Origin of the sequence: Desulfobacter hydrogenophilus, assembly GCF_004319545.1 — a bacterium.
Lineage (GTDB): Bacteria > Desulfobacterota > Desulfobacteria > Desulfobacterales > Desulfobacteraceae > Desulfobacter > Desulfobacter hydrogenophilus.
On sequence record NZ_CP036313.1, the window covers coordinates 3857216 to 4087901 of the forward strand.

Genomic DNA, 230686 nt, shown 5'->3' on the forward strand with positions numbered 1-230686 from the left:
CCCGGAAAAGGTTTTAAGTCAAACAACCTATGTAGTGCCCACAAATATAACCTATTATCCCATGCGGGCAAAAGAGAATCTGCTCTCTTCTCTTGCCCAGAAGCTTATGGAAAATCCCTCCCAGAAGGTCATGGATGAGCTGATGACCGAAGGCAGCATGATTTTATCCGGTGTCCAGGTTGATATTCGGTTTGCCAATCCCATAAAAATGGCTGATTATTTTAATAACTCATTTATTGAAAGTGATCTGACATCAAGACGGAAAATTTTTTTCAGCAGACGTATGTGCTCGGCCCCTATTATAAAAGCAGCCAGCCAGGAGATCCTTCACAAATTCATGGCCGATGTTTATGGCATGACGACCCTGAATTATGATCATATCTTTACCTGTCTGGTTAAGTATATGCCGCCCTCATCCCTTGGCATTGATCCCTATGATTTAAGATGCAGGGCATACCTAGCAATTGCCGGGAAAATGATGGAGACGGGCCGCTGTTTTCACAACGATTTTTATGATAACCAGATTCATCTGTTGACCGACGACAGAAATAAACGGTTTGCTACATTTCTTGACACAGCCCTTGAAACCGGTGTCCTCTATGTAAAAAACAACGGTAAATTATTTAAAAGACAGGACAAATTTGAAGCAGATGTCGGTTTTCAGGGGGTGAGAATGAAGAACCCCCTCTATGTGGTTGCCAATGAAGTCGAGCCGCTTCAGGATATCGTGATGTTTATCAAGGGTATTGCCGAAAAAAGTGCCGTTGAGATAGAGCAGCAGATTCGTCATGGTTTGATGGACAAAGCCTTAAGAGACTATGATCTTGATTACGAAAAAGTTGGAACTCCAAGTGAAACATTTGACAAAGAGGCCGGTAGGCCCATTCTTTTTGAGCCGAGCCAAGGCCGGCCCGGTATTCTTTTGATTCACAATTATCTTGCCTGTCCCAAAGAGATGAAACCCCTGGCTGATTTTCTCAGTGCTCTTGGCTACACTGTATTTGTGCCGCGTCTTAAAGGGCATGGCACCGCACCTGAAGACCTTTCACAGACAAGTTATAAGGACTGGATTGACAGTGTGGAAGAAGGTTATGTTATTTTAAAGCATAGAACGCCGTCTGTTTTTGTCGGTGGGTTTTTTACGGGTGCCGGACTTGCCCTTGAGCTTGCTTCCCGGATACCGGAAATTGACGGTATTTTTGCCGTTTCCCCACCGTTAAATCTCAAAGATGCGGGGTGGCAATCTTCTACTGCTGCTGAATTCTGGCATCGTATGCTGCAAAAAGCCCGTTTTGTTGACAAAAAGCTTGATAAGGGCATGAAAAATACCTGCTCGATATGCTACCATCAAAATCCTGCCAAAGGTATGAAAGCGCTTGAAAAATTGATCAAATACATGGAAGAAAGACTGTCGTTCGTTACCGCGCCCCTTTTATTCCTGCAGTCCGGCAAACAGTTTCATAGCAACACAGCAAATGCTGAAAAATTATTTAAGCTTGTTAGCTCTAACCGGAAAGACTTTTTTTTCTTTAACGTAGACTGTCACAATATTCTTTCAGGCAGAGACTCAACACGGGTATTCAGATCAATTGCCGACTTTTTTGCCTTGGTTGAACAGGAACGCTACCAGTCTATGGGAAAATAATCCTTTAAAAATTTTCCACACCAATGTTTTCCAGTTAAGATGCCGTGGAAAAAAGGGTCGCAGATTCGCGCTGCACCGTCCACAATATCCAACGGAGGCTGAAAATCGTGGCGCTCTTGTTTTAATTGGGCAAGACGTGCCGGATCCTCATCCGTGACCCAGCCGGTATCCACGGCGTTCATGTAAATGCCATATTTTGCAAGATCTTCGGCCGCCGTATGCGTGAGCATGTTTAACGCTGCCTTGGCCATATTGGTATGGGGATGGCGGCTGCCTTTTTTAAAACGCAGAAATTTGCCTTCCATGGCCGAGACATTGACAATATGTTTTTGACCGGTAAAATCTGTTTTCATGATCTGGGCCAGACGGTTGCACAAAACAAAAGGGGCCACATTGTTAACCAGCTGAATTTCGAGCATCTCTGCCGTTTCAATTTCTCCCAGTTTCAGTCGCCAGGAGTTGGTTTTCCGAAGATCCACCTGCTGGAGATCGGCATCCAGAATCTTTTCCGGGAATACCTGGGGCGCATCAATACTGTGGTCATAGGAATAGGGAATCTGGGAGAGCTGGGCAGACTGACGCAACCCGATGCCGGGGGTTGTGCCGTTCCAGGAGACCGGCAACACGTCTTCGCCACCTACATCACGGGGCAGATTTGTTGTCACCTGGGCTACGCAGTCCCGGTAATGGCCTAAAAGCATTGCCGCTTCTGGAGGTAAAGATGAAATATTTTTTTGTTCGGTGTCCATCAGATGGGCATAGAATCCGGGTGGGCGTCGAACGGTCTGGGCCGCATTATTGATCAAAATATCAAGGCGCGAATATGTCTGTTTGACATGATCACAGAACAGCTCCACGCTGGGAATATGACGCAGATCCAGCCCGTAGATATGGAGCCTGTGCCCCCATTGGCCAAAATCGGGCTCTTTGGAAAATCTTAAGGCCGAATCCTTGGGAAAGCGTGTGGTGGCAATGACCCGGGCCCCGGCTTTAAGCATCATCACCGTGGCCTGGTATCCGATTTTAAGCCTGGAGCCTGTGATGACGGCAATCTGTCCTTCAAGGGATGCGGTCTGAAACCGCTTTTGATAGTTGAGTTGCGCACATTCAGGACACATGCTGTCATAAAAATGGTGAAGCAATGTGAATTTAGCCTTACACACATAGCAATTGCGGGGAGAATCAAGGTGCTCTGCCGTCTTGTGGATTTCAACTGCGGGACCTTCAAGCCGGGGCGGCGCCTTGAACACGGACGCCTCCCGGGCCTTTCTGATACCTGTCTGTGCTCTCATCTGCCGCTCTTTTGCCACAGCAGCAAGGCGCATCTGTCGCTTTTTATCCTTGTTCCGCTTTTTTATTTCAGCTTTGTCCGGCCGGGATATTTTGCCGGCAGCCTTAATTAAAGCAATGCGGTCCGCTTCGCAGATTTTTGCCAAAAGCTCAGACCGGTCAGCCAGGGTTTCCAGTACCTTAATGCAACGGTCAATGTCTTCAAGTATCGATTTTTCATCTTCCGGGGCGGTCTGCTCCGGACAAAGGGTTTCCACGATATCGGCTTCCTTTTATAAGCATAGAAAAATGGCAATTATTATAGCTGATTATAGAATTTGTCAACCCAAGGATGGATTCGTTAACGATCGGCTTTAATTATTATGAAAAAAAAGGGCCGGCAGTATAACATCTGACTGCCGGCCCTGTATCTGCTCGAACAGAGTCTTACTACATGGCGCTTTCAGGATGGAAGACGTTTACCTCTTTAAGGTCATCTTTCAAGTATTCCCTTTCATTGGGTCCGAGAATACCCAACGACAGACTGAGCAAGGTCCATAAATGAACGACGCCATAATGCCCTTCATAATGTTCGCTGAGCTCATGAATCTGCGCATGACAGTTGTGGCAGGCGGCAATGCAGTAATCCGCACCGGTGGCCTTTATTTGATCGTCTTTCACCTTCCCGTAGGTCAAGCGTTCTTCTTTGAAACCAGACTGGAGAGTTCCCCCCCCACCACCGCAACAGTAGTTGTTGGAACGGTTGGGCTGCATATCAATGAAGTTTTCTTCACCTACAATGGATTTGATAACAAAACGCAGATCGTCGGCAATGGGATCTCCATAACTCTTTCTGACAATCTGGCAGGGATCCTGTACCGTGAATTTAATCTTCAGGTCTTTATTCCAGTCGGAACTGGGTTTAAGCCGACCTTCACGGATCCATTTTGCATAGTATTCGTAAATGTTTTTGATTTCTAAGTTTTCAGTATCAAGATTGAATTTTTTCGCTCCGGCCCGGACCGAGAAAGTTACGTGCCCTCACTCGGTATTGAGATACGTCTTACACCCCAAATGCTTGGCCTGATTAATGCTGGTCTCTGTCAGATGTTTCCAGGATTCGTCATCTGCCAGAAACATACAATAGTTTTCACCACCCCATCCTTTGGATCCATAGGTCCAGTTGATTCCGGCGGTATGAAGAATTTTCCATAAGGGGACCATCTCGTCGGGTTCGGTGACCGGTTCCCTGGAGTTCTGGTTAAGGAAGAATTCAGCACCCTCCTTATCAATGGGGGCTTCCATATCTTCAAATTCCGGTTGGGCTTCCTTATACTCTTCGAGAACATCCTCAACCACAAATTCAAAATCTTCCTCTGAGGTACCCATGGCTGAACCGGTATCGTGCATCAAGGCCGCGTCACAGGAACCCAAGATGCCTTTTGGGCGCTCTTCTCTGGGACGTAATGTCCTGGCATTGTAAACAAGCTGGGGAATATCAATTTTCATGGGACAGACATAGATGCAGCGCATGCACATGGTGCACATCCAGGGCCAGTTTGATGCAACAATTTCTTCATCCATGCCCAGGGCAGCCATACGCAAAAATTTTCTGGGGTCCATGCCTGCCAGCCCGGTGGCCGGGCAACCTGATGCGCAGACGCCACATGTCAGGCAGGCATTAAGATTTCCGCCATCGGGCAGAATCTCTTTAACCTTGTCGATAAAAGTTGAGGCCTTTTTCTTTTGGCCCAGTTTGATGACAGTTTCTGCCATGTCGTTTCCTTTCTTAAATACAGTTAAAGGTGAACAATCAGCATGTTAATGGTAGTTGTGGGTTTCCATGATCACCTGGATATCTGTTTTTTCTTTGTTAATGTCAGACAGTTTCCTCATGGTTTACGCCTTATTTCCTTAGGGATTGTTTCTATAATACATTGATTATATTCATCATAATGTTTGCTAAAGAAAAAACCCCATCTATCGGTAAAAAACTATAGCAAATAATAATAGCGAATTCAATTGAATGATCAAAAATTGGTGGTCTGGTTTTAAATACCTTGGTGCCGCGGGTGATTTCTTTAGGTTTGTTTTCTTGTTTTTATATGAAAATTCCAATAAATTGTTTTTTCACTTTTAAATCTAAATTTATAAAAAAGGAAAAAATGTCAATGTTGATCAATCTTCTGATTTTAAGCGTTGCGGTATTTCTGGTGGCCAATTTTTTACCCGGTATTCAGGTTAAACATTTTGGGACGGCCATTATGGTGGCCATTGTCTACAGCCTAATCAATTTTTTCTTTGGCTGGTTGCTGATTCTTTTATCCCTTCCTTTTATAATCATTACATTCGGGCTGTTCAAACTGGTGATCAATGCCGTGCTGCTCTGGCTCACCGATAAAATGCTTGATGATTTTCAAATTAAAGATTTTTTTACAACGTTTATCGCTGCCCTGTGCATCACCCTTGTTGATTCTATTATAAAATGGGGCATGGCATCCATGTGATGCCTGAATATCAGTAACGTCCCAGCACTCTAAGGGTTTCCACCTTTTTTGAAAGGGCGTCCAGTACTGGATTGGAAACCGTGTCATCCAGGTCCGCTTCCAGGTCGGCATAAAACAGGTATTCCCAGGGCTTTCCCGCCACGGGCCGTGATTCCAGTTTGACCAGGTTGATATGGTGGTCGCTAAAAATCTGCATCACTTCAAGCAGGGCGCCCGGGCGGTTGCCGGTTGAAAAGATGATGGAGGTTTTGTCCGCTTTTTTATGTCCCTTAAATTCCCTGGCAATGACGGCAAATCGTGTATAATTCATGGGGTTGTCTTCAATGGATTCGTGGGCCACGTCCATGTCAAAGATTTCAGCGGCCATGGCAGGACCAATGGCGGCCACTGACGGATCAAGTTCTTTGGTCTGTTTTACCGCAGAGACACCTGTACGCACAGGTAAAATTTCAGTCGCTGTCATCTGAACCAGGTAGTTTTGGCACTGGGCAATGACATGGGACGGGGCAAGGATCGTTTTAACAGCCGAAACATCTACGCCCGGATGGGTGATCAGCGCATGTTTGATACGGATGGTCATTTCACCGATAATTTTCAGATTGTGGGTCTGGAGCAGATCATAGTTTTCGTGGACGGATCCGGACAGGGAATTTTCCACAGGTACCACCCCATATGATGCGCTGTTGTTTTTAACGGCAGTGAAGATCTCTTTGAATGACATCATGGTCATTGGGGTGACATCATTTCCGAAATAGGAGAGGCAGGCCTTGTGAGAATAGGTCCCGGGCTCCCCGATAATGGCGCAGGCCGCAGTATTTTGGGTATGGGTGTCGGGGATAAATTCCTTTTTTTTCAGGTAATTAAAATCCAGTTGTTTGCCCACCACCGGTGCAATCACATAAATATCCCTGGTCAGGTTACCGAACTGTTCGGGATAAAGGCTTTGGGGACCGTCGGAAAGGGCCTTGTCCGGGTCGCTGTGAACCTCAATCATCAGGGCATCGGCACCTGCTGCCACTGCGGCCCGGGCCATGGGTGCCACCTTTTCACGGATGCCGGTGGCATGGCTGGGATCAATGACAATGGGCAGGTGGGTAAGCTTTTTTAAAACCGGGATGGCAGACAGGTCCAGGGTATTTCTGGTATAGGGCTCAAAGGTTCTGATACCCCGTTCACACAGGATGATATTGGTGTTGCCTCCAGCGGCAATATATTCGGCAGACATGAGCCATTCCTGGATGGTGGCTGCAAGACCGCGTTTGAGCACCACAGGCTTGCTCATTTTACCGGCACATTTGAGCAGTTCAAAGTTCTGCATATTCCGGGCCCCGATCTGGACCACATCCACGTATTTTTCCATGAGCTCTGCCTGGGCCGGAGAGGTCATTTCGGTCACCACGCCAAGGCCGGTCTCTTCCCGGACCTGGGCCAGAATTTTTAAGCCCTCTTCTTCAAGTCCCTGGAAAGAGTACGGAGATGACCGGGGTTTATACGCCCCGCCCCGGAACAGGACGGCCCCGTATTTTTTCACTTCACGTGCAATGGTCATGGCCTGGTCGCGGCTCTCAACAGCGCAGGGTCCTGCAATGATGGCAATGCGGTCGCCGCCCACGGTCACCGCCCCGGCCTTGACCAGGGTGTCTTCGGCTTTAAATTCCCGGCTGACAAGTTTGTGGGCCGTGGAAATGGGTACGGCCGTTTCCACACCATCAAGATCTGCATAAGCATCCGCATTTCGTTTCACCCGTGCCGCTGTGATGCCGATGATCCGTCTGCCGGCATCTGTGATCCGGCTTACAATACATCCGTCGGTTGCAAGGGATGCGTCGATGGCAGCCTGCTGTGCGTTTGTTATTGTCGATTCAAGTATCAGTTTCATCCGCTGAAATTCTCCTTTTCCCAGGCTCTTAGGCACTGACGTTTGGTAAAAAAACAAAAACCCCGGAAAAAATCTTCCCGGGGCCTTGGGCCTGAAAACAAAAAGGCCCCGGGTGGTCTTACCGTCCACCCGGGGCCTGTATATGTAGAATTTACATAAAGCTAAACCGGATGAACGCCCCTAAAATAAAAGAAGCGTCCAAAATTAAAAAAGAAATTGTCAGTTTCGATCATTCTCATTTTTCGGTCAGCCTTTAAAGCATTAAAAAATAATGCGACACTAACAGCGACCCAAGGCCATGTCAAGGTGAAATACATTAAGTTTATTTTCTGTTTTTCATTCAAAGCATGCACAAATTATGATACCAAAATATTCATAACAGCGTTGGATAATACCAGGTCAACGACTGGGAAAAAGAAGGTGAAAGCAATGATGGAGTTAGATGATATTCGCAGTGGTGTCGGGTTTTTCAAAGAGGTTGTAAACTGGGTTCAATCTCTGATTGACAAAGAAAAGCGAAAATATTTGGGTGCTATCTTTTCCAACCGCCAAACAGATGAAGATGCAGGTGGAAGATTTCCTGGCCCCCGCCTTTTTCTACATTAAATAGCAGCTTGTATCCGGATTTGTCTATGCCCTCTTTCAGGGCCATCTTTGCGGCCAGGGTGAACAGTCCTCCCACAAGTTGAGTATGCCCAGGTTCAATGTCGTTGACGCTGCGGATATGGATTTTGGGCACTATCAGCAGGTGGACAGGGGCTTGGGGGTGGATATCCCTGAACACTACATAGTCGCTGTCTTCATACAACATGTCGCTGGGCAGTTCATGGTTTGCAATTTTACAGAAAAGACAGTTGTCAGGCATATTTTTTTCTCCTTTTTTTGCGATCAGGCATCAAATAAGCTCATCAATGGCTTCCATGAGATGTTCCATGGCCCTTGTGGCGTTGTCCTGGATGAATATATCCGTTATCCGGTCGGTATATTCCGACGGGTCCGGGTTGATTTCTATAATTGTGGTGCCACCGGCCTTGGCCCTGGAAGGCAGCGTGTTGGCCGGGGCCACCGTGCCTGTGGTGCCGATGAGTATCATGCAATCCGCTTTTTGGGACGCATCAATGGATTTAGACGCCGCATATTGGGGAATGGCTTCCCCGAAAAACACCACATCAGGTTTCATCAAACCACCGCAGGTAAAACAAGTGGGGGGCAGATGATTCATGTCCACCTGGGCCACATTCACTTTTTGCCCGCAGTTCATGCAGATAATTTGTTTTAATGACCCGTGAAATTCGTAAACGTCTGTGTTGCCGGCATCCTTGTGCAGGTTGTCAATATTCTGGGTGATGACTGATTTTAACAGGCCCCGCTGTTCCATCTCAGCCAGAGCATAGTGGGCGGTATTGGGCAGGACATGACCAAACAGATCATAAAAAATATCCCTGATGATCTCCCAGGCCCTGGCCGTGTCCTGGAGAAAATATTCAATTTCAAAAGTTTTGGGATCATATTTATTCCACAGCCCGTTTCTGCCCCGAAACGGCGGGATACCGCTTTCAACGGAGATACCGGCACCGGTAAAGGCCACACAGTAGTGGGAATCAACAATTTGTTTGGCAGCTTCTTGATAAATATTCATAATATATCATTACCTTCCGGGGTTTACACTCGATGATCCAGTTTTTGTTAATTTGACCAACTTCGGCGGTGGAAAAAATTTTTACTCCTCAAAATATATTGTATATTCCTCCGGTTTAAAATTGTTTCCGCCTTGAATTTGAACAAATTCCCTAAAAACTGGATTATCGAGTTTACACTTGCCCAGGGGATTGTTATTTTAATTTCTCTAACGGTTAAAGATAACTAAATTTTGAAATGGCGTAAAGGTAAATCAAAACACAGATGAATGCAGACAAAGGACGATCTTCCGAAATGCAAGATAACCCGGCAGGCACCCTTACCGTGGACCAGGTGGCCGAAAATCTTTCAGCCTTTGCCATTGACAGGGCTGATATTAAATCGCTGTTAGGCGCAATCCCTGAAGGGCATCCCATAGACCTGAACTGTCTGGAATATGAACTGGCCATTCTAAAAATTTTGAGTGTGGGGTGGGGGCTTGCCTTTTTCATGCCGGTAACAGATGTGAACAAGACACCTTTGACCCAGGCATTCTGGGAACAGATTCGGGAGATTTCCAACAATGTGTCAACCTTGACGGAAACCACCACAGGCACCCGCGTTGATTATTTTGGCATACTCAAGGAACGCCTGGATACCTTTGTGAAGCAGATGCAGGAAAACCAGACCGAAGATGCTGATCCCACCAGCATTATGGGCCCTGTATTTGCCGATGCCTGCGGGGCTCCGGATGATCCCATGGTTATCCTTGCCGGAACCAAGATGTTTGCCCTGACCCTGGGGGCGGTCAAAGAGTACCTGGCCGCCGTGAAAATAAAAGATATCACCATTCATTGACTCCCTAAAACAGGTCTCTTTTTTCGTTATGATAAATAACCGGATAAAATTTACGATACAGGCCGTGATCTGGATTAACGTGGTCATGTATGCCGTGTCCCTGCTGTTCTCCCGGGGGGTTCATTTTACCCTGAATCCTTTAAATGCCCTGGCACCGTCCAGCGACGCCCTGATCTTTCTTGGTGCCTCCGGAACCATGGCCTTGGCCTATACCAATGACTGGAGCAGCATTTTCACCGCAAACTGGCTGCACGGCAGTCTGTTGCACATCCTTTTCAACATGCTGGCGCTTCGAACCCTTGTTCCGCTCACGGCAAAGGAGTTTGGGGTATACCGGATGCTGTCCATTTATATCCTTTCCGGTGCAGGTGGTTTTTTTCTTTCCTGTCTGGGCGGTGTGCCTTTGACCATTGGCGCCTCTGCCGGTCTTTGCGGGCTGATTGGTGCCTTGTTTTATTTTGGCTGGTCCCGGGGGGGGAGCTGGGGAAAGATGGTGTTTGATCAGACCAAATCCTGGATTTTCAGCCTGGTGCTTATTGGACTGATCCTGCCGAATATCAACAATTGGGGCCATGGTGGCGGGTTTGCCGCAGGCTTTATCCTGGCATTTCTCTTTGGGTATGAGGAGCGCCGCAGATCAGGGAACATTGATATCCTGATTTGTGCGGGAATGTCCTTGTTCACCTGTCTTCTTCTATTCCGTTCAATTTTTCAAGGCATGGCAGCGATAGTAAAATAAGGGTATTTTACACAAATTTTACAAAGCCTGCTTGCAATCTTTTCCCGGGTCAACTATATGGGGCTCCATGAGTTTGAAACGCGTAGATATTGCTGTGGTCGGCATGTCCGGTATTTTTCCCGGCGCCTGTGATACCCAACAGTTCATTGCCAACGTCATGGCGAAAAAATCCAGTGTAATCCCGGTACCCCAAGACCGGTGGGGAGTGCCGCCTGACATCATGGTGGACAACCGCGCCGGCGCGCCTTTACCGGACCGTGCCTGCAGCCGGTTTGCAGGACTGATTTCCAAATCCGTGTTCAATCCTGCCGATTTAGACTTTTGCGGGGCGGATAAGGCCGGGCATGGTCTTGATAATGATTTTTTCCACGCCCTGGACCCGGTACACCATTTAACCCTTGCCGCCGGCATTGATTTGATTACCCACGCTGGGCTTTCCAAAGAAAGCCGGGGGCGCACAGGGGTTGTGCTGGCTGCCATTGCCCTGCCCACGCCGGGAGCATCACGGCTGACCCATAATCTTTTTTTGACACCCAACCCCGCAATGCCCTCCCGGCAACAGGCCTGGGGCGCCGGTATGCTGTCGGCACCTGCATCTATTCTGGCAAGGGTCTTGGGTTTAAACGGCGGCAGTTTTACCCTGGATGCCGCCTGTGCCTCGTCTTTGTTTTCCATAAAGCTTGCCTGCGAACAATTGCTGTCAGGAAAGGCGGATGCCATGGTGGCCGGCGGGGTTTCCCGGCCTCAGTCCCTTTACACCCAGGTGGGATTTACCCAGCTCCAGGCCCTGTCACCCACGGGTCGGTGCGCCCCCTTTGATCGGGATGCCAATGGTCTGGTGGTGGGGGAGGGTGCAGGAATTGTTCTGCTCAAACGCCTGGATGATGCCCTGGCCTGCCGAGATACCATCCACGCTGTGATCAAAGGATGGGGCGTGAGCAACGATATTGAAGGAAACCTGGTGGCCCCGGCCAGTGAAGGCCAGGTCCGAGCCATGAATAGTGCCTTTGATATGGCCGGTTGGGCCTTTGGTGATATCCAGTACATGGAGTGCCACGGCTCCGGGACCCCCAAGGGGGATCAGGTGGAAGTCCACAGTATCATGCAGATGCTTGAAAAATATCGGTGCATGGACACGGCCTTGTCCATTGGGTCGGTGAAGTCCAACATCGGCCATATGCTGACCGGTGCCGGTGCGGCCGGGTTCATCAAAACGATTATGGCCATGAACCAGGGGCTGCTGCCACCATCCAACAATTTCAATGCCCTGCCCGATGACTCGCCTTTTAAGGATACCGGTGTCAGGGTTCAGGATACGCCCGCTGCCTGGGCACCTGCTGGTGACGGTCAGCCTTTGCGGGCGGCAGTGTCTGCCTTTGGGTTTGGCGGCATCAATGCCCAGATCCTTGTGGAATCTTTTAAGGCCGAATCTCGCCGTTATGCGGTGGGTTTTGCGCCAGCCCCAGCCGAAGAATGCGTTCCCTGCGCCATTGTGGGCATGGGCCTGATATCGGGGGGCGCTGACTGCCTTGGGGATTTTTCCCGGCTTATTTTTGGGGAGAAAACGCCTGTTGGCCGCTCCGGAGAAGCCAGGTGGCGCAGAGCCGATCATCTACCCCCTGAAATTCGCAGGGCTTTAACCCTGTTCATGGATGAGCTGAGTATTGATCTTAAAGATTTCAATATCCCCCCCAATCAGATGAACCAGATTCTGCCCCAGCATCTGATTATGCTTAAATCTGCCATGGCGGCTCTGGCAGATGCCGGTATATCTTCAAAACCTGATGCGTCACAACCGCTCCGGGTAAACATGGGCTGTGCCGTGGGTATTGAATTTGATTTCGGGGCAACGGATTACCACTTAAGATGGCAGATCCAGGGACAGGAAAAAGATGTCTCTAAAGAGTTGCTGGACACCATCGGGCCGTCATTAAATTTTGGTTCAACACTGGGTGCCCTTGGGGGTATCGTGGCGTCCCGCCTAGCCCGGGCATTTAAACTGGGTGGCCCCTGCTTTACCCTGTCTGCGGATGAAGCCTCGGGGCAGACGGCCATTGATATTGCCGTTAAATCCCTGTCCGCAGGGGAGACCGATACCTTTTTATGTGCGGCTGTGGATCTTGCCGCCGACATTAGAAGCTTTACCCGGAATCTGGTCCTGACCGGAGCAGACCCCATGGCCCTGCCTTCGGAAGGCGCTGTGGCCCTGGTGCTCAAACCCCTGGAAGCCGCGCAGAAGGACAATGACCGGATTTATGCCGTGGTCAATGGTGTGGGACGAGCCGGGGGGGCTGCTTTTGCCGGGGAAATCGGTGATCAGGCCCAAGTCTCACGGTCAACGGTTGTTCAAAAGTCCTTACAAATGGCCCTGGATCATGCCGGTATGGACGTCAATGATATTGGGCTTGGTGCCGTGACGCACAGTGCGTCTCATTTTCTGGGGGCAGGGGAGGTGTCTGGACTTGAATTCAACGCCTTTCCGGTTTTCTGCCCGTCTGCTTTGTCAGGCCATACCGGGGCAGCTGCAGGCCTTTTTACCGTTACGGCTGCCGCATTGTGTCTTTATACCCAAAAGTTTCCAGGTCCTTTGTCCAATGCCCCCGGCATTCCCCAAACCGCTGTTGCAGGCTGCCTGACCCGGGATGGTATTGCAGGACACGTTGTATTGTCAGGCCACCAGAATGCAGGGCAGGGTGGGGACACCTTGACCGTTTCGGTGACCCGGGAAAAAAATGGGCATTCACCCACCTGCATAAAAATTCCTGTTACCCGTCCGCCTTTTCCACGGGGTCTGATTGCCACAGAAGCTTTTGATTGCTGCCCTGGACCGCTCGAAGCCCCACTTTCTATCCCCTGTGACACACTTCCAGGACTGCTGGCCCATACCCAGGCGGTGACGGCCAGGGCCCATGAGCGTTTCCTCGAATTATCCGCCCAGAATACCCAGGCTATGGCCGAACAGCTTGCTGTCATTGCCGGCGCAGGGTCAACGGGGTGGCATGCATCAACCGGTCTGGAACCGGTCTGCCCGCTCCAGGAAATTCCTAAGATTCCTGAGGTATTCATGGACCGAAACCAATGCCTTGAATTTGCCGTGGGAAAAGCCGGAAACGTGCTGGGGCCGGATTTCGATATCATTGACACCTACCCGGTCCGGGTGCGGTTGCCGAATGAACCGTTGATGCTGGTGGACCGGATTGTTTCCGTGCATGGAGAAAAACTGTCCTTAACTTCAGGGAAAGTGATTACCCAGCATGATGTGCATGAAAATGCCTGGTACCTGGACGGCGGCAAAGCCCCGGTTTCCATCTCCATTGAAGCGGGCCAGGCGGATCTCTTTCTTTGCTCCTGGTTGGGCATAGACCATGTGGTTAAAGGCAAACGCAAATACCGGCTGCTTGATGCCAAGGTGACGTTCCACCGCAGCCTGCCCGTGCCTGGTGAAACCATTGAATACCACATTGAGATTGACCGTTTTTTAAGGCAGGGGGATATTTATCTTTTCTTTTTTCATTATCAAGGATACATCAATCAGCTGCCCTTTATCTCCATGCGCGATGGGTGCGCAGGCTTTTTCACCGAACAGGAGGTTGAAAATTCCGGCGGCATTATTCTGAAAAATGAAGACAAGGAAATGAATGTACAGGGGGCGCCACCAGCCTGGTTTGCACCGGTGAAGCGGCTAAGCCTGAATGATGAACAGGTGGATGCCCTTCGCACAGGGGATCTTGAAACAGCATTCGGCGCAGATTTTCAAGGAAAGCGCGCCGGAAAAAATCAATGGCTGCCCGGCGGTCCCATGCGCCTGATCCACCGGGTTCTCGACCTGGATCCCACCGGCGGTCGGTTTGGCATGGGCCGGATTATTGCCCAGGCGGATATCCATCCCGATGACTGGTTTTTGACCTGCCATTTTATTGATGACATGGTGATGCCGGGCACCCTGATGTATGAGTGTTGTGCACATACCCTGCGGGTTTTTGTCCAGCGCATGGGCTGGGTTCTGCCGGATGACGGCATCTGCTATGATGTGCTGGAAAAAAACGAAAGTGATTTGAAGTGCCGGGGGCCTGTGACCCGCGCCACAAAAAAAACCCTTTACGACATTGAAATAAAATCAATCGGATATGAACCCCAGCCTTTTGTGACGGCGGATGCCCATATGTTTTCAGATGATCTTGAAATTGTGTTTTACAAGGATATGGGGATAAAACTTACTGGGTTGACCCGCCAGGATCTTGAGGCGTACTGGAGGAAAAAATGAAGTACGACAAGGTGTTTATTGAATCCTTTGGATATGAGCTGGCACCCCACATCGTGACCAGCCGGGAAATTGATGAAAAACTCACTCCTTTTTTTGAGACTGTTGGGTTTGTGCCCGGCCAGCTGGAGGCATTGACCGGTATCCGGGAACGCCGATACTGGGATAAGGAGCATACCCTGGCCGAACATGCGGCCGTGGCAGGTCAACGGGCTCTGGATGAAGCAGATATTAATCCCAAAGAACTGGGGGCCCTTTGTTTTTGCGGGGTGTGCCAGGACGGATTTGAACCGGCTACATCCTGTGCGGTGGCAGACAAAATCGGTGTGGGGCCAAGAACCCATGTCTATGACGTAAAATCTGCCTGCCTTGGCATGATCACGGGCATGGTTCATGTGGCCAATGAGATCCAGCTCGGGCATATTAAGGCGGGACTCGTGGTCTCCTGCGAATCGGCCCGGCAGATTGTTGACGCCACCATTGAAGAGATAAACACCCACAAAAGCATTGACTTTTATAGAAGGGCTGTGGCCACCATGACCGGGGGCTCCGGAGCCGCGGCAATTCTGCTCACCGACGGGACCCTGGGCAAATCTTCGACGCCGCGTCATAAAATCAAAGGCGGGGTGGTGAACAATACCATCCGTCATTGGGATCTTTGTTACTGGGGATTTGAACACAAGGGCATGCCCACAGATTCAAGGGTGATTATGCGCACCGATGCCCAGAAAGTGCTTGATCACGGCACGGAACTGGCCATGGAAACCTATGACTTATTTCGCAACGAGTTGGCGTTGCCTGAAAATAAGCCGGATAAATTTGTTGCCCATCAGGTCGGGGAGGGCCATCATAACAAATTTTATACGGCCATGAAAATTGACCGAAAAAAGGATTTTATCACCTTTCCTTTCCTGGGAAATGTGGGGTCCGTGTCCCTGCCGATTTCAGCGGCCATTGCCGATGAACGCGGATTTCTTGTGCCCGGCGATTTTGTGGCCTTTTTAGGGGTGGGGTCCGGACTTAACTGCTATTTTCTGGGGGTTGAATGGTAACAAGGACAATAAACGGACAGCTGACTTCCACCGCAGGGTTTGAGGAGCTTTACCCCTTTGAACCCCATTATGCCGATATTAACGGGCATAAAATGCATTATGTGGATCAGGGCAAGGGCAGGCCTGTGCTTATGGTCCACGGCAACCCCACCTGGTCCTTTTATTTCCGCCATCTGATCACCGGCCTTTCCGCTGGTTTTAGAACCATTGCCCCGGATCATATCGGGTGTGGTTTTTCAGACAAGCCGTCGGCTAAAACGTATGATTACACCTTGGATCAAAGGGTGGCGGACCTGGATGCCCTTGTCAGACGGCTGAATATTAATGAAAAAATATCGCTGATCGTGCATGATTGGGGCGGAATGATCGGACTTGCCTGGGCCTTGGACAACCTGGACCGGGTGGATAAAATTGTCATCACCAACACATCGGGATTTTTCCTGCCGGCGTCCAAGCGCTTTCCGACAGCGCTATGGGCCATAAAATATCTTGCCCCCTTTGCTGTACCTGCTGTTTTAGGTGCCAACCTTTTTGCCCGGGGCGCCTTGTATCTTGCCCCGGAAACCCGGCTGCCCCAATCTGTTAAAAAAGGTCTTGTTGCCCCGTACAATAGTTGGGCAAATCGCATTGCCACCTTAAAATTTGTCCAGGATATACCGATAACAGCAAACGACAGAAGTTATGCCAGAGTCCAGAAAGTGGATCAGGGGCTTAACGCCCTTAGCCCGGATCAGCTCATGTTTTTATGGGGAACCCGGGATTTTGTTTTTGATATTCATTTCCTTGAGGAATTTAAAAACAGATTTCCCCGATCCCGTGCCCATGTATTTGAGGATGCCGGCCATTACCTGTTCGAAGATAAGCCCGGGCCTACCCTTGAATTGATTCAAAACTTTTTGTCCTGACATTTTCTTTTGTATTTTGACTTTCAGATTCATGCCGGATAAATTGGGGTGTTATGGGACTATTAAAAAAGAAAAAAAAGGATGAACCCACGGAGCCGGCTGCCGAGGAACAGGTCGGTGACGAGTCCACGTCAGCCAAACCCAAGAAAAAATCTTTGTTAAAAAAGCTGATTATTATTCTGCTTAGTCTGGGCATTCTTGGGGGGGGCGGATTCTTTGTGTACACCAAGTTTCTTTCAGGTTCCGGTACCGAAGACGGTCGGGTTTATCAACCTGTAGCCCTTGCCCATGTCACCCTGCCCCACGAGATGCTCGCCTTTTGTTTCCACCGCATGCCCGGACTTTACGATGCCCTGGTGGCCTTCAACATAGAAATGGTTTTATTTGATGCTGAAATTGCCCGTATTGATGCCGTGGGCACCAAGTACCCCGATCAAAAAAAGATTACCGACAGCCAGAAAAAAGTATGGGACAAAGGCATGCAGTCTTTAAAAAAATCCTTTGAAAAATTGGAAAAACCCATTAAAGAAACCTTTGTACTGTTCCAGGTCAACCCGACCCAGGGACAGGAAAAAATTGATCAGACTGCTGAACAGATGATCCAGGTCGCCAACCAAGCCCTGGAAAAAGCCCAGGAACTGACAGCGCCGCTAAAGGACGCCATGCCCAAAGCCCCCGAAGGTATGATCAAAGGAACCCTGTATAAAATAAAAAAGATGTTTTTATGACACGCTATACAAATATTGCCCAAAGCCTGAAACAATCCGCTGACATCCATCCATTCAAACGTGCCGTGGTCTACCCTGCCTCACGGGATCGCTCCGGGCGGGTTCTTTACAGCCAGCTGACTTTTTGTCAGCTTGACCAGCAGTCCGATTGCCTTGCCGCAGGTCTTGACAGCATCGGCATTGGCCGGGGGACCCGCACCATTTTGATGGTGACCCCTGGCATGGATTTTTTTCTTACGGTGTTTGCCATGTTCAAGGTCGGGGCAGTGCCCGTGGTGGTGGATCCGGGCATGGGTATTGACCGGATGCTGCAATGCCTTTCCCAAAGCCGACCCAAGGCCTTTATCGGCATTGAAAAGGCCCATGTGCTTCGAACCCTGCGCCCCGGATATTTTAAAACGGTGAAGCGATGGGTGACCGTGGGCAGAAAATGGTTCTGGGGCGGGCACACCCTGAACCAGCTGATGAACAGGTTCCCGGGCACACCTTTCAAACAGGTGCAGACCACGGAGAATGAAATAGCGGCCATTGTATTTACCACCGGCTCCACAGGTCCTGCCAAGGGCGTCATATACACCCATGGGAATTTTGAGGCCCAGATTCGTCAAATTCAGTCCCATTTTCAGATTGCGCCCGATGAGGTGGACCTGCCCACTTTTCCGCTCTTTGCTTTGTTTGATCCTGCCCTGGGCATGACTGCCGTGATCCCGGATATGGACCCCACCAAACCGGCCCTGGTGAATCCGGTAAAAATTATCGAGGCCATTGAAAATCATGGTGTGACCAATATGTTTGCATCTCCGGCCCTGTTGAACCGGGTGGGAAAATACGGCCGGGAAAATGAGATCAAACTGCCGTCATTGCGCCGGGTGGTTTCCGCAGGCGCCCCTGTCAGTCCGGCCAATATTGAACAGTTTTCATCCATGCTGTCCGATAATATCCAGATTCACACACCCTACGGAGCCACGGAAGCGGTTCCTATCATATCCATCGGTTCCCATGAGATCCTGTCGGAAACCAGAAAACTTTCGGAGCAGGGCTTTGGCATGTGCGTGGGCCGGCCCATCGCAGATACAAAAGTGAAATTGATCGAGATTTCCGACGAGCCCATCACCCAGATCCAATATGTTCAGGAGGTGCCTGAAAATCAGGTGGGGGAAATAACGGTAAAGGCAGATCTTGTAACCGAGCAATATTTTAACGATACCAATGCTGATCTTCTGGCCAAAATACCGGATACGGACGGCAAAGTATGGCACAGGATGGGGGATCTGGGCTGGAAGGATTCAAAGGGTAGAATCTGGTTTTGCGGCAGAAAGGCCCACCGGATTGAAACCGGAAAAGAGACTTTGTTTACTATCCCCGTGGAAGCCATATTCAATAATCATGAAAAGGTTTACCGCAGTGCGCTCACAGGTGTCGGGCCCAAAAACCGTCAGATGCCCGTGGTGTTTGTGGAGCCTTTTGAGAAAATATCCGATGAAAAACAATTTATTCAGGAACTGTCTGATCTGGCCGGCAAAAATCCTTTGACCGCCGGTATTGAATACATTTTCATTGAGTACAAATTTCCTGTGGATATCCGGCACAACTCCAAAATTTTCAGGGAAAAACTGGCGATCAAGGCCCGGGAGTTAATTACAGGATAAGATACCGGTTATTAGAAGATGAGATACAGATACATCAACTCCCAAATCGGTCCTTTGATGCTGGCCGGCCACACAACGCTTGAACTTATCCGTTTTCCGGTCAAAGGTAAAAAAAAGGCGCCTGAAATAGGTTGGGTAGAGGACAACACCAGATTTCCCGATGCCGTATTCCAACTGGCGCAATATTTTGAAGGCCGGTTAAAACAATTTGACCTTGATCTTCAGCCCATAGGAACGGATTTCCAGAAACAGGTCTGGCAGGCGCTTTTAACTATTCCTTACGGGACCACGGTGACCTATGGTGAGATCGCCAAACGAATTCATAACCCCAAAGCCTTCAGAGCCGTGGGCCTTGCCAACAGGTGTAACCCCATCCCCATCATTATTCCCTGCCATCGTGTGATCGGCAAAAATGGTAAATTAACCGGATTTGCCGGCGGCCTTGGCATCAAACAAGCTCTTCTGGATCTGGAAAAATCCTGAAATCAAAAGGCCTATAAAAGGACATTTCCGGACAGATTTTTTTTAATGTCTATTTCAGGACAAAGGACCAAGCGCATCAACGGCTGCCATGCACACGGCCACGGATGATTGGGGATGTTCGGCTGAAAATGCCGTATCTTCTTTTAAAAATGTTGCACGCCAATTGGTTTCGGTCATGCTTTTGGGGCACAGATCTTTTAACTGAAAGGTAAATCCTTTGGTTTCTAGAATCCCGGCAAGTTCCATGGCTGCATTAATATTATAGACAGCCTGGTTTGGAACGGACTCACCGAGAAGCTGTTTTAGTTGTTCTTCTATATTTTCAACTGCAGATTCGGACATTATATTCTCCCATACGACGGTGGTTTACGTTTTTCATAAGGACCGCAGATTAAATAAGTTGGGCAGAAATAACGCCGAATTTTGGTTCATCTACAAGGCGCATTAAAGGTTGAATAGCAGGCCCTATTGGGCCTTTGATGCAACGAAGTCGATGGGCCAAAAGGCAAACTATTTCGTTCAAGTTATTTAATCTGCGGTCCTAAGGATGCAGCATCATCCATTGCTCAACTGGTTTATAGATTGTACGCCTAATCCGGGGGTGGTGAAAAGGAATTTCTGGTTTTAGAATGGGAATTGACATATTCAGAATAAGTCAAAATAGCCAGACACGGTGTATTGCCGATTAGAATAAACTTACCGTGGTTTTTTTGACTTGCCTGGAAAAACTTCAGCATTTATAGTATTTATTTATTGTTTTAATTGCATTTTCTAATAAAAAGTAAGGAGAAAAAATGAAACAGGTATTCAAACTGTTCCCGTGTTTTATAGTATTGTCCATAATTGCGTTTACCGCAGGCATTGTATGTGCGTCCGAGCTTGACGCATTCAAGGGTGAAAAGGGGGTGTTGCGCATCGCCGGGGGCACGGCCCACATCCCTGTCATGAAAGAGGTGGCCAAGCGAATTATGAAAATGAATTCTGATATCCAGATTACCATTGCCGGCGGCGGATCCGGTGCCGGGATTAAACAAGTGGGAGAGGGCCTGGTGGACATCGGCAACTCCGGTCGTAAACCCACGGATGAAGAAATTTCTAAATATAATCTTTCCATGTATAAATGGGCCATTGACGGTGTGGGCACGGTGGTCCACCCGTCCAATCCGGTCAAGGCCCTTTCCGGCGAACAGCTCAAAGGTATTTATGCCGGAAAAATCGTAAACTGGAATGAACTTGGCGGTGAAGACCGGCCCATCAACATTTATACAAGGGACAATGCTTCCGGTACCCGTGATGTATTCTGGAAAAAAGCCCTGGGCAAAGGGGATATTTCCGAGAAAGCCAATTTTGTTGCTTCCAATGGTGCCATGAAGGCGGCCGTCACCAATAATCCCTATGCCATTGGATATGTTTCCGTGGGGTACATGGATGAAACGGTTGCACCGATTGCCCTGGACGGGGTTATTCCTACTCTGAAAACAGTTCAGTCCGGCGAATACATGGTTGCCAGAGGCCTTTTCAGCAATACCAAAGGCGAATATACAGGGCTTGCCAAAAAGCTGATTACCTACCTGCTCAGTCCCGAAGGCCAAAAAATTGTTTCTGACATGGGATTCATTCCTGTTAACTAATGTCGTTGAAGGATAAATGTGCACCGGCTGTTTTTGCGGGTGCATCTTTTTTGTGCGCGGCTGTGACCCTCTGTGTTTTAGGTTTCATGGTTATGCTGAGTCTGCCTGTCCTTGAAAGTGGCATGCTCTGGAAAATTTTGACCGATTCCTGGTCTCCAGACCATGGTCGGTTCGGCATACTGGCCATGATTGCAGGCACCTTTTACATCGCCTCTTTAAGTCTTGTCATCAGTTTTCCTATCAGTCTTGGGTGCTCATTTTTTATGCAGATTACCCATAAGGGGATAGCAGGTCGGTTACTCAAAAAATTTGTCCAGTTCATGACTGCCATTCCCACAGTGATTTACGGGTTTGTGGGGGTGTTTCTACTGGTTCCCCTGGTCCGGGATCTATTTTCCCATGGATCAGGTATGAGCATATTAACTGCGGCCATTATGCTTGGCCTGCTCATTTCCCCCACCATGATTCTGTTTTTTTGTGCAAGCTTTGAACGCGTGCCTAAAATTTATACGGATGCCGTGGATTCCCTTGGGGCAACTTCTTTTCAGAAACTGTTGTACGTGGTTTTACCCCAGGCATGGCCCGGTGTTTTGACCGGGTTGATTCTGGCCTTTGGCCGGGCCATGGGAGATACCCTGGTGGCCCTGATGCTCAGCGGAAACAGTGTCATGCTGCCGACTTCCGTCTTGGATTCGGCCCGGACACTGACCGCCCACATTGCCATGATCATTGCTGCGGATTTTGACAGTATTGAATTTAAGACCATATTTGTCAGCGGTGCGGTCCTGTATCTGATGACAGGTTTGGGGATTTTTTTGGCACGCATCTCCGGCCGAAGGATGGAATAATGTCACAACACTTACCTGACAGGCTTTTATCCGTTTTTTCCTGGCTCTGTGCCTTGGTGCTCACAGCTGGCGTTTCCATCATTATTGGATTTTTGATCCTGAAAGGGGGGCGGTCCCTGAATCTGGATCTCATTTTTGCAGACACCCGTCCCTGGGATGCCATCCTGCTTAAACGTCAGGTGTTCGGCGGCCTGTTTCCAGCCATTGCCGGAACTTTCCTGCTGATCCTGCTGTCCGTGGGGATTGCTCTGCCCCTGGGACTTTGTGCCGGAATTTATCTGGCTGAATATGCATCGTCAAAGGCCAGGAACGTTTTTGGCTTTATAGTGGATCTTCTTGCTGGAATCCCTTCCATTGTCGTGGGGCTATTCGGCTTTTCCATTACTATTTTTCTGCACCATTTTTACAACAGTCGAATTTATCCGTGTTTGTTGATTTCAGCCCTGTCCCTTGCATTTCTCGTGCTGCCCTATATCATCAAAACCACCCAGGGGGCCATTGACAGAATACCACTTTTAACCCGACTCACCGCACCGGGGTTAGGTGCCACAAAATTGCAGAATGTAGTGTTGGTTCTGCTGCCTTTGGCCCTTTCAGACATTGTTTCCGGTGTAGTCCTTGCCATTGGGCGATGTGCCGAGGATACGGCCGTAATTATGCTCACCGGCGTGGTGGCCACCGCAGGTGTTCCCAAATCCCTTTTTTCCAGTTTTGAAGCCCTGCCATTTTATATCTATTATACGGCATCGGAATACACAGGTCCCGCAGAACTGGTGAAAGGATACGGTGCCGCCCTTATTCTGCTTTTGATCTGTTCAATGCTTTTTGTATTTGCCCATCTCATAAAAAGGCTGATTGATCGCAGGGCAGGAATAATGATGTAGGAATCAAAATATGCAAAATCCGATTAAAATAAAAATCAGACATCTTTATTTTTATTACAAGACCCGGACCATCCTGGAAAATATCAATATTGATATTCATGCCAATACTATAACCTCTATTACCGGGCCGTCAGGGCAGGGAAAATCCTCATTTCTAACCATATTAAACCGGCTTTGCCACAACATGGACGGCGCAAGGGTTGACGGACAGGTAACCATTGATTTCGGCAACGGATTTGAGGATATTTTTCAAAAAAATTATGCGCTGCCTGAATTGAGAAAAAGGGTGGGGATGGTATTCCAGGCACCCAACCCCTTGCCCGTGAGCATTTACAAAAACGTGACCTTCCCTTTGAAACTTGCCGGAAAAAAGAATAAGGACAGTATTCGGGAAAAGGTGAAAAATGCCCTTGAACATGCTTTTTTGTGGGATGAGGTCAAGGACAGACTGTCCGATGATGCACGCCTTCTTTCAGGCGGCCAGCAGCAGCGGCTTTGCCTGGCAAGATCTCTTGTTCTGGACCCCCAGGTACTGCTGCTGGACGAGCCTACCTCCAGCCTGGATGAAACGTCGGTCCAGGTCATTGAGGAGCTGTTGGCTCGGTTAAAAAACAGATGTACGATCATAATGGTTTCCCATTATATGGACCAGGTTAAACGTGTTGCCGATCAGCAGTTTATTTTACGTGATCGGCAATTGAAACCTGGATAGGGCATCGGTTTTAATCGGGCAACAAATCATAAAAATACATCATGGCATCGGACCGGGTGATGATGCCGATGATTTTTCCCTCTTTCATGACCGGAATTCTTCCGATATCATGCCGGATCATGAGGCGGGCCGATTCAAAGGCACTTTTATCATATTCAATGGTAACCAATTTTCGGCTCATAATGGCTTTAATCGGGGACTGCATCTGATTTGACTTTTTGACTTTTCTAAAATCACGTCTTGAAACAACGCCCACAAGATTATCGTCGTCGTCCACAACAGGCATGCCCGAACATCCCATTTCGCGAAGCATCATGGCCACATCACCCACAGGAGTGTCTTCTTTTACTGTCACCACAGGGTAGGACATAATATCGGAGAGCATGACCGAGGAATATTGGTTGCCCTTGAGCAATTCCAGGACGGTTTCTAATAATGCATCCGGATTCGCACCCTTGACCAGGGCCGAGCCGGCGCCGGGATGGCCTCCACCGCCAATCGATCGCATAAGCACGCCAATGTTGATTTCATCTACCCCGCTTCTGCCGATTACCATACATTTGTCTTTTTTTATGTCCCTGAATATACCTATGGCCACATCTACATTCATCAATTCCCGGTACATCTGCATCACCATGGCCAGATTTTCCACCCGACTGTAAATTTCTACCCGGGAGACACTCAGTGAAAAGCCGTTAACCTCACTTCGTTCTGCCTGCCGTATCATGTCAAAGAGGATTTCTTTTTGTTTTTTGCCGTATGCCGGTTGCAAAAAGGTGCCCAGGATATTGAGATCAGCTTTGCGGTCCAGCAGAAAACCTGCGGCATAGGCGTCCTCGGGACGAGTAGACGGATAGGACAGGTGACCTGTATCCTCGTAAAGGCCGATTAGAAACAATGTCGCCTGAATCGGGGTGATCAATTTCCGTTCTTTTTCGATTTGTTGAACAAACAGGGTTACTGCAGCTCCTGTCTGAGAGAGATGCGATTCCCGGGCGTCAATATCCCCGTCTTCGTGGTGGTCCCAGACAATGATATCAAGGTCTGACTTTTCGGATAAAGCGCTTAATCGCTGGTCCAGGCGGGACCATGAGTGGGTGTCTACGCAGATAAGGGTATCTACAGTATCCAGGTCCACCTCTTTGGGTGTCCACAAATTAAGAAGATCTTTGTGAATGGCTAAAAAATTTTTAAGGTTTGCATTAATTGTCCCGGGAAGGACTGGCCTGGCATCCGGATATATGATGGTGGCTGCGACAAGGCATGCCAGTGCATCAAAATCAGAACCTTTATGTGTGGTGATGATCTTCATAGGGCCTCTTTGTTGTGGCAAGTGTTTTCATCAGGGGGTTGATCCATTTTACATCCTTTCCGTATACTATATAATCATTATTCGATAGTGCCTCAACTTTTATCGTGTTAAAATCTAAATTTCGCCAGGTTCGGGATGTATTCAAATCATTATTTGCCGTCAAGAAAATTAAGGCGGTTGTGGTCAGGTATCGTACCGTTTCCATAAGGCAAGGTCATTGGCGAAGAAACCTACGAACATATTTTTGACAAGGGATTTCGGTGCAGATCCAGCCTTTTTGCAGGATATCGGGATGGAATCCAAGGGGCTGGAATTTTCCAAATATATTACCAAGGCATGACAAAGCCTGGTTGATTTTTCTGGATATGGTTCACAACTTCATATCCACCTTTGAAAACAAGGCTGAAGCCTCGGACTGGTTCCCTATGCTCAGCACCTGGTTCGGTCTGTGCAAACTGCCTTTAATTCCAGAATGCCATATCGTTAATAAAATTTCTTTGGGAAAATTTAACTTTATAGGAGTTGTTACATGTTTTTTTGAGAGAAATTCATAGGGGAGTTTGCATTTTGCCTGCTATTTGATAATCTGTGCCGGAGAATATTAAAAATGAAGATGGATAAAATTTTTACATTAGTAATTGCTATGATATTAGGGTGTTATCTTTATAATAGGTTTTTTGTCGGTTGGTCAGACGTTTGTCGGTTGCGTCTATGTTGGGAATGGCTGCCATTTTCGGGTTTGCAGAGCCGGGGCTTGCATGCCAATCCGGCCTTGACTTTAGTGTGCACACCCTGGCATCGAAGGTTCTTGGAAAAACAGCACTAATTATGCGATCCAGGGGCGTTTACGGGGATATGAACCGCAAATTTGACCGGGTGAGCAAAACAAATCTCATTTGCAGCAAATGAAATGGATTGGCAATAACATATAAAAAATTTTTAAAGCAGGAAAAATGAATCAGGACACAAAAAAAGAGAACATGATCACCCGTCAGGCCTTTTATATTTCCATTCTGATTTCCCTGACACTGGGATTTTTGATGGGCACTGCATATACATCGCTTAAGCTGGCGGATTCAAAACAGCCGGGCATAGGACAGATGCCGCCGGCCATGATGGGGAATACGCCAAAAGGGATGCCTGGGCCTGAAAAAAGGGCTGGCGGAAATCAGAAACCTGGCCTTGCGGCCATGGCAGATCCACAAATCAAGGAATTGCAGGCGTTTTTAAAAGAAAATCCCGATAATGCGCAAGCCTGGATTAAACTGGGCAATGCTTTTTTTGATCTGGACCGTTTTGGGGATGCCATCAATGCCTATGAAAAATCTTTGTCTATTGAGCCGGACCATCCACATGTCCTCACGGACCTTGGGGTGATGTATCGACGGAACAATGAACCGGAAAAAGCTTTAAAAGCCTTTAGCAAGGCCGTTGTTCTTCAGCCTGATTTTGAAATTGCCTGGTTTAACAAGGGCATTGTCTATATGCACGATCTCAATGATATCCCCAAAGCCATTGAGGCCTGGGAACAGTTAGTAAAAGTAAATCCAACGGCCCAGACATCCGGAGGTACACTCGTGTCTGAACTGATTGAAAAGCTTAAAACCAAAGGCCGGTAATGCAGGGCATCAGAAGGTTTTTTCCCGCTTCACCCAAGGGGTGGGAATATGACCTTGTGTATAAACGCATCCGCCATATTTATTTCAGGATATACCCGGATAAAAAAATCGTTCGGATTTCTGCGCCCTCTCAAATTACCCCCCAAACGCTGGAACGCGCCATTCAGGCCAAATCTGCCTGGCTAATGGAGAAAATGAATGCCCTGGGCAATGTGCCGCTGCCTTCTAACCCATGGCCTGCGATGAAGGATAGCTGTTCATGCATGGTATGGGGCAGGCAACGGCCTGTGGTCCGTGGAGCTCTTAATTCCCGGCCTGGGATCTGTTTGACGACTGAATCCGAAATCATTATCCGGGTGCCTTCCGATTTCGATGCAAAAAAAGAGGAAACTCTGTGGAATAGATGGCTGCGTTCGCTTTTAACCGAACGTATTCAAATTTTGCTTGAAAAATGGCAACCGGTCATGGGGGTGGAACCATCCGAAGTTAGGCTGAAAAAAATGAAAACCCGTTGGGGTTCTTGCAACACGATTGTAAGGCGCATCTGGATAAATGCGGTTCTTGTACACCTGGAACCCTGCCTGCTTGAGTATGTGTTGGTCCATGAACTTGTCCACCTGCTGGAACCTGGTCACACAAAGCGTTTCTATCAGATTATGGAAACATATCTGCCTGACTGGAAAATAAAAGAATCACGCCTGAATCAAATAGCATTAAGACAGTGTCTCTCTAACTGAAAATATAAAAACCTAGGTTTTTTGCATAAGGCGGCGGGTTGTAGTATTCGCCGTAAATGTAATTACCCTGGATATTTCTGACCGCCACCCTGCGTTTAATCAATGCCCGTTTAATATCATCCAGGTTGAATTCAATATCCAGAAAATCATTGACATGGATGCGGTGGGATTTTGATATTCTGAATCCAATAGCGGATAACGACACCTGCTCCACACGGACTTTTCCAAATTCTCCGGTTTTAAGGCGTTTGAACTGGCCTTGGAGGTATACGGATTTTCCGAAATTTTTAATGGTTTCTTTCTTGATTTGTTCCGGGGATGTTCCTTTCACATCTTCGGCATCTTTACGGGCGATTTCTTTTTCTACCAGCCCCTGGATGTTCTCCTGCATATCTGCTACTTCACTTTCCTGGTCCGGCTGCCGCGTTTTGGACAGGGCCTGGGCCACAAGCTTTTTGAGTTGACCTGCATCTTCACCTGCCATGGTGTAGGTTTGGATGGAAATAGATGAAAATTTTTGTTTGTCATCCTTTGTGGCTACGGTCAGTGTCTTTTTTATTCTTGCCTGGGCTTTCTGGGCACCATCGGAATAGGTCAAGGGCAAAAGGGCAATAAAGCTGTTGTTTGCATACCTGAAAATCAAATCTTCACGGCGTTTGGTTTTATTCAAAAGGGTGGCCAATTTTTTGACGGCCTCATCACATTTCTCCTTCCCAAGTGCCTCATACTGCCTTGTCAGGCCGTTCACCACAAGAATAAGGATGGAAAAAATCCGACCAAATCGGGCCTGGAAATCATTGGCGCCTGCAACGATACGTTCAAAGCTGAATCTGTTTTTCAGTCCGGTCAGACTGTCCCGGGTGGCTATGTTTGTCAGTGTCTGGTGGTAGTATGACCGTTCAATGGCAATGCCCGCATATTCGGCAATGGAGGTCAGCAGGTTAAGGTCATGTTCACTGAATGTTTCTTCATTGACCCGGTTGACCAGCTCAATGACCCCGAAAATTTTGTTATCGGTTTTCAATGGTGTGGCAATGATGGAGCGGGTGTTGAACCGGGTGTGTTTATCCACCCTGTTGCTGAATCTTTCATCAGTTGTTACATCATCCACTACAAGGGGTTTACCTGTCTTCATGACATACCCGGCAATGCCCTCTCCCTTGGGTAGTCTTACGCCCTGCAGGCGTTTGCTGTTGGTGCCTATCACCACGGAAAAAACCATGTCGCCGGTTTTGGGGTCCTTGAGCAAGATGGACCAGTGGCAGGGTTGAAAAACACAGCCCACCTGGTACAGAACAATATCCAGCACTTCCTTGACAGTTTTGGCCTTGGAAAGCGATTTGCCCATTTCAAAACCAATGTCCGGGGGCAAAATATCACCATGGCTTAAGTGTGTATCCTGTATCCGGCTTGTGGGGTCTCCCTGGTAATAATATTTTGTATTGGCACGGGACAGTTTGATATTCGCCCACAATAGGTTTTCCTTAAGCTGATCTATTGATGGGAAAACGAATTTGTAAAAGGCTGAGATCTGTTCGATCTCTTTGTTCATTTCAAGAATGCAGGTGATAATATCGATTTTTTTCGGGTTAACACAGGCTTCCACCTCCGGGGCAAGAATGGGGGGGCGGATGAAATCAAAGGATCCCATACCCTGGGTCCAGCATAGGAAATCTGCCATACTGACAATGGCGATCAATTGTTTTTCCTCTTCGGCCAGACCGTGGTTTTCAAAAGATTGGTGGTGGTATTTTACGGCCAGTACCAGATTTTCGGGAAGCTGCCATCGGGTGCAGAAAAAAGCCCCGATATCATCATGCCCTATCCCGATTTCCGATCGTTCCTTTTCAATGACAAGGTCTGTGGATTCCGACAAATTTTTAATAAATTCGCCATAGCTTTGATGTCCCTGCAGATCTAAAAAAATTTTTCCCACATCGTGGAGTAAGCCTGCTGTATAGGCTTCTTCCGGGTTTGGGTATTCGATTCTCTGGGCTATTTTCATGCTCAGCACTGCCACCGCAAGGCTGTGGCGCCAGAATATAAGCCGGTTAAATTCTTTTGTATGACCGTTTTTAAATATCTTTTCGAAAATAGCCATGCCCAAGGCAAGCTTTTTGATTTCATCAAAACCGAGGATGACAACTGCGTCCAGCAGCGTGGTCACCTTTCTGCTTAAACCGTAAAATGCTGAATTGACAAGCTCCAGAACCCGGATGGAAATACCAGGGTCCGTCTCCACAATTTTTGCCACCTCCTCCAGAGACGCTGTATCATTTTTTGATACTTCAAGCAGTTTGGCTGCTACCTGGGGGAAACTTGGCACGGTATCACGGTCAAGGGTCAAGACGGCCTGGATATCGGATTCGGAGGGAAGGTTTAGTTTATCAGTCATTATGCACGGCACCTTTTTAGAAGCGTCCTGATCATAAATTTAATGTTTAAACCCTGATCCAGAGGCCTGAATCAGGGTTGGACATAGTCATCAATTTCCGGGTACCGGGTTCTGAAAACCTTAAATTCGTTCAGTGTCCGGTCGTCAGATGGATCAAGGGCAAATAACCGGTTTAGAATTTCTGCCGCCTCAATAACCTTATTGCGTTTCTCTCCCGGCTCTGTTTCGATAAGACGCAGCTGTCCCAACAGAGCGAATTTGTCTTCAGACACAGACAGCACCTGATCATAATAATGTCTTGCCTGGGCGAATTGTTTCATCTGCAGGCAGGCATCTGCAATGCGGGTTTTCGCGATGGCTGGATTCATTCCGTTTATCATGGCTTTTTCCCACAGCTGTTTTGCTTTTTCGTATTCCTTATTGCCCCGGGCACAATCTGCCAGTCCGTCCATTGCATAGACATTCCGGGGGTCAATCTCCAGAATCTGTTCGAACAAATCCTTTGCATTTAAAAAATCTTCTTGTCTGCGAAAAAAATTGGCCAGTGCGCCGATGGCTCTGGGATTTTTGGGCTGTTTTACTACAAGCTTTTCAAGGAGCGGTCCGGCCAGGTCAAAGGCCTTGAGACGGATATAGAGATTGCCAAGACCTGACAGGGCAAAGGGATCATCAGGGTTTAGAGTGATGGATTTTTCGTATATTTTTCTGGCAGCAGTAAAGTTACCTTTTTTGGTCAACGCATCAGCCAGCCGGGTCATCACCAGGTAGTTTTCAGGATAAGCATCCAGGGCCTGGGTCCAGATATCTATGGCACTCTCCAGGTTGTTGGTACCCCTGTATGCATCGCCAAGACCAGACATGGCAAACGGATTCAAAGGGTCTGCCTCAAGGCACCTTTGATAATATTTCGCAGCCGTTGTAAATTGTCTTTGCATACGTTTGGCATCGCCTAACGCTACCAGTACATAAGGATTTTTAGGCGATAGTTCCAAGGCGGATATCAACATCGGTTCCGCCTCTTTGGGCTTTCGAATGCGAATGAGAGCACGGGCCTTTTTGCAAAGATTCAATGCGTTGACTGCATAATTTTCATTATCTTGCTGTTTTTCTTTAACAATTTTCTGCATTAGTTGTAAGCCTAATCACGTATAAATATACGTTCAATTGTGTGTAGTACTCGGTTTGTGAATTCGATTAACTTAATATCTAATCGTGCGGTTGAGTTTTTGTCAATGGGAAAAATTCTAAATTGTCGTGTCATTCTGATTCCGGATATATCGGAGAAATAGAATAAAATTGGAATCGTCGGGATTTAGGACGTATTTGTGGTACAGCACAGTAAAAAGAGATTGGCCCTTTTCCAAAAATTTGGTAAAAGTTTCATATGTATGATGTCATTATTATCGGTGCCGGACCTGCCGGGACAACAGCCGGATATCTTTTGGGGCGAGCCGGGTTTTCCGTCCTTTTGTTGGACAGAAAAAATTTTCCCAGGAAAAAAGCATGTGCCGGCGGGATTACGCCCAAGGCTATGGCTCTGTTTCCCTTTGATATTTCCGGCCTTGTTCGCGGTACCTGCCGGGAGGTGAAAATTATCCGTCCTGGAGATGCCTCTTTTATTGTCAAAGCCAAGACCCCTTTGTGTTACATTACCAAAAGGATGGATTTGGACGCCTATGCATTGGGAAAAGCGGTGCAGGCCGGGTGTCGGTTTAAAAAAATAGACAGGATCATCCGTCTTAATCAGGACGCTCATGGTGTCAGTTTGACCCTGTCCTGTGATGATAAAACCGATGTTGTCAGGGCCGGTTATCTGATCGGGGCCGATGGTGCCAACTCAATGATTCGCAGGCTTATTAGTGCTCAACGGTCGTGTATCATTAAACTGCCTGCCCTGGAAGCTGATGTGCCTGTAAAAAACGCAGGACTTCATCCCATGACCTTTGATTTTTCCAGGGAAATTAAAGGGTATTACTGGATATTTCCCCGCAAAACCCATGTAAATATCGGCATTTTCAGTGCCCGTCCCAATGGAACCATGAACCGGGCTCTATTGAAAAATTATGCCATGGATCGGCTTAAAACAGATACCTTGACGGATGTTAAGGGATATCCCATTGCCACAAGCTGTGGCAGAACACATCTGGGAACAGGCCGTGTACTTCTGACAGGGGACGCGGCCGGCCTGGCAGAACCTTTGTTGGGAGAGGGGATTTATTCTGCGTTACAATCCGGTGTCCTTTCTGCCCGGGCCATTGAGCATGCTGTTGGCCAAAAAGCGTCTACACCTTCAGATGCGCTTGGCTGGTACAGGCAAGCCCTTGGGGATTTGAAATTGGATTTGCGGCTTTACCGGTGTTGTGCATCTATTCTATATAAATTTCCAAAATGGTCACTTGCTGTCGGCTCATGCAATATTTTACATAATTGTTTTTCCAGGGGGTATTCCAAAGGAAAGACCCTGCACGAAATGTTAATGCCCTTTTGATTCTGTATAGCAGCCACGGGTTGACCTGATTTGGTCTGCCGATACTCTGACTCAACCACAACAAAGTGTGAAAGTCGCTTAACAATTCATTGGGGCTTCATATAGAGATACAAATCCCTGCTTTTTAATTATTGTTTTTATGTATGTAAATACAAAAACGTATTAACTTTCACGCCCTCTTGGTGTTATTATGCATGAAACCACATTAATGTAATCAATTATATCCCAAAAATGTTATTTCCTTCCAATGTGTTTCAGAAAAAATAAAACAAGAAGTTCATAATAAATTTTAATAATTTCAATTATATACATTAAAATATTAAAAAAAATAATTTTTGGCATCCCTCTTGCTGTTTAGGAAACTTAAAGCGCAAGTTGTTATAAAGCACATTTAACAAAGGGAGTTAAAATGAAAGAAGTTGTGGCAGTAATAAAACCGTTTAAGGTGGATGAGGTTAAAGATGCTTTAGCCAAAATCAGTATTAACGGGATGACCATTTCGGAAGTCAAGGGCTTTGGCCGTCAGAAAGGACACAAAGAGGTTTACCGCGGTGCAGAATATCAGACAGACTTTGTACCCAAAGTTGAATTGAAAATCTGTGTTGCCGATGATCAGGCCCAGGCTGTGGTGGATACAATAGTAGAAACAGCGAGAACAGGAAAAATCGGTGACGGTAAAATTTTTGTTTTTCCTGTGGAAGATGTTGTTCGTATTCGTACAGGCGAAACCGGAACAGAAGCTTTATAAAATTTAAATAACGGCCATGGGTTGACTTGGTCTATTAATACCAAAACTTATTGGAACTTTTATATAAAAAGTAATATTAATAAGGAGATTAAAACAAAATGAAGTATATACTGATGATTCTAACTTCGCTGGCTTGTACCATCACCGCAGCATGGGCCGGGACGGACGACGCCCCGACAGTGCTTTCCAACGCCGATGCCATTAAAATGGTCCAGACCCATGCCAACTACGTCTGGACTCTTGTTGCAGCAGTACTTGTTTTCTTTATGCAGGCAGGATTCGCCATGGTGGAAGCAGGGTTCACCCGTGCCAAAAACGCTATAAATATCATGATGAAAAACTTGATGGACTTTTCCATGGGCTCACTTTTCTACTGGGCTATTGGGTTTGGTCTGATGTTCGGTGTCTCTAAAACCGGTTTTTTTGGTACCACCGGTTTTTTTCTAAGTGATTTTGAGGTGGGTGGAGATCCCTGGGTACTGGCCTTCTGGATGTTTCAGGTTGTGTTTGCCGCAACTGCTGCCACCATTGTTTCCGGTGCCATGGCTGAACGTACTAAATTTACAGGTTACCTTGTGTACAGTGCCGTTCTATCCGCATTGATTTATCCCATCTTTGGTTCCTGGGCCTGGGGATCGCTGTTCAACGGTTCCGGCTGGCTTGAAGGTCTTGGCTTCATTGATTTTGCAGGCTCCACAGTTGTTCATTCCGTGGGTGGATGGGCTGCATTGGCAGGTGCAATTGTTCTTGGTCCCCGTCTTGGAAAGTTTACCAAAGACGGCGGTATTAAACCTATTCTGGGTCACAATATCCCCCTGGCAGCCCTTGGCGTGTTCATCCTGTGGGTCGGCTGGTTTGGTTTCAACCCGGGTTCTACCACTACAGCAGATACATCTATTGCAATGATTTTTGTAAATACCAACATGGCAGCGGCCACAGGCTGTGTTATGGCCATGATCGTTTCCTGGATTAAATTTGGAAAACCTGAAGTGGGCATGAGTTTGAACGGTGCCCTGGCAGGCCTGGTGGGTATTACCGCCGGCTGCGCTAATGTAACACCCGGTTCCGCTATTATTATCGGCGCGGTTGCCGGTATTCTAGTTGTCTTCTCCGTAATGTTTTTCGATAAAATCAGAGTTGACGATCCCGTTGGCGCAGTTTCCGTACATGGTGTATGCGGTGCCTGGGGTACCCTTGCTGCGGGTATCTTTAATATCGGCGGTACAAGCATTAAAATTATCTCCGTACAGTGCATCGGTATGGCTTCCTGCTTTGCATGGACATTCTGCACAGCGTTTATCCTGTTCAAGGTGATTGACTCTACCATGGGCTTAAGGGTATCCCCTGAAGAAGAAATTGAAGGCCTGGACTCCACAGAACATGGCGGTAATGCATATCCTGACTTTTCCGCCAACCATTAATTGATTATGCCTCAGGCTGCTGTTGCAAACCTTTTGACAGCAGCCTGGCATTTTCCTTCTATACAGGCAGAACAATGCACGAATAAAGGTAACGCAACCACCTGCATATTTGCTCTGCGTCTTCTTTACGCGTGAGACGCCTAAAATACCTGCCGCCTCCCTCCCTCTAAGGCGGCAGGTATTTTTTCAAATCGATTTCCGCAACCAATCATTTATTCTTGTGGCAACAAATTCAGCAGATAAATTAATAATTGCTCTGCTAAACGAACGTTAAATGCAACCAACGTTCGTTGACATTGCAGGCCTCTATGGGGATTTTTTTCAAAATTTAAAATTCATAGGTAACCCGGATAAAGCCTCCCCGTTGGATCTGGGTTGAAACCATACTGATGAGTTCAGACTGGCCTTGTTGTTTAGCATCATGTAAGAGGTTATGTCCCACAATTTCAAATTTCCAGTCAGGAGACGGTTGCCAGGATAGGGAAAGTGTCAAATCAAAAATGCCTGATTGGTCCTGCACATCAATGTCGTGGGTATAAGTTAGCCAGGTGTTAAACCTTACAGTATCAGACCATTTAAATCTGGACTGAAAAGAAAATTTGTGAGTGGAATAAAAACTGTTTAAAAACTCTTCCAACTCTCCACCAAACTCAAAATCCATATTCATGTAACTATAGCCTGCGATCAATTTCCAGTCCTTTGCTGCCTGAAATTCAAGAAGGGCTTCCATCCCATAGGTATCGCCTTCCAGGTCGTTATTGGCCAGGCTGATTTGATCAATACCGGCAGGTAACCCATTGCTGAATATAATGGATGGGTCCAGGTTACTTCCTGTACGAAGATTGCGGTATTGGTTGTAAAAAAATGACAGTGATAAATTTGCCCGGTCTGAAATAAGGGTTTTAGCACCCCATTCAATGGCTGTTAATTCTTCGGATTTAAATTCCTCATCGCCTCTGAACGTGACCATTACCGGTATGGGAAATGGCATAAGGGCGTTCGGCGTTGGGTTAAGTGAATGGCCCGGAGGATATAAGGCAACAACGACTTCACCATTAGCATCCATGCGGGAAGGCGTCCGGACGGCCCGGGATACAGCTCCCCACAACGATAGTGATGGAGAGGCTTTCCACAATAATCTTGTGCTGGGCTGAATTTCCCACCCGGTAAAGTCATTGTGTTCAAATTTTCCACCAAGGGTAAGAGTTAGATCAGGTCTTAAAGAATATTCATCCTGGATAAATAAACTGTAAAGTTTATATTGATCTTTGATCGGTTCCATATTCGTATGGGAATGGGCCGTCATGTCATCCCAATAAAATCGCATATTACCGCCCAATGTCAGTGTATGGTCTTGGCCGATCGGCTGGATTAATTGAAATTCGTTATCCAAGACCTTAACACTTGCATCATAAAACGCTTCTTTTCTTACTGTATAGCTATAGTACGTTTGGAAAGAGAGGGTGGCATCAGATCCCAGCGGACCTGACCACCGAGTCATTAGAGAGCCTTCTGTAGAATCCGTATCATCATTGAATAAATCGTGATAATCATCCTCGATACCAACTCGATCAAAATTTGTTCCTTCTCTGCCATGATAAAAACTGCCAGTGGTATTACCTGTTATCCGATCACCGTTAAAATCCCATCTAAACCCCAAGCGCCCCATAGACATATCATCGTCAGCCCCGCTACCGTTGAGAAGGCTGTCATCCCTCGAAGACGCCTTAGCTGTAATCCGAAGGCTGTTGTTGTCTGATATTTCACGGCTAAACATGGCACTTACCCCGGCTCTTTCTTCAGTGCCTCCCCATGCAGTCAACTTGGCCCCTAACGTTTTTTCTACAGGCATGGTGATAATGTTAATAATTCCGTTGACCGCATTTGCACCCCACAGCGCTGCACCTGGTCCTAAAATCACCTCAATTCGATCAATTTCGGCCAACACTAAATCCTGCATATCCCAGAATGTTCCAGAAAATATCGGGGTATAAATGCTCCTGCCATCAATCATAACCAACAATTTATTGGCAAATTGTCCGTTAAATCCCCTGGCACTGACAGCCCAGCGGTTAGCATCGAATTGAATCACATCAAGTCCTGGCACCATTTTTAAAAGGCCGGGAATGCTGTTGGCTCCTGAATGGCGAATATCTTCCTGGGTAATCACAAATACGGCGGCCGGGGTATCCAATAGGCGGGTCGGCGCTTTTGCCACAGAAGTAACCTCAATATCCATTAACTCTTCAAGTGTGAGTTCAAGTATATCCGCATCCTTAGCATATGAAACTGTTGATACCAGGCATGCCAATAAAAAGAGAAATAAACGAATAAAATTCATTTGGTTAAATAACCTTTCATTCCTTTAGTAAAAACTCAGAATCACTTTAAGTGTGTCGTATTACTTCTCTATGGAGGTCTCGATCAATCTTTGAGATTTCGCATCTTACACAAGATTATTCATTGATCTTACGAATTTTATACGCGATGATCAAGTTTTTAAAGAGAGAAATCCAGTGAATTTGCATTTGAGTACAAGCTCCAGAACTATTTTATATAAAAGTTCCAATAAGTTACTGAATTAATTTCATGCTTTGTTGTGGGTTGAACCTCGGTGTTGATAGACCAAGTCAGTCCATGGCTGTTATATAGAGCTATTTGCTGCATTTATGGATGAAGCCTCAAAAATCACAGGGAGGCGCACAAGTCATGGCATTATGTTATAGACAAGGGGGGGCTGTATGAAGCACCCTGCGCTGTTAAAATAGAACAGTTGCTATTGCTTGCGTGAACGTATTTTGGTTACACTCAAATTTTTTGGATGGTGAACACATGGAAGACGGAGCGAACGGATATTTTTCGACCATTGACGTCATACGCAGTATTTACACAAAAATAACCTGGCAGTTTTAATCTATCTGTATAATTTTTCCAAATTTATCCGCTGGCCGGCCAAGGCATTTAATAACGAAGACGAACTGTTTGTCATTGGCGTTGTGGGCAAAGATGCGTTCCTGGAAATCTCAGCAGTGCTTGAATCAGGCAAAATCGGCACCCATGACATTTCAGTTCGATACTACAGCAAAATTGATGAAATTAAGGGTTGCCACCTGCTTTATATCCATCAAAAAACCCCTGACTTTTGGCAGCCCTTAATCCGTAAATTGAAAAATTCAGGCACTGTCATGGTGGGGGAGGCCAGCACTTTTGCAAGACAAGGCGGCATGATTCAATTTATGACCATTAAAAATAAATTACGATTTATAATCAATTTCAAGGCTGTAAAGGCGGCTGGTTTTGATCTGGATTCCCGTTTGCTTTCCCTGGCCCTTGAATTAATCAAATAATATGGTGCAGTTCCCACAATAATACTATTTATGTGGCGTGTAACTCTTGCCAGTAAAGGTTTTGACTTTTTTTGTTAAAAAAATTTTTTATGACGGTTTCAGTCAGTCGGCCCGTTGCCGGTATTTTTTGGGGTGCAATAATCATCAGTTTTTCAAGCGTGATGGTGACGTTATCCCATGTGAATCCTATAATTTCAGCATTTTACCGTGTTTTTTGGGGATGCTTGTTTCTTCTGATCCCCTGTGGTTTAAACAATGAATTTAAACAGATTGATCTTAAGCCCTGTTTAGGGGCTGTCGGGTGCGGGTTTTTTTTTGCCGTGGATCTTATCTCCTGGCATTTTTGCATTGAATATGTGGGGCCGGGTCTTGCCACCATTCTTGGAAATCTGCAAGTTTTTATCATGGCCCTGGTGGGCGCATTTCTGTTCAAGGAGAGGTTGGGGACAGCCTATATGATTGCCTTGACCCTGGCCATTTTGGGACTGTATATGATTATCGGCATGGACATGGCACAGTTGACGCCTGAATATTTGACCGGTGTGGGTTTGGGCGTTATAACCGCTCTAAGTTACAGTGTTTTTCTTTTACTTATGCGTATGGTTCACTCCGGGGATGACGTTCCCATGTTTATCTACCAGGTAATCGTGACAGGGGTTTGTGCCCTTATCATTGGATCTATAGCTGTTTTTATGGGCCGTTCCTTTATTATTCCGGATTTTTCATCTTTGGCTGCCCTGGTCTGTCTCGGTCTTTTGTCCCAGGGATTGGCCTGGGTAATTATATCCCATTATCTTCCCAGGGTGGATACCTCCAGGGCCGGACTGATTTTGTTACTGCAACCCGCGTTGTCATTTGTATGGGATGTGGTGTTTTTTGATCGGCTAACCGGCATGATGGGGTGGCTTGGCGTATCCATAGTGCTGTCTGCCATTTATATGGGCATGATGCGAAGGGCTTAATTTCTTAAAATACACCCGATTTTGTGAGACGGAAATCAGGCCAAAGGCATTTTTGTTATCGGCGTGCATCCAGGCATCATGAAAGCCGGTTTAATGATATTATGCCTAGCCAGACAATCCAGTATATCCATGGCATTCCCGGTGACAAAGGCGAACATGCGAATTCTGTTTTCAACAAGACGAGCCGCATAGGTTTCGGAAATTGCACCGCAAACCAGGGCCGTGACTTTTTCACGGTTTAAAAGCGCTGCCAGGGCAATTATGTCGTCCGGCTGGAAAGATTCATATTTTTTATTATGAATGTTTTGATTTTCAATATCGGCAATTAAAAGCGTTTGTGCTGCGTCAAACACAGGAGAGACCCGGTTTCCCCAAGTGGTAATCGCAATTTTCATGATCTCCTCCTCTTAGAAATCTTTGTTGCCAGAATTAAGGACCGCAGATTAAACAAATTAGGCAAAAATAACGCTGAATTTTGGTTCATCTACAAGGCGCATTAAAGGTTGAATAGCAGGCCTATTGGGCCTTTGATCCAACGAAGTAGATGGACCAAAAGGCAAGCTATTTCGTTTAAATTATATAATCTGCGGTCCTAAATATGCAAAGGCTGTGCCTCAACAGCCCTCGGGGAACAACAGCGGCAAACCCCTGCCAGGCTTGTATTTTTTTTCCGGCAGATCCCGGGTATGTTGTTATTGTTGCAAAAAAGAGACTTGTAAACGTTTTTCGGTTGCAAGGATAATCTCTTTTACAATTGAATACCTAATTTTTTGATACGCCTGAACAGGGTGCTTTTGTGTATCCCTAAGTCCCGGGCTGCGGCATTGCGGTTATTGTTATTTCGTTTCAACGCGTCCGTAATCATTTTAATTTGCGCTGCAACCACCGGATTTTTATTGTCACCGGCTTCCGGTCCTGATTTGGCTACAAGCGACGGCGGCAAATGCGCCATGGTAATGAACTCCTTGGCACATAGGACAAAGGCATGTTCAATGATATTCTCAAGTTCCCTGATATTTCCGGGGAAATCATGGGCCATGAATGCGGCAAGCACCTCAGGAGAAAGCCCCTGGATCATTTTATTTCGGCGCAGGTTCAACCGGGAGATGAACTGATCTACTAGATAGGGAATATCCTCCATTCTATGGCGCAAAGGCGGCAGGGATATTTTAATAACATTGATGCGGTAATAAAGATCCTGCCGGAATTCCTTGTTTTCCACCATAGTTGTCAGATTTTTATTGGTGGCGGCAATAATTCTGACATTGGATTGCTCTTTGGCTATACCGCCAAGCGGTGTGTATTCGCGTTCCTGAAGAACCCTAAGCAGCCTGACCTGAAAGGCCGGGCTTGTGTCTGCGATTTCATCAAGAAATATCGTACCCGTGTCTGCCAGGGCAAAATGTCCGGGCTTATCTTTTACTGCATGGGTAAATGCCCCTTTTTTGTATCCAAATAGTTCCGATTCCAGCAATGTGTCCGGTAGGGCCCCGCAGTTGATGGCCACAAAAGGGGCATCTTTTCTATGGCTGGTGTTGTGAATGGCCTTTGCCATTAACTCTTTTCCAGTACCTGTTTCTCCTTCGATCAAAACGGAGGAATCGCTTTCAGCAATCTGGGGAAGGATATTGAAAATATTTTTCATGGCACTGGAGTTGCTTACCATATCGCCAACCCGGACTCCTCCGGTCAACTCCTTTCTTAAGGCTTCCACCACAGAGTGATCCCTGAAGGTTTCCACCCCGCCCAGAACCTCACCATCTTTATCAATAAGCAGAGAGGTTGATGCAGTGATCGGAATTTTTTTTTGCTGAATGTTAATAATATATGCGGAACTTGATACAAACGGTTTGCCCTGATCCATTGTCTTTTTCAGGGCACAGCCCTGTTCACACATATTGGAACGGAAAACATCCCAGCAATGACAACCTATGGCATCCTGCCGGCAGATGCCGGTAATCTCTTCGGCAGCCCTGTTAAAAGAGGTGATTTTCCAGTTGTAGTCAATGGTAAAGACCCCGTCTGAAATTGAATCCAGGATGATTTTTGTGGTATCAATGCTTAATGGGGTATTTCTATCATTTTGGGACATGTCGGAGAATCCTTTTATATTTGACCCTAATTTAAATCATATGAAGCGCTTTTTTGCAACCGTTTAATATAGATTTATTCAGCCCAAATCGCATAATTGCCACTGGCTGATGATCCTTTAATGAAAGCTTAAATAGATATAAGTTAATGAATATTTGCAATTATGCAACTGTATTTTCCATGTGTTAAGCTGGAATATATTTCGAATCTGCAACTAAACTTAATTGAGCAATGGCTATAATCATATTTTTAGAGAAATAATATCGAAAATTTGTTTTTTAAATTAAAGTATATTCAAAATATGTCCGAACAGTATTCTAAGGGTTTAATAGACAAAAAGAAATATACAGCCTTTCTAACCGGCAACCTATAAAAACAGGAGACACAAGAAAATGAATATGACCGCAAAATCGCTTACGGCACAAGAAACCATCCAGGAAAGAGCGCCTTTGATTTCTGTAGATAAGCTTCAAAGTGTACAGAAAAACGTTGAAAATACCCAGACAAAGGGAAACAAGGAATCCTCGAGCCAGACCAGCGGACAGCAGATGAGCACCGAAGAGGTCAAAGAGATGGTCGAGTCTTTTCAGGAGATGTCCGAGACCATTCAAACCAAATTAAGCTTTTCGGTTGATGAAGAGAACAATGAAATCGTTGTTAAGATTTTCGATAAGGAGTCCGAAGAGTTGCTCCGCCAGTTTCCATCCGATGAGATGCTCTCTTTACAGAATAAAATGAGTGATCTTGCCGGATTTCTGTTTGATCAGAAGGTTTGATAAAATAATTCTATAGCTAATAAATTATCGCAGTTCTTGTGTTTTAAGCTTTGTCTTTCCTGTCGTTTAAAACCCGGTATTCATGTTAACGCTTTATACCGGGTTTTTTTATCTTTTTATCGGGTCAACTGGCGGTATTTGATCCTTGTGGGCTGGCTTTCCTTGATGCCCAGTCGTTTTCTGCGATCCTTTTCATAGTCTGAATAGGATCCTTCAAAGAACAGGGTCCGGCTGTCGCCTTCAAATGCAAGGATATGGGTGGCAAGGCGGTCCAGGAACCAGCGATCATGGCTGATGATCACAGCGCACCCTGCAAAGTTTTCAATGGCTTCTTCCAATGCCCGCATGGTATTGACATCCAGGTCGTTGGTGGGTTCGTCCAAAAGCAGCAGATTGCCCTGTTTTTGCAGCAGGGTGGCCATGTGTACCCGGTTGCGCTCACCCCCTGAAATATCTTTTACCTTTTTCTGCTGGTCAGAGCCGGAGAAGTTAAATTTGCCCACATAGGCCCGGGCATTGATTTCCCTATCCCCCAGCAAAAGGGTATCGCTTCCGCCGGAGATCACTTCATAAATAGTTTTTTCAGGATCCAGGGTGTCCCGTTCCTGGTCCACATAAGCAACGCGTACGCTGTCGCCGATTTCAATGGTGCCGGAATCGGGTTTTTCCTTACCGGTAATCATTTTAAATAGCGTGGTTTTACCGGCACCGTTGGGACCAACCACACCCACAATGGCACCCGGTGGAAGAACAAAATTCATATCTTCCACCAGAAGTTTGTCCTCAAAGGCCTTGGAAACATTTTGCGCCACAACAACCTTTGAACCAAGCCGTGGTCCCGGCGGAATAAAGATTTCCATTTTTTGTTCCTGCTGTTTGCTGTCCTTGTTGAGCAACTCCTCATAAGCCGTGATTCTGGCTTTTGATTTAGAGCGTCGGCCTTTGGGCGACATCTTGATCCACTCAAGCTCCCTGGCCAATGTTTGGCGGCGCTTGCTCTCGCTTTTTTCTTCTTTTGCCAGACGCTGCTGTTTCTGTTCCAGCCAAGAAGAGTAATTGCCTTTCCAGGGAATGCCTTCGCCTCTGTCCAGTTCCAGAATCCAGCCTGCCACATTGTCCAGGAAATAGCGGTCATGGGTTACGGCAATGACCGTACCTTCAAATCGGTTTAAATGCTGTTCCAACCAGCCCACGGATTCTGCATCAAGATGGTTGGTCGGCTCATCCAAAAGCAGAATGTCGGGTTTTTGCAGCAGCAGACGGCATAGGGCCACCCGGCGCTTTTCACCACCGGAGATCACGCTGACAGGGGTATTTTCGGGCGGACAACGAAGGGCGTCCATGGCCATTTTAAGCTGGGCATCCAGATCCCAGGCATCCATGTGGTCAAGTTTTTCCTGCAGCTTTCCCTGTTTGTCCAAAAGGGCGTCCATCTCATCGTCGGACATGGGTTCTGCAAAGGCTTCAGATATCTTTTCGTATTCGTTTAACAGGTCTACGGTTTCCTGAACTCCTTCTTCCACAACTTCCCGCACGGTTTTATCCGAGTCCACCAGGGGTTCCTGTTCAAGAAAGCCCACGGTAAATCCCTTGGATAAGATGGTTTCACCGACAAACTCGGTGTCTATCCCTGCCATAATATTTAAAAGTGTAGATTTACCTGAACCGTTAAGACCAAGCACACCAATTTTTGCCCCGTAAAAATAGGACAGTGAAATATCCTTGAGCACCTGGCGGGTGCCATGGAATTTGCTCACATTGAGCATCGAGTAAATAACTTTTTTAGTATCTTCGGACATATATAATCTCCTGCATTCTATTTTTTGTCACACACGGCAATACACTCAATTTCCACCAGGGCATCTTTGGGAAGACGTCCCACCTGAAAGGCGGATCTGGCCGGTTTATGGCCGTCAAGGGTCGCTTCGTAAATCTGGTTCATACCTGCAAAATCATCCATGGACGCCAGAAACACCGTAGTTTTTACAATATTTTTCAAGCTTGTATGGCAATCCTTAAGTACGGCTTCAAGATTGGACATGACCTGCCGGGTCTGATCTTCAATGGTGATACCCACAATTTCACCTGTGGCGGGATCCAGGGGGATCTGTCCGGCACAGTATACCGTATCGTTGTGGATTACGGCATGGGAATAGGGTCCCACGGCTGCGGGTGCATTTTTTGATATAACAGGTGTCATGTATGGTCTCTCCTTATCTTAAAAGACTGTAACCACTGGCGCTTTGAGTATCATATCAATAGCTTGGGCCGCTGTTTTGGCAAACACAGGAAAATCTTGATTCAGATGTGTCATCTGACGCAGATTTTCCGCAGTTCTCAAAACCAGCCTAGCAAAATCACCTTCGGCAAAATCCGACTTGTGCATCAGCTCATCCCAAGGCGTGTCATGGGCCCAGGCATAAATTAGCGATGCCGGTTGTATAAAAAGGTTGGGCGCAGGAAATCCTGACTGCAGCATTTTTACGGCAAAGGGTTTCAGTCCCAGGCGCAACGCCAGGAACGCATCCTTAAGTCGTTTGGAAAGAGACGTATTGAACAACATATCATCCTTGAACTCCTTTTCATTGACAAATGAGGCCATCATAGCTGCTAAAAGCGCCGGATCACGCTCGGGTAAAAGTTTGTCCCGAAGAGACTGGGCCACAAGCAGCGGCGAATCAATACGCAGTTTAGATGCCCATATGCCATCTTCGGTCAGGGTGCTGGGTTTTGTCCCTTCAGGCGAAACAAAGCCTTCTTGGATCAAAAAGTCCATGTGTTCCGTAAAATCCAGCCATAAATATTCCATATCGTTGCCGAATTTTTTTCTGGCCTTTCTGCCGCTTTTCCCGGCTTTTGCGCCAATGGCAATGAGATGGGAGGCAAAGGATTTTTCTAACAAGGTGCGCACCTGTTCCGGGGTGTTGGATAACAGAAGATTGAGCACCATGGAAAAATCAATTTTGATCTGGGAGTCTACATTTAAAGGCGGCGCATTCACCAGTTTGGCCACAAGGGACACATCCATGTATTTGCCCGGCAGTAGTGTGGCAAATCCGATGTTGTCCATGCCGCGTCTTCCGGCCCGTCCTGCCATCTGCTGGAATTCACTGGGAGTTAATGACATAAAATCCCGGCCATTGAACCGGTCGGAATTGAGAATAACAACGGACCGGGCCGGAAAATTCACACCGGCCGCCACCGTGGATGTGGCAAACATGGCATCTAAAAGTCCTTCGGCCATTAACGTCTCCACCACCACTTTCCAGGCGGGCAGATGCCCTGAATGGTGGGCGGCCGTTGCGGTTTCCTCCAGGTAGGGCCGCTGGGGATGTGCGGATAAATGGGGGTTGTTTGCCGTAAGCTGTTCAAGTCGGTCCATCAGTGCCTGCTTTTTTTCAGGCGCATTTTTGCGCAGACTGCCATCGCATAATTTGATTGCCTGGTCGCATTCTGCCCGGGATTTCAAAAAAAAGATGGCCGGCAGCAGATCAAAGTGAGAAAGCACCTTGAGAATATCTGAAAATTTGGGCAGTCGACCAGGTGGGGCAAGCATAAGGCGTTTACCTGACTGGTTAAAATCATATACTTTTTTATAGAGACGGGTCCGCTTGCCGTCTGTCCCTGTTTTTTCAAGCAAAGGATAAAGGGTGCCCGAGGGATGAAAAAATAAAGGGAACAGGGGTACCGGCCGCTGGGTATTTTCCACCACTTTACACGCCTTGTCACGGATAGTGGACAGCCAGCCTGCAATCTGGTCCGGGTTGCCGATGGTTGCGGACAGCAAAAGCAGCGGGATGCGCACGGGCAGGTAGATCATGATCTCCTCCCATACCACGCCGCGCTCGGCATCGCCGAGAAAGTGGGCTTCATCCAGGATAATCAGATCGCATTTTAGGTTCTGGCCCGTGTACATGGCATCATAGAGTTGGTTCCTTAAAATTTCCGTGGTACCGATGATGATGTCCGCGGTTGTATTTTCCTTGATGTCGCCGGTGAGAATGCCCACCTTTTCCTTGCCGAAAATTTTTGAAAATCCGGCATGGATAGAATTGGTCAGCGCCTTTAGAGGCGTGGCATACCACACCTTACCGTTGTTTTCCAATATCCTTTTGGCGGCCTGTTCTGCAATCCAGGTTTTCCCGGCACCTGTGGGGGCTGTGACAAGACAGTCCGATGTGTGGATAGCTTCAATGGCTTCAAGCTGGAAGGGATCCGGTATGAAAGGCTGTTTTTCGGGAACACCTATCCGATCAAAGGTTTTTTTCAATGATTTATCTGCCCCGGCAGTGAGCTCGGGGTAATGAATGGGACGTGATGGTCTGGATTCGGATTTTTTCTTTCCGGAACGATAATATCTTTTTTTCATGTATCGTTTAAACCACAAATTAACTGAATACGCAATACGGTTCCCTTGGTGTACGCTGCAAAGGCCATAGATTTGACTTTTATTTAATTGATTGAATATAAACTTTTATATTTTTATAGCACGTTTCGTGCCGAATCCATACCGAACATGTTGGTGTCCAGATCATGGACCGGAATAAACCTGAAGCCGGCTACATCATCCATGGGTGTAATCAAAGAAAAATTTTTGGCCTTGCAAGTGAATGCCATGTCGGTGATGGGATACACCACACAATTGTAAGGATAGGTATTGGCAAAAGAGCAGAAAAAGTCAAGGTCAAAAACGTCCAGATTCAGTTCTTCTTTTACCTCTCTGACCAGTGCATGGTCAATGCTTTCGCCCGGTTCGGAAAATCAACCGGGCAGATCCAAAGTGCCTTTGCCGGGTTCTTTTGCACGCACGGTGACCAGAATCCTGTTTTGATCGTCAAGGATGATGGCCATGGCTGCTGCGCACAATTAAGAAAGAATCCGAATCCGCATTCCCGGCATTTAAATGATTTGACGCTGTCAGGATCAAGGCGGTTGCTGCCGCAGGAAGGGCAGAACTTAAATCGGTCGTGATTGGGATTGTTATGGGGCATGGCAAAAATCCTATCAGCAGGTTAAATGAAAGCAGGCGCTCACCGCTTTGTCCGGTGTTTGGGCGATTGTAGTGTTGAACATGGCTACGGCCGCATCCGTTGCCAGGGCTTTTAGTTCGATGCCCATGGCGAACAGCGCCTTTGGAAGACCCGGTGCCATTTTCATCCGGTCATTAACGCCGGTGCCGACAATGATTAGATTTGGCCTCAAAGGCAAAACCGACTCTAAATCCGGCATGTCAAGCACATGACCTTCTTTTCTGCGCCAGTCCGGAAGGATTCGCCTGTCCGGGAGAATGATCAAATCGGCAGTGTATGTGTCAGTACCAATAACCATTTGACCAAAAGCGAATGATGTTATCATAGTTGACTTCCTTTATTGACCATTCAAGTGAATTTTCTGAGTTTAAATTATTTGTTTTTATAAGCACAAGATGAGGTGTAAGTGAAGAATATTTTACAGGCGTTGTGCTTTTACCTGGGAAATTCGGTTAAGAACCAGGCCTGACCCCAGAATAAGTCCTCCGCCCAACCAGAAATGCCAGGACACCGGATCATGAAGAAAGCCGATGCCGATCACGGCAGTGAAAATGGTTTCGCTGGATAAATATACCCCACCTTATTAATTGGGCAACAAGGGAAGTCAGGGCAATGTCTGCAAGCATGGTCCACTCAAGGGATGTCTTGGGAATAACCGGATCAAGGAGACAGGGTACAAGGGTTCGCATTGCACCGATCAGGTAAAAATACAGATAGATCATGGCCGCGCTGTTTTTAGCCTTCAGAGCGCGGACAGTAATTTGGGATCATCTTGCCTGGCGCTCAAAACCCGGGATTTCCATACGTCGTTCCACATAGTTGAGAAGGATGCCGGCAAGGGAGACCAGAATCAAGTAATAAATTCCAACCACCAGGAAAGTCTCAACGTTTCTAAAGGTGGCCTTGGCAATGCCCCGGCCAATGCCGGTCATTTCATTGATGGTGATGATAGAGGCCAGGGATGAGTATTTGATCAGGTAAATGATCTCATTGCAGCACCCGGTAAAAGAGTGCCTGAACGCCTGGGGCAGGACAATGCTTTTCACCGAGGTAAACGGCGTCATGCCTAAAGCCTGGGCTGCTTTAAGTTGTCCTGTCTTGATGGAAAGAAGCCCACCCCGGATATATTCGGCGTGATAGGCCCCGGAGCAAAGGGAAAATCCAACAATGGCGCAGGTCACAGCGGACATGACAATGCGTATCCCCCAAAAATTTGTGTAGGGCAGGGCAAAGTACCAAAAATAGAGCTGGACCACCAGTGGCGTGCCCCGGAACAAGGCCACATAAAAATCACACAGTTTTTTTACAGGCCCAGGACCGTAAACCCCTAATGTGCCGGTAACGACACCGATCAAAAGGCCGAGCAGGGCCGACGGCACAATAAGCTTAATACTTACAAAAAGTCCTGTGTTCAGGCTGGGTATGACCTGGTGTATGATAAAGGGGAAAAAGTCGTTCACGCCTCAGCTCCGGTCAACTCTGAAATTTTGGCACAAAAATCCCGGGTCCGTGATCCGCTGTTTTCAGCCAGAAGGACTGATGGCACCCCCTGTTCGGTAATGCGTCCGTTTTCCATGAACACGAATTCATGGGCAAGGCCTGCGGAAAAGCTGATCTGGTGGGTGGCCATGAGCATGGTCATCCCCGCCTTTGCCAAATCCCGGATCACCACCAGCACCTCGCTGATCAGTTCCGGGTCCAGGGCTGATGTGGGTTCATCCAAAAGCAGCACCTCCGGGTCCATGGCCAGGGCCCTTGCAATGGAAACCCGCTGCTTCTGCCCCCCGGACAACTGGGCCGGATACAGCTCCATTTTATTTGACAGTCCAACCCGTGCAAGTTCCTCACATGCCCTGTCGTGGGCTTGTTTTTTTGCTTGTTTTTTTACTTTTTTCAGTGCAATGGCTACATTTTGGCGGGCAGATAAATGGTCAAACAGGTTAAAGTCCTGGAAGATCATCCCCACCTTTTGCCGCAACTGGTACAGATCCGTTTTTTTTTTAAAATTCACCGGTGTGCCGTCTAAAAGCAGTTGGCCATCTTCGGGGATGTGCAAAAGATTTAAGCATTGCAGCAATGTTGATTTACCGGAACCCGATGGACCGATAAGCACTTTTAAATCCCCTTTGGCAAGGGTTAAATCCACATGGTTCAAAACGGTGTTGCCGCCAAGTTCCTTTACAATCCCCCGGGCTTCCAGAACAACTGGACCGGTACCATTGGGTGGTGTCATATCTCTTTGCCCCTTTCAAACATCATTGGGTATATCCCTGTATTTGCATCTTCTTCTCCAATCGTTTAAGTCCCTTGACCCCAGCCCAGGTGAGTATAAAAAATATCAGTCCAGCAAACAGGGTAAAGGGCAGAGGTTTGTGGGTGATGGCAGCAACGGACCGGGTCCGTGACATCAGTTCCGCCACCCCGATCACATAGGCGAGCGCCGAATCCTTTAAAACAATGGAGAATTCATTAGACCAGGCCGGAATGGAAAACCGCAGTGCCTGGGGCAGAATAATGGCGGTTATGGCTGAAATGTCACCCATGCCAAGGGAGCGCGCAGCCTTAAGCTGCCCCTGGGGCAAAGAGAGGATCGCACCTTTAAAAATTTGGGTCTGATACGCCCCGGTGGTCATGCCTAAAACCAGGATGGCCGCAAAAAAGGCATCGCCAAGGGGCAAAAAATCCAAAGCCGGCACCTGGTCAAGCCAGGATAGAAGCCCAAAGTAAAATAAATAGAACAGCACAAGAACAGGTACGCCTCTGAAAAACCAGACATACAGTGCCACACAGCGCCGGGCAAAGGGATGTCCATACACTCGGATCACGGAAAAAGGGATGCCGATCAAAAGCCCTAAACCCATGGCCCCGATAATGAGAACCACCGTGATCCATAGTCCTGAAAATATATAGGGCAGGGAGTCGGTTATGGAAGAAAAAAAAGTGAGCATGTTATGCATGTTTAATCCGGGGTGGGAAACGGAACCGGGCAGAAACGCCCGGTTCACAGTATTGGATGCTAGTGGATATCGTATTTGTCTTTAAGCACCTGCCACTGGGGATCAGCCATCAGTTTTTTCAACCCTTGGTTGAGTAGGTTCAAAAGTTTGTCATCACCCTTACGTACGGCATAACCATATTTTTCAGTGGGCACGTCAAAGGCACCGGCAGTCTTATAGGCCCCGTCTTTATTGAGTTCGTAGGCAATGGATGAATCCATGGCAGAACCGTCAATACGGCCGATCTTGAGATCTTCAATACTCAGGTCCGTTGAGTCATATTCCACAATTTCAAATTTATATTTTTCTGTGGCAAGCAGATCCTTAAGACGTTTGGTGCTGGTGGTACCACGCTGGGAACCAATTTTTTTGCCCGTGGTCAACAGGGTATTGAGATCCTCCGTCCGGTCCTTTAACACCACAAGCACCTGGCTGACTTCATAGTAGGCCATAGTGAAGTTGACAATTTTTTCCCTGGATTCTGTAGCGCTCATGCCGGATGCGATAAAGTCAATTTTTTTAGCATTGAGGGCGGGGATAATGCCGTCCCAGTCCATGGGCTGGTGTTTGACTTCAAAACCCATCTCCTTGGCGATCCAATTCACGCACTCCACGTCAAAGCCTGCGGGATTGCCGGACTTATCCACATATCCAAAGGGCGGAAAACCAAAGTCAATACCGTTAATATAAACTTCTTTTGCGCCGGCAGGTGTCAGGCACAGACATGCAAATGCCGTTAAAACACTTATCAGCAATGCAATTTTTTTTATCATCTCTCTATCCTTTCAATAAAAGGGGTATCAGGTTCTTCCTGATACCGGTTAATTTGAAGCATGTTAAATTATCAGAACTGCACCCCAGGTACAAGAAGAATAAATACAAGCTGTTATCCAATCATAATTCCCATGGCAAAAAGCGCACTGAACATCAGCGCAAGCTTTGCGGTTTCTGCAAGCGCCAGGTTAAGAATTTTTCCATCCTGTTCAAAAATGATTTTAAATAGGGGATAGGATTTCCAGAAAACAGCCAGGGGCAACAGAATGACCCAGGACCAGCGGCCCGAGGCAAACATTAGACAGGGGATCAAAAAGGAAAAAAGGACCAGAAACACAAATTCCACCTTGGTACGCCAAGGACCGAGGATTACAGCCAGGGTCCGCTTGCCCGCGCCGGCATCTGTTACGATATCTCTTAGATTGTTGACCACGATAATGGCTGTGACCAAAAGGCCGACAGGAACAGATGCTATGAAAACCGCTGTTGTCACTCCTCCTGCCATGAGATAATAGGTACCGAGTACTGCCACCGGTCCAAAAAAAATAAATACAAACACCTCGCCAAGGCCGTTAGACGCAATGGGAAAGGGACCGGCACTGTAAAAGAGAATCCCGAGAAGAGAGGCGATCACAATATACAGGATCACTACCCCTCCCTTGATAATTAAAAAGGAACCTAAGCCCAAGGCCAGCAGCATGGTCAGTATGAATGCGTTTCGAACGGTCTCAGGGGGAATCAGACCGCTTTGAGTCATGCGCTTGGGGCCTTTCCGATCCGGGGTGTCAATCTGGTGCAGAAAATCAAAATAATCATTGGCCAAGTTCACGGATATCTGGATCAATAATGCGCCGGTTAAGGCTGCTGCAAACATCAGTGTTGAAAATTTGTGATCAGAAGTAGCGCAGGCCGCGCCAACGACAACCGGGCAAGCCGCTGCCGGAAGGGTTCTAGGCCGGATGGCCAGCCACCAGTGGTATAGATTCATAATATGTTCCACCTGTTTTCTTGTAATCTTTTAATAAATAATAGCAAAGCAAATACGCTGGTTGCAGTCGGTTTGTCAAGCCGGGGACTGAAATGTCTAATTTAGTATTGAAATCACAGCCCCTAATGGATAAATTCGGTATAAGCTGGGATGGATTTTGCTGAGTACGCACGAGGCAAGAAAGATATTCTTTGATAAAGTTGATTTTAAAATTTAAATATTGGGGCTTTTAATGGCTAACCTGTTTGAAAATATCCCTGATAACTTGGCGGCTGAACACTTTACTGATTTGATCAAAGGGGAAAATATTCGGATAGAACGTATTGTTTCTTTGGGTCATACTTCGCCTGAATTCGGTTGGTATAGCCAAGATGAAAATGAGTGGGTGATTGTATTAGAAGGTTCTGGTACAATTCTATTCGAAAACGGAATTGAACGAGTTTTAAATAAAGGGGATTATCTCAACATTCCGGCTCATACAAAACATAAGGTCATTCGAACCGATCCTAATAACATAACCATTTGGTTAGCTGTTTTTTATTGTAACTCTCTTATTGTTGACACTCTCTTTTGACCGGATACCTTTTATAAAGTCAAGAACCAGGAAATAAGAGTAGGGTAGAATCGATATCAATCTTCTTATTATGTTTGCTTTTACTCGATGATCCAGTTTTTAAAAATTGACATGAGACCTCGCTGGCAGTTATTATCCCCATGCTAACAGAATGCTTTGTATTTTAATGATGGGGCGGATTGATAATTCCCCCAAGAATTTAGATTCATGTGCTTTTGAGAATCGTTTGCCTTTACAAAATGCTCTTTTAAAAATACCGAGATCTGCTTGAAATGGGATTCTGGGTCATCACTATGAATGATTTGTTCGACAAAGGATAAGATGCAGTCAACTTTGACGGTGTCACATAGGCTGCCAACAGTTCTTGCGTGCAGTTTGTTATTTATCGAGGCCACCTGGTCAGGATGAAGCAGGAGACAATGATCAACCAACAGACTCAGGGTCAAACTTCTGTAAGACCCGTCTTCATCAGGTTGTTTGGTCAAATTTCCCCAGCCTTCATTCGTCTTATGGTCTTGAATAAAAACCTCTACTAACCATCTGAGTGTAAATGCGTCTATGATATCAGGATATCGCCAGGTCAGATCCGAAGCGGCAAGATACCGATAGTCCTTTTCTCCAATGTATTTTATTGCAATGACAAATCTTTTTTTCTTATGAGCACACACATGTATTCTGGCACTTTTAATGAGTACAACAACCTCTTTACCTCCACGTACATGTATGGTCTTTTGAATTGGTTGAATATTTTTAAAATATGTTTCAACTGATTTTTTATCGCTCTTGAGTAAAATATTTTGATTGTACCTTATTTGGCTGATAACTTGGGCGTTTCCTGCAATTTTAGACGCTTCATCCATGAACTCAGCATTCCCATATAAGGCATCTGCAACAATCGCTTCTATTTTTATTTCCGGGTGTTTCTCTACAAATATTTTTAAAAGAGCCTTGGCAATCATTGGAATGGTAGGATATTCTTCTGAGCGCACCGGTTTTTTTGGGCGTTCTGATTTTGGTACGCCAGCCTTTTTTAATCTTTTATCCTCCTTGGTCCATTCGCTGATTTTTGGATCAGGAATATGAAAGGCGTAGCCAATTGGAAAGCTGAGTTTTGGTGTTATCAACACCAAAAATACTAAGCCTTGCCCCATGCAAAAACCACCCGTTGATTTGTCTTTTATTTTGTGGACTCCAAAAATTTTTGTTGTGCATTTACTACGCTTTTTATCGGAATCATCAATACTGACAACACCTTTGGTAATGCCATATACTTTGAAAATAATTTTAAGGCTGAGATGAAACAGATGCTCCCAAGCAATTTTAGAATGGCGAAACATCCAGGAAAGAGCTGTAGTTTTATACAATCCCACACTGATACGTGAAAAAGCAGCCCAATTGATGCTGCTGGTCAAGATGATTCCAGTGATGCAGAAACCCAGCCAGAATTTTTGTGATTTGCTTAAGGTCATTCCTGGGGATGACTGTGTTAATTCAGTATTCAGTGAATCAGTATACTTTTCAACAAACGGCAACAGCTTATTTATTAACACATCCGCCTCATTCCTTATTTTCATAAATGAGGTGTTATACTGCAATTGAACTATTGTATTCAAATAACATTTATTTTACTCTGCTCATTGAAGGCTGGCCAACCGATGAGTGAGATATCAGTTTGGAAAATTGGTATTATAGCATCGACTTGACCAGCCTTTGCATTTTTCAATACTGATTACCTGTTCTTCCCTCAAAAAAACTGGATCATCGAGTTTTAGCATATATCGTATATGATAAAAGAAGATTAGTACCAATCCAAAAACATCAAAATAGGATTGCCTAAATGATAGAAATGATAGATATTGGCATGGCCGATGCCATCGCTTATCGAATAGAAGGCAAGATCACAGAAGAAGAAATGAAAACAGTTCTTGCTGTTTTTAAAGAAAAAATCGAGAAGAATGAAAAACTGATAGTTTATCAGGAAGTTGTGAGTATCGGCGGAGCAGACTTCGACGCGCTGATAGACAAATTTAAGTTCTTTCTTGAAGTTGGGCTGTCCCATTTCAGTAGAATTGCCGTCGTCACGCATAAAAAATGGATTCATAAGCTTGTGGATTTGGAGGGTAAACTTTTTAAGGGTATTGAAATGAGAGGGTTTCCAAAGGAAGAGAAAGACCAAGCGCTTAAATTTTTGAAAAATGGTTAATACATGTTAAAGCATCAGACAATTCATTGAAAAAGCGTTGAACTGTTTCAGCAGCATCCTGTTGGGTCAGATTTCCCCGTTTACTAAACTTTAGTACTACCAGTGCTTCCAGAGTGAGCGCTGGTCATGGCCGGCAATAACGATGGATGGGGGCGTTGACTACTTCTGATATTGATGTGACAGATTCAAATCTTATTAACGTATAATCAGAACCCAAAAACGGAATTATTCCAAGCTCTGGGTACTGGTTTTTTTTATTCCGAGCCGCTACATTTAATGATTGGCATAATTGTCAATATTATATTACTTTTTTTACTTAATAATTCGATAATTAATTATCGAATACCACCCCCTCCCTTACCCACATAAAATCATAACATTCTGTATATAAAGAAGTTTTAATAATGGTACTTATATTGCGTTAGAACTATTATTAAGAATAAAAAATTTTGAGATTTAAGCCAGGAAGTTAAAGTTGAAAACATCATTGATATGGAGGTGTCATGGAAATAAAAAAAGAGCAAGTTGACCATATCTTTAAACAGTGCAAAGATACTGAAGAAGCCTTGATTGACCTTTATAAACTGATTTTGCCAGACTGGGAACAAATCAAAACATCAAAAGGTTCTCCGCTGATCGGTAAAGACGGTTGGCTGTATATCTGCGAATGTTTTATCAGATTAAGCAAACCTACAAATAACGGTTTCCCCGGATTATGGCTTAAAAAAGGTTTTGACAGTAGCGATCATCTGCCAATGTGGACGGTTGATTTAAACCATTTTTATCCGATTTATTAAAATTAACCAGAGGAGCATAAAGGGGACTGGTTCAGTTTAATAAGAAATGTATCTATTTGGAAATATTAAATAAGGTAGCTTTACAAGCTCATGAAAAGAGTGTAGGTTACGGCCATTCTAAATTGATATGGTAAGGAGTAGATTATGACCCTGTTTGCATGTAAACGCCCTGATTGCTCGTCTGAAAATATCCGGTTTGACTATAGTTATAATACACTTGTGGTGGCGGTCGACAAATGCGTCTTTGCATTTCCTGTGGATCGCCATTTTCAGAAACAAAAAATACTTTCTTGGAAGGCCTAAGAACACCTGTCAGTGCTAAAAACAGTCTCATTTCTTGGGGAAAAATTTTTTGGCTTAAAGCATACGTTGCTTATCTATTAAATGTCACACTCATTCATCCAGTCAGTTATTGAAGGCGATGAATTTTATACAAAAGTTAATAAAAATACTCCCGCATGATCAACGACAATTATTTTTTCCCCTCGCATTGAATCGCACAAAATGTAACCGCACTGTATCTATTGCCTCACGAATAATGTTACCCAAAACAGATTATAAAAATATGTGGAGGGTAGATTGTGAGGTCACTAATGAGTTTTCAAGCAAAAAGAGAATTGTTGGCAAATGTTGCTCCCCGATATAGGGAAGAAAATAAGAAGCACAAATCAGTTATTTTGAACGAATTCATTTTAGCAACTGGATACTCGCGTAAATATGCAATCCGGTTACTGTCTTTAAAAGAGTTACCGGTTGTGAGAAGAATTAAAAAGCCACGGCCAAGAATTTATAACAGTGACGTTCAAGAAGCATTGAAAATTGCCTGGGCGGCTTCAAACTATATCGCCTCAAAAAGGCTTGCCCCGTTTTTGAAGGATCTGGTGCCGACTTTGGAACGTTACGGACACCTTGAACTTAACGACGAAACCCGTTCTCAACTTATTTCAATAAGCCCCGCAACGATTGACCGAATTTTAAAACCAATAAGAAACAATGGCCTGAATATGAGTACAACCAAACCCGGAAAACTTCTTAAACATCAGATTCCGATAAGAACATTTACTGATTGGGAGGAAGATGAGCCTGGTTTTTTTGAGGCTGACCTGGTAGCACATTGTGGCTGGAGCATGGAAGGAGAATTTCTTTATACATTGGTTTTGACAGATATCGCCACAGGTTGGGTCGAGTGTATTGCTCTACCATACCGCAGTGGTTCTGCTGTTATTCATGCTTTGGATAAAGCCCAGGAATTGATACCTTTTCCAATATTAGGGATTGATACTGATAACGGAACTGAGTTCATCAATACTGAATTGATCCGTTATTGCGAAAAAGAAAAGATAACTTTTACCAGGGGAAGAGCATATAAGAAAAACGATCAGTGTTATGTTGAGCAGAAAAACGGAATAGTTGTAAGGCAGATAGTCGGGTACGATCGTTTTGAAGGTCACCATGCTTATATGCAACTCTCTGAGTTATATCGGGCAGTACGCCTTTATGTGAATTTCTTCCAACCTTCAATGAAGCTGAAAAAAAAATGGCGAGATAACAGCAAAATAAAGAAAACATATGATGCTGCACAAACCCCATTTCAAAGGTTGAAACAAGCCGTCCAGATCCAAAAGGAAACAAATGAAAAGCTGGAATTGGTAAACTATTCTTTGGATCCGGTTCTTCTGTTAAAGCAAATTCAGTTTTTACAGGATGCGCTGTGGAAACATGTAACTTTGGCGAAACAACCTTCCTCCGGTAAAAATGAAGATAGGCAGCCTCTATACGGTTTTAAATTACCATTAACTACGGAAGAGCCTACTGAAAAAAACAATGACAATTTGATTTTAGAACCTGGCATTATAAAAAGGAGGCAGTATAGGAAAACGGAAAAACCGCGTGCCAAGCACTGGTGGCGAACCAGGAAGGATCCTTTTGAAGATGCTTGGGATGAGGTCTGTTCATGGTTGGAGAATGATCCTGAAAAGACCGCCAAATCAATGCTTTCAAAACTTCAGGAAAAATATCCAGGACAATACACAAAGGGGCAGCTGAGGACTTTACAGCGGCGGGTCAAAGCCTGGAGGGAAAAAGCCATTATTACATATGATGATAATCTTTTAAAACGTAATCCTTTGGCTGAAGATACCAGAATCGGGGACCTCAAAGCTATAACAGTGGATACCCAAAAAATGGAAAAGGGAAAGCTTACTGTATAATAACGGTACGTTTGGAACTATATAAACAATGTCAGTGCTATGGTGCTAAAATAATGAAAAAAAAAGATGATGATATTCATCCTGTACCATCAGAAAGCATCATCGTAACACATGACAGGGCCGGCTTAGTGGAAAATCCCCTTTAATATCAAAGGGATGATAAACTGTCATTTTTTATGCAAAAATCACCTATTTTTTTTGTAAAGCGTATTACAGTTATCTAAAGCGCTGAATTGGCGACACTCTTGAAGCATTTATATTAAAAAGGAGAGGATATGCGTGGCGGATATAGAGGAAAACTAAAACCGAAGTTGCCGGCACATCTAAAGCGAGTTCGCGTGAACGCTCGAATTCAGCAGTAGATGCTTGATGAGCTCAAAAGAAGAGGTGAGGTTGGGATAGTTTTGGAATCTATATTGATTGAAGCCGGTTTTAAGTATCAACCAGAAAAATGAAGAAAGACTGATACCCTTGGCAGCCCTACGGAATATTTGTTTCGCACTATGGTGCGACCCCTTCAGGGGGACCCTACCGGGGGTTTCAGATTTAGAATCTGAAAGCAACTGGACTCCGCTGCGCTCCGGATTAGGCCCAGGTCAAAACAGAAAGGCTTGGTTTAATATGCTTTTTACCTTCAAATACCAGCCCCTTTTTTAAGGGAGCACTACACGAGTCAATGTTTTTTTCGGTTTCCAAAAATCTTTTTCCCTTGGCCGCTTACAAATGCCATGGTTTAACCAAAATCATACTTCACCGAAAAAAGCCCTGGAAGGAAAAAAAGATTTTCGGACCCTCCGAAAAAAACATTGACTCGCTCCGCTTATCCCTTTTTAGGGGCGTGGGATTTGAAGGAAAAAAGCTGCTGAAACACGAGATAGCGGGATAGAAATCAAAATAGCAAGGGTAATCTGGCAAGAAAGAAGGTCGTTATCATCAAATTTGACAAAGGATTATAGAAAAATGTAACTTAAAAAAAGTCAAAATCGGTCTTGACATTGGGTCCACTTCATATCAACCTGAAAATACAAAAAGGCAACGTAATAAAAAAGTTTGATTTTAATACAGAAGTCAGTATGTTAAAAATTGAATAATAACCCAGAAATAATACCCTCTTGTCGGTAACATTATTCGTGAGGCAACAAATCAGGTATGGTATGATTTATTCATGAGGCAATACGGGCGGGAATTATAATTGACGTTCATCACCCGCAATAGAATTGAACGGCTGGTTGAGCTCATCGAAAAAACTGAAGACCTTACCCTGGTAACAGATGATGAACGCCGATATGGTAAAATCCTCTTTGAAATTTGTCATGAATTTTTAAGGACCGGTAAAGTTGGACGACCCCGAAAAACTTTAAAAAAAGGCGTCATTGTCAGAGTCAAAAACAAAGGTTCTCAGGCTCATAAAAAAGGTCGGAAAAAACCCAAAGATCAAACAACATGCCCTGTTCACCCTGAAACTTCAAATAACATTTTAGACAATTATTGTCTCCGAACTAAACTCAAATTACAACCACGGAAAATATTGGAGAGCCAAAAACAAAGGCTATCTCATGACAAAAAAAGCGCAATTCAAAATAGACGGGCTGCTCAAATTGGAAAAAGTTGGTGACTACCTCAATCTGGTGGGCAAAAAGGTTAAACTGGTATTCAAGGAAAAAGATTCTGCACTGAATACCAAGGCGTTTTTAAAAGCGGATGTTGCTGGTTTGTCGGAAACAGGGACGCATCTATTATTGAAAAATGTAAAGGCAAGGAAATACATTTTCTTTTCAACCCAGATCAAAAAACGTATTGTACCGATAAACAATATTGCGATAATCCAAATTCTGGGTGAATAAGTAACGTTAGAATAGGATTGAATCCGTTTCAATCCCGTTCATGAAAAAGGGGATTCTCAACGTCATTTTTTGTTTTCTTGCTTTCTGCGAACTTGATATGTATCCCCAATTGGAACAACCAAAATTCCCAAAAAACCGGAAGAGGACCGGAGACACAAAAAAAGCCCTTGTGAGAATTTCCCAAGAGCCTTGCTGTTGGTGGTGCGCCCGACAGGATTCGAACCTGTGGCCTACGGATTAGAAGAACATGACACTAACATTCTTTTCGATAACGAATTTTCCATTTCTGAACTTCATTTTTAAGCATTTTTTCATTTCACAAAACAGTTCGAAACGATGTGTGAAAAAATCAATTTTGCGTCACTCGAAACGGAAACAATATAATCCAAAATAAGATTCAATTCTTTTTCAGCTTCCAAAAAAATCATTTCTAAAGGACCGGAGGCGGACCGGAAAAGAATACGAACTATATTCCTCTTGGATTCAACAACGACCTGAATAAGAGAATGAGTAAGTGTAGCGGTTCGGAATAATTTAATCCGGGCTCTGTTTATACGTTAATAACTCAACTTTCGGTGATTAAAAATGATAGTGAATAAAAACACAACAAACTGATTTTATTATTTAAATTGACGAATTTCACTTTATATGATACGCTTTGTTTACCACTAAACAAACATTTCATACAAAGGAAATTCGCCAAAATGAATACTACCCTTACCAACGTAGAAAATCAAATGACAAATTCAGAACAAATCGGCGTACTCAATGATTATTTTACAAAATTCAAAATTGGTAAGTTATTGAATCAATCAGGAATCGTTAAAACCAAAGGAGCCTCACCGCTTGCCATTTTCACAGCCCTATTTAACTTGGCATTTCACAACAAGAATTTATACCAGGGCATTGTGAAAAATAAAAAAGTTGATGTCGATAAGGACGCCGCTTACAATTTTTTGAACTCTCCAACATATAACTGGCGGCGGTTTACCCTTCAGCTCTGCCGCCGAATTTATTTTATCATCAGAAAGCTCCTTGATGATTCTTCTGAAGAAGTTCTTATCTTCGACGATTCTACCTATAGCAGAAACCGTTCTAAAAAAGTCGAGCTTTTATCCCGGGTGTTTGATCATACAGATATGAAGTACATCAAAGGATTCCGGATGCTGACTCTTGGCTGGTCTGACGGTAACAGTTTTCTTGGACTTGATTTTGCCCTTTTATCATCTGTAGACAAAAAGAATCGATACAATGAAATAAATCCTGATATTGATAAAAGGACCTGCGGATATCATCGCCGCCAGGAAGCGGTTACAAAAACCACAGCCCATCTCGTACCGATGGTAAAAAGAGCCCTTGATATGGGTGTCCGGGCTAAGTATATTTTAATGGACAGTTGGTTTTCGATGCCGTCAGCAATCGCAAATTTGCGGGAATACATACACGTCATATGCATGCTGAAAGATCATCCAAAATGGCTTTATGAATATCAAGGCAAAAAGCTTAGGCTGTCCGAACTCTATGGAAAATTGAAGAAAAAACGAGGAAGAGCAAAAGTCAAAGCCCAAGCTATTGTTACTCTTTCCAACGGCAAGCAGGCAAAAATCATTTTTGTTCCCTGTGATAAAAAACGTGGCTGGCTTGCACTCCTGTCGACAGATTTGGCCCTTCCTAATGAAGAAATCATTCGTCTGTACGGCAAACGTTGGGATATAGAGGTCTTTTTCAAAATGTGCAAACAGCACTTAAAATTGGTGAAGGAAATACAAATTCGAAATTACGATGGCCTTGTGGGCCATACATCTCTGGTTATTGCCAGGTATAATATTCTCAGCCTTTATCAGCGGCAATGTATGGATCAGAGATCATTCGGGGAGCTCTTCAGGGCCTGTAACGATGAGATGACCAATTTGTCTTTTATGGTTTCTTTGGAGCGGATCATGCGTTTAGCTTTGGTAAATATTCGGCAATTATTTAATTTTACCGAGCGTATGGTTCAAGTGATGCTTGATCAGGTAATGGGCCAAGCTCTCAAGTATTTCGGTTTTTCAAGTAGGCCTGAGGAATTATTGGGGGTGTAAATTTACTCCTCCGAAAGTTGAGTTAATAATATTTGAACTGACATTATCAATATCAAAAGTAGTCAACGCCTTTATTCACAATGTTATCGGTGACACATAATAGACAAAGTCAACTCCCGCTGCCTATCCGATAAACCCCTAAAAATCAGGAAAACCGGCCTGTTCAATATGTTGAGTATGGTTCACCTATTTGAAATCATTTTTGCTTATTATTGATTAACTTTTTCAAACTGGAAATTGGAAAGCAATACCCCAAATATCGAATCTTAACTTTGGACAAAAAGTTGAGATTGGATGTGATTATCTCCCATTCGACAGTCATAGGTACACAAAAGTCCATCATTAACGGCATGAATTCGTTACATAAAAAAATCATCAGACTTTTTGGGGAAACAACATGCCGCATATATCAAATTTCTCCAACATTAGGTCTGCTCAATGTCGGTTATATAAAAAAACAATAACAAACTAAGGGTTTCCCTGATATACATCCATTCAGATCAATGATACAAAAGAATCGAAATCCATCTTCCAATTAGATGTATGGTATTCTAAGCACCACAACTATTTATATAGTGGGACTGATTCGTAAAAAAGCATGACTCGTGCAGAAATTGCCTTGAGAAAAATAGCCCTCATGTGCCGAGTTCTAAATTCACAAATTAAGGAGAAAAAAATGGAAATGTTTGATCTAAAAAAACTCGCTACAGCACCTCTGTCGTTTACATACCCAATAACTGCAAGTGTATCTATCTTGACCACCGTTACCGGTGATAGCCGTCAATACGCGAGCGTTGCGGTTATATATGGTAGCATGAGCTTGTGGTCGGGCACGATGACGCAGATGGCCCCAAAGATCACGATTCCTTATGACATCGTGGCTGGGGAAATAACGATCAAAGAGGGTGGCTCTTTTACGTTGACAATTCCTACCACGATGCAGAATGGCTCTGTAGCTGCAAATTTGACGATCATGTCGACAACCCAAACGGTGCCCTTCACGGCTGTCGTCGCCAGCTGGCCGGTTTCTTCCTGATTGCCATACAGCGATGGTATCCACGATGGAAGAAAGTAGCCTGAAACCGCCGCCTCTGAATGAGGCGGCAGGCAAACTCTCTCCGCGTCAATTGACCAACACGGAGTTGACGGACACTTTTGCGACAATTCCAAGGGTGCCGGCCAAAATCGGCCCTTTGACTTTAATCGTCCAAGTCGATCCATCGCGTGGACAGACAGTCGTGACAGCCGTAATTTCTAAAACAACCATCGACAAGCAACTCCTGACGTACTCAAATTCGATAATGAGGCTGGACGTAGCCATCAGGCAAGCCCGGGCGACTGGAGAAATCTTCCTGAATCTCCAGCCATCACCCCGGTTTTCCGCGTTGCGTGCGGATATCGTGGCGAGCGACGCAAGCGGGAAGTATCCGTACAAGGGGCAGTTGGCGAGCTGGGCTGCCAAAGGCGAGCCGGTGGTTGGTGATTACCTTCTTCCGCTTACCTCTGAACTTTCAACTCTGACAACTGTTCGGAGCGTGACGGCGGATATTGCCGACTTCAGTTTTCTTTTGGGAGGCCGGTTGCTTGCTTCCATGACAGCTACGCAACTTGCGCCGGTGCAAAAATGGCCAAACAAGATTAAGGCAGGCGACGTCGTGATCGAGGCCGGCACCCAAATCAGCCTGAATATTCCTACAGCACTGGAGAAAGGTTTCTTGTTTCTAACAGCGGAATTCAGTACCCAGACGACGCCACGAACGCCGATAGGCTCATCGGTAGCAAATTGGTCGTTGCCTCATGCAACAGTGCAACGCTGATAGCTGAACAGACGCTACCAAATGCAGTGCTGCGCTCTGACAATTATCAAGAAGGATTTTACTAATGGCAGACCAACCGGTATTCAATCAAATTTTCAAAAGCGCACTTTACAGCGTCTCGGTTGGGCTCGGCGCCCAGCCCGGACCCGGCTGGGTTGGCTTTATTTACACCGCCGGCAAAGACTACCCGGCGAGGCTCGATTTCAAGTCGTCCTTCAACAACGGGTATTATGTGTTTGCGCCGACAGCTCCGTCTGTCACAGACACCGATTCGGCGAAGATATTTGTGGCGGCCATTCAGGAGTGGCTCAATCAGAATTTCGGCAACGGAGCGCCCAAGCTGTTCAGCGGCAGCGCCTGTGTCTGGTTGCTTAATGCCAAAGACCCGGTTTGCGGACCGGCCATCACGTTTTTCCCGGGCATTAGCAGCACATTGACGGCGAATAACTTTAACCTGCAGATGGGCCAATTGACCCTCTCAATAACGCAGCAAGTGATCGTGAACGTGAACGATCAAGGGTTGAGGTTCAGGGAAACCAACGAAGCTCATATCTCATTTAAGGTGCCTACAGGTAACAATGCGCCAACAATAGATACCGAAGATACCGACGTAATCCTGCCATTTATCGGCAATTACGCGGGCGCCTTGACGATGCAGGGCGCTATTTCACGCGCCGGGAATCCGGGTGTAATTGCCTATTTTGAAACGGGGTTCCATTATTTATATGCGGTTCCCGATGAAGAGGACCAGTGCCAGATTTATCCTGTTATTTGCAGCGGTGGATCACTGTCCGCATTGCCCTATTCCGGTTCAGTCGACCCGATTGATCCGCTCAACTCTGTAGAGCCGCTTTCTAACCCAGCGGTAGGCCGCTACCGGACACTGTTCGCGTTCACCAGTAAAAAGCCGATCGAGAGCTGGTATCGTGACGACAGCGGCAACCCGGTTGCACTTGTGCCCCTCAATGGTATCAACTCCGATGGCGAGCCGATGCCGTACTGTGGGGCGCTCGTGCTGCAAAGCCGACAAGCGGCGGGCGCAAGGCTTGACTCAGTTTACATGACGCTGGCCGGCGATTTTGCGCTTGCGCCTGAAGTTGTGTCAGGAGCAAACCTGATGCTGTTGCCCGGACTTTTTGGAACCGAACGTTTCCGGCTTTCCAGTTATGATAGTGGAAGCTCTTTCGATCGTTTGCGATTCCAGCCTGATGGATCAGCCTATGCGCCAGTGTTTCCCTTCCCGGACAGCAAGTTGGACAATCCCGATTCGAGTAGGCCCAGGCCGCGGCTGACCTCTAGGTACCTGACTTCTTGGGGGGCGATACTCAACGGGCCGCAGGGACAATCCGCATATCTTGCCCAGCCGGAAGGCAATCCGCTCTATGCGCCGTCTTCTGGAGCCGCAAAAGGTGACGTGACGCTCCTGTTGCAACCACTCGACACGCCCTCCGCGATCCCACAACCGGCACCTCCCGATCCGCCTTTTTTGTTTCCTTTTGTGCCTTATGCGGGGCTTTCGATGGCGAAGCGGTCGTTTCCGGCCCCGGAGGTCGGTTCGTTCGAGAGCCAGGTACTATCGTTCGAACGTAAGCGTCTGCTGGATGTGGTCAGCACGCAGCATATTGCGGCGATGAAACTGGCGCAACGCTCGGGAGCCATCACCGTCGCGCCCACTGTTCGGCAGGCGACCACGCCCCAGGGCCTGTATGCCGAAGTGACCGTTCCGGACCCAAGTTCGGGGGATTTCGAATCAAGTTATGAAAAGGTGGTGCTGGCCAAGTCAATCCCCGAACAGCCGGCGACAGGTGCGGTCGACTTCGGCTTCACCCATCTCCACGCAAAGTTACAAAGCCTTTTCCAAACCAATCAACTGATGTCGGTAATCGTCAATCCGGAGTTCCTCGGCATGCCGAATCCCTTTGACGAATATGGAACCGTGCCGGAACTGGGCGCACCGGCTTTCAATCGTGACGTAGTGATTGCCGATTGGCGCATGACCGCCGCAGTCGGCGACTCACTTAACAGCACCGCTTATAATAACATTCTGATTCTCAAATACTGCGACGGTGCGCTGGCCGAACGCGTCAAAAATCCGAACAAATGGGTCGGGGTCGATGATTTTTCCATTGCCAGCCACGGCGACAAGTCGATTGCCTTGGCGGGTCTGTCATCATTTCTGCAGAACTATTTGAAAACCGGAATTGACAACGCTGCCAAAGGAAACAAGCTCTACACTCATTTTGCCCGAATAGCGCAGGATCCGTACTGGAACGGCGTTCTGGTTCTTCGGGCCTCCGTCGATCCTTCCGGATTTCCAGACGAAATCAAGGGGCTGGTGGCAGGGATTGATTTAACAATGTTCGAGGCGCACCACTTCGGGGTGACCGCCAGCCGGGTAACCCTCGAGAACGGCGTGCTGTCGATGAAGGGACCGAGCAGTCTTTTTGGACTTATCGACTACGAGCTTCCGGCCTACCGACAGAGTGTTGCGTCAAATGCGCCAGCCGATATGCCGTTGCCGCTGCCGACGGAGCCCGGCTCCGACGTCGGTTTTACGGTGTTGCAGTTGCAGACCCTGTTCGAGAACGGTTTTATGACCGATTTTAGAAGCCGGGTCCAACTTTCCGTCAATACGCTTTTCGGATCGAGAGTAACCGTGGCCTCCCAAGGAACAACCCAATTACCGGCCCAGGCCGTGGTGTTGCAGGGACGTTATATCAAGCAGGGAGGCATCCCGACGTATATATTCGAGCAGGACGACCTCACGCTTTTTTCCCTGAGCAGCAACGCCCTGCCGACGGTCGCGTTTCGGAGAATTCAGTTCAATACCATGTCGAATTCCGACGATAATACGCTTTTCAGCCGCTTTCTTGTCTGGGGAGATTTCGTTTTCCCTGTAATGAACGACAGCAATGAACAGGAAGTTGATCTCCTCTCTTTCGGCCCTGCAAAGGACGTGTCCGTGGGCGGTAATAATGTCAATCCGCCGGGGCTTGCCTTTTCTGATTTCGAGATTAGCATGCGCTCGTCGCTTTCCTGTCCCAATGCGGTAACGTTCGGCTTCGACATCGGTCGTCTGGCCCTGGATCAGGGCTCAAGCCAACCTCGGGAACACAGTCTCTTTACCGATCTCGCGTTGCAGGTGGACGGGTTCATCTCGGGCTCGGAGGAGAAACGGCCCATCGACTACGGCTACCTGCCCATATCGGTCAGTCCGAAAATAAAGGCGATTTCCGGCGAGTGGTACGGCATTGAGTACAAGGTCAACATGGGAACCCCGGGGGCACTGGCATCCAGCGCCGGATTCACATCGCGGATACTGGTTGCCTGGTCGCCCGAGACCGTCGCTAATGACGCTGCAAGCGCCGTCTTTGTCGGTCTCCAGTTACCCGGCGCCAAACCCGGCGCCAAGCTGCTCTCGATTCAAGGTGTTTTGAAGCTCTCCATCGCGTCCCTCACCCTTACCCGAGAGACCGTAGGCATAGACAAGGCTTTTGTGCTGCGGCTCAACAATCTGGGGCTCAGCTTCCTCGGACTTCTGAAGCTGCCGCCGGGAGCGAATATCAATTTCTTCCTTTTCGGAGATCCGTCCGGCACCGGGAGCCTTGGCTGGTACGCTGCCTATCAGGCAACCGATAAAGAGCAGGTCACGTTGTCCGACGTAGGTCCCCTCCCTGCGTTGCCCAGAGAGAGTGGTAAGGAGCTGGTGCCATGACGCGGATTTTATACTGGAATATAGAGAACTTTTCGGTCAATAAATTCTGGCAACCGAATCTTAAAAGAAGACGAGACGGCACACGCGCGGGCGGACCATTCACACAATGCTCACTAAATCGCCTGAACTACTTCTTTCAAGTATTGGACGATGCGTTGGTTTTAAATAATAATCGCGTTCCGGAAATCGTGGTGATCATCGAGCTGGAAAGCGGTGTTACTGGTCGTGGGTCACTCGTAACCGGCAACGGCCCCACCGCCACCCAATCTTTGGTTGACGAAGTCAGAACATGGACCGGCAACAACAATTGGATGGTTGTCCCCCCTCTCTATACCGGTCCGACCGAGGGAGTAATCGTCCTTTATGACAGCACAAATCTAATCTTCACCGGTCCCAACAGGTGGCCTGGCGGCGGACCGTCTGCTGTTCCGCTTCCGCGGCTCGCAGCTCCGCTGGTGGCTCCTGCATCCCAGTTCCCTGCGAGCTGGAATGGGTATATCCGAACGGGGGTTCTCAATCGCGTGATTCCCGGCGCTTCTCTTTACAACTCGAACTATTATGAAAACGAAATGGCCGCCAGGGTCGCGGGTTTTACCAGTAGTGCAGGTGCCGGCTTGGTTCCGCTCCCTGGTGGAATGCCCGCCTTGGGAGCACCCATGGATGGTAATCTTGGTCCGCGTACACCCTATATGGTTACCTTTTTTCGGCCGGCTGCCGGGATGGCCGCGGCTGAAAATATCACCCTTTTCTCCATCCACGCGCCGGCCAATAATAACGCGGCGCGTAATTACATGACTGCCCTTGCATGCACCCAGGAAATCTCCAATGCGCCAGTGGAAAACGAGCGAAAAGTGGTTGTCGGCGACTTCAATTTCAACCTGTTCACCAATGCAGGCGTGGTGCCCCAACGATATCAATATTTTCAACAATTAGGGTATGGCACCGGAGTTGCTCCGGTACCGCTGGTAGGATTCGTCGCGCCTGCCCCTCCCCTCGGATATTTTGAATATTTTGCAACCCATCTTGCGAAACAGAAAAACGCAGTGAGCTGGTCCGACGCTCATACGCAACGATATTACCCAGGGTACGGTTATGTCAGTGACAGATATAAATGCATTGACAATATTTTCGTTAGGGGCGGTGCTCTGGCAAACACGACAGTTCTCAATCCCGTGGTCGGTTCGCCCTACAACGTCGTGCCGGCGCCAGTTCCAGTCTGGCTTACCCCGGTGATGCAAGGTCATTTTACAATTGACTGTTTATGTCCCTGCTACAATGCGCCAAACCCAGTACCCGCATGGCAGGCACCCCGATATGGAACGAACCAAGCAGAAATTCGTCAAGTTTTTCGCGGTTGGAACAACTTCGGGCGAATCCGTTCTACCAGTGACCACTTACCGATTATGGCGGAATTCTAATCGAGGGACCAAATCATGGATCAGCAATTAAAAAAAATACGTGACGGATTCGCCAATGCGCCTTCAGGGCCAGTGACCATCAACGCCGCCTTCTGGACGGCCGCCGGCGTCACGCCGCCGGAAGGATTTGACGATACCATCAAGGCCGCTTATCGTCTACCCGAGTCCGCCGCCGGATTGGTGGTTAATTATGACCGACAGAATGTATCGGAGGTCATCGACAATCGTTTCAGCGTCACTGGCGTCACCCTGATTTTCCTCAACTCCGGCGACAACGCCGCGAGTGCCGTCATCGAAGGGATCGGCACCGGGGGAACCCCGACCCTCGGGATCGATGTCACGCCTCCGGACGGATGGAATCTCGGCACATTGTTTACCTACATGGCCGCCGCCGGCTGGCCGCTTTCATGGTTGCTTGAAAACAAGCAGTTGTTCTATTTCACCACGGCTGACGCTGACAAGATTGAACGACTTAAAACCAACCTGCCGGTTATCAAAGGCCAAAACATTTACGGAGAGATGGGCGTTCCCGACTCGGCCAAGCTGTTGTTTTCTCTTGTAAGTGGTTTCAGCTATCCATCGGGGAATCTGCCGGCATCCGGTCCCATCGTTTTGAACAAAGCTCTCGGCGTCGATTCCCCAACGCCGCCTGAAGAGGAGAGCGTCATCCTCTACCCTGATTTCGACTACACCGCCTTCATTCCGGAATCGAGCCCGCTTGCGCTGCTATTCCTAAAGGTGAGCAAGCCTCGGCTCTCCATTGTGGTAACGACATCGGAAGAAAAAGACGACGATGGAAAAACATTCTACGATCAAAGACCGGCCTTTGGATTTGCCCTTGAGATGACGCTCGTCGGAATGGATGGTATCGAGGTTCCAATGCTGCTCGCCGCCCAGGTCGGCCTGCCGGTCGATCCGAAAAAGAGCAAGGCGAACTCTTACTACCAGTTCTCTGTCGCGCGGGTTGACGACGACCATCGGATTACACCGACGGCCATCGTTTCTCTCATGGCGGGGCAGTCGTACTTCAGTCAGACGCCGCCTGTCCTGCAGCAATATCTATCTGCAGTGGAGATGCTCGGCTTTACCATGGCCGGACGAATCGGCGTGGCCTATCCCGATTCCATCGGTCTGGTTATCGGCAGCGACGGTGGACCGCCCCCACTGTTCACCGACCCGGGCAACAGTCAACCATTCGAGATAAAATCGTTCGCCCTCAACTGGCGGATGCTCAATCCACTCGATGCAAAGACCCGCCAAAGCATGGTCTCGTTTGAAACAATTTTCACTCTGTTTCCCACAATTTTTAAACAAAAGAACGGGGATGACGGCGGTGAGTTTTCCGTGCTGATCGACCAGGATCTGAACATGGAGGGTCGGTTTGACGGAACCGCGTCTCTTGACGATATTTTGAGCGGCATCACCGGCGGTGCGGTCGGCATGCCGGAAGGGGTGTCCGCTTCCTTTTCAGATATATACACCACCATCTCGCCTTCTCAAAAAAGCTACAGCTTCGGCTTCACCGTCGACGCGGAAATCGATATTCCGTTCATCTCGTATGACGGCAAGCCGCTGGTGCAACTGGTCGGAATGACATTCCAGCTGGCCGCCGTGACGCCGGCTAAAAAGGATCCGTCCGACAACGCAGCAACGGTCTACACAGGCGCCATTGATGGTGTGGCCATTGTCGGACCGGTCTCTTTGAATATCGGTGTAAACTACGACGAAGCCGGCGATCCTCCTACCTGGAAGATGAAAACCTCGTTGGCGAACAACATTGACCTGATCGAGTTGACCAATCAGTTTTTCGAGGCGTACGGTCTTCCCGAGTTCCTGCCTGGAAAACTGACGGTGGAAGCATTTAATCTTGAAGCAACAGTTCCTGTTGTGAAAAAGAGTCAAACAGCTAATCAACTTGGGTCCGGCCGCGCACGATCGGCGGTTGCCAGCTGGCGCACGCCGCTACGCCAGCCTCTTCGCAGCGCACATCGACATCTCAGCGCTGCTTTGGCCTCAACCGAAAACGCCCAACCCAAATCTTCGTACCTGATCTCGGGAAAGCTGCGGTGGGAATTTCCTTTGACGCCGGAGATACCGGTGAAAATAACCGCCGACATGGGGTTGAACTACGACGGCAATCGCGCCATAACTCCTGTCGATCAGCGGTTCGCCGGATGGGTCATCGGCACCCTCGAAATCGATCTCATCGGATCAGTGGAGATCGGCTATCGGTTCGGACCGTCCGATGCCGACAGCGGCAGCTCAACTCTGCGGTTGCCGCTGACCACTGAGCTGGCCGAGGCAGCTGCAACGGGAGACAGCAAGACACTCTGGATGGCATGGAACGGTTTTCGGGCAGCCTACGATTTTGTAGAACAGCAAGTCACTTTCTCGCTGACCGGGTGGACTTTAGGACAGCTCATCGAGTCTATGGTTCAGATGGTGGCAGACCCCTACTTCACGCTCGCCTCTCCCTGGGATCTGCTCAACAAAATATCGTTGAGTGGACTCTCCCTCTCTTTCGATCTGAAAAAGGACGAGATCAAGCCCTTTGTCAGCCGCGTCTCGTGCAATTATGCGCTTCCCTCTTCCCTCAACCTGGGATTTATGACCATCAAGGGATTCAAGCTCCGGCAGATCGACGGTTCGACCACGCTCCTCATCGACGGCGTCACCGATATCCCCGGCGTCAAGAATTCTCCGCTTTTCAATTCGAGTCAAAACGACGGCAAGGGGCAGGATGTCCAAAATATGCCGTCCGTGCCGGGACAGGGGAACAAGCTGTTCGACCTGCGCCTGTTGGCTCTGGGACAGCGAGTGGCCATCTACGATCCCGGGTCCGACATGCGGACGACCAAGGCAGTGATTGCCGCGCTTGAAAAAGTCCCTGCCAGCAGCGGAAAAGATCTTCCCTTCGACCCGTCCAAACAAGTCACAGGGCAACCCTACTATCACCAATCGAGTAACTGGTTGGCCGCCATGCATTTTGGAATCCTCGAGATTCCCGGTTTCAAGCCGAGACAATTTACGCTTGATATGATGATCGTTTTCAACGATCCGGACATGTATGGTCTACGGATTGAAATGGCAGGGGAGAAGGCCAAGGCGCTGGCCGGTCTCGCCATTGACATTTTATACAAAAAAGTCACCGACGACATCGGGTTGTACCAGATCGATTTTACGTTTCCGTCGATTCTGCGCAACCTCGATTTTGGTGCCGTTTCGGTCGTACTCCCCTCCATCGGCATCCAGATTTATACCAACGGTGACTTTCTGATCGATCTCGGCTTCCCTCACAATAACAATTTCAGTCGGTCGTTTACCTTTCAGGCTATTATCTACGGCGTGCCGGTGCTCGGTTCCGGCGGGCTCTATTTCGGCAAGCTATCGAACGCCACGGCAAAAGGGATTCCTCAAACCACGAAGGGGGCGTTCAGTTCCGTGATTCTCTTCGGACTCGGCGCTCAAATCGGCCTCGGGCGTTACATCGACAAAGGTGTTTTCAAAGCCGGCTTTTCCATTACGATTTTCGGTATTATCGAAGGAACCATTGCCGCCTGGCACCCCTACGAAAAGTCAGGCGAACCGCAGGAGAAGGGGCTCGTCCAGGGAGACTACTATTTCAAACTGGCGGGAACTTTTGGGATCATTGGCAAACTCTACGGAACGGTCGACTTCGGTATTATCTTTGCCAATGTCAACCTGACCGTGGAAGTGTACATGAAGATTGTTTACGAGTCATACTGCGCCATTCCTCTGTCGCTGACGGCCCGGGTCAGTGTTAGCGCCTCGGTTAACATCAACCTTGGTGTGTTCAAAATCACCATATCGTTTTCGTTCAAGCTAACCATCACCGAAACACTGACCATCGGAAGCGACCAGCGAAATCTCTCTCCATGGTACGACGGCGCCTCCGTGCAGCGCCTTCGGCTTGGTGATTTGGCATTGGCGGGACCGCCGCTTCGGCTCAATTTTTCCGGGGCAACGAAACGCAGTTTGGCCACGGCGCCAAGAGTTTCCGTGGCAGCCACCGCCTTTACCAAGTTCTCAGTTATCGCTCCGGAAAACTCGGGATATGATGCTCAGGAGGGAGCAGGCGTTCTTCTATTCGCCATTGACGCTCCGGTTGCCACAAGCTCCGGCTCCGGTGCCAACACATCCTTCGGCAAACTCAATAAGGCGTTCTTTGGTTGGCTCGTCAACCACATAGAGGAGACGGAATACGCAGGGCCGCTTCCAACGGCAGGTGAAGCTACAACTACAAGGGTTCACCTCGAAGCGATGCTTGCTCTCCTCTCCGATCCGTTAAATCAGCCTTTTTCGGCCTATGATCTCAACACCTTCTTCGCCGACAACTGCGATGTTACCATCAGCGGTCCGACAGTAGAAAGTCAGAAGGCGTTGGCTGACGGGTCGGTAATTTTTCCGGCGTTTTCTTTCTTTAAGATGACTGTTCCCAATCCGAACGGCGTCGAGCCCCCTACCGTCAATCTTTGGTTCGGTCAATACACTACAGCGGACGATGCTTATCAAGAGGCGGTGCGACTCCTGTTTGCATCGGTGGCCGCGAATGTCGAGGCCGAGGGTAAAAAAGACAAATTGTCGGTCAAGGCCGCTCCCGGCGGAAACGCTGAACCCATGGCCGATCTGGTATACGTCAACTACTTTGTTTTACTGGCCCGGCAATTGGTCCAATCGGCCATTGACGCTTTTGACGACTACGCCTACCCGTTGAAAGGCATGGAGTCGATCAATGATATTCTTTCATGGGGCCGGGATCTCGGAAACGTGGACCTGACTCCCGAGGATGTAGTCGGCGGCAACATGAGCTATCCCCTCGCCGCCAACAAGAAAATCGTTATCGGAGACGTTCACCATACGATTCAAGCGTCCGACACGTTGAGCGCCGTCGCTTCTCGCTACAGCGATGACGCGGCTTCGGATAAACGGTGGACAACAACGGTGGCAAGCCTGATCACCTGGAACGCGAACCAAAACAACCTAATTCTTGCCGGGAAAAAGATTGAGCTGAAAGTAGGCGGCGTATCCATGATCTACACCACAAAACCGGGGGACTCGTTCAACTCGTTGGCGGAAGCTTTCGGCATTACCATCGACGCTTTGTCGGAAGAGACAACGCTCTATGGTATTGAGGGGGTGTTGGCGCCTGGAATCGTTCTGCCGATTTCGCCCATTTCTTACACAACTGCGAGCGGTGACTCAGATACGCTCCAATCAGTCCTGGAACGGTTCGCCTCGCCATTGGATGCCTTCCTGAGCGTGGAAGAAAACCTTTCAGCGGCCGGACTCTTTTCCATGGATGGGAATCTCCGTTTTGCTATTGTCAATCTTACCACGTTGGACGTTGATGATATCTGGGATGTCATCCTTAGAACCGATACCCTCGGACAGATTGCCGGCATTGCCTCGCGCTTTATGATGCATGGCATGCGCCTGCCGAATGATAGAGGCTTGGCGCTTTCAACCGGATTTCTTTACGGTTCACCCTACTGGCCCGATACTCAGAGCGCCTATGGCTTATACCAGCTCACTGGGCAGCAATTTCCACTTTCCGCCAATGGAACGACCGTGTCGCTCACATTTTCCGATGCCACCGGTCCCTCATGGCTCACCTTCAACGATGGCGCAGGTGTGAACTTTGACATCTCTGACCAGATCAATTTGGCAAATGCCGTTACAACGTGGGCCAAGAACAACGGTTACAAGCCGAAAACTACCATCAACCGTGAACCGGGGATGGTGTTGTCGCCCCGAAAATTTACCATGGCTTCTCGCTCCCCGTGGACCGGCTCCAACGTCGCCGAGTTGGCGCGGGTTACCGCCATCCCGTCCGGATCGGATGCTGCCGCCGCCGCCACGGAAAACGCGCCCCAAGGGCAACCCTATCTTTGGGCACTGTCAAGCGGCCTGATGACATCTCTTGCCGACCGTCAGAAAAGGTTGACCGCACTTTGTGCGAATGTCGCCGATATGACCCCCTACCTGCCGCTCATGTTTCCGGTGGTCAGCGTTACCGATCCGGCCTCTTCCACAACCGGATATCTGCCGATAAAAGGGTACACCCTTGCCACCCGAATTGATTTCCGGGTCAAACGTCTCGCTCAACTCGATGATCTCGCGCCGCCGTTGCCGGATGCCAATGACATCGTACCCCCGGGACCCGGCAATGACGGAAGCAACGCACGAGCGCTGGCGCCCTTTGCCTATGAACTGGTGGGCCCGAGTCCGGCCGATGCAATTTTGTTGCAACGAATGCTGACCGCCATCGACAGCTTGGGAGAAAAGACGCTGAGCGACATTTTTCTACTCTACAATGATGAAAGTGACGGTAGTAACGGCCTGATGAACCGCGGAAAAAGTGAGTTTCTTTCATTTATTGTACAATCGAACCTCTCGACAGAGACAAACCCGCCGCCGATTCTGTTTGCCGCAAAGGACGCGGCTAAAGATGAAAAAGTATCCGGCATTGCAAATAGTCCGACCGACTTCGTCAAATTGATGTGGGAGCTTTCTACCGTCAATCAGGGCGGCTACTATCTCTACTATCAATCCTTTAAAGAAGGCGATGGTCTGCCGCCTGGCATATTTGATGACAGCGGGATAGCGGTGCTGACGATAGTGATTACCCTCGCCCGGAACGAGGCGTCGCCGGTAGGGCAGCGTGTTTTTGATTTCTGTAACGCCTTAGTCACCGTAGATACAATAGACCCGGAACGATCAATCGTCGCGCTTGAGGGGGTGTCGGATCCGGCCGTGGGAAAACCACTTTTGGGAACCGAGACCTTGGATGAATTGTCTGCGTGCTATGGGGTCAACCTCGGCGCCCTCGCTCGATCCAACAGGACAGTTATGTTTGCCTCGGGTGCTGTTATTCCGATAGCCGGACTTTATCGGGAATTGACGCCCGACGATTGCGCAGGTGGCAAAGATCCGATTCAGATGCTTGCCGATTATTATTCGGAGGGTGCTATCGAACCGATAACGAAACAGGATATACTCGACTACAATCCAGGAACCAAGGTAGAATCACTTTCGGTTTTTCGAATCCCCGCTTTTAATTACCGCGTCGAACCTGCCGCTGCACCCGGGGCTTCCTTCGCTGCTCTCGGCGATTACTACGGCATTTCCAACGATGCGTTGGGATACCAGGCTCGCAATGTGGCCAGGCTGTTCCCTGCCGGCGCTGTACTTACCATTGATACTGTTGTTTTCGACGCTCAACAGAATCTGGGGTGTGGGAACACCGGTATGTCAGTACTTCGCGAGCGGGGTTTTGAACCGGATCCCTCTCATTCCGACACCTACCCGATCAACGAGTTGTTGCAACTCTACCAGTTGCTGTCGACCAATATCAGAGAGAATGCCTTCTACAACCGAAGCCCCAATACGGCATCTTTTGGCCCCCAGGATATGGACGATACGCATCATGAGCCAAACGGGACAGAGGCACGGATGCTCAAGAGCAGCTTGAACAGAGAATATCCGAAGCCTCGACGCTTGAGCCGCAGTTTTAGAGCGTCACAGGACAGCCATTTTCTTTATCAGCAAGCAGTAGCTGCCAATAATGCCTTCGCTACACTCAATGCGGCGGTCGTTCCTGAAAGCGCCATTTTACCTCAACCGGACGACAATCCCTACAGAGGAGTTGGAGGCATCCTTCAGTTCAATCTGTCATGGCAAGACCTTTTCGGCAATCAGATCCCGAATCCGTTATCCTTTCCGCAGCCAGGCGATCCCCCTCCGTACAGCGGGTTTCCGATGCCGATTCTGTACACAGATACCCTTATCCCGATCGAGCAGTGGAGCAATACAGAGACGGGCTACCGTTACCAAGGAACCAAGGGGTTGCCCGAACTCGTGGTTAACTTTACCCTCAACGTTAAACCATACTTGCCGAACGACACGAACACATTTGCCCTCAGACGATTGAACGCGACTCGCCACGGCGCTGATGAGCCCATATGGCTGCAGAACGCCAAAGCGGACCTGGCCGTGTACACGCGTGTCTTCTATCAATTAACCCAAAATTATGATGCTGCTGGAGTTCCCGGATTGAGCGGCAACGCGGTGTCGATTCGATTGGTCAACACTCTGCTTTCAGATAGGACCGGTTCTCAACCGGAAGGGTTGCACTCGTCACTCGTCAACTATGTCGAACAGTGCGTTCTCTACCTACAGGCGATTGTCGCCGCTGGCACTCCTGTCGAAGCGCCGTCTGCCGTCCTCACCGCTTCGGTTCAGCTCAAGGACGTGTCGGACGACGATATCATTCAAGTGTCGGTAGCATTGGTTTTGGAACGACAGGGCCTCTTGTGCGACCCGGCATTGCGAGGTCTTGGGAATCTCGGCCTCCGGGTCGAATCTATTATTCCTGCCGTTACCGAAGCGCCCGCTTCAACGGTGCAAAGCGATGTGATTGATCAAGACACTGACACGACCCCCTCCCTCGTTCCTTTCGCGAGAGGGATGGAGTCCGTGTTTGCCACCGATGACTGGTGCCTACGTATTGGTGTCGGTTCCGTCGATCCGGCCAGCACCGTTCAATCAAGAACACCCAGTCTCTGGGCTGTTCGGATGAGCCTTTCGGGCGCCACCAGCGCCAGTGGTCTTGACTTTACCATCGGCGCCAATCCGCTCCACTATGCGCCGAGGCTGGTGGCCACCGCTTTAAAGACTTTCAATGCCGATATTGCACCTTACGAAACCGGTCAACCGTTCCCCGCCGGGAACCCGCAGAGGATTTCATTCAGCGGAGTCGACCCGAATCAGTGGTATGCGGACTTTCTAACAGCGGTGGATACTTTTTTAACGCCACCCTACACAACCTCTGTCTTTGTTTTTGATAAATTGTTGAATCTGGACGACGGCGCGAATGCTTCGGGAAATAAAGGTTACTTGGCCAAAATGCTTGACTATAAAGCAGACCTGGCCGAGTCGATGGCGACAACGTTGTTGTCAATATATGCTAATTCCAGTGACAATTCTCACCTTAAGAGGGCAGCGGCAGAGAAATTCAAGCAGGCACTCCTTGGCAAACTGTCCACCGCAAACACCCTCACGTCGATTTCGGTTTTTCCGGTGACCGGCGCCAAGTACGACAAATCATTGAATAAAGATGTGGTGAGTCCGCCGAGATTCTATGGGCAACCTCAAGCCACAACGGTAAAGGATCCGGAACAGAAAAAAAACAACTACTCATTCTCCACTGCCAAAGTCCCGTTGACCAAATCTACCGAGGAAGGTAACAGCGCCTTGGCATTTCTTTTTGATTCCCGACACGCAACCCGGGGTGCATTCGTCACAATGGATCTCGCATATTCATTGACCCATTTGGAGTTTGATATACGCAATGTGTCGGGGATAAAAAAATACGAGCAATCGAATTGGATATCGTTTCTGACTGGGCCGTATAAACGTCACATCGGCGATGCAGGAAAGGATTTCACCTTTCCCATTCTCTTGCGGGCCCTGCCTACGCCTCCAACTATGGTGGCGCAGAGCGGGTCACCGATTAAGACAAGTAAAGACGGGTATGCCGCAGTTTCCGATGGCGCCGAGGCGAGTGATCTGCGACGTTGGTCGTATGAGTTCAGCTACTTGGGCAGCCGAGCCGCCCAGGACCGGATGTTGGTCACCGTTGAATTCAACCGACCGCCAGATACAAAAGATATATTGAACGCCTCGAGTAAATCAACCGCCGAGGAGCTTTACAGAGCATTGGCTCAATTCCAGGCGATCTACCCCGCTGTGGCGCAGGATCTGGATACCTACCTGCGTCCGTTAAACGGTGACAGCGATCCGACCGCGCAAGAGATGCTCGACGCCCAATACGCGTTAGCCGCTCTGGATAACGTTGTTAAAAACGTTACTGATAAATACAAAGCGTGGGTGAATTCCTCTATAAAAATGGCAGAAGACGAGTCAGCACCGCGGGTAGTCTATCAGTTTGAAGTCGGATTGAATGAAAGCACCGATGCTGACAATCGGGCAATCGTCGAAGTTGTGCCGCTTTCGTTTACCCTGGACAATAAAAGCGCCACCAACTTTTTACCAGTGGCCCACGTGGAGGTTGACCCGAAAAACTACGACGCCGAACTGGTGTCGTCTACTGAAGCGGGTTTTGCGACCTACCAGTATCGTCTCAAAGACGACAACGGAGAAGAACCAACGTACCTGAGCTATGACAAGGCATTGACTATAGCGAAGCGCACCATCCAGTTTCCCAGGCTGGACCTCTTTGCACTGCAAAGCGGATGGTCCGCAGTGCAAGTAACCCGCAACCAACGCCTGTCTCCCGAAGGGGGGCCGGAAACCTCGAAGGAATTTACCTTCCTTTCCGACGAGGTTCGATTCGCCGATCCTATGAGACCGCTTCTTGTCTATCCATCGTTTCCTCTCGGCACAGGGAATAAGCCGGAATCAATGAAAACATGGCTTTCCAACTTTTTTACCTTGTTGCTGACACCCGATACAACCATACCGTTTACCCAATCGATACTCATCAAGCTCGAGGCGCGATACAGCTATCGAACAGCGGAATTGGTCGCAGATCTACCGTGCACGATCCTGCCGCTTAGTTTGCTGCCTCCCACCAACACAGAGGGCAAGATCTCACCACCCTTCGTCACCGCCGTAGCGACTGCGGTGCAGCATTGGTTTGATACAGCATATCCGGTCGTAGGAACGAGTTCGGCGTTCTCCTTTCAGTTATCCGTTTTTTCCGACTCGGGAAAAAATGATATGCCAATTTTGCAAGTCCGAAACTTGACGATTCCGGCCGCCCTTGTGAGCCATCAGGGAAATAAAAATACTCAGGTATCAGGTCATTAATAATGTCATTAACACAACTCGTCGAACAGGTGTCACGGCCCTTCTTGATTTGCTTCACTATTGATCATTGAGGCGCTTTACCACCAGCGGCACTGGATGTATGAAAATTACTGTCAACGTATTAGTGGATAAGTTTCGTTTTGAAAGGCGACTAATATAACATTCATTGCCCAGTGCCTTATTCCTATAAATCTGAATTTTTCCTAAGAGTTGAATAATGGTATGAAAGGTGACCGGCTATAATTTCCAAAAAGGCAGGACTGGAAGAAGTAATGTTGGACCAATTGTCAGAGTTACAAATAATGGCTACCGGTTTAAGCCGGGAAACCCCTGTAGGAAAAAGTTCTTCTGGAAGGCCCTCTTCTTTTAGATTAACGTGCTGGAAGATTCTCTTCAAATGGTTCAAACTGTCCCGCCTTAAACCGGTAGCCCAAATAATTATCCAATCCCTAACGATGGCAGACTCTAAAATTATTACGAATATCAAATATAATCTTATCTGTTCAAGGCTGGAATAATTCAAGCATAAAGGCGACTATATTGTCTATAAGCGCCCATATTTTGGGTTTTTAGACCCACCACAATATATTAGAGTAGGGCCTCTGTTTACAGCATTGCAAACGTAATATGGTTAAATTCAAATGTTTGTATAATAGAATACGATGGTTCAACAGGTTTCTTTGGGATCGACAAAAATAGAAAATCAGCAGATACTAACTAAAGCTTTTCGTGGAGGACTTGTTCCCCAAGATCCAACAGATGAACCAGCATTAGTCCTTCTTGACCGCATTAAAGCAGAACGTGAAGCCATGAAACCAAAGAAGAAAACGAAAAACAAAGGGTTTAATGACAAACAAAGCGCAATTCAAAATAGGCGGTCTGCTCAAACTGGAAAAAGTTGGTGACTACCTTAATCTGGTGGGTAAAAAGGTCAAACTGGTATTCAAGGAAAAAGATTCTGTACTGAATACCAAGTCGTTTTTTAAAGCGGATGTTACTGGCTTGTCGGAAACAGGGACGCATCTGGTATTGGAAAATGTAAAAGCAAGGAAATACATTTTCTTTTCAATTCATATCAAAAAACGTATTGTACCGATAAACAATATCTCGATAATCCAAATTCTGGGTGAATAAGGAACGTTAGAGTAAGATTGAATCCGTTTCAATCTCGTTCATGAAAAAGGGGAGTCTCAACGTCATTTTTGGGGTTCCTGCTTTCTGCGAACTTGACATGTATCCCCAATTGAAACAACAAAAATCCCCAAAAGACCGGAAGAGGACCGGAGGCACAAAAAAAGCCCTCAAGAAAATCCCCTGAGAGCCTAAGTGGTAAATGGTGCGCCCGACAGGATTCGAACCTGTGGCCTACGGATTAGAAGAACATGATCCTAACATTCTTTTCGATAACGAATTTTTCATTTCAGAACTTCATTTTCAAGCATTTTTTCATTTTACAAAACAGTTCGAAACGATGTGTGAAAAAATCAATTTTGCGTCACTCGAAACAGAAACAACATAATCCAAAATAAGATTCGATTCTTTCTCAGCTTTCCAAAAATCATTTCTAAAGGACCGGAGCCGGACCGGAAAATAATACGAACTATTCCTCTTGGATTCAACAACGACTTGAATAGGAGAATGAGTAAGTGTAGCGGCTCGGAATAATTTAATCTGGGCTCTGTTTATACGTTAATAATATTTGAACTGACATTATCAATATCAGAAGTAGTCAACGCCTTTATTCAGAAGGTTATCGGTGACACATAATAGACATATGTGTCGCCTAACATTCCTAAATTTGCGGCTTATTTTCAGCTTTTTAGTGGTTTGGGGATTGTTTTTTGTTTCCACTTTTTTCTATATCACTCTTTTGGGTCTCGAAAAGCCTGATATAGACCCGAAATTCGTATGTTTTAGACGTAATGTTATTTTATTTCAATTGGTTGGCGTGGCCCGACCCTATGTCCATCAATCTTTGAATTTGGCAAGGCCGATTTGGCATATTGAAGCCATATCAGCATTTGCAGTTTCCACATCAATAGCTACAAATTCCATGACTGCTCCTTTTACGCATAACGGTTGAGCTAAGGGGCCGGGCTGATGAGATTCAAATAATGTAACGGTATTATGGATTTAAGATTCTAACAAAAATGTCAAATTTGTTTTTGATTTAAACTTGTTGTAGCGAAACACCAATAAAAGCAGAGTTACAAAATAATGTAACGGCGTAAGAAAAATTCAATAATGATCTGTGGTTTGGCGTTTTTCAAAAATGAATCAAACAGAAATCGGCGTCAAAACATATGAGGATAAAATACAGGCAGGCCAACCTCGGATTATACCAAGGATGGCCTGTTAATGCAGATAAGTTGTGGTAAGGATTATTGAGGAGGGAGATCTGATATAAATTCCAGGGCAAGATTAATATCAACAAATTGGTGGTTTAACTCCTTTGCCCTGTCCCGGCAGTCTGTACAGATTTCTTTAAATTTGCGCATATCGCCCTTAACGGACATATAAATCTGTTCAACGGCTTCCTGCTGGATATCTTTGTATTTTTCAATGAAGTCCTCGACCTCTATGGGATACAAAATCAGGGTTTTCAACCGGCTGAGTATATCAGGATGGTTCCGGCTCAAATAAGTTCTCACATTCGGAAGTCCTGCAAATACGATGGGAACCCCGGCATCAATAATCCGTTTAAGATATGGCCAAACCCGGGTGTCCAAGTCATTGGCCTCATCTATAATGATAAAACAATTGGAGAGATTACAGATCATTTTCAGGTACTGGGGAGTTCGGCGGTAGGTGGCGGTGGCCTCATAATTTAATTCCTTAAGTATCGCGGCCAGGGTTTCATGTATGTTGAACAGAGACTCAACCCATACAGCATGGAGCTTTTTGGGATGCAGCAATTTTAAAAACCGAGTTTTTCCTGCACCAAAATCACCCTCCATGAGCACGCTTTGGCCTCTGTAGATCCGGTTATAAGTGGCAGCCAAGTATGAGACCCTTCGTTTATCACTGATAAAATCCTCTTTCATGTTATGTCTCCATGGGATGCATAAATGGCTACATGGTTCGTATTTAACGATTTTTGGCAATCAAGCATAAATGCATTGAACAGGGCCTGATTTTTACGGTCATCCGGCTGGTTTATCTTTTTTGTGTAATCCGCGTACCTTGATTGATTATGATCAAGCACTTGTTCCGCCCGGGCCAGGGTGAGGCCCTTATGAAAAACGTCGACTAAAACAGGCCGGTCAACGGCCATATTGTGCTTTTCTAAAAGAGCGATAATGGTGTCAAGTTCATCAGGCGGCACAGGCGAAGGTTCTGGTGCCGGCGGTCTGTCAAACGGCTTTTTTGCAATGGCTTCGCCCAACAGTATACCGTCTTCACCCTGCTCAAAAATAAAAAGCTTGTCCTTGTATTTGGATATTTTCACCGGTGTGCTTTTATGTTTGCTGAACTTATCTGCACCACGGGTCACATAATAATCGCGCTTGTCATGGCGGATGGTCCTGGTTTTGGATACGGTGGCTTTGATTTTCCTGTAGCCGTATTTCATATATTCCTGAACCTGGTCCGGGGTAAAATTCAGGGTATCTGCCTGGTTTGATAAAAAATCATCAAATTTCTGTGCCGGCACCCAGGCACTGACCACCCCGTCTTCGGTAAAATAATGTTGTGTATGATTATGTTCGTTACGATATTCGCTGAGCATAGTGCTGCTCCTTAGTTCCTGAAGGCTTATATCAAGAAGGGTTACAGTAATTTTTTCCTTTCTTCCCCGCTTGAAGTCATATTCGGTAACGGTTTTCACAATCCTGTCCTCAAAGGCTTTGATAATACGTATTTCAAAATTGTGCAGGCTCCGGTGTGAAGATTCTAGATGTGCCTTATCTTTGGGTGAATACGCCTTTGAAAAATCCGGTGCCAAATAGAAGCCTTGCGGTGTAGAATGCTTCAGGTTAATGGCATTGATGGGGCGTTTTAGATTTAAAAATCCTTTTGCCTGGTCAGGTCTGATACCAATTTTTTGCAAAGGCAAAGGGGTACTCAACAAAAAACGGGTAAAAAGATCCACAGAGTTCAGGCTGCTTTCGGTAAAATAAAAGTCCAGAATAAACATTTTCCTGGAAGCGGTATCAAATATTTCAATTACCTGTGGTTTTTGCCAGTTACCGTGTTCATCTCTGATCCTTAAATATTGAAATTTACAGCCGTCAACCTGGATCAAAGCAAATACCGGCACCGACTTGAAGGCATGCATTACCGGGACCTGATCCTGCTTATCCTCTTTTTCCAGGTAAAATTTGAGATTTTCCCTTTTGACACATCGCCGAAGTGCCGGAAGACTGATGGTTCTGCCCAGCTCTTGTTCAAGCCAGTGATGATAATTTTTAATGGTTCTGGCTTTCCGGGTGATAAAAATGAATCCCTGGGATGAGGGGTCGCATGACGCCTTGACCATCTCAATAAACCGTCTTTTGGTTTGCTCATCTATTGCTCTGGGCCGTCCGCTGCACTTACGGCCTTCCATAATTCCTTTTTCAACCAGTAAAAGGGGCGCCGGGATAATTCCGGTTTTCTTGTACTGGTCCTTGTAATATTTTTTGGACCGTCTCTTGGTAGATCCGGTTTTATTCATGATTTTTTTGTGCAGCAGTAAATGAAAGCGGTCATCAATAGTCAGGTCATCCATTATCTGCCCCCTTTGATACAATCTTTTCGTATATGACCCGATGCCACAACAATGCTGCCTGGCGGGAGGTCTTCTGCCAATGATCATGCTGAGCCACACGGACCTGTTCAAGCATTGCCTTTACAACAGCCATGTATTCATGGGTAATTCGATCTGTCAGATCCGGTTTACTTACCGGAGCCGTTTTCTGGTCCTCAATAAATTTTTTGATATTTCGTGCGGTCAGTTCCATGCCACTGTTTATAATCGCCCTCCAGATACGGCGTTGTTCTATGGAATCCATTTGAGTAAGGGGGCGGATCTGGGATTCGTTGGCCGGCAGTTTGTCTCCAATTGGAGACAGGTTGTAAATTACTTCATAGGCTCGAATCAGCCGGTAAGCATGGGCTTTGCCCATATCCCACCGTGCCCTGGTATATGCCTCAAATGACTCAAACAGAGCCTGCTTGTACAAACGATTCTCACGAATTTCTTTCAAGGCTTGGCCGATTTTGTAAAAACATTCTTGATTTCGACCAATCAGGGTTTCAAGCTCAAGCAGCCGTTCCATACTCACTGCCCTCCCGGCATAGGCCTGCCGACCATAGCGGCAAGGGCCGTCAATTTTGCGGCCTGAACCTGGGGTACAGTATTTATTTGTTTCAAAAACAAGACACTATCCCTAAATCCATAGCCCTTGATTTTCATGACAAGGTCAATGGTATTAAAATTTTTTTCGCATCTGAAGCACCTGGCCAGGTTCGTGGCTGGATTTACAGCGGTTTGAAATTCATTGCACAAAGGGCATAGAAAACGAAAATAACCATCTCTAATCTTGGATAGAATCTGTAAATGGTCCCTGATCAACACATCTACAGGGATATTGTTTCTCAGTTCAAATAATTGCCGGGATGAAAATCTGTTTTTCACAAGACACCTCCTTATTTTTAAAATTTCAGGTGCTTTTTTATATCACCGGTTAGAGTCGCCTGTCAGTTGCCTCTTAAACTGAGATAGAGATTATTCTGTTGATATCTACTTGTATTATCAGTTGGTTATCCTCATGATGTCTCTTAGAATCAAAACTCGATTAGTCTGTTAATATCCCTTTATATTACAATGAGTTATTCCAATCATGTATCTTAAAATCTATACTCGATTAGTCGTTTATGCCAGAGGGTCTTTTATGGGAATCCCTGTATTTTTTCATTGTTATGGCTGATAACCTGGGTAACCAGATATTGAATGATAATTGCCGGCTTGATCCCGTATTCTGCTATAATGACTTCCATTGGCAAAACAGGTTTTGTCTGTTTTTGATATGAAAGCGAAGGAAGGTTCCCAGATGTTTGTTGCTCCTCAGCTTCTTCAAGTTTTTTTGCCAGATAATTGTTTTTGCAAACAGCTTTGTTTTTCCTGTTCCACTTTTCACATTGCCTTCGATGAAGCTCTTTTTGGCAAGCCGAACGACATGTTTTCTGCCGCCCTTTTTGTCTTACATCAGGGGTGAACCATTTCCGGCAAATAGAGCAAGGTCGTCTTCCACGTGAATTCTTTGCCATTATTTCTTCTCCAAAATTTGAATCAGGGAGATTATATGTACCAAATTTTGAAAGAAGCAGCGGCGAGGTCTATCGGCGGGATAGGCGGGGTATGATTTTTTATTTGATTGGCGGGATATAGCGGCGGGATATCTGCCCGTTACATTATTTCGTCATGAAACTGCGGGGTACGCGTTACACTTTTTGAATCTTACCACCGGGCTGATAAGCAATCCCTGCCACGAAGCTATATATTTTTAGTTTAGATAATTTTTTTGAAAAAGCAGCTCTACTCTAGCCCGATCCGTCTTTAGCGATGGGTTATGTCGTTTAATAGATTGTTAACTCAATTAGGCATCCATACGTCGGTAAATCTTCAGTACCTCCCAAAATTTTTGAGGCTTCAGCATATACCCTAACGTTGCATTAAATAAGCACCATTAAATAGGAAGAAGGCTGCTATCATTATGGGAAACCATTTTTTCAGAATAATTCAGGACCTCACCAAAAGTGAAGTCCTGGAAATTGCTCAAAAAACCTGGAAAAGCTTGATTGGGAAGGGTCATAGGCTTATTTACTAACTTTTTTATGCAACGTTAGGGTAAAATTAATTGAAAGCACATCATTCAAAAGTTTTTTGAACCTTTAAAAAGAAGGAGACCCTTGCTGTCCGGTTCACTCGCTTGTTATCTGATTTTTTATTTAATTGGTCGCATGCTAAATCCGAATCCCGAATTATCATAAATGGCTAATCGCCCATTACTCTCAATTAAGTAATATTCTCCAAAATCATTGCCTACTTTTTCCTCAAAGCGTAATTTCCCTGACTGTTTCTTTTGAATCATTTCTTTTTCAGAACCGCTTCCATCTTTAAATTTACTAACCATTATTATTTTGCCATTTTTTTTGAGGAGTGTATATTTTGCAGCAACATAAGGAGACTCATCAAGCCATTCACCAATTATTTCAGCAGATGAATTTTTGGGTTTGCTCATTAATGCTTTTTCTTCTTCTATTGTCGTTCCCAAAATTTCAACTTTCAAATTAGGATTAAAATGACTTGTAGCCCATGCACCTGCACCCGGTGTCATGCCTGGTAATAAATAACAGATGAATATACGGTCATACTTTATAGGTTCGTCTTGCCGTAACTTTAATGCAAATTTTTGTAAAAAATCCTTCGATACTTTTTGCTCAAGCTTTATATCTATGCTTAATTTAATACTTCCCATACTCGATTTTTCTATAATTATGTAACTGACACCATGAAATGATTTGGCAAATGCTGATACAGTAGGAAATAATAAAAAAGTCGCGATTACCAATATTACCAATTTGTTCTTCATTTGATCCTCCTTTGTCATTAACAGATAATATTTAAATCACTGGCTTGTCCAGTGTATTGGTTTGTTCAATGGCCACGGGGTAGTGGGGTGGAAAATTCGCCTTTGACTACGGCTGAAGCTTTGCTTCGCTTTGTCCGACATAACGAAGTTTTGCGGCAGCGAAGCAAAGCTTCAGCCGTACCATATTATCGGGTAATTTGCCAGCCCGCCCCCGTGTGTCCAATGTGAACTAAAAGCGTTTTATCATATAGTCCCGCCCACAGAAAAGGCACGACAATTAGATCCACCAAAATCTTTTGGTAATGCTGAACCGGTTGTTTCAACGAGCGGGATTATTGATAAAACGTTGTTGAACAGAGCCGGTGGTCAGGGCCGGTAACGAGTGTTTTCACTATGGGGTTTATATCGATTGCTGGCAGACTGTGCAAGGATAATTTGGTGTGATTTTGATGGTAAATGCTCAACGATTCGGTTTTGAACTGCTGCATATATTCTGCTCTACGGATATAGGCGGTACTTGTTTGTATTGTGCCGGGTTTTCGACGCACCTCATGGGTATGGCCTGAAGCCATTGCCTTTGCCACAAGTTGTTTTAGATCAAAGATTAGGGTCAAGAAGTATCCCAGGCAGCCACCTTTTTATTTGGGACAATATAGCCAATATATACCGGCAGCAACTCGTAAAGTCTTGTCAGGCGGCCTTTGCCACATTTGGGGCATGCTTTAATGTCAATGCCGGTCAGTCTGTGCATCATTTCTTCTACTGACTCATTTTCAGGATGTGCTGGCTCTTTGAACTTATCACCCGTCAATTTTCGGATCAGTTTTATGTTCACTGCTTTGTACCGGGGGGATAGAAAACCAAAGTGCCTGATTTTTTTAAACCCTCTGGGTAGCACATGAAGCAGGAACCGTCTGATGAACTCCACAGCATCAAGAGTCATCTCTTTTATGGCATCATTTTGAGCCCGGTCCTTCCAGGTGAACACAACTTTGCCGTCTTCAAAGGATTTGATACGGTAATTTGAAATGGCGACTCTATGGGTATACCTTCCTAAATATTCCAGGACTTTTTCAGGGCCGGAACAAGGGGCCTTGGCGTAACCGGACCATTTCTTTTTCCGGATAATTTTGATCAGGCGGTTGAAACCAGAACGGGTGCCGTACTTGGCCGTATTACCCGGGAACTTGAGATCCCCGTCCTGGTATAGTTGCTTGAGTCCTTTGATGTAGATGCCCTTGAACGCCTTTACTATGGAGGCTGTCTTGAATAGAAAATTCGTTTTGGATGGGGTCCATTGGGTTTTGTCTTCTGACAGCACACCGCCGGGAACAAGGCAGTGCAGATGAAAATGGTCCAGGATGGTCTGGTTCCATGTATGCAATACGGCAATAAAGCCAGCCTGCCCCTGGAGTCTCCATTGGGGATCGGTAGCAAATTGTTTAATGGTCTGATTTACCGAGGAGAACAGCAGGTCCAGCAACGGCTTCATATTACAGAGGATGATAGGATTCAGGTTGTGGGGCAGTGTGAACACCAAATGATAATAGGTGGCAGGCAATAGTTCTGACACCCGTTTATCTAACCATTTTTCCTTGGTCATGGTCTGGCATTTGGGGCAGTGCCGGTTCCTGCAGGAGTTGTAGGAGTTCTTTTGGAAATCGCAGTCAGGGCAAGCGTCTATATGGCCTCCTAAAGCAGCTGTTCGGCAGGTAATGATTTTATTCATGACCTTTATCTGTTCGTGTGAAGCTCCGAAAGTTTCCAAAAAGCGTTGCCCAGCGTGTCTGAAGATATCGGCAATGTCATGTTCGGGTCTGCTGCTTTTATTGCAGCATTCTCCGATCATTAAAGCACCACGTCAGCCGGGCTGACAACTTGGGATATGGCCTCATTGCTGATGTGAAGATACTTTGCCGTGGTTCTGATGGATTTATGACCGAGCATCTGCTGAAGTACATGTGTCCGGGTTCCCTGTTCGAGAAGGTGAGTCGCAAAGCAGTGACGAAGGGTATGTATGCCTTTGCCACGTTTTACACCGGCTTCTAACTTGGCCGTGTAATAAATTTTCTGAGCTGTCTCAACTGGCATCGGTTTTGATCTGGTTTTGCCGAAAAAGATCCATTCGTTCGGTTTAAAAAGCCGCCAGTAGTCTTCCAGAGTCTTTAGTAAGGTATCTGACAAGACTGTATACCGGTCTTTTCTGCCTTTACCTTGCTCTATCCGTATCATTTTGCGGGATCTTTCAATGTGTATCGGTTGGAGCTTTACAACTTCACTGACCCGCAATCCTGCGCTGTATGTGGCCAGAAGAAGGGCATAATGCTTGGGGTTGGTGCAGGCATTCAGTATTTGCGCCACTTCTTCCCGGCTCAGTGCCATGAAGATTTTCCTTTCCTGAGGCCGGGGCGGTATGGAAATCTTGGGCTCCCGTTTTAATACATGCCTGTAAAATCTCTTTATCCCTGAGAACTGTACATTGCAGCTACTCCAGGCCAGTTGTCGGTCTGCAATAATATAGTCGAGATAATCTTGGATCTGGGAATCGGTCAGTTGATCCGGTGCTTGCTTGTAGTGCGCGGCAAGCAATTTTACCGCATTCATATACGCCGCATTTGTTTTTGGCGAAAGCCGGTGAAGAGTCATGTGTCGATCAAATTGTTGGCGAAGTTGTGTCATCTTTTCCTCCTGAATTATGGGTGGATACTCAGGAGAATGATGGAATAAGACAGGGTAAATATAAAGGGATATTGTATAGTCGCGGCTGACTGGCCCATCAATGGGTAAGATGCCAGGTTGGCGTTTCTTTCCGCGGAGCGGTTTTGTTCAACATTCCATTTTATTTTTTCCTAAATTTTAACAATCAATTATCTATTCAAAGCCTTGAACCCCAATTCAGCCATATCGATTTGGGGATAGGATTTTTTTATCTGCCCAGCGGTCAACCACATGAGCATCAATAAGTTTTATAAATCTGACCATGTGCGCAGTAACGTTGATAAAGTGAAGCATTGAGCAATACATGATTTTCGGAATGAAAATTATCAAATTATCAAATTATCAACCAACGTACAAATCCATAGAGATGACTCTATTCCCGATCACATCAGGACCAATTGTCATCAATGTCCATGTCAACAACCACTGGCACATCGGGCAGATAGTAACTACCCGCATTTTCCATTACTTCGATCAGTTGTTCTCCGACCGAATCAGCCTTGTCCTCATCGACCTCAAGGATAATCTCATCGTGTATGCAAGCAACGAGAAGGGCTTTCCACCTTGGAAGTCTACCAGAAACCTCCACCAGGGCACGCTTGATGATGTCCGCAGCGGTTCCCTGTATAGGTGTATTGAGCAGTTCGGTGAGAGGAGGGTGACTTTTATGCCAGCGCCTGATACGCCCACCCAATGTTTTGGTCTGACTATTGGCTGTGGCAATAAGATCGTCCCCCCAGTCAAGAAGATCGGGGTACTCATCAAAAAAATTATTCTGGAAAGCAGTGGCCTCATTAATGGACATTTCAACTCCATAATTCTTCATGGCATAGGTAACCAATCCTTTTGGTTGCATACCAAAGAGAATGCCGAAATTCACCGCTTTTGCCGATTTCCTCTCAAGGTCAGTAACATCGGAAATCGCCTTTTCGGAAATGATGGAAGCAGTAAGGCTATGGAAATCGACACCATCCCGGAATGCTTTGATCATGTTTTTATCTCCACTGATCTGAGCAGCAATCCTTAATTCTATTTGAGAATAATCCGCAATAACAAATTTTTTCCCTTGCCCCGCCACAAAACATGCTCTCACCTCTTTAAATTTGGGGATAGCCTGTAATGGTGGGCGCTTACAGGAGAACCGTCCAGTAACAGCACCCATCTGGTTATAGATGGGATGGATCCGCCCTGTTTCCTTGTTGACACACTCCAATACCTTGGACATGGAATCCAAGATCGATTTAATCTGTCGATACGCCATAATGGACTTGATAATCGGGAACTGGGTATAATTTTTCAAAGTAGATCTTTTGGTATCTTTGAAACGGATACCTTCATCCCTAAAGTCTCGGTGATAATTCAAAGCCTTTTTAAGACTTACGGAATCGTGAAAATTAACGTCTTCAGAAAAAAAATCTAAAATTTCCCCTTCTTTATCATTACATTTCTTTTGACCTCTTCGCCAAAGAGCTTTCATTTTTCTTGCATCAATACTGATTCCCGCTAAACTCAAGTTGACCACAGCACCAGTGCAATCAAACTCAAGCTTAGCAGTATCCACTATGTCATAGAATTTTATTTTTTTTACAAGGTTTCTTCTTATGGAAAAAAGCGATTTAACGCTTAAAGCAATCCGATTGTAATATTCACTGTTTATGGATCTTTTCTTTACATCAATGGGGAAAAAAGAACTGTAATTATTTTCCAAGTAATTTTCCATAAGATCCCCAGCAGATCTCTTATTGCTGGATAGGCCTGCATTTAAAAGATTCAGGGCAATAACCACGTCAAACGTTTTACCACCAACACCAATTCCGTATTTTTTTAAAAAGGTGACATCACTAACACTGTCGTAAAATATCTTTATAATTTTATTAGAACACAAAAAGGTCCCCAGCTTTTCTCTGAATGATAGGTGAATATCTAGCATATTGATCATGGCGACAGGTTTATCCTCACCGGTTCCCAACCAGATATTCACAATATCATCGCATAACGGATCTTTGCCGGAAGTCTCAACCTGTATAGCCAAAAATCCTGTTTTTTCAGCCATCTTAACCAAGTTCAGAATATCAGTTTTAGTTTTAACCTCATAAAAATTATTCTTTCTTTGTTTTTTTTTCATGTTTGTACTCCGCACAAAATAATTCATACCCAATCTCTGTAAATTTTTTCTCCCGTTAAAATTTTTTGTGCAATTTGATAATTTGATAATTTGATAATAACAATCGAATTTAAAAACTATGATTGTGTCGGCGATCCTGAACGGTAAAGACCACATCCATACCGAATCAGGACCACCCATTTGCACATATAAAGCGTCAGGCCATCCCCGTTACTGTAATGTACACATACTGTAAAAGGAAAAAACTCAAATCAACGCCCAGACTTCTTTATACGATATCCCTTCAATCTCTGTTTCACCGATATTCTTGACCCAACCGTGTTCTTCAAGGATAGCCATAACGTCACGAGCTCTTTTGGCATTTCTGATCTTCATCGGGCCGCTCTGATAAATTGTGATAATAGGATGCTGCTCACCACGAGCTTGCATCCATGTGAGAAGATTTTTAGCGTCCATAAGGTCATCATTGGAATCATCAGCATCGATCTGTCTTTTTGCTTCAGAGAGGAAATAATCCATCAATGCAATGCCATTTTTCATGTATTTTTCATCAATAACCTGAGCGTCAATATCTTCGAATAGAGTAAGAACAGCGGCTATACGAGTGGCATGCTCCGGAGCTTTGCTGGCAAATCCTCTGATATTGAAGAATTCTTCATTTTCCTGCTGTGAGTGTTCAATTCGGTTGTAAAAATCAATAAAGACTCGTTTGGCATCCTCTGAAAGGGAGATAGGGCGTGGATCAAGCTCATTTTCTAAATCCTTTTTAAAGGGCAATCTTTTCCGTAACAGGGCTTGAACATGATTATGATATTCTTTGATCGTTGCGTGGGCTTTTTTGTCAGCTACTTTGTATTTACGAGTACCGATTTTAGACTCAGGTTGACAAATCAAAATTCTGGAAAGAAAACCCTGGGATTTCATCAATTGATCAGACAACACTTTTTCGGCAATGACACCCTGCATCATCAAATGAATAGAGACTCTTTTTCCCACCACAAATGTGTTTCCCGTTGAAACTCTGATTGACTTCAACGGTTTCCCGTCCCACAATTGCGATAGGCCTGCGATTGTTTTCAACTGATTATCCACACTCATACTGTATCCGCCAATGAATTTGCCTCCTTCATCTGAAAAAATGCCGATTGAAGGCTGTTCTTCTATAAGAAACTTCCCAAGTCCTTCAATTGTGGGATCGTCAACAAGCATTCCTGCCTGAAGTGGCTTCTCAGGGGGCAATCCAAGCTCATGCGCAGCCTCTTTCACCATTTCATCAGATAATGAATCATCTTCCAGTATTTGCTTAAAAGCTGCATCGTACATTTTCTTTCGAACCTTATAATCGTTCATTTTTTGCTTCAATTGGGAACGCAGAAAAGATTCATGTTCACGATGGGGTTTAAGACAAATATCATCAACGGCAGATTTTCGTTCCCCGGATTCACCAATGGTGAAAAAAAAGTTGGAAATCGGTTTTATCCGACCATCAATATCAACATTCGCATGTCCCTGAACGCTCAAAGTGGCAGCAGCAAGCAACCCTTGAGCACAAAGGGCTTCTGGGGCTTGGGTTAATTCAGAAAGAGCCTTAACAGTCTCCCCCAAAAATTTTCCTAAAGAATGAATCGGAAAAGGGAGCGCATCATCTTTTTTTCTCAGCAAAGGCAGTCTGTCTGTCGATTCGTCTTCAGTTTGGTATTCAAGCTTAGTCTCTTTGGTCTGAAGAAAAGCATCAGGGCCTTGTTCAGGGTCATTAAGTACATCTAACCAATCCTCCCCCTTCTTTGGTGGCATCATGAAAAAGACCTTTTTACCTTCATCTAAAAGACGACCAGCTAATTCATCAGCTGCCTTTTCACCGGCACCACTCCTGTCATTATCGGCCCATATCTCTATTGTTTCCGTTGCTTCAGGGATATACATATTTTTCTGAAGGTTAGCAGGCATGATGAGCATTGACCCCCCCATGGTTTCTTGAACAGCAAGAGCTGTTTCGATCCCTTCCGCCACGCCCATGGTTTCAGATATCTCACCCAAAATAATAGCAGCACCGTTGAGTATGCCCTTCATAGGGCTTTTGGCAAACTTTTTTGGGGACTCCACATCAGCTTTACCAGGATGGTCATATGACAAATAAGTGTAATGCAAAGAAATAACCTGATCTTCAGAATTCACAACCTGTGCGATCATTGCACCAAGATACTTTTCACTTTTGTCGCTTTTTTCATAGTATTTCACTGATTCATGATAGAGCAAATCTTTCGTATTACCGGAAAGGCCCCTTGACTTGAGGTACTTTCGGACCCGGTCACAACAAAAGTCTGCCTTGGCCAGTGTGATATTGATTCTTTCTTGGGCATGTGAGTTTACGGTTTTTCGTTTTTCAGATTTTTCCTTGTGATCCCATTCTATACTTCTCTCTGGGACATCCAGCGTATCAAGGCATTTTGACACTTCTGACAACACTTTTTTGAATTTCCAGGATCTAAGCCACATCAAAAGAGCAAAACCGTCCGAGAAACTGCCGCAGGTGTTGCAGATACCCCCTCCAGTTTCTTCAGCATCATCAAATAGACGAAATCCATCCACACTATTTTTGTGTTCCTTGGACGGACACGGAACGTGTGAACCAACGTCACTGCAAGCTTCATTAAGCTCCGGGGCTAGCTTTTCAAAGACCTTGAGCCAAAAGCCAGTGACTCTTTTTTTAACGTATTCTTTTTTCATGGTATTTTCTTTCTTTCCACACTTCCAAAAGTGCGATGTTAAGGTTTTGACTGTTAAAAATATCTTTTAGAACGGTCGTAAATAAAAAGCAGGTTGCTACTCATTTCGCGCCATCTCCGGCGCATTTGAATTATGGCTGTCTTGCAACAGCAAAAAAATATCCCCCCTCCTTTTTTTCCTGATATATGGGGCAGAGGGGGGACCTTTTATGATGTGGCTTCAACTATTTGAGCGGCCACACCGTCACTTACATCCCTCACAGCCTGATCCGACAAATGACTATAACGCTGGGTCATTTGCGAGGAGTGATGGCCCAGCAGTTTTTGAATTTCATAAAGCGAAGCCCCCTTATTAATGCCGATACTGGCGAAGGTATGCCGGATATCATGGGCTCTGAAATCATTAATACCGGCTTTGGCTTTGACGGCTTCAAAGGTTCTCTTGATACCTTTCAGATGGGTATTAGGATTCTTTCCGGGAAAGACATATTTGTTGACCTTGAACGATTTCATATCCACCATGACCTGTCTTGCGAGCTCATTGAGAATGACATTTCTTGCTTTTCCGGCTTTTGTATTCGGCAGGAGGGCTGTTCCATTCTCGATATTAATATTTTTCCACAACAGCCCTAAGGCTTCGGAGAGCCGGATGCCGGTGAACATCAATATTTTGATGACATATGTGGCTACTGTCGGTTCCATGCTTTTCAATGCTTCCATGAATCGCTTGAGTTCATCATTATTAAGGTATCTCTCCCTTCCACCTGCTTCCTTGAATTTCTTCACCCTTTTACAGGGATTCTGTTCAATGAAGGCCCATTCAATGCCCAGGTTAAACAGACGATTCAGCAATGCGTAGTGCCTGTTTGAAGTTCCTGCAGATGCCCTGGTCTTAATTCTGGTCTGGTACTGCTGAATGTCCCTTGTGGTAATTGCAGCCAGCGGAAGCTTACCAAACGACTTGATCATATCTTTCTCAAGCTTGTTTACGTCATCCTTCCAGCTCTTTTTATTAATTTGAGCAAACGGGATGTATTCTTTCCGGACAAACTCTTCAAATGATAAGCTGTCACTGATCTTGTTCCGTTCCATTAGTGGATCAAGGCCTTGAGATACTAAATTTTTGAATTCATTTGCTCTCTTTCTGGCATCTGCAATACTAACAGCTGGATACTCACCGATGGCAATCACCCGTTTTCTTTTGTTGAACCGGTATCTGAGATGGAAAAACTTTCTACCGTTCTTACTAGCCAGCAAGCGAAGACCAATTACTTCTGAATCTGAGTATTCCTTTTCCCTGGATTTAGAATTTCGATCCTGGGGCGGTATCCGATCCAAGGCTTTTTTTGAAAACCTGAACCGGTTTGTGTAATGGGTTCTCTCCTGTGGTAAGCGCATAGGCACCTCCTAAGTTTTTTGGGTTTTGTATTCTGGAATTTTTAGGTGGACAGCGGATCAGTAGACCCTTGTTCAGAACGAAAAAAACCTTGCCCTATAATAGTATGTTCGTTTAATTTGAACGATTCTGGTCAAATTCCGGTACAACTGACGGAAAAAGGAGTTAGAATAAGGTTTCAGGTGGACAGAAACCTATTGGTTCTGGGGAAGCAGAATGTCGGTTTTGCCATCATGGGCAGGATCTATTTGTCTGCAAGTGGTATCGCCATCGTTCCAGATAATTTTGGTTCTTGACCGAATGAACAAATCCAGCAGGTCCTGGTCAAACAGGGACAGCACCGTATTTACATAGAAAGCCCTTTTTCCCAGGGTTTCTTCACCCTGGACAAGGTCAGCCTCAGAATACACCGCTTGCACCACAGAGGGGCCATCTGTATCGTTTTCTTGCCCATAGATGCAAACCTCAAGGTCCATGCTATCGGTGTGAACGTCCCGGGTCACAGAAATTCTGACAATAGAAAGGTCCTGATCCAGGTCTTCTCCCACATCCTCAAATTCCTGACGAACGTATTCATAGCTCAGTTGCTGTTCAATCTTCATTGCCATCATTTGACCTCCGTCACTGAAATCTTGTAGATGCCCATATCGTAGTAGCAGCAAAAATTTTCTTGCCATATGTTGAACAATGTCTGATTTTGACAGATAGAATATTCCTGCCCATAACATTGGGTAACGCCCATAGAAAAATCAAAATCAATGTCTTTGGCCAGTTCAGCCGGATAGCCCACATAGGCAAAATCGGTAATGTACAAAATTTCACCGGTAGCTGATACCATGACCTCTACAGGATGAAATCCACCTGTTTCCGGTGAATACTTTGGATCTCTGAAATTCACGATAGTAGGATGATTGCCCGATACGTCTGATTTCTGGATTTCTTGTTCCAGAATGTTCAATAGAGATTCACTGACAGGCAGTGGATATGTGTGTTGCTGTATGTTCATCTTGCCTCCTAATACAAAAAGACCTCATACCTTTTCCGGGTATGGGGCTTGTTTTCTTTTTTGGGAATATCTGGAAATTTTGCTGCTACATTCTGACTGGCAACTATCGAATCATCGGTAGCAGTACCTCATTGCCAGGGTCACTCAAATCAATACGAACTTCGGTTTTGTCACCCTGATTGAAAAAGACAGGGATACCTTTTGCCCTGATTGTTTCTAATAGGGCCTCATCGAATAGAGCCGAAATTTTGTGAATACTGAGTCCTTCAACCCGTTTGTCTTCATGAAGCAAAACTTCGGCATCAACGGGAGTTTCAAAAATAGGGCAGCCCCGTTCAGGATCACCGCCCCAAATGGACAGATTCAAATCCAAGCAGTCCCAATAGGTGTCTTTCTCCAGGGTAAAACTGACCAAAGAAAGATCATCAATGGTTTCTCTGGCGCTTTCAAGCTCGGTCAGAATTTCTTCAAGTTCAAGCACATCATTTTCAATACTCATAATGCTTTCTCCACAAATGGAAATAGGCCAGACAATCCTCCACCATGGGATAGTCTGCATATTTTTTGATTTTTTGGTTTCTATCGTCTGATTGGCGATTGCCAATGGTGAGGGTCTTCTAAGGTGGGATACTACTTTGCCCAGTCAGGCATCAATTCATCAATCTGTTTTTCAATATCCGGGGTTACATACACCTGACACTGTCCCACCATCCCCGCCATTATAGCCAGATCATCAATGTAGCCCGCAGGCAAAAAGTCTGGGATTAGGTCCAGGGGGAAGATGAAATACCCCAGTACCCCGATGATCATGACCTTTGCCGCCACAGGGACAGCCGGATCTTTCAGCAATACATACAGTGTCAATGCCATCCTTAACACTTTAGAACCGGCAGATTTGGGCAAGGACTGTACCTTTTTTTGAAAGCCTGTTTCGCTGTAGTGGGAACCGTAATCTTTCTTTCTCAATGACGTTTCCTTTGTTGCATAGGTTTTTTTCCACAGCCCCCAGCATGCCTTCAGGAAAAACCAGTAAAACTATGCAAGGGGAAAAAATATTTTCTATGGAAATAATATATGCTTGAAAGGCCTATAGATACGTCATCAAACCAATGGATTCACCTGTAAATATAAGTATTTGAAATAGATATAATAATATTGAGGCCCTGATATGCTGGTAATGGTGGCATCCGGGGTTCTGTTTGTATTCATCATATAATGACAAAGGAGAACACCATGGTCAGACCTAAGAAAACTACCCAGACAAGTGAAAAAGAAGAATCCAAATCTATGATCCAGGAAGAAGAAACGGAATCAGCGAAAACTGCATCTGCTGAAAAAACCGGGGAGACTGAACCTGTCATCAGAATTTTGTACCATGGGGAATGTCCGAAGCTGACGCCCAGAGGTATGGGAAATATTAAATATGAGTTAGGTATCAACGATGAAAACGATGAGGCTTACATTCGTATTGCCGGTAATGCCAGCAGTGGCGCTTTCAATACTAAATGGGTGGGAGTGAATGAAATCCGTGAAAGACTCGAAAAACTTGCAGAGGAGACGTTTAGGGCGATTATTTTGCAGGAACTATACAAGAGTCAGTCTTCCAACAATCACGGCTTTCTGGGGGCAATCCTGAAGGCTGAGGGCGTATTGGTGGGTGTGGAGAAGCCACCAAGTATGTTGCAGATGGGTGAATGGACTGGATTGCTCAAAAAGATTGAATCATTGAAGAGGGAAGGGGTTAGCCTGACGGATCATATTGCTGTTGCTGCCAAGGAACGGGCTGAAAAACGTGCTGAGGATTTGCTAAAGCGGAAATCTGTAAAAACAGACAAGTAAAAATAGATTGAAGGATTCCAATACCGGTTGTTGGTATTGGAATTTTTTTCTTCTGGTAGATTTACAAAATATCAGCTATTTTCAAAACATATTTCATATTTCGAAAAGGAAACTCTCTTGTATCAAGACAACAAAATTGCCCTGCTTATTGACTGTGACAATGTAAGCTACAAATCAATAGAAGGCGTCATCGACGAACTTTCAAAGTATGGTAAAGTCAATATTCGCCATGCATATGGAAACTGGAAAAGTGAAAGTATGAAAGGCTGGGAAGAAAAGCTTCACCCTCATGCCATCAAGCCGATTCAGCAATTTGCATATACAAAAGGAAAAAATGCAACAGACGCAGCAATGATCATCGATGCAATGGATATGCTCTATACTCAGGATCTTGAAGCTTTTGCCCTCATGACCAGTGACAGTGATTTTACTCCACTTGTAATGAGAATTCTTTCCAATGGTATAACTGTATACGGATTTGGAGAAAAAAAGACTCCAATGCCTTTTGTCAAAGCATGCTCCCAATTCATCTATACAGAAAATTTGGAAGAAACCGATGAAACGGAAGAAATACAAGGTGAGGCAAATGCAAAAAAGAACAGAAACCAGTTGAGGCAGGATACTGGATTGGTGAAGCTATTGAGAACTGCTGTAGAGCATTCCGCAGATGAAAATGGATGGTCCCATTTAGGTCGTGTTGGTGAATACATCAGTAACAAGACTTCATTTTCTCCTGTCAACTATGGCTACAAAAAGTTGGGGGAACTGATTCGGGCCTGTGAACTGTTCCAAATCGAAATGAAACACGACAATTCTGTCATGTATATCAAAGATATAAGAAAAAGCTGACGATTCATCGCTAAAACCGCAATTTATTTGTTTTCTGCGTATATCAAGAGTGGTTGAACCGCAAGACGATCTGCCCAAGTGGTCTGGATACAAAAATTATTTCGAGGTGCTGTATGTAAACTGTTTCATTGACGAAACGGCAAAAAAATCATTTTACGGGAGGGACTGGTTGGATAAGTGCTCACCACCGCATTCAACATTCCGAAATTAGGCCATTCCTTACTCTATGCCGGTTTATCCCGGCGTTTTCATACTGTCCCCGGAATTCCTGAGAAGAGTGACCACTCGTTCATGACCTCTTGTATAGACAATATGTCATCGTATGATATCATGGCCGAATCTTTATCGAACTCGAAAGGAGACCTGAACCATGGGAACCATCAAAATTTTTGATCTGAGGCGCTTAGTTTCTTGGTTTAAAGAGATTTGTTGCTGGCTATGGGAAGCACGATTAGGTTTTACATGCTTCGGAGTTCTTATCATTTTTTTTACCGTTAGTTTTTGTGTATGTACTGAGTCTTCAATAAGGTTATCAGGTCTTGCCCTTCAAATAATGGGAATGTGCTTAGCTATAAGGGGACTTTTGAAGGTCAGAACATATTTTCAGCATCCTTCCATCCGTAATTTGTTTCAGGGATGGTTTAATCAATTCCCTAAATGGAGAAACAACAGGAGAATACATCTTAAAGGTGCCATAACGGGTGTATCTGACATAAATGCAAATGTAAGTATCTGGACAAACGATAATCCAGGTGATCTTATTGAGAGGCGTATTGAGGCGATTCTACAAAACGTTGAGAGATTAAAAGATTTTCAAAAAAAAGTAGTGATGAACTCGGTATATTGAAAAATAATTTTGAAACGTTCCAAAAAAAAACCGACCAGAGGTTAACGGATACTGAAGAGGACATTAAATCAGATTTAGAATCACTACACACAGATGATATTTTACCTTCGTTGGTTGGCCTTTTATGGGTAACGTTTGGAATTGCTTTTAGCACGATGCCTCAAGAAATTATCAAAACTATAGAACTCTGTAAGACCGTCAATATCAATTATTTTATCTCTTAATGGGACACCACTCGTCCTGAGATGGCCCCTCCCTGTCGTCAACATAATGCCAACTCGATCCCGGGAAGACTTGAGGTGGTAGGGTAATTACATAGGCGTGTAAGGGACATCAATAGGCTTCCAATCCCAATGGCTCCTACGAAAGAACAAAACGTAATACAAAAAAAGTGTCTAAACTTTTTTAAAAATATGAAATAGTAAATAAAAATTTGGGCACTTTAGAAATGTGAATGGTTGACATTGAGTAATCCATCCTTCAAGATCCAACAGATGAACCAGCATCAGTCCTTCTTGACCGCACCAAAGCAGAACGTGAAGCCATGAAACCCCAAAAAAAATAACAAATCAAACTGGTATTCAAGGAAAAAGATTCTGTACTGAATACCAAGTCGTTTTTTAAAGCGGATGTTACTGGCTTGTCGGAAACAGGGACGCATCTGGTATTGGAAAATGTAAAAGCAAGGAAATACATTTTCTTTTCAACTCATATCAAAAAACGTATTGTACCGATAAACAATATCTCGATAATCCAAATTCTGGGTGAATAAGGAACGTTAGAGTAAGATTGAATCCGTTTCAATCTCGTTCATGAAAAAGGGGAGTCTCAACGTCATTTTTGGGGTTCCTGCTTTCTGCGAACTTGACATGTATCCCCAATTGAAACAACAAAAATCCCCAAAAGACCGGAAGAGGACCGGAGGCACAAAAAAAGCCCTCAAGAAAATCCCCTGAGAGCCTAAGTGGTAAATGGTGCGCCCGACAGGATTCGAACCTGTGGCCTACGGATTAGAAGTCCGTTGCTCTATCCAGCTGAGCTACGGGCGCAAACAGGAGAGACTTTTAACAAATCCAAGTGGTTTTGGCAAGATAAAAAAATACTAAAAACAATTTTTTTTGCAACTCCGGGTCAATCCTGGGCCAGTGGTTCACAAAAGAGATCAAAAAAAGCATGGGGCAGTTTTGATTGTTGTCCAGGGGGGGGGTATGGAATTCGGTTCTAATTGATTGGCCAATTCATAGAGGCCGATTTTCATAGCTTGGGACATTGCTATAAGCTCACAATTTTTATGATAGGCAGGCGGAGCATGGGCATTTGATTTTCATCCCGCTAATTTTGCGAGAATTTCGAATGTATCCCGGGTAGATGGTTCATATTTTAAGCTTTCCTAAATATTATTATGTTACAAGACGTTTAAAGGCTTGATTCTATGCTGAAATACTGTTAAATTTCCACCCTTAATTTTACTATTTCAAGGCCTTGTGCATGAATCGAGCAGGCTAAAGAGACATCAATGACAAACCCCACAAACAGAACATTAGATAAAACATTATTAGCGGAAATAAAAAAGCGCAGAACATTCGGCATTATCAGCCATCCGGATGCTGGTAAAACAACATTGACGGAAAAATTATTGTTGTTCGGTGGTGCCATTCAACAGGCCGGTGCCGTAAAATCCAAAAAAGCTGCCCGGGCCGCCACCTCGGATTTTTTATCCATTGAGCAAGAAAGAGGGATTTCTGTATCGTCTTCCGTGATGAAGTTCAACTATAAGGATTATGAAATCAATCTTCTGGACACCCCGGGACATAAGGATTTCAGTGAGGATACCTACCGGGTGCTCACCGCGGTTGACTGTGCTGTGATGATCATTGACTCTGCCAAGGGGGTGGAACCCCAGACCCAGAAGCTGATGGAAGTATGCCGGATGCGCAATACGCCGATCATCACTTTTATTAACAAGCTTGATCGGGAGGGGCTTGAGCCCCTTGATATTTTCCAGGACATTGAGGATAAGCTGCAAATTGAGTGCGTGCCTTTGACCTGGCCCATCGGTATGGGAAAGCGGTTTAAAGGGGTGTATAATCTGGAAGAACAGCAGTTGGGGATTTTTACGTCGGGATACACCCCTAAAAATGATGACGGGGTATTGATCAAGGACCTTGATGATCCCGTGCTGGATGAAATGATCGGCCAGAGTCCGGCGGATCAGCTGCGCGAGGATGTTGAGCTGCTGTCCGTGGCTGCCGAACCTTTTAATCTTGACCTTTATCTTAACGGCACCCAAACCCCGGTATTTTTTGGTTCCGCCGTCAATAACTTTGGGGTCCGGGAGATGCTGAACGCATTTGTCCGGATTGCACCATGTCCCGGGGTCCGGCCCACAGCGTCCCGGGATGTGGATCCTTGTGAAGCGGCTTTTTCAGGGTTCACCTTTAAAATCCAGGCCAATATGGATCCCGAGCACAGGGACAGAATTGCTTTTTTCAGGATCTGTTCGGGAAAATTCACCAAAGGCATGAAAGTGCGGCACCACCGCATTGGAAAAGATATCAAACTTGCCAATGCCACCATTTTCATGGCCCAGGAGCGGTCCAATGTGGAAGAGGCGTATCCGGGGGACATCATCGGCATCCACAACCACGGCACCATCAAGATCGGGGATACTTTTACGACAAAAGAACCCTTGAAATTTTTGGGTATACCCAATTTTGCCCCAGAACATTTCAGACGGGTGCTGCTAAAAGATCCTTTGAAAGCCAAGGCCTTGACAAAGGGGCTGACCCAGTTGGCGGAAGAGGGCACCATCCAGGTATTCCGCCCTTTGCAGGGGAACATGCATATCATCGGTGCTGTGGGCGTACTTCAGTTTGATGTGACCATGGCACGGCTTAAGGCTGAGTACAATGTGAATGCCGGATATGAGACCATTGACCTGTCCGTGGCCCGATGGGTAGGATGCGAAAGCGAATCTTATCTTAAGGATTTTATCCGGGAAAATGAATCCAGCCTGACCCGGGACGCAGAAGGGCGTTTGACTTTTTTGACCACCAGTGAATATCAGCTTGGGTTTACCCGGGAGGACTGGCCGGAAATTGAGTTTCATAAAACAAGGGAACACAACGAGTAGGATTCATAGCCAAGCCGTTTGCAAAAGATTTAAATTTTGACTTGGTGGTAAAGATGACCATCTTTGAATAATTATGCGAGATCCTTTTAGAAAAATACCGTTTAACTATACCTCGGCTGGGGATGACCAGATCATTGCACATTTGTTCGGCAATGAGATCTTAAATACCATTCATGTCCTGGAAACACTTAAGGACACAGGCCGTTCTTCCCGCCTTCTCCACCGTTTCATGGGGGACCTTTTCATCATCCGCAGGAATGCCTTTCTGTTTCAAGAACTGGTGGAACACCCCATGTTAAGGCGGCGCCTGTTTACCGAATTTGAAAATGACCTTTTCAATATTGCCGGGCATGCCGAGCATAACGAGGTTCGTATTGTGCTTGATACCTGCAGATCCTCACTTCGGCAGCTTAAAGCTCAAATCAGTGCCGTTGTAAAGGACCAAGCCCGGGTAACAAGGCGGCTTTCCCCGGTGGTGGGCAAAGCCAACATATGCTTTGACCCCTTTAACATTACCTCCCATACCACGGACGCCACGGACTGGCGAAGATACGCGCCGGCAGCCGTGCTACGCCCGGACCGGGAAGACCAGATCCCCAAACTGGTTAGAAAACTAAAAAACTTAAAATTTCATATCATTCCCCGGGGCGGGGGAACCGGGCTGACCGGCGGGGCCACGCCCCTGGCACCGGACTGCGTCATGATTAATACGGAAAAGTTGAACACAATTTTTCCCATTGAACACCGCAAAACAAAAGACGGTAGAGATTATGCGGTGATGCCCATGGAAGCCGGAGTCATCACCCAGGATGCCAAGGATGCGGCGGCGGCCCAGGGGTATATTTTTGCCACAGATCCCACCTCTGCCTGGGCCTGTACCATTGGCGGCAATCTGGCGGAAAACGCCGGTGGTAAAACAGCCGTGCTCTATGGCACCGCCATTGACAATGTTTTGTCTTTCAGGATCACTATGCCCGACGGCCATCTGCTGACAGTGACACGCCAGGACCATCCCCTGCGCAAAATTTTGTACGAGGATACGCTTCGCTTTGTGGTCAAAGATGAAAACGGACAGGTTCTGGACACCATTGAACTGACCGGGGCGGATGTCCGTAAAAAGGGCCTGGGCAAGGATGTCACCAATAAAGTGTTAGGCGGTCTGCCGGGGCTGCAGAAAGAGGGGTGTGACGGCATCATCACCTGGGCCGAATTTATTCTCTACCCTGAATTTGCACACAAGGCCACCTGCTGCATTGAATTTTTCGGCAATGACATGACCGAGGCCGGCAAGGTGATTACTCAAATCTGCACCCGGTTTGACAACAGTGATCCTGCGCTCATGGCCCTGGAACATTTTGACGAAGAATACATCAAGGCCATCAAATACAAGACCAAGCGGTCCGTGGGAGACAGGCTTAAAGCCGTATTGCTCATTGATATGGTCTCCAATGATCCAGACATCCTTGACCAGGGCATGCGTGGTATAGAAACGATCCTGGACGCCTATGACAAGACCGGGCTCTCCATTGCCCGGGACAGGAATGAAGCTGCCCGCTACTGGGAAGACCGCAAACGGCTGGGGGCCATTGCCGCCCATACCAATGCCTTTAAGCTCAACGAAGATATTGTTCTTCCCATTGACAGTCTGGCCGATTTTGTCAGATTTGTTGACGAAACAAATCTTGAAGAGAAAAAATACACCCAGGGCCGGATTATTCAAAATATCCTGACATATCTGGAGACGGCCATTCCCCTTTCCGATCCCCAGTGGCTTGGAAAAAAGGTCGGTCGGATCAAGGACCTTGCTTACGGCATCCGCAAAAAGCTCGACATTGCGTCCCGGGACGCCCTGGAAGCCTTTATTCACACCAAAAATTTTCACAGCCAAATTCAGGATCATCTGCGCGGATACAGCCTGGTTCTCTCCAATGTGGAAAACATTTACAATGACACCCTGAGCCGTCTCATTGTCATTGCCACCCACATGCATGCAGGAGATGGTAACGTACATGTGAATATCCCGGTGTTTTCCAATGATAAGCAGATGCTTGCCCGGGCCCACATGACCGCTGATAAAGTCATGGCAAAAGCTGTGGCACTTGACGGTGTGGTCTCCGGCGAGCACGGTATCGGCGTCACCAAATTTAAATATCTGGATAAAGATCAGGTGAGCCAATTTGATGCGTACCGCAAACAAGTGGATCCAAACGGCTTAATGAATCCGGGGAAGCTGTCCGAGCCTGATATTTTGAACAAGGTATTTACCCCATCGTTCAATCTTCTGAAACTTGAGGCTCAAATCCTCAAGCACGGATCTTTGTCCGATCTCGCCGCGAACATTTCCAATTGTGTTCGCTGCGGTAAATGCAAGCCCCAGTGCCCGGTGTTTTATCCGGCAAGAAACATGTTTTTCCATCCCAGGAATAAAAATCTGGCCCTGGGCGCTTTGATCGAGGCGTTGCTTTACATTACCCAGCGAATCCAGTCCACAAAATTTAAGGTACTTAAAAATCTTGAACAGATTGGCGATCATTGTACCATCTGCCACAAGTGTTTTGACAAGTGTCCGGTAAATATTGATTCCGGAATTATTTCCATTCAGGAGCGTGAAATTCTTAAAAAAATGAATTTCAAGCATACCCCCGTGTCCACAAAATTAACCCTGGGTTATCTGGGGAACCGCAACCAGACACTGAACCCGATCATTCGTACAGGACTTCTGACAGCCGGTAGTGCCGTCCAGCGTACGGCAGTGAAACTTGCAAAATCTGTCTCTTTTGTACCGGCGTTAAAGGAAACAAGACCGCTGCATTTACTGCACGCCCCGGTATCCCAACCAGAGCTGACCACGCTTCGGGCCCATCTACCTTCTGCGGACAGAAACCAGGCTATTTTAATAAATCCTCCCGGAAAAATTATTTCAACGGTGTTTTATTTTCCAGGATGCGGCAGTGAGCGCATGTTTTCCAATATCTCAAAGGCAACCATTTTTCTGCTGCTTTCCCAAGGGCACCAGGTGGTGCTTCCGCCGCCATACATGTGCTGCGGATATCCGTTAAAGGTCAATGCCCGGATAAAGGAGGCCCAAAAGGTCTCTCTTGAGAACACCATTATCATGACTCAGATCCGGGACATGTTCAATGACCTTGATTTTTCCGGCTGCATTGTTTCCTGTGGCACCTGCATGGAATCTTTGTCCGATCTAGGCATAACAGACCTGTTTGATGCAAATTTATTTGATATTTCAGGGTATCTGTTTGAAAATGGTCTGACAACAGCGGAACCCCAAGCCTGCCTTTACCATGCCCCTTGCCATGATAGTTTGAAGGGCACGGCAACGGCACAGCTTGCCAAAGCAGGTATTGACGCCAAGGCTGTACCTTACTGCTGTTCCGAAGCCGGAACCATGGCCCTGTCCCGGCCGGATATCAGCTACAATATGTTTTTAAGGAAACAGGATGCCGTTAAACAGGCTTGTCAGGCCCTGGATACGGCAAAGCCAAGGATATTGACCAACTGCCCGTCCTGTGTCCAGGGGTTAGGCCGCCAGAACCAGGTAACTGCCGTGCATATGGCCGTGGAACTGGCACGCCTTACAGGCGGTGCCGACTGGATGAAACAGTTCCGGGCGTTGATTAAAAATATGGAAATCGTAACCTTCTGACATGAACCTTATCTTGCTGGAAGACCGGGATTTCATAAGCCCGGACCGGGTGCGGCTCCAGAATGACCGATGCAGACATATTATCCGGGTGCTCGGGGCAAAGCCGGGGGATACGCTTGTCTGCGGAAAAAAAAATGCAAAAATGGGCACAGGTCTAATCCTGGCAATAGATCGGCACTCCATTGACATGCAGGTCCGCCTTGACCAGGCCCCCCCCCCTCCATTGCCCCTGACCCTGGTACTGGCGTTGCCCCGCCCCAAAATGCTTAAACGAATACTTCAAAATCTTGCAAGCCTAGGCGTAAAAGAAATTTATCTAATCAATTCCAGGCGGGTTGAGAAAAGTTTCTGGGGTTCAGGCGTATTGTCCGAATCTGATATCCAGCGACATCTTGATTTAGGCCTTTGCCAAGCCAGGGATACCCTTATGCCCCGGGTACACCTGAAACGTTTTTTTTCTCCCTTTGTTAAAGAGGAACTGCCTGAACTGAGTAAAAACAAAAAAAAAATTCTTGCCCATCCCAAAGCGCAAACATCTTGTTCTGTGGGGGTAACTTCCGATACAGTGCTTGTGATCGGTCCGGAAGGCGGATTTATTGACCTTGAAGTCCAGACCCTTGTGGACAAAGGCTTTGAACCCATGACCATAGGTGTCAGGATTTTGCGGGTGGAAACTGCGGTCACTGCTTTGATTTCCAGGCTTTTTACTTAAAATTCTAAACTGTTGTATTTTGGAGATAACATAATGGATAAAAAAAAAGAAAAAATGAGACAAGAGGCGTATGAAAGTCTGCCCCCTAATATCAAAGACAGTCTGACGCCTGAAGAAAAAGAAATGTTTTTAACCGCCGAACAATGGCCTGACAGCCTTTTTCTCAAACTGGATGAATTTATTACTGAAGAATAGGAATTCGCCGATTCATTGACATCTGTTGATCTAAAAGCGTTTTATCATATAGTCCCGCCCACAGAAAAGGCACGACAATTAGATCCACCAAAATCTTTTGGTAATGCTGAACCGGTTGTTTCAACGAGCGGGATTATTGATAAAACGTTGTTGAACAGAGCCGGTGGTCAGGGCCGGTAACGAGTGTTTTCACTATGGGGTTTATATCGATTGCTGGCAGACTGTGCAAGGATAATTTGGTGTGATTTTGATGGTAAATGCTCAACGATTCGGTTTTGAACTGCTGCATATATTCTGCTCTACGGATATAGGCGGTACTTGTTTGTATTGTGCCGGGTTTTCGACGCACCTCATGGGTATGGCCTGAAGCCATTGCCTTTGCCACAAGTTGTTTTAGATCAAAGATTAGGGTCAAGAAGTATCCCAGGCAGCCACCTTTTTATTTGGGACAATATAGCCAATATATACCGGCAGCAACTCGTAAAGTCTTGTCAGGCGGCCTTTGCCACATTTGGGGCATGCTTTAATGTCAATGCCGGTCAGTCTGTGCATCATTTCTTCTACTGACTCATTTTCAGGATGTGCTGGCTCTTTGAACTTATCACCCGTCAATTTTCGGATCAGTTTTATGTTCACTGCTTTGTACCGGGGGGATAGAAAACCAAAGTGCCTGATTTTTTTAAACCCTCTGGGTAGCACATGAAGCAGGAACCGTCTGATGAACTCCACAGCATCAAGAGTCATCTCTTTTATGGCATCATTTTGAGCCCGGTCCTTCCAGGTGAACACAACTTTGCCGTCTTCAAAGGATTTGATACGGTAATTTGAAATGGCGACTCTATGGGTATACCTTCCTAAATATTCCAGGACTTTTTCAGGGCCGGAACAAGGGGCCTTGGCGTAACCGGACCATTTCTTTTTCCGGATAATTTTGATCAGGCGGTTGAAACCAGAACGGGTGCCGTACTTGGCCGTATTACCCGGGAACTTGAGATCCCCGTCCTGGTATAGTTGCTTGAGTCCTTTGATGTAGATGCCCTTGAACGCCTTTACTATGGAGGCTGTCTTGAATAGAAAATTCGTTTTGGATGGGGTCCATTGGGTTTTGTCTTCTGACAGCACACCGCCGGGAACAAGGCAGTGCAGATGAAAATGGTCCAGGATGGTCTGGTTCCATGTATGCAATACGGCAATAAAGCCAGCCTGCCCCTGGAGTCTCCATTGGGGATCGGTAGCAAATTGTTTAATGGTCTGATTTACCGAGGAGAACAGCAGGTCCAGCAACGGCTTCATATTACAGAGGATGATAGGATTCAGGTTGTGGGGCAGTGTGAACACCAAATGATAATAGGTGGCAGGCAATAGTTCTGACACCCGTTTATCTAACCATTTTTCCTTGGTCATGGTCTGGCATTTGGGGCAGTGCCGGTTCCTGCAGGAGTTGTAGGAGTTCTTTTGGAAATCGCAGTCAGGGCAAGCGTCTATATGGCCTCCTAAAGCAGCTGTTCGGCAGGTAATGATTTTATTCATGACCTTTATCTGTTCGTGTGAAGCTCCGAAAGTTTCCAAAAAGCGTTGCCCAGCGTGTCTGAAGATATCGGCAATGTCATGTTCGGGTCTGCTGCTTTTATTGCAGCATTCTCCGATCATTAAAGCACCACGTCAGCCGGGCTGACAACTTGGGATATGGCCTCATTGCTGATGTGAAGATACTTTGCCGTGGTTCTGATGGATTTATGACCGAGCATCTGCTGAAGTACATGTGTCCGGGTTCCCTGTTCGAGAAGGTGAGTCGCAAAGCAGTGACGAAGGGTATGTATGCCTTTGCCACGTTTTACACCGGCTTCTAACTTGGCCGTGTAATAAATTTTCTGAGCTGTCTCAACTGGCATCGGTTTTGATCTGGTTTTGCCGAAAAAGATCCATTCGTTCGGTTTAAAAAGCCGCCAGTAGTCTTCCAGAGTCTTTAGTAAGGTATCTGACAAGACTGTATACCGGTCTTTTCTGCCTTTACCTTGCTCTATCCGTATCATTTTGCGGGATCTTTCAATGTGTATCGGTTGGAGCTTTACAACTTCACTGACCCGCAATCCTGCGCTGTATGTGGCCAGAAGAAGGGCATAATGCTTGGGGTTGGTGCAGGCATTCAGTATTTGCGCCACTTCTTCCCGGCTCAGTGCCATGAAGATTTTCCTTTCCTGAGGCCGGGGCGGTATGGAAATCTTGGGCTCCCGTTTTAATACATGCCTGTAAAATCTCTTTATCCCTGAGAACTGTACATTGCAGCTACTCCAGGCCAGTTGTCGGTCTGCAATAATATAGTCGAGATAATCTTGGATCTGGGAATCGGTCAGTTGATCCGGTGCTTGCTTGTAGTGCGCGGCAAGCAATTTTACCGCATTCATATACGCCGCATTTGTTTTTGGCGAAAGCCGGTGAAGAGTCATGTGTCGATCAAATTGTTGGCGAAGTTGTGTCATCTTTTCCTCCTGAATTATGGGTGGATACTCAGGAGAATGATGGAATAAGACAGGGTAAATATAAAGGGATATTGTATAGTCGCGGCTGACTGGCCCATCAATGGGTAAGATGCCAGGTTGGCGTTTCTTTCCGCGGAGCGGTTTTGTTCAACAAGAATTTATATTGAATTAATTCAATTTTCAGATGATTGGAAAAAGCATGAACCCTAATGATAGGCAGAATGCAGAAAGCTCCCTCCTGAAAAAATATGCCAAATATGCCCATGTACTCCAGAAGACAAAATGGGCCAGGGAGTTCTCCTGGGAGCATATCCAAAAAATATGTTTCTATATTGAACCGGTAATTGCTAAACCGGGAGCCATAGTGTTCAAAGAAGGGGATACGGACAAAAGCCTGGGAATTATCGTCAAGGGTGCAATTGATATTCTTAAGGAGAATACCCGGGTCAGCACCCTGACCAGTTCCCAGACGTTTGGCGAAATGGCACTGATCGACGGCGAGCCACGCTCCGCATCCGGGATCGCCGTGAAAGAAACCGTCATTTTTTTCATGACCCAGGAAAATTTGATTCTCCTGACCCAGGCCGATCCGGAATTAGGAGTCCAACTGCTGTGGAAAATAGCCAAACTCATAAGTCAGCGGTTGCGTCAAACGACTGGGATGCTCGTGGATTATATGGGAGAATATTGAACTTGTCGTCTGATTTCCCCGTTTCAGTAAACAACAAGAGGGCAATTTTTTAAATATAATTATAAATTATTTATATCGACAACTGGATTTCTTGTAATGTATGCCATCACCATTTAACCCTCGAAGAGGTGTATATGGAGAAATATGAATATCCTGATACAGAATTTCATAAGAAGGTCCATAAAAAGTTTATAAGAATGTTCAAAAAAATTATCCCATTATACCATTGTTTGTATATGTTACATTCACCCCCCCCCTTGCCAAAAGGATAGGAAAATATGATCAAACAAGACGAATTCAAAGAGATCTCATTTGAAGAATTTGAGCAATTACGTGCGGCCAACAAAGAAAGCGATTTTTTGGTAATTGACGTCCGGGAGGAACGTGAATATACAGCCGGGCATGTTCCCGGGGCCATATTAATCCCCTTAAATACCCTGGGTAATCATCTATCCGAACTTGCTTTAGACAAGGACCTGTTTTTTTACTGCCATAGCGGTGTCCGTTCTAACGTGGCCAGTCTCATGGCTGCAGAAGATGGCAGGGACGCCCAGAAAACCTACAATATCACCGATGGATTTCGCTCTTATCAGGGCCACTCCCTGGAAGGTTTTCCTCGCTTGCAGATATTTGACTCCCAAAAAAGTTATGACAGGCTGCTTTATCAGGCAATGGAGCTGGAAAAAGCCGCAGAACAGTTTTATGAAACCATTATCTCCTTTGCTCCGGATGAAAAATTTATAATACCCATTGAACAACTGGCAAAGGCGGAAATAGCCCATGCTCGAACGATTTATTCATACTGGAAGCAAGCCGTTGAGAACCCGGCACCCTTTGAGACGCTTTATGGATCTCTTAAAGGGGATATCCTTGAAAATGGTCAACCCCTTTCCGAAGTAACAGCCGCTTTGCACGCAAATAAAGAGATTGCATGGACTGATGTCATTGAGATGGCTTTGGGCATTGAAATCCAAGCTTATGATCTCTACCGCACCATGGCAGCCCGCCGGGGGCAGGGTGAAGCGCAAGACGCCTTTCTTTCCATTGCCCAGATGGAAAAAGCACATATGAAGCTGGTGGCTAAAATGCTCGGGCCTGAATAGCTGAACAAATGAAAAAATTATAGGCAGATAGTATGGGGTATACCCCCAAATGCGTATGTAGTCAGTATGTCTTATGCGTTGATTTACAGGGTATTTCGTGCTAATTTCTATTCATATTATTGAATTGGAAGGCGCCTTAGTGAACCAGAAAAAAAATAGATATGACACCATTCTTTGCAAACTAAAAGAGAATGGTTACAAAATAACACCCCAGCGGATCGCCATCGTAAAAATCCTGGCAAAAAGTGTGGACCATCCCAGTGCTGAAACCATACACGAACAACTTAAAACAGATTTTCCGACCATGAGTCTTGCAACCGTGTATCGGAACATCTGCGTTATCAAATCCCTTGGCGAAGTCCTTGAACTAGGTTTTCCCGACGGGTCCAACCGGTATGACGGGAAAAAACCCTATCCGCATCCCCATATTATCTGTATCAAGTGTGGTAAAGTTGTTGATCCTGACTTAGACAGCTTGGATGATATGAAAAATGAGGTTGCCAGGGAAACCCATTTTAAAATTTTAAATCATCGACTGGACTTTTTCGGCATTTGCAATGACTGCCAAGCCAAAGAAAAATAAGTTTAAGTCCCCTTCTGTTTTGTTGCTGTAACCCGCATAAAGATAAGCATCTGACAGCAATAGTTTTCTATTTTGAATCGCTTCTAAAAGTCTGTTTAAAATTGTTATTGAAATTTTTCAATTTTTAAGCTAAAGCATTAAATGATAATAGTTATCATTTGATATATATTATTAAATAGTGTTCCAGAATAGAAGCACTGTTTTTCAACAGTCGTGTCCTTACGTAACGTAATTTATTTAAAGGAGATATGTTATGAATGAAGGAATAAAATGCCCAGTTACCGGTAAAACCGCGGGAGACTTGAAAAATAAAGGAATGTCCAATCGCGACTGGTGGCCCAATCAGTTAAATTTGAAAATACTTCACCAGCATGATCGGAAAAGCAATCCCATGGGCGATTCGTTTAATTACAAGGAAGCGTTTAAAAAACTTGATCTTTCAGCCGTGAAAAAGGACCTGTTTGATTTAATGCGTGATTCCCAGTCGTGGTGGCCTGCAGATTACGGTCATTACGGCCCGTTATTCATCCGGATGGCCTGGCACAGTGCCGGCACCTATCGTACTATGGACGGCCGGGGTGGGGCCGGCACCGGCAACCAGCGACTTGCCCCGTTGAACTCCTGGCCGGATAACGTAAATCTTGATAAGGCCCGAAGGCTTTTGTGGCCCGTTAAAAAGAAATATGGCAATAACATTTCCTGGGCCGATCTCATGGTGCTGGCCGGGACCTGCGCCATTGAATCCATGGGGCTTAAACCCTTTGGATTTGCTGGCGGCCGAGAAGACGTGTGGGAGCCCGAGGAGGATATCTACTGGGGATCAGAAGAGGAGTGGCTGGCTACCAGCGATAAGCCCCAAAGCCGATATTCTGGCGAACGTGATCTTGAAAATCCTTTGGCTGCCGTGCAGATGGGCTTAATCTATGTAAATCCCGAAGGACCGGACGGCAATCCGGATCCGGTGGCATCCGGTATTGATGTGCGGGAAACCTTTGCCCGGATGGCCATGAACGACGAAGAGACCGTGGCCCTGGTGGCCGGGTGCCACACATTCGGCAAATGCCATGGCGCCGGTGATGCGGCTTTGGTGGGACCGGAACCCGAGGCGGCCCCGCTTGAAGATATGGGGCTGGGATGGAAAAGCAGCCACGGCAGCGGCAAGGGCGGCGACACCATCGGCAGCGGTATTGAAGGTGCCTGGAAGTCCAATCCCATCCAATGGGACATGGGATATTTCAAAGTGCTGTTTAAATACGAGTGGGAACTGGTCAAAAGTCCAGCCGGTGCCAATCAGTGGCTGGCAAAGAATGTCGAAGATGAAGATATGGTGGTCGATGCCCATGATCCATTAAAAAAGCATCGCCCCATGATGACCACCGCTGATTTTTCTCTGCGGTTCGATCCGATTTACGAATCCATTTCACGACATTTTTTGGCGAACCCGGATGCATTTGCCGATGCATTTGCCCGGGCGTGGTTCAAGCTCATCCATCGCGACATGGGACCCAAGGTCCGGTATCTTGGTCCTGATGTACCCCAAGCGGATTTGATCTGGCAGGATCCCGTGCCCCTGGCGATGCATGCACTTGTTGAAGAAAGTGATATTGCCGAACTCAAACGAAATATTTTGGCCACGGGGCTGACTGTTTCCCAGCTGGTATATACGGCCTGGGCGTCTGCGTCAACATTTCGCGGTTCGGACAAGCGGGGCGGGGCCAACGGGGCACGCATCCGTTTAGCTCCCCAGAATGGGTGGGCGGTCAATGAGCCCGATCAGCTTACGGCTGTACTAAATGCTCTTGAAGGGGTTCAGTAGGCGTTTAACACCAGCCAAACCGATGGAAAAAAAATATCCCTGGCCGATCTGATTGTGCTGGGAGGGTGTGCCGGTGTTGAAAAGGCAGCGGCTGATGCCGGATTTGACGTGATCGTGCCGTTTTCTCCAGGGCGCACGGATGCATCAGCAGAGCAGACCGATATTGATTCCTTTGACGTACTCGAACCCATAGCCGATGGTTTTCGCAACTATCTTAAAAAAAGATATACGGTTCCGGCAGAGGAGCTGCTGGTGGATAAAGCTCAATTGTTGACATTGACCGCTCCGGAGATGACTGTGCTCATCGGAGGCTTACGCGCCCTGGATGCCAATTTCAAACAAGTGCAGCACGGCGTTTTGACCCAGCGCCCAGGTGTTTTGACCAATGACTTTTTTGTCAATCTATTGGATATGGGAACGGTCTGGAAACCCAGCCCTGATGAAGATACGGTATTTGAAGGCCGTGACCGGACAACCGCTGGGCTCAAATGGACCGGCACCCGTGTGGATCTTGCATTTGGTTCAAACTCCCAGCTGCGGGCGCTTTGTGAAGTGTATGCCGGCGAGGATGCCAAGGAAAAATTTGTAACTGATTTTATTGCGGCCTGGGATAAGGTTATAAATCTTGACCGGTTTGATCTTGCTTGACGCCGGCAGGCAATTTTAGAACGGTGAAGACTTTCTCCTTTTTTTTCCTTTCTAATATTAATCCGTCAAAAAAGGCGGTGTTTCAAGCTGAATGGGAACATCGCCTTAATTATTTTGCTATCTACATTCTCTATTTTTCTTTACAAGTTCTATATACAGAAACAAAAAGGTTGACAAAAATCTAATAATCATCGTAGGACGTTTGTCAATCAGGTTTTGTTGTCTATTTGTACTATACTCTTAAAAGGGAGAAAAGGATGAAAAAGATTATTGTAGTTTTGGCAGCACTTGTTTTAATGGCGGGTTCGGCCTATGCCGCAGAGTGGAATTTTTATGGACAAGCTCGTCTAAGTACCTTTTGGTCAGAAACTGACGAAATCTCCGGCCCTGACGGCGATGTACAATACAGTGAAGGACTTCATAGCATTTCCCGTATTGGTGCAACGGTTAAAGTATCTGACGAATTGATCGGACGTTTTGAATATGGAACCGGTGTTAATCTTCGTTTGCTTTATGGTGAATGGGACTTTGGTGCCGGTAAATTAAAAGTGGGCCAGGACTACACGCCTCTGAACTGGATCATTTCAACCCAGGCTTATTATGATGTTAATCTTTTACAAGTGGGTGGTGTCTATTCCCACCGCCACCCTCAGATTGGTCTGACTTTTGGTGATTTTAAGGTTGCTTTTCGTTCACTTGAAAACAGTGGACGGACAAAAACTACTTTTGTCAACAACAATGACGACGCCTTTGACGGGGATATTCAGCTTGTTATTCCCGTCATTGAAGCTACTTATGAGCTTGATTTTGACATGGTTACCCTGATCTTCGGCGCCGGCTACAGCACCTTTGAGGTTACTGATAACGCTAATGGTATCTACGAAGAGGATGTTGATTCCTATGTTCTTGCTTTGGGCGGCCAGTTTGACATGGCTGGTTTCTATATGAAAGGTGATGTTTATTATGGCCAGAATGCCGGTAACTTAATCTGGATTTCTGTTGTTGACAATGGTACGTCCCCGGATGACGGTTTCGCACAAATTGAGGGAGGGGAACTGCTTGATAACGAATGTCTTGGCTTTTCGCTGATTGCTGGTTATAGAATTAATGACACCTTTACTGTTGAAGCAGGTTATGGTTATACACAGACCGAACTTGATCACAGCGATGATAATGAATCCGCTACATACTATATTAATACCACCATCACTCTGGCGCCCGGCGTATTCATTACTCCTGAAATTGGTCTCTTTGACGGCAAAGATAGCGGAGACATGGAAAAACTTTACTATGGCCTCAAATGGCAGATCAACTTCTAATGATGTGGTGATTTAGTCAGATACAACGAAATCTGAGGGGTTTCAGGCTTTGGCAGTTTCGGTAAGCAAGCGGGAAACCATCTTTTTTTATGGAAAGAGAAGAAGCGTCATCTTTAAAGTATCAAGGTTGCGACGGCTGTTGGCTGCAACAAAACCTTGTTAACCATAGAAGATGGCGCTTTCTTATTGACGACCTGTTCCGGGTTGTCATCAAACAGCGCTGTTGCCGATAAAGTTTTAGGCCGGTTGCACGTTCTTTTGTCTTGACACAGGCAGCTACAGATTTATATGCTTTAAATTAGGGAAGTAAATTTCAGTCAACTGATGTTTAATCAAGGAGTATTTATATGGAGATTCAAAAATTTCTTGAACTCAAAGATGCCTTTGAACTGGAGAAATATGTTAAAAACATGGATTTTGATAAAAAAAACTGCTGCTCATTTTATGGATCACCTAAAAAACATCCATATGGAAAAGAACGTGTTATTCTGGTGGCAGATCCATTTGGTGAGCACACCTTTTACTATGATTTTAAACTAAAAGACATTCTGTCAATAGAAGAGCAGCCTCACATTACAAATCCGGCCGGAGGTTCGATCTCCATGGTCCGACTCTGGGTGAAAAACGGCAGCATCGGACTGCAGTGTACCCCGTTTGCCGTGGGACAAAAAATTTGAGCTGGTTCAAGACCTTTGACCTTATCTAATATACCAAAATACTGCCATTGACATTTGTTATAAAGAACTGCAGGATATAAGAAAACCTTTACAAAAAGGATTTTCTTATCATGAATTTATCCATTCCCAATACCATGAAAGCCCTGGCCAAAAGAAGGACTCTGGTTGCAAGAGATACCGGTTCCCGGTATCAGTCACAACGAAGTGCTTATTAAAATTTTAAAGACAGCCATTTGCGGCACGGGTGTGCATATTTACAACTGGGATCAATGGTCCCAAAAAAACATTCCCGTGCCCGTTGGCCACGAATTTGTGGGGAAAGTTGTTGCTGTGGGTTCCCATGTAAACGATTGCAGGCCCGGCGATCTGGTTTCCGGGGAAGGCCATATTATTTGCGGTCATTGCAAAACATGCAGGTGCCAGAAATATTGTGGTCACGGATATTAACCCTTTTCGTCTGGGCTTTGCCCAGACAGTTGGGGCACCCGTGCCGTTAATCCGGAAAACGAAAGCCTGGCCACGGTACAAAAGGAACTTGACATGAAAGAGGGCTTTGATGTGGCTATGGAAATGTCTGGAAGCTCTGCAGCCCTTGACGCCATAATAAATAACATGTTTCATGGCGGAAAAATCGCGCTTATAGGCATTTTGCCTGAACAAATCCCCATGGACTGGAACAAAGTTGTCTTTAACATGCTTACCATCAAGGGGATATATGGACGGCAGATGTTTGAAACCTGGTATAAAATGACTGCCATGGTTCAAAGCGGTCTTGATATTTCCCCTCTGATTACCCACAGGTTCCATTACACTGAATTCCAAAAAAGGATTTGATGTTATGCGGTTGGGATATTCAGGAAAAGCTATGGCAGCAAATGACGGTTGGAATCTTGAAAAGCCCCATCAATAATGACGTCCTACCTCGAACTTGAAACTGATAAAGTATGTGTTTTCCTTAAAGTTCACTCCAATATGTTCATTTTTAGCCTATCGACCTAAAATTTCAGGGAAAAATAGTTTGAAACCCCTTCCATATCCATGATAAAGTATGCGTAATTCGTTCACAATTACACATACTTTATCACGGAGGGGGAATGGATGAATATGACGTTCGGAAAAAGTTTAGGCAAGACAAAATTATGGCAATTGAAAAGCTGGCGCAATTACTCCAATGCTCTGCGATAACAGTGAGAAGAAGATTAAAAAAGTGGAAAACATTCACAAGCATAAATCAAAACGGTCGCTACTACACATTGCCCGAAATTCCTGAATTTGACGATAATGGATTATGGAAATATCAATTTGCTCTATTTTCCAAGCACGGCAATTTAAAACAAACAATTATTGAATTGGTAAAAAGATCTGAAGCTGGGCTCAGTGCCGCTGATATTTCGAGCATTATTGAGATCCCTTCAAGTAGTTCCTATTTTTCACAAATCAAGCAATCCGACGAAATCAAACGAGAAAAACATCAGGGCCGGTTTGTTTATTTTTCAGCGGCACCCAACAAATATCAACTACAAAAAAGGGGTGCAGAACGACACAAGACCGATGGTTGGCCCACTGATACCCAGGCAGTTAAAATTTTAGTACACATAATAAAAAACCCAGGTATTGAAGTTGACCGGCTTGCCATTGAATCTGCTCTTCCGGGTGAGCGCTTTGACCCAGTTGTTGTTAAACAATTTTTGCAATTCCATGACCTTTTAAAAAAAACTTCGGATACAGAGCCATAAAATGTCTCACAGGGTATATCGACAAAATCACTGAAGGGATTTGTCCGCAGAATCTATTTCCGGAGGAGCCAACTATTTCCTTTTATCCGCAGGAGGTAGGCCAACGGGATTTGAAAGTGCTCAAAACCAGGAAGAAAAACGTTGTGACTTTGGATATCGGGGCATTTTGTGCAAAGGAAACAGTTTTGGTCAATCCAATTGATAACACGGTCCATCAAAGTCAACAGCTTCGTTCTTTGACCCCATATCGGTGCACGTATGGGTATGATGTGTTGGTTTTTGTCGGATATGGACTTTTTGTTCACTGTCTATCAGAACAGCAAATCATTGCACTGCTGTCAGATAGAAATATAACCATTTCTCAACGAGAGATTGGTTTCCTTGGTAAGAAATTTATTGCTTATCTGGCCATAGCCCATCAGCAGGCACAGCAACGATTAAATCAACTGATGTCACACAAAGGCGGCTATATTCTGCATATAGATGGCACTTGCGAAGGCGGCAGTCCTCATCTTTTTACCGGTATGGACGGCATTGCTCAAATAGTATTGGATAATATCAAATTGCCCTCGGAAAAAGCAGAATCCATCATCCCCTTTTTAGAAAGAATAAAAAAGCAATACGGCAACCCGGTTGCTCTGGTCCATGATATGGGTAAAGGCATTTTATCGGCAGTAGAGGTTGTGTTCAAAGGTATTCCGGATTTCATCTGCCATTTCCATTTTTTAAGAGATATTGGAAAAGATTTATATGAAGCAGAATACGCTAAGATTAGAATCCGTTTAACAAAGCATAAAATCAGAACAGTGCTTCGGGCAAAAGCAAAGGCGCTGGACTCTCTCATGGGAAACGATACTCAACTTGGGACAGGGCTATTAGAGTGTATTGCTGAAAATCAGCCGAACACAATACCCGCAGAAAAACTGGCGATTGTGTCGTCATATGTCATGATCCATTGGGCTCTTGACACAACTGGCCAACTTGAGGGTTATGGTTTCCCATTTGATTGCCCGCACTTTATTTTTTACCAGCGGCTAAAAGTCCTGTATAAAATGGTGGACACCTCTGGCTACAATCAATTCGATAAACATTTCTTCAATCTTTGGAAGCCTCTCAATAAAATCATCAATGACCAACAGTTGAGAAGCGCCGCTAAGCAAATTGAAAAAAAGATGGAAACCTTCAAACAACTCCGAACCGCCTTATCCATAACCGTTTCTGAAAATAAGAAAGGACTTAATGATGACGGCGATAATAATACCAATATAAAACGTATTGCTCAGAAAGTGAAAAGATTCAGGGCGCAAATAATGGCAGACCCGAAATTATCTCAAACAGACTCATATAAAAAAATGATCAAACAGATCGACACTTACTGGGAGAAACTTTTTGCCGATCCAATTACAATCGAAACATCCAATGGTCAGCAGGTTCACATCCAACCTCAACGCACAAACAATATTTTGGAACGATTTTTCCGGGAACTTAAACGTAGAAACCGGAAAAGAAGTGGAACAATATCATTAAATAAAAGGCTCAAAACCATGCTCACAGACACGCCGTTAATCAAGAATCTTGATAAAGCAGAATATATGGAAGCCATCCTTGATGGGAATGCTACTTTGGAGGAACGATTCGAAAAAATTGACTACAACATGGTTCTTGAAAAATTAAACGACGAACAAAAAACGTATGGAAAAATTAGCCCTGAAATGAAAAAAATAATTCAGCGGCCTGATTTGCCGAAAAAATTGGCATCCTTATTCGCTACTTAAGAGCAAGATCAATACCAACCGTCATTTGCTATCATAGAGGAAAAGTGATACTGGATTGGGATTAAGGACCGCAGATTAAATAACTTGAATGAAATAGCTTGCCTTTTGGCCCATCTACGTCGTTGCATCAAAGGTCCAATAGACCTGGTGTCAAAATTCATGTCAGGTAAACCGGTAGTTAGACGAAAAGTTATCCAAATGCAAAACCGCAGATGGGTAACTTTTCGCCCAAAAACTAATTTATCAAAGTGCTTGGGGGCTGGGGTTGATCAGAACCGGACGCTTTGGAAAGACACCCGATGGCGTCTTTGCTTGATTCCTTTATTCTGAACATCAGTTGGTCGGCCAGCTTGAGCAGCGCTCTTGCTTCTGTTGCATCGTCAGGGTAGGCTGCGATGCCGAAGCTTGCGCTCAGTTTTACGTTACACCCTTCACCGCTCAGGTACAGTGTCTGTTTCATCCGGGAACGAATGCTTTCAGTTGTTTTTATTGCCTGGTCCTTATTGAATTCCGGCAATACGATAACAAATTCATCTCCACCATATGCCACGCCGTAGCATGGTTTTGAAATTGATTCCATGATGGTTTCGGCAATTTCTCGAAGAGCCCGGTTGCCGTTTAGATGCCCGTAAGTATCCACAACATGTTTAAAATTATCAATATCCATAAAGAGCAGAGCAAAGGATTTGTTTTCAACTTTACTGCGTTCAATCAGCTGGTACAGCTCATCGTACAGATAACGCGTGTTATAAAGGCCTGTTAAATCGTCATGAATCGTTAGATGTTCCAATCTTGCATTGATTTTTTTCATTTCCTTTCGCGAATGGCTCAGCTCAAGCTGTGTCTTCACGCGCACCAGCAATTCGGTCACATTAAACGGTTTGCCGATGTAATCCACCACACCAGCCTGAAATCCTTCCACAATACTCTTCCCATCGGTCTTGGCCGTCAAGAAGATGATGGGAATATCCTGGGTTTCGGTCTGACTTTTAAGCTGACGGCAGACTTCAAAACCATCCATTCCCGGCATCACGATGTCCAGAAGGATCAGATCAGGAGGCTCCTTAACAATGTGCGCCAAAGCGGATTTACCGTCCATGGCTGTGCTTACGTTGTACTGAATTCCTATAACTGTAACGAGAATATCGATATTTTCCTGGACATCATCTACCACCATTACCGTAAAATTTTTATCGTTATTCACAGGAAATTACCTTTCGGTTTAGAATAGAAATAAATTGGAGGTCATTAGTAGAATCAAATAGAACCCCCCTGCTTTGTCAAGTAAATAGATGAAATAGCACCAATTCTCAATGAATTATTCAGCCGGCAACAAATTTTACGTTAGGTGCCGCAAAAGGTTCGGGTTACCCGTTCTTCATCGGCAGGACCTTGGGCGTAATTGATGAAATCCGGTTGTGCCGTAAAAGGATTTTCATAAAGCGTTGTCAGCAGGTGTACCTGACTGAAATCATCTCTGGCTTCCGCATTCTCAATCGCCTTGTGAATCCGGTGATTTCTGGGAATGAAAAGGGGATTGACCCGGTTCATTTTTTCCTGAATAACTTCAGGATTATTTTCTTTAACCAGCCGCAGCTGCCATGATTTAAGCCAGGCTGCAACCGCATCCGGCGCGTTGAAAAGTTCTCGAAATTGCGGCGTCATATTTGAACCTTGCCTGATATGATCTGCCAGATAACGAAACGTCAGGGTAAAATCGGTTTTCTGGTTCTGCATGATGGCAAGCAGTTCCCCAAGAAGGGAAGAATCCTGGTCATCATGATTTTCTATCCCGATTTTTTTAAGCATGCCAACGTGTTGGGCGTGAAGGAATTCCTGTTCAAACTCAGCCAGGGTGGCATCAATCACATCCATTGCCTCTTCATCTGTTTTTCCTATCAGCGCTTGTAAACAAACACCCAGACAGTTCAGGTTCCACCTCATGATGGCGCTTTGATTGGCATAACGGTATCGTCCCATGGTATCAATGGAACTGAATACCATGTTGGGGTCATAATAATCCATAAAGGCACAGGGACCATAATCAATGGTCTCACCTGAAATTGAGGTGTTATCCGTATTCATGACGCCGTGAATAAATCCAAGCTGCATCCATTTGGCAACAAGTCGAGCCTGCCGTGTGGCAACCGAAGAAAAAAATTGTCTGTATCGGTCTTCTTTTCCCAAAATTTCAGGATAATGGCGGGCAAGCACGTAGTCGGCAAGCATCCGTATAGCCGCTTCATCGCCCCGTGCGGCAAAATACTCAAAACTGCCTACCCGGACTAAACCCGATGCAACTCGTGTCATGATACCCCCCGGATGGATTCCATCCTGACGTGGAATTTTTTCTCCTGTGGATACGATGGCCAAGGCCCTGGTGGTGGGCACCCCTAACGCATGCATGGCCTCACTGACAATGTACTCACGAATCACCGGCCCCAGGGGGGATTTGCCGTCTCCACCCCGTGAGAATCGGGTCCGTCCGGAACCTTTGAGTTGAATATTCAAGCGTCTGCCGTCCGGGGTAACTTTTTCTCCGAGCAGAATGGCCCGGCCATCCCCAAGCTGGGGAACAAAGTTGCCGAATTGATGCCCGGCATAGGCCATGGCAATGGGAGTGGAATCTGCAAAAAGCAGATTGCCTGCCAGGCAATCTGCCAGTTCCGGCGTCTCTTGGGTAAAATTAAACCCCAACTCCTGGCCCAGTTTTCGGTTATATTTTTGCAAAACAGGGGCATGGACGGGTTCAGGCAGACTTGGGTCATAGAATTTTTCTTCAAGAGCTGCAAAACTGTTTTTAAATCCGGCTTTAAGGGTTGACACAGCGGTTGTCTTTTCCATATATTCCCTCCTGTGTTGCCTTTCATGAAGATTGTTCATTCAATATCCAACTATAAATAATGATATGCATGAATACAAAGAAGTCATCATTTGTGTCCGTTTCTTTTACACTTTGACAATTTTTCTTTTCGGCTTTGATATTAAAAAAAAATGTTTGCAGCCGCCATGAATTTTCTTCAATAATTTCCGGTGTTATACCTTTCGTCTTTTCTTCTGGCATTTTATTTGCTGTTCTAAAATCTAAAAACTGATAAATTGAAAAAAACTGGCAGGACTGATAAGGCAGGCCCTGTTTCCTGCCGATATTTGAATTTAAATAATGAGAATAAAGGGTTCTTTCATGGCGAATAGTCTTTACATTACGACGACTGAAACCCGAAGCGGAAAATCCCTCATCGTTCTTGGCATCATGCAGCTTTTGCTCAAAGACATCCGAATCGTAGGGTTTTTCAGACCCATTATTAACCCGAGTAAAAAAGACACCAGGGATCATGATATTGATTTGGTGCTTTCCAATTTTAACATGGGGCTGGAGTATGAGGAAACCTATGCCTATACCTTGGAAGAGGCCAAACAGATGGTTAATTCCGGCCGTCAGGCAGAGATGATGAAAACTATTTTGAACAAGTATAAAGCCCTTGAGGAAAAAAGCCGTTTTGTTCTGTGCGAGGGCACTGATTTCACAGCCGGTTCCGAGGCTTTTGAATTTGATATCAATGCCGGAATTATAGCAGATATAGGATGTCCGGCTCTGGTGGTCTCCTATGGATATGAAAAGAATGTCGAACAGGTGATAACCTCGTGTCAACTGGCTTTGGAAAGCTTATACCACAAAGGGGTGGATGTGCTGGCCATAATGGTTAACCGGGTGCCACCCGATTCTTTGCATAGTCTTAAAATTGCTTTGAATACGGCAATTGACCGCCCTGAAGTTCTGATTTATACCATCCCTGAAACCCAGGCTTTAAGGCGTCCTTCGTTTAGAGATTTGATTCCGGCCATGGATGCCCAAGTGTTGTACGGCAGACAGGGGCTTGAAAATCAGATTTCAGGATGTGTGATTGCGTCCATGCTGGTCCCCAATTTTCTAACCCATATTAAAAAAGACGACCTGGTGGTTACTTCCGGGGACCGGTCCAGCATTGTGATCACCTGCATTGCTTCCCGGCTTTCCATGGCCTACCCCGATATTGCAGGCATCCTGGTTACCGGCGGCATTCCCATTCCAGATTCCATCATTCGGCTTATTCGAGGATGGAAGGAACTGCCTGTGCCCATTCTGCTGACTCGGATGGATACCCATACGGCAGTCATGGCTATTGACCAAATTCACGGCAGGATTTCCCCGGACGATCCCCAACGCATTGCCCTGGCTCTAGGAATTTTTGAGGCAAATGTGGATGCCGCTTCTTTCAGGCAACGACTGGCAGCCAGAAAGTCGGTGCGCATCACACCCCAGATGTTTGAATACAGCCTTATTGAAAAAGCAAAAAAGAACCGCCGGCATATTGTACTGCCCGAAGGCGGCAGCGATAGGATTCTTAAAGCCGCTGATATTCTTTTGCGGCGCTCATTTTGTGATATCACCATTTTAGGCAAATGTGAAGCGGTTGAGCGCAGGATCAAGGAGCTAGGGCTGAATTTGTCCCAGGCCCGGTTTATCCAGCCCGATGCCGCCCCCTGGCTGGACGATTATGCCCAGACCTATTTTGAATTGCGTCAACACAAGGGTGTGACTCTGGACATGGCCAGGGATACCATGACGGATCCTTCTTATTTCGGCACCATGATGGTGCATAAAGGACATGCCGACGGCATGGTATCAGGTTCTGTGAACACCACGGCCCACACCATTCTTCCGGCTTTTCAGATCATCAAAACGCTGCCCGGCTCTTCCATTGTGTCATCTGTTTTTCTCATGTGCCTGAAAGACAGGGTCCTGGTGTTTGGAGACTGTGCCGTTAACCCCAACCCCACAGCTTCCCAGCTGGCCGAGATAGCGGTGACTTCAGCCGGCACCGCTTCCATTTTTGGCATTGAACCCCGGGTGGCCATGCTCTCCTATTCCACTGGATCTTCAGGAACCGGCGCAGATGTGGACAAGGTGATCCAGGCCACTGCCATGGTACGGGAAAAGGCTCCGGATCTTCTCATAGAAGGCCCTATTCAATATGATGCCGCCATTGACCCGGGCGTGGCCATGACCAAGCTGCCAAACTCCCAGGTGGCCGGACGGGCTACCGTATTTATTTTCCCGGATCTGAACACCGGGAACAATACTTACAAGGCTGTCCAGCGGGCCTCGGAAAAAACTGTGGTCATCGGTCCCGTACTCCAGGGAATGAAACGGCCCGTTAATGATTTAAGCCGGGGGTGTACAGTAGCGGATATTGTGAATACCGTGGCTATCACAGCCATTCAGGCCCAGGCAGGAAAATCTCAAATTTAAGGTCCCTTTAAGAAAAATGTATTATGAATATTGCCGGACTGCTGCGCATGTGATATTCCCCTGGGATTCAAACTAACTGATTTCCATGGAGGAAATGTAAATATGGAAGAATGTCCCTGCGGAAGCAACCTTGCCTATGCCGAATGCTGCGAACCCATCATTACCGGAACACAGCCTGCCCGAACCGCACAAGAACTTATGCGGGCCCGTTATACCGCCTATACAATAGCTGACACGGACTTTATTTTTAACACCACCCATCCGGATCATCGGGATGGGTACGACCATGTCGGCACAAAGACATGGGCGCAAAATTCCGAATGGCTGGGTCTTGAAATTGTTGCAACAGAAGCCGGCTGTTCCGAAGACCAGGAAGGTACGGTTGAATTCATCGCCACCTACAAGACAGACGGTATTGTTCAAAAACACCATGAGCTTGGCCGTTTTTCAAAGGAGGACGATGCCTGGCTGTTTACCACCGGTGATATGGTGAAGCCCAAACCCGCTGTTTCCACCAAGGTGGGCCGCAATGAACCTTGTCCCTGCGGCAGTGGGCGAAAGTATAAAAAATGCTGCGGTAAATAAAACTAAATGACCGCAGGAACCGCCTTGTTTAAAGGAAGGTTCCTGCGGTCATTTGATGATTTAAAACTTAAAAGGTAATTATGTTGTATCCTTTTTCGATGAACGCGCCCATGGAAGGATGGTTAGCCATATCCCCAACCAGGGGGATACCTTCCTTTTCAATGGGACCAAGGGCATCAAGTTTGGTTGCACAGGCTTTGCAGGCGCCGTAAATAAGGCCGGCGTCTTTGGCTTTTTGGTAAAGTGCGTTTAAAAAATGCCCGGATTCGGACATGGGTCCCACAAGTTTGACAGCTTCTCCTTCAAGAACAATAAGTCCTTCCTGGTCTCGCTGTTTTAGGTCAAGGGCATTGAGAAGTACGTGGATAAAGCATAAAGGGTCTCCCCGGAATGCGAATAATACGGTTTTTTCCATAATAATACTCCTGATTTAGGATTTTAATATAGTACCCATCCGGAAACAGTCTTTTTGCCCAACTTTCATCTGCTTTGAACTTCAACAAAAATTCTTATTTCTCTGGACAGACACCAATCTAAATTTATTTACGCTTTGATTATGTTGTGCACCGCAAAGGGTTTCGTCAAGCCATTATATTTTTTTGTCCACAGCCGGACAAAATCCGGTCTAAACCGGAACAACCATCTTTGAATAATTAAAGAGAATCCGTGATTTTTTCCACCATTACTCTTTTTTGTTTTCCCAGAAATTACGGCTTTCCTGGAGAAGGTCATTGATATCGTCATCATCCATATCCTCGCCGGTTTCCCTATCCCCATTTTCCAAACCAATATCTGTCGGTTCATCAACGCTTAAATCTTCCACATCATCCTCTTTGGGTAACTCATCAATCAATTCATTGCTATCCTCTGCTTCAATGATATCTGGGTCGTCCAGATCAAATGCAGATTCATCTTTAAGGTCTTCAACTTCCAGTCCGGACTCGGTATTCGGGATATCATCTGACAAATTTTCCGGTTCCAGATCCACCGGCTGGGTTTCTCCGGGCGCCTTATCCGCTATATCATCATAATCGGGAAGGTTAATGGACAGATTCTCATCCAGGTTTGATTTTGACGCGTCATCATTTTCAGCCTGCAGATTTTGTTTGGGTGCCGTACTTTCACTATCTTCAAGCAGATTTCCGTCCCGATCAAAAAGCAGGCTGCCATTCAGATTGATTTCATAATCAAGCCTGAATGCCACGTTATTGTCATGCACAACAATCCGGCCGCCTTTGGGCAACAGCGCGCTCGCGGTAAGGCGTTCCTTGAGCAGATCCTTAACTGCATCAAGGTCCAGATCTCTTTGAACAGATGCAATGAGGTCTTGTTCTCCGTTCAGTATAACTTGGGGATCTGTAATTCTCATGCATAACTCCTTAGTTTATCGATTGAATGCAATGTTTGCAAAATTGGGTTCAATGAAACGTTCAAGGTCAATGATTTTGCCGATTTCCATGACATCATGCATATATTTTTGAATTTTATCAAGATCTGCCGCTTCCGGATAGAGTCCGTCCCAACGGATGGCCATGGGTTGGGAAAATACATTTTGAAGCACCTGGGGATTCAGGCCCATTTTACCTTCAGGGTCCAGGAAATTTACCGCAATGTTCGCGGCCCGGGCCTTGTCGTTTTCAATATACTCGCCGGTATCCACCAGCAGGGATACAAACTCCTGAACAGCTTCAGGATGTTTTTGGATAAAGTCCTTTTGCATGGCCACAATACAGCAGGGATGATTTTCCCAACGCGTGGCTGAATAAAATTCCAGATTGCCGATTTCCCCCTTGATGGCTTTGGTGGCAACCGGTTCTGCAACCATGAATCCACCCACATCCTCATTTTCTTTCATAATGCCGGGCATTTTGATGGGGGGAACCACCTCAAAGCGCACATTTATCGCTTTTTTCCCGGGCACACCGGGTTTGAGCCCCAATTCTTTTAAAAATTGATGTGCAAGCATGTGGTGGACCGACATTTTATGGGGAATATCCACAACCTTATATTTGTAAAAGCTTTGCAAAGAGTCAAACCTGTGATCATAATGCCGGGAGCGTACAAATGTGGACCCGTTTTTGTGGGCATACAGAACCAGCTGAATGGGGGAGTCATAGGCAAACAGATCCATGGCAATGGGTGCCAGAACGAAGGCACAGTCGATTTCTCCGCTTTCAAGGCCTTCCTGTATGGGATTCCATCCACCCATCAGGCTGGTAGAAAGGTCAAAGTGCTGGGGTTCCACATCCCCTTGGTTAATCCGGTGTTTCAGGGCGCCTAAAGCAAGATGGTCGGTGATCTGAATATGGGCGACGTTGAGTTCAACGCGACCTCCGATGATGGCTCTCTCTTTGGTTACCCGCTGTTTTTTTATGCCTCCGGAGAAAGCCGCTTCAATGGCCTTTTTTATTTCGTCCTCGTTAAACGGCTTCGGGCAATGGGCATTACCTCCAGCATCCTGGATGATTTTCTGCTGGCCCATGTCAGCCTGGGCCGTGGCCATGATGAAAGGAAGGTCCTTAAATTCCTCGGAGGCCCTTAATTCTTTGAGAAACCCAAGGCCATCCAGCGTGGGCATGTTCCAGTCGGATATGACAAGATCAGGTTTTTCAGCTTTGACCTTTTCAAGGCCGTCGGCACCGTTCACCGCCATAATAAGGTTTGAAAATCCGGCTTTCCCCAGGATTTGTTTGAACATTATCCGCATGGTGCCTGAATCATCTGCCACAACAATTTTAATATTCGGGTCTACCGCCATAAAATGCTCCTTATGTCCTGTAAAGATGTTGTCTATAAAAATTTAAAATAAAATCTATTAAGCATCGTCAGCCCATGCCCAGCTGAACCTATGCTGCAATTTTTGACAAACTCTGTCGAGTATAAATCCCAGTATGCCGATGGCAATGATTACAGCCATAAGTTTATCGTATTCCATGGTATCCCTGGCATCGTTAATCAGATACCCCAACCCTGATGATACCCCTAAAAATTCAGCCGGGACCAAAACTATCCATGCAATCCCCAGTGCCAGCCTGATGCTGGTCATCATATGGGGGATGGAATATGGAATAACAATCGTTTGAATGAGTTGGACGTTATCGGCACCTTGGTTCAAAGCCATTTTTATCCACTGGGGGTTAATGTCCATGACACCAATGGCTGTGTTCAGTATTATAGGACAAATTGTCGCCATTACAATCAAAAAATGAACAGCGGATTCAAAGCTTGTAAATAAAAGCAGTGCAAGGGGCATCCAGGACAGGGGACTGATCATTCGTACGAATTGAATCGGCGAATATGTGAGCTTGCGAAGACGTGTAAAGAAACCGATCAGTACACCCAATGGCAGCCCGATAACTGCTGATATGGCGATGCCTAGAACGATTCTACGCAGACTTGCAAAAACTGACACCCAGAATTTGGGATGCTGAAAGGCGTCTGCCAGAGCCGCAAGGGTTGGGCCGGGTAGAAATCCCTTAAAATGGTAGAATTCGGGGCGGGTAAAGACGAACTGCGTAACCGCGGCCCAGGCAAAAGCAAACAAAACAAGCCCGGCCAGTTCGTATTTCCAACCCGACCATACCCGGGTAAAAAAAGAGGATAACTCAACTTCTACGGCTCTGTCCTGGGAATTTTTTTTAATTGATTTCAACGATTTCTTCCCTGGTAAATACATTTTCCATATCACACTGGCAAAATTTTTTTATCCCACCCATGTCGTCCAAAGCCTTTCTGACAAAACGGTCATCCACAAGCTGTGAAACAGCTGTGTTGGTATCAAGGGTCGTCAGAAAATCTGTGTTGCCCTCAACCTTAGTTTTTTTCATCTGTTCCAGAATAAACCGGGTGGCGGATGGAAAAGGAAAAGGCTGAAAACCGATTCTTTCTACATTCCACTGGGGGTGTATCAGTTCTTTTTCGGGAATGGCACCAAAAACCTTGTAAAGAACTGATTCATTTACCGGCAAAAATCCTTCGCCGTCTCTGCTGAGCAGGTGGGCGGTTTCCTTAGGATTCTGAAGACACCACACCTGGGCTCTTACAATGGCGTTTATCGCCTTTTGAACGACTATTGGGCTGTCTTGGATCAGATGATCATTGGTTACGATAACACAACAAGGATGATTTTTCCAAATATCTCCTGAATATCGCATGATTTTTGCCGAAAATTTTTCCTGGGCCAGGGCGTTGAAGGGGTCTGCCACGATAAATGTGTCTATTTTTTTTCCCAAAAGCGCCTGGGGCATATCCGGGGGCGGCAAGATAAACAAGTTCACCTCGTGGGGGGCAAGCTTTGAGCCCGGCGGGCGAATTACCGGTTTAAGCCCCTGGACCTGAAGGCCCAACTGCATGACCAGGTTATGCATGGAGTACCATGAGGGCACGGCCACCTGTTTACCTGAGAGATCTGCGAATCGGTCGATGCCGGAATCCGCTCTGACAGTGACCGCGCTGCCGTTGGTATGATCCCAGGCCAACACTTTAATAGGTATATTCTGCTTGAATCGCATCCACACGGGGATGGGGAAAAGCATGTGAACCAAGTCAAATTTGCCCGTTAAAAAAGATTCGGAAAGTATATTCCAGGAACGCACCATGACCGGGCGTTCCACATGAAGTCCTTCATGGGAAAAATAGCCCAGACTGTATGCAACAAGCAAGGGTGTCGCATCCGTAATGGGCAGATAACCTATTCTTAACGGTCTTTTTTTTGCTGCTGCCAGACACGGAAATACCATGGGGGTACAGGCGGCTGCACTTGCTGTCCGTATTGCTGTTTTTATAAAATTTCGCCGTGAAATGCCGTCGGGGCTTGCCGATTTTACGTGGTTAAATTTCATCTGCCAGTCTCCGTTTGACTGAATATGCGATTTTAAATCGATTGAGAATATCGGTTCTCAGCGCTTTAATTCCAGGGTCATGCTGGTTTCTGGGGTAGGGCAGATCAATATCAAAAATATCGGAGATGCCGGCAGGGGAACCTGCCAGGACCACAATTTTATTTCCAAGACGTATGGCTTCGTCAATATCATGGGTGACAAACACCGCGGTAAAGCTTTCCGACATCCACAGGTTGACCAGTTCCTCCTGGATATGAGCCTGGGTAAAGGTGTCCAAGGAGGCAAAGGGTTCGTCAAGCAGTAGGACCTGGGGATGTCCCACCAAAGCCCTGGCCAGGCAGACCCGCTGGGCCATCCCTAGTGATAATTGGCTGGGTTTCGCGTCCGCCGCACCTGTCAGCCCCATAATTTCTATAAATTGGTTTACCCGGTATTCCAGGTCCTGGGTGTCTTTTCTGATTTTACAGCCATAGGCCACATTCTCCTTAACGCTGAGCCAGGGGATCAGTGCCGGCTGCTGGAACAGTATGGAACGTGACGGGTGGATGCCGGCAATGGGGCTGCCGTCCACCAGGATCCGGCCGCAGGTCGGATTCTCAAGCCCAGCCAGCATGTTCAGCAAAGTGGTCTTCCCACAACCCGATTCACCTAAGATAATTACAAAATCTCCTGGATTGATGGAAAAGGAGATATCCTTAATAACCTGTCGCTGTGTTTTTCCCGGCCCGTCGTAGGATTTACAGATTTTTTCAATATCTATTTTCAAGTTCTATGATTCCGATAAAATAGTATGAATAAATTCCGGCCTGATAAATCCATGGAGATCCGTTCCGGTCGGCATGCCTTCCATGGTTGTACACATATAATCGAGCACGATGTTTAAAATTTTCATATCCGGCACCAGAAGTTTTGGGTTATAGGTAATCCCCGATGTTTTAAGTGCCTTTTGCGTCTGGGAGGCAGAAAGGCCTAAAAAAGAAGCTGACAGCTGTTCAATACCCTTTTCGGCGGTGTCCGGGGATGCCATGTACCGGTCAAGCTGCCGGGCACTATCCAGGAGGCAGTTAACCATCAGACCTAAATTTTTCCCTTTGGTCTTAAGCAGGTCCTGGTGTACCACAAAAACGCTACCCGGATGATCCTTCCACAGATCCCTGGAAATGAGCAGAGGTCTGAATCCCTTTTTTTTAAGTTCAACGTCACCAAAAGGGGCAGGGCAGATAAAAGCTGCAATATCGCAGTCAAGATCCGCATTTGCCATTTCCGGCATCAGGGCATACGGTACCGATTCAATGTCGACGCTTTCTCCCAATTTTCCCAAATTTGCGATTTTAAGATTTCCTGCACTCAGCAGCCTGTGCACAAGCATATGCTGAATACTAAGTTTGTGCGGGATCAAAACACTTTTTCCTTTAAAATCCGCCAATCGTCGAATCTGTTCGGGTACAATGATTCTGCTGCCTGCCCTGTGGGTAAACATAAGCATGGATATGGCCAAACCCTTGTCAGACAGGTACATGGCCTGGGCAATATCCATGAACGCAGCATTGATATCCCCGGATAAAAACCCTTTTTCCACCTGTCCCCATGAACGCATGCTAAAAGGTATAACATCGGTATCGGCACCTGACCCTTTACGCTGGATGTAACGGGGTAAAGCAATTCCCAGTATCAGATGGTCAATACTGATAAAATGTCCGATTCGGATAGTCAGAGCAGCCTCAAATATTTTACATTTATTAATTTGGGATTTTTAAGAGAACTCTAACACAGCCCGGAATGCGTTGGCAAGTTTGTAAATGCAATTTAGAGCCATGGAAATTTTAAAATCCATTCAGTTGCCAGGGCTTGGTTGACGGCTGACAGTGCGTCGGGTACAAGTCCGGTCAGAACTGTGGCCACCAGTTTGCCTTTCAGACGATTTTTCTGGTGGCTGTAATGTTGAAAAAAAAGTAAATTCAATACTCAATCAACTTATAAGGAGAAAGGAGACAGTATCATGATTCTTGGGATTTCCGGCAGTCCCCGTAAAGACAGGATAACGGCCCATGCTGTTCAGCATGTATTGGAACATTGTGAAGGGCAAACCCGTTATATTTCTTTGTTTCGCAAACATATTAACGGCTGTATTGCCTGCCTGGGCTGTACAAAGGACAACATATGTGTGGTTAAAGATGATTTTCAGGAAATAGCGGATGCCATGGTAGAAGCGGATGCCATTGTACTTGGTGTACCAAACTATTACGATGTGCCCAACGGGCTTTCCCATTGCCTGTTGGAGCGTTGTTTCTGTTTTCGCCATCAGGGGGCTTTTTTATTAAAAGACAAACCCTTTGTGGTGTTTTCCACCGGGTATTCTGCTGATGAAGAGAACAGCCAGGTCCTAAACATAGTGGACCATTTTATTTTGATGAATAAAGCAAAAAGGGTATCCCGGTTTTTGGTGGGGGGTTTTTCGCAGTGTTACACTTGTAAATTTGGCTTGACCTGTAAAGACGGCAATATCGTAAAAAACAGCGGATTTGTGGATAAGATCACCCCGGATATGCTGCCACCGGAATTTGACAACCAACCCAATGCTAAAGTTAAATGCGAGAATGCAGCCCACCTGCTTAATGATATACTCAGAAAAGATAATTCCTGACGGAAGAGTCTGAAAACAGAGCCAATAAAGGAGGAATAAAAATGATAAAGGCTGTTTTTTTTGACATGAATGAGACGCTGCTCAATTTGAGTGTGCTCAAAGAGAACTTTGACAAACATTTTGAAGACAGTTATGCACTAAAGTACTGGTTCGTCAAGCTCCTTCATACGTCCACTGTAACAGGTGTGATGGATGAATATAAGAACTTTGGAGAACTGGCCGGCGTTGTTTTGGAGAGTCTATTTTATGAAAATGGCAAAACGCTGACAAGTGAAACAAAAACTGAAATTCTGGGTTCATTCAAGAACATGCCTCCCTACTCAGATGTTGCCGGTGCACTTAAACTGCTGAATCAGAATAAAATCAGAACTATTGCGGTATCTAACTCCTCGCTGGAAATGATAAAAGAGCAGCTTACCAATGCAGGCATCATTGACTTGTTCTACTCCTATTATTCGGTGGATGCCGTTCAAAAATATAAACCTTTTAAGGAAATTTATCAGTATGTAGCCCGTGAAGAAAATATTCCCACTGAAAATGTGGTTATGGTTGCCACCCATGACTGGGATCTGTTCGGTGCGAAAAAAGCCGGGCTTAAGACCGCCTATATTGAACGAAAAAAAGAAATCTTCAACCCCTATTATTTCCCGGCGGATATACACAAAACCGATTTAGTAGAATTGGTTCGGGAAATTATCAATATCAGAATCAAATAATTTTGGGGGTTTGATTTTATGATCAAACCCTTTATTCCCTTGAGTTGCAACACAGGGTGGCGAAAGAAGCATCCCAAAAACTCCTTATCACAACATCTTGTTATTATAATAGATATTTGGAGATACTGGAATTGGTGACTGCATCTAAATAGTTTTAAATTAACAATTCGATTGAAAACCACGGAAAATATCGGTGAACCAAAAAGGTGAGCAGAAAATAAAATTTCCCCAGGAAAAGGAGTGATTCTAATTGGGTTTTATTACGGGCCGATTCCGATTAACAATCCAAGCAGCCCGTGGTGGTTTTACAAGGCGAGTAGCTGGTCCTCTATACAGCGTTTTTGAGGCGATGACAATATTTCCAAGAACATCGTTGTTTTGTGCGCATTTATGGGCCGCAACATCGGCCACGCCCCCGACACCGATAATCATCACATTTTTTTTGCAGGTGCTAAAAAAATGGCGTAACGCTGGGGATGCCCGCAGCTATTGAAGGAGGGCTTATTTGAGTTGATATGACCATCGAAAACTGGAGAGGACCATCTCCCACTCCTGGATCGTGGTGGTTTCACTTCATAACGTGTGTACAGATATACCATATGGGTGATGAGAAACACATACGAGGTATCAACAAAATCATACTCGCCGGAATAGGGCAGGCATAAATACGTTTGACCATACTCAATCGAGGCATTCCAGTCAAATCATTGGTGGTGGATCAGGTTTTACTGTTTCTGTTGACAATCCCCAAAGATCTGTCCTAAATCTGGGTTGATTCTGTTAAAAATAAAATTGACATGATGCAGCATAAAAAAATCCTTTGAGGAAAAAATGAAAATATCGATACGGTGGGCAATGGTTCTTGGTTGCCTTGGTCTCATCTGGGGAATGCAGATTCTGATCACTTCGTCCTCTTATATTTCATCCCAGCGGATGCTGGCCGGACATGCCTGCGACGTGATGCAGAACATTGCGGACCTGACCATGACCCAATCCAGAAACCATCTCCAGCTGGCCCAGAGGGCGGCCCTTTTGACCAAACGCCTGCTGGCCTCCGAGGTGGTGGGAAGGCGAAATCAGCACTATGACGTTCTTGAGCATTATTTTTTGGATCAATTATCCTTGTATTCCCATTTTGCCGGTATTTATATCGGTATGCCCAATGGTGATTTTTTTTATGTCAACCGCAGTAATGCGCAAACCCCCGGCGGGTTTCGGACCAAGGTAATTGATCATTTCAATGGTGTGAAAAAAATCCGGCTGATCTGGCGCAATTCGGACGGCAGCATGGTTAAAACCTTGGAAAACCCCAGTGATACCTATGATCCCCGGCAGCGACCCTGGTATCAAAAAGCCCTTGCCGAACGGGAGATTATCTGGACGGACCCTTACATTTTTTTCTCATCACAAAAGCCCGGAATCACGGTGGCAGGCCCAATTTTCAAAGCAAACGGCCAGTTACAGAGTATTGTCGGTGTGGATATTGAAATTGATGATTTATCCACCTTTATCAGTCGTTTACGGATTGGTAAGCATGGCCGAGCCTTTATGCTCAATAATAACGGCGATGTGGTGGCATTTCCCGACATCTCAAAAATTAAACAGGTCGAAGACACCGAAGCCCATCGTTTCAGAATGGTTAAAATTGATGAATTGGACGATGAATTGAGTCGTTCTGCCTTTAGTGCCATCCAGTGGCAGCGGACAGAAACCGGGCTGTTGAAACTTGATCACTCCCAGTTTGCCAAATTCACTCATAACGGAGATGTCTACAATACAATGTTCACCCAGTTTACCGACTCACACTGGCCCTGGATGTTCGGTGTGTATATACCCGAAAATGACTACTTGGGTGCACTTAAGGAAAATCGTTCGTTTAATATCGGGATTACCCTGGTTCTTTCGGTGATTGCCACCCTGGTGGGTTTACAGTTGTTTCGCAGCATCACACGGCCCTTGATGGGGCTGGAAAAAGAGGCGCTTGCCATAAAGCAGCATGATTTGACTGCCAGTTTCAACACCCGCTCCATATTTAAAGAGATAGACGAAACCGCTGCCGCATTTTCACAGATGAAGTACTCGCTGCAAACCAGTGAAAAAAAGTATCGCCAAATTTTTGAAAATATTCAGGACATCTATTTTGAATGTACCATTGAAGGCGAGATTTTAGAAATAAGCCCCTCTGTAGAGGGGTTAATCCAGCAGGATCGCAAAAATATTATCGGCATCAATCTCACGCAGTTTTATAAAAATGCAGATGATCACCAGCGCTTTTTATCCAAAATTTTTGTTGACGGATCTGTGAGTGATTGGGAAGTCGCGTTGGAAAATGAACACGGCGAAATCGCCTATGGTTCGGTCTCGGCCACGCTGAAACGCGATGAAGCCGGTGATGCGGAAAAAATTATCGGTTCGCTGCGTATTATTACCGATAGAAAAAAAGCCGAGTTCAAACTGCGCCGGTACCAGGATCAGCTCGAGGATCTTGTAGAAGAACGCACACAGGACCTGCAGAAGAGCAATGGACAATTGCGCAATGAAATTGAAACACGTAAAGAGAAAGAAGAGGCGCTTAGACGCAGTGAAGAAAAATATCGGTCCATCATAGAAAACACCAACAACGGCTATTACGAAGTGGATCTCGATGGTCGTCTGACTTTTTTCAACGATTCTTTGGCCGTGATTCTGGGATATTCGGTTGAAGAGCTTCAAGGGATGGACTATTCTATATTGCTGGAATCAGAGGGTTCGCGGCAACTACCAGAAAAATCACCTGATACCTATCGATCCGGAGTGAACGGTAACCTGTCTCGTCTGACAATTACCCGTAAGGACGGTGACCGGCGGACCGTGGACGTCTCGACTGCTCCAATTTTTGATAACAACGGTGGAAAGATAGGTTATCGCGGCGTTGTTTTGGATATCAGCGAACGGCTTAATGCCGAAGCGGAAAAGCAAAAACTCCAAGAAAGACTGCGTCTAATTCAGCGGCTGGAGGGCATCGGAACCCTGGCCGGCGGCGTGGCCCATGACTTTAATAATTTATTGATGGGTATTCAGGGGAATATATCGTTGATGATGCTTAAAACGAACCCTTCAGAGTATCATTATAAAAAATTGAAAAGTATTGAGTCCTGCGTCAGCTCCGGAACCAAACTCACCCAGCAACTGCTCGGATTCGCACGGGGCGGCAAGTATATGGCCAAGTCTTTAAATTTTAATCAGATTGTCATGGACACCGCCCGCATGTTCGGTCGTACGCGCAAAGAGATTCAGATTGAGGAAAATATAGAGCATGGTTTGTGGGCGGTTGTAGCGGATAAAAACCAGATTGAGCAGGTCCTACTCAACATTTACATTAATGCATGGCAGGCCATGCCCGACGGGGGCTCGGTCGTCATTGATGCCAAAAACATGGTGCTGGATGCCTTATTTTCCAAGACTTTTGACATCCAGCCGGGACGATATGTATGCGTTTCAATCTCTGATACCGGCATCGGTATTGATCCTGCAATCCAGACACGGATATTTGAACCGTTTTTCACCACCAAGGGAATGGGCCGCGGCACCGGACTGGGCCTTGCGTCCGCCTATGGCATTATCAAAAATCATGACGGTGCCATTGATTTTGTCAGCCAACCGGGCAAAGGCACCACTTTTTATATTTATCTGCCTGCCTCGGATGGTGATATAGAAACTGAACCCGCCTTGTGTGAAATGAGTTCAAAGGGGTCTGAAACCCTGCTGCTCATTGATGATGAAGAGGTCATCCTGCAAGTGGGCCAACCCATGCTTGAATCACTGGGATACAAAGTGATGTCTGCAACGGACGGTAAAACAGCGGTGGATATTTTTCGTCGGTTTTCCGGGGAAATTGATTTGGTAATCCTGGATGTGATCATGCCGGGTATGAGTGGCAGTGCTATTTTCGACGCGTTGAAAAACATTAATCCGCAGGTCCAGGTGCTGCTTGCCAGTGGATACAGCCTCAGCGGACAGGCTGAAGATATTTTGTCACGGGGATGCGTCGGTTTTATCCAGAAACCGTTTTCCCTGGAACAAATCAGTGTCAGGTTGCGCGGCATTTTTGACAATCAGGATCTTTAATTTGATCTTCTAATCACCGAAATATTTAATATATGCCTGCGGTTAAAATATGCGGTCCTTAAGTTAATCACACGAAACCAGGCTTTTTTCGTCTTTGTGCTCAACTTTGCTCGGATTTAATCGTATGAAATTAGCTTGAATTTTATAGCTATAATCTCAGTTTGTTATAAAAATTCAGCCGGGCATCCATCTGGAAATACATGAAAAAGTGGGGCATTCCCATGCAGTCCGAATAACGACAAATACTTAGGAACGGGTCTTAAATAACTTACCCATTTTGTTATATCCGGGAGCGCGGGCGTCCCGCCTGCAGTAAAAATGCGGGCGGGACGCCCGCGCTCCCAGGTTAAATTATTTCAGATTCATTTCTTAACGCCAGAAAATATCCCGGGTTTTGAAAATAAGGCTTCTCTTTTTTCCAGGTTGCAGGTTCAATGCACCGGCCTGTTCTTCTGACAATAAAAGGGTAAGCCTGAAAGTGTCCGCATCAAAGTCCACCTCAATACGGCCGGTTTTTGGCTCCAATGCCATGCGGGTGACCAGGACCGGGATCCGGTTTTTTTCGTCGGATTGATTTTCACTTGTCTGGGCGATGTTAATTTTGTCCGCCGGTATCAGAGCCGTCTCTCCGGTTTTATCAGGCAGGCTGATATGCCGGCCGCGGGACACGGGCAGAACCCAGTTGACGGTGCTGTCGGTCTGCATTGTTTGATAGGGTGGGGAAAGTATAATCTCTTCATGGGTGGAAAAGATCCGGCCTTTTTCCATGGAGACCCGGGTGTCGCTAACGGCATTGAGCCAGGTCAGATCGTGGCTGACAATGATCAGGGTACAGCCCCATTTGTCCCGGGCCGCCAAAGAGGCTTGGCGAATGAGGCGGGCGCTTTCCGCGTCCACACTGGCCACTGGTTCGTCGAGCAGCAGGGCCTGGGGCTCAAGGATCAGCCTGGCCGCCAGGCACACCCGCTGGGCTTCGCCGCCGGACAACTGGTGCCAGGCCCTGTTGTGAAACGCATCAAAGTCCAGACCGACCGCGGCCAACGCCCTGGCCGCTCGCTGTTTTAATCTTTTGGTGTCTTTCCGGATTTTAAGACCGTATACAACATTATCCAGGACCGAGCGTTTGAGCAGATAGGGGGTCTGGGTCATCAGGGTGACTTTGGATCGCACCCTGGCGGACATGGGGTATTCCCTGCGGCCGTTGAAATGGATTTCGCCCCGGCTGGGGGCCATGGCAAATGCCAGCAGTTTTAAAAGCGTGGTCTTGCCGCTACCGTTGGGCCCGGACAGGCCTAAGATAGTGCCGGGCGGGATGCTGAATTCGTCAATGTCCAGCACCTTTTTACTGCCGTAGAAATGGCAGATGCGGCAAAGGGTATATAAAGGTGCCGGTTGGGTCATATCATTCTACCTTTTCCGCAGGAAAGAAAGGCTTAGGTTTACCGTAAATGCAATCGCCATCAAAACAATGCCCAACGCAATGCCGTCGGCAAACATGCCTTTGTTGGTTTCCAGGGCAATGGCCGTGGTCATGGTCCGGGTGTGATATTTTATATTTCCGCCCACAATCATGGAGATGCCCACCTCGGTAAGGATACGCCCGTATGCCGTAACAGCGGCGGTAAGAATACCAAACCGGACCTCCCACAGGCAGGTCAAAATGATATTTTTTTTTCCTGCACCCAGAGAAACCAGGGTCAGCTTCAGGGCCGGATCGATATTTTCAATGATGGAGGCCGTGATGGCCGCCACCACCGGAAAGGCCAGGATGGTCTGGCCCACGGCAATGCCAGTCAGGGTAAATAAAAGGTTCATATCGCCCAAAGGACCTTTGGAAGAGATAAACGCATAGACAATCAGTCCCACGCAAACCGTAGGCAGGGCCAGAAGTGTGTCCAAAAGCGTTCTTATGGAGCGTTTGAACCGAAAATCAAAGTATCCCAGAATAAACCCGCAAGGCAGTCCCGTTAAAAGGCTGACCAGCATAGACCCGGTCGATGCTTTGACCGTGGCTGAAACTGCCGACCAGGTGGAGGTATCCCCATTGATCAGCAGTTCCATCGCCTTAAGAAACCCTTCAACCAGAAATGCCATAATGACCTTTATAAAAGCAGAGTGACCGGCGCCGGCTATTTAGCATTGGGGATAAACAGTCTTTTCCCCAGAAGCCGGAATTCGCCGATCTTATTTTGGGCTGATTCCGAGGCCATCCAATCGGAAAATTTTAAAGCCAGGTCATACTTGGCATCAGGGCAGTTTTTGGGATTCAGGGTCAACACCGAGTACTGGTTCAAAAGGATGTCGTCCCCTTCCACCAGCACCGTCAAAGGGGCATCCCCGCCCTGCTGGTCCTGGTATTTAATATAGGTGCCCCGGTCGGTCATGGTGTAGCCATTTCTTTCCTGGCTAACATTGATGGTGGCCAGCATGCCCTGACCGGTTTGGACGTACCATTCCTCTTTGTCCGGCAATGCAATGCCTGCATTTTTCCAGAGCAATTTCTCTTTCTTGTTGGTACCGGAATCATCCCCCCGGCTCATGAAAAAGGCTTTATTTGTTTTGATGGCTGACAGGGCCTGGGAAATATTTTTGCCTTTTAATCCGGCCGGGTCTGATTTCGGACCAATGATCACAAAATCATTATACATTATTTCACGTCGGTCTTTGCCAAAACCATTGGCTATATATGTCTTTTCTGCCGGGGGGGCATGGACCAGCAGTACATCCACATCACAGTTCTGGCCAAGTTTCAGGGCGTTGCCTGTTCCCGTGGAAGTCCATTTCAGGGCGATTCCGGTTTCCTGTTCAAAAAAAGGAATCAGATAATCAAGCAAGCCTGTGTTGTCTGTGGAAGTCGTGGTGGCCATCATCAGTTCCCCTTTTTCAGCCGACTGCACCGTAAGGGCACAAGATAAAACCATGAGGCCGGAAACCAATACGGATAAACATTTTCTGGATTTCATTTTTTCTCCTTTAATAATTAAGGTGAATAAGTGTTGCGGTTTTGTTTTTGCTGAAAATATGCGAAATCAATTTTGTTTCATAAGACAGGATGCTGCAGTTTGTCAACACATAGATATTTGAAATTCGGTATTTTTGAATGCAGCCCTGCTAAAAATTGTTAAGGATTTAATGTCGTCGGTTTTCCTGCGATTTTTTTAAATTTAAATGGGGTTTTGAATATATTTGAGTGTTGAAACCTTTTTTATTTTCATATAGGATATATTGAAATTCGAAAATAGCGAAGGTCGTTATAATATAAATACTTATTTTAAATAAAAATCAGTTTTAACCCTATCGTTGCATAAAAAAGTTAGTAGATGAGCCTGTGAACCATCCGACTCAAGCGTTTCTAAGTTTTTTAAGCAATTTTCAGGAATGCACTTTTGGTGAAGTCCTGAATTATCCTAAAAAAATGGTTTTCCATAATGATAGCAACCGTCTTCCTATTCAATGGTGCTTATTTTATGCAACGTTAGGGTTAAGACTGATATGTCTTTTCGTGTTGATACTTACATGTTCATTGCGAACTGAACACTGGAATTGCCTGCATATCGCTCTATCAATCCGTTTCTTTGCTGGCATGTCCAATGCCTTAAAGCAGAAATGCTGGCCCCCATCATCCCATGGGAGCGTCTGCATTGGTCTAATATTCATAAAACGTAAAGGAGTTTAAAGATGAAGCTGAATACTAAGATATCTTTTATAAGCCTGGTCGGATTAAGTATCATGTTGATTATCAGTCTGCTGGCCACAATCATCTATTTTAACAGGATTAAAGGAGCACAAATTGAAAAAAGCGCAAAGGCCGCCCAGCGACAATTTGAAATGGCCATGGCAGCCAAAAAAAAGGTGTGGCTAACCAATGCGCTTCAGGTGGCAGCCAATGGAAATATAAAAAAAGCAATTCTGGAGAATGACCGAAAACTTGCTGACAGTGTTTTGAAACGCCTGGGTAAAACTTTTAAGGAAAATACTGGATTCAAAAACGTTCAGGTTCACCTGATTGATAAAAATCTTCATTCTTTTTACAAATCCTGGGCGCCGGATTCACACGGGGAATCCCTTGGATATTCAAAGGGATATGCCCAGGTTAAAAATACACTTAAGCCTGATGTTGCCATGGAAGTTTCCGGCAAAGGCATTCGCCTTAAGGGGCTGTTTCCTATTATAGATGGAAATCAATTCCTTGGTATCGCCAATTTTGAGGGGGGATTAAACTCCATTAAGCACACATTAAAAAACCATGACGTCGATTTTATCTATTTTATGGATACCGAAGACTTAAATATAGCCAAAGGCATGAAAAGCAAGCCACGGGTGGCGGATTTCATTTTAAATCAAAATGATGTGGATGAAGATTATTGGGCCTATCTTCAAAAACCGGGAATCGTAAATAAAATTTTGGATGCGCCTTTTTTTCTGGACAAAGAGTATCTTAACATCAAAGGTCAGTTTGAAGGATTTGGCGGATCAAAGTCTGGGGTGTATATGCTTGGGGTGAAGGACAAAATCGCCCTGGCCAACGTCTATACGTTGGAGAAATTAATGTTTACCATGTTCAGCCTGTTGTTCGGTATTTTTTTACTTTTTATTTTTGGCCTGGTCTTTTTTATGAGTAGAAGTGTTGTGTCGCCCATTAAAACAATTGCTGACGGCATGAAGGACATTGCCCAGGGCGAAGGGGACCTGACCAAGCGTCTCAAGGTTGTTTCCAGGGATGAAATCGGACAGCTTTGCCGTGCATTTAACACCTTTATCGAGAAATTGGACAAGCTGATCTGGAATGTTAATGACCGGAATCAGAATTTGGGAATGATTTCCAATGAAGTGTCCGGAGTCGCAGCGTTGATGTCGTCTGCTGCCAGCAGTGTGTCTAAGCAGGCCAATACGGTTTATGTCGCCGCAGAGGAAATGAATTCAAATATGAACACTGTGGCAGCTGCGGTGGAACAGGCCACAGTGAACGCCAATCATATAGCAGCGGCCACCGAGGAGATGACGGCATCTATCCGTGAAATTTCAGAGAATACTGGTAAAACCAGACAGATCACCGATCAGGCAGTTATAGATGCCGGCAGCGCCTCGGATAAGATCGCAGATCTTGGTATTTCTGCCCAGGATATTGGAAATGTTTTGAACACCATCCAGAAAATTAGTGAACAGACCAATCTTTTGGCGCTAAATGCAACCATTGAAGCAGCCAGGGCCGGAGAAGCAGGCAAAGGATTTGCCGTGGTTGCCGACGAGATAAAGCAATTGGCCGGCCAGACATCCAAGGCCACAGTGGATATTCGGGAGAAGGTTGAAAAGATTCAGGGTATCAGCAGCCAGGCCGTGAAGGAGATCGACAGGGTGGTTGCTACCATTGATGAAGTGGATGGGCAGGTCAACATGGTTGCCGCATCCATCGAGGAGCAGGCCACAACCACGGAAGATATCTCTTCCAACATCCAGCAGATTTCTACAGGGATTTCCGATATCCAGGAAACCATTCTACATGTGTCTGAGATCTCAAACCGAATTTCCCAGGAAATTTATGCAGTAAAGGAAGCTTCAGCCGAGATGAACGAATACAGCCAAGAAGTTGAAAACGATGCGGAGATTCAAAACGGGATGGCAGGCGATGTCATTGAGATGATGAGCCAGTTTCAGATGAGTGATAAAGGTTTTCATGCTGCCCCTGTCAAGCGAACGCATAGCCTGTGGAAAAAAGAACTATCAAACCTGTTATCCGGCAACCAGGAAGAGATCCGTATGGATCAGCTGATCGATCATCGTAATTGTGACTTTGGTCAGTGGTATTTTGGGCCGGGGATGAAAAAATATGAGAAAAGCCAAGGATATAAAAAGCTTGGGGATATACATGAAAGCGTCCATGAAATAGGCGGCCGGGTGGCAGCACTTTTCAAGGAAGGGAAAGTTGATGATGCCCATGACCTTTTCAAACAATATGGAAAGGTTACCCTGGAATTGTTTGAATTGCTGGATGGACTGGAAACCCAGAATTCATAAGTATTTGACTTCCATAGCATGTTATGTCGTTTAAAATTTTTTATCATTTTTTTACTATGGAATGGCATAACATAGCATACGTTTAACGTATTTTATAAAAATAAGGCCCATGATCGGAATAAAACATTCCAAAATATGGTTTAGAATTTTCGTTCGTATTCAAGGCGTGGCAATGGGAGCATAATAAATATATGTACCCATTGACACAACGAAGAAGACAGATGAAAAGGCAAACCATATGGAATGTTTTATTTTGAACTTGGGGCTAACGTTCCCGCAGCATAAGCTGTATCTGCTTTTTTTATCACAACATCGGATCACTGAAGCATTTACAGACTGCAAACAATAAAAACTGCGGTAAAAATTTTTCGGAAATGATATTTACGGTAATCAATCGCATTAAACCACCAGCTCTGCTGGTGTGATCCTGATTTTGTGATAGAAAGTTTATTGATCAGCTTATCTCTTTAGGGTTCCGGTCAAACAACCCTAAAAAATATTGCTCAGGCATGGGGTGTCCAAAAAGGAATCCCTGGACAATGTCACACCCCATTTTTTCTAGAAGCTTAGCCTGCTTTTCTTCTTCAACCCCTTCGGCAATAACCTGCAAGCCTAAATTATGCGCCATGTCAATGATCGTTTTGACCATTACGGCAGCATTGAGGCTAACCAGGATCTGCCTGATAAAAGAGATATCTATTTTTACATAGTCAATGGGCAGTTTTTGAAGATAGGCCAACGAAGAGTACCCGGTTCCAAAATCATCAAGGGCTATGGTAAATCCCATCTGTTTTAATTGCTTTAGGTTTTCAATGGCTTTTTCAGGGTTTGACATAACAAGGGTTTCAGTTATTTCAAACTCAATGCTTTCCGGGGAAATTTTATTTTGCTCAAGAATGCTTGCTACGTTATCGGATAGATTGTTTTGATCCAGTTGCAATGCAGACACATTCACCGCAATATGCACATTTGTATGGCCTGCCCGGTGCAATGCCCGGCAGGTTTTACACGCGGTGTCAAGAACCCATTCTCCAATGGAAACAATCATGCCGTTCTTTTCGGCAACCGGGATAAAATCGGAAGGCGAAATAAATTTCCCCTTTTCTATTTCCCATCGAAGTAAGGCTTCGGCCCCCATAATTTTTTTCTCCAGAAGCCTGACCTTGGGCTGAAAATAGAGCTGAAACTGTTGGTCGGTTATCGCTTTTCTTAGATTATTTCCCATCTCAAACAGTTCAATGGAGGCCTGGTTCATGGACTCTGAATAAAAAGAAAAAACGCTCGGCCCTTTTTTTTTGGCATCATACAGAGCTGTTTCCGTATTTTTTAATAAATTCCCGGGATCTGTACCATCTTCCGGGAACACGGCGGCACCGATACTTGCGGAAATGAAAATCTCTTTTTGGTCCACATAAACCGGATGGTTAAATTCGTTTAGCAGCCTTTGGCACGCCTGGCCAATTTCAAAAATATCGTTTGTGTTTTGCAGGAGAATAATAAATTCGTCTCCGCCCATGCGGGCCATAGGGACCTTTTTTGAGGTCAAGCGGGCCAGCATGTCACTGGATCTCAAACAGTTTTTTAATCTGTCTGAGATATCCTGCAGGCATTGATCTCCAGCGTTGTGGCCCAGACTTTCGTTAACCCGGTTGAAGTCATCAAGGTCTATGAGTGCCACGGCAAATTTTTTCCCGTATCGTCCTGCGTATTCGACCTCTGATTTCAGTGCCTTAAAAAAAAACTGCCGGTTGGGCAGCCCTGTCAAGGTATCGTGGTAAGCTAAAAAACAGGCTTTCTCTTCAGCTTTTTTTCTGTCAATTCCCAATGCAATCTTATCTGCAATTGAGGCAATGGCATCCAGTTCAGTTGTTTCAAGCCGTCGTCTTGAAAACATTGCCACAACCCCCATTGTTCGTCCCCCCACAATCAGGGGGTGGCCGGCAAATGCCGTTATTCTCTCTTTTTTTAGCCACGTTTTATCATCGATATCGAGGTCTTCCATAATTGAATTGGAAAGTACAGCTCTCTTTTCTTTGACAATCGTTTCAATTTTTAAATAGCCGGGGCAAACCATACAATCTTTACCGTCAAGAGGCGTAAATAACCCGTCATTTTCGATCAGTTCAAGTTGATTGTTTTCATCATTCATAATCCAGATTCGGGCAAATGCAGTGTCAAGATAATGGACGATGGCACCGCAGCATTTAGCGGCCATTTCATTGATATCCGTTCCTTGGACAAGAATCGAGCCGATCTCTGCAGCCATCATGGCATGCCGGGTTCTTTCCTGTATTTTTTTTTCAAGAAAAAGATTCTGCTCAAGAATTTGGTCATGGTACTCTTTCATTTTCAGCCCGTTGCTGATTCTTGTGACCAGTTCTGCCTTTTCAATGGGTTTATTGAGCAGGTCTGCAGCGCCCATGCTTAGTGCTTTGAGTTTTAATTTTGAGTCAAGCATCCCTGTGAGCATTACCACTGGAATAGATTCTGTCTTTTTGTCGCCCTTGAGCGTTTTAAGCATTTCAAACCCGTCTTTTTCAGGCATCAGAATATCACAGATCACCAGATCTATTTTTTTGTTCTGAATGAGGTGAATACCTTCATCCACGCTTTGGGCGATATGGAATTTCCAGTTTGCGGCATATTTGTGTAATATTCGTTTCAAACTTGCCAGGCATTTGAGATCATCATCGACGAAAAGGATATCCTTCATAGAAATGGTTCCGTATCAAAAAGTTAACTTCAAGGCGTGTCTTAAACCGACCGATGTGTACTTTACAAACATTGAGATTAATGCCATATTTTCCAGATCATTTGTTTAAAATTCGTTTGAACAATCACAGTAACAAGCTTTTTAGAGGCGCCCCAATTGAATAAAACAAAAGCAGGATTTCTAAAACGATTTGGAAAGATTCGGGATTTGCCTTCTTTGCCGTCAATTGTAACAAAAGTAAATGAAATGCTCAATGATCCAAACACAACAAATAATTCTTTATCCAGAGTGATTGAAAAGGATCAGGCCATTGTGTTTAAAATGCTTCAGCTGGTAAATTCCCCTTTTTTCGGGTTAAGAGAGAAAATTTTAACCACCAATGAGGCAGCCATTATTTTGGGGTTCGACGCCATACGAAATATTGTCCTATCGCTTTCAACCTTTAATATTTTGGATCATCTGTTTAAGAAAAAATTAAATGCGCATTTCAATGTTGACCGTTTCTGGCGGCATTCCATTGGCGTTGCGGTTCTTAGCCGATATCTGGCGGAGAAGACAACGGTTGGAGACCCTGAAAAATGCTTTGTCTGCGGATTACTTCATGACATGGGTAAACTGATGCTGGCCCATTATTTTCCCGATAATTTCATTCAGGTGATCGAACATGCCCGTCAAAATGACCTGGTTTACTTGGACGCAGAAAAAAAAATACTGCCGGCCTGTCATCCCGAAGTCGGATATTTTTTTGTAAAAAAGTGGAAACTTCCGCCGCATCTGGCCAATACAATTTATTCTCATCATGCCATTCAACCCGGCGCGGCTTTCTCCGATGAAAGCATTATCGTAAATACGGCGGATGGTATTATTAACAGCTATTATGCGGATTTTTTGAACAACAACACATCTCCGGGAAATATTAAATATGAATATTTTGATCCCCATGCCGGCAAACAGTTGAATGTTTGGATTGAAACCGCGCCTAATTGGTTTCCACAGGTTGAGCTTTTGATCAATGATGCATGTGCTTTTTTTTTATAACAGCCATGGGTTGACTTGGCCTATTTGGATAAACTGTATACCTAAACAGGCGGGCAGGGAAAACCGACGTTTTTGTATTGACGGAAGGCATCAGATCTCGGAATGCGATGACAAGAGAAGGTGACATCACCTTAGTTTTAGACCAGGGCATGTACTCAAAGGGGTAACTTTTTTGTTGAGTCATAATCAATAATCCGTCTTTCTGAGATAGAGCCCCCGCAGATATAACAGCCCACATATTTACTGCATTGGGACAGCTTTTATCTTTGCAGAAGTTGTGTACGAGGACTTCATAGCCCCCGTTGGGACAAGCATTGATATGGTATCCTTGTTCCGTTGTCCGATAGTGTCGCATTAAAGGCTCAATAGCACCTAAAAAGTGCATTCCTATTGGACCTTTGATGCAACAAAGCAGGTGGACCCAAAGGCAAGCAATTTCGTCCAGGTTATAAAATTTAAGTCCCATCCAACACATCTCGAACCATTTGAGCCATATCTGATTTTACAATAGGTTTCATTAAAAAACCTTTCACGCCTATACTCTCATTCTCAGCCCAACTTTGATTGATGATCCGTTCACTGAACCCTGTACATATGATAATCGGCATACCCGGTTTTATTGACAATATTTCTTTTGCAAGTTGGTCTCCGGTCATATGCGGCATGGTCATGTCAGAGATCACCAAGTCAAAAAAATCAGGATTTGATTTAAAGGCATTTAAGGCATCAACACTGTTGGTTTTTGTTGTCAGCTGATAACCAAGGCGTGAAAGCATCCGGCTTTCAAATTTTGCAACGGATACTTCATCATCGACTAATAGAATGCTCTCAGTACCGGACACAGTTCTTGTCATTTGCTCAGTATCTGCTATTTCATAATATTTTTCCATTAAAGGCAAATAAATGTTAAAAGTCGTCCCCTTTCCTAATTCGCTGTATACTTTTATCTCGCCACCATGCTCTTTTATGATTCCGTAGACTACTGCAAGTCCAAGACCTGTTCCCTTACCCTGTTCTTTGGTTGTAAAATATGGTTCAAAAATTTTATGGATAGTGTTTTGAGACATCCCAATACCATTATCTGATACTGACAACATAATATATTTCCCCGGTGGCAAGACACTGGCAGGTAATTCATTTTCATTTAAGGTTATTGCCTTTAAAGTTATATCAATTAAACCGTTTTTTTCTTCTACAGCATGAAACGCGTTCGTGATAAGATTCATGGCAACTTGGTGAATTTGAGTAGGATCTGCCATGACTGCCCCACAGTCTTTGTGAATATTTTCAGAGATCTCAATATTTGTCGGAATCGTTGCGCGGCAGAGTTTTAGAACCTCTTTTAAGATCCTCTGAATTTGAACAGGTAGCATCCTATGTTCAGATTGCCTGCTGAAAACAAGGATCTGCCTGACAAGATCTCCAGCTCTTATGCCTGCATTAAAAATTTCTTGAACGTTCTGATATTCAAGACTGTCTTGTGGCAAATCGTCTAATAGCATTTCAGAAAAGCCGAGAATTGGAGATAAAAGATTATTGAAATCATGGGCAATCCCACCTGCCAAGCTACCAATAGCCTCCATTTTTTGTGCTTGTCGTAATTTTTCTTCAAGAGCATTGCGCTCTGTTACATCACGGAGGATAACCAGGGCCTTTTTATTATCAATTTTTCCGTACTGAGAGATATTAACATCCATGTCGAATATCGTTCCATCTCTTTTAACGCCTTTTGTGTGATAATTGGAGGAGGCCTCTTGTCCTTCAGGCTTGGCAGAGACAAACTGTGATATTTTTTTTCTTTCATTGGGAGCAATAAGGCCGAGAATAGGTTCCCCTATCAAGTCTCCGACATTATGATACCCAAAAGTCTTTAAATAAGCCTTATTCACAAACTCATGAACACCTTGTTTAAAGACTCCAATTGCATCAATCGAATTATCAACAATGGCCCTAAGCTCTTCTTCATTTTGCTGCAATTTTTCTTGTTCCGTACGTAGTCTTGATATCCATTTCCGTTCCTGGCTGGACCATATTATAAGCACAAAAAAAGTAACTAACATAAAACCAAGCAAAAATATCAGATCCTTACGAGATGCAATAAGATCTATCATGCCGCTATATACCGGAACAAAAATAGAAAATCGCCATCCACTGTTCACATGCTGGGATGTGCTGCGAACGAAAGTCTTTTCACATAGTTCCACCTTTTGTATTTGATCATAAGGACTTTTAATGAAAGGACTATAATCATCCATTTGTAGATGACTGAAGATATGGATAATTTCCCCTTTGTCATCGTGGACTACCATTACAATTTCTGAATCCGTAATAATATCGTTCCAGCGTTTGGTTAATGATTGATACTTTATAGAGACACCAAGCAATCCGTTAATCTGCTCTTCTTCATTTTCTAATGGAACGACAACCCCTGAGACTATTTCTTTGCTGATAGGACCCATGTGAGGAGACATGATGACCTGTTCATCTCCTGTGATAATCCTTTGAAAAAATTCAAAATATTTTATATTTGGGATCTTATCTTCCCCCATTGGCTTCCCAGAAGCGAAAAAAAAGCCATCCTTTTTGACGGCTGCAAAGTTAACAATCTCCGAATATTTTGTGTTCAGACGTTGTAAAAGAGTATTGGACTGTATGGAATCTTGTTGTCTTATGGCGTCAACGCTTTTCAGAGCATCAAAAATAGACAAATATCGGTGGAAGAAATCTTCAGTGTTTGATCGCGTAATGGCAGCCATTCTTACAGCCATAGTTGATGCTTCTTGAAATCGTTGCTCACGTTCTTCGATGATTACAGATATGAAAAACAAGAACTGAATTACTATTAATGTGATAAAAGCAATGGCTACACGGTATACCCGCATTGAAAATCTCCAAACTGAGAGCAGATTTGATAGTATTTTGTTTTGATACAAACAATTTTTAAACTAACGAATAAAACAGCAGAAAACAATAATTAAAGCATGCTTTTTCAGGATTCCATTTGCAATTACGCATCCCGAGCCGACACTTCCCATCGCCAGGCAGGGCAGCATTTAAATTTAAGCTTAAAGTCTTGCATTGTCCACCATCTAATTATAGTCTATCTCTATGGCATCTATTTTTCATGTCAGGCAAACAGGATTTTAATGAACACTATACTTATACCGGATAATTCAATCGCAATCAGTGGCCTCATCATCTCTTCCATGGAAGAGGGCTTCCCATCACCTGCTGAGGATTACATGAAAGGCAGCTTATATGTGAACCGCCACCATTCCTGAAATGAAAAAATAAAGCGTTATGTATTTTTTGAGTCAACCAAATTTTAATTTCCTTTTTTGTTCAATTAGTCATCTCATTGATATTCAGGTGTGATTATGCCCAGTAAACCCTCCTATGAAGAATTAAAGCAATCTATCAAACATTTAAAACAGCAAAATGATTTTCTGAACAGACGTTATCGGGCCATTATTGATAACAGTATGGATGCAATTTTGCTGACTGCACTGGACGGTCAGGTATTTTTCGCCAATCAAGCAGCCTGTGAGTTATTTCAAATGACAGAAGCGGAATTAATCAAAGGCGGACGTTTGGCTGTTGTCGATGTTGAAGATCCTAGATTGACCGTTGCCCTGGAAGAAAGAATGCATACTGGAAAATTCAGGGGTGAATTGAACTATAAAAAAAAGGATGGAACAATTTTTCCTGTTGAAATTTCTTCGGTTATTTTTAAGGATGCTGATGGGACAAAAATGACAAGCATGATTGTCCGGGACGCAACCGAACGTAGGATTTTGATTCAGGAGATAAAACGCGTAAATACTTTGCTGGAAAGAGTCTATTCAAGTTTAGATGAAGCGGTTTTCGTGATCGAGCCAGAAACCCGCATGATCATCTCGTGTAATGATGCTGCAGAAAAAATTTTTGGATACTCAAAGGAGGAAATGCTGGGTAAAGACACAGACTTTCTTCATACCAACAAAAAAACATACCACAAGTTCGGGAAAAAAGTATCCCAGGTCATGGAAATAAAAGATGTGTTTCAAATGGAGTTTAACCTGAAAAAAAAAGACGGATCGATTTTTCCCACGGTGCATACGATAAAAACAATCAGGGATAATGCAGGTGTGCCTGTTATGCATGTAAGTGTTGTGAAAGATATTTCTTTTTTAAAAAAGACAACTGAAAGATTACAGAAAAATCAAAAGGAGTTGCAGATAAAAGCGGAACACTTAAAAGAATTGAACACAACACTCAAGGTGCTGCTTGATCAACGGGATCAGGAGAGAAAAAATATTGAAACGCAATTGTCAGAAAGTGTCTATGGCCAGATCCTTCCCTATATAGACAGGATCAAAAAACAGGGGATAAATGATCTGCAAAAGGAATACATCAAGATCCTGGAATTCAGTCTTAAAGAAATGATCAAACCTTATAATCGCATGCAACCGGGTGAATTGATATCCCTGACCCCGGCGGAAATAAGGGTTTCCAACCTGACAAAACAGGGATATCGGATCAAAGAGATTGCTTTAAAACTCAACATTTCGCCAAGAACTGTTGAGTTTCACAGAGACAATATCAGGAAAAAACTGGAGATCAAAGGCAAAAAAATCAACCTAAAGACCTATCTTTCACACATCTCATAATACGGGTATACTTCCCCGTATTATCCCCGTAATAATCAGGTATTGCCTTTGTCCTGTTATTCTTTGAATATAGTACAAATGAATTTTAATGGGTTCTTCGCTATCCAAGATCGCTAAAAATCTGATGGATTTTCAGTGCTGGCAGCAGGGAATAACAAAAATGATACATACCACGATAAAAATCAAAGCAATCTTTTCAGGCTGCTGCTGGCTGCACTGTCAGCTGCCATGGCTATATTTTTCTGCGTAGTGTCTATTACTGTTGCCTACCAAAACTCCATTCGTTCTGATCGTGTTTAACCTATTCGTTCCTATTATCAAAACTGAATTTGCAGGAAGGATCCGAACTGTTCTGGATTCAGTCGGAAAGTTAAAAAATTGAGGAAAACGACTATGGATGTAAAAAAAGCAAAAAGACATAGAATGCTGGGGACTATTTCAGTGGTTGTCTCTATTTTTTTCCTGACGTTCATGTCTGCAACGGTTGTATCTGGAAAAACATTGGTAAGATTCAAAAAGTGTAACGCGTACCCCGCAGTTTCATGACGAAATAATGTAACGGGCAGATATCCCGCCGCTATATCCCGCCAATCAAATAAAAAATCATACCCCGCCTATCCCGCCGATAGACCTCGCCGCTGCTTCTTTCAAAATTTGGTACATATAATCTCCCTGATTCAAATTTTGGAGAAGAAATAATGGCAAAGAATTCACGTGGAAGACGACCTTGCTCTATTTGCCGGAAATGGTTCACCCCTGATGTAAGACAAAAAGGGCGGCAGAAAACATGTCGTTCGGCTTGCCAAAAAGAGCTTCATCGAAGGCAATGTGAAAAGTGGAACAGGAAAAACAAAGCTGTTTGCAAAAACAATTATCTGGCAAAAAAACTTGAAGAAGCTGAGGAGCAACAAACATCTGGGAACCTTCCTTCGCTTTCATATCAAAAACAGACAAAACCTGTTTTGCCAATGGAAGTCATTATAGCAGAATACGGGATCAAGCCGGCAATTATCATTCAATATCTGGTTACCCAGGTTATCAGCCATAACAATGAAAAAATACAGGGATTCCCATAAAAGACCCTCTGGCATAAACGACTAATCGAGTATAGATTTTAAGATACATGATTGGAATAACTCATTGTAATATAAAGGGATATTAACAGACTAATCGAGTTTTGATTCTAAGAGACATCATGAGGATAACCAACTGATAATACAAGTAGATATCAACAGAATAATCTCTATCTCAGTTTAAGAGGCAACTGACAGGCGACTCTAACCGGTGATATAAAAAAGCACCTGAAATTTTAAAAATAAGGAGGTGTCTTGTGAAAAACAGATTTTCATCCCGGCAATTATTTGAACTGAGAAACAATATCCCTGTAGATGTGTTGATCAGGGACCATTTACAGATTCTATCCAAGATTAGAGATGGTTATTTTCGTTTTCTATGCCCTTTGTGCAATGAATTTCAAACCGCTGTAAATCCAGCCACGAACCTGGCCAGGTGCTTCAGATGCGAAAAAAATTTTAATACCATTGACCTTGTCATGAAAATCAAGGGCTATGGATTTAGGGATAGTGTCTTGTTTTTGAAACAAATAAATACTGTACCCCAGGTTCAGGCCGCAAAATTGACGGCCCTTGCCGCTATGGTCGGCAGGCCTATGCCGGGAGGGCAGTGAGTATGGAACGGCTGCTTGAGCTTGAAACCCTGATTGGTCGAAATCAAGAATGTTTTTACAAAATCGGCCAAGCCTTGAAAGAAATTCGTGAGAATCGTTTGTACAAGCAGGCTCTGTTTGAGTCATTTGAGGCATATACCAGGGCACGGTGGGATATGGGCAAAGCCCATGCTTACCGGCTGATTCGAGCCTATGAAGTAATTTACAACCTGTCTCCAATTGGAGACAAACTGCCGGCCAACGAATCCCAGATCCGCCCCCTTACTCAAATGGATTCCATAGAACAACGCCGTATCTGGAGGGCGATTATAAACAGTGGCATGGAACTGACCGCACGAAATATCAAAAAATTTATTGAGGACCAGAAAACGGCTCCGGTAAGTAAACCGGATCTGACAGATCGAATTACCCATGAATACATGGCTGTTGTAAAGGCAATGCTTGAACAGGTCCGTGTGGCTCAGCATGATCATTGGCAGAAGACCTCCCGCCAGGCAGCATTGTTGTGGCATCGGGTCATATACGAAAAGATTGTATCAAAGGGGGCAGATAATGGATGACCTGACTATTGATGACCGCTTTCATTTACTGCTGCACAAAAAAATCATGAATAAAACCGGATCTACCAAGAGACGGTCCAAAAAATATTACAAGGACCAGTACAAGAAAACCGGAATTATCCCGGCGCCCCTTTTACTGGTTGAAAAAGGAATTATGGAAGGCCGTAAGTGCAGCGGACGGCCCAGAGCAATAGATGAGCAAACCAAAAGACGGTTTATTGAGATGGTCAAGGCGTCATGCGACCCCTCATCCCAGGGATTCATTTTTATCACCCGGAAAGCCAGAACCATTAAAAATTATCATCACTGGCTTGAACAAGAGCTGGGCAGAACCATCAGTCTTCCGGCACTTCGGCGATGTGTCAAAAGGGAAAATCTCAAATTTTACCTGGAAAAAGAGGATAAGCAGGATCAGGTCCCGGTAATGCATGCCTTCAAGTCGGTGCCGGTATTTGCTTTGATCCAGGTTGACGGCTGTAAATTTCAATATTTAAGGATCAGAGATGAACACGGTAACTGGCAAAAACCACAGGTAATTGAAATATTTGATACCGCTTCCAGGAAAATGTTTATTCTGGACTTTTATTTTACCGAAAGCAGCCTGAACTCTGTGGATCTTTTTACCCGTTTTTTGTTGAGTACCCCTTTGCCTTTGCAAAAAATTGGTATCAGACCTGACCAGGCAAAAGGATTTTTAAATCTAAAACGCCCCATCAATGCCATTAACCTGAAGCATTCTACACCGCAAGGCTTCTATTTGGCACCGGATTTTTCAAAGGCGTATTCACCCAAAGATAAGGCACATCTAGAATCTTCACACCGGAGCCTGCACAATTTTGAAATACGTATTATCAAAGCCTTTGAGGACAGGATTGTGAAAACCGTTACCGAATATGACTTCAAGCGGGGAAGAAAGGAAAAAATTACTGTAACCCTTCTTGATATAAGCCTTCAGGAACTAAGGAGCAGCACTATGCTCAGCGAATATCGTAACGAACATAATCATACACAACATTATTTTACCGAAGACGGGGTGGTCAGTGCCTGGGTGCCGGCACAGAAATTTGATGATTTTTTATCAAACCAGGCAGATACCCTGAATTTTACCCCGGACCAGGTTCAGGAATATATGAAATACGGCTACAGGAAAATCAAAGCCACCGTATCCAAAACCAGGACCATCCGCCATGACAAGCGCGATTATTATGTGACCCGTGGTGCAGATAAGTTCAGCAAACATAAAAGCACACCGGTGAAAATATCCAAATACAAGGACAAGCTTTTTATTTTTGAGCAGGGTGAAGACGGTATACTGTTGGGCGAAGCCATTGCAAAAAAGCCGTTTGACAGACCGCCGGCACCAGAACCTTCGCCTGTGCCGCCTGATGAACTTGACACCATTATCGCTCTTTTAGAAAAGCACAATATGGCCGTTGACCGGCCTGTTTTAGTCGACGTTTTTCATAAGGGCCTCACCCTGGCCCGGGCGGAACAAGTGCTTGATCATAATCAATCAAGGTACGCGGATTACACAAAAAAGATAAACCAGCCGGATGACCGTAAAAATCAGGCCCTGTTCAATGCATTTATGCTTGATTGCCAAAAATCGTTAAATACGAACCATGTAGCCATTTATGCATCCCATGGAGACATAACATGAAAGAGGATTTTATCAGTGATAAACGAAGGGTCTCATACTTGGCTGCCACTTATAACCGGATCTACAGAGGCCAAAGCGTGCTCATGGAGGGTGATTTTGGTGCAGGAAAAACTCGGTTTTTAAAATTGCTGCATCCCAAAAAGCTCCATGCTGTATGGGTTGAGTCTCTGTTCAACATACATGAAACCCTGGCCGCGATACTTAAGGAATTAAATTATGAGGCCACCGCCACCTACCGCCGAACTCCCCAGTACCTGAAAATGATCTGTAATCTCTCCAATTGTTTTATCATTATAGATGAGGCCAATGACTTGGACACCCGGGTTTGGCCATATCTTAAACGGATTATTGATGCCGGGGTTCCCATCGTATTTGCAGGACTTCCGAATGTGAGAACTTATTTGAGCCGGAACCATCCTGATATACTCAGCCGGTTGAAAACCCTGATTTTGTATCCCATAGAGGTCGAGGACTTCATTGAAAAATACAAAGATATCCAGCAGGAAGCCGTTGAACAGATTTATATGTCCGTTAAGGGCGATATGCGCAAATTTAAAGAAATCTGTACAGACTGCCGGGACAGGGCAAAGGAGTTAAACCACCAATTTGTTGATATTAATCTTGCCCTGGAATTTATATCAGATCTCCCTCCTCAATAATCCTTACCACAACTTATCTGCATTAACAGGCCATCCTTGGTATAATCCGAGGTTGGCCTGCCTGTATTTTATCCTCATATGTTTTGACGCCGATTTCTGTTTGATTCATTTTTGAAAAACGCCAAACCACAGATCATTATTGAATTTTTCTTACGCCGTTACATTATTTTGTAACTCTGCTTTTATTGGTGTTTCGCTACAACAAGTTTAAATCAAAAACAAATTTGACATTTTTGTTAGAATCTTAAATCCATAATACCGTTACATTATTTGAATCTCATCAAACGATAACCATAGGCATTCTTGTGGACAGTGATATCCGACAGAATGAAGTAAACGGGCTGAAACATGCCCTGGGTGACCATGCTGTAAAAGGGAATCACTCTTTTATCTACAAGGTGAAAGACGCTGGCGGGGACCGTACAAAACTGCCGGGCCTGGCCGCAGAAATAATTGCTGAGAAACCCGATATTGCTGTTGCCGGCGGGGGCATAGAAGCGGACGCCCTTCACGCGGCCTCGGCCAGCACCCGGACCCCGGTAATTTTCATGTCGTGCGCGTCTTCGGTTGACCGGGGCATTGTGGCTGGCATGGCCAGTTCAGAAAACAATCTGACCGGCATTGATACCAATGATACCCAGCTGACGGCCAAGCGGCTCTGGTTCATCCGGAAGATGCTGCCCGACGCCAGAAAGGTTTTCTGTTTCCATGTACCGTCAATTGCACCCTCTGTCAACTCCCTGGCCGTTGCGAAAAAGGCAGCGTCTAAACTGGGGTTGGAGGTGGCAACAGCAGAGGTGGAAACAGAAGCAGATATCCGGAGGGCGACTGCAGCGCTGTCAAAGAGTAATGTGGATGTGATTCTCCTGTTGCCGGCTGCCCCCGTTCACGGAGCAATGGGAACAATTATTTTTCCAAAGGCCCTGGCTGAAAGAATACCGATCTTCGGTTATGGCGAAGACAGTATGAAAAAGGGGGCATTTGCCACCTATTCAGGCTCTCGGTATGCCATCGGTCAGCAGACCGCCCGCCTGGTCCATAAGATTGTCAATGGGATTGCCCCCAGGGATATCCCGGTGGAAACGCCTGAAAAATTAGAACTGGTAATCAACCGGGACCTGGTTGACAAACTGGGGCTGAAACTGTCCAAACGGGTATGGCGGATGGCCGATAAGATTGTAGACATTCAATTTTAATCATGGGAGAAAGCACGATGAACTGGTGGCATCGTCTGAGTTACAGACTGACGATCTTTATCCTTGTCCTGGCATTGGTTCCCCTTGCCGGCTTTGGTCTATTCACGATCAAGGACATCCAGAATGCCCGGCTGCTGTCGATTGAACTGATCCATGGAAACATGGCCATCAATGTCGCTGAAAGAATTGAATCATCCCTTGCCAATGCAGTGGAAAAAATCGGGCTGGTTATGGAAAGCAATGAGCTGGAAACCCTGGATGTTTCAGACCAGGAATGGATTCTGCAAATGTTGATCAAAAGCCTTCCCCCTCTTCATGCTTTGGAAATTATCGATATGGATGGCCGGGTAAAGGTAAAGGTCGGGTATGACAACGTGTACAATACAAAAAACCTGAAGCAGCATGTTGATCTGCCGGATTTTTTGAATATGCAAGACAAAAAGCCGATCATCGGATCACAGTATATCACGGACCAGACCGTGTTGGTTTTTGACCTTTTCATTCCCATATTAAACCCGATTGACAGACAAGTTATTGCCGTGGTTGCTGCTGAAATCAACATCGAAAAGCTTTTGGGCTTTGTTGCCGATCTGCGTTTAGGCAGAACAGGATATGTGTATATCGTCAATGACCAGGGAAAAATCCTTGCCCATCCGGATCGCAGCCTAGTGCTGGCAAAGGAAAGGGAGCTGAACAATCCCCTGGTGAATGATTTTGTTTCGGGCCGGAAAGTGGTTGAAACAAACAAGACCTATGTCAACAGAACGCAGATAGAGGTATTGACCAATGCCCATGCGGTAAAAGAGATGAATCTGCTGGTGGTGGTTGCCCAATCGGTTGAAGAAGCCATGTCCGTTGTAACACAGATCACACGCCGGCAAGTCAAAAACCTTGCACTTGTTTTTATGACCGCCATCCTCATGGCGGTATACTTTATCCTTAAACTCAACCGACCGATGAGTCGGCTGGCATCCGGTGCCCAACTGCTTGGCAGTGGCAATCTTTCCCACAGGATTGAGGTCATCTCTTCAGATGAAATTGGTTCTGTCACCCGGTCTTTTAATGCCATGGCTGAAGATCTGGAAGCCTCAAAACGAACTGCTGACCAGCTCAACTGGGTCAGACAGGGGGTGCTGGAACTTGATGAACAGCTCAGGGGAGACCTGTCCCTTGAAAAAGCCTGCTCAAATATCATTCATTTTATGGCCGGGTATCTGAAGGGGCAGGTGGGGCTTGTCTATGTCCATGACGGTAATGGCAGTTACCATTATATTGCGGGTTACGCGTTCATGCCCGGAAAAGGATTTTCCAATTGTTTCGGGCTGGGACAAGGCCTGCCCGGTCAGGCTGCCCTGGAAAAAAGGATGTTGACGGTTTCCGAACTGCCACCCGATTATATCTCCATAACCTCCGGGATGGGAAACAGGGTTCCAAAACATTTGATCATTGTCCCGTTTGTGTTCAACAACCAGGTTGAAGCGGTGATGGAACTGGGTTCTCTTACACCGTTGACCGAGCAACAAAATTTATTTATCGCAGACACAGCAGACAATATCGCTGTTGTTATTGCAGCTGCCCGGTCAAGGCAGAACCTCAATACAGCCCTGGTTCAAACCAGGCAGCAGGCCGAAGAACTTCAGAAACAGCAGGAGGAACTCCAGGCCGCCAATGAAGAGATGGAAGAGCAGACCCAGTTGCTGATGGCATCTGAGAACAAGCTAAAGGAGCAGCAGGAGGAACTTCAGGCGGCCAACGAAGAACTTGAGGAAAAGACCCAGTATCTGGAGCGCAATAAAAAACATATTGAAGAAAAAAACAAGGCTCTGGAATTTTTGAGAGCAAACCTGGAAAAGAAAGCAGAAGATCTGACCATTGCCAGCAAATACAAGTCCGAATTTCTGGCCAATATGTCCCATGAACTCAGAACCCCCTTGAACAGCCTGTTGCTTCTGGCAAGACTTCTGGCTGACAATAAAGAGAAAAACCTTCTGGCTGACCAGGTAGAATCGGCCAGAATCATCTATAACAGCGGAAATGATCTTTTGGCCCTGATCAATGAAATTCTGGACCTTTCCAAAATCGAGGCCGGAAAGATGAAGCTATCGCTGGACGAAATACCATTGAAGGATTTAAGTGAGGCGCTTGACAAAAACTTCAAGAGACTGACCCAGGAGAAAGGTCTTTCCCTGGATATTTCCATCAAAGCGGATGTGCCGAAAATTATTATCAGTGACCAGCAGCGCATCATGCAGATCCTGAAAAATTTCATTGCCAATGCCTGTAAATTTACATCAACCGGCGGGGTTACAGTTGAATTTTACCGGCCAGACAAGTCGATCGCCTTCCTGCGAAACGATCTAATATACCCAGACACCATTGCCATTGCTGTTAAGGATACAGGAATAGGTATTCCCGAAGACAAACAAAAAATTATTTTCGAGGCGTTTCAACAGGTAGAAGGTGGAAGTGCCAGAAAATATGGGGGTACAGGCCTGGGGCTCTCCATATCGAGGGAGCTTGCAACCCTTCTTGGGGGAGAGATCCAGCTGAAAAGTATTTTAAATGAAGGCGCTACCTTCACCCTCTTTCTACCGATAAAGGCAACCACCCAGGCGTCTGTTTCGATACCAACGTCCCCAAGCTATAAAAAATCTGAGGCTCCTGCCAGAATGATGGTGAAAAAAAATGACAACCAGGAACAATTGACTTCTGTCATAGAGGATGACCGGGAACAACTCGGTCCGGAAGACAAAATCGTTCTGATTATTGAAGATGATGTGGAATTTGCAGCAACGTTAATAAAATCCTGCAGGCAAAAGGGATTCAAGGCGCTTGTGTCCCTTAATGGTGAAGATGGATTACAGCTTGCCCAATCCTTCAATATTAATGCCATAATCCTGGATATCCATCTGCCGGGAATGGATGGCTGGGCCGTTCTTGAGTCTCTCAAGGAAAATCCATCCACCCGGCATATACCGGTTCATTTTATGTCGGCGGATGATCCGGTTCCTGAAGCCTTCACAAAGGGAGCTGTGGGATATCTGACAAAACCGGTAACCCTTGAAGGTCTTGAAGAAACCATCATCAATCTGAAAGCCATGGTCAATAAGCAGCCGAAGGACCTGCTTCTGGTTGAGGATAATGCCAATCAGAGACATGCCATTAATAATCTCATCGGTAACAATGACGTGGTGACACAGGAAGTTTCCACCGGGAAAGAAGCCCTTGCCGTGCTCCAGAGCAAGCAATTTGACTGCATGATACTGGACCTGGGGCTGCCGGATATGTCCGGTTTTGATCTATTAAAAAAAATAGAAAAAGACCCTTTGATTAAACTGCCGCCGGTGATCGTCTATACGGGCAGGGAATTGACATCCGATGAGGAGAACGAATTGAGAAAATATTCAGACTCGATTATTATCAAGGGGGTACGGTCTGAAGAGAGACTTCTTGATGAAACAGCCCTGTTTCTCCATCGTGTGATCGATAAAATGCCTGAAGACAAGAGAAAAATAATTTCAATTCTCCATGATTCAGACCAGGCCCTTAGGAATAGCACCATTCTGATTGTCGATGACGATATGCGCAATGTTTTTGCATTGTCGAAAGTGTTGAACGACAAAGGGGCTAATACCATAAAAGCGGAAAACGGGGTCAAGGCACTGGACATACTAAGCCATAGAAACGATGTGGATATGGTCCTTATGGATATCATGATGCCGGTTATGGACGGTTATGAAACCATGAAGAAAATTCGAATGGAGAGCAGATTCAACAGCCTGCCCATTATTGCCCTTACCGCCAAGGCCATGCAACGGGACAAGGACGCCTGTATTGCTGCCGGAGCCAATGATTATCTTGCAAAACCGTTGGAGATCGACCGTCTCTTGTCCATGATGCGAGTCTGGTTGTACCGGTAACCCATAGGGATGTACGGCTTATGAAATCAAATGAAGTTGAAAACGTTGAAATAAGACTTTTACTGAATGCGGTTTTTCTTCGGTATGGATATGATTTCAGAGGATATGCCAAATCCTCCATGCGTAGGAGAATCATTCAATTTATGCAGACGTCCGGGGCGTCATCAATCTCTGAAATGATCCCCCGCGTGATTCATGACGAAGCATATTTTGAAAAAATGGCCATGGCGTTTTCCATAACTGTTACAGAGATGTTCAGGGATCCGTCAACATTTCTGTCCCTCAGGCAAAATGTTCTGCCTGTTTTAAAAAGCTATCCATTTATAAAAATTTGGCATGCAGGGTGTGCAACCGGTGAGGAGGCTTATTCCCTGGCCATCCTGCTAAAAGAGGAGGCCTTGGACAAACGAACCACCTTGTTTGCAACGGATTTCAATAATCAGGCGTTGAAAAAGGCCCAGGAGGGCATCCTATAAATTGATCAGAGCAGACAGTATACCCGGAACTATCAATTATCCGGTGGGAAAGGCTCTTTTTCCGATTACTATCATGCCCATTACGGGGCATTGGCTATCAACAAATCATTAAGAGAAAACATCACCTTTGCCAACCATAATCTGGTGACGGACCAGGTATTCAGTGAAACACACCTGATTCTGTGCCGAAATGTGATGATCTATTTTAATCGAGAATTGCAGGAAAGGGTTCTTCAGCTTTTTTATGACAGTCTCGTATATGGGGGATTTTTATGCCTGGGAATGAAAGAAAGCCTTTTATTTTCAAAATACCAGAACAGCTTTAAGGTGATTGATCAAAAAAATAAAATTTTTCAAAAAATAACCCTATGAAAACGAACAGATACAAAGCCATTGTCATGGGAGGGTCCGTAGGGTCCATGGAAGCACTGTTAGAAATTTTTTCCGGCCTGCCTCGGAATTTCAGACTGCCGATCATTATTGTCTGCCATGTTCACCTCCATGATAATGGCGGCGTAGTTAATTTTTTTCGTTTACAAAATCCGCTCAATATAAAAACGGCAGATGACAAGGAACCGATACGGCCGGGCTATATCTATTTTGCACCGGCCAACTATCATTTGCTGGTGGAACAGGATGAAACTTTTTCCCTTACCGTTGATTCAAAGGTCAATTATTCAAGGCCAGCTATTGATGTTTTGTTCGAAAGTGCTGCGTTCGTCTATGGAGAACAATTGATCGGTATCGTTTTAACAGGCGCAAACCATGATGGTGCAAAGGGCATTTCATGTATAAAAAAAATGGGGGGACAGACCATAGCGCAAAATCCGGATACGGCAGAATGCCCTGTCATGCCGTTAGCTGCAATCAATACCGGTGATGTGGATGCCATTCTATCAATCCAACAGATCAGGGGTTTTATAAAATTAGAGGTCGTTTCATGAAAGAAGTTTCAAAAATTTTAATTGTCGATGACAAGCCTGAAAATATATTCAGCCTCAAGCAGATACTCGCAGAAACAAATGCAGAGGTTATCAGTGCATCCAACGGAAATGAAGCGCTGATCGCCATTCTGAACCATAATTTTGCCCTTGCCCTGCTTGATGTTCAAATGCCTGACATGGATGGATATGAACTTGCCGAATTTATCCGGTCTGAAAAGAAAACAAGACAGCTGCCTATCATTTTTGTCTCTGCGGTTTATTCAAGCGAATATCATGTGTTTAAAGGCTATGATTCCGGTGCGGTTGATTTTTTAGTAAAACCGTTTAATGCTAGAATCCTTTTGGGCAAAGTTAATGTATTTATTCAGCTATATCGGCAGAACCAACAATTGCAAGAATCAGAACATCTCATCCGGGAGCAGTATGATAATTTAAAGGCCTCTGAATTGCGATTTGAATCCCTTGTCAATATAATTCCCGACATTGTTTACAGAGTTGATACAGAAGGTAATTTTACCTTTGTCAATGAGGCAATCAAAAAGCTGGGCTATAAACCCAAGGAACTCATCGGTATCCATTTCAGCAGTATTATTTTACCGATGGATGTGTCCCCTGTCTCGAGGAAAGAGGTCATAAGATCAAGGCAGGAATCACAGGAAAAATCCAAAAAACTAATTGGCCTGTTTGATGAAAGAAGAACAGGCAAAAGAAAAACAACCGGCCTTGAAATACGGCTGATACCCAAAATCGGCAACAGTGATTTGATTGGGGTTTTAGAACACATCGGACAAAATTCGGTTGTGGTTGAAGTTAACAGCTCCGGTTTTTATTCAGATCGAATTGAGAATAAAAATAAAATATTCCTGGGAACCGTTGGTGTCATAAGGGATATTACAAATCGGAAGCGACTTGAACAAGGGTTAAACAAAGCCAAAGATGAACTTGAAGAAAAGGTAAAAAAAAGAACGGCCGAGTTGACCCAAAAGAATATGGCCCTGACATTGGAAATAAAGAAAAGAGAAGAAGCAGAGCAGTCCGCACAGAAAGCCAAGCAGGAATGGAAAGAGATATTTGACGCCATCGGCCAGATGGCCATAGTTTTAGATAAAGAGCATACGATACTGGCGGTGAATCAATCAACAGTCAAACTGACGGGACAATTGCCGGAGGAATTAATCGGTAAAAAATGTTATGAAATTTTTCATCTATCCGGTGCACCCCATGTCGACTGCCCTGCAAGAAAACTATCAAATTCCAACGACGAAAATACTATCGAATTGTATATCGAGTCATTGGATAAATCCTTTATCGAATCCTGCACACCGATTTTTGATGATCATGGAGAACTCAAACAAATCATTAGTATCTTAACTGATATTTCAGCAAGAAAACGTCTTGAAAAAGATTTGATTCAAGCCTACAAAATGGAAGCCATTGGGACATTGGCCGGTGGTATTGCTCATGATTTTAATAATATTCTCTCCAGTATTATAGGATATACCCAGCTTATTCTATCCGATGTTGAAAAGGGAACCGCCATTGAAGCAGATCTCAATGAAGTTTATAACGCTGGCATCCGGGCAAAAGAACTGGTTCGGCAGATTTTAACATTTGCCAGAAAATCAGAAGATGAAAAAATATCGATAAGACTGGATATCATCGTAAAAGAAGTTCTTAAATTTTTAAGATCCAGCATACCTGCCAATATTCGTATCAAAGATAATATTATCAGCAGGTCAAAGGTCATGGCCAATGCAACCCAGATTCATCAAATTGTCATGAATCTGTGTACAAATGCCGGTCATGCCATGAATGCCGAAGGTGGTGTTTTATCGGTAACCCTAAAAGAGACAACGATCGACAGCTCCCTGATTAAGATCCGGGATGATATAGATCCGGGAAAATATGTAGAACTACAAGTATCAGATACAGGGTCAGGTATCCCCACAGCAATCATTGATCGCATATTTGAGCCGTATTTTACGACAAAAGATCCTGAAGAAGGAACCGGCATGGGTCTGGCGCTGGTTCAAAGTATTGTTAAAGAAGCCAAAGGCATGGTCAAGGTTGAAAGCAAAATAAATCAGGGAACAACATTCAAGATATTCTTTCCCATAACAGATGAAGAAAAGCGTGTTTCAGCCGTTGTTCCAGAGACAATAGTTCAAGGCCAGGGGCATGTATTACTTATCGATGATGAAATTGCAATCACAAAACTGACTAAAAGATATTTAGAACGTTACGGCTATAAAGTCACAACGGCAAATCATCCCAAACAAGCATTAACAATTTTTTCCCAAGACCCGAATGGATTTGATGTCGTTGTAACCGATATGACAATGCCAGATATGAAAGGAGACCGGTTGATAAAGGAGATACAGAATATCCGTTCAGGCATACCCTGTGTTCTATGTACAGGCTACAGCAAGGAGATTAATCAAGATACTGGGTCACTTGAAGAGTTGAAGGCCGTTTTGATCAAGCCGATAAGTCAAAATAAATTTGTGTCTACAATACAACGTCTGCTCGACGAAAAAACTATATAACCACAAACAACAGTTGAATCCAATCCAATATCAGTCGGTTATATTTACATTGATGCAATACTTTATAACAGCCATGGGCTGACTTGGTCTATCAATACCGAGGCTCAACCCACAACAAAGCATGAAAGTAATTCAGTAACTTATTGGAACTTTCATATAAATAATAACACGTTATCGAAAAAGCCCTGAGAGGTGAATAGTAATTTATTTTCATCCACCTACAAAACCCCCCTTCGAGGGCATCCTCATACTACCGAAATATGCGGGTATAGTAGGTGATTTAAGAACTTATCGGCGCTTTCATATCAATTTTTAAATGGAATGGAACACCAGGCCATGGATAGTACACCAAAACACACGATACTTTGTGTTGATGATGAAAAACATATTCTTTCCTCTTTAAAGCGTTTGCTGCGAAAAGAAAATTTTGATCTGTTGACTGCAACAAATGGGGTTGACGGATTAAAGATTATGGCATCCCGGGACATTCATTTGGTCATTTCAGATCATCGGATGCCGGATATGTCAGGAATTTCATTTCTGGCCAAGGTTCGGGAGACTTACCCGGATACCATAAGAATTCTTTTGACCGGGTATACTGAAATCGACTCCATTAAGGCATCAATAAATGAGGGCCATGTTTACAAGTTCCTTTTAAAACCATGGAACGATGACGATCTTAAGCAAGAGATCAGAAAAGCCCTTGAACGATATGATCTTATTCAGTCAAATCAGTCCCTGCATCTTATGGTCGCTGCAAAGAATAAAGAACTGGAACAAATTAATAAGGACCTTGAAAGTATTATCAAGCAGCGGACAAGAGAACTGGAACTCCAGAACCAGGCCCTTGAGCTGACACGGGTAATTTTCAGGGGACTGCCTATGGCAGCCATGGGCGTAAGTTATGATCGGACAATTATACTGATCAACCGGCAGGCTGAAAAATTAAAAATAAACGACCGTATGGTCATTGTGGGTAATTATTTGGCGGATTATTTTTCCAAAGATGTGATGAAAAAATTTTTACCTGTGTTTGAATCGCAAATCAGCCAGGTTAAGTTTGATTTAAGCATGGATAATCAGGTATATATTCTGACGCTATCTGCTTTAACCGGCCGTTTTTTCGGTAAAGGGTTTATTCTGTGTCTTCGGAAACGGGCAGACTGACGGTGAACGTGGTTCCTTTGCCTTTTTCGCTTTTAACGGCAATGTTGCCACCATGTTGCTGAATGATATTATAAGCGATATTCATACCTAAGCCCGTACCCTTGCCTACCTCCTTTGTGGTAAAAAAGGGATCGAAAATTTTGGATATATTTTCCGGGTCTATGCCACAGCCGGTATCTGAAATTGTAAGAAATACGTCGTTGTTTTTCTGCCATGTCTTGATTCTGATTTCACCTTTTTTTTCAATGGCCTGGGCTGCGTTTACCAGTATATTTAGAAAAACTTGGTTCAGTTGTTGGGGGATGCCCTGTATCAGGGACAAAGCACTTAAGTTTTTATGCACCGTTGTTTTATATTTTAACTCATTGACCGCCACATTCAGGGTGGTTTCAATACAGGCATTGATATCCACGGGTTCAACATTCTTTTTACCGGGGTGGGCAAAATCCTTTAAATCTATAACGATTTTTTTGATTCGGTCCAGTCCGTCAATGCAGTCTTTTATGAGTTCATCCATATCTTCTTGAAGAAAATTAAGGTCAATTTCACGGGTGTACTCATGAATCTTTTCGGTCATTTTTGCCAACGCTTCGGGCAGAGTAATTTCATCCAGACGTTTGATCAGGATTTGATATAATTCGATGAGCTTTCGAATATCGGACAGGTAGTCTTCCAGGGAGTTCATATTACTGGTGACATATCCCACCGGATTATTAATTTCGTGGGCGATGCCGGCTGCAAGCTGCCCGATGGAGGCCAGTTTATCAGTCTGGGTTAACTGGATTAACAGGTCGGATTTTTCCGCCTCCATTTTTTTCCTTTCGGAAATATCCAGAAGCGAGGTAATAAAATAACGCCCTCTGGGGCTGTTTTCCTGGATTACTGAAGACAAGGAGCACCAGATTGTGCTGCCATCAGACTTCTTAAATCGCACCTCCAGATCCCTGACTCTCCCTGTTTCCATTTTTTTTAAAAAAGTGTCCCGGTTTTTTTTTTCATAATAAAATGACTGAATCTGGACATGGGCAAGGTCCTCAATTGAATTGTAACCCATCATATGGAGACCTTCGGGGTTTAAATTTATTATTTCTCCTTCCACTGAGGTCAAAATGATACCGATGGGCAGCGTATCCGTTAACGTTTTGAAGTTTTTTTCCAGGCTGACGTGTTCCTTTTTGGGGTCATCCGGATGGTTCTCTTGGGTAAAGCTTAGAAACCGGTCTGAAGTCTTTTTCTCCATCGTTTCTCCAATACTATATTTTTTTAGGAAAGCGAACTGCATGAATTTGCTTCAGTCTAAAAAAAAAAGTATTCAGATTCAATTTATTTTTTAATAATAGCGACGCGCTGATTTCTTTTTTTTAGAATGGATCAGTCCACAACGAAAATTGAGAGGTCTGTTTAGGTTGCACTGACTTTCTTATAAGGGTTGTTTTTTTTGCGAAAGAATCAAAAAATTTTTTCTTGACTCTACTTGCTGGCGCATTATATAACCCTCTTCTAAGTATACTGGATTATTGAAACCCTGTTTCGGTATGGCCCTTTAACTGGCGCGGTTCCCCGGTTTTTGATGAGTGGTTAATGTGTTCAGGCCACTTCAGTGGGGAATCTCTTCGATACCCGTAAGTAAAATTCAATGAAGGAGAGAAAGAGCGTATGTCTATATTAGAGGAACGCGTACGTTGTAAAGAGCTGCTCAGCAAGGTGAAAACCCCTGAAGAGTGTATTCAGTTCTTTAAAGATGGCATGAATGTCGGCATGTCCGGATTTACACCGGTCGGCTATCCGAAAGTTGTCCCTATTGCTCTGTGTGATCACGTTGAGAAAAACAATCTGCAAGGCAAGTTCAGACTCAATCTGTTTATCGGCGCTTCTGTCGGTGCCGAGGTTGAGGACCGCATGGCCACATTAAACATGATTGATCGTCGCTGGCCTTACCAGACAGGTAAAAACATAGGCAAAGGTATTAACAGCGGCCGGATTCGCATGGGTGACAAGCACCTTTCCATGTTTCCTCAGGATCTGAAATACGGTTTTTACACCATGGATAAGGGCGGCAAGCTCGACATGGCAGTTATCGAAGCATCCGCCATTACCGAGAATGGTGACATCATTCTTTCTGGTGCCGTGGGCGCCGCGCCTGAAATTATTGATGTCGCTGAAAATATCATTGTCGAAATCAATACTGGTCTGCCCTCTTTCGAAGGCATGCACGATATTACCATGACCGACCTGCCTCCGAATCGACAAGTCATTCCGATTACTGATGCACGTCAGCGTATTGGTACCCCTTGGGTCCCCACCGACAAAAGCAAGATCATTGCAATTGTCGAATCCAAGAATCCTGACAATGGGCGTGCATTGCGCGGCACCGACGATGTTGCCCAGGCAATTGCCGACAATATCGTTGATTTTTTTAAGGTTGAAGTGAAGGCCGGTCGTCTGCCCAAGAACCTGCTTCCCTTGCAATCCGGTGTGGGCTCCATTGCCAATGCCGTTGTCGGGGGTCTGACCGCCAGTCCTTTTGAAAATTTGACTGTTTTCACCGAGGTTCTGCAGGACACCTTTCTGCCCTTCCTTGATTCGGGCAAATGCGACTACATCAATTGTACTTCATTATCGCTGTCCAACGAGGCATTTGTCGAGTGGTGGGAAAAATTCGATAAATATAAAGAAATGGTTCTGATGCGTCCGCAGCAGATTTCCAACAATCCGGAACTTATCCGTCGTCTTGGCGTTATCGCCATGAACACGCCGCTTGAATTTGATATGTATGCACATGCCAACTCCACCCACGCCGGCGGTACCCGCATGTTGAACGGTATCGGCGGGTCCGGTGACTTTATACGTAACGCTTACATCTCCATGATGCACTGCCCCTCTTGCCGCGCCACCAAGAACGATGAGTTCGGTCTCACCGGTGTTGTGACCAAGGTTCCCCACGTTGACCACACCGAGCACGATATTGATGTCCTGGTTACCGAGCAGGGCTTGGCTGACCTGCGTGGTCTGGCGCCAATTGATCGCGCCCGCGTAGTCATCGATAAATGTGCACATCCTGCTTATAAAGACTATCTTACCGATTACCTTGAGCGCAGCATCAAGAAAACCGGTGGGCACCATGAACCCCACCTGCTGGACGAGTGCTACAAAATGCACCAGAACTTCATAGAGAACGGTACCATGCGTTTCTGGGAAAAATAAACAAAGTCCAACACCGTCTTATTGACAACCCAAGCCCCGCTGAAATTCGGCGGGGCTTTTTGCAATTGGTACTTATCTCCACCGTAGTGTAGGCAACGGCGTCCAGACGGATCATTTTAGGCCGGTTCCTGAACAAGCGAATTAAAAAAACGACGCATCACCTCCCGGGTTTTCGGTGAATTGTAGTCCAGGTCAATTTGTTCATAATCAAGGGTGCATCATATCTTTTCAAGCGTGCCGTCGGGGGCGTTCTATAACCTGGTAGGGGGGCTGGGTTTTCGTGTATAAACCGTGGCAAGATCTTTCTTTTTGATCCACCGTCGGGAGACAGTTTTTCGAAGGATATAAACATTTCTGCGTATTCGCTGTCAGCCCTTTTTTCAACATAATCCTGGAAAAAGACACTTTGACGTGAAATACAGTTTACCATAAAATCAATGATCAGATCAAAATCCTAACCGATTTTTTCAATATCTTCCCATGTTCCAAATGCCGGGTCCACCTCATCGTCATGTCGTTCCTCCTGCCTTTTGAATAAATTTGTAGTGATTAATCCCTTCGATGATACCGCCACTTGCGTTCTTTTTGGCAAAATATATGTTTCTCATATTTCTTAAGGGCTCGAGCTCTGAACTGTAATTTCCTACGACAATACCGGCGGGTTCCCCCTTGAGCATCTCCTCATCATTTCCTGAATCTCCACAGATTAAAAGATTTTTTAAAGGAATTTCCCATTTATAGCTCAGATATCGTATGGCTTTCCCTTTTGAGGCTCTGTAGGGTAGGATATCCAGATATTTTTTATGGGAATAGATTAAGGTATATCGTAGTCGTTTCTGTGTCAGAAGGTGGTGCAGCTTGGGTAGGTGGTCCTTGCCGGGTACCATGTTATAACTAATTTTGAAAGGTGTCTGGGCATTTTCAGGTTGTTTTGTCAGAAATTCAACTTTGTCAAGCTGCGACATGATCAAGTCGCGATTCCAGTTTTTGGAAATATGGTTTTCCCACCCCTTGTCAGGATACAAAGAGTCACCATAGGTGATTTCACTTCCCACACCGGAGATTATGATGTCCGGTGTCATGATATTATTTGCTTTTAAAAGATCCAGGGCCGACTTAAGTACACGACCCGTGGCCACGCCGAAACCAATATTTTTTTTGTTATCCTCAAGCAGTTTCATCAACGGGTCAAGGTTTTCATCACTGCCGTTCAACAAGGTGTTGTCAATATCGGTGATGAGAAAAAAATGCAGGTTTGAAAATCGTTTTCCAATGTTTAACCGTTGTTCGTTGACATCCATTTCCAGGGTTTCGTATTTCCGGTGCAGGGATTTGATCTTTTTAACATATGTTTTTACATGGCTTGCCCAGGTATAATATTTACGGGTATTCATGATTCCGTTTTTTGAAAAATTATTCCATTTGTCAGGGTGCACCAGAATATCTTTAATGGCTTTGGCAATGGCCTTTGTATCTTTGGGGTCCACCAAAATACCGCCTTGACAATTATAAATGATATCTTTGGGACCGCCGTCATTTGTGGCGACCACAGGCAGTCCGCATGCCAGCGCCTCAAGAAGGGTCAATCCAAACGGCTCCACCAGTGCCGAATTTACAAAGACACCATTTCTTTTCGCGGCAATACGATAAAGTTCGGGCACTTCATGCTCAAAATCATGTTTTTTGGGAATGGCCATTTTCCCGTAAAGGTTATACTTATCTATTAGCAGCAGCATCTGGGTCAACACATCCCGTTCGCTGTCCTCTTTCTGGGATATATCCTTTCTGATGCCGGCAAAAACGGCAAGGTTGGCAATGGCCTGCAGATCATAATCCTCCCCATACGCCTTGACAAGGCCTTCAATGTTTTTACGTTTATCGGGGCGGCATAATGCAAGAATGATCGGTTTGTCAGGGTGCCTGAAAAAACGGTGCAGCTCCTTGATAAGTGACTGTCTTATGAACAAAGACTCTTCTTTTTGTTCATCATTGGAGCATGTTTCGTGGTAATATGGGCAAAATTTTTCAATGTCGATTCCCGGTGGAATAACATGGTATGTGGGCAACCTCTTGTTTCGGTATAAACCATACTGCTCGTCTACTTCCTGGCGGGTACTGGTCACAATCATATCTGCTGATTTTAAAACCTGCTCTTCCATGGAAATGCGGTGGTCAAGTTTGAGTTTTTTGTTTAATTCATCTTCTTTTTGTCCTTCATTTAACAGTCTTTGTTTTTTTGATCTACCCAGTGAATGGCCGGTATAGATAAAAGGAAGTCCAAAAAAACGGGCCAATTCTTTGGTTACATATCCTGCATCCGCATAGTGGCCGTGGATTATATCCGGAATTTTTCTTTCGTTTTTAATGAACTTAATTGTTTTATCCACATACTCGTCCATAAATGGCCACAACAACTCTTTGCGTATATATTTTTTCCCGCCGCATTGAAGCCTGACAATGCGAAATTTTGCATTTATTGTTTCAATGGGTCGGCTGTAGTCATCAGAACAGGACTTATCTGAAATCAATCGTGTCAGCAGGTCAACTCTTTGGACATCTTTATGTTCGGATAACGCTTTGCCTAACTCTATGACATATTTAATCTGTCCGCCAGTGTCGGCATCATGTCCAAGTTCCATGTTTTCAGACCGAATAAGGCCGTGAATGCTGAACATTTGAATATATAGGCCTTTATGATTCATTTATTTCTCCAATTTGTTTCTAAATTTTCAATAGACCTCGGCATCCTGAATCATGCCCCCTGAATGCTGCAGACATGGGATGCAAATTCACCGGCAAGAGGGATGATCTCTTCAATCTGCATATTTTTCAGGATACCGGCCACTGACATTGCCACATATGCATCTCCTGCACCAACGGTATCAGCAATATCTAAAGATGTTTCCGGCGATCCTATATATTGGTCCGGATTTGCAGTAAACCATTGGCTGCCCTTTTCTCCCATGGTGAGGATGATGGTTTGAATACAATGGATTTCCATTAATTGCCTGGCCGATATTTCATGGGAGGTCTTGACATCTGAGCCGGATGTCAATTCTTCAAGCTCATGTCGTCATTTCCGACTCTCGAAATAAATCTTACCGGAAATCCAAGTATTTTTATGTGGTAGGCAAAATTAAAGGGCGCTCAACCCATACGCTTATAAACCGGAAAAATATCGAACAAAATTTTACCAATGACAAGGATCATAGTTAAAAACACCTCGGAATTATTCACAAAAAGTCCGCTGAACAGACCTGGTGGGCTGGAATCAGAGGAGTTTTGTTTTGTGTGACGGCAGGTTTGTTTGCCATGTGTATTATATTTAACTCTATGTAATATAGAATGAATTAAAGGATTGAGTCAACCCGATGACGGATCATCGTTTCCAGTATTTTAATTTTTGTAATAAGTAGTAATTCGATGAAAAAACACAAAGGAAGGGCAGGGCTTTTAACTTATTATATCACTGGTATGCCGCATGCGTTGGTTGGTCGGGATAGGTCCACGATTATAAGCCCGGCAACTGACAAACGAAAAGTCATTTTATAAAAAGTTAATTCATTTAGTTTTATTATTCCAATCGGTTTCGTTCAACTTAATTTAATCTGCGGTCCTACCCGGGTGTCGTCTTCATGCGCTGCACTAGGGGGCATAGGATTTACCCCCTCCCCCCGGCAGATAGGCGGCCCATAGTCAAAATAAAATCGTCACTCTGCTTATTTTTAAGCCACCCTCAGCGTAGGAAGACAGATATTAAGGACCGCAGATTGGATTTTGACCATGGGCCTATCGGGTTATCCTCCCAGGGGAATGAAATCCGGATCCGTGACCCTGACGATGGCATATCCTCCCTGAAGATTTTTAACACGGGTGAACCCTCTCTGGTTCAGGATGGTCTGGCATTCAAAAGATCTGGCACCTGTGCCGCAGAAAAGGCAGAGTTCTTTATCTTTGGGCAGTTCATTATAGCGTTCACGCAATTCAGGCTGGGGCAGGTGGATCCAGCGATCCGCTCCGTATTTATCGATAAACGGCTGGGCCTCTACGATCTCTCTTAAATCCACCACTGTGAGTTCGCCTTTTTCGAACTGGTCAATAAATTCAGGCCAGTCAATGGGGGTATTTCTGCCGTCCAGAATATTATCCAGTGCATTGCCGGCATTGTTGATCACATCCATGGCCGATGCAAATGGCGGTGCATAGCCCACCTCCAGGGTACAGACCTCATCCACATTCATGCCTTTTTGCAGCAACGGCACCACCGCGTCCACCCTGGACTTGACTGAATCAATCTGCTCGCCCACGGCTTCCACGCCCAACACCCTGCGGGTATTCCGGTCGGCGATGAGCTGAATGAACAGGAATTTTGAGTCGGGATAGAAATGGGCCCGGTCAAATTGGGCTACCACAGAGTGAACCGGATCAAACCCGGCTGCTCTGGCCTGGTGAATGGTTAGGCCTGCAGTGGCGACGCCCATCCCAAACACCTTGATGCAGAAGGTGCCCACAGTGCCGTCAAATTGGGCATTCTTGCCGAATATGTTGGTGGCAATGATCCGGCCCTGGCGGTTGGCAAGGGAACCCAAAGGCATGGGGAGCTGGTCCCCGGAGACCAGATTGCGCATTTCAATACAGTCGCCGCCTGCATAAATATCCGGGTCAGTGGTTCTTAAATTTTTATCCACGATTAGGGACCCGCCCCGGCCTACAGCCAGGCCTGCTTCTGCCGCAAAGCCCGTGTTGGGGCGAACACCCACGGCCATGATCACAAGCTCGCATTCAATCACTTCGCCGCTGACCTCAACCCCGGTAACGCCGTTTTCGGCATCCCCAAGGATTTTGGTGACCTGGGCGCCGATTTTTACAGCCACATCATTGTTCGCGAGCTCTTTTTCAGCAATAAGGGCGACATTGGGGCCGATGGCAACAGGCAGAATATGGGGTGCCATTTCCACAAGGGTGGTTTCCACGCCCCACAGATCGGTTAGGGCTTCGGCCATTTCAACCCCTATGGCACCGGCTCCGATGACTACGGCATTTCCCACTGCACCTTTGCTGATTAACTCTTTGATGGCGTGGGCATGGTGAAGGTTGGAGACGGGATATACGCCCGGCAGGTCGGCGCCGGGGATGGGCGGGGTAAAAGGCGTTCCGCCCGTACCGATTACCAGCTTGTCATAAGGCATTTCAGATTCGGTTCCGTCTTCAAGATGACGGACTTTCAACTGTTTGTTTCTGCGGTCAATGCCGATGGCTTCCACCCGGGTAAGTACCTCAACGCCTTTGACGGTACGAAAAAATTCCGGATTCCTGGCGTGGTGAGCCGTGGTGGAGTATAACTCTTCGAGTTCTCCAATGTCCCCGCCGATATAATAAGGAATACCACATCCGCCGTATGAAATTAAACTATCTCTGTCTATCATAGTTATTTCACAATCGGCATCAAGCCGCCTGAGGCGGCTGGCCACTTTGGGGCCCAGGGCCACCGCACCGATAATAATGATTTTTTTTGCCATGAGAACCTCGTTTGTTTGTCCGGCATTTAAAATGTGTATAAAGACCGGATCGTGTCAATATCCCCGATTCAAATCCTTTTGGCCCGTGAAAATTTAAGGCTGAACCCGCCTTTCCGGTATGTTTCAATCATTCGTCTATGTAAATAAAGACGCCGTTATTACCTAATTTACACATCTTTGGGGCTGTCTTTAACCCGCCCCGACTCCGGCCGGATGAGCACGGAAAATATAATATACAAGTATGCACCCAAAAGCCTGTATTGGGCCTTTTGGTGCCTCAATCTTGAACCAGTAAAACAAAATACGCTAATTGAAGATAATGCTCAAGGATTTTACTGGCAGGCCTTCCTTTTTATTCTATAACAGCCATGGGCAGGCCTGGCCTATTAACACCCAGGGCCAATCCACAACAAGAGCAGACGGGGAAAAATAAAAATGATCCCCTCCCTTGATAAATCCCCCCTTTTTCAGGTATGAGTCAGGTATGATGAAAATATTATTTAATCCTTTTGAAAATCGGACAGACCGGGATGTCAGAAATTATTTGGGAAGTGCTTTTATTGATGCCTTGCATACAGGCGATCCGACACCTGTGGCACAGGCGGTTTCGAACCTGAGGCTGCAAAAGTTGCCTGACCCGGCCCAACGTTACATGAACGTGCGGGATGACCGGTATACCGCTGTTCTGGAACAAATATCGTCAAACTCGCTTTTGGGTGCCGATATCTATGCCATAGCCGGCCTGCTTTGGGATGAATCCCTTTTTTTTGAATGTCATGAATGGCTTGAGCAAAACTACAAAGCTGTTCAGGGGCAGGAAAAAAAGGTCCTGCAGGCAATGATCCGCACAGCAGGTACATTTGAACTGCTGACTTACAACAGGAAAAAGGCGGCTGTCTCAGTTGCGGCTAAAGCCTTGTCTGTTCTGGAGTCCCATATTTTGCGGGTGCCTAAATCGTTCAATATTCAGCCCAAAATTGCCCGCTTAAAAGCCGTTATCAAAGACACCTAAAAAGGGGCTTCTTCTGGTTGGGAAATTATTTAATCTTCGGTCCTTAGACTCATGATCAGAATCAGTGGAGAATTTTATATGCCCGTTGTCATCGCCATTGCCGCCAATACAGAGCACAATAAAAATGGCCAAACCATAACCAGCGTTCCTGTGGTTTACAGTCACTGTGTTCAGCAAGCCGGGGCCGTGCCTGTTATCCTGCCGCCCACCGGGGATGAACAGACCGTGGCCTTGATGCTGTCCCGTGTCAGTGGCCTGATTCTTCCCGGTGGCCTGGACATGGACGCCCATTTTTTTAATCAGGAAATGCATCCGGCATGTAAAGCCAGCGATCCGGAGCTTGATACCTTTCAGATCGCTTTGGTGAATCTGGCAGTGAAACTGCAAATGCCGATTCTGGGCATTTGCCGGGGGGCCCAGGTGGCAAACGTGGCTTTAGGCGGTTCCCTGATCCAGGATATCCCAAGCCAAATGCCTGAATCCGATATTGTGCACATGCAGAAGGTGTTCTCCTATGGCACAAACCATAATGTCCGGTTTGAACCAGGTTCTCGGCTGTGCCGCATGTTTGGTGAGTCCATCCGCATCAACTCTCGCCACCACCAATCTATTGATGTCCCGGGCAAAGGCATTCGAATTACGGCATGGGCTCCTGACGGCGTGGTGGAAGGTGCAGAACATGAATCCCTGCCCATTGATCTTGTGCAGTGGCACCCTGAACTGCTTATACAAAAAAGTGATGACATGTGGCCTTTATTCAGCCGATTTATCAGCAATTGCCAAGATAGGTTTAACGCATAAGAAATAAAACGAATATGTTAGTATTCCGGTATGTTGCTCTTTTTATCCAAGGACCGGAGGATGCTTTTCCAAATACCTGAAATGGATTTTTAGCCCTTATGGCCAAATTTCAGGTTGATTTTATAAACATTAATTAATATACAAAAGACAACTTTATGTACTAGCGCATTGAATCAGCAATAGTGTTTATGTGATATTAAGGGCCGGATAATTGAAATACTCCGGTTACTTCAAGTATAATCTGACTGACATAACAGCTTTATTGGAGAGGGATCATGAAACGATTATTTCTCATTGCAGTACCCTGGTTTGCTTTTGCTTTTGTTTTAACGGGCGTTGCCCTTGCTGAGGACACTGAAGCTACATTCGAGCTTCCCACCGGCACCATGACCTTGCAGGCCCCTCAGGATGCCGAACATAAGGCCACACTGTCCCCGGTTATTCTCCCCCATTCCCTTCATTTTTCCTATTCGTGTCAAGAGTGCCATCACGATTGGGACGGAAAAAGTTCCATAAAAAGTTGCGGGACGAGCGGCTGTCATGAAAATTTTTGGGCGCCAAAACCTGGTCAGGCGGATGTATCTGAAAATGGGGTGAAATCCATGGTCGGGGCCTATCACCAGGTCTGCCGTGACTGCCACAGGAATGAGGCCGATCAGCAAAAGGCTTCCGGTTCCAAAAGCATTGTTACAGGTCCTGTTGCCTGCGCCGGATGCCATCCTGATCCCCATTCAGAGATTGAGAACAGTGATGAAGCCCTTTCAATACCCCTTGGTATCATTACCATAAAAGCACCCGAAGAGGTTGAAGCTACAAGGGGTGATGTTGGTTTTCCCCACGGACTTCATTTTCAGTTTGCCTGTAAAGAATGTCACCATGACTGGGATGGGGAAAGCGAAGTTGAGGCATGTTCCTCATGCCACAGTGAAACCGAGCCCTCGGGCACCAGAAGTATCAAGGATGAAGAGAACGTGATGTACTATCTGGCGGCCTACCACAATGTTTGCATAACCTGCCACCGGGATACCGACAAGAAACGCAGGGCAGCAATGGCGGAAGGAATAAACAAAGCGGATCTCCCCAAATCGGCGCCTGTGAATTGTAACGGGTGCCACAGCAGTTCATCTTAAACCTGATTCGTTCGGAATTTTAAATACTCAGCCCTGCCGGGTTTATTTTGTTTATATGAAAGAAATTAACCGGTTAGTTTCTTTCATGATTTGTTGTGGCCGAACCTCGGTGAAAGACCAAGTCGGCCATGGCCGTTATATGAAGGAAGGTAGTTTGGAAAAAGCGAATAAAGGTGGGTTTGTGGTATTTGAAGGTATTGACGGGGCAGGTAAAACCACCCAGGTGGAACTGCTTTGCAAGCGCCTGGCGTTAGTCGGTATCCCGGTTTTTTCCACATGCGAACCCACCGACGGGCCTGTGGGTCGACTGATCCGAAGGATGTTGTCCGGCAGTCTTCCTGTGGACCAGCGAACCATTGCAAGCCTATTTGCCGCAGATCGTACCGAGCATTTGATGAACCCTGAAACCGGTATCCGACAGATGGTAGATACCGGTACAACAGTGGTGTGTGACAGGTATTATTTTTCTTCCTATGCCTATCACAGCCAGTATATGGATATGGAGTGGGTGATTCAGGTCAATCGACTCAATGCCGATATTTTAAAACCGGATATTACCCTGTTTATTGATGTGGACCCCCAAATCTGCCTGAAACGGCTTCAAGCCACCAGAAAACACCTTGAAATCTATGAAAAAATAGATATCATGAAGCAGGTACGGGCAAATTATTTGGCAGCGTTTCACCGCTTGGAGCACCAGGAGCGCGTGGCTGTGATCGACGGAAATGATTCTGTGGAAAATATAGCAAAAGCGGTCTGGGCGCAAGTCTGCCTTGTAATTTAAAGCTTGATCATCAAGTTTTTAGGGAATTTGTTCAAATTCAAGGCGCAAACAATTTTTAATTGTACGAATATACAACATATTTTGAGAGTTAAAAAATTTTTTCAACGCCTAATTTGCGCAAATCAACAAAAATTTGATCATTGAGTAACAGGAAACAACATGAAAAAAGTATGTGTTATCGATGGTCAGGGTGGCGGTATCGGATCAACCGTAATCAAGCGGATCAAAGAACGGTTTGAAGAATCCGTTGAGGTGATTGCCCTTGGCACCAACGCCATTGCCACTGCCCAAATGCTTAAAGCCCGGGCCAATAAGGGCGCTTCCGGCACCAACGCCATTGTGCAGACAGTTAAGGGCGCTGATATGATAATCGGCACGGTGGGGATTATTATGCCCCATTCCATGATGGGAGAGGTGACCCCCCAGATAGCTGAAGCCGTATCATGCTCCCAGGCAAAAAAGGTGCTTTTACCCCTGACCCAGGAGAATATTGCCATTGTCGGGATGGTGGGTGCACCTTTGCCCCAGTTAGTGGACGAATTGTTGGATGTTTATTTTCCCCTGTCATAGCAACAAGGGTTTGGGGTGTAATTAAAACCTGAGAACCTGTATATTATAATTTATTGGGGATGTTTTCCGAAAATAAAAAACGGAAGATGACCTTTGGCTATAAAAGATCTAAAGATCAGGAGTGCATATTATGTGTGAAGCCAATGCATATCTCGTGGACAAGAGTGGACATGAGTCTCTATTTCTGGAGGCTGTGGACAAGGTGGAACCCGAAGAAGAAGGCATCCGCCTGGTGTCTATTTTTGGTGAACAGAAATTTATAAAAGGAACGATTGATTCCCTATCCCTGGTAGACCATAAGGTGTTTATTAAACCTGAATAGTAGCTATAGCTATGTGCCTATGCCTTTGGCTTTATTAGATAGTGCCTAAACGAAAAAACCGTATTTGGACGGAAAGTTGCCCAGATGCAAGGCGCCGCACATGGGTGACTTTGCGTTCAAATACGATATTTTTAAGAATTACCAGCCAATGGTCAGATAATCATGCATGGAGTTGGCCGCAGCACGGCCTGCACCCATGGCAAGGATGACCGTGGCAGCACCGGTAACGATGTCGCCGCCGGCCCAGACTCCTTTTTTGGACGTTTTGCCGGTGACGGGGTCTGCAATAATATTCCCCCATTTGTTTAACGCCAGGTCCGGGGTCGTATTGGTGAGCAGGGGGTTGGCGTTGGATCCCACAGACACGACAACCAGATCACAGTCTATTTTGAACTCGCTTCCTTCAATGGGCATGGGCCGGCGCCGGCCGGAAGCATCCGCTTCGCCCAGTTCCATTTTAAGACACTCCATACCGGTTAACCTTCCGTTATCATCACCGAAGAACTGGGTGGGATTTGTCAGCAGGACAAATTCGATCCCTTCCTGTTCTGCATGGTGCAGTTCTTCGTTTCTTGCGGGCATCTCCTCCCTGGAGCGTCTGTAAACCACCTTGACGGAGTCTGCGCCTAAACGCATGGCCGTTCTGGCAGAGTCCATGGCCACGTTGCCTGCACCAAGAACCACAACATTTTTGCCCCGGGCAATGGGAGTATCGTATTCAGGGAACAGGTACCCTTTCATAAGGTTGGTCCGGGTCAGGTACTCATTGGCAGAATAAATACCAATAAGATTCTCACCGCGCAGGTTCATGAATCTGGGAAGCCCCGCGCCCACGCCGATGTATGCTGCGTCATAGCCTTCGGTAAACAGTTCTTCAATAGTAACAGTGGCACCAATGACAGTATTACATTCAATGTTAGCCCCCATTTTTTCAAGGGTAGCCACTTCCGATGCAACAATCTCTTTGGGTAGACGGAATTCGGGAATACCGTATACCAGAACCCCCCCGGGTTTGTGAAATGCTTCAAAAATGGTAACATCATGCCCTTTGATTAAAAGGTCGCCTGCAACGGTCAGCCCGGAGGGGCCGGAACCGATAACCGCCACTTTTTTGCCGGTTTTGTCAGCCACTGCAGGAATTTCCCCTGTACCATTGTTACGCTCCCAGTCTGCAGCAAAACGTTCCAGATATCCAATGGCAACGGGTTTGCCTTTTTTGCCGACAACGCATCTGCCTTCACACTGTTCTTCCTGGGGACAGACCCTGCCGCAGACCGCGGGAAGTGCATTGCGTTCCCAGAGTTTTTTGGCCGCAGCGGAAAAATCACCATCAGCTATGCATTTGATAAACTCAGGTATGGATACGGAAACCGGGCATCCTCCCACGCAGGCAGGTTTTTTGCATTGCAGGCAGCGTTTGGCTTCGGTGATTGCCATCTCTTCGGAAAGACCTAGGGGAACTTCCATAAAGTTTCTACGCCTGATATCCGGATCCTGTTCAGGCATCAATACCCGGTCAACTTTCATTTTTTTATTAGCCATTTATTCCTCCATATATCCCAGAAAAGGGCGCGTTAATTAACATTGCATTTGCATTTGTTGTAAGCATCCATGGACTGTTTCTCAACATCTATATAGGAAGCAAGTCGTTTGGCAAGTCCATCAAAATCAACCTGGTGGCCGTCAAATTCAGGTCCATCTACACAGGCAAACTTTGTTTTTCCGCCTACAGATACCCGGCAGCAGCCGCACATACCCGTGCCGTCCACCATGATGGGGTTCAGACTGACCATGGTTTTGACGCCTTTTTCCTTGGTGATCAGGCTGCAGAATTTCATCATGGGAATGGGGCCAATGGCTACAACCAGGGCAATGTCTTCTTTTTCGATGGTCTCTTTGAGTATATCTGTAACAAATCCGTGATGGCCCATGGAGCCGTCATCTGTGCAGATATGCAGGGTATCTGATGCTTCTCGCATCTTTTCTTCTAGAATGAGCAGGTCGTAAGTCCTGGAACCCAGAATAGCTGTGACCTCATTGCCGGCATTCTTCAAAGCCCGTGCAATGGGATGCAGTACGGCAATACCGGTTCCGCCGCCAACGCAGACAACCTTTCCTAATTTTTCAACATGGGTAGGTGCACCCAACGGACCGATGAGCGCATAGTATTCTTCGCCGACCTTAAGATCCTTGAATCGAGCCGTGGATTTGCCGACAACCATGTAAATGATTGTAATGGTACCTTTTTCAGGATCCGTATCCGCCATGGTCAAAGGTATGCGTTCGCCAGTTTCGTCTGCCTGAAGAATGACAAACTGGCCAGGTTTGGCCTTTCTGGAGATGCGGGGCGCGTCTATTTCGTTGAGGATAATTGTCCCTTGGGCCAATTCCTCACGATGCACTATTTTTGCCATTATTATTCTCCTTCTTTGAATGTGAAAAATAATTTATAAAGTTGTTAAAAAAAATTTATGATAATAATCCTCTTTAATAAATTTAATAGATCTATATATATTGATCGTTTTGCCTAAAATCAAGTAGGAATTTGGTATGAACTTGTACATAATTATTTTAAATAAAGAAAAAAGGTAAAGACATCCTGCTCTCTTTTTTACATAAAATCAGTTAAAACTAAAATTTAAGGACAATATTAAAGATACACCCGGCATAAGTCCTTTTTCAAGGCTCATGATTAAAATCCTGGAAATAATTAACCGGTTAATCTTAAATTAAATTGAATTGAATTTCTGCACTTTCTGTATGGTGAAATAAAAAAAGTGGGCAGAGCCCACAATTTTGATAAACCGGGAAGGTTAAATAATTTTCAATTTCTTCGGAGATTATTGCTTAAAAGCACAGAGAACACAGAGAACACAAAGGGTTGGCTTGCGTAAAGCTAACTACACTGAGATGGTAAAAATTATCCAGGTAAAGTTTATAATCTGTTCGGACAAATCAGGAAAAAAAGTCTCAAATTAGGTTTTCAAAATAATCGGGCATGATGACATCCCCGATTTTTTCCTTCAGGTTCAAAAGAGCTGTTTTTTGTACTGCCAGGATTTCAAATAGTTTTTCCGGAAAATTTTCTTCTTTTGCGTATGCCTTTTCCTGAAGTTCAATGCGCTGGATAATTTTTACCGTATACAGAGCAAACTGCATGTCATAAAGGGATCTGGGGTAGTCCTTATCAATAATTTGCTCGAACAATTCAGCCAGGTCCTTGTGGCAAGGCAGGTTACCGATGGGAGTGGACAGGTATCCAACTTCGTTATGGGCATATCTTTCCAGCCATGCCAGCCATACTTTGACGTCCCGTTTTTCCCCGAGAAGCTTGCTTGAATCGCCGCCTCTGGCTTGGTGTGTCAAAAAATAGTTCAGGCCTGCCATCACCGGCTTGAAATGTTTTTTGATGTCCGGATTATTGAAAAATTTGAACTGGGCATCCATGTAGTCACCTAACGCACCGGGGATAAAAGGGGCGTTGGCCCAAGGTGCACGTTTAATGCCTGTGACGCCGACCTCTGTGGCCGTTGTCGCAGAGACGATACAGGCGCCGATGACCACCCCGGCATCCGGATTTTTTGCCACCCATACCGGCGGCATGGTGTCCGCGTCCCTGCCTGAATATGTAAATATCCGTGTTACCACCCCGTCCGGATTGGTGGCTTCAGGGGAAAAGTTATCCAGGTTATCCGAGGCCAAAGTGCACCTGGAATTGGGGTGAGAGATGGGGATGAGCTCTTTTTTTTCATTGGTTTTTCCCTGGTGCCATTCACCCTGGAAGTTGATTCCTTTTTCCGGGGCAGGCTCCATATTACCGACCCAGTGGGGTTTAAGCTTTTCGTCCATAAGGACATTTGACCAGATGACTTCGCAGCCGGGCTGCCGCAACACTTTCATCAACAGCGGATCTCCTTCATCGTTTACCCCCTCTACAATCCCGAATATTCCGTTTTCCGGGTTGATGGTGCGAATGCTGCCGTCTTGGGCAATCCACATCTGGGCAAGGTCATCGCCTATAAAAACATTTCCGGCCATGGCCGTGGTGGTTTTTCCACATCCGGAAGGGGCTGCGCCGGCACACCAGGTGGTCCGCCCCCCTGGTCCACCGATGCCCGTAATAAACATATGTTCGGACAACTCCCGACCCCGATCCTGGTAGACTGCTTTGTCCACGGCAAATCTGTGATTACCTTTTTTAAGCAGCAGGGTATTGCCGGCATAGGTGCATTTCCAGGCATAGGTGGTCTGGTATTTTCGGTCCATGAACACCCGGGCATGGGGAAGATCCTCGGTGCGGTTCAAGCCCTCGGAATGTACATTGGTGAAAAAATATCCCTTTTGCTCAACTTCTCGGTCAAAATTATCAAAGGCGTTTCGGTAAAGCAGTTCCGCGCTGTGGGATATATAGGCTGAGGATGTCAGTTCCAAGGCCGGATTGGCTACAGGCGATCCCACAGGACCTCTCATGTAAAATCCCACAATCATGGTTAGGTTTTCCATGATGCCGGACATGTGTTTTTCAATCTCTTTTGCGGCTTTTTCAGGGGGCATGCGGTTGGCAAGGCTGGATACCAGGTCCTGGGGTTCGGCTATATAATAGGTGCGGTCCACAATCCTTCCCTGCTCACCGGCAAGGTCAAAATGAATGGTGTGCCCTGACATGGCAAGGGCAAGCTCCTCACCCTTTTCAAGGGCAATTTTACGGATGGTCTCCTTGTCTTGTTCTGATCCGGTATTGATAAATATTTTTGACGGCCTGCAAAGGGCAATGGCATTGGCGATACGGATCAGTACCTCAGGGTGCTTGATCTTGGCCATTTTTGCTGATTGTGTGCTGTCAAGTTTTACTTTAAATAATTTTTCGGCCTGGTCGGGAGAACTGATGTTCCCAAGGGTGTTTAAAGGATCCATAGGTACAAATTTAAGTCCAAATGATGTTTATGCGTTGTCAACGTTCAAAGGCGCGCCTCTATTATTTTTTCCGACAGGCTTTAGACAGGGCTGGGTGCCTCAACATTAGTGACAATATTGTTTAATATTCAAGCTGGCCCAATACCTTTAAATCCGAATGGAAATTTTTTATTTCCGAGGATTTTCGTTGCTTGAAACCGACAGTAACTTTAAGTTACAATAGCTTTTCCTTCTATCATTTAATCTATAAAAATTAAATAAAATATTACAAATTGGTTAAAAAAAGAAAAGATGCCCGGGTACGTATAAATTATGATAAAACGATTAATATTGTATAAAGTAGGTAACATTACAGGAGTAGGAGGCAGTTTATGACGGATATATTTGCAGACTTGCACAATCACACCACCGCATCTGACGGAGATTTTTCCCCAGGTGATTTGGTGGTCCGGGCCGCCGGCCTGGGTATAAAGGTTCTGGGGGTCACCGACCATGATACCCTGGACGGACTTAAACCTGCACTGGATGCGGGGAAAAAAGAGGGTATAGAGGTCTTTCCAGGTGTTGAGATATCCGTGCGCTTCAAACGAGAATTTTTCACGGGAACCCTGCATGTGCTGACTTATTTTTCAAGCGCACTGTTAAAAAAATCGGAGTTTGTCACACGGTTTAAAAGGCTTTTATCCCAAGGACGGGGGCAGGGGCTGGTCCGTGCAAGGATTGAGAAGATCAACGAAATATTCGGGCCTGACGGAAAATCGCCTTTGTTGTCAAGGGATCTTGCCTTTGAAGATATTGCTGCATATTCGGACAATGCGTCACGCCGCCATTTTGCCATGGCTTTAGAAGAGAAACTGGGTATTTCGGACAAAAAGACCATTACCCGGATCATCGGCAATGACAGTCCTGCCTATCTGCCTTCGGGGGTGGAGCTTGACCAGGTGAAAGGGTTCCTAAAAACGGAACCTGTGGTTGCCGTGCTGGCCCACCCGGCTGCCGGTTCTTTTCCCGGGGAAGGGCATTACAAGGAGGTGCTGCCGCCCCTGGAGACCGTATCGCGTCTGCTGCCCGAAATGCTGGACGCCGGTGTTAAGGGTCTTGAGGTCTATTATCCGGGCCACGCACCGGAACATATGACTTTGCTTTTGGATTGGGCGCATAAATATGACCTACTTATCACCGGCGGCTCTGACTGCCATGACAATACCAACCGTCCTTTGGGCGCCGCTGGGGCAGGTGAGCAAGAATTTATGCGATTAAAGCAGGAGGTACTGTGCGCAGAAAAGAAAAGCAGATAACCGATCAGGATCAGATCGACGGTATCATAAAACAGGCCAAAGTCTGCCGCCTGGGCTTGTCCGACAACGGGCTGCCCTATGTGGTGCCTTTGCATTTCGGGTATTATCCGCCTTTTTTATATTTTCACGGGGCCGATAAGGGTCGAAAGCTCGATATCCTTGGCGCCAACGCCCGGGTCTGCTTTGAGTTTGATGAACTTGAAAAGATCAATAAACACGCATCTGGCTGTAATTGGGGCGCATCTTATACCAGTATCATTGGTGAAGGAACGGCACGAATCCTTGTGGATCCGGAAGAAAAGATCAACGGCCTGCACTGTATTATGGCCCAGTACAGCTCCCGCGCCTTTGAGTTTGGAAAGCAGGATCTTGCCGAAACCGCCGTGATTGAGGTTAAAATCCTGGGGATGACTGCCAAGCGGTCCGGGTAAAACCTCAATTTAAAACCATAAAGCGTATAAACATTTATTTTCTTCATGCGCTTTATGATCTTCATGGTAAACTTGCTTTAAGTTTATGGCATTGGGTAAAAACAGGCGCTAAAACGTTAATCCGGGTACTCTCCAGTGCGGCTGCCATGGGGGCGGTACACAGATGGGAAGCATTCTCGGCGTAACGTCTGTGGAGACGACCTTGACGCTTGATTTTGTCAAAAGACGATATAACTGGGGAAACGGTTTCTGAAACCAGCCCGCCAAAACAGATACTTCCCCTTCTATAATCTTTTTTTACACTCCTTGATTCTATCTATGGCGTCAAAAAGTTCGCTGGTGACTGATTCAATGTGCATGATGTAGCCTATAACTGAGTCAAAACACGCCTCACAGCCGTTACACTCCGTGACCACAGAATTGATAAGCTTTTTGAGTTCTTTGTTGTATTCAATGGTTTTGGCCCATGCCTTGGTGTCTGTGAAGTTCCTGTTCCCGCTTTTGTGTATCCACTTGGTCACCGGGACTGTTTTTCTATTTTTTCTGAGACGCCGAGTGCTGAAATTGATTCCGTAAAGGTGCAGACGAAGTTAATCATCTCGAGTTTAAGCGCAGCAATTTCAAAAACAAATTCCATGTCACATATTTGATCCATGAGGCGTTTGAGAGTGTTTGCTTTTGCGGCGGTTGCCACAAGGCTTTCAATGTGCATATGGATGTCCTCGGCGAACTCGTTGACCTTTTCTCCAACTCTGGAGTTGGTCTGGGTGATTGCCGCAACTTTTTTAAAGCCATTTGCAAGTGCTGCAATCTTCTCCTGCTGCCCCGTTGAGGCGGTGGCCACCTCGTTGACGGTCATTACGACGGTGTTGATCGTGTTGTTAATTTCCGACAAAGCTTCCTTGGTCTGGTTGGCGAGGTTTTTTACTTCCTGGGAGACGACGGCAAATCCTTTGCCGTGTTCACCGGCACGGGCGGTTTCGATCGTCGCCTTGAGTGCCAGAATATCGGTCTGTTCAGCCAGATCCGCTATGGTGCTGATGATATTTTTCATCTGCTTTGTCTCTGCAATAAGAGAGTCAACATTTTCGTTATTTTCAACCACGTAATTTGACAATTCGACAATAGACTGCGTGGGCTCATCAATGAGATTAGACTGTAGTTGGGATGCTTCCCGAAGCTCAACCGAGGCGGTGTTTAGGTTGTCGGCCCGGTCCTCAAGGGTTGAACTGACATTGTGAATAAAAGACATCAGCTCGGAGATGGAGATGCCGAGCGTGTTAATGGATAAAATGAGACCGCCCAATTTTCCTGCTCCTTGTTGACGAATTTGAAAAAATCGTTCAGCCCGTTGTTGAAGATGTTCAGCGGCTTGAGAACCAGGTATCGCAAAGCAAAGAGTATGAGTATTCCGACCACCACCATGATGCCTGCAATCAGCATGAGGTAGCACATGGAGACCTTCTTGGTCACAGCGATCATGGAATTGAGCACTTCGATCTTTTCACCGGCAACGTGGATGCCGATCTGGTTACTGTCGTAGTCTATGACCGGCAGGTAGATTACATGCAGGTGCAGTTTAATATTTTTGAAATTGGAGTTTTTCCTGTAAAGAACCCCGATTTCATCGATTACCTGAAAGGCATATGGCCTGTCGTTTTCCCTGAGCGCCTTTTGCAGGTTCCGGTTTACGGCAAAGCCTTTATGGCGTTCGTCAACCCGATATCCTTTTTTTTTCGATTGCCGTTGCTAACCGGTGTTGTAAATATTCTTTTCTTTCTTTAACTTTTTGTACTTCAAATTTTTTGATGATATAGCCTGAATAGAGAAGACCTGTTCCAATCCCGATAATTCCAACGAGAACGATGACAGATACAACTTTTGTGGAAATGCTTCCTTTCATTGTGGTGACTCCTTGCACAAAGCCTGTAAATGATGTATAGATGCCCGGATTAAAATGGACGGGATTATGAATAAAGACAGGGTATTTGCAGAAAAATTAACCACGATTACACCTTTCAGGTTCAACGAAAAAGTAGCCCGGGTATTTGACGATATGCTGGTCAGATCAGTACCGCTGTACGGAGAAGTCCTTAAACAGCAGGCGCGGATTACCCGGCAATACTATCAACACGGTACACAGATTTTTGATCTGGGCTGCTCCCACGGCAATTTGGGCATGTTGCTGCTTGACTGCTTTGGTGATGTTGGATTTAAAATGATTGCTGTTGACAGTGCGGAGCCTATGATCCAGCGCTTTAAAAAACGGATGGCCGTTCATGACAACCACGGCTGCATTGACCTTGCCTGTGCTTGCATTGAAAATATCGTCATTTCAAACGCATCTGTGGTGGTGATTAACTTGACCTTGCAATTTCTGAATAGGCAAAAGCGGGACTGTCTGATTCAATCGGCGTTTAATGGGCTTTGCAAAGGCGGGATATTGCTGCTTACGGAAAAAACCGTCCACCCTGATTCACAAATGAATGCCCTGGAGCAGGAATATTACTACCAGTTTAAACGGGAAAACGGATATACGGATCTTGAAATCAGCCAGAAGCGGGATGCCCTGGAGCGGGTACTGGTTCCTGAGACTGTGATAGAACATGAGAACCGTATCCAAAAGGCCGGTTTTGACTCATTTAATGTTTGGTTGAAGTGGTTTAATTTTACATCCATGATTGCAGTTAAAAAATAGAATGGAACAGTTTTTAGAAAATTACGGACACCTGGGATGGGGTCAATGGTATGATACCCTGGAAAAGCTGGTCAAAGATAAAAGGGCTTTTCTTGATTCTACCGGGGGAAATTTTGAAAAATTTAAATATGTGGTTGAAAGCTTACCTGAAATTTGTCCCGGCACCGTCGATCTGTCATCAAAGGCTGTCAGCATTGGGAAGGCAGACCAGCTTTTACCGGATGAAAAGGAGAGGTTTTACAACGGCCTTATCAATCTGAGCCCCTGGCGCAAGGGTCCCTTTGATTTTTTTGGTATTCACGTTGATTCCGAGTGGCAGTCCTGGATGAAATGGGAGCGTCTGGTGCCCCATCTGCCTAACCTTAAAAACAGAAAAATTCTGGATATCGGTTCAAGCAACGGCTATTACCTGTTTAAAATGGCGGCGTCAGACCCCATGTTTGCTTTAGGCCTTGAACCCCAAAGTGCCTTTTACTACCAGTATTGTGTGGCACAAAAATATTTGAATCTGGAAAATGTATTCTGTCTGCCGGCCGCTTATAATGAATTGCCGTCCATGAACCGCTTTTTTGATCTGGTGCTGTGCATGGGCATTTTGTACCACCGCAAAGCCCCGGTGAAGATGCTCAGACAGATCCATGACAGCCTTGTGCCGGGTGGCCAGGTGGTTGTGGAGAATCTGGTGATCAAGGGAGAAAACAATCATTGTCTGTTTCCCTTTGACCGGTACGCTAAAATGCGTAATGTGTTTTTTATTCCTGATCTGTCTGCCATGGAAGCCTGGCTTACCCGGGCCGGATTTTCAAATATCAGGTGTGTGGATATAACCGACACCACCCATGAAGAGCAGCGCAAAACCCCATGGATTCAAACGGAATCCCTTAAAGATTTTTTGGATCCCAGCGATCCGTCAAAAACCGTTGAGGGTTATCCGGCACCGGTCAGAGCCATTTACATAGCCACCGCATAGGAAATAATGTAGGTGAATTTGCGCTCATAGGTTAAGTAATTTCAACCGGATCAAACTGCCTGCTAGCGGCAAAAATCCGGCTATCCTTTTCGAAAAATGCCACGGCATCAAGGTATCCTGCATCAAGGGCATCTTCATGGGAAAGTTTAAGCTTGAACTGCTTGATGGGAAAAATATTCCAGTCATGGGTCACACAGATAGCGACCTGTCCCGGAGATAACTCTTTGAGCCTTGATATCATGAAATCGGCAATCCGGTTTGCGGTCACTTCAGGATCAAGCATAATTGATTCATCAATGGTTTTCTCAAACCAGTTCCGAACAAACTGGTTTGAACCTGTTTTGATCAACATCTTCATGGCAGTTGCAATATCTTTCACATAAAAAGGCGTTAACGTATTATTCAGGGTATTATGGGGTAAAAGTTTGCCTGAGACAGAGGTGAATCCTTTGTCAATAAGGTAGGCTGTTTCAACACACCTGCCAAAATGACTGGAAAACAGAACCGGTGTTAGATCTAAAGGAAAGGATTTGCCAAGGTCAAAGGCATAGGCCTTGCCGGAGTTATTGAGCCCCATAAAAGGTTCAAGCCGTGGATTGTCTGAGTATTGTCTGTCTGAATGGCGTAAAACTAAAGAGATCCGGTCAACACCCTGCCCAAGCAGGTCTCTGACCAACCCAAGGGTATGCTGGGACCGAAGTTTATATTTATTCTTCATGTAATCTCCCTGGTTTATAAAACCGGTTCGTTAAAACCCGCAACCGCGTTATGTTTTTGAAATTTATTGAATAGATTTCTTACTCTATGATATATGAACTGTCAACACAGGCCTGCCCCGGGCAGCCACATTTAAAGGATATCAATATGGCAAAACCCCTCAGCATTATCGGTGTTCCCATGGATTTCGGACAGATGCTTCGTGGCGTAGACATGGGGCCTGCAGCGTTAAGGTATACCGGATTGATCCCAAGGCTTCGCCGGCTTGGATATGATGTTAAAGACGAAGGGGATATCCCCATCCCTGTGCGGGATGATGTCCCTGCCATGGAAGGGGTGACAGACCGTTATGTCAAAGAAATCACCCAGATCAGCCATGATATCTATAAAACCGGATGCCGGGTCATGGATCAGGGCCGTATGCCGATTTTTTTGGGCGGTGACCATGCCATTGCCATTGGTACCGTGGCGTCAGTGGCGGTTAAAGGGTCTGTGGGCCTTATCTGGGTGGATGCCCATGCCGATTTCAATACCCCACAGACATCACCGTCGGGAAACATCCACGGTATGCCTCTGGCCGTTCTAACGGGAGACGGCCACCCATGCCTTGTGGATGCAGGGCATGCCGGTACAAAAATATCCCTGGATGATGTGGTCATGATCGGACAACGGGATCTGGATCCCGGAGAAAAAAAGCGCATCAAATCCAGCGGCATCACCATTTTCACCATGCGCGATATTGACGAACAGGGGATCAGCGCCATTGCCGCCAAAATCATGGTTCAGTTTGCCCACTTGAAACGTTTTCATTTAAGTTTGGATATGGATGCCCTGGACCCGGTTGAAGCCCCGGGGGTCGGCACCCCTGTGCCCGGCGGCATCTCCTACCGGGAGGCCCATCTGCTCATGGAACTGCTTGCAGATTCTGGCAAATTGGGCTCCATGGACCTTGTGGAGATCAACCCTATCCTTGATGTGGCCAATAAAACAAGCAAGCTTGCGGTTGAACTTATCCTGTCCGCCCTGGGCAAAAGTATTCTTTAGATCTCGTGGGCCTTGATGAATATATAACCGGATTAAAATCCTTTAAGGGTTTTGCAGGCGATATTGTCAGCCACAAAATATTTGATGCGCAACCCGCAGCCTGGGCGTCCGGGAACTCTTTCCCTTGCTTTGCAAATGATTTGTCTCGCCTCTTTGCAGGGCTTAATATTAAAAATCTGTATACCCACCAGGCCCAGGCCATTTCGCTTATTCTTGACAAATGTCATACGGTTATTGCCACGCCCACGGCCTCGGGGAAAAGTCTGGTGTATAATCTGCCGGTGATGGATGCGCTGATATCTGATCCCAATGCCCATGCCCTGTACTTGTTTCCCCTCAAAGCCCTTGCCCGGGACCAACTCGATACCGTTAATAAGATGCTGACCGAAACTGATTCGCTTTTCTCACAGCCCTTGACCGCATGCGTTTATGACGGGGATATCACAGCGTATCAAAAGACAAAGGTGCGCAAAAATCCGCCCAATATCCTTTTATCCAACCCCGAGATGCTGCACCTGGCCATGTTGGCCCATCACCATTTATGGGCCTCTTTTTTCGGAAACCTTAAATACATCGTGGTGGATGAGGTGCATACCTACCGCGGGGTCATGGGTTCAAATATGGCCTGGGTGTTTCGCAGGCTTTTGCGGATATGCAGGTTTTACGGATCAAATCCCTGTTTTATTTTCTGTTCAGCCACCATTGCCAACCCCGGACAGCTTGCCTCGGAATTGACCGGGCTGCCGGTGACGGTGGTAGATGAACAAGGCGCGCCCTGCGGGAAAAAAAATGTTTTAATGATGAAAGGGCTGGAAGGTGCGGCCCAGACCGCCATCACACTGATCCATGCCGCAGTATACCGAAATCTTGCTACCATTGTTTACACCCAGTCCAGAAAAATTACGGAGCTTATTGCCCTATGGGCGGGACAGCGGGCCAAATCCATGGCGGATAAGATCTGTGCATACCGGGCCGGGTTTCTTCCCGAGGAGAGACGGGAGATTGAACAGAAACTTGCCAAAGGCGAACTGCTTTGCGTGGTGTCAACGTCTGCCCTTGAGCTTGGTATTGACATCGGCAATCTGGATCTATGCATCCTTGTGGGGTATCCGGGAACCATGATGTCCACCTGGCAGCGGGCGGGCAGGGTAGGGCGGGACGGCAATGACTCCGCCATGGTGCTCATTGCCCATGAAGATGCTCTGGATCAATATTTTATCAACCATCCGGATATCTTTTTTACCATGCCTCCTGAAACCGCCCGGATCAATCCTGAAAATCCCCGGATTCTTGACCGCCATCTGGATTGTGCGGCGGCTGAACTCAGCCTTGACGCTGATGATCCCATGTTAAAGCCGCCGGTTGTGCAGGAACGGGTGCAGGCGCTGGGGCGGGAAGGCAAACTGCTGTTAAGCCGGGACGGAAATACCTGGTTTTCCCCCCGCAAACGCCCCCACCGGGAGGTCAGTTTACGGGGAACCGGGCACACCATTCCCATATTCAAAGAAGATACCCGGCAAAGCCTGGGGGAAATCGACCGGCACAGATCCTATTTTGAAACCCATGAAGGGGCGGTTTACCTGCACCGTGGACAAACCTTTGTGGTGACGGTTTTTGATCACCTTAAAGGCGTGGTCCGGGCGAAAAAGGAAAAGGTCAGCTATTACACCCGGGCAAGATCTTCAAAAAATACTGAAATTCTACATGTGAAAAAAACCTGTCAGGTCAAAGGCACCCGGGTGGGTTTTGGCACACTGAAAATCCGGGAACAGGTTACCGGCTATGAAATGAAATCTGTGTCCGGCCAAAAATCCCTTGGCATCGTGCCGTTGGATCTGCCGGAACTGACCTACGAAACCCAGGGATTGTGGATTGAGATTCCAGACTGGATCCGGCAGCGCATTGAAACAGATCGTTTGCACTTCATGGGCGGGATTCACGCCTTAGAGCACGCAGCCATCGGTATGATGCCGCTGCTGGTGATGACCGACAGAAATGATCTGGGCGGTATATCCATGCCGTTTCATCCCCAGGTTAAAACGGCGGTTGTTTTTATTTACGACGGCGTGCCGGGCGGTTTAGGGCTTACGTTACAGGCCTTTGACAACGCAGTGACCCTTATGCAAAGAACCTATGAGGCGATCCGGGACTGCCCCTGCGACACCGGGTGTCCGGCCTGTGTACATTCGCCCAAATGCGGGTCCGGAAACCGTCCCATAGACAAGGAAGCGGCAAAGCAAATTCTTGATATGCTCCTTGAACAAAAAGCGGGGCAGGGCGGATTTGCGGCTGCACCAGCCGGACGTCCGACTGTTTTCCCGGATATTGCTATCTTAAAAAAAGCGACCCATGAAAAAAAACCAGTCGCCATCTCTCCCAAAAGATACGCCGTGCTTGACATTGAAACCCGGCGGTCCGCCAAGCAGGTGGGCGGATGGCACAAAGCCGAACGTATGGGGGTGTCTTGCGCCGTGCTCTACGATTCCCTTGAAAAGGATTTTCTGGTTTATTACCAGGAGGATCTGGAAAAACTTGTGGAACGGCTTAGGCAGATGGACCTTATTATTGGGTTTAACATTATCCGTTTTGATTACAAAGTGTTGTCCGGTCTGAGCCGGTTCGATTTTCACAGCCTTCCCACCCTGGATATCCTGACAAAAGTCCATGAGCGTCTGGGCTATCGGCTTTCACTGGATCATTTGGCCAGCCAAACCCTGGGCCTTGAAAAAAGTGCCGACGGCCTTCTGGCCTTGAAATGGTGGCAGGAAGGTCGTCTGGATCTGATTGTTGACTATTGTACCCAGGATGTGCGCGTCACCCATGAGCTATACATGTATGGCCGGGATAATGGGTTTTTGCTTTTTAAAAACAAGGCCGGCAACCATGTCCGCATTCCTCTGGACTGGCAATAGTAATAGATTTTTCATGTTTTATGATATAGATTTTACCTTTTTAAGGCATAATACTTCTTTAAATATAGTTTAATGGTCTTGTTGCTATTGATTCAAACATCATTTTACGGCGGACATGAAAGTCCGCCGCAATTTAATGAAAACCAGCAGTGCTATCTTTCAAAATAAGTAATATCCGGTTCATTTCTTTTAGGGGCCCTAACATATTTTATTTTCGGAATTCCAACCATGAGTGCACCATGACAGGTATGGTGCTCTGGCAGCCCAAGTTTTTCTGAAAGACCCGGCCACTGAGTTGCAGCATAATTGACATAGCCCGCCCAGCAACTTCCCAGACCAAATGCCGGTAAGGCAAGCTCAAGGTAAGCAAGTGCGGTATGGCAGTCAGCCGAAGCACTTCCGAACTCATCGGATGCATGGGCAAAGACAAGCTGGGGCGCATCCCTGCATATCCTGTCAATACCCAGATCCCATTGTTTGATCAGTTTGTCAAAATGCATAATTAACGCTTTCTCAGGATGCTTTTCCAGGCCGAATTTCATCCAGTCTATGACATGGGAGGCAATGTCTTTCACATCCTCTTTTTTGTCAAACACCAACCACTTCACCGGTTGCTTGTTACTGCCGGTCGGTGCACAGCATGCAATTGAAAGGGCCTTTTCAAACCGATCCTTTGGCACCGGTTGCTTTTTATACATCCTGATAGATCGCCTGGATCTTAAAAAATGTTCAGTTTGTTCCGGGTTTAAAATTAAATCCTCTTGAATGAGCAGACAAACCTCCGGTGGGATCGTTTCAAGATGAAAAGCGCCCTTGGGGCATATGGCCACGCAATGTCCGCACTGGATACAGAATTTTTCAGCCCCCTTTATTAGAGAAGGACCTTTTTTTTTCATTTCAATAATTTTTGCAGGGCAGTCAAGTGCGCAGAGCCCATCCTTGTCACATTTGTCATAATTGATTTTAAATAGGGTCATTGTCTTATTGTCCTTTTGATCAAAAATTTTCAATGTATAGAACCTTCGTTGCATATGGATAAATTGATAGCAAAATCCGAATACCAGCGACAGTTTTTTGTATCTTCCCGATATTGATTTTGCCTTCACTGCTCCCAAAACACAGTGGATCAATATCACAGTGCCTGAATATAAACTTATCTGGATTGTTAGTGAACAGGGTAAAAGATTTTCTTTGGGCATACCCGGTAATATGGAATGTATTCACATCAAATGTTGACGGACAGTTTCAAATCTAATACGCATTAATCCAAGGGATTACGATGTACCGAAGGGGGCAATTGGCATATCGCTTGGTGCCCAGGAAGGCATAAATAGGATTTTATATTGATATTTTTTCTTTAGGACCGCTACAAGGCGCATTAAAGGTAAAGGTTGAATAGCAGTCCTATTGTGCCTTTGATGGAACGAACTATATGGGCCAAAAGGCAAGCTATTTCGTTCAAGTTATTTAATCTGCGGTCCTTAAAACCTGTTTGTCCAAAGAAATGCGTTGGTAATGCGTGATAGAAGCCAAAATATTCCAACCGGCAGCAAGACGACCTGAATGACGAATAGGGCCACATATAGAGATGATAGCTTAAGGAGATTAGAGACCATACTCCCCATATTTTGAATCATCTCTTTTAGGGACGTTTTTAAATCGGCGGTTTTTTCACCCACAAAGTTGAAACCGTTTTTTACAGTTCCCAACACCCCATTGATTTCCGGCATGCGCACATCCTTTAGGCGCTCTATAACAGGGTAACTCATGGCAAGCTCATCTTTGACCTTGATGATTTCCGGCGAGAAATAATTTCCATTTAAATAGGAGCTAATAATTGAGGCGGTCGGCAGGCATAAGCGAGCAACCGCAATCAGAACGATAGACTTTAAAATTATATCTCTTATCGTTTTCGCTCGTACGCTCTTCAAGATAGTGGCTATGACGAAGGCGATCAGGAAAATGGCAATCAGGACAGGGGCAAATTCTACGCTTAGTTCATACGCGATCTTCTGTATTCCAAGTGATACTATTGCTGTAACGATTATATCTGATGCTCGCTCCGTCATATCATCTAATGGATCAAGCGCTTGACCTGCCGCCAGCGACACCCCAAGACCGGCCGGTTCTATCTGAATCTGAGATTCTTTTATGACGGAGACTGATGCGTTAACAATCCGGCAAACGCTATAGGCCAGTCCGGCTTTGGTTATTGCTTCCGAGAAGTAGGTCTCTGCCTTTTGATCGAGATACGGAAGTTTTAAGCCGGGAAGCATGAATAGCGTCAGGGCTATGACTACGAGAATAATCGGCTTTGCTATAGCTGGATTGGTTTCCACTTTATACCTTTTTCATTAACAGACATCCATTTATTATAGTCTTTTTTGTATTTATGTACGGGTACAAAAAGTAATCTTACTCTTTATGGGTATAGAGAATTGCCCTTAATCTATATATTTAGCATGGGTTGGCGCCGTTGGCATAGAATTTTTATGTAACCATATGCTGCTGGGGGCCTTTTGTTTTAATCACCTGCCAAACACATCAAAATATCTGCAATATTGGGTGTATTTCATTTTCCTGATGGACAAAAATAGACCTTGCTGATATGAAAACCCATTTGGTCAATAACAGCCATGGGCTGACCGGGCCTATTAACACCCAGACTCAGTTCACAATGAATATTTTGAGATTTGAGTATGTTACACAGACTTTTATATAAAACCTCAGTGAGAAATGCGGTATAATGAACAGGACCAGTATCGAGGATCGCGACAAGCGCCTCATGAAAAAATTTCGAAATATTATTGAGAAGAAGGAGCCGCTCAAGCAGCAAACGCCTCCTAAACGCTCATGGCCCGTCTTCACGCTGGCAGGATTCATCATAGTGGCAAGTATCATATTCATAATTTGCCATATGATTCCCGAACGTGTGCTGACGGATCCCTCATCCACCCCGGAAAAATTTGAGACCGACATCCCGGAAAATTCTGTGTCCTTGGATCAATACACAGTCACTGATGTTGAAAAACTGGATCCCTCCAATGAAAAGTTGGCCCAAGCACTCCCGTCTGAACCGATCCCTGTTGTGTCGTCAGAAGAGGTACCACCGCATTCCGAAGTTGTACAGACCCCGAAAAAGGAAGCACCCATGGAGACACTTCCAGAAATCGTCAGTTCCACCGATGTGACCATCCACGAACTGGTTATCTGCCGTGGTATCAAACACAGACAATATGTGTCTCCCGGGAACCGTTTTTCAATGGGAAACGGTGCAAAACCCGTGGTCTGGACATGGATGAACGTCCTGACCGACAAACCACCCCAAGATCTAAGCCACATTTATTACCTCAATGGAAAAAGGTACTGCCGGGTCATTCTTCCGGTCCGCTACCCTAGAACCCGAACCTGGAGCAAAGTGAAATTGAATAGATCCGCGCATGCCGGGTCATGGCGTGTGGACGTTGTTAATAGCAGTGGGCAGATAATCGCAAGAACTGAGTTCACCGTTGAGATCTGACAGAGTCTTTCCTTTAATTCACTCTTCGCTTTTGCTATAACAGCCACGGGCTGACTTGGTCTATCGACACCCAGGCTCCGCCCACAATGAAAGTTGGAAGATCTGTGACGCCTACACAGACTTTTTTATAAAAGCCCAGAGCATGCAAACAAAGAGAGATTATATATTACTGAAACTGATGCCTTGCCAGGGAAGCAGAAGATTCAACAGATAAAGCCTGCGGGTTTTCGGGAAAATTTATGCCGTCATCTTATTTATTCTTGTAATTTCCACCTATAAATGATGTTCTACAGGAAAATAGATTCTGTAAAACGGTGTACATTTTCATATGAAAGTTCCAAGAAGTTACTGAATTACTTTCATGCTTTGTTGTGGGTTGAACCTGGGTATTGGTAGACCAAGTCAGCCCATGGCTGTTATATCAATTTACGTGTTCGTTTCAGGAAAAACAGATGACGCCATTAAACATTATATTTACCCTCATAATTTTTCTTATCTCAATCTTTTTATGCGTTCAGCTCCTTAAACTTTACAGACGGTTTAAACGGGCTTCGGACAATGCCACCGCAAAAAATATTTATGTCATCAAGTACAATAACAGTGTAGATGAAGATATTTTTCCAGAAAGCCGGACAGCCGTCGAACCAACCGTCCCTCGGCCTAAAGTTTCGGACGGGTCGGAACGCCGCAGGTACCATAGAACTGAATTTCAGGGGTTTGTAGACTTTATAAACGAAGGCACCCTGTATAAAGAACAGGCCAGGGATCTGAGTTACTCCGGAATTTTTATCCAGTCCAAGACACCGGAAAAATACAAAGAAAACGATTTTATTGTCATGACCTTTCAAACCGAGGAGACAGGCCCCCAGCGGCAGAGCGGCCGGATCACCCGAATCAACAACACCGGTATCGGCGTCAATTTTGTCCGCTGACGTTTATCCCCGGCCATTTGGACCTCTTGAAAAATGGAGGTTGTCAAACGAGTAGTGCTCTCCTCGCCCCCCTTTCTTCGACAAAGATTTTATGTCTTGAGTGTTTGGGAATAAAATAGAAAATAGTGAGGAACGCGAACGTCTGGTTGAAATTTATGATTATGATATTGAAGATTTTCTGATTCAAAAGTCTTTTTCGGAAAATCAAACAGAGATGCTTTTAAAAGGAAAAAGGGAATGTATCAGAAGGTCTGCATGGAAAATGTTGCTATTGTGCTTCATGATACCCGGATTCCGGAAAATATTGGCGCAGCAGCCCGAGCGGCTGCAAATATGGGGGTGGGACAGGTTATTTTATCCGCCCCCAGGAACTTTGATATGGAACGTGTTCTGAAAGTTGCGACCCACTCAGCTTCCGGACTGGTGGAGGCCATGACGGTCTGCAACACGCTTCCTGAGGCCCTTGGGACATTCAACTGGATCGTTGGAACCACCGCAAGGCTTGGCGGTACGCGCCGGGTGAATTTTTCTCCGGCTGATCTTGCCACAAAGCTGATTCCTATTTCTTCAGAAAACCGGGTGGCCGTTCTTTTCGGCCCCGAGGACCGGGGGCTGACCAATGAAGATTTGCAGCTATGCCACGACCTTGTGAATATCCCCGCAGCCGGATTTTCTTCCCTGAACCTGGCCCAGGCTGTCATGGTCATTAGTTATGAATTGTTCAAGGCCCGCACCCGGGAACCGAAATTTTATATTCCCCGGCTGGCGTGTCGGTATGAGCTGGAGAATATGTATGAAGAGCTGCAAGATACCTTTAACCGAATCCATTACATCAATCATGAAAATCCGGAACAAAGGTTGGACAAGACCCGCAGTTTTTTAAGCCGCTATCAGCTCAGATCTCGGGAGGTCAGTCTAATCCGGGGATTCTGTCGTCAGGTGGCGCGGTATGGAGAAAAGTGCTACCAGGATGGCGTAACTGCAGGCGCTGCCGGAGGCAAGAAGACCCAAGAGACCCGATAAAAAAGGCTAATGTGCGCTTGTTTCATAGTTTGATCAGTTCCAGGGCGCCCCACAGCCCAATCTGTTTTCCTGAAATGATAATAATGCCCTGGACCCCTGCCATATTCTTGCCAATGGCAATGGCCCTTTCAATGTCTTTGGGGGTCTGGATTTCATTGCCAAGGGATGTGGCCGCAGCATCGGCCAGGGCACAGCAATCTGCCAGCACAGATACGGCATCGGCCTTGCCGAAACTTTTGGAATGCCCCACGGTGCCCGAAGAGGTGCACATGGCAAACGAAGCGGCACGCCGGGCCACTTTAATACCGGCCTTCATGCTCAAGGGCGATGATCCGGCATAAATGGTAAATATAGTCTGGGTATCTGATTTTATGAAAATATCGCCGCCGTTTTCCACCAGGACATTTGCAGACCATTGAAGCAGATCTCTGCCCACACTTTGGGCCACAGCGCCGGCCACGGCTGCCATGGGGCCGACACCGGCAGTTTTTGCAGCCTGGGTCATTTCAGAAATGATTTTAGGCGCGATCCCTGGACTGGACAACGGTGTCATGCTATCGGCAAATCCTGGGAAACAAGCAATGTGATTTTCAATGTACTGGCGGTGATCCAGAATGGACCGTACAGCTTGTTTACTGAGATCCGAATCGGCCTGGATATTGAGGTTGGTCTCCTTTACGGTTACATTAAAGGTCACCAATCCTTGTTTTTTGTGGCAAACACGATAAATTTTGCGGTTATCAAACATTGGCATTTCAGGTGTTCTGCCGTTACACCCAGTCAATGGGGGTAGGGCGTAAATGGTCAGGTGCCTGGCGGATAAAAAAGGAGTCGGTCATTCCGGCAATAAAATCCCGGGTAATCTCGGCATGGCTGTGATTTGAACGGTAGGTATCATCCATGCCGTTGAGGAACTGAGAATAAATGACCGAAGCCCTGTTTTCTTTGGCCAGGTCGTTCATGTATCTGTCAAACAAACATTTAAAAATATCTTCAACGCTTGTCAGATGTCTTTTTATTAAGGGATTTTTGTAAATAAATTGGTAATTGAACTGCTTTAATTCTTTCAGGGCATCCGCCACCCCAAGGGAAAATCCGATGAAGTCCTGATCAATGCTTGAGTTGATCAGATCCGTGACCAGGGTAAAGACAATGGTGCCCTGGGTGGCCCCGAAAAGTTCACGACAGGTGCCGGGAAGCTGGTCCCGGTCAACAATCTTCAGTCGGACAGCGTCTTCAAAATCCCTTCCGATATATGCTACGGTGTCGGCGATGCGGACCACACACCCTTCCATGGTCATGGGAAGTACATCATCCATGGTACCGGCCCTGATTTGGCTTACTATTGTATCCAAGTCCGCAAAATCTCTTGGCGATGCCGGGGTAAGTGTCCTTGCATGAGCCTCTCCGTTGTGGCAGACAATAGCGTCCAGGGTTTGAAGCGTCAGGTTCCAGCCTTTGCCTTTTCTTTCAATAACATCTAAAAACTGCATGCTTTGAAGGTTGTGGTGGAAGTGTCCTGCCCCTGCGGACTGGGTAAGGCGGGAGAGAAAACGTTCGCCGTCATGGCCAAAGGGCGTATGCCCGATATCATGGCCCATGGCTATCGCTTCAATAAGATCAGTGTTCAGTCCAAGATACCGGCCAATGGTTCTTGCTACCCGGGAAAGCATCTGCACATGAAGAACCCGGTGGGTGAGATGGTCATTATTGATCAGGGAAAAAACTTGGGTTTTATCACTGTAACGGGTGTAGGCCAGAGAGTTGAGAATACGGTCAGCATCTGCAGAGAAAGCAAGGCGGTATTCGGTGTCAGATCTTGGTTCCAAATACCGCCGGACAGCATTTTTGGAAAAACAGGCCCGGGTTCCAAGAATTTGGATTTCCCTTTGTTCAAGGCGGGATTTCAGTGCCCGGGGTGTTTTTTCCGAATTCAATTAATTAGCCTTCAAATTGTTTGAGGATATTTCCCACTATCTTTTCAAATGCCAGTTTAAAGGGGCCGTCCGCCTCATACATCATTATGGGCACACCGTCATCTCCGGATTCCACGACGCGGGAGTCAAAGGGGAGGGAACCCAGGAATTTTAAGCCCTGTGCCTTGGCTGTTCTTTCTCCGCCGCCGCTTTTAAACAGATCAATAGGTTTATTGCAGTGCGGACAGGTAAATCCGGCCATGTTTTCCAGCACACCAAGGATTTCCATTTTTACGGTTTTGCAAAAGGAAATGGATTTGCGAACGTCTGCAAGGGCGACTTCCTGGGGAGTAGTTACGATGATGCCCTTAGCATCCGGAATGGTTTGTACAACCGTGAGAGGTTCATCGCCTGTACCCGGAGGGGCGTCGATGACCAGATAATCCAACTTTCCCCAGGCAACAGAACCTACAAACTGCTTGATAATCCCAGTTTTAGCAGGGCCTCTCCATATAACGGCCTGATCCTTGTCCTGCATCAACGCCTGGACACTGACTACCGTGAGGTTTTCGTAGACCTGTTTGGGCAACAGCTGTTTTGTATCGGGTGCAATATCCAAAAGATCCTTCATGTCGAACATCTGGGCAATGGAAGGGCCATGGACATCCACATCCATAAGCCCTGTTTTATATCCTTTTTTTGCAAGGCTTGCTGCAAGGTTTGCCGATACGGAGCTTTTGCCCACACCGCCTTTGCCGGACAGAACAAATATTTTGTTTTTAATTTGGGCCAGATTGCTTTTGATCATTGCGTCCATTTCAGCCTGCTGCTTTGCAGCGTCATTCTGGGGCTTTTGGGAACAGCTGCTTGCTTTTTTGGCCTGGTCAACGTTTTTGTGAATCATGATTTATATTTATCTCCTTATGAGGTTTGGTAATAATAACACCGTCTAAATTATGTTCATTTTCATGATCCTGTCAACCTGAATACGGATTCTTTTACAGGAATATTGGGTATAAGATTGTTCAAGGAGATTACCATGACCCTCTGGTCCCCGTCTTTTATGGTTATCATTCCGGGGAGAATGAAATTGTCGCGTTTGAAAAACTGGGAATACCATATTCCGAAAATGACATTCATGTTTTTATCCAGCACCCGATATCTGGTGGTTATTCCGTTTTTATTTGTCACCCATTCCTGAATTTTTGAAGAAAATGATTGTGAGGCAAAAATAGTATCCGGCTTTTCAGGAAGAACCCATGCTTTGTCAAAGGGGCGTTCCGGCACCTTTCCAAGAAGAAGGCTGACCAGTTCAGATAGGCGCAACGGAATATTGATGTAAGGATCAAGGTTCGGATTTTCAGATACGGCTGAATGGGGTTTGTGAGCCCCGGTATGGGAGATAAAGGTTACCCACTGGCCAGTGGATGCAATGGTTTCAACAGGATGACCTAACATGAGCAGGGTCATGCGTAGGCGGTTGGGTGACTGGGCAGCCCAGGCGATTTTATACGTTTCCGTACGGAACCCCTGGGTCAGGGTCAACTCGCCCGTGCCTTTGGATGTGGTAATCTGTGCATTGAATGCCCGGACGCGGTTTATGATATCTTCGGCATAGGGGGCTGTCTGTTTCCCGAATTGAGGCCCAAACAGCGCGCAGCCTGGTCCTGTCAGTATGACAGCAAAAAGGAGTATGGTGATAATACCCACGCCTGAACGCCAAATACAGGGGGGCGCTGCATGTCGGACGTTTGGATATACCTTTGTCATTGCACGGTATTTTTTAAACTTTTAAGTTTTTCTTCAATTTTTTGAATCTCTTCTTTCTGATCCTGTCTGGCATTATCAAGGGCTTTTTTATACATGGCAACCGCTTTTTTCTGCTGTCCTGTTTTAAGATAGGCCTCTGCCAGATGGGCGGCAATAACAGTTTCATAATCAGATAGTTCAACGGCTTTTTCAAGGTAAAAAACAGCCTTGTCATACGCCTGTTTTTTAAAATAAACCCATCCCAGGCTGTCCGTGATATATCCGTCCTCAGGCCGAATTTCCAGGGCCCGTTGTACCAGTTCCAGGGCTTGATCAAGGTGAATGCCCATTTCCGCATAGGTATATCCCAGGTAATTGAGGGCCGATGCATGTGTGGGATCCAGTCTGATAATGGTTTTCATGGTTTCAATGCTTTGCTGACGCTGTCCTGCCGTATCCAGGACAGCACCAAGTTTAAACAGTAACGCCGTATTTTTGGGGACCACTTTTAATGCACGCTGCAGCATGGTGACGGCAATGTCGTCACGATTGTTATCCTGGTAAAATGAAGCCAGGTAAGAGGTGATATCAATGTCTGCCGGGCTTTGCCTGTGGTGCTGCTCAAGAAATCGAATTGCCTCTTCCATACGATTCATGTCCCTGTAGAGAAAAGCAATACTTAGAATTGTTTTTTTATACTGGGGATGATCGGGCGTAACTTTAAGATAATACTCAATGGCCTGATCCGGTTTTTTTAAGCTTTCATAAGCCATCCCCAAAAAGAAATTGATGTTGGCATTCCCGGGCAGGACTTTTCTGACCTGGGACAATACCGTTGCAGCGTCCTGGTACCTATGCTCCGGTATCAGGAGCTGGACAATATTTACCACCAGATCCGGATTTTTCCGGATCTCCCGGCCAAGTGAAGCAAATATCTCATCAGCGTTATAAAAATCCTTGGTGTTATAATAGAACAGACCAAGCTCTATCAAGGCCCTTTCATCTCCGGGGTCGAAGTCAAGAATTTCTTTGAGAACCGTTATTATTTCTGCCTTGTTTTTCTTTTCACCCATGGCTTTATATACGTCTACCAGTTGGAACCTAGGTTCTAAAAGATCGGGTTCAAGTTCAAGGGTCTTAAGGTAAGAGTCCTTGGCCGCTGCAGGCTGGTCAGCCATCCGCTGGGTCTCTCCCAGGTAGAAATGGGCAACATAATAGTCAGGAAAGATGCTTGCCATACGGGAAAACAGATTCATGGCTTTCAGGTTCATACCCTCATCCATATACACTTTGCCCAGCCGTAAAAAGGTTTCTTTATCCTCGGGGGCAAGTTGCAGTATCCGTTCCAGCAGGATGGTTATGTCCTTTTCATTCCCTTTTTTCAGCCGGGCAAGCAGGATCAGATTTTCCACATCATCCGGATATTTTTCTGCCAGATCTTGGGCAAGTGCCAGGGCCTGATCTGATTTTTTTTGTTTCTGCAGAGATCTGATGTATTCGCGCTGGAGAAAATTGGATCCTGGATCCTTTGCAATGGCCTTTTCCATCGCTTTTTGTGCCTGGTCGGCTTCATCTTTACTATCGTGGCGCCGCGCCATAAGATAGTAGTACGAAGCCTGGAAATCACTGTCCTGGTTTAAAATTTTGCTGCCGGATTGTTCCAGGCCGGGAGCCCTCGATCCCTTGATACAGCCTGAAACGAGAAAAAAGCTTAAGATCGAAGCTATGGCCAGGGTACACACTGTAAGGTGTTTCATGAACGGAATGCCTTTTTAAACTCTTGGAAGACGACCATTACTGGTCATGGTCATACATGTCAAAATCCGGCATATCTTTTTTAAAATATGCTTTCATTTTTTTTATGATGTTATTTTCAATCTGCCGGACCCGTTCCCTTGAGATGTTGTAGACTTCACCTATTTGTTGCAGGGTTTCAGGGGAATCGGAAAAAATTCTGCGATCAAAAATATCCAGTTCACGCGCGTTCAAATTTTTTTTAAACTTACGCACCTTAGTGTACAGGATATCTTCAATCTCTTTTTTTGCAAGTTTGTCTTCGGAGGAATCCGCTTCAACATTAATAAATTCAATGCGCTCGGTATTGGAATCCTCTTTAAGCGGCTCATCCAGGGAAAGATCCCAGTTTGCCAGACGCTGGTCCATATCCACAACCTCTTTTTCAGATACGCCCAGACGTTCGGATAACAATTTGGGTTTGGGATCAAAGCCCTGTTCAATGAGCAGCTGTTTCTCTTTTTTTAATCTAAAAAAAAGCTTGCGCTGTCCCTGGGTGGTCCCAATTTTAACCATTCGCCAGTTGTCCATTATGAACTTGAGGATATATGCCTTGATCCAGAACGATGCATAATAGGAAAATTTAACATTTTTATATGGGTCAAATTTTTTTACGGCCCGGACAAGACCGATATTGCCCTCCTGGATAAGATCAAGAAGGTTCTGCATCCAGATGCGTTGAAATTCCAAAGCAATTTTCACCACCAGGCGCAGGTTGGAAGTGGTCATTATATAAGCGGCTTCCTGGTCGTTATCCTCCTGAATCCGCTGGCCCAACTCTATTTCCTGCTCCCGGGTTAAAAGTTTATATCGATTGATTTCATTAAGGTAACTTTGAATGGGATCTGATTTGACCAGAGCTTTTGAGGAACTGGCCCTGGTTTTTCCGGCAGGTACCCAAAAGTCCTTCTTGGTCAGTTTCTTGGTAACTGCGGGATTTTTTGGATCAACAATATTTTCCATTTAGGAACCTTTAAATTGAATTAAATTAAACCTTATTATTATCACACTTCATATGAAAACGATATAGTTGTATATTACCACTTGGTTATCTTAATAAGTTAGTTTACATGTGATTTGCCTGTCTGTGCAGCCCTTGAAAAAATAGTTTTCAATGTTATTTTTATCGGTCTGATAGTAAAATGAATCATTGTGTGATAAATTTATCGACAAAATTTTAAATTAAATTGTAAGGACAGGAGGAAAGCTTGAGCTTTATACCCGGAACAGAATATGAAGGCCTGCCACTGATCAGACAAGGAAAGGTCAGGGACATTTTTGATACGGGCGATGCCCTGCTCATGGTAACAACCGACCGGCTTTCTGCGTTTGACGTGGTGCTGCCTGACGCCATTCCGGACAAGGGCAAGGTATTAAACCAGATTTCAGTGTTCTGGTTCAAACAGATGGAAAGCATCGTTAAAAATCATATTATCAGTACGGATGTAAATGATTATCCGGTGCAGTTTCACAAATATAAAGACAAGCTTGAAGGCCGCAGCATGCTGGTGAAAAAAGCCGCGCCCATGGCTGTGGAGTGCATTGTCAGAGGCTATATTTCGGGTTCAGGCTGGAAATCCTATCAATCCGAAGGCCATGTGTGCAATATCAGGCTGCCCCAGGGGCTCAAGGAGTCCGACAAGCTTGAAACACCTTTATTTACCCCGTCCACCAAGGCTGAAATCGGTGATCATGACATTAATATCGGCTTTGATGAAGCGACGAAGATTCTGGGGAAAGAGACCGCAGAAAAACTGCGTGACCTAAGTCTTGAAATCTATAATAAGGGGGCAACTTTTGCCTTGGAAAAAGGCATTATCATTGCGGACACAAAATTTGAGTTCGGTCTGCTTGATGGTGAGATAATACTTATTGATGAAATTCTGACTCCGGATTCATCCAGGTTCTGGCCCTTGGATGATTATGCACCCGGCAGAGGGCAGAAAAGTTTTGACAAACAGACCATCAGGGACTGGCTGACTAATTCAGGCTGGGGCAAAACCCCACCGGGCCCCAAACTGCCCCAGGAAATCATTGATAATACCAGTAAAACCTACAAGGAAATTTTTACCAGGCTGACCGGAAGACCCATCTGAGCCATGATAACTACGACAATTACTGATATCCCGGTGTCTGAGATTGATCTTTCAGACACCGGGTTTCGCGTTACAGAGCCCCACCATGAGATTGAACATCTATCGGCATCCATTTCCCAATATGGTATCATGGTTGCACCCCTGGTGTTGTGGGGACAGAATAAATACAGTGTGGTGTCCGGATTTCGGCGGATTGAAGCCGCCCGACATGTCGGCCTGTCCCAGATAACCTGCCGTGTCATGCCTGCAGAAAACAACCTTGATGCGGCCATGGCCGCTGTAACCGAAAATGCATTTTCAAGGGAACTGACGCCTGCAGAACTCATTCGGGCCACAGCGCTTTTATTGCGTTTTATGGATGCCAAAAGTATCGCAAAAAATGCCACATCTATCTTCAACAGGCTGCTGAATACCGGATATATTAATACGTTGGCGCGTATCCATGCCATGCCTGATTCTGTTCTCTATCTTTTGGATCAAGGCAAAATATCCATTAAGGCGTGTAAAAATCTTGTGTCCATGGATGCAGATACCTTAACTGAATTTTTGCATCTTTTTTCCCTGATCAAAGTATCCTCAGGGCTTCAGATGGAAATCATTACATGGGCAAAGGAGATATGCGCCCTTGAAAAAATAAGCCTGTCACGGCTCATTCAGGAAAGCCCCCTGGGGGGCGATGAGAGCGATGGCCCCCAAGGGGGCAGTGATTTAGGCCACAGGGATATGAGTGCCCTTGGAAAGCAGTTCAAGGCGTTTCTTGCCCAAAGACGTTTCCCTGCGTTGACGGCCGCTAAGGATCAGGCCCGGGAACACATCAAGGCCCTTGAACTGGATTCCGGACTTCAACTGGCAGTTCCTGAAAATTTTGAGGGAATAGTCTATGCCATACAAATGGAGTTTAAAAATATGGATGAGTTTAAAACACGCTTCAAGCGCCTGGCTGAACTTGCAGACCACCACAGCTTTAAGGCTCTTGTGGACAGAAAAATATGATTCGTCCAATCCGGGTATTCATAGACAAGGATTTGGATCTGACGCCGGAAATTGAGTATCTGATTTCAAAAGTCAAACCGACACCGGAGACGGTTGCGGACTCAAGGCCCGTATATGATCTGATCAACCAAGCTGACGATCCTGTTGGATTTGCCAAAAAAGTGCTTTACATTACCAGCAATAAGGGCGCCCTGATTCGCCAGTGCCCGGGGACCAGTTATTACACCTGTTGTGATTACACCATTTTGCACTGCGGTACCTTTTGCACCATGGACTGCTCTTACTGCATCCTGCAGGCCTATTTCCATCCCCCCGTGCTCCAGTATTTTGCAGGCTTTGACCAATACAGTGCCGCACTGGACCCGATTTTTGAAGGGGACACTATTTTGCGCATCGGCACCGGCGAGTACACCGACTCCCTGATCTGGGAACCTGTCAGTCTGATGCCCAAATTCCTGGTTGAAAAGTTTGCAGCCCAGGACCGGGCCGTTCTTGAACTGAAAACAAAAACCGTCAATATAGACACACTTCTGGACCTGGACCACAACCAGAAAACCATTCTGTCCTGGTCCGTGAATACCCCCGAGATAATTGCATCCCAAGAACGGGACACAGCAAGCCTTGCCGCACGGCTTAAGGCCGCAGCCAAAGCCGTGTCAAAGGGATTTCGGGTGGCATTTCATTTTGATCCCATTTTCCTGTATCCTGGATGCGAAACTGCTTATGAAAAGGTGATTGAAGCCATCTTCGATCATGTCAGTCCAAAAGATGTTGTGTGGATTTCCATTGGCACATTTAGGTTCATGCCCCATTTAAAATTCATTATTGAAGCACGGTTTCCCGATTCAACCATCCCTTACGGTGAATTCATCACCGGCCTTGACAACAAAATGCGCTATTTCAAACCATTACGCATAGCCATCTACCAACGTCTTGCTGCCGTTTTCCGGCAGCTTGCTCCCAATGTTGCCGTCTATTTTTGTATGGAAGATGAAGAGGTGTGGATGAAAACCTTTGGGTTTTTCCCAGGAAAGCCCAAAGCGCTTGCCCATATACTGGACCGGGCTGCCGCAGACCGCTGCGGACTTGACAACCGCCTGCTTTAGTCTTCGCATTTTTAAAAACTGATATTCTTTAGATTTTCATTATGGACATCTTGTCTGCTACTTTTCGGTTTTTTTATAACCGTTATAATTTTAAGGACCTTGCGCGAATTTTCAAGATAATTCTCTTCTCCAGCTATGATTCATTGATGTAATTATTTTCTTTATTTCATCTGCGTTCCTATCGAAAAAATAAAATTTATTATGTCTGGCTCAAAATGTGAAGGTAAGGTTATAATGAATAGGCTTCCGGAAAAGCAAAAACGAAAAGAGGTTTTGCAAAGATTTCTCTATCAATGGTCAAAACTATCCGGTTTGGAAATGGATGCGCAATATATGGCGCTTATTTAATTATGCCGTAGCCGTCGTTGGATAATGTCGAAAAAAACGTCGGATCACAGGAGATATTGCATGGACAACAAAAATAGTCCGTCGAACATCGGGGAAGTGGTCTCGGTACAAGGCAGTGTTATAGATATACGGTTCGATAACCATTTGCCGCCCATCTACTCGTTACTGCACGCCCGGGAGGGAAATATTGCCATCGAGGTTTTAGCCCAACTCGACGCCCATCGCGTGCGTGGCATCGCGCTGACCCCCACCCAGGGCCTCGCCCGTGGTATGGCGGTGGTGGACACGGGCGGGGCGTTAAAGGCACCGGTCGGCAAGGGCATTCTGTCGCGCATGTTCGATGTGTTCGGCAATGCCATCGATCGGGAAGGGGACGTTTCGAATGTGGCGTGGCGTACCGTCCACCGGGCTCCGCCGCCACTGGCAAGACGTTCCACCAAGTCTGAAATCTTCGAGACGGGGATCAAGGTCATTGATATACTCATGCCGCTGGAACGTGGCGGCAAGGCAGGACTTTTTGGCGGCGCCGGTGTGGGCAAGACGGTCCTGCTCACCGAAATGATCCATAACATGATTGGCCAGCAGGAGGGCGTCAGCATTTTCTGCGGCATCGGTGAACGGTGTCGGGAAGGCGAGGAGCTTTACCGTGAAATGAATGCAGCCGGCGTGCTGCCGAATATGGTGATGATCTTCGGTCAGATGAACGAGCCGCCGGGCAGCCGGTTCCGCGTGGGCCACGCCGCGCTGACAATGGCCGAGTATTTCCGGGACGACGAGCACCGTGATGTCCTGCTTCTGATCGACAATATTTTTCGGTTCATCCAGGCCGGCTCGGAAGTGTCAGGCCTGATGGGGCAAATGCCGTCGCGTCTGGGCTATCAGCCCACAATGGGCACTGAGTTGTCCGGTTTGGAGGAGCGTATTGCCAACACCGATACCGGGGCCATCACCTCGATTCAGGCAGTGTATGTGCCGGCGGACGACTTCACAGATCCTGCAGCGGTACACACCTTCTCGCATCTCTCCGCGTCGATCGTGCTCTCGCGCAAGCGGGCCAGTGAAGGCCTTTATCCAGCCATAGACCCGTTGCAGTCCAGCTCCAAAATGGCTACGCCGGGTATTGTCGGTGATCGGCATTACCGCCTCGCGCAAAAGATCCGGCAGACCCTCGCCCAATACGCGGAACTCAAGGATGTCATTGCCATGCTCGGCCTGGAACAGCTTTCGCCCGAAGACCGCAACGTGGTTGCCCGTGCCCGTCGGCTGGAGCGATTTCTCACCCAGCCCTTTTTCACGACCGAACAGTTCACCGGTCTTGAAGGAAAGCTCGTCAGCCTCGAGGACGGGCTGGACGGGTGTGAGCGAATCCTGGGTGATGAATTCAAAAACTACCCGGAAAAAGCGCTCTACATGATCGGGGCAGTGGACGAAGCGAAAAAAAAAGTGAAACCCGGCTCCAAACCAAAACCTAAACCTAAACCGGAGGTTGAACATGCAGCCGACAGTCATGAATCTTAAGATTCTCCTGCCGTTCAAAATTTTTGCCGAGGAAGCCTTTGTGATGCGAATCGTTGCGGAGACCCGCGAGGGCTCGTTTGGGCTCTTGCCACACCGACGCGACTGCGTTGCAGCGCTTGTGCCCGGGATCCTGATTTATGAAACAAAAGCCCAGGGCGAGGTATACGTGGCCGTGGATGAAGGGGTGCTGGTCAAGACTGGCTTGGACGTACTCATTTCCGTGCGTAACGCCATTGACGGGACAAACCTCGGTCAATTGCGCGATGCAGTGGAACAAGAGTTTTTGAACCTGAACGAACGGGAGCAGAACGTACGTTCGGTGATGGCAAAAATGGAGAGCGGTTTCATCCGCCGCTTAGCGGAGTTTCATCATGAATAAAAAATCAAAAAATACAAACCAGAAAGACCGGACCTTGCTCGGTCAAGAGATCGGCATCAAGGCAGCACGCAAACTCCGTGCGCAACGTCACGTCACCCGAACCGTCTGGTTTGGCCTGGGCATGATGGGACTGATTGGCTGGTCAGTGGTGCTTCCGACGCTGCTCGGCGCCGCGCTGGGTATCTGGCTGGACGAACACTATCCGGGGGGGCACACCTGGACGCTGGCTTTACTGGTTGTGGGTCTTGCGATCGGGTGTTTGAATGCGTGGTATTGGGTGGACAAAGAAGACAAGGCGATACGAGAGGAACAGGAGGATAATGATGAATGACGTTTTAAGTATGGCATCGGCTATGGCAACGGGCATTTTGCTCGGTATGATATTCTTTGGCGGCCTTTGGTGGACCGTTCGCAAGGCTTTTTCGTCTAAACAGCCGGTGCTTTGGTTCTTAGGTAGTCTGCTGCTGCGAATAAGCATTACCCTGGTTGGATTTTATTTTGTTTCCGGTGGTCATTGGGAGCGTCTGCTGGTCTGTCTCCTTGGTTTTTTCCTGGCACGACTTATCATGACGCGGCTCACCAGGCCGTCGGTCGAACATCACAGCGCTTCAGCCAAGGAGGCCGGTCATGCATCTTAGTCCGGATGCAATCATATTCTGGCAATACGGGTTTTTCAAACTCAACGCCACCATCGTCTTCACTTGGGGACTGATGCTTTTGCTGGTCGTGGGTTCAAAAGTTATTACGCGCAGACTCTCTACGGATCTGAAACGTTCCCGCTGGCAGAATCTTCTGGAAATCGTTGTCACCGGCATCGAGAAACAAATTGAAGAGGTTGGCTTAAATCAGCCGCAGAAATATATAGGTTTTCTGGGCACGCTTTTTCTGTTTGTTGCCGCAGCCGCCCTGGGTACTGTCATTCCCGGCTACGAACCGCCGACCGGCTCGCTTTCGACCACGGCGGCCCTGGCGCTGTGTGTGTTTGTAGCCGTGCCGTTTTTCGGCATTGAAGAGCAAGGGGTGGGCAACTACCTCAAGTCCTATGTGAAACCGACGTTCATCATGCTGCCGTTTAACATTATCAGCGAGCTTTCACGCACGCTGGCCCTTGCCGTTCGTTTGTTCGGCAACATGATGAGCGGCGCCATGATTATTGGTATTCTGCTCACGATTATGCCCTTCATCTTTCCGATTATCATGACAGCGCTCGGCCTGCTCACCGGCATGGTGCAGGCCTACATCTTCAGTATCCTGGCCGCGGTCTACATTGCGGCCGCCACGCGTGCCCGTAACCCCGCGTCTGAACCCGAAGCAAAAGAGTGAAACTTGAACATCAACAACAAAAGGAGAACTTATGGATAACATGACAATTATCGCGGTGGCATCAATTGTTATCGCCGGCATTACCACCGGATTCGGCACTATGGGGCCTGCGCTGGCAGAAGGGAAAGCTGTCGCGACGGCGCTGAGTTCCCTGGCCCAGCAGCCTGATGCATCCGCAACGATCACCCGGACCTTGTTTGTGGGATTAGCAATGGTAGAGTCCACAGCCATTTACTGCTTCGTGATCTCGATGATTCTGATTTTCGCCAACCCGTTCTGGAACCATGTCATCGCCCAAGCCATAGGAAAGTGACGCTATGTTAATCGATTGGTTTACGGTCGGAGCACAGACGCTTAACTTTCTCATCCTGGTATGGTTGATGAAGCGCTTTCTTTACAAACCGATTTGCCACGCCATTGATGAGAGAGAGAAGCGGATCGCTGCAGAGCTATCAAGCGCCGACAAAATAAAGGTCGAAGCCCAACAGGAGAAAGACGAGTTCAAACATAAAAATGAAGCGCTCGATCAGCAAAGGGGCGCGCTCTTGAGCAAAGCAACGGACGTGGCCAAAATTGAAGGTCAGCGGCTTCTCGACCAGGCGCGCAAGGCTGCTGACGCATTGAGCGTTAAGCGGATGGAAACCTTAAGAAAAGACGCGGACTCCTTAAGTCAGGACATCAGCCGGCGCACCCAGCAGGAAGTATTTGCCATTGCGCGAAAGGCGCTGACGGATCTTGCCACGGTGAGTTTGGAAGAACGCATGGGCAAGGTGTTCACCCGCCGTTTGCGTAAGATGGACGGCCCGGCCAAAGCAGGCCTTGCCCAAGCCCTTAAGACTGCGACCGACCCCGCACTCGTGCGCAGTGCGTTTGACCTGCCTGAGGAGCAGCGCGTGGCCATACAAAATGCGCTCAACGAAACCTTTTCTGCGCAAATTCATGTCCGGTTCGAGACCGCGCCGGACCTGATCAGTGGCATTGAACTCAGCACCAATGGACAAAAAGTGGCGTGGAGCATCGCTGATTATATAACGTCGTTGGAAATGGGTATCGACGAACTTTTGAAAGAAAAAAACATAAAGGAGTCTTAAAATGAAAGAAAATGAAAAGGATTTTTTCCGTATAATATTATCGGTGATCATTCCACCGATAGGTGTCTTTTTACAGGTAGGTTTGGGCCTGCAGTTCTGGATAAATATTATATTAACATTATTTGGCTATATTCCGGGTTTAATTCACGCAATCTGGGTTATTACAAAAGAATAAAACCATGGAACCTCAAAGTCTAAAGACCATTTTGGACAGCACGTTTGCCGAAATAAGCCAGGTGCGGGAAGCATTCACGCCGCAACTGGCCCCACATGAGGTGGGCACAATCACCAGTGTCGCCACCGGCATTGCCAAGGTGTCGGGTCTTCCCGGTGTGGGGTTTGATGAATTGGTTAAATTTCCGGGGGATGTACTCGGCATTGCGTTCAACCTGGACCCAGATCAGATTGGCGTCGTTCTGCTGGGTGAATATTGGCATCTGCACGCGGGAGATGAAGTCCAGCGCACGGGCCGGGTCATGGACGTGGCTGTGGGCGATGGATTGCTGGGGCGCGTTATCGACCCGCTTGGTCGGCCACTTGATGGTAATGGGTCGGTGGCCTCAAGCAAGCGCCTGCCCGTCGAACGCCCTGCTGTGCCCATCATGGACCGCGCACCCGTCACGGTGCCGCTCCAGACCGGCATCAAAGTTATCGATGCGCTCATTCCCGTTGGGCGTGGCCAGCGCGAATTGATTCTCGGAGACCGCCAGACGGGCAAGACCGCCATTGCCATCGATACCATCCTGAATCAGCGCGGCAAGGATGTCCTGTGCGTATATTGCGCCATCGGTCAGCGCGCGTCAGCCGTTGCCAAAGCCGTGGCAACCTTGCGGGAAAAGGGAGCCATGGATTACACCGTCCTCGTGGTGACCGAGGGCAACGACCCGCCGGGTCTGGCTTACATTGCGCCCTACGTTGCGACCAGCATTGCGGAGGCCTTCATGGAAGCGGGCCGGGATGTGCTGATCGTTTATGATGACCTCACCCATCACGCCCGGGCCTACCGGGAACTGTCTCTCTTGCTCCGCCGTCCGCCCGGTCGAGAAGCGTTTCCCGGTGACATCTTTTATATCCACTCACGCCTGCTCGAACGTGCGACGCATTTGTGCCAGGAACGCGGGGGAGGATCACTCACCGCCCTGCCTATCATCGAGACCGAAGCACAGAACATTTCCGCCTATATTCCGACCAACCTGATTTCCATCACGGACGGACAGATCTACCTCTCGCCGTCGCTGTTTGAATTAGGCGTGCTGCCGGCGGTTGATGTCGGCAAATCCGTTTCGCGTGTCGGCGGCAAGGCGCAGCGCACGGCTTACCGAGCTGTGGCCGGTGACCTCAAGCTCGGCTACGCTCAGTTTGAGGAACTCGAAACCTTTTCCCGATTCGGCGCCCGACTTGATGAAGACACCCGAAAGATCATCGAACACGGACGACGGATTCGTGCCTGCCTCAAACAACCGGAGTTTTCCCCGGTGGCCGTGCCCGCGCAGATTGCCGTGTTGCTGGCATTGACTGCCGAACTTTTTGACCAGGTACCGCTTGACCGAATGACGGACGCCGAGGAGGCCCTGCGCAAAGCAGCGGCGGATATACCGCCAGAGGTGTGCGAGCGACTGGACACCGCTAAAAAATTAAGCGACGAGGATCATGAAATAATTATCCAAATCGCCCGCCAATCGCTTGCGGACTTCCAGTCCAAGGCTAAATCCGAGTCCGGACCTGAAAAGCAAACAGACAGCAACTCGAAACTTGAATCCGAGGAGGAGTCATGAGCGAGACTACGGCGAGTCTGCGGTGCAAGATCAGCGGAGCCAGGGATCTCCAATCCGTTGTCCGCACGATGAAGGCCGTGGCGGCCTCGAGCATCGGACAATACGAAAATTCGGTGCGTGCGCTGGCCGATTACTATCGCACGGTGGAGCTGGGGTTAGGCGTATGCCTGCGGAACAGCAGACCAGCGCCTTTAATTGCGGGCCGGAAAAGACAGACTGCTGCCAGTTCGATTGGCGCGGTCGTGTTCGGTTCAGACCAGGGACTGGTGGGTCAATTTAACGATGTGGTGGCCGATTTTGCGATCAAGGCTCTGACGGTTAAACCCGTGATCTGGGCCGTTGGTGAACGCGTTCATGCGCGCCTGGAGGACGCAGGCCTTCCTCTTTTAGGGCTTTTCACCGTACCGAATTCCGTTAAGGGCATCACTCCGCTCGTCGGGCAAATTCTCATGGAGAGCGAAGATAGACGCAACCAGGGTGAAATCTCCGAACTTTACCTGTTCTACAACCGCCCCACGTCCGGGCCGGTTTATGCGCCCGTCAGCCAGCGACTGCTGCCGCTGGACGCAACCTGGCGACGCAACCTGGCCGACGGTCCCTGGCCGACGAAAAACTTGCCCGAGGTCATAAATAGCGACACCGAGGCCTTGCGAGCGCTTATACACGAATATCTTTTTGTTTCGCTTTTCCGGGCGTGCGCCGAATCCCTTGCGAGCGAGAACGCCAGCCGCCTGGCGGCAATGCAACGCGCCGACAAAAACATTGATGAATTGCTGGAGGAACTTAACCGAACATTCCATCGTTTGCGCCAAAGTGGCATTGACGAGGAACTGTTTGACGTCATCTCCGGTTTCGAAGCACTGACCGCGGTGGAGAAATAATAAGGAACGAGCGGTCCTAAGATCAATTAATAAGGTTGATGCAGGTGACAACAAATTAGCTGTCACTATCATCTGCCGGAAAAAAGGAGGTGAGATTAATATGCCAAATAAAGACGGAACTGGACCCAAAGGCCAGGGACCGAAAGACGGACATGGGAAAGGAAAAGGCCAGGGTAAAAGAACTGGTCAAGGCGCAATGACTGGAGGCAAGGAGGGAATAAAAAAAACAAATAAAAAGTAAGCTATATTTACGAAAAATTTGTTTTTTATAAAAAAGGATAGCTAAGTTACTCAGATCTTTCAACCTTTGTTGTGGGCTGTGCCTGGGTATTGATAAACCAGGTCGGCCCATGGCCGTTATAAAAAAAGACAGAAGGAGCAAACCATGACAAACCTAAAAGCCGACCAGATTTTTGAAAGACAAGAATATCACCAGTCTCTGATGGAGAAAATGAGCATTGAATCCTCTTCTGTAGACACTTGCAGGCCTGAAGGTGAAAAGACGCTTTATATCGAAAAGCTGGAGCAGCAGATCAAATCCCTCAAATCCATTATGGATGACATGACAGAAAAAAGTAAAAATCTGGAAAAAGGATTCAGGGCAAAGTTTGAAGAGGATCGCAAGGTGATAGAGGAACGCTACTGTACGTTAAATAAGAAGATGAATAATATCCGCCAGGCAAGCGGAGAGGCCTGGAAAGAATTGGGTAAGGGAACTTCAAGTGCTTTGAAGGATTTTACAGAGGGTATAAAAAATGCTGTTTCAAAATTTAAATAACGGCCATGTAGACCTGGGCTATCGACACATAGGCTAAGCCCACAACGAAAGTTGAAAGATCTGTGGAGGTTACACAGACGTTCTTATAAAAAATAGTTTGGATGAGATGTTGGAATATCGCTTGCAATCCTGGGTGTAAAGGAGAGAGGAGGACGCGATGTCTTATCCGATGATGGGCTTGGGGATGGATTTCATAGATGACTTTTTTGAGGCAATTTTCGGTGTCACGACCACGGGTCTGAGCACGAAAGCGACGCTTGTTATTCAACCGGGTCTGGTGGCCAAAGGGCTGGCTGCAACAGCAGCCGAAACCGATGATTTGGTCGGTGGCACACGGGCATACGCTCAGCGAGCTCTGAAAGTCTAAGTGGTTTGACCGTCCTGGGTATCATCGGCTCCCTGGCGCTGGAAATCGGGTTTTTGGATGCGGTGCTGTATACATTTGCGGCGATCTCTACCGGGGGCTTTGCCCCGAATGACGGCAGCCTATCGACGCTCGGCAGGCCCTCACAGTTATGGATTACGCTGCCCTGCCTCGCCGGTGCGATCCCACTGGCGTTCTATTGTCGATTGTTTAAGAAGAAGCGGCGCGTTGCAGTGGCCTTTCTGCAACTCCAGGCCGTCATAATCGCTTCCCTGGTCGTTTCGCTGGCAGTGGGTGCCACGATGCGGCTGAGCGCTGGCATGGCTTGACCTCAAGTGCTCCACGAGACCGACAAGGCCAAAATGGATAAATTGTCTGAAGAGATGGACTGCAGCTTTCTGCAAGGTGATGGCAGCTGGCCTGACATCCTGGGTGAAGTGAATCCCGAACAGACCGATTTTCTGTTCTGTTTGACCGATAGCAACCAGGCCAACGTCATTGCCAGCCTCGTGGGCCGATCACTCGGATTCAAGCGAGTCGTGACGAGCATTCATGATGAGCAGTTCGAGGTCATCTGCCACGAGTTGGGGTTGAAGGACATGATTAGCCTATTCCGCACGATCAGCCGTTATCTGGCGGACATGATCGGCGGCAGGGAAAACGTAGAGTTGTCCACGGTTCTCAAAAACGAGGTCCGGATTTTAACGTTTACCGCCAAGGAAAAAGATGCTGTCTTGGTCAAAGATCTAAAACTGCCCGTCGAAACCCGTGTCGTTTGCTATTATCGGGAAGGCAAGTTCGCCCATGCCGATGAGGAGACACGCTGCACACAGACGACGAGATTGTGATTCTGACACACAGCAAAAATTTGGCTGAATTGGCAAAGCGTTGGCAGCCAAAGCAACGGAAGGAGAAGCCGTCGGATTCGGCTTTCTGCAAGAAAAACAAATAGAAGTAATCAGTCAGCATGGAAGGCTAAATCATTTTATAAAAGTTGCGGTCCTAAAGCACATCTGGAATAAAAAAAGGTTATATATGACCTTTTTCTGCGGTTTACTTAATCTGTAAAATCAAGTCTTATAAATCTCATTCGCTATATATCAATAGGATGATTATAAAATACCAGGCTGTGGATGCCTGGCACATAAGTTGCGATCTAAATTAAAAATAAAACAATAGAACGATAATTAGGAGGTCAGTTATGAATGAACAGAATCACCTCCCGGGGGGATCTAAACCGGCGTTGAATGACGTGCTGAAGGAAATTTTACAGCAGTTTAATAGATTCAAAGGCGGTCCGATCCTCATCCTTGTCCTCGGCGTGATGGTGGTGGTCTTATGGACGTCATGGTTCACCGTTCAACCGGAGGAAACAGGGATTGTACAGCGCTTTGGCAAGGTCATGCGTACGGCCGGTCCTGGATTGCATTTCAAATTGCCTTACGGAATCGAAAAGGTCCGTCTGCTACCCACGGCTCGTGTGCTAAAAGAAGAGTTCGGGTTTCGGACGGTCTCGGTTTCCACCGTTCCCGGTCAAAAAACCCGCTATGATTCAGGCGGCAACTACAAGGACGAGTCGCTGATGCTCACCGGGGATTTGAACGTCATAGATGTTCAGTGGATCGTCCAGTACCGCATCGAAGACCCTATCCGCTACCTGTTCCAGGTTCGTGACATTTCAAAAACAATCCGTGACACGACCGAGGCGGTCATGCGCCGCGCGGTCGGCAACCGTCTGGGCAGCGATGTACTGACCACCGGACGGGTGGCAGTGGCCAGTGAGGCCAGAATCGAACTCCAGAAAATCCTGACAACCTATGAGTCAGGAGTCCGTCTGGTTACCGTGGAACTTCAGGATGTGACCCCGCCGGATACCGTAAAACCGGCCTTTAATGAAGTCAACGAGTCGCGTCAGGACAAAGAACAAACGATCAATAAAGCCCAGGAACAGGCCAACCGGGAAATCCCCAAAGCCCGGGGGGTGGCGACCCAAAGTATCAGTGAGGCCGAAGGTTATGCACTGGAACGCGTAAACCGGGCCAAGGGTGAGGCCCATCGTTTCGAGGCCATTTTAGGACAATACGAACAGGCGCCACAGGTTACCCGCAGGCGGCTGTATCTGGAGACTATGACCGATTTTCTGTCAGACATGAAAGGAGTCTATATCGTGGATAAGGACCAGAAGGCCATGGTGCCCTGGCTCCCATTGGAATCCAGTGGGCAAGCATCCGCACAAGGGAGAAAACCATGAAGTCTATCTTGAAAGCAGTAACCATCGCAATAGCGATGGCGATCGTTATCGTACTCTATGGCGGCCTATATACATTGGAAGAGGGTCTACAGGCCATTGTCGTGCAGTTTGGCCGGCCTGTTGGGGAACCGATAACCGAGGCGGGGCTGCACATGAAACTGCCCTTTGTGCAGGAGGTCCGGCGATTCGAAAAGCGTCTGCTGATCTGGGACGGTGATCCGAACCAGGTTCCCACCAAGGGGCGCGAGTTCATCTGGGTGGATACCACGGCTCGATGGCGGATTGCCGACGCGAAAAAATTTCTGGAGAATGTGGCCAGCGAAGAGGGGGCCCAGTCGCGTTTGAATGATATTCTTGATTCAGTGGTACGCGACCAGGTGTCAAGCAGCGAACTCGTTGAACTCGTGCGCAGCGCATCGTGGGAAGTGCCCGAGGGCGAGGCCCTGAAGGAGATACCAAAGGAGCGCGAAGCGGAACTTAAAAGGGAAATTGCCCGGGGCAGGGAGGAGATCACCCGAACAATACTGACGGAAGCACAGAAGATCATCCCGCAATACGGTATTAAACTTGTGGATGTGCGCATCAAGCGCCTCGACTACGTTGAAAGCGTCCGTGAAAAGGTCTATGAGCGCATGATTTCAGAGCGCAAGCGCATTGCCGCGCAGTTCCGTTCCGAAGGCGAGGGTCGCAGCGCCGAGATCCTCGGCACAATGGAAAAAGAGCTGCGCCGGATTCGTTCAACGGCCTACCGCCAGGTGCAGGAGGTCCAAGGCAAAGCCGACGCCGAAGCAACGCAAATTTACGGTCAAGCGTACAATAAAAATCCGGAATTCTACGCCTTTTTGCAAACCCTTGAAAGCTACAAAAAGAAAACGAATAAAAATTCTGTATTGATCCTCACCACGGACAGCGACTTTTATCAATATATCAAACAGGCGAGCCCAAGTGGCATTCACCCTGCCCGAGACCTTGAGTCTGGGGGATTTTAACAATCAATGACAAGGAGCTATTATGAACAAGGAAGAAATTTGCTCGTGAGTCGTAAGTTCTCTGACATTTTAACTGTTTGTTTTCATATACAATATCATTTTAATTGGTATCTTTTTTGTTTTTTTGTGCCATAATTTTGGCACAAAGTTGGCACAGGTATGCCAAACAACTATTTTTCAGAAAGCCATAAATAGACTACCCATTGAAATTAAAGAGTATTTTCTTATAAAAGACTTACGACTCACGAGAAATTTGTGAAAAAATCAGGAAGATTTTTCCAGGTATCGGTAAGTGCGGTATTGATCTTAATGTGAATTACGATGACGAAATCAATCAATGGTACGTCAGCCTCATAAGGGACGGCAAGGAGCTGAAAACCTATCTGGAGAGCGGAGATGCCGAGTTGTGTATCGACGATAGTCTGGGCATAGAGATCGCACAATTAAAAGACAGCATTGACCGGCGACCGGCAAATTGAAAAGTATGAAAGTAATTCAGTAATGTTCTGGAAAATCTACTTTGGCCAAGCTGATCATGGGGATTCATGCACCCAGCCGGGGTATGATTCGGTTCATGGATGAAGATATCACCGACATGGCCATTGATAAGCGCTCCAGGGCCGGTATCGCCTATGGCTTTCAGCATTCAGCCCGGTTTAAGGGCATCACCTTCCGGGATCTGCTGGCCATTGCATCGGGACAGGACGATGAAGATACACTGGTCAGAATTCTCTCCCGGGTAGGGATATGTTCCATGGATTTTCTTGACAAATCCGTGGATGCAAAACTTTCGGGTGGAGAGATCAAAAAGATTGAGATGGCCACCATTATTGCAAGAAGTCCAAAACTGGCAATCTATGATGAGCCGGATACGGGTATTGATCTGTGGACTATCCGGCCCATGGTGGATCTCATCCGCAGGGAGAACCGGGAAAACAACAACACCACCATTGTGGTCAGCCATAACAGGGCCTTTCTTGAGGCAGCCGATACTCTTCTGCTGATTAAAGGCGGAAAAATCGCCTATACCGGCGATATAGACGGTGCCAAAGTGATGCTGGATGATCAGGGTATCTGTACCTTAAATGATTTATGCCGTGAGGAAAACAATGCTGAATGCTATCGATAAACAAATTTTAAAGGAAGTGGCTGGATTTGAAAAGATTCCGAAAGGGGCTTATAACATACGCAAGAACGGAAAACTGCTCTGCAGGAAAGTCTCTGTGAATATCGACATCCGCACCCATGAAGAAAAAAGCGGGATTATTGTGGAGATAGCACCAGGTACAAAAAACGAGTCGCTTCACATTCCGGTAATCCTTTCCCGGGCCGGCAAACCGCTGTCATTCGGGCAGATCATTGAAAAGGCAATTGCTATCTATACTGCCAGCCAGGACCAAGAAAGCAATATTAATGATAATTTAAGCGTTAATATTAACGATAATACAAACAAAGTTCAGGGCGATAAATCAACCATACCTACCCGTGAAAGCCAAACCGAAATGTTTGATGAAAAACCGGCATCGGGTCACATACCGGATGAAATCCCGGATCGGGCAGACAAGGAAGTTTATAAAGCGTGGTTGTTTTCAAAAATAAGCGGGTTGAAAGATTCCGGTATGGGTTGGGTAGAAATTAAAGAAAGACTAAATTCACAGAGCATTGTGACTGTAATGGGTAAGGCATGGGGCCGAGGTGTGGTCCAGGTGTTTTATAAACGTGAACTGGAGAAAAGAGGGGTCAATGAATATGGGTGTACCAATAAAAATGAAATAGCAAATAAATCTATAAGTTACAATATTTAATCACAGCATGAATCGCGTACAAGTTGTGGTGTGGTAAGATTCAAAAAGTGTAACGCGTACCCCGCAGTTTCATGACGAAATAATGTAACGGGCAGATATCCCGCCGCTATATCCCGCCAATCAAATAAAAAATCATACCCCGCCTATCCCGCCGATAGACCTCGCCGCTGCTTCTTTCAAAATTTGGTACATATAATCTCCCTGATTCAAATTTTGGAGAAGAAATAATGGCAAAGAATTCACGTGGAAGACGACCTTGCTCTATTTGCCGGAAATGGTTCACCCCTGATGTAAGACAAAAAGGGCGGCAGAAAACATGTCGTTCGGCTTGCCAAAAAGAGCTTCATCGAAGGCAATGTGAAAAGTGGAACAGGAAAAACAAAGCTGTTTGCAAAAACAATTATCTGGCAAAAAAACTTGAAGAAGCTGAGGAGCAACAAACATCTGGGAACCTTCCTTCGCTTTCATATCAAAAACAGACAAAACCTGTTTTGCCAATGGAAGTCATTATAGCAGAATACGGGATCAAGCCGGCAATTATCATTCAATATCTGGTTACCCAGGTTATCAGCCATAACAATGAAAAAATACAGGGATTCCCATAAAAGACCCTCTGGCATAAACGACTAATCGAGTATAGATTTTAAGATACATGATTGGAATAACTCATTGTAATATAAAGGGATATTAACAGACTAATCGAGTTTTGATTCTAAGAGACATCATGAGGATAACCAACTGATAATACAAGTAGATATCAACAGAATAATCTCTATCTCAGTTTAAGAGGCAACTGACAGGCGACTCTAACCGGTGATATAAAAAAGCACCTGAAATTTTAAAAATAAGGAGGTGTCTTGTGAAAAACAGATTTTCATCCCGGCAATTATTTGAACTGAGAAACAATATCCCTGTAGATGTGTTGATCAGGGACCATTTACAGATTCTATCCAAGATTAGAGATGGTTATTTTCGTTTTCTATGCCCTTTGTGCAATGAATTTCAAACCGCTGTAAATCCAGCCACGAACCTGGCCAGGTGCTTCAGATGCGAAAAAAATTTTAATACCATTGACCTTGTCATGAAAATCAAGGGCTATGGATTTAGGGATAGTGTCTTGTTTTTGAAACAAATAAATACTGTACCCCAGGTTCAGGCCGCAAAATTGACGGCCCTTGCCGCTATGGTCGGCAGGCCTATGCCGGGAGGGCAGTGAGTATGGAACGGCTGCTTGAGCTTGAAACCCTGATTGGTCGAAATCAAGAATGTTTTTACAAAATCGGCCAAGCCTTGAAAGAAATTCGTGAGAATCGTTTGTACAAGCAGGCTCTGTTTGAGTCATTTGAGGCATATACCAGGGCACGGTGGGATATGGGCAAAGCCCATGCTTACCGGCTGATTCGAGCCTATGAAGTAATTTACAACCTGTCTCCAATTGGAGACAAACTGCCGGCCAACGAATCCCAGATCCGCCCCCTTACTCAAATGGATTCCATAGAACAACGCCGTATCTGGAGGGCGATTATAAACAGTGGCATGGAACTGACCGCACGAAATATCAAAAAATTTATTGAGGACCAGAAAACGGCTCCGGTAAGTAAACCGGATCTGACAGATCGAATTACCCATGAATACATGGCTGTTGTAAAGGCAATGCTTGAACAGGTCCGTGTGGCTCAGCATGATCATTGGCAGAAGACCTCCCGCCAGGCAGCATTGTTGTGGCATCGGGTCATATACGAAAAGATTGTATCAAAGGGGGCAGATAATGGATGACCTGACTATTGATGACCGCTTTCATTTACTGCTGCACAAAAAAATCATGAATAAAACCGGATCTACCAAGAGACGGTCCAAAAAATATTACAAGGACCAGTACAAGAAAACCGGAATTATCCCGGCGCCCCTTTTACTGGTTGAAAAAGGAATTATGGAAGGCCGTAAGTGCAGCGGACGGCCCAGAGCAATAGATGAGCAAACCAAAAGACGGTTTATTGAGATGGTCAAGGCGTCATGCGACCCCTCATCCCAGGGATTCATTTTTATCACCCGGAAAGCCAGAACCATTAAAAATTATCATCACTGGCTTGAACAAGAGCTGGGCAGAACCATCAGTCTTCCGGCACTTCGGCGATGTGTCAAAAGGGAAAATCTCAAATTTTACCTGGAAAAAGAGGATAAGCAGGATCAGGTCCCGGTAATGCATGCCTTCAAGTCGGTGCCGGTATTTGCTTTGATCCAGGTTGACGGCTGTAAATTTCAATATTTAAGGATCAGAGATGAACACGGTAACTGGCAAAAACCACAGGTAATTGAAATATTTGATACCGCTTCCAGGAAAATGTTTATTCTGGACTTTTATTTTACCGAAAGCAGCCTGAACTCTGTGGATCTTTTTACCCGTTTTTTGTTGAGTACCCCTTTGCCTTTGCAAAAAATTGGTATCAGACCTGACCAGGCAAAAGGATTTTTAAATCTAAAACGCCCCATCAATGCCATTAACCTGAAGCATTCTACACCGCAAGGCTTCTATTTGGCACCGGATTTTTCAAAGGCGTATTCACCCAAAGATAAGGCACATCTAGAATCTTCACACCGGAGCCTGCACAATTTTGAAATACGTATTATCAAAGCCTTTGAGGACAGGATTGTGAAAACCGTTACCGAATATGACTTCAAGCGGGGAAGAAAGGAAAAAATTACTGTAACCCTTCTTGATATAAGCCTTCAGGAACTAAGGAGCAGCACTATGCTCAGCGAATATCGTAACGAACATAATCATACACAACATTATTTTACCGAAGACGGGGTGGTCAGTGCCTGGGTGCCGGCACAGAAATTTGATGATTTTTTATCAAACCAGGCAGATACCCTGAATTTTACCCCGGACCAGGTTCAGGAATATATGAAATACGGCTACAGGAAAATCAAAGCCACCGTATCCAAAACCAGGACCATCCGCCATGACAAGCGCGATTATTATGTGACCCGTGGTGCAGATAAGTTCAGCAAACATAAAAGCACACCGGTGAAAATATCCAAATACAAGGACAAGCTTTTTATTTTTGAGCAGGGTGAAGACGGTATACTGTTGGGCGAAGCCATTGCAAAAAAGCCGTTTGACAGACCGCCGGCACCAGAACCTTCGCCTGTGCCGCCTGATGAACTTGACACCATTATCGCTCTTTTAGAAAAGCACAATATGGCCGTTGACCGGCCTGTTTTAGTCGACGTTTTTCATAAGGGCCTCACCCTGGCCCGGGCGGAACAAGTGCTTGATCATAATCAATCAAGGTACGCGGATTACACAAAAAAGATAAACCAGCCGGATGACCGTAAAAATCAGGCCCTGTTCAATGCATTTATGCTTGATTGCCAAAAATCGTTAAATACGAACCATGTAGCCATTTATGCATCCCATGGAGACATAACATGAAAGAGGATTTTATCAGTGATAAACGAAGGGTCTCATACTTGGCTGCCACTTATAACCGGATCTACAGAGGCCAAAGCGTGCTCATGGAGGGTGATTTTGGTGCAGGAAAAACTCGGTTTTTAAAATTGCTGCATCCCAAAAAGCTCCATGCTGTATGGGTTGAGTCTCTGTTCAACATACATGAAACCCTGGCCGCGATACTTAAGGAATTAAATTATGAGGCCACCGCCACCTACCGCCGAACTCCCCAGTACCTGAAAATGATCTGTAATCTCTCCAATTGTTTTATCATTATAGATGAGGCCAATGACTTGGACACCCGGGTTTGGCCATATCTTAAACGGCTCAACTTTCGGTGATTAAAAATGATAGTGAATAAAAACACAACAAACTGATTTTATTATTTAAATTGACGAATTTCACTTTATATGATACGCTTTGTTTACCACTAAACAAACATTTCATACAAAGGAAATTCGCCAAAATGAATACTACCCTTACCAACGTAGAAAATCAAATGACAAATTCAGAACAAATCGGCGTACTCAATGATTATTTTACAAAATTCAAAATTGGTAAGTTATTGAATCAATCAGGAATCGTTAAAACCAAAGGAGCCTCACCGCTTGCCATTTTCACAGCCCTATTTAACTTGGCATTTCACAACAAGAATTTATACCAGGGCATTGTGAAAAATAAAAAAGTTGATGTCGATAAGGACGCCGCTTACAATTTTTTGAACTCTCCAACATATAACTGGCGGCGGTTTACCCTTCAGCTCTGCCGCCGAATTTATTTTATCATCAGAAAGCTCCTTGATGATTCTTCTGAAGAAGTTCTTATCTTCGACGATTCTACCTATAGCAGAAACCGTTCTAAAAAAGTCGAGCTTTTATCCCGGGTGTTTGATCATACAGATATGAAGTACATCAAAGGATTCCGGATGCTGACTCTTGGCTGGTCTGACGGTAACAGTTTTCTTGGACTTGATTTTGCCCTTTTATCATCTGTAGACAAAAAGAATCGATACAATGAAATAAATCCTGATATTGATAAAAGGACCTGCGGATATCATCGCCGCCAGGAAGCGGTTACAAAAACCACAGCCCATCTCGTACCGATGGTAAAAAGAGCCCTTGATATGGGTGTCCGGGCTAAGTATATTTTAATGGACAGTTGGTTTTCGATGCCGTCAGCAATCGCAAATTTGCGGGAATACATACACGTCATATGCATGCTGAAAGATCATCCAAAATGGCTTTATGAATATCAAGGCAAAAAGCTTAGGCTGTCCGAACTCTATGGAAAATTGAAGAAAAAACGAGGAAGAGCAAAAGTCAAAGCCCAAGCTATTGTTACTCTTTCCAACGGCAAGCAGGCAAAAATCATTTTTGTTCCCTGTGATAAAAAACGTGGCTGGCTTGCACTCCTGTCGACAGATTTGGCCCTTCCTAATGAAGAAATCATTCGTCTGTACGGCAAACGTTGGGATATAGAGGTCTTTTTCAAAATGTGCAAACAGCACTTAAAATTGGTGAAGGAAATACAAATTCGAAATTACGATGGCCTTGTGGGCCATACATCTCTGGTTATTGCCAGGTATAATATTCTCAGCCTTTATCAGCGGCAATGTATGGATCAGAGATCATTCGGGGAGCTCTTCAGGGCCTGTAACGATGAGATGACCAATTTGTCTTTTATGGTTTCTTTGGAGCGGATCATGCGTTTAGCTTTGGTAAATATTCGGCAATTATTTAATTTTACCGAGCGTATGGTTCAAGTGATGCTTGATCAGGTAATGGGCCAAGCTCTCAAGTATTTCGGTTTTTCAAGTAGGCCTGAGGAATTATTGGGGGTGTAAATTTACTCCTCCGAAAGTTGAGTTAAAAGGATTATTGATGCCGGGGTTCCCATCGTATTTGCAGGACTTCCGAATGTGAGAACTTATTTGAGCCGGAACCATCCTGATATACTCAGCCGGTTGAAAACCCTGATTTTGTATCCCATAGAGGTCGAGGACTTCATTGAAAAATACAAAGATATCCAGCAGGAAGCCGTTGAACAGATTTATATGTCCGTTAAGGGCGATATGCGCAAATTTAAAGAAATCTGTACAGACTGCCGGGACAGGGCAAAGGAGTTAAACCACCAATTTGTTGATATTAATCTTGCCCTGGAATTTATATCAGATCTCCCTCCTCAATAATCCTTACCACAACTTATCTGCATTAACAGGCCATCCTTGGTATAATCCGAGGTTGGCCTGCCTGTATTTTATCCTCATATGTTTTGACGCCGATTTCTGTTTGATTCATTTTTGAAAAACGCCAAACCACAGATCATTATTGAATTTTTCTTACGCCGTTACATTATTTTGTAACTCTGCTTTTATTGGTGTTTCGCT

Annotated in this window: 194 protein-coding genes, 1 tRNA gene and 6 pseudogenes (1 of these 201 only partly in view); 121 read left to right on the forward strand and 80 right to left on the reverse strand. The window is 45.9% G+C overall.

Annotated features, from left to right (window positions below; genetic code table 11):
- Positions 1-1645, forward strand: the 3' portion of a protein-coding gene (locus tag EYB58_RS17175) for a serine aminopeptidase domain-containing protein (protein WP_111957664.1). The gene continues 539 nt to the left of window position 1, outside the view; only the last 1645 of its 2184 coding nucleotides appear in the window; its start codon lies beyond the left edge, outside the window; it ends in the stop codon at positions 1643-1645.
- Here the strand turns inward: EYB58_RS17175 and EYB58_RS17180 are convergent.
- Together EYB58_RS17180 and EYB58_RS17185 are read right to left on the reverse strand one after the other, a co-directional pair.
- Positions 1624-3192 carry an SDR family NAD(P)-dependent oxidoreductase gene (locus tag EYB58_RS17180; RefSeq protein ID WP_111957662.1) on the reverse strand — a complete coding sequence of 523 codons (1569 nt, stop codon included), beginning with the start codon at positions 3190-3192 and terminating at the stop codon, positions 1624-1626. The genes EYB58_RS17175 and EYB58_RS17180 overlap by 22 nt on opposite strands.
- Positions 3193-3364: 172 nt before the next feature.
- Positions 3365-4690, reverse strand: a complete 1326-nt coding sequence (locus EYB58_RS17185) for a (Fe-S)-binding protein (protein WP_111957660.1) — start codon at positions 4688-4690, stop codon at positions 3365-3367.
- Between the two features lie 395 nt (positions 4691-5085).
- Between EYB58_RS17185 and EYB58_RS17190 the strand changes: the two genes are divergently transcribed.
- Positions 5086-5421 (forward strand): phage holin family protein, encoded by a 336-nt coding sequence (locus EYB58_RS17190; RefSeq protein ID WP_111957658.1) that lies wholly within the window; start codon positions 5086-5088, stop codon positions 5419-5421.
- Positions 5422-5431: 10 nt separating this feature from the next.
- Here the strand turns inward: EYB58_RS17190 and aroF are convergent, their stop codons facing one another.
- The 3 genes from aroF to EYB58_RS17205 form a co-directional block, all read right to left on the reverse strand.
- Positions 5432-7300 carry a 3-deoxy-7-phosphoheptulonate synthase gene (aroF, locus tag EYB58_RS17195; RefSeq protein WP_111957714.1) on the reverse strand — a complete coding sequence of 623 codons (1869 nt, stop codon included), beginning with the start codon at positions 7298-7300 and terminating at the stop codon, positions 5432-5434.
- A 532-nt stretch (positions 7301-7832) separates the two neighbouring features.
- A complete protein-coding gene (locus EYB58_RS17200; RefSeq protein WP_111957656.1) occupies positions 7833-8165 on the reverse strand; it encodes a histidine triad nucleotide-binding protein in 333 nt (110 codons plus the stop codon).
- 30 nt (positions 8166-8195) lie between these two features.
- A complete protein-coding gene (locus EYB58_RS17205; protein ID WP_111957654.1) occupies positions 8196-8939 on the reverse strand; it encodes an SIR2 family NAD-dependent protein deacylase in 744 nt (247 codons plus the stop codon).
- 293 nt (positions 8940-9232) lie between these two features.
- On the opposite strand from EYB58_RS17205, the gene EYB58_RS17210 reads away from it, so the two are divergent.
- The 8 genes from EYB58_RS17210 (at position 9233) to EYB58_RS17245 (ending at position 19592) form a co-directional block, all read left to right on the forward strand.
- Positions 9233-9775: a hypothetical protein gene (locus EYB58_RS17210; RefSeq protein ID WP_242637410.1), complete on the forward strand. Its 543-nt coding sequence runs from the start codon at positions 9233-9235 to the stop codon at positions 9773-9775.
- Positions 9776-9839: 64 nt separating this feature from the next.
- The gene (locus tag EYB58_RS17215) at positions 9840-10514 is read left to right on the forward strand and encodes a rhomboid family intramembrane serine protease (protein ID WP_242637411.1); all 675 of its coding nucleotides are present in this window, start codon (positions 9840-9842) and stop codon (positions 10512-10514) included.
- 67 nt (positions 10515-10581) lie between these two features.
- Positions 10582-14778 carry a hotdog fold thioesterase gene (locus EYB58_RS17220; protein ID WP_111957650.1) on the forward strand — a complete coding sequence of 1399 codons (4197 nt, stop codon included), beginning with the start codon at positions 10582-10584 and terminating at the stop codon, positions 14776-14778.
- Positions 14775-15827 carry a 3-oxoacyl-ACP synthase III gene (locus EYB58_RS17225; RefSeq protein ID WP_111957648.1) on the forward strand — a complete coding sequence of 351 codons (1053 nt, stop codon included), beginning with the start codon at positions 14775-14777 and terminating at the stop codon, positions 15825-15827. Before EYB58_RS17220 ends, EYB58_RS17225 begins: the two co-directional genes overlap by 4 nt.
- Positions 15821-16732, forward strand: coding sequence for an alpha/beta fold hydrolase (locus tag EYB58_RS17230; RefSeq protein ID WP_111957646.1), 912 nt, complete (start codon positions 15821-15823; stop codon positions 16730-16732). The genes EYB58_RS17225 and EYB58_RS17230 overlap by 7 nt, the downstream gene beginning before the upstream one ends.
- 53 nt (positions 16733-16785) lie before the next feature.
- On the forward strand, positions 16786-17460 hold the full coding sequence (locus tag EYB58_RS17235) for a hypothetical protein (protein WP_111957644.1): 675 nt from the start codon (positions 16786-16788) through the stop codon (positions 17458-17460).
- Positions 17457-19109 carry a fatty acid CoA ligase family protein gene (locus tag EYB58_RS17240; RefSeq protein ID WP_111957642.1) on the forward strand — a complete coding sequence of 551 codons (1653 nt, stop codon included), beginning with the start codon at positions 17457-17459 and terminating at the stop codon, positions 19107-19109. The genes EYB58_RS17235 and EYB58_RS17240 overlap by 4 nt, the downstream gene beginning before the upstream one ends.
- An 18-nt stretch (positions 19110-19127) precedes the next feature.
- Positions 19128-19592, forward strand: coding sequence for a methylated-DNA--[protein]-cysteine S-methyltransferase (locus tag EYB58_RS17245; protein ID WP_111957640.1), 465 nt, complete (start codon positions 19128-19130; stop codon positions 19590-19592).
- Positions 19593-19646: 54 nt separating this feature from the next.
- On the opposite strand, the gene EYB58_RS17250 is transcribed toward EYB58_RS17245, so the two are convergent.
- On the reverse strand, positions 19647-19934 hold the full coding sequence (locus EYB58_RS17250) for a hypothetical protein (protein ID WP_111957638.1): 288 nt from the start codon (positions 19932-19934) through the stop codon (positions 19647-19649).
- Between the two features lie 452 nt (positions 19935-20386).
- On the opposite strand from EYB58_RS17250, the gene EYB58_RS17255 reads away from it, so the two are divergent.
- The 4 genes from EYB58_RS17255 (at position 20387) to EYB58_RS17270 (ending at position 23667) form a co-directional block, all read left to right on the forward strand.
- Positions 20387-21223: a phosphate ABC transporter substrate-binding protein gene (locus EYB58_RS17255; RefSeq protein WP_111957636.1), complete on the forward strand. Its 837-nt coding sequence runs from the start codon at positions 20387-20389 to the stop codon at positions 21221-21223.
- A gap of 92 nt (positions 21224-21315) precedes the next feature.
- Positions 21316-22071, forward strand: coding sequence for a PstC family ABC transporter permease (locus tag EYB58_RS17260; protein WP_242637412.1), 756 nt, complete (start codon positions 21316-21318; stop codon positions 22069-22071).
- Positions 22071-22955, forward strand: coding sequence for a PstA family ABC transporter permease (locus EYB58_RS17265; protein WP_165477777.1), 885 nt, complete (start codon positions 22071-22073; stop codon positions 22953-22955). The genes EYB58_RS17260 and EYB58_RS17265 overlap by 1 nt, the downstream gene beginning before the upstream one ends.
- A gap of 10 nt (positions 22956-22965) precedes the next feature.
- Positions 22966-23667 (forward strand): phosphate ABC transporter ATP-binding protein, encoded by a 702-nt coding sequence (locus EYB58_RS17270; protein ID WP_111957630.1) that lies wholly within the window; start codon positions 22966-22968, stop codon positions 23665-23667.
- Positions 23668-23677: 10 nt separating this feature from the next.
- Here EYB58_RS17270 and EYB58_RS17275 read toward each other — a convergent pair whose 3' ends face one another.
- On the reverse strand, positions 23678-24979 hold the full coding sequence (locus EYB58_RS17275) for a CBS domain-containing protein (protein WP_111957628.1): 1302 nt from the start codon (positions 24977-24979) through the stop codon (positions 23678-23680).
- 720 nt (positions 24980-25699) lie between these two features.
- Here EYB58_RS17275 and EYB58_RS17285 point away from each other — a divergent pair.
- Genes EYB58_RS17285 through EYB58_RS17295 form a run of 3 tightly spaced genes read left to right on the forward strand, consistent with a single transcriptional unit; the run spans position 25700 to position 27335 of the window.
- A complete protein-coding gene (locus tag EYB58_RS17285) occupies positions 25700-25888 on the forward strand; it encodes a hypothetical protein (protein WP_131072101.1) in 189 nt (62 codons plus the stop codon).
- A 44-nt stretch (positions 25889-25932) separates the two neighbouring features.
- Positions 25933-26598, forward strand: a complete 666-nt coding sequence (locus tag EYB58_RS17290) for a tetratricopeptide repeat protein (RefSeq protein ID WP_111957624.1) — start codon at positions 25933-25935, stop codon at positions 26596-26598.
- Positions 26598-27335, forward strand: coding sequence for a M48 family metallopeptidase (locus tag EYB58_RS17295; protein WP_111957622.1), 738 nt, complete (start codon positions 26598-26600; stop codon positions 27333-27335). The genes EYB58_RS17290 and EYB58_RS17295 overlap by 1 nt, the downstream gene beginning before the upstream one ends.
- Here the strand turns inward: EYB58_RS17295 and EYB58_RS17300 are convergent.
- Together EYB58_RS17300 and EYB58_RS17305 are read right to left on the reverse strand one after the other, a co-directional pair.
- A complete protein-coding gene (locus EYB58_RS17300; RefSeq protein WP_111957620.1) occupies positions 27328-29730 on the reverse strand; it encodes an HDOD domain-containing protein in 2403 nt (800 codons plus the stop codon). The two genes, EYB58_RS17295 and EYB58_RS17300, sit on opposite strands and share 8 nt — an antisense overlap.
- 71 nt (positions 29731-29801) lie before the next feature.
- Positions 29802-30857: a tetratricopeptide repeat protein gene (locus EYB58_RS17305; protein ID WP_111957618.1), complete on the reverse strand. Its 1056-nt coding sequence runs from the start codon at positions 30855-30857 to the stop codon at positions 29802-29804.
- 257 nt (positions 30858-31114) lie between these two features.
- Between EYB58_RS17305 and EYB58_RS17310 the strand changes: the two genes are divergently transcribed.
- The 3 genes from EYB58_RS17310 (at position 31115) to EYB58_RS17320 (ending at position 34387) form a co-directional block, all read left to right on the forward strand.
- Entirely contained in the window at positions 31115-32218 is a 1104-nt protein-coding gene (locus EYB58_RS17310; protein ID WP_111957616.1) for a geranylgeranyl reductase family protein, read from the forward strand.
- A 409-nt stretch (positions 32219-32627) separates the two neighbouring features.
- Positions 32628-32966, forward strand: a complete 339-nt coding sequence (locus EYB58_RS17315) for a P-II family nitrogen regulator (RefSeq protein WP_111957614.1) — start codon at positions 32628-32630, stop codon at positions 32964-32966.
- 98 nt (positions 32967-33064) lie between these two features.
- Positions 33065-34387: an ammonium transporter gene (locus tag EYB58_RS17320; RefSeq protein WP_111957612.1), complete on the forward strand. Its 1323-nt coding sequence runs from the start codon at positions 33065-33067 to the stop codon at positions 34385-34387.
- A 328-nt stretch (positions 34388-34715) separates the two neighbouring features.
- On the opposite strand, the gene EYB58_RS17325 is transcribed toward EYB58_RS17320, so the two are convergent.
- Positions 34716-36728: a TonB-dependent receptor plug domain-containing protein gene (locus tag EYB58_RS17325; RefSeq protein ID WP_111957610.1), complete on the reverse strand. Its 2013-nt coding sequence runs from the start codon at positions 36726-36728 to the stop codon at positions 34716-34718.
- Positions 36729-37305: 577 nt separating this feature from the next.
- Here EYB58_RS17325 and EYB58_RS17330 point away from each other — a divergent pair.
- Together EYB58_RS17330 and EYB58_RS17335 are read left to right on the forward strand one after the other, a co-directional pair.
- Positions 37306-37734: a YfiR family protein gene (locus EYB58_RS17330; protein WP_249060514.1), complete on the forward strand. Its 429-nt coding sequence runs from the start codon at positions 37306-37308 to the stop codon at positions 37732-37734.
- A gap of 89 nt (positions 37735-37823) precedes the next feature.
- Positions 37824-38696, forward strand: a complete 873-nt coding sequence (locus EYB58_RS17335; RefSeq protein WP_131072102.1) for a DMT family transporter — start codon at positions 37824-37826, stop codon at positions 38694-38696.
- Between the two features lie 35 nt (positions 38697-38731).
- Here the strand turns inward: EYB58_RS17335 and EYB58_RS17340 are convergent, their stop codons facing one another.
- Both EYB58_RS17340 and EYB58_RS17345 read right to left on the reverse strand, forming a co-directional pair.
- Positions 38732-39091, reverse strand: a complete 360-nt coding sequence (locus EYB58_RS17340; RefSeq protein WP_111957604.1) for a NifB/NifX family molybdenum-iron cluster-binding protein — start codon at positions 39089-39091, stop codon at positions 38732-38734.
- A gap of 353 nt (positions 39092-39444) precedes the next feature.
- Positions 39445-40788: a sigma-54 interaction domain-containing protein gene (locus tag EYB58_RS17345; RefSeq protein WP_111957602.1), complete on the reverse strand. Its 1344-nt coding sequence runs from the start codon at positions 40786-40788 to the stop codon at positions 39445-39447.
- A gap of 391 nt (positions 40789-41179) precedes the next feature.
- Here EYB58_RS17345 and EYB58_RS17350 point away from each other — a divergent pair, with 391 nt between their 5' ends.
- Entirely contained in the window at positions 41180-41563 is a 384-nt protein-coding gene (locus EYB58_RS17350) for a flagellar protein FlaG (protein ID WP_111957600.1), read from the forward strand.
- Positions 41564-41679: 116 nt separating this feature from the next.
- On the opposite strand, the gene ettA is transcribed toward EYB58_RS17350, so the two are convergent.
- The 11 genes from ettA to EYB58_RS17405 form a co-directional block, all read right to left on the reverse strand.
- Entirely contained in the window at positions 41680-43362 is a 1683-nt protein-coding gene (ettA, locus tag EYB58_RS17355) for an energy-dependent translational throttle protein EttA (RefSeq protein WP_111957598.1), read from the reverse strand.
- A 17-nt stretch (positions 43363-43379) separates the two neighbouring features.
- The gene (locus EYB58_RS17360) at positions 43380-43763 is read right to left on the reverse strand and encodes a RidA family protein (protein WP_111957596.1); all 384 of its coding nucleotides are present in this window, start codon (positions 43761-43763) and stop codon (positions 43380-43382) included.
- Positions 43764-43781: 18 nt separating this feature from the next.
- Positions 43782-45932, reverse strand: coding sequence for a DEAD/DEAH box helicase (locus tag EYB58_RS17365; RefSeq protein ID WP_111957710.1), 2151 nt, complete (start codon positions 45930-45932; stop codon positions 43782-43784).
- 113 nt (positions 45933-46045) lie between these two features.
- The gene (locus EYB58_RS24835) at positions 46046-46303 is read right to left on the reverse strand and encodes an NUDIX hydrolase (RefSeq protein WP_111957594.1); all 258 of its coding nucleotides are present in this window, start codon (positions 46301-46303) and stop codon (positions 46046-46048) included.
- Between the two features lie 264 nt (positions 46304-46567).
- The gene (locus EYB58_RS17375; protein WP_111957592.1) at positions 46568-46918 is read right to left on the reverse strand and encodes an MTH938/NDUFAF3 family protein; all 351 of its coding nucleotides are present in this window, start codon (positions 46916-46918) and stop codon (positions 46568-46570) included.
- Positions 46919-47108: 190 nt separating this feature from the next.
- On the reverse strand, positions 47109-47315 hold the full coding sequence (locus EYB58_RS17380; protein WP_111957591.1) for a hypothetical protein: 207 nt from the start codon (positions 47313-47315) through the stop codon (positions 47109-47111).
- 45 nt (positions 47316-47360) lie between these two features.
- Positions 47361-48053 (reverse strand): amino acid ABC transporter permease, encoded by a 693-nt coding sequence (locus EYB58_RS17385; protein ID WP_111957589.1) that lies wholly within the window; start codon positions 48051-48053, stop codon positions 47361-47363.
- On the reverse strand, positions 48050-48826 hold the full coding sequence (locus EYB58_RS17390; protein WP_111957587.1) for an amino acid ABC transporter ATP-binding protein: 777 nt from the start codon (positions 48824-48826) through the stop codon (positions 48050-48052). Before EYB58_RS17390 ends, EYB58_RS17385 begins: the two co-directional genes overlap by 4 nt.
- A 22-nt stretch (positions 48827-48848) precedes the next feature.
- On the reverse strand, positions 48849-49550 hold the full coding sequence (locus EYB58_RS17395; protein ID WP_111957585.1) for an amino acid ABC transporter permease: 702 nt from the start codon (positions 49548-49550) through the stop codon (positions 48849-48851).
- A 59-nt stretch (positions 49551-49609) separates the two neighbouring features.
- Positions 49610-50362 (reverse strand): ABC transporter substrate-binding protein, encoded by a 753-nt coding sequence (locus EYB58_RS17400; RefSeq protein WP_111957583.1) that lies wholly within the window; start codon positions 50360-50362, stop codon positions 49610-49612.
- A 113-nt stretch (positions 50363-50475) separates the two neighbouring features.
- Complete coding sequence (locus EYB58_RS17405; protein WP_111957581.1) at positions 50476-51351, reverse strand: 1,4-dihydroxy-2-naphthoate polyprenyltransferase; 876 nt, start codon at positions 51349-51351, stop codon at positions 50476-50478.
- Positions 51352-51583: 232 nt separating this feature from the next.
- Here EYB58_RS17405 and EYB58_RS17410 point away from each other — a divergent pair, with 232 nt between their 5' ends.
- Complete coding sequence (locus tag EYB58_RS17410; RefSeq protein WP_111957579.1) at positions 51584-51925, forward strand: cupin domain-containing protein; 342 nt, start codon at positions 51584-51586, stop codon at positions 51923-51925.
- A 143-nt stretch (positions 51926-52068) separates the two neighbouring features.
- Here EYB58_RS17410 and EYB58_RS17415 read toward each other — a convergent pair whose 3' ends face one another.
- Entirely contained in the window at positions 52069-53499 is a 1431-nt protein-coding gene (locus tag EYB58_RS17415) for a transposase (protein ID WP_170299865.1), read from the reverse strand.
- A gap of 263 nt (positions 53500-53762) precedes the next feature.
- On the opposite strand from EYB58_RS17415, the gene EYB58_RS17420 reads away from it, so the two are divergent.
- The 14 genes and pseudogenes from EYB58_RS17420 to EYB58_RS17485 all read left to right on the forward strand — a co-directional run bounded on the left by EYB58_RS17420 (position 53763) and on the right by EYB58_RS17485 (position 79995).
- The gene (locus EYB58_RS17420) at positions 53763-54128 is read left to right on the forward strand and encodes a SpoIIAA family protein (protein WP_111960841.1); all 366 of its coding nucleotides are present in this window, start codon (positions 53763-53765) and stop codon (positions 54126-54128) included.
- Between the two features lie 503 nt (positions 54129-54631).
- Positions 54632-54925 (forward strand): hypothetical protein, encoded by a 294-nt coding sequence (locus EYB58_RS17425; protein WP_111960843.1) that lies wholly within the window; start codon positions 54632-54634, stop codon positions 54923-54925.
- Between the two features lie 144 nt (positions 54926-55069).
- Positions 55070-55384, forward strand: a pseudogene (locus tag EYB58_RS24145) (IS1-like element ISArch17 family transposase); the annotation flags it as partial.
- Between the two features lie 134 nt (positions 55385-55518).
- Positions 55519-57135, forward strand: a complete 1617-nt coding sequence (locus tag EYB58_RS17430; protein ID WP_111960835.1) for an integrase catalytic domain-containing protein — start codon at positions 55519-55521, stop codon at positions 57133-57135.
- A gap of 1210 nt (positions 57136-58345) precedes the next feature.
- Positions 58346-58618 (forward strand): annotated as a pseudogene (locus EYB58_RS17440) (IS1-like element ISArch17 family transposase); the annotation flags it as partial.
- A 73-nt stretch (positions 58619-58691) separates the two neighbouring features.
- The gene (locus EYB58_RS17445) at positions 58692-58979 is read left to right on the forward strand and encodes a hypothetical protein (protein ID WP_146617247.1); all 288 of its coding nucleotides are present in this window, start codon (positions 58692-58694) and stop codon (positions 58977-58979) included.
- 704 nt (positions 58980-59683) lie between these two features.
- Complete coding sequence (locus EYB58_RS17450; protein ID WP_131072014.1) at positions 59684-61060, forward strand: IS4 family transposase; 1377 nt, start codon at positions 59684-59686, stop codon at positions 61058-61060.
- A gap of 676 nt (positions 61061-61736) precedes the next feature.
- A complete protein-coding gene (locus tag EYB58_RS17455) occupies positions 61737-62096 on the forward strand; it encodes a hypothetical protein (protein WP_111960124.1) in 360 nt (119 codons plus the stop codon).
- Between the two features lie 25 nt (positions 62097-62121).
- Positions 62122-62877: a hypothetical protein gene (locus EYB58_RS17460; RefSeq protein ID WP_111960122.1), complete on the forward strand. Its 756-nt coding sequence runs from the start codon at positions 62122-62124 to the stop codon at positions 62875-62877.
- A gap of 64 nt (positions 62878-62941) precedes the next feature.
- On the forward strand, positions 62942-66592 hold the full coding sequence (locus tag EYB58_RS17465; protein ID WP_111960120.1) for a hypothetical protein: 3651 nt from the start codon (positions 62942-62944) through the stop codon (positions 66590-66592).
- Positions 66589-68010 (forward strand): hypothetical protein, encoded by a 1422-nt coding sequence (locus EYB58_RS17470; RefSeq protein ID WP_111960118.1) that lies wholly within the window; start codon positions 66589-66591, stop codon positions 68008-68010. The genes EYB58_RS17465 and EYB58_RS17470 overlap by 4 nt, the downstream gene beginning before the upstream one ends.
- Positions 68011-68025: 15 nt before the next feature.
- Positions 68026-78861, forward strand: coding sequence for a LysM peptidoglycan-binding domain-containing protein (locus tag EYB58_RS17475; protein ID WP_111960116.1), 10836 nt, complete (start codon positions 68026-68028; stop codon positions 78859-78861).
- Positions 78862-79523: 662 nt separating this feature from the next.
- Positions 79524-79766: a hypothetical protein gene (locus tag EYB58_RS23575; RefSeq protein ID WP_207309077.1), complete on the forward strand. Its 243-nt coding sequence runs from the start codon at positions 79524-79526 to the stop codon at positions 79764-79766.
- The gene (locus EYB58_RS17485) at positions 79708-79995 is read left to right on the forward strand and encodes a hypothetical protein (protein WP_131072103.1); all 288 of its coding nucleotides are present in this window, start codon (positions 79708-79710) and stop codon (positions 79993-79995) included. The genes EYB58_RS23575 and EYB58_RS17485 overlap by 59 nt, the downstream gene beginning before the upstream one ends.
- Before the next feature lie 1247 nt (positions 79996-81242).
- On the opposite strand, the gene EYB58_RS17495 is transcribed toward EYB58_RS17485, so the two are convergent.
- The 15 genes from EYB58_RS17495 to EYB58_RS17565 form a co-directional block, all read right to left on the reverse strand.
- Positions 81243-81905: an AAA family ATPase gene (locus EYB58_RS17495; protein ID WP_131071983.1), complete on the reverse strand. Its 663-nt coding sequence runs from the start codon at positions 81903-81905 to the stop codon at positions 81243-81245.
- The gene (locus EYB58_RS17500; RefSeq protein WP_111953193.1) at positions 81902-83569 is read right to left on the reverse strand and encodes an integrase; all 1668 of its coding nucleotides are present in this window, start codon (positions 83567-83569) and stop codon (positions 81902-81904) included. The genes EYB58_RS17495 and EYB58_RS17500 overlap by 4 nt, the downstream gene beginning before the upstream one ends.
- Positions 83562-84119 carry a DNA methylase gene (locus EYB58_RS17505; RefSeq protein ID WP_111953191.1) on the reverse strand — a complete coding sequence of 186 codons (558 nt, stop codon included), beginning with the start codon at positions 84117-84119 and terminating at the stop codon, positions 83562-83564. The genes EYB58_RS17500 and EYB58_RS17505 overlap by 8 nt, the downstream gene beginning before the upstream one ends.
- Positions 84120-84121: 2 nt before the next feature.
- Positions 84122-84478 carry a CHC2 zinc finger domain-containing protein gene (locus EYB58_RS17510; RefSeq protein WP_111953189.1) on the reverse strand — a complete coding sequence of 119 codons (357 nt, stop codon included), beginning with the start codon at positions 84476-84478 and terminating at the stop codon, positions 84122-84124.
- A gap of 254 nt (positions 84479-84732) precedes the next feature.
- Positions 84733-85110 carry a hypothetical protein gene (locus EYB58_RS17515; protein ID WP_111953187.1) on the reverse strand — a complete coding sequence of 126 codons (378 nt, stop codon included), beginning with the start codon at positions 85108-85110 and terminating at the stop codon, positions 84733-84735.
- A gap of 677 nt (positions 85111-85787) precedes the next feature.
- Positions 85788-86435: a hypothetical protein gene (locus EYB58_RS17520; RefSeq protein WP_111960869.1), complete on the reverse strand. Its 648-nt coding sequence runs from the start codon at positions 86433-86435 to the stop codon at positions 85788-85790.
- A gap of 610 nt (positions 86436-87045) precedes the next feature.
- Positions 87046-88284 (reverse strand): IS91 family transposase, encoded by a 1239-nt coding sequence (locus tag EYB58_RS17525; protein WP_131072012.1) that lies wholly within the window; start codon positions 88282-88284, stop codon positions 87046-87048.
- Entirely contained in the window at positions 88284-89114 is an 831-nt protein-coding gene (locus EYB58_RS17530; RefSeq protein WP_111960837.1) for a tyrosine-type recombinase/integrase, read from the reverse strand. The genes EYB58_RS17525 and EYB58_RS17530 overlap by 1 nt, the downstream gene beginning before the upstream one ends.
- 427 nt (positions 89115-89541) lie before the next feature.
- Complete coding sequence (locus EYB58_RS17535) at positions 89542-91278, reverse strand: DNA polymerase (RefSeq protein WP_163354621.1); 1737 nt, start codon at positions 91276-91278, stop codon at positions 89542-89544.
- A gap of 246 nt (positions 91279-91524) precedes the next feature.
- Entirely contained in the window at positions 91525-94005 is a 2481-nt protein-coding gene (locus EYB58_RS17540; RefSeq protein WP_111960148.1) for a DUF3987 domain-containing protein, read from the reverse strand.
- Positions 94006-94211: 206 nt separating this feature from the next.
- Positions 94212-95402 (reverse strand): tyrosine-type recombinase/integrase, encoded by a 1191-nt coding sequence (locus EYB58_RS17545; RefSeq protein WP_111960146.1) that lies wholly within the window; start codon positions 95400-95402, stop codon positions 94212-94214.
- A gap of 192 nt (positions 95403-95594) precedes the next feature.
- Positions 95595-96011: a hypothetical protein gene (locus tag EYB58_RS17550; protein WP_111960144.1), complete on the reverse strand. Its 417-nt coding sequence runs from the start codon at positions 96009-96011 to the stop codon at positions 95595-95597.
- Positions 96008-96406 carry a DUF2787 family protein gene (locus EYB58_RS17555; RefSeq protein ID WP_111960142.1) on the reverse strand — a complete coding sequence of 133 codons (399 nt, stop codon included), beginning with the start codon at positions 96404-96406 and terminating at the stop codon, positions 96008-96010. Before EYB58_RS17555 ends, EYB58_RS17550 begins: the two co-directional genes overlap by 4 nt.
- A gap of 103 nt (positions 96407-96509) precedes the next feature.
- Positions 96510-96905: a hypothetical protein gene (locus EYB58_RS17560; RefSeq protein ID WP_111960140.1), complete on the reverse strand. Its 396-nt coding sequence runs from the start codon at positions 96903-96905 to the stop codon at positions 96510-96512.
- A 131-nt stretch (positions 96906-97036) separates the two neighbouring features.
- Complete coding sequence (locus EYB58_RS17565) at positions 97037-97372, reverse strand: YkvA family protein (RefSeq protein WP_111960138.1); 336 nt, start codon at positions 97370-97372, stop codon at positions 97037-97039.
- 267 nt (positions 97373-97639) lie between these two features.
- On the opposite strand from EYB58_RS17565, the gene EYB58_RS17570 reads away from it, so the two are divergent.
- The 3 genes from EYB58_RS17570 to EYB58_RS17580 all read left to right on the forward strand — a co-directional run bounded on the left by EYB58_RS17570 (position 97640) and on the right by EYB58_RS17580 (position 99941).
- The gene (locus EYB58_RS17570) at positions 97640-98245 is read left to right on the forward strand and encodes a hypothetical protein (RefSeq protein WP_111960136.1); all 606 of its coding nucleotides are present in this window, start codon (positions 97640-97642) and stop codon (positions 98243-98245) included.
- Positions 98246-98362: 117 nt separating this feature from the next.
- The gene (locus EYB58_RS17575; RefSeq protein WP_111960152.1) at positions 98363-99094 is read left to right on the forward strand and encodes an NYN domain-containing protein; all 732 of its coding nucleotides are present in this window, start codon (positions 98363-98365) and stop codon (positions 99092-99094) included.
- 370 nt (positions 99095-99464) lie between these two features.
- Positions 99465-99941, forward strand: a complete 477-nt coding sequence (locus tag EYB58_RS17580; RefSeq protein ID WP_111960134.1) for a hypothetical protein — start codon at positions 99465-99467, stop codon at positions 99939-99941.
- 972 nt (positions 99942-100913) lie between these two features.
- On the opposite strand, the gene EYB58_RS17585 is transcribed toward EYB58_RS17580, so the two are convergent.
- Positions 100914-100990, reverse strand: a tRNA-Arg gene (locus EYB58_RS17585).
- A gap of 467 nt (positions 100991-101457) precedes the next feature.
- On the opposite strand from EYB58_RS17585, the gene EYB58_RS17590 reads away from it, so the two are divergent.
- The 4 genes from EYB58_RS17590 to EYB58_RS23325 all read left to right on the forward strand — a co-directional run bounded on the left by EYB58_RS17590 (position 101458) and on the right by EYB58_RS23325 (position 107645).
- Entirely contained in the window at positions 101458-103074 is a 1617-nt protein-coding gene (locus EYB58_RS17590) for a peptide chain release factor 3 (RefSeq protein ID WP_111960130.1), read from the forward strand.
- Between the two features lie 73 nt (positions 103075-103147).
- A complete protein-coding gene (locus tag EYB58_RS17595; protein ID WP_111960128.1) occupies positions 103148-106738 on the forward strand; it encodes a DUF3683 domain-containing protein in 3591 nt (1196 codons plus the stop codon).
- 1 nt (position 106739) lies between these two features.
- A complete protein-coding gene (locus EYB58_RS17600; protein ID WP_111960126.1) occupies positions 106740-107450 on the forward strand; it encodes a 16S rRNA (uracil(1498)-N(3))-methyltransferase in 711 nt (236 codons plus the stop codon).
- Between the two features lie 33 nt (positions 107451-107483).
- Entirely contained in the window at positions 107484-107645 is a 162-nt protein-coding gene (locus EYB58_RS23325) for a hypothetical protein (protein WP_165477779.1), read from the forward strand.
- Between the two features lie 411 nt (positions 107646-108056).
- Here the strand turns inward: EYB58_RS23325 and EYB58_RS17605 are convergent, their stop codons facing one another.
- Together EYB58_RS17605 and EYB58_RS17610 are read right to left on the reverse strand one after the other, a co-directional pair.
- Positions 108057-109295, reverse strand: a complete 1239-nt coding sequence (locus EYB58_RS17605; protein ID WP_131072012.1) for an IS91 family transposase — start codon at positions 109293-109295, stop codon at positions 108057-108059.
- Positions 109295-110125, reverse strand: a complete 831-nt coding sequence (locus tag EYB58_RS17610; protein ID WP_111960837.1) for a tyrosine-type recombinase/integrase — start codon at positions 110123-110125, stop codon at positions 109295-109297. Before EYB58_RS17610 ends, EYB58_RS17605 begins: the two co-directional genes overlap by 1 nt.
- Positions 110126-110324: 199 nt before the next feature.
- Here EYB58_RS17610 and EYB58_RS17615 point away from each other — a divergent pair, with 199 nt between their 5' ends.
- The 11 genes from EYB58_RS17615 to EYB58_RS17655 all read left to right on the forward strand — a co-directional run bounded on the left by EYB58_RS17615 (position 110325) and on the right by EYB58_RS17655 (position 120473).
- Positions 110325-110816 carry a cyclic nucleotide-binding domain-containing protein gene (locus tag EYB58_RS17615; protein WP_111960703.1) on the forward strand — a complete coding sequence of 164 codons (492 nt, stop codon included), beginning with the start codon at positions 110325-110327 and terminating at the stop codon, positions 110814-110816.
- 278 nt (positions 110817-111094) lie between these two features.
- A complete protein-coding gene (locus EYB58_RS17620) occupies positions 111095-111919 on the forward strand; it encodes a rhodanese-like domain-containing protein (RefSeq protein WP_111960701.1) in 825 nt (274 codons plus the stop codon).
- A gap of 97 nt (positions 111920-112016) precedes the next feature.
- Positions 112017-112502: a Fur family transcriptional regulator gene (locus tag EYB58_RS17625; protein WP_242637414.1), complete on the forward strand. Its 486-nt coding sequence runs from the start codon at positions 112017-112019 to the stop codon at positions 112500-112502.
- 253 nt (positions 112503-112755) lie between these two features.
- Positions 112756-114318 carry a catalase/peroxidase HPI gene (gene katG, locus EYB58_RS17630; protein ID WP_341273368.1) on the forward strand — a complete coding sequence of 521 codons (1563 nt, stop codon included), beginning with the start codon at positions 112756-112758 and terminating at the stop codon, positions 114316-114318.
- Positions 114319-114351: 33 nt separating this feature from the next.
- A complete protein-coding gene (locus tag EYB58_RS25020) occupies positions 114352-114966 on the forward strand; it encodes a peroxidase family protein (protein WP_341273397.1) in 615 nt (204 codons plus the stop codon).
- 257 nt (positions 114967-115223) lie between these two features.
- Positions 115224-116285: a hypothetical protein gene (locus EYB58_RS17635; RefSeq protein WP_111960697.1), complete on the forward strand. Its 1062-nt coding sequence runs from the start codon at positions 115224-115226 to the stop codon at positions 116283-116285.
- 347 nt (positions 116286-116632) lie between these two features.
- Positions 116633-116962: an inorganic pyrophosphatase Ppa gene (locus EYB58_RS17640; protein ID WP_111960695.1), complete on the forward strand. Its 330-nt coding sequence runs from the start codon at positions 116633-116635 to the stop codon at positions 116960-116962.
- A gap of 165 nt (positions 116963-117127) precedes the next feature.
- The gene (locus EYB58_RS25025; protein ID WP_278186252.1) at positions 117128-117409 is read left to right on the forward strand and encodes an alcohol dehydrogenase catalytic domain-containing protein; all 282 of its coding nucleotides are present in this window, start codon (positions 117128-117130) and stop codon (positions 117407-117409) included.
- Positions 117410-117502: 93 nt separating this feature from the next.
- On the forward strand, positions 117503-117796 hold the full coding sequence (locus EYB58_RS25030; RefSeq protein WP_242637415.1) for a zinc-binding dehydrogenase: 294 nt from the start codon (positions 117503-117505) through the stop codon (positions 117794-117796).
- Between the two features lie 260 nt (positions 117797-118056).
- A complete protein-coding gene (locus EYB58_RS17650) occupies positions 118057-118698 on the forward strand; it encodes a hypothetical protein (protein WP_111960815.1) in 642 nt (213 codons plus the stop codon).
- Positions 118699-118808: 110 nt separating this feature from the next.
- The gene (locus EYB58_RS17655) at positions 118809-120473 is read left to right on the forward strand and encodes a transposase (protein ID WP_111960817.1); all 1665 of its coding nucleotides are present in this window, start codon (positions 118809-118811) and stop codon (positions 120471-120473) included.
- A gap of 235 nt (positions 120474-120708) precedes the next feature.
- Here the strand turns inward: EYB58_RS17655 and EYB58_RS17660 are convergent, their stop codons facing one another.
- The 3 genes from EYB58_RS17660 to EYB58_RS17670 form a co-directional block, all read right to left on the reverse strand.
- Entirely contained in the window at positions 120709-121677 is a 969-nt protein-coding gene (locus EYB58_RS17660; RefSeq protein WP_111959703.1) for a diguanylate cyclase, read from the reverse strand.
- Positions 121678-121817: 140 nt separating this feature from the next.
- Positions 121818-123317, reverse strand: coding sequence for a protein adenylyltransferase SelO (locus EYB58_RS17665; protein WP_111959701.1), 1500 nt, complete (start codon positions 123315-123317; stop codon positions 121818-121820).
- Between the two features lie 22 nt (positions 123318-123339).
- Positions 123340-123537: a hypothetical protein gene (locus EYB58_RS17670; RefSeq protein ID WP_111959699.1), complete on the reverse strand. Its 198-nt coding sequence runs from the start codon at positions 123535-123537 to the stop codon at positions 123340-123342.
- 120 nt (positions 123538-123657) lie between these two features.
- Here EYB58_RS17670 and pta point away from each other — a divergent pair, with 120 nt between their 5' ends.
- Positions 123658-125766 carry a phosphate acetyltransferase gene (pta, locus tag EYB58_RS17675; protein WP_111959697.1) on the forward strand — a complete coding sequence of 703 codons (2109 nt, stop codon included), beginning with the start codon at positions 123658-123660 and terminating at the stop codon, positions 125764-125766.
- 102 nt (positions 125767-125868) lie between these two features.
- A complete protein-coding gene (locus EYB58_RS17680) occupies positions 125869-126351 on the forward strand; it encodes a YchJ family protein (protein WP_111959695.1) in 483 nt (160 codons plus the stop codon).
- Positions 126352-126418: 67 nt separating this feature from the next.
- Here the strand turns inward: EYB58_RS17680 and EYB58_RS17685 are convergent, their stop codons facing one another.
- The 8 genes from EYB58_RS17685 to EYB58_RS23330 form a co-directional block, all read right to left on the reverse strand.
- Positions 126419-126766 carry a cytoplasmic protein gene (locus EYB58_RS17685; RefSeq protein WP_111959693.1) on the reverse strand — a complete coding sequence of 116 codons (348 nt, stop codon included), beginning with the start codon at positions 126764-126766 and terminating at the stop codon, positions 126419-126421.
- Positions 126767-127033: 267 nt separating this feature from the next.
- Positions 127034-127720, reverse strand: a complete 687-nt coding sequence (locus EYB58_RS17690; protein WP_111959691.1) for a hypothetical protein — start codon at positions 127718-127720, stop codon at positions 127034-127036.
- Positions 127721-127735: 15 nt separating this feature from the next.
- Positions 127736-129109: an ABC transporter substrate-binding protein gene (locus EYB58_RS17695; protein WP_111959690.1), complete on the reverse strand. Its 1374-nt coding sequence runs from the start codon at positions 129107-129109 to the stop codon at positions 127736-127738.
- Positions 129110-129166: 57 nt separating this feature from the next.
- Positions 129167-130003, reverse strand: coding sequence for an ABC transporter permease (locus EYB58_RS17700; protein WP_111959689.1), 837 nt, complete (start codon positions 130001-130003; stop codon positions 129167-129169).
- Positions 129990-131192, reverse strand: coding sequence for an ABC transporter substrate-binding protein (locus EYB58_RS17705; RefSeq protein ID WP_111959687.1), 1203 nt, complete (start codon positions 131190-131192; stop codon positions 129990-129992). Before EYB58_RS17705 ends, EYB58_RS17700 begins: the two co-directional genes overlap by 14 nt.
- Positions 131182-131958 carry an ABC transporter ATP-binding protein gene (locus tag EYB58_RS17710; protein ID WP_111959685.1) on the reverse strand — a complete coding sequence of 259 codons (777 nt, stop codon included), beginning with the start codon at positions 131956-131958 and terminating at the stop codon, positions 131182-131184. The genes EYB58_RS17705 and EYB58_RS17710 overlap by 11 nt, the downstream gene beginning before the upstream one ends.
- 3 nt (positions 131959-131961) lie before the next feature.
- A complete protein-coding gene (locus EYB58_RS17715; RefSeq protein WP_341273398.1) occupies positions 131962-132936 on the reverse strand; it encodes an ABC transporter substrate-binding protein in 975 nt (324 codons plus the stop codon).
- Positions 132937-132998: 62 nt separating this feature from the next.
- Complete coding sequence (locus EYB58_RS23330) at positions 132999-133154, reverse strand: GNAT family protein (protein ID WP_163354623.1); 156 nt, start codon at positions 133152-133154, stop codon at positions 132999-133001.
- 37 nt (positions 133155-133191) lie between these two features.
- Here EYB58_RS23330 and EYB58_RS17720 point away from each other — a divergent pair, with 37 nt between their 5' ends.
- Complete coding sequence (locus EYB58_RS17720; RefSeq protein WP_111959681.1) at positions 133192-133836, forward strand: flavodoxin family protein; 645 nt, start codon at positions 133192-133194, stop codon at positions 133834-133836.
- 41 nt (positions 133837-133877) lie between these two features.
- Complete coding sequence (locus EYB58_RS17725; RefSeq protein ID WP_111959679.1) at positions 133878-134552, forward strand: haloacid dehalogenase type II; 675 nt, start codon at positions 133878-133880, stop codon at positions 134550-134552.
- Between the two features lie 246 nt (positions 134553-134798).
- Here the strand turns inward: EYB58_RS17725 and EYB58_RS24160 are convergent, their stop codons facing one another.
- Both EYB58_RS24160 and EYB58_RS24165 read right to left on the reverse strand, forming a co-directional pair.
- A complete protein-coding gene (locus EYB58_RS24160; RefSeq protein ID WP_242637417.1) occupies positions 134799-134984 on the reverse strand; it encodes a saccharopine dehydrogenase NADP-binding domain-containing protein in 186 nt (61 codons plus the stop codon).
- A 161-nt stretch (positions 134985-135145) separates the two neighbouring features.
- Positions 135146-135256 (reverse strand): annotated as a pseudogene (locus EYB58_RS24165) (hypothetical protein); the annotation flags it as partial.
- A gap of 127 nt (positions 135257-135383) precedes the next feature.
- Here EYB58_RS24165 and EYB58_RS17740 point away from each other — a divergent pair.
- The gene (locus EYB58_RS17740; RefSeq protein ID WP_111959675.1) at positions 135384-138659 is read left to right on the forward strand and encodes a PAS domain S-box protein; all 3276 of its coding nucleotides are present in this window, start codon (positions 135384-135386) and stop codon (positions 138657-138659) included.
- Positions 138660-139028: 369 nt separating this feature from the next.
- Here EYB58_RS17740 and EYB58_RS17745 read toward each other — a convergent pair whose 3' ends face one another.
- The 3 genes from EYB58_RS17745 to EYB58_RS17755 are packed head-to-tail and all read right to left on the reverse strand — an operon-like array spanning position 139029 to position 141622.
- Positions 139029-140060 carry an ABC transporter ATP-binding protein gene (locus EYB58_RS17745; protein ID WP_111959673.1) on the reverse strand — a complete coding sequence of 344 codons (1032 nt, stop codon included), beginning with the start codon at positions 140058-140060 and terminating at the stop codon, positions 139029-139031.
- A gap of 6 nt (positions 140061-140066) precedes the next feature.
- A complete protein-coding gene (locus EYB58_RS17750) occupies positions 140067-140753 on the reverse strand; it encodes an ABC transporter permease (RefSeq protein ID WP_111959671.1) in 687 nt (228 codons plus the stop codon).
- A gap of 35 nt (positions 140754-140788) precedes the next feature.
- Positions 140789-141622 (reverse strand): ABC transporter substrate-binding protein, encoded by an 834-nt coding sequence (locus tag EYB58_RS17755; RefSeq protein WP_111959670.1) that lies wholly within the window; start codon positions 141620-141622, stop codon positions 140789-140791.
- Positions 141623-142337: 715 nt separating this feature from the next.
- Here EYB58_RS17755 and EYB58_RS17760 point away from each other — a divergent pair.
- Complete coding sequence (locus EYB58_RS17760; RefSeq protein ID WP_111959668.1) at positions 142338-144674, forward strand: methyl-accepting chemotaxis protein; 2337 nt, start codon at positions 142338-142340, stop codon at positions 144672-144674.
- 454 nt (positions 144675-145128) lie between these two features.
- On the opposite strand, the gene EYB58_RS17765 is transcribed toward EYB58_RS17760, so the two are convergent.
- Positions 145129-147387, reverse strand: coding sequence for an EAL domain-containing protein (locus EYB58_RS17765; RefSeq protein WP_111959666.1), 2259 nt, complete (start codon positions 147385-147387; stop codon positions 145129-145131).
- A 156-nt stretch (positions 147388-147543) separates the two neighbouring features.
- Here EYB58_RS17765 and EYB58_RS17770 point away from each other — a divergent pair, with 156 nt between their 5' ends.
- Positions 147544-148425, forward strand: coding sequence for an HDOD domain-containing protein (locus tag EYB58_RS17770; RefSeq protein WP_111959664.1), 882 nt, complete (start codon positions 147544-147546; stop codon positions 148423-148425).
- Between the two features lie 455 nt (positions 148426-148880).
- On the opposite strand, the gene EYB58_RS17775 is transcribed toward EYB58_RS17770, so the two are convergent.
- Positions 148881-151307 (reverse strand): hybrid sensor histidine kinase/response regulator, encoded by a 2427-nt coding sequence (locus EYB58_RS17775; RefSeq protein WP_111959660.1) that lies wholly within the window; start codon positions 151305-151307, stop codon positions 148881-148883.
- Between the two features lie 264 nt (positions 151308-151571).
- On the opposite strand from EYB58_RS17775, the gene EYB58_RS24510 reads away from it, so the two are divergent.
- The 13 genes and pseudogenes from EYB58_RS24510 (at position 151572) to EYB58_RS17840 (ending at position 167889) form a co-directional block, all read left to right on the forward strand.
- On the forward strand, positions 151572-151706 hold the full coding sequence (locus EYB58_RS24510; protein WP_278186253.1) for a hypothetical protein: 135 nt from the start codon (positions 151572-151574) through the stop codon (positions 151704-151706).
- A gap of 96 nt (positions 151707-151802) precedes the next feature.
- On the forward strand, positions 151803-153074 hold the full coding sequence (locus EYB58_RS17785) for a PAS domain S-box protein (protein WP_111959658.1): 1272 nt from the start codon (positions 151803-151805) through the stop codon (positions 153072-153074).
- A 698-nt stretch (positions 153075-153772) separates the two neighbouring features.
- Complete coding sequence (locus tag EYB58_RS17790) at positions 153773-154150, forward strand: hypothetical protein (protein WP_111953187.1); 378 nt, start codon at positions 153773-153775, stop codon at positions 154148-154150.
- Between the two features lie 254 nt (positions 154151-154404).
- Positions 154405-154761, forward strand: a complete 357-nt coding sequence (locus EYB58_RS17795) for a CHC2 zinc finger domain-containing protein (RefSeq protein WP_111953189.1) — start codon at positions 154405-154407, stop codon at positions 154759-154761.
- A gap of 2 nt (positions 154762-154763) precedes the next feature.
- The gene (locus EYB58_RS17800; protein WP_111953191.1) at positions 154764-155321 is read left to right on the forward strand and encodes a DNA methylase; all 558 of its coding nucleotides are present in this window, start codon (positions 154764-154766) and stop codon (positions 155319-155321) included.
- Positions 155314-156981 carry an integrase gene (locus tag EYB58_RS17805; protein ID WP_111953193.1) on the forward strand — a complete coding sequence of 556 codons (1668 nt, stop codon included), beginning with the start codon at positions 155314-155316 and terminating at the stop codon, positions 156979-156981. Before EYB58_RS17800 ends, EYB58_RS17805 begins: the two co-directional genes overlap by 8 nt.
- Positions 156978-157640 carry an AAA family ATPase gene (locus EYB58_RS17810; RefSeq protein ID WP_131071983.1) on the forward strand — a complete coding sequence of 221 codons (663 nt, stop codon included), beginning with the start codon at positions 156978-156980 and terminating at the stop codon, positions 157638-157640. The genes EYB58_RS17805 and EYB58_RS17810 overlap by 4 nt, the downstream gene beginning before the upstream one ends.
- A 299-nt stretch (positions 157641-157939) precedes the next feature.
- A complete protein-coding gene (locus tag EYB58_RS17815) occupies positions 157940-158836 on the forward strand; it encodes an ABC transporter substrate-binding protein (RefSeq protein ID WP_278186447.1) in 897 nt (298 codons plus the stop codon).
- A gap of 17 nt (positions 158837-158853) precedes the next feature.
- Complete coding sequence (locus EYB58_RS17820; protein WP_163354556.1) at positions 158854-162756, forward strand: response regulator; 3903 nt, start codon at positions 158854-158856, stop codon at positions 162754-162756.
- A gap of 20 nt (positions 162757-162776) precedes the next feature.
- Positions 162777-163604 (forward strand): annotated as a pseudogene (locus tag EYB58_RS17825) (CheR family methyltransferase).
- Entirely contained in the window at positions 163601-164176 is a 576-nt protein-coding gene (locus EYB58_RS17830; protein WP_111958563.1) for a chemotaxis protein CheB, read from the forward strand. Before EYB58_RS17825 ends, EYB58_RS17830 begins: the two are co-directional and overlap by 4 nt.
- Complete coding sequence (locus EYB58_RS17835; RefSeq protein ID WP_111958561.1) at positions 164173-166722, forward strand: hybrid sensor histidine kinase/response regulator; 2550 nt, start codon at positions 164173-164175, stop codon at positions 166720-166722. Before EYB58_RS17830 ends, EYB58_RS17835 begins: the two co-directional genes overlap by 4 nt.
- A 336-nt stretch (positions 166723-167058) precedes the next feature.
- Positions 167059-167889: a response regulator gene (locus EYB58_RS17840; RefSeq protein WP_163354554.1), complete on the forward strand. Its 831-nt coding sequence runs from the start codon at positions 167059-167061 to the stop codon at positions 167887-167889.
- On the opposite strand, the gene EYB58_RS17845 is transcribed toward EYB58_RS17840, so the two are convergent.
- Positions 167858-169129, reverse strand: coding sequence for a PAS domain-containing sensor histidine kinase (locus EYB58_RS17845; protein WP_163354552.1), 1272 nt, complete (start codon positions 169127-169129; stop codon positions 167858-167860). The genes EYB58_RS17840 and EYB58_RS17845 overlap by 32 nt on opposite strands.
- Before the next feature lie 416 nt (positions 169130-169545).
- Between EYB58_RS17845 and EYB58_RS17850 the strand changes: the two genes are divergently transcribed.
- The gene (locus EYB58_RS17850; protein WP_111958555.1) at positions 169546-171093 is read left to right on the forward strand and encodes an acetyl-CoA hydrolase/transferase C-terminal domain-containing protein; all 1548 of its coding nucleotides are present in this window, start codon (positions 169546-169548) and stop codon (positions 171091-171093) included.
- A gap of 509 nt (positions 171094-171602) precedes the next feature.
- Here the strand turns inward: EYB58_RS17850 and EYB58_RS17860 are convergent.
- From EYB58_RS17860 to EYB58_RS17870, 3 genes and pseudogenes are all read right to left on the reverse strand, one after another.
- Entirely contained in the window at positions 171603-173795 is a 2193-nt protein-coding gene (locus EYB58_RS17860; RefSeq protein ID WP_111958553.1) for an HAD-IIB family hydrolase, read from the reverse strand.
- A gap of 50 nt (positions 173796-173845) precedes the next feature.
- Positions 173846-174154: pseudogene (locus tag EYB58_RS17865) on the reverse strand (PfkB family carbohydrate kinase); the annotation flags it as partial.
- 736 nt (positions 174155-174890) lie between these two features.
- Positions 174891-176612: an FAD-dependent oxidoreductase gene (locus tag EYB58_RS17870; RefSeq protein ID WP_111958549.1), complete on the reverse strand. Its 1722-nt coding sequence runs from the start codon at positions 176610-176612 to the stop codon at positions 174891-174893.
- A gap of 484 nt (positions 176613-177096) precedes the next feature.
- Between EYB58_RS17870 and EYB58_RS17875 the strand changes: the two genes are divergently transcribed.
- From EYB58_RS17875 to EYB58_RS17900, 6 genes are all read left to right on the forward strand, one after another.
- Positions 177097-177624: a DUF309 domain-containing protein gene (locus EYB58_RS17875; RefSeq protein ID WP_111958547.1), complete on the forward strand. Its 528-nt coding sequence runs from the start codon at positions 177097-177099 to the stop codon at positions 177622-177624.
- A 78-nt stretch (positions 177625-177702) separates the two neighbouring features.
- Entirely contained in the window at positions 177703-178425 is a 723-nt protein-coding gene (locus EYB58_RS17880) for a gamma-glutamyl-gamma-aminobutyrate hydrolase family protein (RefSeq protein WP_163354550.1), read from the forward strand.
- A gap of 275 nt (positions 178426-178700) precedes the next feature.
- A complete protein-coding gene (locus tag EYB58_RS17885) occupies positions 178701-179555 on the forward strand; it encodes a cytochrome c3 family protein (RefSeq protein ID WP_111958544.1) in 855 nt (284 codons plus the stop codon).
- A 154-nt stretch (positions 179556-179709) separates the two neighbouring features.
- Positions 179710-180339 (forward strand): dTMP kinase, encoded by a 630-nt coding sequence (gene tmk, locus EYB58_RS17890; protein ID WP_111958542.1) that lies wholly within the window; start codon positions 179710-179712, stop codon positions 180337-180339.
- 159 nt (positions 180340-180498) lie between these two features.
- Complete coding sequence (locus EYB58_RS17895; protein WP_111958540.1) at positions 180499-180909, forward strand: DUF3842 family protein; 411 nt, start codon at positions 180499-180501, stop codon at positions 180907-180909.
- Positions 180910-181039: 130 nt separating this feature from the next.
- Complete coding sequence (locus tag EYB58_RS17900) at positions 181040-181231, forward strand: CooT family nickel-binding protein (protein ID WP_111958538.1); 192 nt, start codon at positions 181040-181042, stop codon at positions 181229-181231.
- Positions 181232-181369: 138 nt separating this feature from the next.
- On the opposite strand, the gene gltA is transcribed toward EYB58_RS17900, so the two are convergent.
- The 3 genes from gltA to EYB58_RS17915 form a co-directional block, all read right to left on the reverse strand.
- Complete coding sequence (gltA, locus tag EYB58_RS17905; protein ID WP_111958536.1) at positions 181370-182773, reverse strand: NADPH-dependent glutamate synthase; 1404 nt, start codon at positions 182771-182773, stop codon at positions 181370-181372.
- A gap of 32 nt (positions 182774-182805) precedes the next feature.
- Positions 182806-183645 carry a sulfide/dihydroorotate dehydrogenase-like FAD/NAD-binding protein gene (locus EYB58_RS17910; protein WP_111958534.1) on the reverse strand — a complete coding sequence of 280 codons (840 nt, stop codon included), beginning with the start codon at positions 183643-183645 and terminating at the stop codon, positions 182806-182808.
- 556 nt (positions 183646-184201) lie between these two features.
- The gene (locus EYB58_RS17915) at positions 184202-186145 is read right to left on the reverse strand and encodes a phosphoenolpyruvate carboxykinase (GTP) (RefSeq protein WP_111958532.1); all 1944 of its coding nucleotides are present in this window, start codon (positions 186143-186145) and stop codon (positions 184202-184204) included.
- A 371-nt stretch (positions 186146-186516) separates the two neighbouring features.
- Here EYB58_RS17915 and EYB58_RS17920 point away from each other — a divergent pair, with 371 nt between their 5' ends.
- Together EYB58_RS17920 and EYB58_RS17925 are read left to right on the forward strand one after the other, a co-directional pair.
- Positions 186517-187443, forward strand: coding sequence for a PHP domain-containing protein (locus EYB58_RS17920; protein ID WP_111958530.1), 927 nt, complete (start codon positions 186517-186519; stop codon positions 187441-187443).
- Positions 187419-187874 carry a pyridoxamine 5'-phosphate oxidase family protein gene (locus EYB58_RS17925; protein WP_111958528.1) on the forward strand — a complete coding sequence of 152 codons (456 nt, stop codon included), beginning with the start codon at positions 187419-187421 and terminating at the stop codon, positions 187872-187874. The genes EYB58_RS17920 and EYB58_RS17925 overlap by 25 nt, the downstream gene beginning before the upstream one ends.
- 284 nt (positions 187875-188158) lie before the next feature.
- On the opposite strand, the gene EYB58_RS17930 is transcribed toward EYB58_RS17925, so the two are convergent.
- The 4 genes from EYB58_RS17930 to EYB58_RS17940 all read right to left on the reverse strand — a co-directional run bounded on the left by EYB58_RS17930 (position 188159) and on the right by EYB58_RS17940 (position 189777).
- Positions 188159-188395: a hypothetical protein gene (locus tag EYB58_RS17930; protein ID WP_111958526.1), complete on the reverse strand. Its 237-nt coding sequence runs from the start codon at positions 188393-188395 to the stop codon at positions 188159-188161.
- Positions 188392-189180, reverse strand: coding sequence for a methyl-accepting chemotaxis protein (locus tag EYB58_RS17935; protein WP_111958524.1), 789 nt, complete (start codon positions 189178-189180; stop codon positions 188392-188394). The genes EYB58_RS17930 and EYB58_RS17935 overlap by 4 nt, the downstream gene beginning before the upstream one ends.
- Complete coding sequence (locus EYB58_RS23335) at positions 189126-189368, reverse strand: hypothetical protein (protein ID WP_163354548.1); 243 nt, start codon at positions 189366-189368, stop codon at positions 189126-189128. Before EYB58_RS23335 ends, EYB58_RS17935 begins: the two co-directional genes overlap by 55 nt.
- Before the next feature lie 220 nt (positions 189369-189588).
- Positions 189589-189777 carry a hypothetical protein gene (locus EYB58_RS17940; protein ID WP_131072104.1) on the reverse strand — a complete coding sequence of 63 codons (189 nt, stop codon included), beginning with the start codon at positions 189775-189777 and terminating at the stop codon, positions 189589-189591.
- Positions 189778-189843: 66 nt separating this feature from the next.
- Here EYB58_RS17940 and cmoA point away from each other — a divergent pair, with 66 nt between their 5' ends.
- Entirely contained in the window at positions 189844-190572 is a 729-nt protein-coding gene (gene cmoA, locus EYB58_RS17945) for a carboxy-S-adenosyl-L-methionine synthase CmoA (RefSeq protein ID WP_242637418.1), read from the forward strand.
- Between the two features lies 1 nt (position 190573).
- Positions 190574-191542: a tRNA 5-methoxyuridine(34)/uridine 5-oxyacetic acid(34) synthase CmoB gene (cmoB, locus tag EYB58_RS17950; RefSeq protein ID WP_111958518.1), complete on the forward strand. Its 969-nt coding sequence runs from the start codon at positions 190574-190576 to the stop codon at positions 191540-191542.
- Between the two features lie 31 nt (positions 191543-191573).
- Here cmoB and EYB58_RS17955 read toward each other — a convergent pair whose 3' ends face one another.
- Positions 191574-192260 (reverse strand): histidine phosphatase family protein, encoded by a 687-nt coding sequence (locus tag EYB58_RS17955; protein ID WP_111958516.1) that lies wholly within the window; start codon positions 192258-192260, stop codon positions 191574-191576.
- A gap of 146 nt (positions 192261-192406) precedes the next feature.
- Here EYB58_RS17955 and rocF point away from each other — a divergent pair, with 146 nt between their 5' ends.
- Both rocF and EYB58_RS17965 read left to right on the forward strand, forming a co-directional pair.
- Positions 192407-193303 carry an arginase gene (rocF, locus tag EYB58_RS17960; RefSeq protein WP_242637419.1) on the forward strand — a complete coding sequence of 299 codons (897 nt, stop codon included), beginning with the start codon at positions 192407-192409 and terminating at the stop codon, positions 193301-193303.
- A 5-nt stretch (positions 193304-193308) separates the two neighbouring features.
- Positions 193309-196215, forward strand: coding sequence for a DEAD/DEAH box helicase (locus tag EYB58_RS17965; RefSeq protein ID WP_111958512.1), 2907 nt, complete (start codon positions 193309-193311; stop codon positions 196213-196215).
- Positions 196216-196367: 152 nt separating this feature from the next.
- Here EYB58_RS17965 and EYB58_RS17970 read toward each other — a convergent pair whose 3' ends face one another.
- Both EYB58_RS17970 and EYB58_RS17980 read right to left on the reverse strand, forming a co-directional pair.
- Entirely contained in the window at positions 196368-197192 is an 825-nt protein-coding gene (locus tag EYB58_RS17970) for a nitroreductase family protein (RefSeq protein WP_111958573.1), read from the reverse strand.
- A 504-nt stretch (positions 197193-197696) separates the two neighbouring features.
- A complete protein-coding gene (locus EYB58_RS17980; RefSeq protein ID WP_111958510.1) occupies positions 197697-198554 on the reverse strand; it encodes a hypothetical protein in 858 nt (285 codons plus the stop codon).
- Positions 198555-198961: 407 nt separating this feature from the next.
- Between EYB58_RS17980 and EYB58_RS17985 the strand changes: the two genes are divergently transcribed.
- The 3 genes from EYB58_RS17985 (at position 198962) to EYB58_RS17995 (ending at position 201690) form a co-directional block, all read left to right on the forward strand.
- A complete protein-coding gene (locus EYB58_RS17985) occupies positions 198962-199735 on the forward strand; it encodes a DUF2914 domain-containing protein (RefSeq protein ID WP_111958508.1) in 774 nt (257 codons plus the stop codon).
- Positions 199736-200187: 452 nt separating this feature from the next.
- Complete coding sequence (locus EYB58_RS17990; RefSeq protein WP_111958506.1) at positions 200188-200667, forward strand: PilZ domain-containing protein; 480 nt, start codon at positions 200188-200190, stop codon at positions 200665-200667.
- Between the two features lie 237 nt (positions 200668-200904).
- Positions 200905-201690, forward strand: a complete 786-nt coding sequence (locus tag EYB58_RS17995; protein WP_111958504.1) for an RNA methyltransferase — start codon at positions 200905-200907, stop codon at positions 201688-201690.
- Between the two features lie 22 nt (positions 201691-201712).
- On the opposite strand, the gene EYB58_RS18000 is transcribed toward EYB58_RS17995, so the two are convergent.
- The 6 genes from EYB58_RS18000 to EYB58_RS18025 form a co-directional block, all read right to left on the reverse strand.
- A complete protein-coding gene (locus EYB58_RS18000) occupies positions 201713-202438 on the reverse strand; it encodes a UPF0280 family protein (protein ID WP_111958502.1) in 726 nt (241 codons plus the stop codon).
- Positions 202439-202460: 22 nt separating this feature from the next.
- Entirely contained in the window at positions 202461-203627 is a 1167-nt protein-coding gene (locus tag EYB58_RS18005) for a deoxyguanosinetriphosphate triphosphohydrolase family protein (protein ID WP_111958500.1), read from the reverse strand.
- 4 nt (positions 203628-203631) lie between these two features.
- Positions 203632-204510: an Mrp/NBP35 family ATP-binding protein gene (locus EYB58_RS18010; protein ID WP_111958498.1), complete on the reverse strand. Its 879-nt coding sequence runs from the start codon at positions 204508-204510 to the stop codon at positions 203632-203634.
- A 62-nt stretch (positions 204511-204572) separates the two neighbouring features.
- Entirely contained in the window at positions 204573-205316 is a 744-nt protein-coding gene (locus tag EYB58_RS18015) for a LolA family protein (protein WP_242637420.1), read from the reverse strand.
- 56 nt (positions 205317-205372) lie between these two features.
- Complete coding sequence (locus EYB58_RS18020; protein ID WP_111958496.1) at positions 205373-207112, reverse strand: tetratricopeptide repeat protein; 1740 nt, start codon at positions 207110-207112, stop codon at positions 205373-205375.
- A 37-nt stretch (positions 207113-207149) separates the two neighbouring features.
- Positions 207150-208112 carry a sigma-70 family RNA polymerase sigma factor gene (locus EYB58_RS18025; RefSeq protein WP_111958494.1) on the reverse strand — a complete coding sequence of 321 codons (963 nt, stop codon included), beginning with the start codon at positions 208110-208112 and terminating at the stop codon, positions 207150-207152.
- A gap of 245 nt (positions 208113-208357) precedes the next feature.
- Between EYB58_RS18025 and EYB58_RS18030 the strand changes: the two genes are divergently transcribed.
- From EYB58_RS18030 to EYB58_RS18165, 29 genes and pseudogenes are all read left to right on the forward strand, one after another.
- The gene (locus EYB58_RS18030; protein ID WP_111958492.1) at positions 208358-209245 is read left to right on the forward strand and encodes a phosphoribosylaminoimidazolesuccinocarboxamide synthase; all 888 of its coding nucleotides are present in this window, start codon (positions 208358-208360) and stop codon (positions 209243-209245) included.
- A gap of 3 nt (positions 209246-209248) precedes the next feature.
- A complete protein-coding gene (locus tag EYB58_RS18035) occupies positions 209249-210238 on the forward strand; it encodes a ParB/RepB/Spo0J family partition protein (protein WP_111958490.1) in 990 nt (329 codons plus the stop codon).
- Positions 210235-211344: a spore photoproduct lyase family protein gene (locus tag EYB58_RS18040; protein ID WP_111958488.1), complete on the forward strand. Its 1110-nt coding sequence runs from the start codon at positions 210235-210237 to the stop codon at positions 211342-211344. Before EYB58_RS18035 ends, EYB58_RS18040 begins: the two co-directional genes overlap by 4 nt.
- A gap of 408 nt (positions 211345-211752) precedes the next feature.
- Entirely contained in the window at positions 211753-213210 is a 1458-nt protein-coding gene (gene atpD, locus EYB58_RS18045; RefSeq protein ID WP_111958486.1) for a F0F1 ATP synthase subunit beta, read from the forward strand.
- Positions 213185-213589, forward strand: coding sequence for a F0F1 ATP synthase subunit epsilon (locus tag EYB58_RS18050; protein ID WP_111958484.1), 405 nt, complete (start codon positions 213185-213187; stop codon positions 213587-213589). Before atpD ends, EYB58_RS18050 begins: the two co-directional genes overlap by 26 nt.
- Positions 213582-213920: an AtpZ/AtpI family protein gene (locus EYB58_RS18055; RefSeq protein WP_111958482.1), complete on the forward strand. Its 339-nt coding sequence runs from the start codon at positions 213582-213584 to the stop codon at positions 213918-213920. The genes EYB58_RS18050 and EYB58_RS18055 overlap by 8 nt, the downstream gene beginning before the upstream one ends.
- Positions 213910-214227, forward strand: a complete 318-nt coding sequence (locus EYB58_RS18060) for an ATP synthase subunit I (RefSeq protein ID WP_242637421.1) — start codon at positions 213910-213912, stop codon at positions 214225-214227. Before EYB58_RS18055 ends, EYB58_RS18060 begins: the two co-directional genes overlap by 11 nt.
- Entirely contained in the window at positions 214217-214912 is a 696-nt protein-coding gene (locus tag EYB58_RS18065) for a F0F1 ATP synthase subunit A (protein WP_111958478.1), read from the forward strand. Before EYB58_RS18060 ends, EYB58_RS18065 begins: the two co-directional genes overlap by 11 nt.
- Before the next feature lie 31 nt (positions 214913-214943).
- Positions 214944-215225 (forward strand): F0F1 ATP synthase subunit C, encoded by a 282-nt coding sequence (locus EYB58_RS18070; RefSeq protein ID WP_111958476.1) that lies wholly within the window; start codon positions 214944-214946, stop codon positions 215223-215225.
- Between the two features lie 4 nt (positions 215226-215229).
- Positions 215230-216003, forward strand: coding sequence for a F0F1 ATP synthase subunit delta (locus tag EYB58_RS18075; protein WP_111958474.1), 774 nt, complete (start codon positions 215230-215232; stop codon positions 216001-216003).
- 1 nt (position 216004) lies between these two features.
- Complete coding sequence (locus EYB58_RS18080) at positions 216005-216178, forward strand: YqaE/Pmp3 family membrane protein (RefSeq protein WP_111958472.1); 174 nt, start codon at positions 216005-216007, stop codon at positions 216176-216178.
- Positions 216179-216182: 4 nt separating this feature from the next.
- Positions 216183-217778: an alternate F1F0 ATPase, F1 subunit alpha gene (locus EYB58_RS18085; protein WP_111958470.1), complete on the forward strand. Its 1596-nt coding sequence runs from the start codon at positions 216183-216185 to the stop codon at positions 217776-217778.
- On the forward strand, positions 217775-218659 hold the full coding sequence (locus EYB58_RS18090; protein ID WP_111958468.1) for a F0F1 ATP synthase subunit gamma: 885 nt from the start codon (positions 217775-217777) through the stop codon (positions 218657-218659). The genes EYB58_RS18085 and EYB58_RS18090 overlap by 4 nt, the downstream gene beginning before the upstream one ends.
- Before the next feature lie 385 nt (positions 218660-219044).
- Complete coding sequence (locus EYB58_RS18095; RefSeq protein WP_111958466.1) at positions 219045-219437, forward strand: sll1863 family stress response protein; 393 nt, start codon at positions 219045-219047, stop codon at positions 219435-219437.
- A 157-nt stretch (positions 219438-219594) separates the two neighbouring features.
- Positions 219595-219804 (forward strand): hypothetical protein, encoded by a 210-nt coding sequence (locus tag EYB58_RS23580; protein WP_207309078.1) that lies wholly within the window; start codon positions 219595-219597, stop codon positions 219802-219804.
- Between the two features lie 5 nt (positions 219805-219809).
- Positions 219810-220130 (forward strand): hypothetical protein, encoded by a 321-nt coding sequence (locus tag EYB58_RS23585; RefSeq protein WP_207309079.1) that lies wholly within the window; start codon positions 219810-219812, stop codon positions 220128-220130.
- Positions 220131-220136: 6 nt separating this feature from the next.
- Entirely contained in the window at positions 220137-220649 is a 513-nt protein-coding gene (locus EYB58_RS18105) for a potassium channel family protein (RefSeq protein WP_207309080.1), read from the forward strand.
- Positions 220650-221002: 353 nt separating this feature from the next.
- A complete protein-coding gene (gene hflK / locus EYB58_RS18110; protein WP_111958464.1) occupies positions 221003-222052 on the forward strand; it encodes an FtsH protease activity modulator HflK in 1050 nt (349 codons plus the stop codon).
- Positions 222049-223041, forward strand: coding sequence for a protease modulator HflC (gene hflC / locus EYB58_RS18115; protein ID WP_111958462.1), 993 nt, complete (start codon positions 222049-222051; stop codon positions 223039-223041). Before hflK ends, hflC begins: the two co-directional genes overlap by 4 nt.
- Before the next feature lie 311 nt (positions 223042-223352).
- The gene (locus EYB58_RS18120) at positions 223353-223520 is read left to right on the forward strand and encodes a hypothetical protein (protein WP_211922916.1); all 168 of its coding nucleotides are present in this window, start codon (positions 223353-223355) and stop codon (positions 223518-223520) included.
- A 38-nt stretch (positions 223521-223558) separates the two neighbouring features.
- Positions 223559-224170 (forward strand): annotated as a pseudogene (locus EYB58_RS18125) (ATP-binding cassette domain-containing protein); the annotation flags it as partial.
- Positions 224151-224846, forward strand: a complete 696-nt coding sequence (locus tag EYB58_RS24170) for a hypothetical protein (RefSeq protein WP_242637423.1) — start codon at positions 224151-224153, stop codon at positions 224844-224846. The pseudogene EYB58_RS18125 and the gene EYB58_RS24170, both read left to right, overlap by 20 nt.
- Before the next feature lie 227 nt (positions 224847-225073).
- Positions 225074-225451, forward strand: coding sequence for a hypothetical protein (locus EYB58_RS18135; RefSeq protein WP_111953187.1), 378 nt, complete (start codon positions 225074-225076; stop codon positions 225449-225451).
- A gap of 254 nt (positions 225452-225705) precedes the next feature.
- Positions 225706-226062, forward strand: coding sequence for a CHC2 zinc finger domain-containing protein (locus EYB58_RS18140; RefSeq protein ID WP_111953189.1), 357 nt, complete (start codon positions 225706-225708; stop codon positions 226060-226062).
- A gap of 2 nt (positions 226063-226064) precedes the next feature.
- Entirely contained in the window at positions 226065-226622 is a 558-nt protein-coding gene (locus EYB58_RS18145; protein WP_111953191.1) for a DNA methylase, read from the forward strand.
- On the forward strand, positions 226615-228282 hold the full coding sequence (locus EYB58_RS18150; RefSeq protein WP_111953193.1) for an integrase: 1668 nt from the start codon (positions 226615-226617) through the stop codon (positions 228280-228282). The genes EYB58_RS18145 and EYB58_RS18150 overlap by 8 nt, the downstream gene beginning before the upstream one ends.
- On the forward strand, positions 228279-228641 hold the full coding sequence (locus tag EYB58_RS18155; RefSeq protein ID WP_242637424.1) for a TniB family NTP-binding protein: 363 nt from the start codon (positions 228279-228281) through the stop codon (positions 228639-228641). The genes EYB58_RS18150 and EYB58_RS18155 overlap by 4 nt, the downstream gene beginning before the upstream one ends.
- Before the next feature lie 125 nt (positions 228642-228766).
- Positions 228767-230143 (forward strand): IS4 family transposase, encoded by a 1377-nt coding sequence (locus tag EYB58_RS18160; RefSeq protein WP_131072014.1) that lies wholly within the window; start codon positions 228767-228769, stop codon positions 230141-230143.
- Between the two features lie 75 nt (positions 230144-230218).
- Positions 230219-230488, forward strand: coding sequence for a hypothetical protein (locus EYB58_RS18165; protein ID WP_242637425.1), 270 nt, complete (start codon positions 230219-230221; stop codon positions 230486-230488).
- The last annotated feature ends 198 nt before the right edge of the window (positions 230489-230686 follow it).

What these genes read in the sequence shown, in the direction of transcription:
- EYB58_RS17190 (WP_111957658.1), top strand. Translation starts at nt 5,086, where the DNA reads ATGTTGATCAATCTTCTGATTTTAAGCGTTGCGGTATTTCTGGTGGCC.
- aroF (WP_111957714.1), bottom strand. Translation starts at nt 7,300, where the DNA reads ATGAAACTGATACTTGAATCGACAATAACAAACGCACAGCAGGCTGCC.
- EYB58_RS17200 (WP_111957656.1), bottom strand. Translation starts at nt 8,165, where the DNA reads ATGCCTGACAACTGTCTTTTCTGTAAAATTGCAAACCATGAACTGCCC.
- EYB58_RS17205 (WP_111957654.1), bottom strand. Translation starts at nt 8,939, where the DNA reads ATGAATATTTATCAAGAAGCTGCCAAACAAATTGTTGATTCCCACTAC.
- EYB58_RS17210 (WP_242637410.1), top strand. Translation starts at nt 9,233, where the DNA reads ATGCAAGATAACCCGGCAGGCACCCTTACCGTGGACCAGGTGGCCGAA.
- EYB58_RS17220 (WP_111957650.1), top strand. Translation starts at nt 10,582, where the DNA reads ATGAGTTTGAAACGCGTAGATATTGCTGTGGTCGGCATGTCCGGTATT.
- EYB58_RS17225 (WP_111957648.1), top strand. Translation starts at nt 14,775, where the DNA reads ATGAAGTACGACAAGGTGTTTATTGAATCCTTTGGATATGAGCTGGCA.
- EYB58_RS17230 (WP_111957646.1), top strand. Translation starts at nt 15,821, where the DNA reads ATGGTAACAAGGACAATAAACGGACAGCTGACTTCCACCGCAGGGTTT.
- EYB58_RS17235 (WP_111957644.1), top strand. Translation starts at nt 16,786, where the DNA reads ATGGGACTATTAAAAAAGAAAAAAAAGGATGAACCCACGGAGCCGGCT.
- EYB58_RS17240 (WP_111957642.1), top strand. Translation starts at nt 17,457, where the DNA reads ATGACACGCTATACAAATATTGCCCAAAGCCTGAAACAATCCGCTGAC.
- EYB58_RS17245 (WP_111957640.1), top strand. Translation starts at nt 19,128, where the DNA reads ATGAGATACAGATACATCAACTCCCAAATCGGTCCTTTGATGCTGGCC.
- EYB58_RS17250 (WP_111957638.1), bottom strand. Translation starts at nt 19,934, where the DNA reads ATGTCCGAATCTGCAGTTGAAAATATAGAAGAACAACTAAAACAGCTT.
- EYB58_RS17255 (WP_111957636.1), top strand. Translation starts at nt 20,387, where the DNA reads ATGAAACAGGTATTCAAACTGTTCCCGTGTTTTATAGTATTGTCCATA.
- EYB58_RS17260 (WP_242637412.1), top strand. Translation starts at nt 21,316, where the DNA reads ATGCTGAGTCTGCCTGTCCTTGAAAGTGGCATGCTCTGGAAAATTTTG.
- EYB58_RS17265 (WP_165477777.1), top strand. Translation starts at nt 22,071, where the DNA reads ATGTCACAACACTTACCTGACAGGCTTTTATCCGTTTTTTCCTGGCTC.
- EYB58_RS17270 (WP_111957630.1), top strand. Translation starts at nt 22,966, where the DNA reads ATGCAAAATCCGATTAAAATAAAAATCAGACATCTTTATTTTTATTAC.
- EYB58_RS17275 (WP_111957628.1), bottom strand. Translation starts at nt 24,979, where the DNA reads ATGAAGATCATCACCACACATAAAGGTTCTGATTTTGATGCACTGGCA.
- EYB58_RS17285 (WP_131072101.1), top strand. Translation starts at nt 25,700, where the DNA reads ATGGCTGCCATTTTCGGGTTTGCAGAGCCGGGGCTTGCATGCCAATCC.
- EYB58_RS17290 (WP_111957624.1), top strand. Translation starts at nt 25,933, where the DNA reads ATGAATCAGGACACAAAAAAAGAGAACATGATCACCCGTCAGGCCTTT.
- EYB58_RS17295 (WP_111957622.1), top strand. Translation starts at nt 26,598, where the DNA reads ATGCAGGGCATCAGAAGGTTTTTTCCCGCTTCACCCAAGGGGTGGGAA.
- EYB58_RS17300 (WP_111957620.1), bottom strand. Translation starts at nt 29,730, where the DNA reads ATGACTGATAAACTAAACCTTCCCTCCGAATCCGATATCCAGGCCGTC.
- EYB58_RS17305 (WP_111957618.1), bottom strand. Translation starts at nt 30,857, where the DNA reads ATGCAGAAAATTGTTAAAGAAAAACAGCAAGATAATGAAAATTATGCA.
- EYB58_RS17310 (WP_111957616.1), top strand. Translation starts at nt 31,115, where the DNA reads ATGTATGATGTCATTATTATCGGTGCCGGACCTGCCGGGACAACAGCC.
- EYB58_RS17315 (WP_111957614.1), top strand. Translation starts at nt 32,628, where the DNA reads ATGAAAGAAGTTGTGGCAGTAATAAAACCGTTTAAGGTGGATGAGGTT.
- EYB58_RS17320 (WP_111957612.1), top strand. Translation starts at nt 33,065, where the DNA reads ATGAAGTATATACTGATGATTCTAACTTCGCTGGCTTGTACCATCACC.
- EYB58_RS17325 (WP_111957610.1), bottom strand. Translation starts at nt 36,728, where the DNA reads ATGAATTTTATTCGTTTATTTCTCTTTTTATTGGCATGCCTGGTATCA.
- EYB58_RS17335 (WP_131072102.1), top strand. Translation starts at nt 37,824, where the DNA reads ATGACGGTTTCAGTCAGTCGGCCCGTTGCCGGTATTTTTTGGGGTGCA.
- EYB58_RS17340 (WP_111957604.1), bottom strand. Translation starts at nt 39,091, where the DNA reads ATGAAAATTGCGATTACCACTTGGGGAAACCGGGTCTCTCCTGTGTTT.
- EYB58_RS17345 (WP_111957602.1), bottom strand. Translation starts at nt 40,788, where the DNA reads ATGTCCCAAAATGATAGAAATACCCCATTAAGCATTGATACCACAAAA.
- EYB58_RS17350 (WP_111957600.1), top strand. Translation starts at nt 41,180, where the DNA reads ATGAATATGACCGCAAAATCGCTTACGGCACAAGAAACCATCCAGGAA.
- ettA (WP_111957598.1), bottom strand. Translation starts at nt 43,362, where the DNA reads ATGTCCGAAGATACTAAAAAAGTTATTTACTCGATGCTCAATGTGAGC.
- EYB58_RS17360 (WP_111957596.1), bottom strand. Translation starts at nt 43,763, where the DNA reads ATGACACCTGTTATATCAAAAAATGCACCCGCAGCCGTGGGACCCTAT.
- EYB58_RS17365 (WP_111957710.1), bottom strand. Translation starts at nt 45,932, where the DNA reads ATGAAAAAAAGATATTATCGTTCCGGAAAGAAAAAATCCGAATCCAGA.
- EYB58_RS17375 (WP_111957592.1), bottom strand. Translation starts at nt 46,918, where the DNA reads ATGATAACATCATTCGCTTTTGGTCAAATGGTTATTGGTACTGACACA.
- EYB58_RS17380 (WP_111957591.1), bottom strand. Translation starts at nt 47,315, where the DNA reads ATGATCTATCTGTATTTTTACCTGATCGGTGCAATGCGAACCCTTGTA.
- EYB58_RS17390 (WP_111957587.1), bottom strand. Translation starts at nt 48,826, where the DNA reads ATGACACCACCCAATGGTACCGGTCCAGTTGTTCTGGAAGCCCGGGGG.
- EYB58_RS17395 (WP_111957585.1), bottom strand. Translation starts at nt 49,550, where the DNA reads ATGCATAACATGCTCACTTTTTTTTCTTCCATAACCGACTCCCTGCCC.
- EYB58_RS17400 (WP_111957583.1), bottom strand. Translation starts at nt 50,362, where the DNA reads ATGATAAAAAAAATTGCATTGCTGATAAGTGTTTTAACGGCATTTGCA.
- EYB58_RS17405 (WP_111957581.1), bottom strand. Translation starts at nt 51,351, where the DNA reads ATGAATCTATACCACTGGTGGCTGGCCATCCGGCCTAGAACCCTTCCG.
- EYB58_RS17410 (WP_111957579.1), top strand. Translation starts at nt 51,584, where the DNA reads ATGGCTAACCTGTTTGAAAATATCCCTGATAACTTGGCGGCTGAACAC.
- EYB58_RS17415 (WP_170299865.1), bottom strand. Translation starts at nt 53,499, where the DNA reads ATGAAAATAAGGAATGAGGCGGATGTGTTAATAAATAAGCTGTTGCCG.
- EYB58_RS17420 (WP_111960841.1), top strand. Translation starts at nt 53,763, where the DNA reads ATGATAGAAATGATAGATATTGGCATGGCCGATGCCATCGCTTATCGA.
- EYB58_RS17425 (WP_111960843.1), top strand. Translation starts at nt 54,632, where the DNA reads ATGGAAATAAAAAAAGAGCAAGTTGACCATATCTTTAAACAGTGCAAA.
- EYB58_RS17430 (WP_111960835.1), top strand. Translation starts at nt 55,519, where the DNA reads ATGAGTTTTCAAGCAAAAAGAGAATTGTTGGCAAATGTTGCTCCCCGA.
- EYB58_RS17445 (WP_146617247.1), top strand. Translation starts at nt 58,692, where the DNA reads ATGACAAAAAAAGCGCAATTCAAAATAGACGGGCTGCTCAAATTGGAA.
- EYB58_RS17450 (WP_131072014.1), top strand. Translation starts at nt 59,684, where the DNA reads ATGAATACTACCCTTACCAACGTAGAAAATCAAATGACAAATTCAGAA.
- EYB58_RS17455 (WP_111960124.1), top strand. Translation starts at nt 61,737, where the DNA reads ATGGAAATGTTTGATCTAAAAAAACTCGCTACAGCACCTCTGTCGTTT.
- EYB58_RS17460 (WP_111960122.1), top strand. Translation starts at nt 62,122, where the DNA reads ATGGAAGAAAGTAGCCTGAAACCGCCGCCTCTGAATGAGGCGGCAGGC.
- EYB58_RS17465 (WP_111960120.1), top strand. Translation starts at nt 62,942, where the DNA reads ATGGCAGACCAACCGGTATTCAATCAAATTTTCAAAAGCGCACTTTAC.
- EYB58_RS17470 (WP_111960118.1), top strand. Translation starts at nt 66,589, where the DNA reads ATGACGCGGATTTTATACTGGAATATAGAGAACTTTTCGGTCAATAAA.
- EYB58_RS17475 (WP_111960116.1), top strand. Translation starts at nt 68,026, where the DNA reads ATGGATCAGCAATTAAAAAAAATACGTGACGGATTCGCCAATGCGCCT.
- EYB58_RS23575 (WP_207309077.1), top strand. Translation starts at nt 79,524, where the DNA reads ATGGTTCAACAGGTTTCTTTGGGATCGACAAAAATAGAAAATCAGCAG.
- EYB58_RS17485 (WP_131072103.1), top strand. Translation starts at nt 79,708, where the DNA reads ATGACAAACAAAGCGCAATTCAAAATAGGCGGTCTGCTCAAACTGGAA.
- EYB58_RS17495 (WP_131071983.1), bottom strand. Translation starts at nt 81,905, where the DNA reads ATGAAAGAGGATTTTATCAGTGATAAACGAAGGGTCTCATACTTGGCT.
- EYB58_RS17500 (WP_111953193.1), bottom strand. Translation starts at nt 83,569, where the DNA reads ATGGATGACCTGACTATTGATGACCGCTTTCATTTACTGCTGCACAAA.
- EYB58_RS17505 (WP_111953191.1), bottom strand. Translation starts at nt 84,119, where the DNA reads ATGGAACGGCTGCTTGAGCTTGAAACCCTGATTGGTCGAAATCAAGAA.
- EYB58_RS17515 (WP_111953187.1), bottom strand. Translation starts at nt 85,110, where the DNA reads ATGGCAAAGAATTCACGTGGAAGACGACCTTGCTCTATTTGCCGGAAA.
- EYB58_RS17520 (WP_111960869.1), bottom strand. Translation starts at nt 86,435, where the DNA reads ATGAAGAACAAATTGGTAATATTGGTAATCGCGACTTTTTTATTATTT.
- EYB58_RS17525 (WP_131072012.1), bottom strand. Translation starts at nt 88,284, where the DNA reads ATGATCGGAGAATGCTGCAATAAAAGCAGCAGACCCGAACATGACATT.
- EYB58_RS17530 (WP_111960837.1), bottom strand. Translation starts at nt 89,114, where the DNA reads ATGACACAACTTCGCCAACAATTTGATCGACACATGACTCTTCACCGG.
- EYB58_RS17535 (WP_163354621.1), bottom strand. Translation starts at nt 91,278, where the DNA reads ATGAAAAAAAAACAAAGAAAGAATAATTTTTATGAGGTTAAAACTAAA.
- EYB58_RS17540 (WP_111960148.1), bottom strand. Translation starts at nt 94,005, where the DNA reads ATGAAAAAAGAATACGTTAAAAAAAGAGTCACTGGCTTTTGGCTCAAG.
- EYB58_RS17545 (WP_111960146.1), bottom strand. Translation starts at nt 95,402, where the DNA reads ATGCGCTTACCACAGGAGAGAACCCATTACACAAACCGGTTCAGGTTT.
- EYB58_RS17550 (WP_111960144.1), bottom strand. Translation starts at nt 96,011, where the DNA reads ATGATGGCAATGAAGATTGAACAGCAACTGAGCTATGAATACGTTCGT.
- EYB58_RS17555 (WP_111960142.1), bottom strand. Translation starts at nt 96,406, where the DNA reads ATGAACATACAGCAACACACATATCCACTGCCTGTCAGTGAATCTCTA.
- EYB58_RS17560 (WP_111960140.1), bottom strand. Translation starts at nt 96,905, where the DNA reads ATGAGTATTGAAAATGATGTGCTTGAACTTGAAGAAATTCTGACCGAG.
- EYB58_RS17570 (WP_111960136.1), top strand. Translation starts at nt 97,640, where the DNA reads ATGGTCAGACCTAAGAAAACTACCCAGACAAGTGAAAAAGAAGAATCC.
- EYB58_RS17580 (WP_111960134.1), top strand. Translation starts at nt 99,465, where the DNA reads ATGGGAACCATCAAAATTTTTGATCTGAGGCGCTTAGTTTCTTGGTTT.
- EYB58_RS17590 (WP_111960130.1), top strand. Translation starts at nt 101,458, where the DNA reads ATGACAAACCCCACAAACAGAACATTAGATAAAACATTATTAGCGGAA.
- EYB58_RS17595 (WP_111960128.1), top strand. Translation starts at nt 103,148, where the DNA reads ATGCGAGATCCTTTTAGAAAAATACCGTTTAACTATACCTCGGCTGGG.
- EYB58_RS17600 (WP_111960126.1), top strand. Translation starts at nt 106,740, where the DNA reads ATGAACCTTATCTTGCTGGAAGACCGGGATTTCATAAGCCCGGACCGG.
- EYB58_RS23325 (WP_165477779.1), top strand. Translation starts at nt 107,484, where the DNA reads ATGGATAAAAAAAAAGAAAAAATGAGACAAGAGGCGTATGAAAGTCTG.
- EYB58_RS17605 (WP_131072012.1), bottom strand. Translation starts at nt 109,295, where the DNA reads ATGATCGGAGAATGCTGCAATAAAAGCAGCAGACCCGAACATGACATT.
- EYB58_RS17610 (WP_111960837.1), bottom strand. Translation starts at nt 110,125, where the DNA reads ATGACACAACTTCGCCAACAATTTGATCGACACATGACTCTTCACCGG.
- EYB58_RS17615 (WP_111960703.1), top strand. Translation starts at nt 110,325, where the DNA reads ATGAACCCTAATGATAGGCAGAATGCAGAAAGCTCCCTCCTGAAAAAA.
- EYB58_RS17620 (WP_111960701.1), top strand. Translation starts at nt 111,095, where the DNA reads ATGATCAAACAAGACGAATTCAAAGAGATCTCATTTGAAGAATTTGAG.
- katG (WP_341273368.1), top strand. Translation starts at nt 112,756, where the DNA reads ATGAATGAAGGAATAAAATGCCCAGTTACCGGTAAAACCGCGGGAGAC.
- EYB58_RS17635 (WP_111960697.1), top strand. Translation starts at nt 115,224, where the DNA reads ATGAAAAAGATTATTGTAGTTTTGGCAGCACTTGTTTTAATGGCGGGT.
- EYB58_RS17640 (WP_111960695.1), top strand. Translation starts at nt 116,633, where the DNA reads ATGGAGATTCAAAAATTTCTTGAACTCAAAGATGCCTTTGAACTGGAG.
- EYB58_RS25030 (WP_242637415.1), top strand. Translation starts at nt 117,503, where the DNA reads ATGAAAGAGGGCTTTGATGTGGCTATGGAAATGTCTGGAAGCTCTGCA.
- EYB58_RS17650 (WP_111960815.1), top strand. Translation starts at nt 118,057, where the DNA reads ATGGATGAATATGACGTTCGGAAAAAGTTTAGGCAAGACAAAATTATG.
- EYB58_RS17665 (WP_111959701.1), bottom strand. Translation starts at nt 123,317, where the DNA reads ATGGAAAAGACAACCGCTGTGTCAACCCTTAAAGCCGGATTTAAAAAC.
- EYB58_RS17670 (WP_111959699.1), bottom strand. Translation starts at nt 123,537, where the DNA reads ATGCCAGAAGAAAAGACGAAAGGTATAACACCGGAAATTATTGAAGAA.
- pta (WP_111959697.1), top strand. Translation starts at nt 123,658, where the DNA reads ATGGCGAATAGTCTTTACATTACGACGACTGAAACCCGAAGCGGAAAA.
- EYB58_RS17680 (WP_111959695.1), top strand. Translation starts at nt 125,869, where the DNA reads ATGGAAGAATGTCCCTGCGGAAGCAACCTTGCCTATGCCGAATGCTGC.
- EYB58_RS17685 (WP_111959693.1), bottom strand. Translation starts at nt 126,766, where the DNA reads ATGGAAAAAACCGTATTATTCGCATTCCGGGGAGACCCTTTATGCTTT.
- EYB58_RS17690 (WP_111959691.1), bottom strand. Translation starts at nt 127,720, where the DNA reads ATGAGAATTACAGATCCCCAAGTTATACTGAACGGAGAACAAGACCTC.
- EYB58_RS17695 (WP_111959690.1), bottom strand. Translation starts at nt 129,109, where the DNA reads ATGGCGGTAGACCCGAATATTAAAATTGTTGTGGCAGATGATTCAGGC.
- EYB58_RS17705 (WP_111959687.1), bottom strand. Translation starts at nt 131,192, where the DNA reads ATGAAATTTAACCACGTAAAATCGGCAAGCCCCGACGGCATTTCACGG.
- EYB58_RS17720 (WP_111959681.1), top strand. Translation starts at nt 133,192, where the DNA reads ATGATTCTTGGGATTTCCGGCAGTCCCCGTAAAGACAGGATAACGGCC.
- EYB58_RS17725 (WP_111959679.1), top strand. Translation starts at nt 133,878, where the DNA reads ATGATAAAGGCTGTTTTTTTTGACATGAATGAGACGCTGCTCAATTTG.
- EYB58_RS24160 (WP_242637417.1), bottom strand. Translation starts at nt 134,984, where the DNA reads ATGATTATCGGTGTCGGGGGCGTGGCCGATGTTGCGGCCCATAAATGC.
- EYB58_RS17740 (WP_111959675.1), top strand. Translation starts at nt 135,384, where the DNA reads ATGAAAATATCGATACGGTGGGCAATGGTTCTTGGTTGCCTTGGTCTC.
- EYB58_RS17745 (WP_111959673.1), bottom strand. Translation starts at nt 140,060, where the DNA reads ATGACCCAACCGGCACCTTTATATACCCTTTGCCGCATCTGCCATTTC.
- EYB58_RS17750 (WP_111959671.1), bottom strand. Translation starts at nt 140,753, where the DNA reads ATGGCATTTCTGGTTGAAGGGTTTCTTAAGGCGATGGAACTGCTGATC.
- EYB58_RS17755 (WP_111959670.1), bottom strand. Translation starts at nt 141,622, where the DNA reads ATGAAATCCAGAAAATGTTTATCCGTATTGGTTTCCGGCCTCATGGTT.
- EYB58_RS17760 (WP_111959668.1), top strand. Translation starts at nt 142,338, where the DNA reads ATGAAGCTGAATACTAAGATATCTTTTATAAGCCTGGTCGGATTAAGT.
- EYB58_RS17765 (WP_111959666.1), bottom strand. Translation starts at nt 147,387, where the DNA reads ATGAAGGATATCCTTTTCGTCGATGATGATCTCAAATGCCTGGCAAGT.
- EYB58_RS17775 (WP_111959660.1), bottom strand. Translation starts at nt 151,307, where the DNA reads ATGCGGGTATACCGTGTAGCCATTGCTTTTATCACATTAATAGTAATT.
- EYB58_RS24510 (WP_278186253.1), top strand. Translation starts at nt 151,572, where the DNA reads ATGAACACTATACTTATACCGGATAATTCAATCGCAATCAGTGGCCTC.
- EYB58_RS17785 (WP_111959658.1), top strand. Translation starts at nt 151,803, where the DNA reads ATGCCCAGTAAACCCTCCTATGAAGAATTAAAGCAATCTATCAAACAT.
- EYB58_RS17790 (WP_111953187.1), top strand. Translation starts at nt 153,773, where the DNA reads ATGGCAAAGAATTCACGTGGAAGACGACCTTGCTCTATTTGCCGGAAA.
- EYB58_RS17800 (WP_111953191.1), top strand. Translation starts at nt 154,764, where the DNA reads ATGGAACGGCTGCTTGAGCTTGAAACCCTGATTGGTCGAAATCAAGAA.
- EYB58_RS17805 (WP_111953193.1), top strand. Translation starts at nt 155,314, where the DNA reads ATGGATGACCTGACTATTGATGACCGCTTTCATTTACTGCTGCACAAA.
- EYB58_RS17810 (WP_131071983.1), top strand. Translation starts at nt 156,978, where the DNA reads ATGAAAGAGGATTTTATCAGTGATAAACGAAGGGTCTCATACTTGGCT.
- EYB58_RS17820 (WP_163354556.1), top strand. Translation starts at nt 158,854, where the DNA reads ATGAACTGGTGGCATCGTCTGAGTTACAGACTGACGATCTTTATCCTT.
- EYB58_RS17830 (WP_111958563.1), top strand. Translation starts at nt 163,601, where the DNA reads ATGAAAACGAACAGATACAAAGCCATTGTCATGGGAGGGTCCGTAGGG.
- EYB58_RS17835 (WP_111958561.1), top strand. Translation starts at nt 164,173, where the DNA reads ATGAAAGAAGTTTCAAAAATTTTAATTGTCGATGACAAGCCTGAAAAT.
- EYB58_RS17840 (WP_163354554.1), top strand. Translation starts at nt 167,059, where the DNA reads ATGGATAGTACACCAAAACACACGATACTTTGTGTTGATGATGAAAAA.
- EYB58_RS17845 (WP_163354552.1), bottom strand. Translation starts at nt 169,129, where the DNA reads ATGGAGAAAAAGACTTCAGACCGGTTTCTAAGCTTTACCCAAGAGAAC.
- EYB58_RS17850 (WP_111958555.1), top strand. Translation starts at nt 169,546, where the DNA reads ATGTCTATATTAGAGGAACGCGTACGTTGTAAAGAGCTGCTCAGCAAG.
- EYB58_RS17860 (WP_111958553.1), bottom strand. Translation starts at nt 173,795, where the DNA reads ATGAATCATAAAGGCCTATATATTCAAATGTTCAGCATTCACGGCCTT.
- EYB58_RS17870 (WP_111958549.1), bottom strand. Translation starts at nt 176,612, where the DNA reads ATGGCAAAAAAAATCATTATTATCGGTGCGGTGGCCCTGGGCCCCAAA.
- EYB58_RS17875 (WP_111958547.1), top strand. Translation starts at nt 177,097, where the DNA reads ATGATGAAAATATTATTTAATCCTTTTGAAAATCGGACAGACCGGGAT.
- EYB58_RS17880 (WP_163354550.1), top strand. Translation starts at nt 177,703, where the DNA reads ATGCCCGTTGTCATCGCCATTGCCGCCAATACAGAGCACAATAAAAAT.
- EYB58_RS17885 (WP_111958544.1), top strand. Translation starts at nt 178,701, where the DNA reads ATGAAACGATTATTTCTCATTGCAGTACCCTGGTTTGCTTTTGCTTTT.
- EYB58_RS17895 (WP_111958540.1), top strand. Translation starts at nt 180,499, where the DNA reads ATGAAAAAAGTATGTGTTATCGATGGTCAGGGTGGCGGTATCGGATCA.
- EYB58_RS17900 (WP_111958538.1), top strand. Translation starts at nt 181,040, where the DNA reads ATGTGTGAAGCCAATGCATATCTCGTGGACAAGAGTGGACATGAGTCT.
- gltA (WP_111958536.1), bottom strand. Translation starts at nt 182,773, where the DNA reads ATGGCTAATAAAAAAATGAAAGTTGACCGGGTATTGATGCCTGAACAG.
- EYB58_RS17910 (WP_111958534.1), bottom strand. Translation starts at nt 183,645, where the DNA reads ATGGCAAAAATAGTGCATCGTGAGGAATTGGCCCAAGGGACAATTATC.
- EYB58_RS17915 (WP_111958532.1), bottom strand. Translation starts at nt 186,145, where the DNA reads ATGGATCCTTTAAACACCCTTGGGAACATCAGTTCTCCCGACCAGGCC.
- EYB58_RS17920 (WP_111958530.1), top strand. Translation starts at nt 186,517, where the DNA reads ATGACGGATATATTTGCAGACTTGCACAATCACACCACCGCATCTGAC.
- EYB58_RS17940 (WP_131072104.1), bottom strand. Translation starts at nt 189,777, where the DNA reads ATGAAAGGAAGCATTTCCACAAAAGTTGTATCTGTCATCGTTCTCGTT.
- cmoA (WP_242637418.1), top strand. Translation starts at nt 189,844, where the DNA reads ATGAATAAAGACAGGGTATTTGCAGAAAAATTAACCACGATTACACCT.
- cmoB (WP_111958518.1), top strand. Translation starts at nt 190,574, where the DNA reads ATGGAACAGTTTTTAGAAAATTACGGACACCTGGGATGGGGTCAATGG.
- EYB58_RS17955 (WP_111958516.1), bottom strand. Translation starts at nt 192,260, where the DNA reads ATGAAGAATAAATATAAACTTCGGTCCCAGCATACCCTTGGGTTGGTC.
- rocF (WP_242637419.1), top strand. Translation starts at nt 192,407, where the DNA reads ATGGCAAAACCCCTCAGCATTATCGGTGTTCCCATGGATTTCGGACAG.
- EYB58_RS17970 (WP_111958573.1), bottom strand. Translation starts at nt 197,192, where the DNA reads ATGACCCTATTTAAAATCAATTATGACAAATGTGACAAGGATGGGCTC.
- EYB58_RS17985 (WP_111958508.1), top strand. Translation starts at nt 198,962, where the DNA reads ATGAACAGGACCAGTATCGAGGATCGCGACAAGCGCCTCATGAAAAAA.
- EYB58_RS17990 (WP_111958506.1), top strand. Translation starts at nt 200,188, where the DNA reads ATGACGCCATTAAACATTATATTTACCCTCATAATTTTTCTTATCTCA.
- EYB58_RS17995 (WP_111958504.1), top strand. Translation starts at nt 200,905, where the DNA reads ATGTATCAGAAGGTCTGCATGGAAAATGTTGCTATTGTGCTTCATGAT.
- EYB58_RS18000 (WP_111958502.1), bottom strand. Translation starts at nt 202,438, where the DNA reads ATGTTTGATAACCGCAAAATTTATCGTGTTTGCCACAAAAAACAAGGA.
- EYB58_RS18010 (WP_111958498.1), bottom strand. Translation starts at nt 204,510, where the DNA reads ATGATTCACAAAAACGTTGACCAGGCCAAAAAAGCAAGCAGCTGTTCC.
- EYB58_RS18020 (WP_111958496.1), bottom strand. Translation starts at nt 207,112, where the DNA reads ATGAAACACCTTACAGTGTGTACCCTGGCCATAGCTTCGATCTTAAGC.
- EYB58_RS18025 (WP_111958494.1), bottom strand. Translation starts at nt 208,112, where the DNA reads ATGGAAAATATTGTTGATCCAAAAAATCCCGCAGTTACCAAGAAACTG.
- EYB58_RS18035 (WP_111958490.1), top strand. Translation starts at nt 209,249, where the DNA reads ATGATAACTACGACAATTACTGATATCCCGGTGTCTGAGATTGATCTT.
- EYB58_RS18040 (WP_111958488.1), top strand. Translation starts at nt 210,235, where the DNA reads ATGATTCGTCCAATCCGGGTATTCATAGACAAGGATTTGGATCTGACG.
- atpD (WP_111958486.1), top strand. Translation starts at nt 211,753, where the DNA reads ATGGACAACAAAAATAGTCCGTCGAACATCGGGGAAGTGGTCTCGGTA.
- EYB58_RS18050 (WP_111958484.1), top strand. Translation starts at nt 213,185, where the DNA reads ATGCAGCCGACAGTCATGAATCTTAAGATTCTCCTGCCGTTCAAAATT.
- EYB58_RS18055 (WP_111958482.1), top strand. Translation starts at nt 213,582, where the DNA reads ATGAATAAAAAATCAAAAAATACAAACCAGAAAGACCGGACCTTGCTC.
- EYB58_RS18060 (WP_242637421.1), top strand. Translation starts at nt 213,910, where the DNA reads ATGATGAATGACGTTTTAAGTATGGCATCGGCTATGGCAACGGGCATT.
- EYB58_RS18065 (WP_111958478.1), top strand. Translation starts at nt 214,217, where the DNA reads ATGCATCTTAGTCCGGATGCAATCATATTCTGGCAATACGGGTTTTTC.
- EYB58_RS18070 (WP_111958476.1), top strand. Translation starts at nt 214,944, where the DNA reads ATGGATAACATGACAATTATCGCGGTGGCATCAATTGTTATCGCCGGC.
- EYB58_RS18075 (WP_111958474.1), top strand. Translation starts at nt 215,230, where the DNA reads ATGTTAATCGATTGGTTTACGGTCGGAGCACAGACGCTTAACTTTCTC.
- EYB58_RS18080 (WP_111958472.1), top strand. Translation starts at nt 216,005, where the DNA reads ATGAAAGAAAATGAAAAGGATTTTTTCCGTATAATATTATCGGTGATC.
- EYB58_RS18085 (WP_111958470.1), top strand. Translation starts at nt 216,183, where the DNA reads ATGGAACCTCAAAGTCTAAAGACCATTTTGGACAGCACGTTTGCCGAA.
- EYB58_RS18090 (WP_111958468.1), top strand. Translation starts at nt 217,775, where the DNA reads ATGAGCGAGACTACGGCGAGTCTGCGGTGCAAGATCAGCGGAGCCAGG.
- EYB58_RS18095 (WP_111958466.1), top strand. Translation starts at nt 219,045, where the DNA reads ATGACAAACCTAAAAGCCGACCAGATTTTTGAAAGACAAGAATATCAC.
- EYB58_RS23580 (WP_207309078.1), top strand. Translation starts at nt 219,595, where the DNA reads ATGTCTTATCCGATGATGGGCTTGGGGATGGATTTCATAGATGACTTT.
- hflK (WP_111958464.1), top strand. Translation starts at nt 221,003, where the DNA reads ATGAATGAACAGAATCACCTCCCGGGGGGATCTAAACCGGCGTTGAAT.
- hflC (WP_111958462.1), top strand. Translation starts at nt 222,049, where the DNA reads ATGAAGTCTATCTTGAAAGCAGTAACCATCGCAATAGCGATGGCGATC.
- EYB58_RS24170 (WP_242637423.1), top strand. Translation starts at nt 224,151, where the DNA reads ATGCTGAATGCTATCGATAAACAAATTTTAAAGGAAGTGGCTGGATTT.
- EYB58_RS18135 (WP_111953187.1), top strand. Translation starts at nt 225,074, where the DNA reads ATGGCAAAGAATTCACGTGGAAGACGACCTTGCTCTATTTGCCGGAAA.
- EYB58_RS18145 (WP_111953191.1), top strand. Translation starts at nt 226,065, where the DNA reads ATGGAACGGCTGCTTGAGCTTGAAACCCTGATTGGTCGAAATCAAGAA.
- EYB58_RS18150 (WP_111953193.1), top strand. Translation starts at nt 226,615, where the DNA reads ATGGATGACCTGACTATTGATGACCGCTTTCATTTACTGCTGCACAAA.
- EYB58_RS18155 (WP_242637424.1), top strand. Translation starts at nt 228,279, where the DNA reads ATGAAAGAGGATTTTATCAGTGATAAACGAAGGGTCTCATACTTGGCT.
- EYB58_RS18160 (WP_131072014.1), top strand. Translation starts at nt 228,767, where the DNA reads ATGAATACTACCCTTACCAACGTAGAAAATCAAATGACAAATTCAGAA.